Origin of the sequence: Synechococcus sp. MIT S9220 (genome assembly GCF_014304815.1) — a bacterium.
Lineage (GTDB): Bacteria > Cyanobacteriota > Cyanobacteriia > PCC-6307 > Cyanobiaceae > Synechococcus_C.
On record NZ_CP047958.1, the window covers coordinates 2,246,182 to 2,424,175 of the forward strand.

General features: G+C 57.9%; 166 protein-coding genes and 1 tRNA gene (1 of these 167 cut by a window edge). 104 read left to right on the top strand and 63 right to left on the bottom strand.

Annotated features, from left to right (window positions below; all coding sequences use genetic code 11):
- Nucleotides 1-434: the final stretch of a glycosyltransferase gene (locus tag SynMITS9220_RS12415; protein ID WP_186989613.1), read on the top strand. 643 nt of this gene lie to the left of the window's left edge; 434 of the gene's 1,077 nt are visible here — the last part of the coding sequence; the start codon falls outside the window, past its left edge; its stop codon occupies nt 432-434.
- A 9-nt stretch (nt 435-443) separates the two neighbouring features.
- On the opposite strand, the gene SynMITS9220_RS12420 is transcribed toward SynMITS9220_RS12415, so the two are convergent.
- Nucleotides 444-1,538: a histidinol-phosphate transaminase gene (locus tag SynMITS9220_RS12420; RefSeq protein ID WP_186989615.1), complete on the bottom strand. Its 1,095-nt coding sequence runs from the start codon at nt 1,536-1,538 to the stop codon at nt 444-446.
- A 95-nt stretch (nt 1,539-1,633) separates the two neighbouring features.
- Between SynMITS9220_RS12420 and SynMITS9220_RS12425 the strand changes: the two genes are divergently transcribed.
- On the top strand, nt 1,634-2,470 hold the full coding sequence (locus SynMITS9220_RS12425; RefSeq protein ID WP_186989617.1) for a pentapeptide repeat-containing protein: 837 nt from the start codon (nt 1,634-1,636) through the stop codon (nt 2,468-2,470).
- Nucleotides 2,471-2,481: 11 nt separating this feature from the next.
- On the opposite strand, the gene SynMITS9220_RS12430 is transcribed toward SynMITS9220_RS12425, so the two are convergent.
- The 6 genes from SynMITS9220_RS12430 to SynMITS9220_RS12455 all read right to left on the bottom strand — a co-directional run bounded on the left by SynMITS9220_RS12430 (nt 2,482) and on the right by SynMITS9220_RS12455 (nt 9,139).
- Entirely contained in the window at nt 2,482-4,689 is a 2,208-nt protein-coding gene (locus SynMITS9220_RS12430) for a type II secretion system protein GspD (protein WP_186989619.1), read from the bottom strand.
- Between the two features lie 102 nt (nt 4,690-4,791).
- Nucleotides 4,792-5,553 (bottom strand): hypothetical protein, encoded by a 762-nt coding sequence (locus tag SynMITS9220_RS12435; RefSeq protein WP_186989621.1) that lies wholly within the window; start codon nt 5,551-5,553, stop codon nt 4,792-4,794.
- Nucleotides 5,550-6,248 carry a pilus assembly protein gene (locus tag SynMITS9220_RS12440; protein WP_186989623.1) on the bottom strand — a complete coding sequence of 233 codons (699 nt, stop codon included), beginning with the start codon at nt 6,246-6,248 and terminating at the stop codon, nt 5,550-5,552. The genes SynMITS9220_RS12435 and SynMITS9220_RS12440 overlap by 4 nt, the downstream gene beginning before the upstream one ends.
- The gene (locus tag SynMITS9220_RS12445; RefSeq protein WP_255483124.1) at nt 6,241-7,128 is read right to left on the bottom strand and encodes a hypothetical protein; all 888 of its coding nucleotides are present in this window, start codon (nt 7,126-7,128) and stop codon (nt 6,241-6,243) included. Before SynMITS9220_RS12445 ends, SynMITS9220_RS12440 begins: the two co-directional genes overlap by 8 nt.
- A 50-nt stretch (nt 7,129-7,178) precedes the next feature.
- On the bottom strand, nt 7,179-8,357 hold the full coding sequence (locus SynMITS9220_RS12450) for a quinone-dependent dihydroorotate dehydrogenase (RefSeq protein ID WP_186989625.1): 1,179 nt from the start codon (nt 8,355-8,357) through the stop codon (nt 7,179-7,181).
- 14 nt (nt 8,358-8,371) lie between these two features.
- Nucleotides 8,372-9,139 carry a ribonuclease H gene (locus SynMITS9220_RS12455; RefSeq protein WP_186989627.1) on the bottom strand — a complete coding sequence of 256 codons (768 nt, stop codon included), beginning with the start codon at nt 9,137-9,139 and terminating at the stop codon, nt 8,372-8,374.
- 60 nt (nt 9,140-9,199) lie between these two features.
- Here SynMITS9220_RS12455 and SynMITS9220_RS12460 point away from each other — a divergent pair, with 60 nt between their 5' ends.
- Nucleotides 9,200-9,880, top strand: coding sequence for a DUF3747 domain-containing protein (locus tag SynMITS9220_RS12460; RefSeq protein ID WP_186992228.1), 681 nt, complete (start codon nt 9,200-9,202; stop codon nt 9,878-9,880).
- A gap of 293 nt (nt 9,881-10,173) precedes the next feature.
- Here the strand turns inward: SynMITS9220_RS12460 and rplL are convergent, their stop codons facing one another.
- The 8 genes from rplL to gloA form a co-directional block, all read right to left on the bottom strand.
- Nucleotides 10,174-10,566, bottom strand: a complete 393-nt coding sequence (gene rplL / locus SynMITS9220_RS12465) for a 50S ribosomal protein L7/L12 (RefSeq protein ID WP_066909258.1) — start codon at nt 10,564-10,566, stop codon at nt 10,174-10,176.
- Nucleotides 10,567-10,613: 47 nt separating this feature from the next.
- The gene (gene rplJ / locus SynMITS9220_RS12470; protein WP_186989630.1) at nt 10,614-11,141 is read right to left on the bottom strand and encodes a 50S ribosomal protein L10; all 528 of its coding nucleotides are present in this window, start codon (nt 11,139-11,141) and stop codon (nt 10,614-10,616) included.
- Nucleotides 11,142-11,423: 282 nt separating this feature from the next.
- Nucleotides 11,424-12,131 carry a 50S ribosomal protein L1 gene (gene rplA / locus SynMITS9220_RS12475; protein WP_186989632.1) on the bottom strand — a complete coding sequence of 236 codons (708 nt, stop codon included), beginning with the start codon at nt 12,129-12,131 and terminating at the stop codon, nt 11,424-11,426.
- A gap of 77 nt (nt 12,132-12,208) precedes the next feature.
- A complete protein-coding gene (gene rplK, locus SynMITS9220_RS12480; RefSeq protein ID WP_067096075.1) occupies nt 12,209-12,634 on the bottom strand; it encodes a 50S ribosomal protein L11 in 426 nt (141 codons plus the stop codon).
- A gap of 110 nt (nt 12,635-12,744) precedes the next feature.
- Entirely contained in the window at nt 12,745-13,413 is a 669-nt protein-coding gene (gene nusG, locus SynMITS9220_RS12485; protein WP_067096071.1) for a transcription termination/antitermination protein NusG, read from the bottom strand.
- 61 nt (nt 13,414-13,474) lie between these two features.
- On the bottom strand, nt 13,475-13,723 hold the full coding sequence (gene secE / locus SynMITS9220_RS12490) for a preprotein translocase subunit SecE (RefSeq protein WP_066909273.1): 249 nt from the start codon (nt 13,721-13,723) through the stop codon (nt 13,475-13,477).
- 97 nt (nt 13,724-13,820) lie between these two features.
- A complete protein-coding gene (locus SynMITS9220_RS12495) occupies nt 13,821-16,586 on the bottom strand; it encodes an ATP-dependent Clp protease ATP-binding subunit (RefSeq protein WP_186989634.1) in 2,766 nt (921 codons plus the stop codon).
- 15 nt (nt 16,587-16,601) lie between these two features.
- On the bottom strand, nt 16,602-17,003 hold the full coding sequence (gene gloA, locus SynMITS9220_RS12500; RefSeq protein ID WP_186490900.1) for a lactoylglutathione lyase: 402 nt from the start codon (nt 17,001-17,003) through the stop codon (nt 16,602-16,604).
- 145 nt (nt 17,004-17,148) lie between these two features.
- On the opposite strand from gloA, the gene eno reads away from it, so the two are divergent.
- Complete coding sequence (gene eno / locus SynMITS9220_RS12505) at nt 17,149-18,441, top strand: phosphopyruvate hydratase (RefSeq protein WP_186989636.1); 1,293 nt, start codon at nt 17,149-17,151, stop codon at nt 18,439-18,441.
- Nucleotides 18,442-18,724: 283 nt separating this feature from the next.
- Here the strand turns inward: eno and SynMITS9220_RS12510 are convergent, their stop codons facing one another.
- The 4 genes from SynMITS9220_RS12510 to argJ form a co-directional block, all read right to left on the bottom strand.
- The gene (locus tag SynMITS9220_RS12510; RefSeq protein ID WP_186989638.1) at nt 18,725-20,407 is read right to left on the bottom strand and encodes an AarF/ABC1/UbiB kinase family protein; all 1,683 of its coding nucleotides are present in this window, start codon (nt 20,405-20,407) and stop codon (nt 18,725-18,727) included.
- Nucleotides 20,404-20,715 (bottom strand): hypothetical protein, encoded by a 312-nt coding sequence (locus tag SynMITS9220_RS12515; protein ID WP_186989640.1) that lies wholly within the window; start codon nt 20,713-20,715, stop codon nt 20,404-20,406. Before SynMITS9220_RS12515 ends, SynMITS9220_RS12510 begins: the two co-directional genes overlap by 4 nt.
- Nucleotides 20,716-20,772: 57 nt before the next feature.
- Nucleotides 20,773-21,438 (bottom strand): hypothetical protein, encoded by a 666-nt coding sequence (locus SynMITS9220_RS12520; protein WP_186989642.1) that lies wholly within the window; start codon nt 21,436-21,438, stop codon nt 20,773-20,775.
- An 88-nt stretch (nt 21,439-21,526) separates the two neighbouring features.
- Complete coding sequence (gene argJ, locus SynMITS9220_RS12525) at nt 21,527-22,762, bottom strand: bifunctional glutamate N-acetyltransferase/amino-acid acetyltransferase ArgJ (RefSeq protein WP_186989644.1); 1,236 nt, start codon at nt 22,760-22,762, stop codon at nt 21,527-21,529.
- A 109-nt stretch (nt 22,763-22,871) separates the two neighbouring features.
- Here argJ and coaE point away from each other — a divergent pair, with 109 nt between their 5' ends.
- The 3 genes from coaE (at nt 22,872) to SynMITS9220_RS12540 (ending at nt 26,284) form a co-directional block, all read left to right on the top strand.
- Complete coding sequence (gene coaE / locus SynMITS9220_RS12530) at nt 22,872-23,537, top strand: dephospho-CoA kinase (RefSeq protein ID WP_186989646.1); 666 nt, start codon at nt 22,872-22,874, stop codon at nt 23,535-23,537.
- A 120-nt stretch (nt 23,538-23,657) separates the two neighbouring features.
- Entirely contained in the window at nt 23,658-24,377 is a 720-nt protein-coding gene (locus SynMITS9220_RS12535; RefSeq protein WP_186989648.1) for a FecR domain-containing protein, read from the top strand.
- Between the two features lie 35 nt (nt 24,378-24,412).
- Nucleotides 24,413-26,284 carry an adenylate/guanylate cyclase domain-containing protein gene (locus SynMITS9220_RS12540; protein ID WP_186989650.1) on the top strand — a complete coding sequence of 624 codons (1,872 nt, stop codon included), beginning with the start codon at nt 24,413-24,415 and terminating at the stop codon, nt 26,282-26,284.
- On the opposite strand, the gene gatB is transcribed toward SynMITS9220_RS12540, so the two are convergent.
- Nucleotides 26,274-27,758, bottom strand: coding sequence for an Asp-tRNA(Asn)/Glu-tRNA(Gln) amidotransferase subunit GatB (gene gatB / locus SynMITS9220_RS12545; protein ID WP_186989651.1), 1,485 nt, complete (start codon nt 27,756-27,758; stop codon nt 26,274-26,276). The two genes, SynMITS9220_RS12540 and gatB, sit on opposite strands and share 11 nt — an antisense overlap.
- Nucleotides 27,759-27,812: 54 nt before the next feature.
- Between gatB and thiO the strand changes: the two genes are divergently transcribed.
- Together thiO and SynMITS9220_RS12555 are read left to right on the top strand one after the other, a co-directional pair.
- On the top strand, nt 27,813-28,934 hold the full coding sequence (thiO, locus tag SynMITS9220_RS12550; protein ID WP_186989653.1) for a glycine oxidase ThiO: 1,122 nt from the start codon (nt 27,813-27,815) through the stop codon (nt 28,932-28,934).
- Between the two features lie 325 nt (nt 28,935-29,259).
- A complete protein-coding gene (locus tag SynMITS9220_RS12555; RefSeq protein WP_186989655.1) occupies nt 29,260-31,611 on the top strand; it encodes a hypothetical protein in 2,352 nt (783 codons plus the stop codon).
- A 193-nt stretch (nt 31,612-31,804) separates the two neighbouring features.
- Here the strand turns inward: SynMITS9220_RS12555 and ndk are convergent, their stop codons facing one another.
- Nucleotides 31,805-32,263, bottom strand: coding sequence for a nucleoside-diphosphate kinase (ndk, locus tag SynMITS9220_RS12560; RefSeq protein WP_186989657.1), 459 nt, complete (start codon nt 32,261-32,263; stop codon nt 31,805-31,807).
- A gap of 138 nt (nt 32,264-32,401) precedes the next feature.
- Between ndk and speA the strand changes: the two genes are divergently transcribed.
- Nucleotides 32,402-34,381, top strand: a complete 1,980-nt coding sequence (gene speA / locus SynMITS9220_RS12565) for a biosynthetic arginine decarboxylase (RefSeq protein WP_186989659.1) — start codon at nt 32,402-32,404, stop codon at nt 34,379-34,381.
- 5 nt (nt 34,382-34,386) lie between these two features.
- Entirely contained in the window at nt 34,387-35,865 is a 1,479-nt protein-coding gene (locus SynMITS9220_RS12570) for a mechanosensitive ion channel family protein (protein WP_186989661.1), read from the top strand.
- 20 nt (nt 35,866-35,885) lie between these two features.
- Here the strand turns inward: SynMITS9220_RS12570 and SynMITS9220_RS12575 are convergent, their stop codons facing one another.
- The gene (locus tag SynMITS9220_RS12575) at nt 35,886-36,572 is read right to left on the bottom strand and encodes a Crp/Fnr family transcriptional regulator (RefSeq protein WP_186989663.1); all 687 of its coding nucleotides are present in this window, start codon (nt 36,570-36,572) and stop codon (nt 35,886-35,888) included.
- 304 nt (nt 36,573-36,876) lie between these two features.
- On the opposite strand from SynMITS9220_RS12575, the gene SynMITS9220_RS12580 reads away from it, so the two are divergent.
- From SynMITS9220_RS12580 to SynMITS9220_RS12610, 7 genes are all read left to right on the top strand, one after another.
- The gene (locus SynMITS9220_RS12580; RefSeq protein ID WP_186989665.1) at nt 36,877-38,763 is read left to right on the top strand and encodes a CHASE2 domain-containing protein; all 1,887 of its coding nucleotides are present in this window, start codon (nt 36,877-36,879) and stop codon (nt 38,761-38,763) included.
- A gap of 89 nt (nt 38,764-38,852) precedes the next feature.
- Complete coding sequence (locus tag SynMITS9220_RS12585) at nt 38,853-40,610, top strand: hypothetical protein (protein WP_255483125.1); 1,758 nt, start codon at nt 38,853-38,855, stop codon at nt 40,608-40,610.
- Nucleotides 40,611-40,658: 48 nt separating this feature from the next.
- Nucleotides 40,659-41,321, top strand: coding sequence for a Coq4 family protein (locus SynMITS9220_RS12590; protein WP_186989669.1), 663 nt, complete (start codon nt 40,659-40,661; stop codon nt 41,319-41,321).
- Between the two features lie 64 nt (nt 41,322-41,385).
- A complete protein-coding gene (locus SynMITS9220_RS12595) occupies nt 41,386-41,952 on the top strand; it encodes a cyclic nucleotide-binding domain-containing protein (RefSeq protein ID WP_186989671.1) in 567 nt (188 codons plus the stop codon).
- A gap of 195 nt (nt 41,953-42,147) precedes the next feature.
- On the top strand, nt 42,148-42,723 hold the full coding sequence (locus tag SynMITS9220_RS12600; protein WP_186989673.1) for a cyclic nucleotide-binding domain-containing protein: 576 nt from the start codon (nt 42,148-42,150) through the stop codon (nt 42,721-42,723).
- A 214-nt stretch (nt 42,724-42,937) separates the two neighbouring features.
- Nucleotides 42,938-43,831, top strand: coding sequence for a methylglyoxal synthase (locus SynMITS9220_RS12605; protein ID WP_222930432.1), 894 nt, complete (start codon nt 42,938-42,940; stop codon nt 43,829-43,831).
- A gap of 654 nt (nt 43,832-44,485) precedes the next feature.
- A complete protein-coding gene (locus SynMITS9220_RS12610) occupies nt 44,486-45,799 on the top strand; it encodes an ATP-dependent 6-phosphofructokinase (RefSeq protein ID WP_222930433.1) in 1,314 nt (437 codons plus the stop codon).
- A gap of 84 nt (nt 45,800-45,883) precedes the next feature.
- Here the strand turns inward: SynMITS9220_RS12610 and alaS are convergent, their stop codons facing one another.
- Nucleotides 45,884-48,577 (bottom strand): alanine--tRNA ligase, encoded by a 2,694-nt coding sequence (gene alaS / locus SynMITS9220_RS12615; protein WP_186992234.1) that lies wholly within the window; start codon nt 48,575-48,577, stop codon nt 45,884-45,886.
- A 35-nt stretch (nt 48,578-48,612) separates the two neighbouring features.
- On the opposite strand from alaS, the gene SynMITS9220_RS12620 reads away from it, so the two are divergent.
- The 9 genes from SynMITS9220_RS12620 (at nt 48,613) to SynMITS9220_RS12660 (ending at nt 59,149) form a co-directional block, all read left to right on the top strand.
- Entirely contained in the window at nt 48,613-49,026 is a 414-nt protein-coding gene (locus tag SynMITS9220_RS12620; protein ID WP_186989675.1) for a hypothetical protein, read from the top strand.
- A complete protein-coding gene (locus SynMITS9220_RS12625; protein ID WP_186989677.1) occupies nt 49,023-52,223 on the top strand; it encodes a DEAD/DEAH box helicase in 3,201 nt (1,066 codons plus the stop codon). The genes SynMITS9220_RS12620 and SynMITS9220_RS12625 overlap by 4 nt, the downstream gene beginning before the upstream one ends.
- Nucleotides 52,224-52,227: 4 nt before the next feature.
- Nucleotides 52,228-53,136: an SWIM zinc finger family protein gene (locus SynMITS9220_RS12630; protein ID WP_186989679.1), complete on the top strand. Its 909-nt coding sequence runs from the start codon at nt 52,228-52,230 to the stop codon at nt 53,134-53,136.
- Nucleotides 53,129-53,593: an MEKHLA domain-containing protein gene (locus SynMITS9220_RS12635; protein ID WP_255483126.1), complete on the top strand. Its 465-nt coding sequence runs from the start codon at nt 53,129-53,131 to the stop codon at nt 53,591-53,593. The genes SynMITS9220_RS12630 and SynMITS9220_RS12635 overlap by 8 nt, the downstream gene beginning before the upstream one ends.
- A gap of 175 nt (nt 53,594-53,768) precedes the next feature.
- Nucleotides 53,769-54,182 carry an Hsp20/alpha crystallin family protein gene (locus SynMITS9220_RS12640; RefSeq protein WP_186989681.1) on the top strand — a complete coding sequence of 138 codons (414 nt, stop codon included), beginning with the start codon at nt 53,769-53,771 and terminating at the stop codon, nt 54,180-54,182.
- A gap of 155 nt (nt 54,183-54,337) precedes the next feature.
- Nucleotides 54,338-55,462 carry a TRAP transporter substrate-binding protein gene (locus SynMITS9220_RS12645; protein WP_186989683.1) on the top strand — a complete coding sequence of 375 codons (1,125 nt, stop codon included), beginning with the start codon at nt 54,338-54,340 and terminating at the stop codon, nt 55,460-55,462.
- Nucleotides 55,459-56,031, top strand: a complete 573-nt coding sequence (locus tag SynMITS9220_RS12650) for a TRAP transporter small permease subunit (RefSeq protein WP_186989685.1) — start codon at nt 55,459-55,461, stop codon at nt 56,029-56,031. The genes SynMITS9220_RS12645 and SynMITS9220_RS12650 overlap by 4 nt, the downstream gene beginning before the upstream one ends.
- Nucleotides 56,028-57,338, top strand: a complete 1,311-nt coding sequence (locus SynMITS9220_RS12655; RefSeq protein ID WP_186989687.1) for a TRAP transporter large permease subunit — start codon at nt 56,028-56,030, stop codon at nt 57,336-57,338. Before SynMITS9220_RS12650 ends, SynMITS9220_RS12655 begins: the two co-directional genes overlap by 4 nt.
- Nucleotides 57,339-57,376: 38 nt before the next feature.
- Entirely contained in the window at nt 57,377-59,149 is a 1,773-nt protein-coding gene (locus SynMITS9220_RS12660) for a diflavin flavoprotein (protein WP_186989689.1), read from the top strand.
- A 57-nt stretch (nt 59,150-59,206) separates the two neighbouring features.
- Here the strand turns inward: SynMITS9220_RS12660 and SynMITS9220_RS12665 are convergent, their stop codons facing one another.
- Nucleotides 59,207-59,821 (bottom strand): FkbM family methyltransferase, encoded by a 615-nt coding sequence (locus SynMITS9220_RS12665; RefSeq protein WP_186989691.1) that lies wholly within the window; start codon nt 59,819-59,821, stop codon nt 59,207-59,209.
- A 243-nt stretch (nt 59,822-60,064) separates the two neighbouring features.
- Between SynMITS9220_RS12665 and SynMITS9220_RS12670 the strand changes: the two genes are divergently transcribed.
- The 3 genes from SynMITS9220_RS12670 (at nt 60,065) to SynMITS9220_RS12680 (ending at nt 62,874) form a co-directional block, all read left to right on the top strand.
- Nucleotides 60,065-61,894 carry a diflavin flavoprotein gene (locus SynMITS9220_RS12670; protein ID WP_186989693.1) on the top strand — a complete coding sequence of 610 codons (1,830 nt, stop codon included), beginning with the start codon at nt 60,065-60,067 and terminating at the stop codon, nt 61,892-61,894.
- 88 nt (nt 61,895-61,982) lie between these two features.
- Entirely contained in the window at nt 61,983-62,510 is a 528-nt protein-coding gene (locus SynMITS9220_RS12675) for an NAD(P)H-dependent oxidoreductase (protein WP_186989695.1), read from the top strand.
- 157 nt (nt 62,511-62,667) lie between these two features.
- Entirely contained in the window at nt 62,668-62,874 is a 207-nt protein-coding gene (locus SynMITS9220_RS12680; RefSeq protein WP_186989697.1) for a hypothetical protein, read from the top strand.
- Between the two features lie 4 nt (nt 62,875-62,878).
- On the opposite strand, the gene SynMITS9220_RS12685 is transcribed toward SynMITS9220_RS12680, so the two are convergent.
- The 4 genes from SynMITS9220_RS12685 to SynMITS9220_RS12700 all read right to left on the bottom strand — a co-directional run bounded on the left by SynMITS9220_RS12685 (nt 62,879) and on the right by SynMITS9220_RS12700 (nt 67,923).
- Nucleotides 62,879-63,139 carry a hypothetical protein gene (locus tag SynMITS9220_RS12685; RefSeq protein WP_115125774.1) on the bottom strand — a complete coding sequence of 87 codons (261 nt, stop codon included), beginning with the start codon at nt 63,137-63,139 and terminating at the stop codon, nt 62,879-62,881.
- A gap of 97 nt (nt 63,140-63,236) precedes the next feature.
- A complete protein-coding gene (gene gcvP, locus SynMITS9220_RS12690; RefSeq protein WP_186989700.1) occupies nt 63,237-66,179 on the bottom strand; it encodes an aminomethyl-transferring glycine dehydrogenase in 2,943 nt (980 codons plus the stop codon).
- Between the two features lie 57 nt (nt 66,180-66,236).
- Nucleotides 66,237-66,626 (bottom strand): glycine cleavage system protein GcvH, encoded by a 390-nt coding sequence (gcvH, locus tag SynMITS9220_RS12695; protein ID WP_186989702.1) that lies wholly within the window; start codon nt 66,624-66,626, stop codon nt 66,237-66,239.
- A 19-nt stretch (nt 66,627-66,645) separates the two neighbouring features.
- Nucleotides 66,646-67,923, bottom strand: a complete 1,278-nt coding sequence (locus SynMITS9220_RS12700) for a methionine gamma-lyase family protein (protein ID WP_186992238.1) — start codon at nt 67,921-67,923, stop codon at nt 66,646-66,648.
- 210 nt (nt 67,924-68,133) lie between these two features.
- On the opposite strand from SynMITS9220_RS12700, the gene SynMITS9220_RS12705 reads away from it, so the two are divergent.
- Nucleotides 68,134-68,997, top strand: coding sequence for an acyl-CoA desaturase (locus SynMITS9220_RS12705; RefSeq protein ID WP_369818485.1), 864 nt, complete (start codon nt 68,134-68,136; stop codon nt 68,995-68,997).
- On the opposite strand, the gene SynMITS9220_RS12710 is transcribed toward SynMITS9220_RS12705, so the two are convergent.
- Nucleotides 68,985-69,710 carry a hypothetical protein gene (locus SynMITS9220_RS12710; protein ID WP_186989704.1) on the bottom strand — a complete coding sequence of 242 codons (726 nt, stop codon included), beginning with the start codon at nt 69,708-69,710 and terminating at the stop codon, nt 68,985-68,987. The two genes, SynMITS9220_RS12705 and SynMITS9220_RS12710, sit on opposite strands and share 13 nt — an antisense overlap.
- Before the next feature lie 56 nt (nt 69,711-69,766).
- Between SynMITS9220_RS12710 and SynMITS9220_RS12715 the strand changes: the two genes are divergently transcribed.
- From SynMITS9220_RS12715 to SynMITS9220_RS12750, 8 genes are all read left to right on the top strand, one after another.
- A complete protein-coding gene (locus SynMITS9220_RS12715; RefSeq protein WP_186989706.1) occupies nt 69,767-70,699 on the top strand; it encodes a fatty acid desaturase in 933 nt (310 codons plus the stop codon).
- Nucleotides 70,700-70,741: 42 nt separating this feature from the next.
- Complete coding sequence (gene rplI / locus SynMITS9220_RS12720; RefSeq protein ID WP_186989709.1) at nt 70,742-71,200, top strand: 50S ribosomal protein L9; 459 nt, start codon at nt 70,742-70,744, stop codon at nt 71,198-71,200.
- Between the two features lie 75 nt (nt 71,201-71,275).
- On the top strand, nt 71,276-72,694 hold the full coding sequence (dnaB, locus tag SynMITS9220_RS12725; protein ID WP_186989711.1) for a replicative DNA helicase: 1,419 nt from the start codon (nt 71,276-71,278) through the stop codon (nt 72,692-72,694).
- A 276-nt stretch (nt 72,695-72,970) separates the two neighbouring features.
- Entirely contained in the window at nt 72,971-81,103 is an 8,133-nt protein-coding gene (locus tag SynMITS9220_RS12730) for an Ig-like domain-containing protein (protein ID WP_186989713.1), read from the top strand.
- Nucleotides 81,104-81,183: 80 nt separating this feature from the next.
- Nucleotides 81,184-83,160, top strand: coding sequence for a tRNA uridine-5-carboxymethylaminomethyl(34) synthesis enzyme MnmG (gene mnmG / locus SynMITS9220_RS12735; RefSeq protein WP_186989715.1), 1,977 nt, complete (start codon nt 81,184-81,186; stop codon nt 83,158-83,160).
- Nucleotides 83,161-83,184: 24 nt separating this feature from the next.
- A complete protein-coding gene (locus SynMITS9220_RS12740; protein ID WP_186989717.1) occupies nt 83,185-83,916 on the top strand; it encodes a hypothetical protein in 732 nt (243 codons plus the stop codon).
- Nucleotides 83,917-83,930: 14 nt separating this feature from the next.
- Entirely contained in the window at nt 83,931-84,524 is a 594-nt protein-coding gene (locus SynMITS9220_RS12745) for a chorismate lyase (RefSeq protein ID WP_115125997.1), read from the top strand.
- Between the two features lie 87 nt (nt 84,525-84,611).
- On the top strand, nt 84,612-85,043 hold the full coding sequence (locus SynMITS9220_RS12750) for a hypothetical protein (RefSeq protein WP_186989719.1): 432 nt from the start codon (nt 84,612-84,614) through the stop codon (nt 85,041-85,043).
- A gap of 65 nt (nt 85,044-85,108) precedes the next feature.
- Here the strand turns inward: SynMITS9220_RS12750 and SynMITS9220_RS12755 are convergent, their stop codons facing one another.
- Entirely contained in the window at nt 85,109-85,690 is a 582-nt protein-coding gene (locus tag SynMITS9220_RS12755) for an RNA helicase (RefSeq protein ID WP_186989721.1), read from the bottom strand.
- Nucleotides 85,691-85,800: 110 nt separating this feature from the next.
- Nucleotides 85,801-86,349 (bottom strand): SprT family zinc-dependent metalloprotease, encoded by a 549-nt coding sequence (locus SynMITS9220_RS12760; RefSeq protein ID WP_186989723.1) that lies wholly within the window; start codon nt 86,347-86,349, stop codon nt 85,801-85,803.
- A gap of 92 nt (nt 86,350-86,441) precedes the next feature.
- Here SynMITS9220_RS12760 and SynMITS9220_RS12765 point away from each other — a divergent pair, with 92 nt between their 5' ends.
- From SynMITS9220_RS12765 to SynMITS9220_RS12780, 4 genes are all read left to right on the top strand, one after another.
- Nucleotides 86,442-86,861 (top strand): hypothetical protein, encoded by a 420-nt coding sequence (locus SynMITS9220_RS12765; protein WP_186992240.1) that lies wholly within the window; start codon nt 86,442-86,444, stop codon nt 86,859-86,861.
- A gap of 48 nt (nt 86,862-86,909) precedes the next feature.
- The gene (gene ligA, locus SynMITS9220_RS12770; protein ID WP_186992242.1) at nt 86,910-88,973 is read left to right on the top strand and encodes an NAD-dependent DNA ligase LigA; all 2,064 of its coding nucleotides are present in this window, start codon (nt 86,910-86,912) and stop codon (nt 88,971-88,973) included.
- Nucleotides 88,974-89,058: 85 nt separating this feature from the next.
- Nucleotides 89,059-90,186 (top strand): TIGR00341 family protein, encoded by a 1,128-nt coding sequence (locus tag SynMITS9220_RS12775; protein WP_255483128.1) that lies wholly within the window; start codon nt 89,059-89,061, stop codon nt 90,184-90,186.
- Entirely contained in the window at nt 90,183-90,371 is a 189-nt protein-coding gene (locus tag SynMITS9220_RS12780; RefSeq protein ID WP_186989725.1) for a hypothetical protein, read from the top strand. The genes SynMITS9220_RS12775 and SynMITS9220_RS12780 overlap by 4 nt, the downstream gene beginning before the upstream one ends.
- Here SynMITS9220_RS12780 and SynMITS9220_RS12785 read toward each other — a convergent pair.
- The gene (locus SynMITS9220_RS12785; RefSeq protein ID WP_186989727.1) at nt 90,353-90,994 is read right to left on the bottom strand and encodes a TVP38/TMEM64 family protein; all 642 of its coding nucleotides are present in this window, start codon (nt 90,992-90,994) and stop codon (nt 90,353-90,355) included. The genes SynMITS9220_RS12780 and SynMITS9220_RS12785 overlap by 19 nt on opposite strands.
- 165 nt (nt 90,995-91,159) lie before the next feature.
- Nucleotides 91,160-91,285 carry a hypothetical protein gene (locus SynMITS9220_RS13435; RefSeq protein WP_255483130.1) on the bottom strand — a complete coding sequence of 42 codons (126 nt, stop codon included), beginning with the start codon at nt 91,283-91,285 and terminating at the stop codon, nt 91,160-91,162.
- Here SynMITS9220_RS13435 and SynMITS9220_RS12790 point away from each other — a divergent pair.
- The 3 genes from SynMITS9220_RS12790 to SynMITS9220_RS12800 are packed head-to-tail and all read left to right on the top strand — an operon-like array spanning nt 91,284 to nt 94,931.
- Complete coding sequence (locus SynMITS9220_RS12790) at nt 91,284-92,417, top strand: extracellular solute-binding protein (RefSeq protein WP_255483131.1); 1,134 nt, start codon at nt 91,284-91,286, stop codon at nt 92,415-92,417. The genes SynMITS9220_RS13435 and SynMITS9220_RS12790 overlap by 2 nt on opposite strands.
- Nucleotides 92,414-93,796, top strand: a complete 1,383-nt coding sequence (locus SynMITS9220_RS12795) for a mechanosensitive ion channel family protein (RefSeq protein WP_186989729.1) — start codon at nt 92,414-92,416, stop codon at nt 93,794-93,796. Before SynMITS9220_RS12790 ends, SynMITS9220_RS12795 begins: the two co-directional genes overlap by 4 nt.
- A 25-nt stretch (nt 93,797-93,821) precedes the next feature.
- The gene (locus SynMITS9220_RS12800; protein WP_255483132.1) at nt 93,822-94,931 is read left to right on the top strand and encodes a mechanosensitive ion channel family protein; all 1,110 of its coding nucleotides are present in this window, start codon (nt 93,822-93,824) and stop codon (nt 94,929-94,931) included.
- Between the two features lie 17 nt (nt 94,932-94,948).
- Here SynMITS9220_RS12800 and SynMITS9220_RS12805 read toward each other — a convergent pair whose 3' ends face one another.
- The 4 genes from SynMITS9220_RS12805 to SynMITS9220_RS12820 all read right to left on the bottom strand — a co-directional run bounded on the left by SynMITS9220_RS12805 (nt 94,949) and on the right by SynMITS9220_RS12820 (nt 100,319).
- Entirely contained in the window at nt 94,949-95,737 is a 789-nt protein-coding gene (locus SynMITS9220_RS12805) for an ABC transporter permease (protein ID WP_186989731.1), read from the bottom strand.
- A gap of 1 nt (nt 95,738) precedes the next feature.
- Complete coding sequence (locus tag SynMITS9220_RS12810) at nt 95,739-96,536, bottom strand: ABC-2 family transporter protein (protein ID WP_186989733.1); 798 nt, start codon at nt 96,534-96,536, stop codon at nt 95,739-95,741.
- Nucleotides 96,536-97,510 (bottom strand): ATP-binding cassette domain-containing protein, encoded by a 975-nt coding sequence (locus SynMITS9220_RS12815; protein ID WP_186989736.1) that lies wholly within the window; start codon nt 97,508-97,510, stop codon nt 96,536-96,538. Before SynMITS9220_RS12815 ends, SynMITS9220_RS12810 begins: the two co-directional genes overlap by 1 nt.
- A gap of 64 nt (nt 97,511-97,574) precedes the next feature.
- Nucleotides 97,575-100,319 (bottom strand): valine--tRNA ligase, encoded by a 2,745-nt coding sequence (locus SynMITS9220_RS12820; RefSeq protein WP_186989738.1) that lies wholly within the window; start codon nt 100,317-100,319, stop codon nt 97,575-97,577.
- 172 nt (nt 100,320-100,491) lie between these two features.
- Between SynMITS9220_RS12820 and SynMITS9220_RS12825 the strand changes: the two genes are divergently transcribed.
- Together SynMITS9220_RS12825 and SynMITS9220_RS12830 are read left to right on the top strand one after the other, a co-directional pair.
- Nucleotides 100,492-101,727 carry an extracellular solute-binding protein gene (locus SynMITS9220_RS12825; protein WP_186989740.1) on the top strand — a complete coding sequence of 412 codons (1,236 nt, stop codon included), beginning with the start codon at nt 100,492-100,494 and terminating at the stop codon, nt 101,725-101,727.
- Nucleotides 101,724-102,998 carry a mechanosensitive ion channel family protein gene (locus tag SynMITS9220_RS12830; RefSeq protein WP_186989741.1) on the top strand — a complete coding sequence of 425 codons (1,275 nt, stop codon included), beginning with the start codon at nt 101,724-101,726 and terminating at the stop codon, nt 102,996-102,998. The genes SynMITS9220_RS12825 and SynMITS9220_RS12830 overlap by 4 nt, the downstream gene beginning before the upstream one ends.
- Here SynMITS9220_RS12830 and SynMITS9220_RS12835 read toward each other — a convergent pair.
- Entirely contained in the window at nt 102,949-103,593 is a 645-nt protein-coding gene (locus tag SynMITS9220_RS12835; RefSeq protein WP_186992250.1) for a 2OG-Fe(II) oxygenase, read from the bottom strand. The genes SynMITS9220_RS12830 and SynMITS9220_RS12835 overlap by 50 nt on opposite strands.
- Nucleotides 103,593-104,042, bottom strand: coding sequence for a protein phosphatase (locus SynMITS9220_RS12840; protein ID WP_186989743.1), 450 nt, complete (start codon nt 104,040-104,042; stop codon nt 103,593-103,595). The genes SynMITS9220_RS12835 and SynMITS9220_RS12840 overlap by 1 nt, the downstream gene beginning before the upstream one ends.
- Before the next feature lie 68 nt (nt 104,043-104,110).
- Here SynMITS9220_RS12840 and SynMITS9220_RS12845 point away from each other — a divergent pair, with 68 nt between their 5' ends.
- The 4 genes from SynMITS9220_RS12845 to SynMITS9220_RS12860 all read left to right on the top strand — a co-directional run bounded on the left by SynMITS9220_RS12845 (nt 104,111) and on the right by SynMITS9220_RS12860 (nt 106,085).
- Complete coding sequence (locus tag SynMITS9220_RS12845) at nt 104,111-104,368, top strand: hypothetical protein (protein ID WP_115125795.1); 258 nt, start codon at nt 104,111-104,113, stop codon at nt 104,366-104,368.
- Nucleotides 104,369-104,406: 38 nt separating this feature from the next.
- Complete coding sequence (locus SynMITS9220_RS12850) at nt 104,407-105,327, top strand: oxidoreductase (RefSeq protein ID WP_186989745.1); 921 nt, start codon at nt 104,407-104,409, stop codon at nt 105,325-105,327.
- Nucleotides 105,324-105,737 (top strand): Fur family transcriptional regulator, encoded by a 414-nt coding sequence (locus tag SynMITS9220_RS12855; protein ID WP_255483136.1) that lies wholly within the window; start codon nt 105,324-105,326, stop codon nt 105,735-105,737. Before SynMITS9220_RS12850 ends, SynMITS9220_RS12855 begins: the two co-directional genes overlap by 4 nt.
- A gap of 75 nt (nt 105,738-105,812) precedes the next feature.
- Nucleotides 105,813-106,085, top strand: a complete 273-nt coding sequence (locus tag SynMITS9220_RS12860; protein WP_186989747.1) for a DUF1651 domain-containing protein — start codon at nt 105,813-105,815, stop codon at nt 106,083-106,085.
- A gap of 72 nt (nt 106,086-106,157) precedes the next feature.
- Here the strand turns inward: SynMITS9220_RS12860 and SynMITS9220_RS12865 are convergent, their stop codons facing one another.
- Nucleotides 106,158-106,364 (bottom strand): hypothetical protein, encoded by a 207-nt coding sequence (locus SynMITS9220_RS12865; RefSeq protein ID WP_186989749.1) that lies wholly within the window; start codon nt 106,362-106,364, stop codon nt 106,158-106,160.
- 137 nt (nt 106,365-106,501) lie between these two features.
- On the opposite strand from SynMITS9220_RS12865, the gene SynMITS9220_RS12870 reads away from it, so the two are divergent.
- The 5 genes from SynMITS9220_RS12870 (at nt 106,502) to SynMITS9220_RS12890 (ending at nt 108,761) form a co-directional block, all read left to right on the top strand.
- Nucleotides 106,502-106,666 carry a hypothetical protein gene (locus tag SynMITS9220_RS12870; protein ID WP_170951801.1) on the top strand — a complete coding sequence of 55 codons (165 nt, stop codon included), beginning with the start codon at nt 106,502-106,504 and terminating at the stop codon, nt 106,664-106,666.
- Nucleotides 106,667-106,827: 161 nt separating this feature from the next.
- Nucleotides 106,828-107,061: a chlorophyll a/b-binding protein gene (locus SynMITS9220_RS12875; protein ID WP_186989751.1), complete on the top strand. Its 234-nt coding sequence runs from the start codon at nt 106,828-106,830 to the stop codon at nt 107,059-107,061.
- A gap of 101 nt (nt 107,062-107,162) precedes the next feature.
- A complete protein-coding gene (locus SynMITS9220_RS12880) occupies nt 107,163-107,759 on the top strand; it encodes an AAA family ATPase (protein ID WP_186989753.1) in 597 nt (198 codons plus the stop codon).
- 60 nt (nt 107,760-107,819) lie between these two features.
- Nucleotides 107,820-108,065, top strand: a complete 246-nt coding sequence (locus SynMITS9220_RS12885) for a hypothetical protein (protein ID WP_186989755.1) — start codon at nt 107,820-107,822, stop codon at nt 108,063-108,065.
- Between the two features lie 429 nt (nt 108,066-108,494).
- Entirely contained in the window at nt 108,495-108,761 is a 267-nt protein-coding gene (locus tag SynMITS9220_RS12890) for a hypothetical protein (RefSeq protein WP_186992254.1), read from the top strand.
- Nucleotides 108,762-108,824: 63 nt separating this feature from the next.
- Here the strand turns inward: SynMITS9220_RS12890 and SynMITS9220_RS12895 are convergent.
- Nucleotides 108,825-108,896 (bottom strand) — tRNA-Val (locus tag SynMITS9220_RS12895).
- Between the two features lie 55 nt (nt 108,897-108,951).
- On the opposite strand from SynMITS9220_RS12895, the gene SynMITS9220_RS12900 reads away from it, so the two are divergent.
- Both SynMITS9220_RS12900 and mazG read left to right on the top strand, forming a co-directional pair.
- On the top strand, nt 108,952-109,464 hold the full coding sequence (locus SynMITS9220_RS12900) for a metal-binding protein (RefSeq protein WP_186989757.1): 513 nt from the start codon (nt 108,952-108,954) through the stop codon (nt 109,462-109,464).
- A 29-nt stretch (nt 109,465-109,493) separates the two neighbouring features.
- Nucleotides 109,494-110,342: a nucleoside triphosphate pyrophosphohydrolase gene (gene mazG / locus SynMITS9220_RS12905; protein WP_186989759.1), complete on the top strand. Its 849-nt coding sequence runs from the start codon at nt 109,494-109,496 to the stop codon at nt 110,340-110,342.
- A 14-nt stretch (nt 110,343-110,356) separates the two neighbouring features.
- Here the strand turns inward: mazG and SynMITS9220_RS12910 are convergent, their stop codons facing one another.
- Both SynMITS9220_RS12910 and arfB read right to left on the bottom strand, forming a co-directional pair.
- Nucleotides 110,357-110,533, bottom strand: a complete 177-nt coding sequence (locus SynMITS9220_RS12910; protein WP_186989761.1) for a hypothetical protein — start codon at nt 110,531-110,533, stop codon at nt 110,357-110,359.
- A gap of 64 nt (nt 110,534-110,597) precedes the next feature.
- Entirely contained in the window at nt 110,598-111,032 is a 435-nt protein-coding gene (arfB, locus tag SynMITS9220_RS12915; RefSeq protein WP_186989763.1) for an alternative ribosome rescue aminoacyl-tRNA hydrolase ArfB, read from the bottom strand.
- A gap of 110 nt (nt 111,033-111,142) precedes the next feature.
- On the opposite strand from arfB, the gene speE reads away from it, so the two are divergent.
- Together speE and speB are read left to right on the top strand one after the other, a co-directional pair.
- Entirely contained in the window at nt 111,143-112,006 is an 864-nt protein-coding gene (gene speE / locus SynMITS9220_RS12920; protein ID WP_186989765.1) for a polyamine aminopropyltransferase, read from the top strand.
- Nucleotides 112,007-112,050: 44 nt separating this feature from the next.
- Nucleotides 112,051-112,869: an agmatinase gene (gene speB, locus SynMITS9220_RS12925; protein ID WP_186992256.1), complete on the top strand. Its 819-nt coding sequence runs from the start codon at nt 112,051-112,053 to the stop codon at nt 112,867-112,869.
- Here speB and SynMITS9220_RS12930 read toward each other — a convergent pair.
- Nucleotides 112,863-113,243 (bottom strand): cyclic nucleotide-binding domain-containing protein, encoded by a 381-nt coding sequence (locus SynMITS9220_RS12930; RefSeq protein ID WP_067093638.1) that lies wholly within the window; start codon nt 113,241-113,243, stop codon nt 112,863-112,865. The genes speB and SynMITS9220_RS12930 overlap by 7 nt on opposite strands.
- A gap of 101 nt (nt 113,244-113,344) precedes the next feature.
- Entirely contained in the window at nt 113,345-113,533 is a 189-nt protein-coding gene (locus SynMITS9220_RS12935) for a hypothetical protein (protein WP_231856363.1), read from the bottom strand.
- Between the two features lie 219 nt (nt 113,534-113,752).
- Here SynMITS9220_RS12935 and gcvT point away from each other — a divergent pair, with 219 nt between their 5' ends.
- From gcvT to SynMITS9220_RS13440, 7 genes are all read left to right on the top strand, one after another.
- Nucleotides 113,753-114,856, top strand: coding sequence for a glycine cleavage system aminomethyltransferase GcvT (gene gcvT / locus SynMITS9220_RS12940; protein WP_186989767.1), 1,104 nt, complete (start codon nt 113,753-113,755; stop codon nt 114,854-114,856).
- 48 nt (nt 114,857-114,904) lie between these two features.
- The gene (gene aspS / locus SynMITS9220_RS12945) at nt 114,905-116,740 is read left to right on the top strand and encodes an aspartate--tRNA ligase (protein WP_186989769.1); all 1,836 of its coding nucleotides are present in this window, start codon (nt 114,905-114,907) and stop codon (nt 116,738-116,740) included.
- A gap of 82 nt (nt 116,741-116,822) precedes the next feature.
- Nucleotides 116,823-117,953 carry an RNA polymerase sigma factor, RpoD/SigA family gene (locus tag SynMITS9220_RS12950; protein WP_115125809.1) on the top strand — a complete coding sequence of 377 codons (1,131 nt, stop codon included), beginning with the start codon at nt 116,823-116,825 and terminating at the stop codon, nt 117,951-117,953.
- Nucleotides 117,954-117,982: 29 nt separating this feature from the next.
- The gene (locus SynMITS9220_RS12955; RefSeq protein ID WP_186989771.1) at nt 117,983-118,465 is read left to right on the top strand and encodes a Dps family protein; all 483 of its coding nucleotides are present in this window, start codon (nt 117,983-117,985) and stop codon (nt 118,463-118,465) included.
- 61 nt (nt 118,466-118,526) lie between these two features.
- A complete protein-coding gene (locus SynMITS9220_RS12960) occupies nt 118,527-120,206 on the top strand; it encodes a CTP synthase (protein WP_186989773.1) in 1,680 nt (559 codons plus the stop codon).
- Between the two features lie 14 nt (nt 120,207-120,220).
- On the top strand, nt 120,221-120,826 hold the full coding sequence (locus tag SynMITS9220_RS12965) for a 7-carboxy-7-deazaguanine synthase QueE (protein WP_186992258.1): 606 nt from the start codon (nt 120,221-120,223) through the stop codon (nt 120,824-120,826).
- A 33-nt stretch (nt 120,827-120,859) separates the two neighbouring features.
- Complete coding sequence (locus SynMITS9220_RS13440) at nt 120,860-121,123, top strand: hypothetical protein (RefSeq protein ID WP_255483137.1); 264 nt, start codon at nt 120,860-120,862, stop codon at nt 121,121-121,123.
- 6 nt (nt 121,124-121,129) lie between these two features.
- Here the strand turns inward: SynMITS9220_RS13440 and SynMITS9220_RS13445 are convergent, their stop codons facing one another.
- The gene (locus SynMITS9220_RS13445) at nt 121,130-121,273 is read right to left on the bottom strand and encodes a hypothetical protein (protein ID WP_255483138.1); all 144 of its coding nucleotides are present in this window, start codon (nt 121,271-121,273) and stop codon (nt 121,130-121,132) included.
- Here SynMITS9220_RS13445 and SynMITS9220_RS13450 point away from each other — a divergent pair.
- From SynMITS9220_RS13450 to SynMITS9220_RS12985, 4 genes are read left to right on the top strand one after another with little or no spacing between them, the layout of a single operon-like run.
- On the top strand, nt 121,272-121,472 hold the full coding sequence (locus SynMITS9220_RS13450; RefSeq protein ID WP_255483139.1) for a peptidoglycan DD-metalloendopeptidase family protein: 201 nt from the start codon (nt 121,272-121,274) through the stop codon (nt 121,470-121,472). The two genes, SynMITS9220_RS13445 and SynMITS9220_RS13450, sit on opposite strands and share 2 nt — an antisense overlap.
- A 47-nt stretch (nt 121,473-121,519) precedes the next feature.
- The gene (locus tag SynMITS9220_RS12975) at nt 121,520-122,278 is read left to right on the top strand and encodes a peptidylprolyl isomerase (RefSeq protein WP_186989775.1); all 759 of its coding nucleotides are present in this window, start codon (nt 121,520-121,522) and stop codon (nt 122,276-122,278) included.
- Between the two features lie 53 nt (nt 122,279-122,331).
- Nucleotides 122,332-125,229 carry an ABC transporter transmembrane domain-containing protein gene (locus tag SynMITS9220_RS12980; protein WP_255483140.1) on the top strand — a complete coding sequence of 966 codons (2,898 nt, stop codon included), beginning with the start codon at nt 122,332-122,334 and terminating at the stop codon, nt 125,227-125,229.
- Between the two features lie 7 nt (nt 125,230-125,236).
- On the top strand, nt 125,237-126,472 hold the full coding sequence (locus SynMITS9220_RS12985; RefSeq protein ID WP_186992262.1) for an HlyD family secretion protein: 1,236 nt from the start codon (nt 125,237-125,239) through the stop codon (nt 126,470-126,472).
- On the opposite strand, the gene SynMITS9220_RS12990 is transcribed toward SynMITS9220_RS12985, so the two are convergent.
- On the bottom strand, nt 126,473-127,018 hold the full coding sequence (locus tag SynMITS9220_RS12990; RefSeq protein ID WP_186989777.1) for an ecotin family protein: 546 nt from the start codon (nt 127,016-127,018) through the stop codon (nt 126,473-126,475).
- A gap of 27 nt (nt 127,019-127,045) precedes the next feature.
- Here SynMITS9220_RS12990 and queC point away from each other — a divergent pair, with 27 nt between their 5' ends.
- The 4 genes from queC to SynMITS9220_RS13010 all read left to right on the top strand — a co-directional run bounded on the left by queC (nt 127,046) and on the right by SynMITS9220_RS13010 (nt 130,718).
- Complete coding sequence (gene queC, locus SynMITS9220_RS12995; RefSeq protein WP_186989779.1) at nt 127,046-127,726, top strand: 7-cyano-7-deazaguanine synthase QueC; 681 nt, start codon at nt 127,046-127,048, stop codon at nt 127,724-127,726.
- On the top strand, nt 127,723-129,030 hold the full coding sequence (locus SynMITS9220_RS13000; RefSeq protein WP_186989781.1) for an anthranilate synthase component I family protein: 1,308 nt from the start codon (nt 127,723-127,725) through the stop codon (nt 129,028-129,030). The genes queC and SynMITS9220_RS13000 overlap by 4 nt, the downstream gene beginning before the upstream one ends.
- The gene (locus tag SynMITS9220_RS13005; protein WP_186989783.1) at nt 129,027-129,863 is read left to right on the top strand and encodes an aminotransferase class IV; all 837 of its coding nucleotides are present in this window, start codon (nt 129,027-129,029) and stop codon (nt 129,861-129,863) included. The genes SynMITS9220_RS13000 and SynMITS9220_RS13005 overlap by 4 nt, the downstream gene beginning before the upstream one ends.
- Nucleotides 129,864-129,965: 102 nt before the next feature.
- Nucleotides 129,966-130,718: a type 1 glutamine amidotransferase gene (locus SynMITS9220_RS13010; RefSeq protein ID WP_186989784.1), complete on the top strand. Its 753-nt coding sequence runs from the start codon at nt 129,966-129,968 to the stop codon at nt 130,716-130,718.
- A gap of 215 nt (nt 130,719-130,933) precedes the next feature.
- On the opposite strand, the gene cobA is transcribed toward SynMITS9220_RS13010, so the two are convergent.
- Both cobA and SynMITS9220_RS13020 read right to left on the bottom strand, forming a co-directional pair.
- Nucleotides 130,934-131,722: a uroporphyrinogen-III C-methyltransferase gene (cobA, locus tag SynMITS9220_RS13015; RefSeq protein ID WP_115125842.1), complete on the bottom strand. Its 789-nt coding sequence runs from the start codon at nt 131,720-131,722 to the stop codon at nt 130,934-130,936.
- Complete coding sequence (locus SynMITS9220_RS13020; protein WP_370594346.1) at nt 131,719-132,294, bottom strand: DNA mismatch repair protein MutS; 576 nt, start codon at nt 132,292-132,294, stop codon at nt 131,719-131,721. Before SynMITS9220_RS13020 ends, cobA begins: the two co-directional genes overlap by 4 nt.
- A 111-nt stretch (nt 132,295-132,405) precedes the next feature.
- Here SynMITS9220_RS13020 and SynMITS9220_RS13025 point away from each other — a divergent pair, with 111 nt between their 5' ends.
- The 4 genes from SynMITS9220_RS13025 to SynMITS9220_RS13040 all read left to right on the top strand — a co-directional run bounded on the left by SynMITS9220_RS13025 (nt 132,406) and on the right by SynMITS9220_RS13040 (nt 136,390).
- Nucleotides 132,406-132,654 (top strand): hypothetical protein, encoded by a 249-nt coding sequence (locus SynMITS9220_RS13025; RefSeq protein WP_255483141.1) that lies wholly within the window; start codon nt 132,406-132,408, stop codon nt 132,652-132,654.
- A 247-nt stretch (nt 132,655-132,901) separates the two neighbouring features.
- Nucleotides 132,902-134,449, top strand: a complete 1,548-nt coding sequence (locus tag SynMITS9220_RS13030; protein WP_186992266.1) for a ferredoxin--nitrite reductase — start codon at nt 132,902-132,904, stop codon at nt 134,447-134,449.
- 308 nt (nt 134,450-134,757) lie between these two features.
- The gene (locus SynMITS9220_RS13035; protein WP_186992268.1) at nt 134,758-135,648 is read left to right on the top strand and encodes a formate/nitrite transporter family protein; all 891 of its coding nucleotides are present in this window, start codon (nt 134,758-134,760) and stop codon (nt 135,646-135,648) included.
- A gap of 22 nt (nt 135,649-135,670) precedes the next feature.
- A complete protein-coding gene (locus tag SynMITS9220_RS13040; RefSeq protein ID WP_255483142.1) occupies nt 135,671-136,390 on the top strand; it encodes a HEAT repeat domain-containing protein in 720 nt (239 codons plus the stop codon).
- Nucleotides 136,391-136,462: 72 nt separating this feature from the next.
- Here the strand turns inward: SynMITS9220_RS13040 and cynS are convergent, their stop codons facing one another.
- Nucleotides 136,463-136,915: a cyanase gene (cynS, locus tag SynMITS9220_RS13045; RefSeq protein ID WP_370594401.1), complete on the bottom strand. Its 453-nt coding sequence runs from the start codon at nt 136,913-136,915 to the stop codon at nt 136,463-136,465.
- Between cynS and SynMITS9220_RS13050 the strand changes: the two genes are divergently transcribed.
- From SynMITS9220_RS13050 to SynMITS9220_RS13060, 3 genes are all read left to right on the top strand, one after another.
- Nucleotides 136,866-137,039, top strand: coding sequence for a hypothetical protein (locus SynMITS9220_RS13050; RefSeq protein WP_186992292.1), 174 nt, complete (start codon nt 136,866-136,868; stop codon nt 137,037-137,039). The genes cynS and SynMITS9220_RS13050 overlap by 50 nt on opposite strands.
- A gap of 54 nt (nt 137,040-137,093) precedes the next feature.
- On the top strand, nt 137,094-137,258 hold the full coding sequence (locus tag SynMITS9220_RS13055; protein WP_186989790.1) for a cyanate hydratase: 165 nt from the start codon (nt 137,094-137,096) through the stop codon (nt 137,256-137,258).
- A 73-nt stretch (nt 137,259-137,331) separates the two neighbouring features.
- Nucleotides 137,332-138,402 carry an anthranilate phosphoribosyltransferase family protein gene (locus tag SynMITS9220_RS13060; protein ID WP_186989792.1) on the top strand — a complete coding sequence of 357 codons (1,071 nt, stop codon included), beginning with the start codon at nt 137,332-137,334 and terminating at the stop codon, nt 138,400-138,402.
- Here SynMITS9220_RS13060 and SynMITS9220_RS13065 read toward each other — a convergent pair.
- On the bottom strand, nt 138,363-138,830 hold the full coding sequence (locus SynMITS9220_RS13065) for a GNAT family N-acetyltransferase (protein ID WP_186989794.1): 468 nt from the start codon (nt 138,828-138,830) through the stop codon (nt 138,363-138,365). The genes SynMITS9220_RS13060 and SynMITS9220_RS13065 overlap by 40 nt on opposite strands.
- Here SynMITS9220_RS13065 and SynMITS9220_RS13070 point away from each other — a divergent pair.
- From SynMITS9220_RS13070 to SynMITS9220_RS13085, 4 genes are all read left to right on the top strand, one after another.
- A complete protein-coding gene (locus SynMITS9220_RS13070) occupies nt 138,829-140,100 on the top strand; it encodes an MFS transporter (RefSeq protein ID WP_074160720.1) in 1,272 nt (423 codons plus the stop codon). The two genes, SynMITS9220_RS13065 and SynMITS9220_RS13070, sit on opposite strands and share 2 nt — an antisense overlap.
- A 93-nt stretch (nt 140,101-140,193) precedes the next feature.
- On the top strand, nt 140,194-142,329 hold the full coding sequence (ppk1, locus tag SynMITS9220_RS13075; protein ID WP_186989796.1) for a polyphosphate kinase 1: 2,136 nt from the start codon (nt 140,194-140,196) through the stop codon (nt 142,327-142,329).
- A 178-nt stretch (nt 142,330-142,507) separates the two neighbouring features.
- Entirely contained in the window at nt 142,508-143,527 is a 1,020-nt protein-coding gene (locus tag SynMITS9220_RS13080) for an RpoD/SigA family RNA polymerase sigma factor (protein WP_067093499.1), read from the top strand.
- 4 nt (nt 143,528-143,531) lie between these two features.
- Nucleotides 143,532-144,176: a diacylglycerol/polyprenol kinase family protein gene (locus SynMITS9220_RS13085; RefSeq protein ID WP_255483145.1), complete on the top strand. Its 645-nt coding sequence runs from the start codon at nt 143,532-143,534 to the stop codon at nt 144,174-144,176.
- A 23-nt stretch (nt 144,177-144,199) separates the two neighbouring features.
- On the opposite strand, the gene SynMITS9220_RS13090 is transcribed toward SynMITS9220_RS13085, so the two are convergent.
- Nucleotides 144,200-145,279, bottom strand: coding sequence for a 3-deoxy-7-phosphoheptulonate synthase (locus tag SynMITS9220_RS13090; RefSeq protein ID WP_186989798.1), 1,080 nt, complete (start codon nt 145,277-145,279; stop codon nt 144,200-144,202).
- Nucleotides 145,280-145,393: 114 nt separating this feature from the next.
- Between SynMITS9220_RS13090 and acnB the strand changes: the two genes are divergently transcribed.
- From acnB to SynMITS9220_RS13105, 3 genes are all read left to right on the top strand, one after another.
- Complete coding sequence (gene acnB, locus SynMITS9220_RS13095) at nt 145,394-147,976, top strand: bifunctional aconitate hydratase 2/2-methylisocitrate dehydratase (protein WP_186989801.1); 2,583 nt, start codon at nt 145,394-145,396, stop codon at nt 147,974-147,976.
- An 18-nt stretch (nt 147,977-147,994) separates the two neighbouring features.
- Complete coding sequence (locus tag SynMITS9220_RS13100; RefSeq protein ID WP_186989802.1) at nt 147,995-149,488, top strand: ClC family H(+)/Cl(-) exchange transporter; 1,494 nt, start codon at nt 147,995-147,997, stop codon at nt 149,486-149,488.
- A 206-nt stretch (nt 149,489-149,694) separates the two neighbouring features.
- The gene (locus SynMITS9220_RS13105; protein WP_186992272.1) at nt 149,695-151,284 is read left to right on the top strand and encodes a radical SAM protein; all 1,590 of its coding nucleotides are present in this window, start codon (nt 149,695-149,697) and stop codon (nt 151,282-151,284) included.
- Here SynMITS9220_RS13105 and SynMITS9220_RS13110 read toward each other — a convergent pair.
- Genes SynMITS9220_RS13110 through SynMITS9220_RS13120 form a run of 3 tightly spaced genes read right to left on the bottom strand, consistent with a single transcriptional unit; the run spans nt 151,232 to nt 153,678 of the window.
- On the bottom strand, nt 151,232-152,512 hold the full coding sequence (locus SynMITS9220_RS13110; RefSeq protein WP_186992274.1) for an O-antigen ligase: 1,281 nt from the start codon (nt 152,510-152,512) through the stop codon (nt 151,232-151,234). The genes SynMITS9220_RS13105 and SynMITS9220_RS13110 overlap by 53 nt on opposite strands.
- Complete coding sequence (purU, locus tag SynMITS9220_RS13115) at nt 152,512-153,366, bottom strand: formyltetrahydrofolate deformylase (RefSeq protein ID WP_186989805.1); 855 nt, start codon at nt 153,364-153,366, stop codon at nt 152,512-152,514. Before purU ends, SynMITS9220_RS13110 begins: the two co-directional genes overlap by 1 nt.
- A 51-nt stretch (nt 153,367-153,417) precedes the next feature.
- The gene (locus SynMITS9220_RS13120; RefSeq protein WP_186989807.1) at nt 153,418-153,678 is read right to left on the bottom strand and encodes a sulfiredoxin; all 261 of its coding nucleotides are present in this window, start codon (nt 153,676-153,678) and stop codon (nt 153,418-153,420) included.
- Between the two features lie 76 nt (nt 153,679-153,754).
- Between SynMITS9220_RS13120 and psbQ the strand changes: the two genes are divergently transcribed.
- The 3 genes from psbQ to pstS all read left to right on the top strand — a co-directional run bounded on the left by psbQ (nt 153,755) and on the right by pstS (nt 156,391).
- The gene (gene psbQ, locus SynMITS9220_RS13125) at nt 153,755-154,213 is read left to right on the top strand and encodes a photosystem II protein PsbQ (protein ID WP_186989809.1); all 459 of its coding nucleotides are present in this window, start codon (nt 153,755-153,757) and stop codon (nt 154,211-154,213) included.
- 17 nt (nt 154,214-154,230) lie between these two features.
- Nucleotides 154,231-155,316, top strand: a complete 1,086-nt coding sequence (locus SynMITS9220_RS13130; protein ID WP_255483300.1) for an FAD-binding oxidoreductase — start codon at nt 154,231-154,233, stop codon at nt 155,314-155,316.
- A gap of 73 nt (nt 155,317-155,389) precedes the next feature.
- Nucleotides 155,390-156,391, top strand: coding sequence for a phosphate ABC transporter substrate-binding protein PstS (pstS, locus tag SynMITS9220_RS13135; RefSeq protein WP_186989811.1), 1,002 nt, complete (start codon nt 155,390-155,392; stop codon nt 156,389-156,391).
- Between the two features lie 153 nt (nt 156,392-156,544).
- Here the strand turns inward: pstS and dnaK are convergent, their stop codons facing one another.
- Entirely contained in the window at nt 156,545-158,461 is a 1,917-nt protein-coding gene (gene dnaK, locus SynMITS9220_RS13140; protein ID WP_115125863.1) for a molecular chaperone DnaK, read from the bottom strand.
- 135 nt (nt 158,462-158,596) lie between these two features.
- Here dnaK and SynMITS9220_RS13145 point away from each other — a divergent pair, with 135 nt between their 5' ends.
- The 4 genes from SynMITS9220_RS13145 to SynMITS9220_RS13160 all read left to right on the top strand — a co-directional run bounded on the left by SynMITS9220_RS13145 (nt 158,597) and on the right by SynMITS9220_RS13160 (nt 160,896).
- Entirely contained in the window at nt 158,597-159,490 is an 894-nt protein-coding gene (locus SynMITS9220_RS13145) for a shikimate dehydrogenase (protein ID WP_186992278.1), read from the top strand.
- A gap of 64 nt (nt 159,491-159,554) precedes the next feature.
- The gene (locus SynMITS9220_RS13150) at nt 159,555-160,019 is read left to right on the top strand and encodes a Tic20 family protein (RefSeq protein ID WP_067093818.1); all 465 of its coding nucleotides are present in this window, start codon (nt 159,555-159,557) and stop codon (nt 160,017-160,019) included.
- A 79-nt stretch (nt 160,020-160,098) separates the two neighbouring features.
- The gene (gene rpsF, locus SynMITS9220_RS13155) at nt 160,099-160,467 is read left to right on the top strand and encodes a 30S ribosomal protein S6 (protein WP_067093473.1); all 369 of its coding nucleotides are present in this window, start codon (nt 160,099-160,101) and stop codon (nt 160,465-160,467) included.
- A 45-nt stretch (nt 160,468-160,512) separates the two neighbouring features.
- A complete protein-coding gene (locus tag SynMITS9220_RS13160) occupies nt 160,513-160,896 on the top strand; it encodes a hypothetical protein (protein ID WP_186989813.1) in 384 nt (127 codons plus the stop codon).
- Nucleotides 160,897-160,919: 23 nt separating this feature from the next.
- Here the strand turns inward: SynMITS9220_RS13160 and SynMITS9220_RS13165 are convergent, their stop codons facing one another.
- Together SynMITS9220_RS13165 and SynMITS9220_RS13170 are read right to left on the bottom strand one after the other, a co-directional pair.
- Nucleotides 160,920-162,125: an argininosuccinate synthase gene (locus SynMITS9220_RS13165; protein ID WP_186989814.1), complete on the bottom strand. Its 1,206-nt coding sequence runs from the start codon at nt 162,123-162,125 to the stop codon at nt 160,920-160,922.
- Nucleotides 162,126-162,152: 27 nt separating this feature from the next.
- Nucleotides 162,153-162,356, bottom strand: a complete 204-nt coding sequence (locus tag SynMITS9220_RS13170; protein ID WP_255483305.1) for a hypothetical protein — start codon at nt 162,354-162,356, stop codon at nt 162,153-162,155.
- Between the two features lie 43 nt (nt 162,357-162,399).
- Between SynMITS9220_RS13170 and SynMITS9220_RS13175 the strand changes: the two genes are divergently transcribed.
- From SynMITS9220_RS13175 to SynMITS9220_RS13185, 3 genes are all read left to right on the top strand, one after another.
- On the top strand, nt 162,400-162,669 hold the full coding sequence (locus SynMITS9220_RS13175; protein WP_082825010.1) for a DUF3134 domain-containing protein: 270 nt from the start codon (nt 162,400-162,402) through the stop codon (nt 162,667-162,669).
- Between the two features lie 93 nt (nt 162,670-162,762).
- A complete protein-coding gene (mraY, locus tag SynMITS9220_RS13180; RefSeq protein ID WP_222930445.1) occupies nt 162,763-163,797 on the top strand; it encodes a phospho-N-acetylmuramoyl-pentapeptide-transferase in 1,035 nt (344 codons plus the stop codon).
- An 11-nt stretch (nt 163,798-163,808) separates the two neighbouring features.
- Nucleotides 163,809-164,057: a hypothetical protein gene (locus SynMITS9220_RS13185; RefSeq protein ID WP_186989818.1), complete on the top strand. Its 249-nt coding sequence runs from the start codon at nt 163,809-163,811 to the stop codon at nt 164,055-164,057.
- A 12-nt stretch (nt 164,058-164,069) separates the two neighbouring features.
- On the opposite strand, the gene SynMITS9220_RS13190 is transcribed toward SynMITS9220_RS13185, so the two are convergent.
- Entirely contained in the window at nt 164,070-164,249 is a 180-nt protein-coding gene (locus SynMITS9220_RS13190; protein WP_186989820.1) for a cytochrome B6, read from the bottom strand.
- A 44-nt stretch (nt 164,250-164,293) separates the two neighbouring features.
- Here SynMITS9220_RS13190 and purT point away from each other — a divergent pair, with 44 nt between their 5' ends.
- Nucleotides 164,294-165,463, top strand: a complete 1,170-nt coding sequence (gene purT / locus SynMITS9220_RS13195; RefSeq protein WP_186989822.1) for a formate-dependent phosphoribosylglycinamide formyltransferase — start codon at nt 164,294-164,296, stop codon at nt 165,461-165,463.
- Here purT and SynMITS9220_RS13200 read toward each other — a convergent pair.
- From SynMITS9220_RS13200 to recN, 4 genes are all read right to left on the bottom strand, one after another.
- Entirely contained in the window at nt 165,460-167,616 is a 2,157-nt protein-coding gene (locus SynMITS9220_RS13200; RefSeq protein ID WP_186989824.1) for an HAD family hydrolase, read from the bottom strand. The two genes, purT and SynMITS9220_RS13200, sit on opposite strands and share 4 nt — an antisense overlap.
- Nucleotides 167,617-167,854: 238 nt before the next feature.
- Complete coding sequence (locus SynMITS9220_RS13205; protein WP_186989826.1) at nt 167,855-169,357, bottom strand: alpha/beta fold hydrolase; 1,503 nt, start codon at nt 169,355-169,357, stop codon at nt 167,855-167,857.
- The gene (gene uvrA / locus SynMITS9220_RS13210) at nt 169,354-172,332 is read right to left on the bottom strand and encodes an excinuclease ABC subunit UvrA (RefSeq protein ID WP_186989828.1); all 2,979 of its coding nucleotides are present in this window, start codon (nt 172,330-172,332) and stop codon (nt 169,354-169,356) included. Before uvrA ends, SynMITS9220_RS13205 begins: the two co-directional genes overlap by 4 nt.
- A 47-nt stretch (nt 172,333-172,379) precedes the next feature.
- The gene (gene recN / locus SynMITS9220_RS13215; RefSeq protein WP_186989830.1) at nt 172,380-174,068 is read right to left on the bottom strand and encodes a DNA repair protein RecN; all 1,689 of its coding nucleotides are present in this window, start codon (nt 174,066-174,068) and stop codon (nt 172,380-172,382) included.
- 61 nt (nt 174,069-174,129) lie between these two features.
- Between recN and SynMITS9220_RS13220 the strand changes: the two genes are divergently transcribed.
- From SynMITS9220_RS13220 to thrC, 3 genes are all read left to right on the top strand, one after another.
- Nucleotides 174,130-176,010, top strand: a complete 1,881-nt coding sequence (locus SynMITS9220_RS13220) for an AarF/ABC1/UbiB kinase family protein (protein ID WP_186992280.1) — start codon at nt 174,130-174,132, stop codon at nt 176,008-176,010.
- 23 nt (nt 176,011-176,033) lie between these two features.
- Nucleotides 176,034-176,618, top strand: a complete 585-nt coding sequence (locus SynMITS9220_RS13225) for an alpha/beta hydrolase (protein WP_186989832.1) — start codon at nt 176,034-176,036, stop codon at nt 176,616-176,618.
- A gap of 101 nt (nt 176,619-176,719) precedes the next feature.
- The gene (thrC, locus tag SynMITS9220_RS13230; RefSeq protein WP_186992282.1) at nt 176,720-177,778 is read left to right on the top strand and encodes a threonine synthase; all 1,059 of its coding nucleotides are present in this window, start codon (nt 176,720-176,722) and stop codon (nt 177,776-177,778) included.
- The last annotated feature ends 216 nt before the right edge of the window (nt 177,779-177,994 follow it).

Consider the following 177,994-nt stretch of genomic DNA (forward strand, 5'->3'; position numbering starts at 1 on the left):
TCACAGGCAGCAACGACCCTGATGTGAACAGCATCGAGCACGCCGCCCTGGTGGAGCGGCCCTTCAGCGACGACATCCCCGGACTGTTGCAACATGCTGATCTAGCGATCAGCAGGGCAGGAGCCGGCAGCCTCAGCGAACTAGCCGTGAGCGGGACCCCCTCCGTGTTGGTGCCATTTCCCCAGGCAGCAGATCATCATCAGGACGCCAATGCGGCCTGTGCCGCAGCCCTGGGAGCCGCCGTGATCGTGCACCAGCATGACCCGAACCATCCCACCCTGCACGACACGCTCTGGCGTCTACTCGGCACCAAACTTGGCGGCAGTGAAGTCGCTAAAAACCCTCTGCCGGCGATGAAACAAGCCATGCGGAAGCTGGCGGTGCGCGATGCCGATCAGCAGCTGGCCACACTGCTGCAGGTGTTAGTTCCGTAGGGCAAAGCGTCAGTGCAGTTCCTGCTTCAGCGCTTTGAGGATGCGCAGGTTGCCGCGGCGATCCTGAAGACCAATGCGCAGCCAGTTCTCGCCCAAACCTTCAAACGAGCGGCAGTCGCGCAGGAGCACCCCACGACGCGCCACACGCTCTCGCAGATCCAGAAGAGAGGCTTCGCCACGAAGCAGCAGATAGTTGGCACTTGATGGCATGGGAGTCAAACCGGGCAGATGGGTCAACTGGCGATGAAACCAGTTCCCCTCCTGGGAAACCCAGGCCTGCACTCGCTGCAACCATCGATCCATTCCGAATGGATCAGCCATCACGGACCGACCGGCAGTCAGCGCCAGACCATTCACTGGCCAGGGATCACGCCACCGCTGCCAGCGTTTCAACCGTTCTGAAGAAGCCACGGCATAGCCCAGACGCAACCCAGCAATCGCGAACAGCTTGGTGAGACTGCGGATGACCACAAGATTGGGATGGCTCTCCACCAGAGGCAGCAGAGACTGGGCTTCTCCTGAGGGCACCAGAGGCAAAAAGGCTTCATCACAGATCACCAATGCGAAGTGCTTCAGCAGCGGCTCAAGCGACGCGCGACTCCAGAGCTGACCCGTGGGGTTGTGGGGATTGGTGATCCAGAGCACCTGACAAGGCTGAGCCGGCTCTGCAGGCAACGGCCATGGCTGGGGCCAGGTTCGCGGCCAGCTGAGGCTGAGAGGCAGGCTGCGCACAGCACCATCCCAGCAAGCGAGCGCTCGGCGATAGTCCGCAAATCCAGGTTCAGGCAGGCCACTGAGACCGCACCCGACCGCATCCCGTGCCGCCCAGGTGAACAGTTCCGCCGCACCATTACCGGGCAGCACGGTCTCGGGCTCAAGACCATGCCAACTGGCAATCACCTGGCGAAGTTCTTGCTGCTCGCGGTCGGGATAGTTGCGCAGAGCGCTGCCACTGATCCCTTGCTTCAGAGCACGCCGCAGAACCCTTGGAGGACGGAAGGGCACCAGCGAAGCACTGGCATCAAGGATCTGCGACGACTTCAAGCCGAGGCGGAGAGCTTCCTGAGAGAAATTGCCTCCATGCGGTGGAAGGCCGCTGCTCAAGATCAACGCAGGCAACACACAACATCATCCTGCCCAGTCGCTCTCGACGGAGGCGGCAGAGACCGATACAACCAGTCAGCTAAGAGCTGCAGCCGATGAAAGACTCCCAATGCAGCCTTACAACAATCCGACAGCTCTCTGGAGTTGTAGTGCTAAGTGCTCTGCTGAGCATCACCAGCACGCAGGTGAAGGCCAGTAATGCGCTAATTCAGCTGCTGCAGGAGCGACGCTGTAGCGGTTGCCGACTGACGGATGCCGATTTAGTGCACGCTGACCTTCGTGATGCTGACCTGAGCGACGCCAAACTGATGCGAGCGAATCTGGGTCAGGCACAGCTAGATGGTGCTGATCTCAGTGGTGCCAATCTCAGCTTCACCAGCCTGCGAGGGGCCTCACTGCGAGGGGCCAACCTGACGGGGACTCGGCTGTACGGAACGGATTTACGCGAAGCAGACCTCACGGGTGCACAACTGAGCCCAAACGCCCTAGATGAAGCTCATTGGCATGGTGCTAGTGGCATTAGTGCTGGCATCCGGAGTCATGCTGCGCTGCACAACGCAGGAGTGGAAGCTTTCCAGGCCGGTAGATGGCCAGCGGCCGAGCGGTTGTTCAGTGAGGCGATCCGCAGCCAACCGAAAAACCCCTTGAGCTGGGTAGCTCGAGGCATCAGCCGTAGCGAGCAAGCAAAAGACGAACGTGCAGCGAGTGATTTCCGTTTTGCGGCAGCTCTATATGATGTGCAAGGCTCGAAAGAGTGGTCACAGCAACTCAATAAGGCCGCTGATTTAGTAAGCCAAAGACGCTTTCAAGATCGATCACCTAACGAAGGCAAAGGCATTGGCGGACAGCTTTTGGAGGGAGCAATCAGCAGCCTACAAATGCTCACACCCATTGCTCTAAAAGCATTAACTCCTTTAGGGCTAGGTTTCTAAAGTATTAATGGCTAAGTTCCACTTAAAACTTGGCGGGCGGCAGGCAGACTAGGTCGATACCCATAACCAAATTTACCGCCATTCGCATCATCAATAATGCGAGGGGTGACCATAATAACCAATTCTCTTTTCGATCTTGTCCCTCCACTACTCCTGAAGAATTGACCAATGAAGGGCAAATCTCCTAATACCGGCCATTTTCTAACAGCCTGCTGGTCCTCATCAGAAATAACACCAGTCAAAATTAAAGTTTGACCATCTCGCACTCGCAGACTTCCCGTATCCAATCTCCTAACACTCAAAATACTGACGTTTCCACACCCTGCAATTGGTTCCGTGTCTGTTACCGCTGCAATTGAGGGAGATAGGGCGAAGGAAACGAAACCATTGTCGTCAATTTTAGAAACTCGAGCGCCAAACGTAAGGCCGGCAGTTCCGAATTCTGGCTGGCAGGTATTCGCCGCACCATTTTGACCTGCCTGAACATCAAAACTCTTAACCACTTGCGTGCCCACCGTCACGAAAGACTCATTAGCGCGGGGACGACCAATTGAGGCCGTGGCGAAAGCCGAATCCTCACCTGACGCCGCAACTTCGGCACCTCCAGATATTTCTGATGGATTCTCACTCAAAATCAAGGTTGGCGCCGCCAATGTTTTAGTACTTGCAGACTGAATCATGGCCTTAAAAAGATTAAAATATTGATTCTCTGGATAAACGCTTCCCGGATTAATACGAGCAGGGCTTATCGGAGACCGTTCAATCTCTGTTTGTCCAGCATCAAGAGTTACACGTTCGCTTTTCCCACTGGAAGCTCCGCCTGCAATAGTCTCAAAATTTTTATCATTGGGAGGGAGCAAAGCGCCAAAAGCACTAACCAACTCGCCCCTGTCACTTACAATAAAATTATTACCACTGCGGAAAGCAAAGCTATTCGACATCCCCGAATCATTAGCAAGTGCTACATCCAATATGCGCACAGACAAGGCAACTTGCCGTTGACGAAGATCAATTTGTCTCAAATAATTCTCAGCCACCTGAACCAATAACGAGTCGCCAACAAGAGTGACCGTTTGCAACCTTGAGTCAGTCGTCAACACCAAGCCACGAAGAGGCCCCGCCGACGCACCAAATGATTCCGTTGAAGTCAGTTGAGAACTTTCCTGAGAAGCAGTATTACTAATATCAGCGTTACCTTCTGAAGCAGTCTGCCCAGACGTAATCATGACCGTATTAGTAAAATTAACAGTTGCTCCGAGATTGCCTAGATATTCCGCAGCACCCCTCGCACTGACCTGATTGAGTCGGATCACCTTGGATATCTGAGGCCCGAAAGTTTTTGAAGCAGCTGTTCTACCGACCAACAAAGTACGGCCATCAAGCTTGCCCTGAAGGCCCGAGGCCAGCAACACACCATTCAGAGCTCGCGCGTAGCTTTCACCCTGGAAAGCCATTGAAACGGAACCTCCCTGAGAATCGTCCTGAACACCTTGCGCACCAGCCGTTCCGCCAGCAGTGGGATCAGCGACGAACACGAAGCCATAGCCACCCAATCTCGCCAACGCCATTAATGCATCTTTGGCTGGAGCATTGTTAAGTGTGAGGGTTACTGGTGGCCCACTCACATTCACAAAGCTGCGGTTCTGCAAGACCATCGTTCCCACAGCCATATCGCCGAGCGGTGGTGCCACAGCCCTTGGACGTAGGGGTGGGGCATACCGAGCCTGAGGAACGACTCCAGGCGTGTTCAAATCCAAGCGTCCGGTCTGCAACATCGGACCGGCAACAAGACCTGGAAACTGCAGGATCAAGTTGCGCCCATCCGCACTCACCACAGGCTCCTGCAAAGTCATCCCCGGTTGGGGAACCACCTCAAGCTCGTAGGCATCACCCGAACCCCTGATGGCCACCCGCTGCAAACCTGAAGCGGGATCAGACAACTGATGCCGACCATTGCTCAACCCAGGGGTGCCCTTCGTCTGCAACCTGCCTTCCCAAACCAAGCCATTGAGCCGTTGCTGTAACACCGGCTGGGCACCTACCCCCTGAACCACAACCTCCACACCAGCCTCTCCACGACGAATGCCCAGGGAGATCGCCCCCTGGGCCAGTGCCGCACGAGAACCTGATCGGACAGAGCCATCGAGCAGGCCCACCTCAATAACGCTGAGACCAGCGACGAGCAAGAGTGCTGTGAGTCGGGAAGAGGGGGACGGCATACCCGGGCCTGAACCCCGTGAACTTGGGCGGATGGTATCGATCGGATTCGACCAAGGCCAGCCCTGTTGAAACGTCTGCAATGAATAGATCAGAAGTCCGCCTTACGAAGGTTGTTCTCCTTTTCCCTTCGTGTCAGAAGACCCCGTAGATCTCAAGGCACCGTCGCCAGCCTTCGATACTGAATCAAAAAATGTCAGCCTCAACTTCAATCGTGTGCGAGGCAGATCGATCTTCACCGACTGACCTTCAACTTCTGCGGGAGCCTCGAGAGCAGTGAGCTCGAGATCACTCGGCTGCACAAGAAGCTCAAGCTGCTCCATGCCTCTCAAGAACTTCAGCAATCCCTGATAAGGCCCCTCCACCTGCAGCAAAACTGAGCTTTTCTCAAATCCAAGCTCCTTGAGTGGATCGTTGGTCTCTTTTGCACTACCCGTGCCCTTGCTTTTCTGATCCCTGGTTCCGCTGCGATTCGAGGCTTCCAATGAACTCGCCGGGACCGGTTCATACAGAGTGATCACCACACCGCTTGCGGCGGCAATGCGGCTGAGCTGAGCCAGAAACGTCTGAATCTGGCCACGACCTGCCAACAGGCTCATCAGCTGAGCCTGTTGCTGCATCACTTCACCAAGCATTTTGTCGCTCTGTTTGAGCTGAGCCTCCAAAAGAGGAAGAGTGTCACGCTTGCTAGAAAGCTCTGCGATCCGCTGACGCTGTTGATCGAGCCGATCCAATCCCGGCCATCCCACTGCAGCGAACACCCCAGAAGACAACGCCAAACCAATCACAGCCGGAACGGCAACCAACACGCGCTCCCTGGTGATTCGTTGCCGCCAGGCTGGACGATCAGGACTGAGATTGGTCACGGTGCAACCCCCTGCTGCTCCAGCAAGCGATAGCGCTGCGCTAGGCCAACCGCACCGAGCTGTTGAAGCTGCTGAAGGGAGGGTTTAGCCGTGGCATCGAGCGACCACTCAAGGCTGAAGCGCACCGAAGGCGCCTCGCCATCATCCCTGGTGACTTTCAAGACCTTGACACCATTCGTCTGGGAGATCGGCAAGCGCTCCAACGCGAGCTGGAGAGCGTTGACTCGTTCAAGCGGACCTGGTTGACCACCCAGCCCCACCTTTCCAGACACTTTGATCAAGTCGTTCTGCGCCGAAACATCCTCGAGCTGAACGCCCACTGGCGTTACAAGGCCCAACTGCACCAGCAGGGGTGAGCCCGCCGGCACAGCCACCAACTGCTCAGCGATTTGCAAATTGTTCTCTCGAATCGTGGCCACTTTTCGCTTGGCAATACGCAGGCGGCCTTCCGTTGATTGCACTCGCTGCTCGAATGGCGACAGCATCTGCAACTGCTGTTGCTGCTGGCTCTCGATCCGTCCGATCACAACGATCGAACCAAGGGAAAGAAGCACCGCCATCCCACCGATCAAGGCCCCGCGCAACAGCAACGGGCGCATGGGTTGCAATGACCCGGCAGGCTCGGGCAAACCGAGCTCGAGCCTGCGTTCCCGCAGGAGATCAGGCAGTTGCTGTTCAACCGATCGATCAGGCATCGTCCCTCCCCCGGGACGCCGTCAGAGCAAGCTCGAACAACGACATTTCGGCATCGGAATGCAAAGGTCCATGCCGGGAATCATGCTCTGCGCCCCAATAGCCCTGCCACTCAGGTGCGGCGGTGATCCACCACCCCGGCATGCCGACTGGATCCCAGGCTTCAACGAGCTCCAGCACCTCATGCCTGAGCGCACGGTGCTCCGAGGACTGCAGGTTGAAATCAAACTCTGGACAACCCTTGCGTAACAACAACAACCGCCAGCGACCCGCCTGCTCCACCAACCAGACCAGTCGCTCATCAGTGCCAGCCTGGGAATCGCGAAGCCCTCGCCAGGCGGCCGACAACACCCATTCAGCACGCCGCAATAGAAGATCCGCCTCCTCCAGGGTGCTCACCCAGGCCTGCAGTAGCAGTCGATCCGTCCCCACAACCAGGGCCGAATCGGCTCGCGGCTGAGGGAGCAGATCCAGGTAACTGTCTTGTACAGCCAGAGACCAGCCCAGCTGAGGCTGAAGCTGCCGCAGCTCAGCGCCGCAGCTCAGCGCAGCCGATGCTGCCCCCTCAAGCAGACGCCACTGACAACTTGTGAGAGGCAACAGCAGCTCAACCTCAACCTGAGGATGACTCAGTCCCTGTTCCAGCAGCAGATCAGCAATGGTCTCCCCCAGCGCCTCACGGTTCAGAGGCTGGCCGAAGCGGCATAAATCAGGCGGAAGAACAAGATTCGACAAGGCCCAGTCATCCTGCGACCAGCAGGCCAGATTGAGCGCTTCATCCTCCGGTGCAAGCAGCACTCGGCGTGGATCGAGCAGACCCTGCACCTGCATCACCCAGCTGTCCAAAGCAGGGAAACGATCACGCAGTTCTGCAAGCACCACGATGCAACTCCAAGCCAGTGGGTGCTGCGACCCTGCCCGAAGGGTATCGGCTAGTGCCAGGGGGCGCCGCTACCCACCGCTTCACTGATGTGACGGATGCCGTGACGATCCAGCTGCTCGATCAGCCCCTCCAGCACTCGAGGCACCAGGTCCGGACCTTCAAAAATCCAACCGGTGTACAGCTGAACCAAAGACGCTCCGGCAGCGATCCGCTCCCAGGCGGCCTCGGGCGTGCTGATCCCACCGACCCCCACCAGCGGCAGTGCTGGACCAGCAGTTGCACGCAACCGACGCAGCACCTCCAAAGCCCGCTGGCGCAACGGATCACCGCTGAGACCCCCAGCTTCCTGGGCAAGGCTGCGGCCGGTTTGGCTCAGCACCCGCTGACCCAAACCAAGCCGATCGAGACTCGTGTTGACGGCAATCACACCGGCGAGCCCCTCCTCATAGGCCAGGCGGGCGATGCCATCGATGGCGTCATCTTCGAGATCCGGTGCGATCTTCACCAGCAGTGGCGGACAGCCCGGCAGCCTGCGCAAGCGTTCCACCAGTCGTCGCAACTGAGTGGCATCCTGAAGGTCACGAAGACCAGGGGTATTCGGCGAACTGACATTGATCACTGCATAGTCGGCCAGTGGCGCCAACATTTCCAGCGACGAGGCGTAGTCATCAGCCGCCAGCTCCAGCGGCGTCATCTTCGATTTACCGAGATTGATCCCGAGCACGGCAGGTCGCTGACCGCGCGGCGGGAGAGCCTGTCGCTCGAGGGTGCGACGCAGTTCCTCTGCACCTTTGTTGTTGAAACCCATGCGGTTCAATGCCGCGCGCTCCTGGGCCAAACGAAACAGCCGCGGCCTCGGATTTCCTGGCTGGCCATGCCAGGTGACGGTGCCGACTTCGGCAAACCCAAAGCCAAAACGATCCCAGACCCCAGCGGCAACCCCGTTCTTATCAAAACCAGCCGCCAGCCCCACGGGGTTGCTGAAACGGCATCCAAATAACACCTGCTCCAAGCGCAGGTCACGGCGTGTCAGTTCAGCTGCCACACCATCAAGGACACCGGACAACCCCGGCCACTCGCGGCGAAGACTGCACTGACCCAACGCCTGAAGGGCAGCACGGCTGAGCTGTTCAGCATCCACGCCTTCGTCTTTGGCCAGCACAGGTCCCAACCAGCGCCGATAGAAACCTGCGGTGGACATCACCCCGGACGATGACGGCTGGGTCATCTGGGTTCCTCGATCTATCTCGATCCTGCCTCGGCGCGGCGCAGCCGCCAGCAATCGCCCTCGGCCGGTTCGACCAGCCAATCACGCCAGCTCCAAGTCTGTTGTCGTTCAGCCAGGCGCGTCAGCGGTTGCTCCACCAGCTGGGCCAGTTCCACCAGGGACAGGGCATATCCGCCAGCAGCCAAACGATCGGCCAGTTCCAGCCTGGTGAGCAGCTGTTGCAGGGATTCAGGTGCCAAGTCATCTCCCTGCGTTTGTGGCCCATCCGCTGTTCTGTCGAGTTTGGAGGGGGCAGCTTGAGACGCTCGACCAAGCCTTGGCGATGTCCCCTTGGAGAAAGCCACAGCGATCTGATCGACCCGATCGTTATCCGGGTCACCGCTGTGACCTTTCACGTAGGTCAGCGGCACATCGGAGAGGCGGGCAGCGTCGAGGGACTGCCAGAGGTCCTGATTGAGCACGGGTTTGCCCGCTGCGGTTTTCCAGCCCTTGCGTTTCCAACCCGCCATCCAAGAGCCCAGGCCATCGATCAGGTACTTGCTATCGGTCCGCAGGGTGAGATCGGGATGACGAGGCAGCTCCGCCAGCCTCTCCAACATGGCCAGCGCTGCCTGCAGCTCCATGCGGTTGTTGGTGGTGGCCGGGTCGGCACCCCCGAACTCCTCCACACTGCCGTCCTCAAAGCGGATCAAGGCCCCCCAGCCTCCAGGGCCAGGATTACCGCTGCAGGCTCCGTCAGTGGCAGCGGCCACAACGCGACCTCTCTGATCAGCCTCAGCCATTGGTCACCCCACGCCTTCTTCGGTACAACACGGTTCTTGAACACCCAGGAGGACTGGGCCATGGGCCGAACCTACTTCCGCAAAGCAGCGCTGAGTGCTGCTGCCGTGGGACTGGCGGCGATGGCCGGGAGCCTGCCTGGATGGGCCCGGGCCCTGTTCGACAGCAGTCCACTGCAAGAAGAACGTTTCGCAATCCTGGCCCAGGCCGTGGGACGAGATCGCTGGAAGCTTCTGGTGCTGGAACAGATCAAAGCCAGGCCGCTCTGCTGGGAGGAACGTCAGGACGGACTGATGAACCCTTCTCTGAACAACTTCGATTTCACGGGAATCTGCAGTCGCTACCTGGACAGCAACGGCTACTCGCTGCGCACGTCCGGCAACGATGTCGACAAGCGCTATCGCCTGCGCCTGAAACAGAGCAGAAACGGTCTGGCATTGCAGGCGATGGACTCTGTGCGCGGTAGCGGCATCACAGTGGCTAGAGCCAACAAAGTACGCAGGGATAAAAACGCCTTTGTGAAAATGACGCTGGAGCCAGGCTGGTCGCTCGAACGCCGCAGCTACAAGGGGCGCACACTGAGCCACGTGTATTTCGCCAATCCGAAGCCGATGAACACGCTGATGGCCGTCAGCAAAGCGAGAACGTTTGATCGAAGCCTGACCTTCACCGCCGGCCTGCCCAAGCCGCCTTCACAGCCAAGTGGACCGGTCCGTCTGACAGTGATTCCCTTCCGACCCTGAGCCGCGGCCTCACGGAAGGACAGTTGACAGAGCGCCCCAGCACAACGCGCAATGTCCTAAGCAATTTTTTACGTTGTCGAAGTGTGAGGAGTGGAAAAACGCTTCTTCCGGGTCGAAACAAGGACAGACTCCGGTCATGCGTTTCACTTCTGAGCTCTGCTTAAGGCAGAGCTTTTTTTTTGCACAGCCAAACCCGATTCGCTGCAGTCATCCAGACAAGAAAAAACCGACCCGAAGGTCGGTATCGATTGAAGGGAAAGGATCGGCAAGCGCAGGCCGCCGATCCAACAAAATCACTTGAGAGTGACCTTGCCGCCCACCTCTTCAATGGCTTTCTTGAGGGCTTCGGCGTCATCCTTGGAGACACCTTCTTTGATGGTCTTCGGAGCAGCCTCGACCATGGCCTTGGCATCGCCCAGGCCAAGGCCTGTGGCTTCGCGCACAGCCTTGAGGACCTTGATCTTGGCGGAAGCATCGAAGCTTTCCAGCACAACATCAAATTCGGTCTTTTCTTCAGCGGCCTCGCCACCACCACCAGCGGCAGCGCCGGGGGCAGCCATCACCACACCCGCGGATGCGGCTGCGGAGACGCCGAAGGCCTCTTCGATCTGCTTAACAAGCTCGGAAGCTTCAAGCAGCGAAAGGGACTTCAACGATTCGAGGATTTCGTCGGTTTTTGCAGACATGGTTGGGATTCAGCAACAGATCAAAAAAACAGTCGGGTCGAAGACGTTCAGCTTTCGCCGGAATCGGCGTGCTGCTTGAGCGCCCGAGCAAGACCGGAGGGAACCTCGTTGATGCCCACAGCCACCTTGGTGGCAACGGCATTGATGGAACCAGCGATCTGAGCCATGAGCACTTCCTTGGTGGGAAGGTCACCGATGGCCTTGATCTCGTCCTGAGACAGGAGCTTGCCTTCGAAAAGGCCGCCCTTGGTTTCGGACTTCTTGGTGTCCTTCTGAAAAGACTGAAGGGCCTTGACTGCACCGCCGACATCGCCCTTAACCAGGACGAAAGCGTTGGTACCGCTCAGAAGGGGATCGAGGTTGGACCAGGCACTATCACCATCAATGGCGAGACGCATCAAGGTGTTTTTGGTCACCTTGCAAACGCCGTTGCTGGCCCGAAGACGAGTCCTCAGATCAGACATTTCCTTGATGGAGAGACCCTGGTAATCCAGGACCAATGCCATTTCGGCCTCACCGAGGAGCTGCTTGAGCTCTTCGACGATCTGTTGCTTGCTCTCCAGAGTGCGGCCCATAGGATTTGGATCGGATCGGGGGAACAAGCTGGACACACGGCCGTTCAGTGCTCCCGAAGGAGACGAGGCCGCGTATCGATCCAATCCCATGAGGGAGCAAAATCGTCGCGTCTGCCTCGGCAGGACTTAATGCATCTGGAACGGTTCGTAAAAACCGCTTGAAGCAACCTGCTGTCTTTGGCCGGGCGCGTGCCCGTTGTCTGGCTTTCGCCAGTAGTCAAACCTACAACAAAGCCCCCACCGGAGTGGAGGCTGGCTGGCGTCAGGCTGGGATGAGCTGGATCAACCCTCTTTGTTGATGTCCTGAAGGGCTGAGATATCCACTTCCACTGAAGGACCCATCGTGGAGGTCACATACAGGCTCTTCCAATAACGACCCTTGGCACCGCTGGGCTTATTGCGATCAATGGTCTCCTGAAGCATTTTCAGGTTGTCGAGCAGGTTGTCAGCATCAAAGCTGGCCTTACCGAAACGCACGTGCACAATGCCGGTGCGGTCAGCACGGAATTCGAGCTTGCCAGCCTTGAACTCCTTGATGGCGGCCGCCAAATCGGTCGTGACGGTACCGGCTTTGGGGTTGGGCATCAGACCACGGGGGCCGAGCACACGACCCAGTTTGGCCACTTTGGGCATCATGTCTGGGGTAGCGATCAGCAGGTCGAAGTTCATCTCCCCCTTGCTGATGGTGTTGACCAGATCCTCATCGCCTGCGAGCTCGGCGCCGGCTGCTTTGGCGGCTGCAACCTTCTCACCACTGGTGACCACCGCAATGCGCACGGTCTGACCGGTGCCGTGAGGCAGTGCCACGGTGGTGCGCAGCTGCTGATCGGTGTATTTGGGATCGATCCCGAGACGCACATGCGCCTCCATGGTCTCGTCGAACTTGGCGTTGGCGTTGTCCTTGACCAGCTGAATGGCTTCAAGCGGCTCGTAAGCACGCTCTTCAACCTTGGTAACGAGGCTGGCCAGGCGTTTGGAAAGTTTTGGCATGGCTTAGATGGGGTTCAGACGACCGCAAGGTCTCCCCCTGAAGAAATTGGAAGTGAGCAATGACTGGCGCTGGAGCGTCAGTCGCTGATGGCGACGCCCATGTTGCGGGCAGTGCCTTCGATGATGCGCATGGCCGACTCAACGCTGGTGCAGTTGAGGTCGGGCAGCTTGGTCTTGGCGATTTCCTCAAGCTGGGATCGCTTGATGGAGCCAACGCTTCCCTTGGCGGACTCTCCGGAACCTTTAGCGATTCCAGCAGCCTTGGTGATCAACACGGACGCTGGGGGCGTCTTGGTGATGAAGGTGAAACTGCGGTCTTCAAAGACCGAGATTTCCACCGGAATCACGAACCCGGCTTTGTCCTGGGTGCGGGCGTTGTACTCCTTGCAGAACGCCATGATATTGACCCCGTGCTGACCGAGGGCAGGACCCACGGGCGGTGCAGGGTTGGCTTTGCCGGCCTGAAGGGCCAGCTTGATCACAGCTACGACTTTCTTGGCCATCGGCGGACGGAGTTGAACATCTGCGGATCACCTGGCCCTCGGGGCAGGTGCGGCGGGGTGAAGAACCACCCCTCAGGCCGCCCTCCGCAGGGAGACGGCCGCCGCCAATATCAGTTCTGCTTGCTCACCTGGGAAAACTCAAGTTCGACCGGTGTCTCACGGCCAAAGATGGAGAGGAGTGCCTTGAGCTTGCTGCGCTCACCCGACACCTCAATGACCTCACCCTGGAAATCCTTAAACGGACCGGCAGTGACCAAAATCTGATCACCCTCAATGAGATCGACTTTGACAACCGTCTTCTTCTCGGCAGCACGCTTGAAGATGCGGTCGACTTCCTGACGACTTAAGGGGCGTGGCTTGATGTGACCACGTGCTTTACCGGTCGCACGACGATCTTCCGCCCCGACAAAGTTGATGACGTTTGGGGTGCTGCGCACGGCCATCATCGTGTCTTCATCCAGCACCATGCGCACAAGCACATAACCGGGGAACACTTTCTCCTCAGTGGACTGGCGGCTGCCGTCTTTTTTGATTTTGACCGCAGGCGTTTCGGGAATTTCGATCTCAAGAATGCGATTACTCACACCGAGCGTCACAGCCCGCTGCTCGAGCGTGGCCTTCACCTTTTTCTCGCAACTTGATGCCACCTGAACCGCATACCAGCGGGCAACGCCCGTGCGGATTGTGGGGGTTTCAAGGGTGCCCTCTTCTCCGTCATTCGGCGCAGGAAGATCAAGCACCTCACTGGAGTCCGACTGGCTTTGATCGAGATCAGACACGAGGCAGGGCAGGAGCGAAGGATGAACTGGGAAAATGCACCGGATCAGACCGGATAAGGACTCAACGGAACACTTGGGACGCAGCCCAGCCGTAGAAGCGACTCAGAGCGGCAATGGCCGCAGCGGAGAGGCTCACCATCAGGATCACGGCGATGGATTCGCTGAACAGCTGTTGTCGGCTGGGCCAGACCACAAGCTTCAACTCTTCAAAGGTGGCTTGCAGAAAACCGCCCTTTTTCTCAGGCTGTTCAGGGCCTGATGAGGGGGGCGTCGTCGCTGCTGTGGTGTCCTCGGAAGTGGGGCTGGTCACGGATGACGGATCAAAAAGTCGTCTGGGCCGGTGCTGACGCCGGCTTTTAAGGCACGTGACAGCAATTGAATATCGTACCGGACGCCTCAATAAGCGCTTATTCAGGTTCGAACAGGAAGGGGTCGTTCGGAGTCGCTCCAGCCTGCACACGAACCGCCTGAGCATCGCTGAAACGCTCCTCCAGCAACTCAGTCGCCAGGGGATTCTCCAGACGACGACGCAGCACCCTGCGCAAGGGCCTCGCTCCATACTCCGGCTCATAACCGAGGCTCACGATCGCTTCAATCACACCTTCCTCAACGCGCAGCTCCAGCCCCTGCTCTCTCAGCAGCGTGGCCAGATCAGCCAACTGCAGGCGCACAATCTTGTTGAGATCGTCGAGTCCAAGAGGCTGAAACCGGATCACTTCATCGATGCGGTTCAGGAATTCAGGCCGAAAATGTCGCCCCAGAGCTTCATCTACAGCCCCATCTAGAGCGGATGGATCACTTGGTGCTCCCGCTTCCCTGTCCTGGCGGGCTGATTCAAGAATGGCCCGGCTGGCCAGATTGCTGGTCATCACGACCACGGTGTGGCGAAAATCGACCGTGCGCCCCTGCGAATCGCTGAGACGTCCGTCATCCAGCACCTGCAACAGCACATTGAACACATCAGGGTGAGCCTTCTCCACCTCATCGAGAAGCAACAGGGCGTAAGGACGACGACGCACCGCTTCGGTCAGCTGCCCTCCTTCCTCGTAACCGACATAACCGGGGGGGGCACCGAGCAAGCGCGCGACGGCATTGCGCTCCATGAACTCGCTCATGTCGAGGCGAACCATGGACTCCTCCTCATCGAACAGTTGGCCAGCGAGAGCCTTAGCCAGTTCGGTCTTGCCCACACCTGTCGGCCCCAGAAACAGAAATGAACCCACAGGGCGTCGAGGATCCTTCATGCCGGCTCTGGCCCTGCGAATCGCCGCGGCCACAGCCCCCACCGCATCGAACTGGCCGATGACACGCTCCCCCAGGCGCTGATCAAGCTCCAGCAGCTTCTGACGTTCGCCTGCCAGCAGGCGCTGAATGGGAATCCCTGTCCAACGCGCCACCACATCGGCAATGTCCTCGGCTTCCACCTGCTCCCGCAACAATGCCGTGCCGTCTTGCTGCGCCTTCTTGAGCGACTCCTCCAGGTCACAGCGACGCTGCTGAAGACGATGCAGCTGGTCGTACTGAAGCCGCGCAGCTTCTTCAAGATCGCCCTGGCGCTCTGCTTCAGCAACGGCATGGCGTAGATCCTCATCTTCCTGCAGCAGCTGGCGCAGTTCCTGCAGCTGTTCCCGCTCTGCCTGCCAGCGCTCACGCAGCTGAGTGAGTTGAGACGAAGCCTCAAGTCGCTGGCGCTGAAGCTGCACACGCTCCGATTCAGGAGCCTGCTCTGCCGCGAGAACAGCCAGTTCAACGCGACGCAGATCCATCTCGGCGTCCTCCACCACCTGGGGCTTAGACGTCACATCCATCTTGAGTTGTGCCGCCGCTTCGTCGATCAGATCGATGGCCTTGTCTGGCAGGCAACGATCACTGATGTATCGATCGGCAAGGCGTGCAGCAGCTGTCACTGCGGCGTCGGTGATCGTCACGCCGTGATGCAGCTCGTAGCGCTCCTTCACGCCCCGCAGAATCTCGACGCTGTGGTCGATCGAAGGCTCGGAGATCTGCACCTGCTGAAAGCGACGGTTCAGAGCTGGATCCTTTTCCACTGTGCGGCGGTAATCCTCTGGCGTGGTTGCAGCAATACAACGCAGATCGCCTCTGGCCAGAGCAGGCTTGAGCAGGCTGCCAGCGTCGGCACTGGAGCGGTCGCTGTTGACCACGGTGTGCAATTCATCGATGAACAGCACCACTCCAGCCTCTGGATCACTCACCTCCTGCAGAACCTCTCGCAGGCGCTCCTCGAACTGCCCGCGAAATTTGGCGCCAGCGATCAGAGCACCCACATCCAAGGCAACAAGCCGCAATCCCTGAAGCGATTCCGGGACTTCGCCGGCAACGATGCGTTGGGCCAGCAGCTCGGCGATGGCCGTCTTGCCCACACCGGGCGCTCCGATCAGAACCGGATTGTTCTTACCCCGACGCGAGAGCACCTTGATCAAGCTGCGGATCTCGCTATCACGACCGACCACAGGATCCAGGAGGCCCTGCGCCGCAGCGGCAGTGAGGTCACGGGCATAACGATCCAGCGCCATGGGCCCTGGCTCATTGGCCAGGTCAAGCGCCGAATCTTCAAGGGGGTCCGACGGCCCCTGCCCGATCTGAACAGGCTCAGGCAACGACTGAACAGGTGGAACAACAGGCGTTGGCGCTGCTGAACGCATGACAGGAGCAGGAGGATTGAGCGGTGGAGAGGCAGCGGATGGGGTGGGTCTGCGCAGCTCGGCCTCCAGGCGATCGGCCGGCAAGCCGAAACGAGACAGCAGATCAGCGCCGATCCGTGGATCACGGCCGATGGCAATAAAGACATGCGACACATCGATCAGCCTTGACCCCCAGAGCCCACGCACGCTGTCGGCCACCTCGAGCAAGGTCTCAAGATCTTCACCGACAAACAGCTCATCTCCTCGCGCCATGGGCTGGTCTTCCAAAAAGCCCTCGAGCTGATCGAGCAACTGGTCTTGAGGCAATGACAATGAGGCCACGATCGCCTCAAAGCGTGGATCACTGAAAAGAGCCTGCAGCAAATGCTCCACATCCAGATCACCGTGACGCCAGCGACGGGCTGAATCCTGGGCAGAGAGCAACAGCTCCCAGGCGTCATCGCTGAAACGGTCTGGCTCCACCGTGAGACTGGCTGGAGGTTGAGGGGTCACGCCGAAATCGGATGTCATCGCGGGCGACTCCACTCAAGCGGCCGTCGATCGGGACGCAAGCTCAATCAGCTCCACCTTGTATCCATCGGGATCCTCCAGAAAAGCGATCACAGTGCTGCCGTGCTTCATCGGGCCCGGTGCGCGCACGAGCCTTCCACCTCGCTCAGCGATCCCCGAACAGGTGGCATGGATGTCCTGCACCCCGAGTGCGATGTGGCCATACCCATCACCCAGGTCGTAATGCTCGGTGTCCCAGTTATGCGTGAGCTCCAGCACGGTGTGATCCTTTTCGTCGCCGTAGCCCAGAAAGGCCAGTGTGAAACGACCGGAGGCATAGTCCTTGCGGCGAAGCAACTGCATGCCCAGGACATCGGTATAAAAAGAAAGCGATCGCTCCAGATCGCCAACCCGAAGCATGGTGTGCAGCATGCGCATGATCGGGGTCAATCGCTGTCACCAGCATGGTGCATCCCCAAGATCAGCGGTAGAGAAGCAGCAGGGGTCGCGGCCTGTTGGCAGGGATGAGGAATCAGCGTTGCAGGGGGACCCATAGGATCGCCAAGTCTTTGATCCGCATCACGTGTTCGATTCCCTCGACCTCGTCATCGACACCATCGTGGCCCGTGAGGTGCTCGACTCCCGCGGAAATCCAACGGTGGAAGCCGAGGTCTTGCTGGAAGGTGGAGCCAGTGGTCGGGCCATCGTGCCTAGTGGTGCCAGCACCGGTGCCCACGAAGCCCACGAGCTGCGCGATGGCGGCGATCGCTACATGGGCAAGGGCGTCATCCAGGCCGTGAATCACATCGAGGAGCGCATAGCCCCCGCCCTCTGTGGACTCTCGGCCCTGGATCAGGCAGCCGTAGACGCAGCGATGTTGGAACTCGACGGCAGCGACAACAAGTCCAGCCTCGGCGCCAACGCAATCCTGGCGGTGAGCATGGCCAATGCCCGAGCAGCGGCCAATGGTCTTGGACTGCCGCTCTACCGCTATTTGGGCGGACCGATGGCCACGCTGTTGCCAGTGCCACTGATGAATGTGATCAATGGTGGCGCGCACGCCGCCAACAGCCTGGATTTCCAGGAATTCATGCTGGTTCCCCATGGCGCCCCAAGCTTCCGAGAGGCGCTGCGCATGGGCACCGAAGTGTTCCACACCCTGAAGGGACTGCTCAAGGACAAAGGCATGAGCACCTCCGTGGGTGATGAAGGAGGCTTCGCTCCTGATCTGGGCAACGTGGAAGCGGGCGAGATTCTGGTGGAAGCGATTCAAAAGGCCGGCTACAAGCCTGGCGAACAGATCGCTCTGGCTCTGGATGTTGCCAGTACCGAATTCTTCGAGAATGGTCGTTATGCCTTTGATGGCGGCAGCTACGACAGCGCTCAAATGGTTGGCCAACTTGAACAGCTAGTTGAGAAGTTCCCCATCGTTTCGATCGAGGACGGCCTTGCCGAAGACGACTGGGAAGGATGGAAATTGCTGACCGAGCGCCTTGGCGGCAAGGTGCAACTGGTGGGTGACGACCTGTTCGTGACCAACACCAAGCGCTTGCAACAGGGCATCGACAGCGGCACCGCCAACTCGATCTTGATCAAAGTGAACCAGATCGGTTCTCTCACTGAAACGCTTCAGGCCATCGACCTCGCCGGTCGATCGGGATACACCAGCGTGATCAGCCACCGCAGCGGTGAAACCGAAGACACAACCATCGCCGATCTCTCTGTCGCCACACGGGCTGGCCAGATCAAAACGGGTTCTCTGAGCCGAAGTGAGCGCGTTGCCAAGTACAACCAGCTGCTGCGCATTGAGGATGAACTGGGCAGCCAGGCTGTGTATGCCGGTGCAGTAGGCCAGGGCCCCCACGGCAACGCCTGATTCAACCATCAGAGCTCAGAACTCAGAACAGGTCATTCACCGGAGGATCAACCTCAGTGAATGGCCTTTTTGATGACCTTGAGATCAACTGCTCTGACCAACATCAGCCCCAAAAAAGCGAAGGCTTCACCAAAACAATCAAAACATTGATTGCAGAGACTTCAGCAAGAGCGAATGGGAACATTAGGGAATATTTCAACCAAAATTGTTAAAACACAATCGTGTTGAAGTTTTGACGCCAGAGCAACAACAACTCGGCCAGTGAAGTGATTAAGAAAGCGATTCAGCCTTTTGAAGACGACAAGGATTCCATGCGGGCATCCTTGCGAAGTTTCACCTGAAGCTTGAGCCAGCCCATCCCGACCGGGACCGCCGCACCCAGTGGCAGCAGAGCCCAGAGCGGACGAACGCTGGCACCGATGACAGCCGCCGCCAGAGCCAGGCCTCCGAGCAGCACCGACTGACCAATGGATTGCTGAGCGGTGACCATGCGGCGGAACTGACGATCCGATTCACCCATGCGGATCTGGAGCTGCAGATCTCCCTGTTCGAGTCGCTCGAGACTTTCATCCAAGCGACGGGGAATCCCCACGGCCCGAGAACTCAGGGCGCCCACCTGACGGCCAAGTTCATTGAAGAGATCATTGGAACCGGATCCACTGGAAGTCATGAGAGGCAGCAGATAAGGCTTGGCAATCCCCACCAGGCTAAAGCCGGGATCGAGGCTGCGTCCCACTCCCTCAAAAGTCGACAGCGCTCGCATCACAAAGATCAGCTCCACCGGCAAACGAAACGGTTGGCCATAAACCAGCTCGTAGAGATCACCCGACAATTTGTCGATCACCGAAGCGCTGAAGGGAGGCGTGAGTGCATCTCGCAGCATCAGACGAACCAAACGCCGCACAGGCCCGAGATCCACATCTGTGGCGATCACACCAGCCACCTGCATCTCCTCCACCAGAGCCGATGCATCGCGAGACGCCGCTGCCCGAACCATGGAACCCAGCCGTCGTCTCAACCGCTCGGACAGCTGCCCCATCATTCCGAAGTCGTAGTAGATCAGAGCACCATCGCTGGCAACCGCCAGATTTCCGGGATGGGGATCGGCGTGGAAAAAGCCGAAACGCACCAACTGCTGCAGGTAGCTGGCGGCACCGATCTCAGCGACCTCACCCGGATCAATGCCAGCCGCCAGGAGTTCAGGACGATTATTGATCTTGATGCCCGGCAAGTAATCGAGACAAAGCACCTGACGGGTACTCAGCTCCCAAATCACACCGGGAACACGAATGCGGGGGTCATCCAGAAACTGCTGACGAAAGCGGGCAGCGTGCTGTGCTTCCAGACGAAAATCCAGCTCACGCAACAGCACACGCCGGCATTCCTGAGCGATGGCCACCCAGTCACGACCTCGGCCCCACTGAGGATGACGCTGCAGCACAGATGCCACCTGTTGCATCACCTCCAGGTCAAGCCGGAAGAGCGACTCCAAACCGGGTCGTTGAATCTTGAGCACCACCTGACGACCACTGCGCAGGCTGGCTCGATGCACCTGGGCCAACGATGCAGCTGCAAGGGGGTTCTCATCGAGATCAATGATCTCCGCGCAGCGCGCACCCAGCTCTGCTTCCAACAGAGCCTGGGCTTGATCAAACGGAAAAGCCGGAACCTTGTCCTGCAGATCAGCCAGTTCAGCGACCCAGCCCGCCGGCAGCACATCAGGACGCGCCGAAAGCAATTGACCGAGCTTGATGAACGCCGAACCGAGATGGAGCAATTCCCTGGTCAGCCAGCGGGCGCGCTGCTGCTGACGGGTCTGACGACGCTCCGGAGAAACCCCGCCTGGGTACGTCCAGCCACAGCTGTCCCACCAGAGCAGGCACAGCAGCACCAACACCGTGCGCCAAATGCGCAGCGCTCTCAGCCCCCTGCGCCAAGGGAGAGGGCGCGCCCACCAACGACTCAAGACCGTTCCTCCAAGCGCGTGCTCAAGTCAGCAACCTGAGCACGCAGCCGATCGATGCGCTGCTGCAGCGACTCATGCTCTGTACCCGAGCGATCAGCTTCGGATGCTGAGCGGGGCTGTTGCTCGTGTTGCAAACGTTCGGCTTCTGCCTTGACCTCTTCCTGAAACAGATCCCATTCCTGCCGAAAGCGCTCAGGCGCATCTTGAACAGCAACAGCAACACCAGCAGCTGCATCGGCCACACCTTCACCCACCCGGGCGATTAGACGATTCATGGCCGCTCTCAACAGGGCGTCCGGGGGAGTCATGGCCTGACTAGCGATGAAGAAACTGTGGCAGATACGCTGACAGGGTTGTGACCAACCTCAGGGCGCCAGTGGAGTCGACGGTGCAGTCGACGGTGGTGCGCTGAAGATGAGCGAGTCATCGATGGCTGGTTGAGTGGGAGTAACCGCAGGCTCAGGAGTGGCAACAGCGGCAGATTCCGGTTCCGGCGCAACTTGAACAGAAGGCTCGACGACAGGGTCAGTGGCAGACGCCGGCTCAGGCGCAACCGCCTCATCGTTGGGAGTCAAGACCGCAGCGGGCTGAGCCCCATCGGTACTCTCCTGCTGGTCAACATCCAGAGCAGGTGAAGCCACTGGTGCAGCAGTGGACACTGGCTCCTCTTGATCCGTCCCAGGCGGAGGCACATCAGCCTGCTGCGCTTGCTCAAGCGGCTTCACTTGCGTGGCGATGGCGTCGGCCTGCTCGTTGGCCTTGCGCTGCTCGGCATCCAGAGCTTCCTTCGCAGCAACGTCCCCCATCAACGGTTGATCAGCGCCATACCTTCGTCTCAATCCATCCAAGGTCTCTCCAGGAAAGCTGTTCTGGCGGAACGTGGCCTGCTGAGGCTTTTCCCAGGTCTGCCGCATCAACACCACCCGCTGGGTGATGCCGTAACCGAGAGCAAAACAAGCGCCCGCCACAAGAGGACCCACCCAGTAACGAGGGCGCCGAGGCCGCTGCTGATCAGAGGTGGTCGTAGTCATCGCTCGGGCAGGTACGAACAACACCGAACAGTCGGCGCAGCCCATCTTCGCCTCTGATCACCGGTGCTGCATCACCTCCCTCAATTGATCAAGTTGTGTAATCAGCGTTGATGCGCACGTATTGATCGGACAGATCACACCCCCAGGCACGACCTTGGCCAGGTCCGGAGCCGATCAGCAGACGAATCAGCACAGCGTCGTCTTCGAGGTAGCGGCCGGAAGCCCGCTCTCGCAGGTAGGTCGACGCCGCAGCCCGATCAAAGCCGAGCGGCTGACCGTTTTTCATTAATTGATGCTCTCCGATCCAGAGAGAAACCGCCTGCGCATCAAAGGCCACTCCCGAGCGCCCAGCCGCCGCCACGATTCGGCCCCAGTTGGGATCACGGCCATGCACAGCCGTTTTCACCAGCGATGATCCACACACGGTGCGGGCCATCTGCAAAGCGTCTGCTTCGGATGCAGCTCCCTCCACAAGCACCTCGATCAGGCAGGTCGCACCCTCTCCATCACGAGCGATCGCACGCGCAAGGTGTTGAGCGACCAGAGTCACTCCCTGTTCAAGTCGATCCAGCTGATCGGCCGGCAGAGGTTCACCGGCGGCGAAGGCCAGAAACGTGTCGTTGGTGCTGGTGTCGCCATCCACGGTGATGGCATTGAACGATCGCTGCACGGCGCGGCGAACCATGGCCTGCCAAGCCTCTGATGGCACTCCGGCATCACAGGTGAGATAGCCGAGCATCGTGGCCATCTGGGGGTGAATCATTCCCGAACCTTTGGCCATTCCGCCAATGCGCACGGTGCGGCCCTCAATCTCGGCCTCAACGGCGATCTGCTTCTCCACCAGATCCGTGGTGAGGATCGCGTTCGCAGCCGCCGAACCGCCATCGACTGCAAGAGCCTCCACGAGCGGATCCAGACCTGCCAGCAACAGCTGCATCGGGATTGGAACGCCGATGACGCCCGTCGAGCAGATCAAAACCTGATCACTCGCCAGGCCCAGCCGATCTGCCAGAACCTGCGTGGCGCGCTGGCTGTCGATCAGACCACGGTCTCCGGTGCAGGCATTGGCCTGGCCGGAATTGATCAGCACAGCTCTGCAACATCCCTCGCTGGCTTGCAAGCGCTCAGCACAGAGGTCCACGCAGGCCGCCCGCACCATCGAGGTGGTGAACGTACCGGCACAGACGGCACCCTGCGGCGCCAGCACCAGAGCCAGATCCGGCTTTCCGGAGTCCTTGAGACCAGCTGTCATGCCGGCAGCCTGAAAACCGCAGGGGGCAGTGACACCGCCTTCGATCGGCGTCCAGCTGGAAGATTGCGCCATCAAAGGCCTGAACAAACGATCCACATGGCCTATTCAAATTCAAAACGGCCACGCGCCGCTGTGAAAACGCGCGAGTTACAGACTGGAATCAGTCATCAAGCAATGGCACTTGAGTGCAACATCCCGCTGGCACGGTGCACAGCACCGCATCGGTCTCACCGGTGGCATCGCCAGCGGCAAAAGCAGCGTTGCGCGCTACTTGCAAGACCTTGGGATTGTGGTTCTGGATGCAGACCGCTACGCCCATGAAGCGCTGAAGGCTGGAAGTCAGGCCTCTGAAGCCGTGCTCAAGCGTTATGGACGACAGGTTGAAGCTGCACCGGATTGCGACATCGAGCGGAGCTCAGGTCAACGCAGCATCAATCGCCGCGAGCTGGGCAGGATCGTCTTCCACAACCCAGACGAACGACGATGGCTTGAGCAGACCATCCACCCCATGGTCCGTGCGCGCTTTGAGCTTGAACTTGACAGTCATCCAGAAACGTCAACCGTCGTGTTGATGATTCCGCTTCTGTTTGAGGCCGATCTCACAGAGATGGTCTCCGAAATCTGGGTGGTCCACTGCCTGCCGGCACAGCAGCTTGAGCGTCTGAAGCAGCGTGACCGTCTCAGCACGGCCGAGGCCGAAGCAAGAATCAACGCTCAATGGCCCATGAGCCGGAAATGCGAACAGGCCGACCTGCTGCTCGACAACTGTTCAGCGCCAATCCGCTGGGAACGAGAGATCCAGACGAGGCTTGCGCAGATCAACCCCAGTCAGCCCTTGATCCCCTGAGGCCTGAGCTCTGACAACAATCAGCGCACCCAACCACAGTCAGATCAGACGATTGAAACGAGCTCAGAGTCACACTCAGCGAACGATGGCAGGATTCAATTGGTCAGATCGATCGAACCGATGAGCTTCTTCCGCCAGATCGTCGTATTCAGCTCCTGCCTGACAATCTCACTGATTGGAACGGCTCCGGTTTTTGCTGACTCCCAGAAAGCCACCATCGAGGAAATTCTGGACGGAGACGAACTGTTCATTGACGATCAAAAAGCCAAAGTCGAGCAAAAAGCCCAGCCGCCGCAAGTCATCAGCACAGGACTGAGCCGCGGCCAGATTGGCTTCAGCGGAGGTGCTGTTGGTCGAATCAACCGCCAATCGCTGGTCAAGCTCGGCAGCAGCTGTTTCCTGCTGAACAAAGGCCAGATTCTGATCTCAGGCCGTCAGGACGGTTGTACGTCCTCAAGCCGATTGAGCGTTCGCGGCACCAATTACGTTCTCAAAGTCAGTGATGACGGAAGTACAGATCTGGCCGTACTGGAAGGCTCCGTTGAAGTGACGGACAACAGCGGTGAGCAGGAGGCCGTCACCGTTGAAGCAGGCCAACGCCTTCAACTCAGTCCTGCGGGTGTGGTGATCGGACTGCTGCAATTGGCTGCAGGGGACTACCAGAGAATCCTTGATGGCCCCCTGTTCATCGGCTACACGGCTCCATTACCGGGGTTGGCTGATCTCAGGCGTTATCTGAATCTGAATGTGCCTGGTTTACGCATCCCCAGCGTGCCGGGAAGCCAGATCCGAATCACACCCAGCCTGCCCAGCGTGCCGAGCCCAGTTCGTTTCTTCTGATGAACTGATCACCCCAACTCCATGCACGATGGCGGATGAGAACCACCGGCAAGGCCAGAACATGTATCGCGATCACGCTGTTCGGCCTGCTGTGTGGTGGCCTCAGCGGCTGGCCACCGGCTCTATGGCGGAGCTGGTCCAAAGACATCAGTGATCAGATCACACTCTGGGCGGGGCCCAGCAAACCGCCGGCAGAGGTGGTGGTCATCGCTGTTGATGATGCATCTCTGCAACAGGCACGCTGGGTACTGGAGGATGCGAACCCAGCGCCCTGGAGTGAAGGTCTCGAACGCTGGCCTTGGCCAAGAGCGGTCTACGGGAAGCTGATTGAACGCGTCATCGCAGCTGGCAGTCGTGGTGTGGCGATCAATGTGCTGTTTGCCGGCCAAAGCATGTATGGCCCGGAGGATGATGCCCGCCTCGCACAAACACTGAAGCGCCACAGTTCATCAGTGGCTCTGGCCGCCGAAATGATGGAACCGGTTGATCGCCAGGGGGCGGGCGGTCTCTCCCTCGAGCCCCCCGCATCAACCCTGCTGGATGCTCTGGGCGGCTTGCCCTATCTGGGCCTCACCAACATGCTCAACGCCGAAGACGGCAGTATCGGTCCACATCCAGAAGCCTATGGGCAACGGGTGCTGCGGCCCTACAACTTCGAATTGCAGCAATCCCTCCCCTCCGCCCTGCTGAAGATCGCCGGGCTCGAGCCACCGCACGATCAGGCTGATCGTTCGCTGCGGTTGTATGGACCTGAGGGAACCATCACCCGACTGTCAGCCTGGGAAGTGCTGGACCCGCAGCGTTGGCGCAATCACCCCTTGCGAGACAGGCTCCGAGACAGTCTGGTGCTGATCGGTCCAACTCTGGAAGACAACCAGAGCAGCCAGTCCACACCGTTTGGGACCCTGTCGGGGGTTGAACTCCTGGCCACAGCAACCGCCAATGACCTCGACGGCAGCGGTCTGCGTCAATGGCCTCAGCATCCCTGGCAGAAAGCTCTGTTCAGCGCTGCCTGCAGCTGGCTGATTGCCTATCTGGCCACGCGGCGCCTCACTCTGCGCTGGCGGCTGATCAGTTGCTCACTCGGCCTGAGCAGCCTCCTTCTAATCAGCATCATCACGCTTGTGCAACGCCAGACCGTGCTGCCTTTGCTGGCACCAAGCGCCGGGATCGTTGGCCTGGCTTCCACACTTGCCGTCAGCAGTTTCTGGCGGGAGGAGCAGGAACGTCGACGGCTCCGCCAGACCTTTGAGCGGTATGTGTCCCCAAGCGTGGTCCAGGAAATCCTCAAAGACCGCGACAGCGCTGAAGGCATTCTCAGAGGCAAGACTCTCAACGTGACAGTCCTGTTCAGTGACCTTGAGGGATTCACAGCCCTGACCCGGGAACGATCACAACAAGGGCGCAGCGAAGAGCTCATCCATCAGCTGAATCGCTACCTGGGCCGAATGGTGGAGGTGGTCAACGAGCATGGGGGCACGGTCGACAAGTTCATCGGCGATTGCGTCATGGCCGTTTTTGGATCACCGGTCAGTCGAGGGACTGAGCTGGAAGCCAGGCAGGCGGTTCGTTGTGCAGCAGCCATGCGTCAGGCCCTGGAAGAACTGAATCAGAATTGGACAGAGAGAGGCCTTGATCCGCTCAGCTGTGGCATCGGCCTGGCCAGCGGGGAAGCGGTGGTTGGCCAGATCGGCAGTCCACAACGGATGGATTTCACCGTGATCGGCGACACGGTCAATCTGTCCAGCCGCCTGGAATCACTGACGAGAAAGCTCGGCACGCCCATCCTGATGGATGAACAAACCGCACTCCTTGCTGGGGCAGAGATCGCCACGGACAATCTCGGTGAGCAGGCGATCAAAGGAATGAATCGCTGCCAGGTCTATCGACCCAGGCTCATCCCTTGAGTTTTTGGCTGAGAATCTGGTTGGCAAGCTTGGGATCTGCCTTGCCACCGGTCTTTTTCATCAGCTGGCCCACAAAGAAGCCCTGAAGCTTGGTCTTGCCGCCACGGAACGCCTCAACCTCCCCGGGATGAGCCGCGAGCAGCTCTTCAACGATGGCGGTAATCGCTCCAGGATCGCTGATCATTCCCAGCCCACGCTCATCCACGATCGCCTTGGGTGAACCGCCCTTTTCGAGCAGTTCAGGGAGGATTTCCTTGGCAATCTTGCCGCTGATCTTGCCGCCGTCGATCAGCTTCACCATCTCCGCCAGCTGATCAGGACGGAAAGGGAGTTCGGCGTAACTCAGCCGGTTGCTGTTCACATAAGCAGCGATGTCGCCTGTGATCCAGTTGGCTGAGAGCTTGGCGTCAGCACCGTCACTCACCACGGCCTCGAAGTAATCGGCCATCGGACGCTCATCGGTGAGCACGCGAGCGTCGTACTGAGACAGACCCAGATCATCGGCATAGCGATGCCGCTTGGCGGCTGGCAACTCAGGCAGTTCCGCCCTCCACGCCTCACGCTGTTCAACGCTCACTTCAATGGGCCCAAGATCAGGGTCGGGGAAATAGCGGTAATCGCTGGCCCCTTCCTTGCTGCGCATGCTCTTGGTGAGCTGCTTGCCCTCATCCCAGAGACGGGTCTCCTGAACAATCGGCTCGCCGCTTTCATAGGCCTTGATCTGGCGCTGGATCTCGTATTCGCAGGCCTTCTGAATCGCGGAGAAGGAGTTCATGTTCTTGATCTCCACCTTGGTGCCGAAGGGGGCATCGGGTCCGCGGCGCACGGAGATGTTCACGTCGCAGCGCAGCGATCCCTCCTGCATGTTGCCGTCGCTGACACCGATGTAACGCACAATCCGACGTATCTCCGACGCGTATTCAGCAGCTTCACGACCCGTGCGCAGATCAGGCTTACTGACGATTTCTGCGAGCGCCACTCCAGCACGGTTGTAATCCACCAACGAATGGGTGGATCCCGCGAGACGATCACTGCCGGCGTGCACGAGCTTGCCCGCATCTTCCTCCATATGAAGGCGCTCAATGCCGATCTTTTTGAGATAGGTGTCCTTGCCCTTTTCAGCCACCTCCACCTCGATCCAACCCTCTTCCGCGATCGGCTCGTCGTATTGAGTGATTTGGTAGTTCTTCGGGAGATCCGGATAGAAATACTGCTTGCGATCGAACTTGCAGTGCTCCGCAACGTTCAGATTCAGGCCCATCGAAGCCTTGACCGCATACTCGAGCACCTTCTGGTTCAACACCGGCAGCGTTCCCGGCAGACCACACACCACCGGATCAATGTGGGTGTTGGGATCATCCCCAAAGGTGGTGGAAGCTGCCGTGAAAATCTTGCTGTCGGTGCCCAGCTGCACATGGGTTTCCAGGCCGATCACAGCTTCCCAGGCCTGTTCAGTCGCTGCAGGTGCCGACATCCGTTGAGAGGATCGATAAGGGTTTGATCCTATGGAAAGGCTAGACATTCGGTCATGACCGCCTCAGACAGCTCAGCCCCTCAACCGGTGCTCATCCTTGGTGGAGGGCTGATGGGACTGGCCGTCGCCCATCAACTGGCACGCCGTGGAATCCCAGTGACGGTGCTGAGCAGACGCCGCAGCGAAGCAGCTGGTTTCGTTGCTGCCGGGATGTTGGCGCCCCACGCCGAAGGCCTCAAAGGAGCGCTACTGCACCTGGGACAACTCAGTCTGAGCCGCATACCCAGCTGGGTCGCCCAGATCGAGGCCGACAGTGGTCTTCCCTGCGGGCTTCGTTCCACGGGCATCGTGGTGCCCTTCCACAGCGCCAACGAACGGGACGCTTACCCCACAGCTGCATTCGGCGAGCACCTGGATCATGAACAGCTGGCGCAGGAACTACCAGGCATCAACTCGGCCTGGAAGGCTGGACTGTTATTCGCCCAGGACGGTCAGATCGATAACAGACGTCAGCTCATGCGAGCTCTGGAGAGCGCCTGCGTGGATCGCGGTGTGCAGTTCCAGGAGGGAGTGGAGGTGTTGGAACTGTTCACGGCCAATGACCAGCTGAGCGGAGTGCGCACAAGGGATTCGGAGGGAAAGGAAGCAACACTGACCTGCGAACGCGCCGTGCTCTGCAGCGGCGCCTGGAGCGGGCAGCTGTTGCCTCAGCTGCCGGTGTTCCCAGTGAAAGGTCAGATGCTGTCGCTGCAGAGTCCGCGCGGTGCCCTCCGGCGCGTGATCTTCGGCCCAGGGATTTATCTCGTGCCCCGCGAAGATGGGCTGGTGGTGGTCGGAGCCACCAGCGAACGCAATGCCAGCTTCAGCGAAGGGCTCACTCCACAAGGTCAAACCACCCTCAAACAAGGAATTGCCGCTCTCCTACCCGAAGCCGAGAGCTGGCCTCCCATGGAGCGTTGGTGGGGGTTCCGTCCCTGCACACCTGATGAAAGCCCACTGTTGGGCACGAGTCCGATTCCAGGGCTTCTGCTGGCCTGCGGCCATCATCGCAACGGCGTTCTCATGGCTGGTGCAACCTCTGAACTGATTGCCGATCTCGTCTGCACCGCGGAGCCGAGGCGGGATCTTGCGGCACTGCTACCCAGCTTTCGCTGGAATCGCTTTCAAGCCAGCTGACGGGTCGACATTGAAAACAGATTGACGCTGGGCTCTCCCTGGCTGGCCGGCGTGCACCATCGCAAAGGAGTGTTGATGGGCGCCATCAGTACAGACCTGATCAGACGAGGCAATCCTTGAAAAAACTCAATCCAGCATGGACCGAGAGCTGCTGAAAACCATGATTTGCAGGCACTTACAGACCCAGGCATTCAAACCGTGATCTAGATCACAAGATTGCTTGAGCAAACCGTGAATCAGGCCTGATTCGCATCACAGGATCCGGAGAACTTTGCGCTGAAGGTGAGTGAGTTCGAGAGCAAATGCTCCACTCAAATTATTAGCCATGAACTTCACTGCTCGGGCCTTCCAACGCAACCGCGGCCCCCAGCCTTCTGTTTCCGTCACCACTGTGGATGGACTGACGATGAACACTGGAAATAATAATGATCGCATTGATATTCGTGCTGGTGCCTTCAACCGAGGGGGTTACGCCGAAGCCACCGGACTCAACAATTCCTCCATTGCAACCGCAGCAGGCAATGACTCCGTTCGCATTCATGCCCACGCCCGTGGCATGAGCACCAATGCCTGGGCCATTCGCAACAGCTCACTGGATGTGGGTACAGGCCACGACAACATTGATCTCCGTGCAGTGACCCGTGCAGGCGCCTTTGATCCTGCCTACGGCATGGACAACAGCTCCATTGTCACTGGCCTGGGTAAAGACAAGCTGCGCATCAATGCCATCGCTCGCGGGAACACCACAGGCACCATCGCCGCCTATGGCGCTCTGAACTCTCAGATCAACACCGGCGCCGATGACGACAAGGTCCACATCAAAGCTTCCGCCACCAATCGCAGTGGTTACGCCGAAGCGACCGGACTCGACCATTCAGTGCTTGAAACCGAAAGCGGTAATGACTGCGTGCGCATTCACGCCAACGCCCGTGGCATGAGCACCAATGCCTGGGCCATGCGTCACAGCACACTGGATGTGGGTACAGGCCACGACAACATTGACCTGCGTGCTGTCACCCGTGCTGGTGCCTTTGATCCTGCCTATGGCATGGACAACAGCTCCATCATTACCGGCCTGGGCAAAGACAAGCTGCGCATCAATGCCATCGCTCGCGGCAACACCACAAGCACTATCGCCGCCTATGGCGCTCTCAACTCTCAGATCAACACCGGCGCCGATGACGACAAGGTCCGCATCAGAGCTGCTGCAAGCAACCGCAACGGTTATGCCGAAGCGACCGGACTCGACCATTCAGTGCTTGAAACCGAAGCTGGTCATGACCACGTGCGCATTGATGCCCGTGCCTGCGGCAGCAGCACCAATGCCTGGGCCATGCGCAACAGCACACTCGATGTGGGTGCAGGCCATGACACGGTTGATCTCCGTGCTGTCACCCGGGCAAGCGCCTTTGATCCCGCCTACGGCATGGACAACAGCTCCATCATCAGTGGCTTAGGCAAAGACAATCTGCGCATCAATGCCGTTGCTCGCGGCAGCACAACAGACACCATGGCCGCCTATGGCGCTCTCAACTCTCAGATCAACACCGGAGCTGATGACGACAAGATCGAAATCAGAGCCTCCGTCAGGAATCGCCAGGGCTACGCCGAAGCCATCGGTCTCGACCATTCAGTTCTTGAAACCGAGGACGGTGATGATCTCGTTCGTCTTGATGCGCAGGCCCGCGGCAGCAGCAGCAACGCCTGGGCCATGCGCAACAGCACACTGGACGTGGGTCCTGGAGACGACAAGGTCGAGATCAGGGGCAATGCACTGAACAGCACTGTGCGCACTGGTGAAGGCTTCGACAGCGTCAAAGTCACTGGCCTCGAGACCAAACAACTGCTGGTAGACACCGGTGCTGACGCTGATGTCTTGACCGTCGATGGCGGCACTGGAATCACTTACATCTCCGGTACTGGCTCCGACCAGCTGCGATTAACACGCAACTACTTCACGAGCCTGCTCCAAGCGAAAGACTCTCAGGAGCAGATGAGTCAGTTCGAGGATTCAATCATTCAGGACCTCACCCCTGCGGAGGCCGCGAAAGCGCAAACCAATCAGATGATCTCAACGTCTGTCGAGGAATCATCAAACACTGAACACAATGAACAGGCCACCAGCTTTGCCTCACCTGATTCACAAAAAGCTGGGGACAAACTCCGCGATCCACTGCTATTCGTCGATTTCGTGACCGGCGAAAATGGCGACACCGTCAACTGCGACGACATCCTGATCGGCCACGGGATTGGTCTCAATCGCCAGTCAATTTTTCAAGATGGTTATTTAAGCTTTGCACAGGAAGGCAGCGACAGCCTCCTGTACTTTGATTCCGATGGTTCCGACCAACAGGAGAACGATAAAGTTGCCTTGGTGATTTTCAAGGACGTCCAGGCAGGCAACTTCAGTCAGCACAATCTGAACTCCAGAATCATCAATCAAAATGATTTCTTACTGAGCCAAGAGAATCATCAAAACATTGATCTAACAATCGATTCAGAGGACGTAACACCTGGACAACAACTGGAATCTGCAGGCAGCTCAACGATGCTGAATGCCAGCCTCCAACCAGCCAATGAAAGCCCAAGTCTGTTCGGAACAAACCCAACGATTCATGGAACGGACACGAACCAACTCATGAACAACGATGTTCAAGCTTCGCTTGGAATGGTCTGATAACGATCCCTGGCTCCTTTCAGAAATCGACCGCTCTGCAAATGCAGAGCGGTTTTCGTCTGCAGGTTCAACGATCTTCTGCAGCAAGCGGGCAAACGACTGTCAGTGCCGTAAATCCCAAAGAGAACAGAGTTCAACCAAGCCCCAGAACATCGTTCCAGGACTTGAAGTCAATCACTCGATCACCAAGCCATCAGGCCTCAACACGCCAGGCCTGATCGGACGGGGACCAGTCATTGAGCTCAGAAGCCTGGAACCAGAGACCGATCTCAAACTGAGCGGTTTCAGGGGCATCAGAGCCGTGAATCACATTGCGGCCGATATTGACAGCCAGGTCACCACGGATGGTGCCGGGCTCAGCCTCGAGGGGCTTGGTGGCACCGATGAGCTTGCGAGCACTGGCGATCACACCATCACCTTCCCAGACCATGGCCACCACAGGACCAGACGTGATGAAATCGACCAGGCCAGCAAAGAAAGGACGCTCCTTGTGAACGCCGTAGTGCTGTTCAGCCAGATCGCGGCTGGGAGTGATCTGCTTCAGGGCAACCAGCTTGAAACCCTTGCTCTCGAAGCGGCCGAGGATTTCACCCACCAGCCCGCGTTGGACACCATCGGGCTTGATGGCGATGAACGTGCGTTCGGTGGTCATGAAAAGTCAGAATCAAGAAGCTTGCCATCTTCTGTGCTCAGCTACCCCCTTGGCAAGCAAGACAGGCACTTGCAGGTTTCTGCTGCTCTGAAGCAAGCTCCTTAGATTTGGCCCATTCATCACTGGGCTTTCTCACGCATGGTGCTCGCCGACGCCAACCAACCAGGACGTGAGCAGAGCGACGAACAATCAGCGCCAACCACTGCCTGGAATATTCAGGACAGCTCCGAGCTCTATGGACTCGAACGTTGGGGGGATCCTTACTTCTCCATCAATCTGCGCGGCCATGTAAGCGTGCAACCACGAGGAGAGCGTGGCGGAAGCCTGGACCTGGTGGAGCTGGTGAAAGGCCTGCAGGGCAGGAACCTCAACCTGCCGCTGCTGATCAGATTTGATGACATCCTCGAAGACCGGCTCGAGAGCCTCCATGCCGCCTTCGAGCGAGCAATCACCCGATACGACTACAACGGCCGCTACCAGGGAGTCTTCCCTGTGAAATGCAACCAGCAATGCCACGTTGTGGAGGAGCTGGTGAGCTGCGGCAAGCGCTGGCACTTCGGACTGGAAGCCGGCAGCAAGGCAGAACTGCTCATTGCCCTGTCGCTCATTGACGATCCCGAAGCGTTGCTGATCTGCAATGGCTACAAAGATCAGCGATATATCGAAACGGCGATCCTGGCCAGGCGCCTGGGCAGACGGCCCGTTGTCGTCATCGAACAAGCCGATGAAGTGCAACGGATCATTGATGCCAGCAGGGAACTCGGTGCTGCACCTCTGATCGGGATCCGCGCTCGGCTGTCGAGCCGAAGCACCGGCCGCTGGGGCAATTCGGTCGGTGACAAAGCCAAATTTGGGCTGCCGGTCCCCGAGATCCTCGCGACGGTCGAAGCCCTACGCGAGGCAGGTCTTCTCGACGAGCTGCGCTTACTCCACTTCCATGTCGGCAGCCAGATCAATGACATCGGTGTGGTGAAGGACGCCCTGCAGGAGGCGTCCCGCATCTATGTGGAGCTTCACAAACTCGGAGCTCCGATGGGTTATCTGGATGTGGGAGGAGGACTGGGCATTGATTACGACGGCAGTCGCACAGCCACGGCCGCCTCGACGAACTACTCGCTTCAGAACTACGCCAACGATGTGGTCGCCACGGTCAAGGAAGGATGTGAACCCCACGACGTGGCCGTTCCGACTCTGGTGAGCGAAAGCGGGCGGGCCATCGCCAGCCATTTCTCTGTGCTGGTGTTCGACGTTCTCGGCACCGGCGGACTGCCCCACTCCACACCTTCACGCTCCGAAGAAGAATCTCTAATCGTGCGCAACCTTCACGACACTCTGGAGGGGATCAAGACGCTTCCTGATGACGGAAGCGCAGATATCTCACGACTGCAGGAAGCCTGGAACGATGCTCTCAAATTCAAGGACGATGCATTAGCTGCATTCAGGCTTGGCTATCTGAGCCTCACCGAACGCAGTCAGGCGGAACAACTCACCTGGGCCTCTGCACGGGCTCTGGTGGAAAGGCTCCCTGAGAACGCCGTACTCCCCGAAGAACTTCAAGCCTTACCGGCTGTTCTTGCACTCACCTATTACGCGAACCTATCGATCTTCCGCTCTGCGCCCGACACCTGGGCCATTGAGCAGCTCTTCCCTCTGATGCCAATCCACCGGCTGGCAGAGAAACCGACTGAGCTCGGCCACTTCGCTGATCTGACCTGCGATTCAGATGGTCGCCTGAACCGCTTCATTGCTGATGGACGCAGCAAGCAACTTCTGGAGCTGCATTCCCTGCATTCAGATGAGCCGTATCTGATCGGGATGTTTCTTGGAGGGGCCTATCAAGAAGTGATGGGCAACCTGCACAACTTGTTCGGCACCACCGACGCAGTGCACATTCGTCTGGCACCCGGAGGCGACTACCAGGTGGATCACGTCGTGCGTGGCGACACCAACGCCGAGGTGCTGATGGCGATGGAACACAACCCGGAATCTCTGCTGGAACGTTTGCGTGTCGCCAGTGAGCGCTCCATCCGAGCGAACCAGCTCAAGATCGCCGAAGCGCGACGACTCATGGACCATCTTGAGATCAGTCTGCGCCAGAGCACCTACCTGCAGAACTGAGCGCCATGACTCTGACTCTGAGCCTTCTGGTCATCGTGGCACTTCTGACGGTCCATCGGGTTTGCAAACGCCAGAAGCTCAGCCCGCCGCCTTTGCGAATGCCTTTGATTGCAGCGATCGGCATCCCCTTGTTGAGCAAGCTGGCTGAAATCGTCAGCTACGGCGGTCTGCCGGTTTTGCAGAATTCACTGGCAGCAGCCATCACGCTGCTCTGGGCTCTGAGCCTGATTCGCATCCTGAACTGGGGCATCCTGCAGATTCCCGCTGAGCTGGGCTGGTGGAAACCCACCGCCAAGATCCTGCGAGACCTGCTCACCCTTGCAGTGATCACTGTCGTAACGATGGTGGTGATTCACCGAGATTTCCGCGTCAATCTTGTTGGCTTGGCAGCCACCTCGGCCGTCGTCACCGCCGTCATCGGTCTTGCCGCTCAAGAGACCCTGAAAAATTTGTTTGCAGGGATCTCGCTACAGGTTGACTCGCCCTTTGAAGAAGGTGACTGGATTGATCTGGATTCAGCAACCGGCGTCGTGACATCGCTGCGTTTAATGACTACCCGAGTGCGCGGACTGGATGGCTCAATCACCGTGGTACCGAACAGCCGCATTGCCGTGGAAGGGCTGCGCCGGTTCAAACCTGAAGAACCTGTGGGACAGATGATCGATGTGGGATTGGACTACAGCCTGCCTCCAAGACAGGCGATCCAGCTGCTGCAACAAACTCTTCAACACAACCGCAAGGTGCTCCATCAACCCACTCCCAAAGTTTGGGTATCGTCCTTTGAAGACAGCTCAATCACCTACCGCTTGCTGACCTGGCAAAGATCACCACTGGAATTGCGCCAACTGAAAAGCACAGTGCTTGAACAGATTTGGTATGCCCTGCATCGCATTGACCAGTCAATTCCCTATCCAATCCGAGACGTTCGCACCAAACCAAGCCAAGCCAAGTTGCCATCAAGCGACATTACGTTGGAGCAAAAACAAAGCCTGCTGGCCTCAACAGAAATCTTCGGTCATCTCAATGAGCAGCAGCTTGCCATGCTGGCGGACCAGGCAAGCTGCGAGACCTTTGCACCCGGCGAATCGGTCGTTAGGCAAGGAGAGCGCGGTGACAGTCTTTATCTCGTGGTTCGAGGCACACTGGAGGTGTTTCAAGCAAGCGCCAACAGCTCCACCAGCCATCCAAGTCGATACGTCTCAGATCTTGAGGTCAGTGACACCTTTGGTGAAATGGCACTCTGCACCGGTAAAGCACGTTCAGCGAGTGTGATCTGCAAGAGCGAATGCATCTTGATCGAGATCGAACGCAAACACCTTCTGCCACTGCTCGAAGAACAGCCTGAAATTCTCGAAACCATGGGATCGATCATGGCCGCACGCCGACAGCAGCTCAAAGCGAACCAGCAGCAACGTGCTGAGTCCCGGCGCCTCGCGTTGATCGCACGCATGCAAAAGCTTTTTAACCTCCGGAGAGGGGACTAATCACTCAGACCAAAGAGGCATCAGGAAATCAGACCACGCTTGAGAAGCGGCTTGAGATCAGCCAGACGCAAGCGGCCGTTCTGCTCAGTGATCGTTCCGCGAGAACGCAGCTTGCTCAGGGTGCGTGAAGCCGTCTCCCTGGCCAGACCGGCCAGAAGCGCAATCTCCCTCTGTGCCAATGGAGGGAGTTCCGCCTGCAGGTCCTGACCTACTGAGCTTTTGCGCGCCAGGTATGCCAACCCATCGAGCAGTCGAGTGGTGGCATCGGCGCTCTGCAGAGCAAAACGCTGGTTGAGATCACGCAGTCGGCCAGCCTCCAAACGTGCCAGCGCCAACGCGAATGGTGCGAGCTGACCCAGCAGCGAGGCAAAGGGAGCCGATCGCATCTTGATCAGATGCAGAGGCGTCAGAGCAACCACATCGGCGGAGCGTGAAGCACCATCCAGTACGGCCATCTCGCCAAAAACGTCTCCTTGCCCCAGCAGCGACATGATCACCTCATCCCCGTCAGCTGTATAGGTGCGCACCTTGGCCAAGCCATCACGGATCACAAACAGTGATTCGCCCCAATCCTGTTCCATCAAGATCACCTGATCAGGCTGATGAGTGGTCTCGCGATAACGATCAAGCAATAGCGTCAGCTGTTCGACCGGCAGGCAAGCGAACAGGGGCATGGATCCAAGGTCCTCAGGCGTGAGCGCAGACATCGTTGATAAGGAATGCGACCGGAAGAAAGGCAAGCCACAAGATCACCATGACGATGTTGACATCAAGCCGCAACCGATTCTGCCAACGCAGAACGTTCGGGTCTAAGGAGCTTCGAAGAGTTGGTGATGCAGCAGGACACACCGACTGAACGCGTGCTAGCCGTGCAGGGGGATGACCTTCAGCAAGCCCAACCTATGACAGCGATCTGGTGATGAAACTGCTGGCACTGATTTTGGAGGGTCTAAAGGCACTCTTCAGTACTGCTGAGCAGCCAAGGCCTCTTGCGCAGAAACTGAACCAGTCATGAGCAGACCATCTCTTCGGCAATGGCTGCATCGCAACAGCACCGTCCTGATCCTCAGTGGTGTGGTCGCCGTGAGCGGTGGACTAAGCAGCGCCTGGCTGACCAGCGTGGAGTTGCGTTTTGCCGGCATGGTGCAGGAAACCCGCGGACTCCGGCCAGTGCCAGATCGATTGATGATCGTGGCCATTGACGACTTCAGCCTGCAGCAGGCAGCGAATGTGGATCTCAGCGACGATCCGCTGCTGCAAAGCCTGAGCCAATGGCCCTGGCCTCGACAAATCCATGCCACGGTGCTGGATCGCCTGATCGAGGCAGGAGCGACTGTGGTGGGTTTCGACCTGCTCTTTGAATCGCCCAGCAGCCATGGAGAGACAGACGATGCGGCATTTGCCGAGGCCCTACAACGTCATCGTGAGCAGGTGGTTCTTGGCGTTCAGGTTCTCAGCACCCGGGGACCCGTTGCAGGGATGTCCCTTCTGGATGTCACGCCAGGCCTGCGGCCTGCTGACCAGCCGCTGCATCGAGGACTGCTCAATGGCGAACCGGACAGTGATGGAGTGATCCGACGCCGTCCGGGGCAGGTCACTCAGTCGATGCGTGAACAGCTGAATGCTTCAATTCCAGATGGCCTGGCCATCGCGCTGCTCAGGAAACAGAAGGAGTCCGCCGATCTCAGCATCCACAGCCGCGACCTGCTGGATCCTTACGGTCCGCCAAGGACGATTCCAACCCTCTCCATCTGGGAACTGCTTGAACCGCAGGCCTATGCATCAATCAAGAAGTCCGGGCGGCTGCGCAATGCCCTGATTCTTGTGGGACCGACTGCAGCCGTGTTGCAAGATCGCCATCCCGCCGTGTTCTCAGGAGCGGAGGGCATGCCGGGAGTTGAACTGCATGGGACGGAACTGGCCAACCGTCTTGAATCACGTTCACTGCGCTGGATCCCTGCACCTCCTGGATGGAACCTGGTGATGGCAATGCTGGTGCTAGTCACCGGGGTGTGCGCGGCCCGGTTTGAACGACCACTACCTCGCCTGGGCTTGCTGCTGGTCGCCGCAGGGCTTTTGGTCGCAGGCAGTGCAGGTCTGATCGTCTGGGGCGGCCTTCTGCTGCCGGTTCTAGGGGTAGCGGGAAGCCTGGGAGTCACGGGGATCGTGACGAGTGCCGATGCAACCGTGCGACTGCAGTGGCAGCGCCGACGTCTGCGCCGCACGCTCGGTCGATATCTATCTCCTGCCGTGGCCGCAGTGATCTCTGAACAGCCTGAAGAAGCCGATCAACTTCTAGGCGGGCAGTTAACAGACGTGGTGATCTTAATGAGCGACATCCGTGGATTTACAGCCTTCACACAGGAGATGACAAAGCAAGGGAACGTCAAACAACTGGTCGATCGACTCAACACCTACTTCAGCGAAGTGGTGGATGCAGTGCATTCAGAAGAAGGCACGGTCGACAAATTCATCGGCGATGCCGTGCTCGCGGTATTTGGGGCACCACTTCAGAAAACAAGCAGCACCAATGTGCTGGCTGCGGTCAAAACGGCAATCGCTTTACAGCAACGACTCGCCATTCTCAATCGTGCCTGGATCGCCGAAGGGCAATCACCATGGGATCAGGTGGTGGTACTCAGTTACGGCTGGGTTGTGAGCGGCAACATCGGCTGCGCCAGCCGAATGGACTACACCGTGATCGGCGATGCCGTGAATACAGCCAGCCGCTTGGAGGCGATTGCCAAGCAATGCGGCCAAGCAATTGTGATGAGTGCTGCGGTGGCGGAACATCTAGACGGCGACTGGCCTCTACAGGACCTGGGGACATTTCCTATCCGTGGGCAAGACGATCAACGGGTGTTCGCACTCAAAACTGACACTAAAGAGCACACCTAGTCAGAAACAAATCAGTAACAACAGTCTGTGTTCAAGCGTTCATCCACGTGTTTAAAAAGCTGTTGACTATCGCTTGCGCAGCAGTTCTGATGCCTGCGGCAGCTGAGGCAGCTCCGTTCAACAGCGCCACGATCCGACGCATCATCGATGGCAGAGAAGTATTCATCGACCGGCGAGAAGCAACCGTTGATGACACCGCAGACCGTGGCCAGGAAGTCAGCACCGGCAGCAGCAGGGCTGAAGTGCTATTTGACCGACGAGCGCTTGGCTTTCTGGGAAACAACAGTCTGATCCGCCTTGGAGAAGACTGCTTTCGCCTGGATCGCGGCCAGGTGCTGGTCAATGGACCCCAAAACACTTGTCTAGGAACAAAAGTGCTGGGAATCCGCGGCACCACCTATGTGCTGAGCGTGAAGGACAACGGCAGCTATGAGCTTGCAGTGCTGAGCGGCGAAGCCACCGTTGGTGATGCAGCCGAAAATCCAGTAAAGGACAGCTCTCCAGACATCCTCTCGATGTACCCCACGCTGAATCCGGTGATCGGCTTCGGATCTAGTGCTTGGGGTAGCAATGCATCAGGCGAGAGCCTTGGAGAAGCAGCAGGGCTCATCCTTGGTGACGCTTCCTTTTTTATGCCGCTCAGTCAGAGCTTGGGAAGCAATCTCCTGTACAGCTACACCACCGCCAGCAGCAATTTTGATGGCGCCTGGGGTGCAAGCACTGAATTGGGATACAAGTGGTTCAACCCTGATAACAGAAGCATCAGTTCAGTGTTGATGGGATACGACGGCTGGGATAGCGCTGGCTGTTTTCAGTCTCAAGTTGCACTAGGAGGTCTTTGGCAAAAGGGGCGCTGGCAGTTCGGGGTGAACGGCGGGATTCCTCTGGATCAATGCGTCAACAACCTCGGATATGCGATTGGTCAGATCGGCATCCCCATCGCCGACGTTGGAAACCAATCCATCACCCTGTCACTCTCCCCTTATGTGCTCCATGGGATTGGCGAATCATTTGGAGGAGGACGGATTGGCGTGAATGTCCCAATCGGCAATCAGGTGATGCTTTCGACCTACGGCCAATACGACAATCTTCTTGACACCGTGATCGGCGGACAGATCAGTTACAGATTTGCCACCAAGGGAGGATTTGTAAACGATCCAAACCTGCAGCGATCAACAGCCTCATCTCCGATGCCATGGCAAGCCAAGGAATTCAACACAAGCAGTCCTGTGCAAATTGCAATGGGGCATCGACGCGACAGCTCTCCATCTCAAGCTGATCCTGCAGAGAAGGTGCAAATTCCAGAAATAACCAACCTGATCGGCAATACAAACGCAGTAGTGCAACTCAAAGCTGGTGAAGAGGCAACCTTCAGCCCCGACGGTATGTTGCTGAGTCAGAAAATGATGAGCAAAGATCGCTTCTCACAATTGATCATCGAGACTATGAGTGGCCAGAACCTTCTGCCTGAAAGCCACGCAATCAATCTGGTTTACCAGCAGCTTTATGGAGTACCTAATAGCACACTGCTGTCGATTCTGGGATCGGACTGGCTAATCGCAGCCAGAACACCCTATCCACGTCTTCGCGGAGCCAACAATCTTGTTGTTCCGAACAATAAGTTGCCCAAGGAAGAGAAAGAGGAAGAGACAGAGACAGCGAAAACATATGTTTGCAGCACTTCTGGCAACTCCTTCCAGTATTTCCAGAGTGGAAATGTATCGGGAGTCAGCAATATCACTGACGCCACTAAGTTCCAAACTACAGAGTCAAACACCACTGGCTCCTGCAGTGGGAAACTTGCAGGATCCAATGGAATGGAAACAACATCGCCGGAGTTCATCTAACCATTGCTAGAAGGGAAGAACAACATCGATAGTTAGTCTCAACAACTAATGCAAATCAACCTCGGAGAACGATTGCAGAGCCTGAAGATGCTAGTCAGTCTGGCGGGCTTTCTGAAAAGCCCCGGCTCTCTGGACAGCGTCCTCGCTGTTGGCGCCAGCTTGAAAGACAGCCCGCTTGCCGAACAGATGACCCGCCATCTGTTGGACAATCCTGACTTCGCACAACTGGTGAGCGACGGTTGGCGCCCGCAGCCGATTGACTTGTCGGCACTCCAGAAACTTCCTGCCGGAACGCTCGGTCGCTGTTACTCCGATCAGCTGATTAGCCAGGGAATTACTCCCGACACGCTGATCGACCCTTCACCCATCAGCGATGAGCGTGGTTACATCACACATCGCCTCAGGGAGACCCATGACATCACGCATGTGCTGACTGGATTTGGAATCGATGGCGTCAGTGAACTGGGCCTTCAGGGATTCAACCTCGCCCAAAATCGATCGCCTCTGGCGGTGATGCTGATCTTCGGAGGAATGCTCACGGCACTACAGAACAATGAACCTTTGGCTCCGATGCTTCGCGCACTAGCGAGAGGATTCCAGATGGGACTGGATGCCGAGCTTGTGATCTCCCGCAAACTGGAAGAAGGCTGGGGTCGTCCCCTCAACGAGTGGCGCAGTGAGCTGAAGCTTCCTGAACAAATCCCAGACTGATCCTTCAAGCACACGGGCGCTATCGCACGAATAGAAGTATCACGGAGAGATCAACGGTGAAGCCATGTGGGGAGACGAACCTCAGCTGCAGGCCTTTCGAGAACGACTGAAGCTCCTGCTAGTTGCCCACCAGCAGGAGCTCAATCCTGAGAAAGTTTTCGCTGACGAAGGAGACATTCTGTTTCATCAGGGCGAATCAGTGGAGACTTTGATGTTGCTGACTCAGGGGCGTGTCGCAGTTGATATTCATTACGGCGACGAGATCCACACACTGGCAGAAGTTGAGGCTGTGGAATTGCTTGGCGAAGTTGGTTTCTTCGCCAATGGCAAGCACTACGCCGACTTTCGCGTTGTGGAAGGACAGGCAGAACTTCTAACCATTCCAGGCCAGGCACTGCTTCAGGCCATGTTGTTTGACACTGATCTCGTCGTGGAGATGCTGTCACTGGTCAGTGAGCGCTGCCGTCGAGGCAATCAGGTCATCGCCATGCTGCTGAGCGGAATCGAAGCCGTGCATGACGATTCCCAAGAGAAAATTAAACAGGTCTCAACAGAGCTGGGGGGGATCCACTTCTGCATTGCCAAGGCCAGCAGACAGCTGCAGAGGCTGCAGCAGCGGCGCCGAATCTGACGACTCAACAAATCGCGTTGCTGCGCTGCGCCCAAGCAGCTCCCAGGCTCCATCCAGAGCGGCCAGCACCAGCAGGATCAGAGACTCCTCAAAGGAGATAGCCATTGAGCAAAGTCAGAACGTGACGCTATGGAGGGTAGAGATGCCTGTTCTGGCCTGAGCAGTCAGCATGCATGCAGCGGCTCCCGGCCATGCATGAAGAACGAGAACCAACAGCTCACCCAGATTCGTGATCGTCTGCGGATGTTGCTGAGCACCCATCTCTCCACAATCAGCCATCAAACGCTCACAGCAGCTGTGGGTGAGGTGCTGATCCAACAGGACACACCAGCCGTAAGGGTGCTGATTGTGCAAACAGGAGAATTGAAAGTTGAACGCTGTGAACCAGGTGGCACGCCTCAAGTGATCGCCCGAATCGGACCGGATGAACTGGTCGGAGAAATGGCATTGATCGGTGATCAACACCACAGCGCAAGCGTCACGGTGAGTCGCGGACCGGCCGAGATCCTTGTGGTTAAAGCGGATGATCTACTGAAGGCTTCCATCTACGACAGCGATTTGGTGATGGAACTGTTGGCTCTAAGCAGCAACCGCTGCCGCCAAACCAACCGCCATCTGACTTTGATCCTTGAAGCCCTGGGGGCTCTGGATCAAGAGCATTCCTCCGCACTGAATCGGTGCTGCAACGAACTGGAGTACAGCTCTGATCCAGCACTTTCCAACGCAGCCCGACGGTTGAGACGACTGGTGAAGGCACAGGAAACACCATGAGAGCGACCCCATCTCCGCTGAATTTGACACCGTGGTGAGAACTCCTTCTCAGTGGATTCGTCGCCGGAGCCATTCGACAGCTGCAACTACTGCACATCAAAGATCCGAATGGTGATCAGCTTCCTGTAAAAAGAAACACAAGGCGAACGAATACAGCAACCACAGAGCCCATTGAGAGCAACTCCCTTAAGGTCAGACAAAGAGCAGAACCCTTATGGATCGCAACGTCCTGATCGACACCCTGCAAAATGAAGGAAATCTGAAGCATTCGTTCAGCGCCGAAGATATTGAACTGATTGCTCAACACATGTCGATCAAAACATTCGACAAGGACACCATCTTGATGTCCAAAGGAGAGCCTGCCGACTACATGGCATTCCTTGTGAATGGCCGCGTACAGATTCTTGAAGACGAGAGACAGATTGCACTCCTCACGAAAGGTGATTTTCTTGGAGAAAGCCTGTTCTCAGAGCAAGCAACACGCGTGGCAGATGTTCAAGCCATGGAGAAAACAACAGTGGGCCTATTCACAATCCACGATTTCCATGATTTTTTAAAGACCAATCAAAGGCTTGCACTTCAATTCAGGGAAATTTTCAAGGCCATTGAACGCGCCCGAGCCCAGCAGCACGTAGCAGAAACATATATTGATAAACGCAAATACTTGGCACTAATAGCCCATAACAACATGAAGGAAAGTCTGATGGAATTTTGCAGCATTCACACTGAGAAACTGGAGAAATTTCCCCTCATCGCGACTGGCACAACCGGCAGCATGCTGTACAAAAAAACTGGCATGTGCCTGAGCCGCAAGGTAGCTTCAGGTCCTCTGGGTGGAGACCAAGCAGTGGGAACTCTGATTTCCACGCAAAACATTAGCGGCGTGATTTTTTTCAGAGATCCACTCTCTTCTCACCCCCATCACGCTGATATCGAAGCCCTAGGTCGTCTCTGTGATGTCTACCAGATCCCTTTTGCAACAAACCCTCAAAGCGGCGAAGCCATTCTCGACTACCTTCTCTCCGCCAAAGCGAATCGCGAGCTCCTTCCCAATCGTGTTTTGGAAGCCTACGTTCAAGGACAAAAGAAAGTCGTCGAAGCTAGTTAAAATCAACCAATTCAATCAACCCGATAATGTGAACACCGAAGAGAAACCAAACCAAAAAACTTAATTGAGACCGGACAAATCTGAACTAAATTTAACCCTAAATCTTCAACAACCACATCGTCGAGGATTGGGGCTCAAAAATCACCACTCCTTAAAATGGGTGGGTTCAGGATTGCTCCAATCACGGTATATTTCAACCGATCGCTCAACCCCTTCAAGAATTCAACACTGGAAGAACCAAGGCGCAGTTGCAAATCCCTTCCGGTCCTGAACTTGACGACCGATTTCAAGCATCACCTGCATGCGTCCTGGCTTTGTGGAGCGCGGCAACGCATCGGTGCTCACCCACTCTCGAATGTGCATCAACCTCGTTCTTAGCGGGCAATCAGACCAAGGCAGAGCCATTGGGCACCTCCGCGATGCGTGGCTGAGCGGCCTGTGAAGGCAAGCCGAAAAAGGCTGTTCCCATCGCCAAACACGTATCGACCTGCACACGAACCGATTGCATCAACCAATTCAACACGCCTTGATCCAACCCTGACAAAGAAGGACTGACATCACCACTAATACATCAAATGGCGAAAAACGATCCGTCAGGCATTGCTGAGTCGAGAAGCAATTGCCAGATTAGAAGCAACCAGCATTTGAAAACTCGTGGCATACGAAAATGTGCTTAATAACCCGACTACATTCGATTTTCGAATCGAAGAGCTTGGTGAAAGTCAATACTCCAATCCCAGTCGCAATGCTGTATTCGTTGAGAATATGGAGCGCATTATCTTTTCTAGCCAACTCAAAAATCTAAAGCATCAACTGGAAACATGCCCGGAATTGCCCTCATTTGAAAAGGCAGGTGCACGTCGAAAAATTTTTCACGATCCAGAATCAACCCAAGCCGCCATCATCACATGCGGGGGGCTCTGCCCAGGGCTGAATAATGTCATCAAAGGGTTAGTGAATGTTCTCGAGCAGGATTATGGAGTCAAAAACATTCTTGGCATCCGATATGGATACAAAGGACTGACGCAGGCATCAACTCATCCACCAATCCAACTCAATTCTCTAATCGTCGATCAGATCCATAAACAGGGCGGAACCATACTTGGATCATCTAGAGGTAGTCAGGATCCAGAGGAGATAGTGGACATGCTCCAAGCAAGAGGAATCAACCTTCTCTTTTGCATTGGCGGCGATGGAACCTTAAAGGGTGCTCAGGCGATCGCGGAAGCCGCAATTCGTCGCAAGGCAAACATCAGCATTGTCGGCGTGCCTAAGACCATTGACAATGATCTCGGCTTTGTCGAGAAAACCTTCGGCTTTGAAACCTCAGTACAAACAGCCTCTGAAATCATCACATCAGCCCAAAACGAAGCAGAAGGGGCTGAAAACGGCATCGGCATCGTTAAGTTAATGGGTCGAGACTCTGGGTTCATCACTGCCACGGCATCTCTTGCAAACTCTGTGGTTGATTTCTGCCTAATCCCAGAAACCTCTTTTCAATTCGGCGGGCCGGATGGGATCTGCACTGCTATTCAACGAAGGATTGAACAAAAAAACCATGCCGTTGTGGTCGTTGCAGAAGGAGCAGGACAGGAACTTTTTGCTAACAACGAGAAAAAAATGGATGCTTCCGGAAACATCCTCAAAGAGGACATCGGAGAGTTACTCAAAGAAGAGCTGACAGCTCACTTCAAGCAACACAACATGACGATCAACATCAAGTATCTTGACCCGAGCTACCACATCCGAAGCGTTGCAGCCAATGCTTCGGATGCTGTTTTTTGCCAGCTACTTGCCGAATATGCCGTCCATGCAGGAATGAGCGGGAAAACGAATCTTGTCATTGGTTACTGGAACAATTTCTTCACCCACGTCCCTATTCATCTGGCCACAAAAGAAAGGCGAATGGTTGAACTTGATAGCGCTCTATGGCGCGGCGTGATGAGTGCAACCCATCAAGAGAAATAACCCCATCAAAATCACCAACTGGTCATGATGTTGAAAGACAGCTGGGAGAACTATTTGAGACTTGGCTGGCCTAAGCCAGCAATCTCAGCCCCGAGCGTCTGATTGAAGTGTTGCCCCCAACTCCTGCCTTGCCGCGTCCAAGGCTCCATCCAGAGCCGCACCATCACGACCTCCGGCCTGAGCAAGATTCGGGCGGCCACCACCACCGCCACCGCAGCGTTTGGCGATCCCGCCGATGAACTTGCCCGCTTGCTGTCCATTGGCGATCACAGCTTTGCCAAAGGCTGCCACCAGAATCACCTTGCCCTGATCGGCAGGGTCCGGCAGGCCACCGATTACCACGGCTGCCCCCTCACCCAGTTGATCGCTCAGGCTCTGGGCAGCACCTTGCAGACCGCTGCCATCCACACCGTCAAGACGCTCAACCAGCAGCTGAAACTCACCAACAGCAACCGCCTTGGATGCCAGGGCGGCTGATTTAGCAACCGCCAACTCCGCCTGGACAGCCTGCAGCGCCTTACTTGTGGACTTCAACTCGTCCTGAAGAGCGCTCACCCTGTCCACGATCTCGCCGGGCTGGGCTTTGAAGCGCTCTCCCAACTGCTTCACCACAACATCGCGTTCGTTCAGGTAGGCGAGCACGGCTAGCCCCGCTACAGCTTCGATGCGACGGATGCCAGCTGCCACTCCACTTTCACTGACAATCTTGAACAGACCGATCTCAGCAGTGTTGGCCACGTGGGTGCCACCGCAGAGTTCCATCGACACACCAGGTACGTCGACAACGCGCACCACATCGGCGTACTTCTCACCAAACATGGCCACAGCACCAGCAGCCTTGGCCTTGTCGATCGCCATCTCCTGCACCTGGAGCTCATGGGCATCGGCGATCCAGCTGTTGATCAGAACCTCAATACGCTCCAGCTCCTCGGAGCTCACAGCCCGCGGGCAATGGAAGTCGAAACGCAAACGATCGAAGTTCACCAGCGATCCGGCCTGGCCAATGCCTGGATCCACCACCTGTTTTAAGGCCGATTGCAACAGATGCGTCGCGGTGTGATTCGCCTGGGCACGGCGACGGCAAGTCCGGTCGACACGACCCTGCACTACATCGCCGACGGCCAGTATTCCGCGCTCAACCCGGCCGCTGTGCACGAACACGCTGCGGTTCCTGCTCACCGATTCCACACTGACAATCAGGCCATCGCCGTCATGGCCTTCACCCGCCAGGGTGCCGCGATCACCCACCTGGCCGCCCCCCTCCCCATAGAAGGGAGTGGTATCAAGCACCACCTGCACAACATCACCGGCAACGGCTTGCTGAGCGGGGTCACCATTCACCACAAGAGCCTGCACACTGCTGCTCTGCTCAAGCTGCTCATAACCACGGAAATCGGTTCCATCAATCCCTGAGGCCACCTGATCAATGGCGTCCTGAAGCGTGAGGTCAATGCTCACGGCAGCGGCTTTGGCACGCTGACGCTGTTGCTCCATCGCCAGTTCAAATCCGGCCAGATCAACGGCTAGACCATGCTCTTCAGCGATTTCCTGCGTGAGCTCGAGTGGAAAGCCATAGGTGTCATACAGCTCAAAAGCCTGCGCACCGCCGATCTGTTTCGGCTGGGCCGCCAGCACATCCGCCAACAGCTTCTCTCCCCGTTCCAGGGTCTCTAGGAACCGGGCTTCCTCACGTTGCAGCTCCGCCAGGATCACCTCCTTGCGCTCCACCAACTGAGGATGCACCGCCTGCATCAGCGCAATGGCCGCCTCACCCATGGTCTTGAGAAACGGTTGATCGATGCCCAGGAGACGTCCATGCCGCACCACCCGACGCAGCAAGCGACGCAGGATGTAGCCACGGCCCAAATTGCTTGCCGTGACGCCATCGCTGATCAACTGCGTCACGGCTCGACTGTGATCGCCGATCACCTTGAGTGAGGTTTTGCCCTTGTCGTCGAGCTGGCGGTAGTCGACACCAGCTAAATCAGCTACTGCTTCAATCAGCGGAAAAATCAGATCGGTTTCATAGTTATTAGGAACCTTCTGCAGGATCTGAGCCATGCGCTCCAGACCCATCCCCGTGTCGATGTTGCGATTCGCTAGCGGTGTGAGCGTGCCCTCCGCATCGCGATTCGACTGCATAAACACCAAGTTGTAGAACTCGATAAAACGATCGTCGTCTTCAAGATCGATTCCTTCATCACCGAGTTCGGGCTTGAAGTCGTAATAAATCTCCGAGCAAGGACCACAGGGTCCTGTTGGACCTGAGGCCCAGAAGTTATCGGCTTCATCCATGCGGATGATGCGCTTCGGATTGACACCAACAACATCACGCCAGATCTGCTCAGCTTCATCGTCTTCCCGGAAGACGCTCACCACCAAATTCTTGGGATCCAAGCCATAGACGACCGTGCTCAGCTCCCAGGCCCACTCAATCGCCTGCTGCTTGAAGTAATCCCCAAAAGAGAAGTTGCCCAGCATCTCGAAGAAGGTGTGGTGCCGGGCAGTGCGACCCACGTTTTCGATGTCGTTGGTGCGAATGCACTTTTGGCTGCTGGTCGCACAAGGGGCAGGCCGTTGCTGCTGACCGAGAAAGATCGGCTTGAACGGCAACATTCCCGCGATCGTGAGCAGAACCGTGGGGTCCTCAGGCACGAGTGAGGCACTGGGCATCCGCCTGTGACCACGCTGCTCATAAAACGCGAGGAACGCTTCCCGGATCTCCGCACCAGTGCGGGGACCAGCTGCCTCGTTTCGCGACGATCGTGCAACAGCCATGGCGGGTTCGGGCTTGAACAGCAGGTCCTCCAGCCATGATCGCATTTGAGCTGCCACCGACGTTGGCCGATAGCACCGACGAGCAGAGTCGCGCAGCGTTGAGACTGCGCTCCCTGGGCTGGGCCCTGATCGCAGGTCTAGCGGCAGGGCTGCTCAGCCTGCCCTTCGGTGTGGATCAGGCGGTGCGATCCACCGGTTGTGGACTGTTCTACGGACTGCTGGCCTTCCATCTTTTTCGTGTGGATCCGGAGGACTCTCATCTGCAGGCTGGGCTCGTCGGAGCGGTCTGCGGGATCCGCAGTTTGGGAATGTGCCTGCCCTCCCCTTGGGCAGATGCTGATTCCCTGGCATCATTAGTGAAGGATCTCGTGATGGGGTGGCTGCCACTGATCGGCAGTTCGCTCCTGCTACACGGAACCCAACGCATGTTGTCTGCGTCGCGGCCATGAGCCTGCTGCACGCCACCTGGCTTCCGGCCATTCGTACTCCCAGCAGCTCCGGTCGAGCTGCTCTGCTGGTGTGGGCTGACACCTGGCGTGTGGCCGAGCCGATGGGACCGGGCGCCACCCCCGCCATTCATCCCTTCACCCTCAGCCCTGAGGAACTTCGGTCCTTGCTCACGGAGCGTGACCTACTCCCAGACGGAATCATTGACGCAACGGCCTGCCTGACCCTGCCCAGTCGCAGTGTTAAAGCGAAACGCAAGCGCTCAGCAGCCACAGAGACAGCCTCCGAGGACGACCCACCGTGGTGCGGTCTGCCGCTGCAGGCCGGTGAACCGATTCCGAAGACCACCGAATGGTGGCCCTGGCAGGTGCAGGGCCTGGCCATCGAACCAATGGCTGCAACTGAGTGGCTGGCCAAGCTGCCGCTTTCCGGTCGTCATCCGGATCTAGCCGATGAACTGCGCTGGTGGAGCCACATGCAGCGCTGGGCCCTGAGCCTGGTGGCACGAGGCCGCTGGCTGCCCCAGGTGGAGCTGAGCAAGGGCGAGGGCTATCCCCACCGAGCCCGCTGGGTGCCACTGCTCAATCGGGAGGAAGACCGGCGCCGGCTGGAGGATCTGGCGGCAGGACTCCCCCTGGTTGCCACCTGTGCCCTGCCCTGGCGCGAACCAACCGGAAAACGCAGCAACCGCATGACCCGGTTGCGACCGGAGGCGATGCGAGCCGCCAATCCCGTGGCCTGTTGTCGACCCCGCAGCGGCCGGCTGCGGGTAGCCACCCTGCTGGAAGACCTACTGGATGCCCAGCTGCGCAAAGGCTTCAGCCCTGATCAAGAAGGCCTGGACCCACTGCTCTGCGCCTGGGAAGAGGCTCTCAGCTCTGAAACCGGCGTGATCAACCTCAATGATGAGGATGCCGAGCGTTTAGCCACCGCCAGCCATCACTGGCGAGAGGGCGTGGCCGGCAATGTTGCTGCGGCACGGGCCTGCCTCGAACTGGCTACACCGGCTGAGGGTGAAGAACTCTGGCCCCTGCGCTTCTTCCTGCAGGCGGAGTCGGACCCCACACTGAAGCTGCCGGCCAGTGCCGCATGGGCTGCAGGCCCCAAGGGTCTTCAGCTGGGAGAGATTCCCGTGGAGCATCCCAGCGAAGTGCTCCTGGAGGGCATGGGCCGAGCCTTGACGGTGTTCGAACCGATCGAGCGAGGCCTCGAAAGCGCCACACCGGAGGCGATGCAGCTCACCCCTGCCGAAGCCTTCGTGCTGGTGCGCACGGCCGCACGTCAACTGCGCGATGTGGGTGTGGGCGTCGACCTGCCTCCGAGCCTGTCCGGCGGGCTGGCCAGCCGACTGGGACTGGCGATCAAAGCGGAACTGCCCGAGCGGTCCCGCGGCTTCACCCTGGGCGAGAGCCTCGACTGGAGCTGGGAGCTGATGATCGGCGGCGTCACGCTTACCCTGCGCGAACTGGAACGCCTGAGTGGCAAACGCAGCCCGCTGGTGCGTCACAAGGGAGCCTGGATCGAACTGCGGCCCAATGACCTCAAGAACGCTGAACGCTTCTGTGGCGCCAATCCAGAGCTCAGCCTGGACGATGCCCTGCGACTGACAGCCACCGAGGGCGACACGCTGATGCGCCTACCCGTGCATGCCTTCGATGCTGGCCCCCGGCTTCAGGGTGTCCTTGAGCAGTACCACCAGCAGAAATCACCGGATCCACTGCCCGCACCTGAAGGATTCTGCGGACAACTGCGGCCTTATCAGGAGCGTGGGCTGGGCTGGCTCGCCTTCCTGCACCGTTTCGACCAGGGTGCCTGCCTGGCCGATGACATGGGCCTGGGCAAAACGATCCAACTGCTGGCGTTTCTGCAACACCTCAAGGTGGAACAGGAACTGAAGAAGCCCGTACTGCTGGTGGCCCCGACATCGGTGCTGACCAACTGGAAACGGGAGGCCGCAGCCTTCACGCCTGAGCTCAACGTGCATGAGCACTACGGCCCCAAACGGCCCACAACTCTGGCTGCTCTCAAAAAGACTCTCAAAGATGTCGACCTGGTTCTCACCAGTTACGGACTGGTGCAACGGGACATCGAGCTGCTGGAGAGCTTCGACTGGCAAGGAACAGTGATCGATGAGGCTCAGGCCATCAAGAACCCGTCGGCCAAACAGAGCCAGGCCACGCGCGATCTGGCCCGCACCCGCAAGGGCACCCGCTTTCGCATCGCCCTCACCGGTACGCCGGTGGAGAACAGGGTGAGTGAGTTGTGGGCCCTGATGGATTTCCTCAACCCCAGGGTTCTGGGTGAGGAGGAATTTTTCCGCCAGCGCTATCGCATGCCGATCGAACGCTACGGCGACATGTCGTCACTGCGTGACCTCAAGTCGCGGGTGGGACCCTTCATCCTCAGGCGCTTGAAGACCGACAAGGCGATCATCTCTGATCTGCCGGAGAAAGTGGAACTGAGCGAATGGGTCGGGCTGAGCAAGGAACAGAAATCGCTCTATGCCAAAACCGTCGAGGACACCCTCGATGCCATTGCCCGTGCTCCGCGGGGCAAACGCCACGGACAGGTGCTGGGACTACTGACCCGCCTGAAACAGATCTGCAACCATCCCGCCCTTGCGCTGAAGGAGAAGGACGCCAGTGAGGATTTCCTGCAACGTTCCGCGAAGCTGCAACGGCTCGAAGAGATCCTCGAAGAAGTGGTCGAGGCCGGCGACCGCGCTCTGCTCTTCACCCAGTTCGCGGAATGGGGAACATTGCTGAGGGAGTATCTGCAACGCCGCTGGCGCAGCGAAGTGCCCTTCCTTTGCGGCAGCACCAGCAAGACGGAGCGACAGGCCATGGTCGATCGTTTTCAGGAAGATCCCCGCGGACCACAACTGTTCCTGCTCTCACTCAAGGCCGGTGGCGTGGGCCTGAACCTCACCCGGGCCAGCCATGTGTTCCACATCGATCGATGGTGGAACCCAGCGGTGGAAAACCAAGCCACAGACAGGGCTTATCGGATCGGACAAACCAACCGCGTGATGGTGCACAAGTTCATCACCAGCGGCTCGGTGGAAGAAAAGATTGACCGGATGATCCGCGAGAAGTCCAGACTGGCGGAAGACATCGTGGGCTCCGGGGAGGAATGGCTCGGAGGACTCGAAATGGGCCAGCTCAAGGAGCTGGTGAGCCTGGAAGACAATCCCTCCTGACGCGATGACCATCACCCCCAACAGCAGCGGCATCAACACCTCACTGAGTGACGAGGGACTCGGGCAGCAACCCTGGTGGGTTGAACAGTGGATGGAGCTGATCAACTCCTACCGCTTCAAAAAACGCCTCGAACGGGCCTGGACCTACGCCCGTGAAGGACACGTGACATCGATTCGCTTTGAAGGGCGACGCGTGCATGCCCGTGTTCAGGGAACCGATGAAGACCCCTACAAAGTGAAGCTCTGGCTTGATGTGCTGAGCGATGAGGACTGGGGCTTCGTGCTGGAAGCCCTGACGCAAAAGGCCCGCTGGTCGGCACAGCTCCTGGCCGGAATCATGCCGGCCGACATCGAACGAGCCTTTGCGGCCAGTGGCCGCCGGCTCTTCCCCTTCAAGCTGCAGGAGGTGCGCAGTGAATGCAGCTGTCCGGATAAAGCCAATCCCTGCAAGCACATCAGTGCGGTGTACTTCCTGATGGGAGAACGCTTCAGTGAAGACCCCTTCGTGCTGTTTCAGCTGAGGGGGCGCACGCGCACGAAGCTGCTGGAAAACCTGGCAGAACACCGACTCAAGGCCCTGCAGGCCAGGGCCGATCAGGCCAAAGCTGAAAGCAAATCCATGCCACCCGCGGATGGCGGCGAGTCCAACCCGGACGACACCATCACGCCGCCGCATCCAGCGGTGCTGGACCCCACGCTCTGGTGGCGTTACGAAGCCAACCTCGATGGTGATCTGGTGGTGATCACCCCCGCGATGGAAGGAGATACAGGCCTTGATGCAGCCGGCGATCTTCCCCTGGCTGAGGAGCCACGCTTCCCCGAATCCAGACCTCGCTTTCTGCAGCACCTACGTGATCAGGGTCAGGCCCTGGCACAGCGGGCCATGCTGGAAGCCATGGCGGCCGGTGGCTGAATCAGCGCCCTGGCAGACGCCGGAGTCGCAGTGCCTGATCTCCAGACTGATGCTGTCTCACCAACGGGCCTTCAAGCGACCACTGCTTGACTTGGACTGTGGAGACCCTGCAACGGACCTGTTCAGCAGCGAGATGGCGGTTCTCGCCCACGACAACAGCCATGATCCACGCCTGATTTATGCCAATGCCATCGCTCTGCGTCTGTGGGAGCGGTCTTGGCAAGAGATGATCGGCATGCCCTCCCGCTGCACCGCGGAGGAAGCGGCACGTGAGCAACGCGCTTCCGCCCTGCAACGCGCGCAAAACCAAGACGCTTTCGAGGGCTATAGCGGCGTGCGGGTGTCACGAACCGGTCAACGATTCATGATCAACAACGCAAGAATCTGGACCCTCTGGGACGACAAAGGCCACAACTGCGGGCAGGCGGCAGCGTTCTCAAGCTGGTCCTGGCTATGAGCGACATGCGCTAATGTTCGGTTGTCGCGAAAGAGATGTCGTAACAACCGAATCCGGTGGTCTAGACCGAACAGAATCGGACGGTTCTCCCCCTGCTCAGAGTCAATCAGAGCGCACATATTGGCGTTGTGGGTGATGTCAACACCCCATCAACATCACTCTTCAGGAGTTACCCATGATCACCCTTCGTCAGTCACCGTTTGATCTGTTCGAGCGTCTCGACCAGCAGCTTTCACAGGTCGAACGTGTACCAGCCGCCGAAATTCACGAAACCGAAGATCACTACTCCATTCGCCTGGAACTCCCCGGCGTGGCTCACGACAGCATCGACGTCAAAGCCAGCGATCGCAGTCTCAGCGTCAGCGCTGAGCGTTTGAACCCTCAGGCCAATGCAGCCGATGAGGCCGAAGCATCGACCAACAACACCTTGCTCAGCGAGTTTCGCTACGGCAACTGGAGCCGCAACTTTCGCTTCGCCCATTCTCTCGACCGCGACGCTCTTCGAGCCAGCTACCGCGACGGCATCCTCACGATCGAGGCGCCCAAAACCGATAACCGCACCACCGTGTCGGTGAAGGTCGAAAGCTGATGACAACGCATTGAGCCTCAACCAAAAGAGAACGGTTCAGCCCTCTGCCAATGCAGGGGGCTTTTTTTGATTGCGAAACCAGGATCAAACCGGGGGCGATCGATAATCTTGCCCAGACAGCGTCGTCTACCAGGCGACCAAACCAGGAGCACGTGATGCAACGTCGGCAGCTGCTCCGGACCAGTGGGCAAGCGCTAGCCGCTGCAGCCGGAGCCGGAGCACTGAGCGCCTGCACGATTCGTCGTGCTGAAAACGGTGGCAGCAGCAGCCTTCCCCAGGTGCGCTGGCGGATGGCAACAAGCTGGCCGGTTTCACTCGACACCATTTACGGAGGTGCCGAAACCATCTGTGAACAGGTGAAGGCGATGAGTGGCGGAGGGTTCACGATCGAACCGTTTGCCGCCGGTGAAATTGTTCCCGGACTTGAAGTGCTGGATGCCGTGCAAGCCGGCTCCGTGGAATGCGGCCATACGGCCAGCTACTACTACGTGGGCAAGAATCCCGCGTTCGCCTTCGGCACTGCCGTGCCATTCGGGCTCACGGCCCAGCAACAGAATGCCTGGCTCTATCAGGGAGGCGGCAATGAAGCGATGGACGCCTTGTTCGCCGACTTCGGAGCCAAGAGCTTCCCAGCCGGCAACACCGGCGGCCAGCTGGGCGGCTGGTTCAAGCGACCTGTCGACAACCTGGCATCCCTCAAGGGTTTGAAGATGCGCATCCCAGGACTGGGAGGCAAGGTGATGGCCAGCCTGGGGGTGAATGTTCAAGTCTTGCCAGGCGGCGAGATCTATCTGGCACTGGAACGGGGAGCGATCGACGCAGCGGAGTTCACCGGCCCCTACGACGACGAAAAACTCGGACTCCCCAAAGCAGCGAAGTACTACTACTACCCAGGCTGGTGGGAACCAGGGCCAAGCCTGACCGCGCTGGTCAACCGCACGGCCTGGGAGAAATTGCCGGAGGAGTATCAGGCCATGTTCAGCACAGCCTGTTACCAGGCGAATCTGGGCATGCTCAGCAAGTACGAACAACGCAACAGCGAGGCGCTGCTGAGGCTGCGGCGACAGGGAATCAAACTTGAGGCCTACAGCAACGACATTCTCGAAGCAGCCAAGGAAGCCACCAACGTGTTGTTTGCAGATCTGGCGGCTGACGATGCCGGCTTCCGAGATTTACTGGAACGCTGGCGGCTGTTCCAGAAAGAAACGCTGAACTGGAATCGCATCAACGAGCTGCCGCTGGCGAAGTTCAACACCAGGGCCGAGGGAGGTGAAGGATGAGCGAACCTCTCTCCGGAATGGTGCGCCTATTCGATCGCCTCAACGCCGCGGCCGCCTGGCTGGCGCGCTGGTCCGTGCTGCTAATGCTGGCCATCGGAATCTGGAACGTTGTTGGCCGCTATTTGGGCTCTGCCATCGGGATCAATCTCAGCTCCAACGGGCTGATCGAGGCCCAGTGGTATCTCTTCGATCTGATCTTTCTGCTAGGCCTCGGCTGGACCCTACAGAAACAGGGCCACGTGCGTGTGGATGTGCTGCAGAGCCGCTGGTCACCACGCCGCCGCAACCGTCAGGAGCTCAACAGCATCCTGCTGCTCTTGCTGCCCTTCGCCTTCGGAGTGATGGCGATCTCCATTGCACCAGCGCTGCGCTCCTGGAGCATTGCCGAGATGTCGCCCGATCCAGGCGGACTGCCACGCACCTGGGTGAAATCGCTCATACCAATTGGCTTTCTGTTGTTAGGGCTGCAGGGAATCGCGGAAGCACTACGGCTGCGGCTGGCCCTCAGCAACCCCGAGGCCACCCAAGCTGCCGATGAGCAGCACCAAGAGGGAGGCACCACGCTGTGATCGAAATCGAAGCCCTGGGCTGGGTGATCAGCTTTGACCCCTCGGCAGTGCTAGCTCCCGGAATGTTTTTGGCGCTGATCGTGGCGCTTCTGAGCGGATTTCCCGTCGCCTTCTGTCTTGGTGGGATTGGGGTGATCTTTGCCCTGCTGGGCATGCTCAGCGGAGAAATCGAACCGCAGTTCGTCACCGCCCTACCCCAGAGAATCTTGGGGATCATGGCCAACTTCACCCTTTTGGCCATCCCCGCTTTTGTGTTCATGGGTTCGATGCTGGAGAGCTCCGGCATCGCCGAACGGCTTCTGGAAACCATGGGCCGGCTGCTGGGACGCCTGCGCGGCGGCCTGGCGTTGGCCGTCGTTCTTGTCGGTTCACTTCTTGCGGCGACAACCGGCGTAGTGGCAGCGACCGTGACCACCATGGGGCTGATCTCCTTGCCGGCCATGCTGCGGGCGGGATACGACAAAAGCCTCGCCACAGGTGTGATTGTGGCGTCGGGCACGCTCGGGCAGATCATCCCCCCCAGCATTGTCCTAGTGGTGCTGGGTGATCAGCTGGGCATTTCAGTCGGCGATCTCTTCATCGGAGCACTGTTACCGGGCCTGTTGATGTCGGCCGTGTTCGCCATCTACGTGCTGTTGATCAGTGCACTCAAGCCGGAACTGGCACCCGAACTCAAACCCGAGCTCACCGGCTCAAGCCATCCTCTGCAATTGGTGCAGTCGGTGTTGCCACCGATCGCTCTGATCGTGGCGGTGCTCGGCAGCATCTTCTTCGGCATTGCAACGCCCACGGAAGCGGGCGTGATCGGAGCAATCGGCGCCATGGTGATGGCCATCCTGATGGGATCCACCGCCTTCAGCCTCGTGTTCCGCGGCGTGGGCGGCGATCAGCTGATTTCCGAACTGCTGCTCAACCTGCCGGGAGGGCGAGTGGGTTTCCTGGTGTTCAGCATGCTGATCATCTTCTTGCTGGGCTTTTTCATCGATTTCTTCGAAATCGCTTTCATCGCCGTGCCGCTGTTGCTTCCTGCCGCACGCCAGCTGCTGGGGCCCGAAGCGATGGTGTGGTTTGGCGTGATCATTGGCGCCAACCTGCAGACCTCCTTCCTCACACCGCCCTTCGGCTTTGCGCTGTTCTATCTGCGCGGCGTGGCTCCCGATGAAGTGAGCACGCGCGATATTTATCGGGGCGCCCTGCCGTTTGTGGGTCTGCAGGTTGCGGTTCTGGCCCTGATCATCGCGGTGCCCGGGCTGGTGGACTGGTTACCCCGCCTGGCTGGAGCCCTCAGCCCGGGTCCGATGACCTGAAAATCTTCGTAAAGTTGGTTACAACGCGCGATTCGGTCATGGTCACGGCAAGCCTGAACAGCACGAACTCCTCTGCTGTGATCCCCCGCCTCTCACTGCAGTGCGAACCGATCGCAGCAGACAGCACCACCATCCGTTCCCTGGACTGGGAACGCAGCCGTTTCGATATTGAATTCGGCCTACGCAACGGCACCACCTACAACGCGTTCCTGGTGCGGGGCGAACGCACCGCCCTGATCGACACCAGCCACGCCAAGTTCCGCGACACCTGGGTGCCACTGCTGAAGGAGCAGATCGATCCAAAAGCGATCGACCATTTGATCGTGAGTCACACCGAACCGGATCACTCAGGTCTGATCGGGGATCTGATCGACCTCAATCCAGACATCGAGATCGTGGGTTCGAAGGTGGCGATCCAGTTCCTCAAGGACCAGGTGCATCGGCCCTTCAACTCAAGGGCGGTGAAAACCGGCGACGAGCTGGATCTGGGCACCAATCCAGACAGCAGCGTGCAGCATCGCTTCGAGTTTCTGAGTGCCCCGAACCTGCACTGGCCCGACACGATCTTTTCGTTCGATCACGGCAGCGGCATCCTTTACACCTGTGATGCCTTCGGACTGCATTACTGCTCCGATGAGTTATTCGACACGGATCCCGGGGCCATCGCTCCGGACTTCCGCTTCTATTACGACTGTCTGATGGGCCCCAATGCCCGCAGCGTGCTGCAAGCGCTGAAGCGCATGGATGGACTGCCGGAAATCAACACCGTCGCCGTGGGGCACGGCCCGCTGCTGCGCCAACACCTCAGCCACTGGTTGAACGACTACAGGGAATGGAGCAGCCAGCGCAGCAAAGGCGACAGCTACGCCGCGGTCTGCTACCTCAGCCAGTACGGCTTCTCGGACCGTCTCAGCCAGGCCATCGCCCACGGCATCGGTAAAGCCGATGCACAGGTTCAGCTGGTGGATCTGCGGGCCACCGATCCACAGGAACTGACCGCACTGGTTGGCGAAGCCAAGGCGGTGGTGGTTCCCACCTGGCCGGCGGAACCGGATGGTGAACTGCAGGCCTCGATCGGAACTCTTCTGGCTGCTCTGCAGCCCAAGCAATTGGTTGGGGTTTACGACGCTTTCGGTGGGAATGACGAACCGATCGATGCGGTAGCCGAACAGCTGCGCAACCAAGGACTGAAACCAGCCTTTGAACCACTGCGCATCCGCCAGCTTCCGCAGGGCGGTGACTACCAGCGCTGTGAGGAATCAGGGACCGACCTCGGACAGATCCTGACCCGCAAGAAGTCGATCGAGGCGCTGCGCAGCATTGATGCCAACCTCGACAAGGCACTCGGCCGCCTCACCGGCGGGTTGTACATCGTGACCGCAAGCCAGGGCGAGGGCGATGCCCGCCGCAGTGGAGCGATGGTGGCCAGCTGGGTGGCTCAGGCCAGTTTCCGCCCCCCCGGCCTCAGTGTTGCCGTGGCCAAGGATCGAGCGATTGAAGCGCTGATGCAGGTCGGCGACAGCTTCGTGATCAACGTGCTGCGGCAAGACCGCTACAAGCCCTTGATGCAGCACTTCCTCAAACGCTTTCCCCCAGGCGCCGATCGATTCGAGGGAGTGAACGTGCTGCACGGTGCCGCTGAAGGCGGCCCTGTGCTCACTGATGCACTGGCCTACCTGAGCTGTCGGGTAGAGCAGCGGATGGAAGGTCCGGATCATTGGATCATCTACGCGCTGGTTGAGCAGGGCAACGTGGCCGACATCGACGGGCGAACCGCCGTGCATCACCGCAAAACAGGCAACCACTATTGAAAAACATTTGAAACTTCCCAGCATCCCTAGCAACTAATTATCCAAATCTGCTCCCAGTCAAATCCAATCCCAAGAAATCCGTTGAAAACCCGCCTTCCGAAAAACTTCCTTCATGCTCTCAGTAGGGCGGGCTAGAGAAGGATTCTTTTTTTCATGAGTCTCAACAAGAATATTCGAGACTCGGGACAGGCAACCTGTCTTCAGGAGATATGGCAAAAGCTCGACCTCGTGACCCTCTATATCTATTTTTAAGACTCTAACAGGCATGTCCAGTTCAAATATATATCGCGAAAGGTCAATTGTTCTGACGGAAACAAAATTATTTGGATCAACATTTGTTTTACCCTTAAACAAGGAAGATCCAGATGACCAAAGAACCGGATCCAACTCATGATTTTGATGTAGATACAAGTCGCTGACCCCATCAGAAGTAGATGCAGCGGCTCGAATTACCTCAACATTATGCTTGAGCGCAATCGCCTCCAATCTAGCAATGCAAGAAGGATTGGGTTCAAAACATTTAATAGAACAACCAGAGCCAAAAAATTGCTTCGCGAACTCCCCTACATTGGCGCCAATATCAATAACTATATCGTCTGGAGACGTATATTTAGCAATAGCTTTTGTTTTTTGAAAAAACTGATTTTTAAGAAAAAAAGAAATTTTTTTCATCATAAATTACACTTTTAAATGCTATCATAAAGCCTGCTGTAATGCCAATTGTTTGCAATCTTGCTCAAGCGCGTCTGGATGAAACTGATCTTCATCTCCTTGTCCAACGACCACCCAGCAAAGAACCGATAATGGTTGGACTGACGCAGCAGGGGGAGGTTGAAAGGTAGCAATGGGAAGTGCAAAACAATTGAAACTGCCTACCGAATCAGTGAGAGACAGCAAAGTGAGGATGCACTACTGATGGTCACCACCATCCCGGCCAGCTCTGCATCCGCTGACCGACAAGTGATCAGCCTGCCCATTGACCAAGGCCTGATCTGCCTGCGCGGACTAAGCCCTCAGCGTCTTCGGTTCGAGCTTGAATACGCACTGGAGCGCGGCAGCACGGCCAACAGTTTCCTGTTTGAAGCCGGGCTTGATGCAACAGGAGTCCAGCAACCCGCCGTTCTGGTGCATCCCCCGGGGATGGCCTACAGCAGCGTTTTCCTCCCTGCCCTGCTGGAAGCTTTGCCGGCCACGAACCAGCCCCTGCTGATTGTGGTGGGGCACGTGAATCCCAACCGTGTGGCGTTGCTGCAGGAACTGGCCGGGATCTATCCAGGCCTCGAGCTGATCGCATCCAATCCCGGCGCCAAGCTGCTGGAGGAGCTCTGGAACCAACGCAAGCCCTCGCTCCTCGGTGTGGAAGAAGAGCAACCACCAATTCCCCAGTTCCCGCCGCTGAGAGTGATTCGCAGGGAGCAGACGCTGGAGATGAGCCATGGGCGCAGCCTGCTGCTGCTGCCGGCACCAACACCCCGTTGGCCGGGCGGACTGATGGCCTTCGAAGAGAGCCTGGGACTGTTGATGAGCGACAAGTTCTTCAGCGCCCACCTCTGCACCAACACCTGGGCTGAAGCCAACCGAAGCAGCACCGAAGAAGAACGTCGCCATTTCTACGACTGCCTGATGGCACCGATGGCCCGCAAGGTTGACTTGCTGGTGGAGCGGCTGGAGGAACTGAGCATCCGCACGATTGCGCCAGCCCATGGGCCCGCCATCGATGCCAGCTGGCGCAGCCTGCTGAATGACTACCGCCGCTGGGGTGAAAGTCACCAGCAATCCAGCCTGAATGTGGTTCTGCTGTTCGCCAGTGCTTATGGCAACACCTCGGCGATTGCCGATGCCCTGGCGCGGGGCATCAATCGCACCGACATCCGAGTCACCAGCCTCAACTGCGAGTTCACACCATCAGAAGAACTCGTTGCAGCGATCCAGTCTGCGGATGGGATCCTGATCGGCTCACCCACCCTCGGTGGTCACGCACCCACCCCGGTGGTCTCCGCTTTAGGAACTCTGCTGGCAGAGGGTGACCGCAGCAAACCGGTGGGAGTGTTCGGCAGCTTTGGCTGGAGCGGTGAAGCCGTGGACCTGCTGGAAACGAAGCTGCGAGATGGCGGCTTCAATTTCGGCTTCGAGCCGATCCGGGTCAAATTCAGCCCTGATCGAGCCAAGGTGAAGGAGCTAGAGGAAACCGGCACCCGTTTCGCCCGCAAACTGCTACAGGCGGAGAAGCGCGCCCAACGCCGTAACGCCGGAAGCATGAGCGAAAGCCGCAGCGATCCGGCTGTGCTGGCCCTCGGAAGGGTGGTGGGATCCCTGTGCATCCTCACCACGCGCAAGGGAGAACTCAGCGGCGCGATGGTGGCGAGCTGGGTCAGCCAAGCCAGCTTCACGCCTCCTGGACTGACGGTGGCCGTGGCCAAGGACCGCGCCGTGGAAGCCCTGCTGCACAAAGGCGATCGCTTTGCACTGAACGTGCTGGCTGAGGGGCGAGAAAGCGGACCGATGAAACAGTTCCTGCAACCGTTTCAACCTGGCGCCGACCGATTCAGCGGGCTGGAACTCGAGACCAGTCCGAATGAACAACCACTGATCCCCGAGGCGCTGGCCTGGCTGGAAGGTCGCGTGAGCCAGCGGATGGAATGCGGAGATCACTGGCTGATCTACGCCGAGCTGGATCACGGCGGCGTGTTGGATCAGGAAGCCTCCACAGCAGTCCACCACCGGCGCAGCGGCGCTAACTACTAAAGAGCGACCCCAACACGACGACGACCATTCGGCAGTCGCTCTCTTGAAAAAGTCGTCACAATTCAAACCTATGACGTGAACGCTGGTCATGAGCAAGGAGAAAAGTGCTGATGTGCTGGTGATTGCTGCCAGCAACGGCGAAAACCTCAAACTGGCCCAACGCTTCGTGGACCAAGCACAGGCGCAGGGCAGCAGCGCTGATCTGCTCGACCTCACCACCCTCGAGCTGCCCCTGTTCACCCCGCGCGCGAAGGACCAAGGCATGCCAAACGGCGTGCAGCCCTTACAGCAACAACTGATGGCAGCTCCGCGATGGGTGATCTGCGCACCGGAATACAACGGTTCGATTCCGCCGGTGCTGACCAACGCCATCGCCTGGCTGTCTGTTCAGGGAGATGACTTCCGGTCTCTCTTCAACGGTCGGCCGATCGCCATGGCCAGCTTCTCCGGTGGCGGCGGAATGGAGCTGCTGGTGTCGCTGCGGATCCAGCTCACCCATCTCGGCGCACAGGTGGTGGGGCGCCAACTGCTCAGCAACTACTCGAAAGCAGCGAAAGACGACAGCATTGCCGACCTCATCCAGCGCCTCATGCAAATGAAACCACTGCAACTGTGAATGCATTCACTGGCGAATGATTCAGAAACAAGCGATCAATCAAGATTTGGCCACTGAACTCAAATAGAAATCAATTCAAAAGAGAATCGGGATTTCATACACACACCACATCTAGCGCACTGAAATAGCGAGGTCACTAACAATTTCCATTCCACGAATGGGCCTGACCCGGGATCCTCAGTACGCAGTTCGCTACCGCGGCTTTGTTCTGTTGCAACAACGCAACAACAGTTGGCTGGTTAGACCGGAACGAAGCCCGATGAGACTATTGCCCTTTCGAACCCCGACCTGCTCGCTGGCGGATGTGAAAGCACTGTTGGACTGGCGACTGGAGCAGGACAAAAGCCTGATCTCAGTCGCCTGAAAACTCAGGCCGCCTGAGGTGGTGGCGTGGGCGATCCCTGAGACTGAATGGGGATCACCAGCGTTGCCCAGCGGTCAGGACGCTCGGGACGCTGACGACGTGCTTGACGAATTCCAAAGGGAACTCTCAGCACATTGGTGCCTTCGATCGGCAAGGTATGGCCTCGGCCGAGGGCAGCCTGAAGGCAATCAGGAATGTCGGGAAGCTGCAGCGAGTCTGAGGTCTGCTCCGTCGATTCAATTGATTTTTTAGTGTCGCGACTCATTGATTCCCCATTTGCGACGGTGAATGCTGTGCAGTGTGATCAAAGTTCTCATTGCACGATTAAAAATCGAAGATTAATTTCCGATTTCGGTAAAAATTTAACCCATCGCCTCAGAAGTGGCGGCAGCCATGTCTTCAACACTGGGGCAGGTGCAGATCAGATTGCGATCGCCATAGGCGTTATCAATCCGGGCCACGGCCGGCCAGAACTTGCTTTGCCGCTGATCCGGCAACGGGAACGCAGCCTGTTCCCGGGAATAGGGACGATCCCAATGGTCGGCGGTCACAGCACTCAAGGTGTGGGGAGCGCGGCGTAGGGGATTGTTGTCACGATCGCTATCACCGTTTTCGATCGCAGCGACTTCTGCGCGGATCGCGATCATGGCATCGCAGAAGCGATCCAGCTCTTCGAGGCTCTCGCTCTCAGTGGGTTCAACCATCACGGTGCCCGCCACTGGCCAGCTCACCGTCGGCGCGTGAAAGCCGAAATCCATCAGACGCTTGGCCAGATCATCCACCTCAAGGCCGGCGCTGCGCCTCAGATCGCGCAGATCAAGAATGCATTCGTGGGCCACAAGCCCGCCTTCTCCCCGGAAGAGCACCGGGTAATGGGAATCCAGCCGATACGCCAGATAATTGGCCGACAGCAAGGCCACAGCCGTGGCTTGCCGCAGGCCAGCAGGGCCCATTAAACGCAGATACATCCAGCTGATCGGCAGGATGCCTGCACTGCCCAGGGGGGCGGCCGATACCGCTGAAATGGACTGGTCACCGCCGCAGGGCATCAAGGGGTGACCAGGAAGAAATGGCAAGAGATGCTCGCCCACGCCGATGGGGCCAACCCCTGGTCCACCACCGCCATGGGGAATACAGAACGTCTTGTGCAGGTTGAGGTGGCAGACATCGGCCCCAAAAGCTCCTGGCCTGCACACACCGACTTGAGCATTGAGGTTGGCACCATCCAGATACACCTGACCGCCATGGTCATGAACCAGGCTGCAGATCTCACGGATTCGAGTCTCGAAGACCCCATGGGTTGAGGGATACGTCACCATCAGCGCCGCCAGGACATCGGCGTGCTCAGACAGCTTGCTGCGCAGATCGTCGACATCGACATTCCCCTGCTCATCACAGGCCACTGGCACAACTCGCATGCCAGCCATCACGGCACTGGCTGGGTTGGTGCCATGGGCACTCGTGGGAATCAGGCACACATCGCGATGGCCCTCGCCTCTTGCCTGATGCCAGGCGCGAATCACCAGCAGACCCGCGAACTCCCCCTGGGACCCTGCATTCGGCTGCAAAGACACACCGGCGAAACCGGTGAGCTCAGCCAACCAGCTCTCGAGGTCCTGCGCCATGCGCAGATTGCCTTTCAGCTGGTCAGCGGGGGCAAAGGGGTGAATGCTCCCAAACTCCCTCCAGCTCACAGGCGCCAGCTCCGCTGCCGCATTGAGCTTCATGGTGCAGCTGCCCAGGGGAATCATCCCGTGCACCAGCGAAAGGTCTTTGCTGACCAGACGCTGGATGTAGCGAAGCAACTCGGTCTCACTGCGATAGCGGTGAAACACCGGCTGCTGCAACCAGGGGTTGCAACGCAGCGGTAAGCCAGCCAGAGCTTGCTCGTGCTTTGCGGTATCCGGCAGGTCTGAAAGATGGCCTCCCGTGGCCTCAGCCACCAGCGACAGCAGCCGAGACACCTCCTTGTTGTCACTGAGCTCATCCAGGCTGATGCCGAAGCCTTCCGCCTGTTCGATCGCCGCACCGTCAGGCAGAACACGCAGGTTGAACCCAGCTCGGGCTGCCAGCTGATGCACGCGCGGCGCCTGAACACAGACCACATCAACACTGTCGAAGCGAGATCCCTGCGGTAGAGGGAGTCCAAGCGAGCTCAGTCCTTCTTCGAGCTGACAGCGCAGCTGCAGCACGCGTCGAGCGATCGCCTCGAGACCTTCCGGCCCGTGATGAACGGCATAAAACGAAGCCATCACCGCCAGCAGCACCTGGGCGGTGCAGATATTGCTGGTGGCTTTATCTCGCCGGATGTGCTGCTCACGGGTCTGCAGGGCCAGACGCAGGGCGACATTGCCTTCCCCATCTTTTGACTGGCCAACGATGCGCCCGGGCACCTGCCGGCGGTAGGCATCGCGGGTGGCAAAGAACGCCGCGTGGGGGCCGCCTCCACCCATCGGCACGCCAAAACGCTGGGCACTGCCTACGGCGATATCGGCACCGAGAGCACCCACCGGCTCAAGCAGCACCTGAGCTAATGGATCAATGGCCACCGTGACCAAAGCGCCATGCTCATGGGCCCTGGACATACAGGAACGGGGGTCCCAGAGCCGGCCACAGCGTCCAGGCAGCTGCAACAGCACTCCGAACACATCGTCACCCAAGGCGAACTGATCCGGCTCAGCCACCTCGAGCTGAATCCCGATGGGTTGGGCCCTGGTGCGCAGAACTGCCAGGGTCTGCGGCAACACGGCGGCATCCACCAGAAAACGGCTGGCTTCAGCTCGCTTGCAAACGCCAAAGCTCATCGACATCGCTTCTGCTGCCGCAGTGGCCTCATCCAGAAGCGAGGCATTGGCAATCGGCAGGCCGGTCAGCTCACTGACCAAGGTCTGAAAATTGAGCAGTGCCTCCAGGCGTCCCTGAGCAATTTCGGCCTGATAAGGGGTGTAAGCCGTGTACCAGGAGGGGTTTTCCAACACCTGCCGCTGGATCAACGCGGGCGTGACCGTGCCGTAGTAGCCCAGGCCGATCAACGACCGCGTCACGCGGTTGAGACCGGCAAGCTGACGCAGTTCAGAGAGCGCTTGGGCTTCTCCAACGCCGTCCGGAAGCTGCCCCTTGGGCGGACTGGAATCGAGAATGTCCTCCGGGACGACGGCCTGCAAAAAGCGCTCAAGATCACTGAAGCCGAGCCGATCGAGCATCAGCTGATTGGCTTCGGATGCCGGGCCGATATGGCGTTGGGCGAAAGGCGGAAGAGTCTTTGCTGAAGCCGTCTCCACCATGCGCTGGTCCAGCAGGGTCATGGTGCAGCCACAGAAGGCGCAGACTTTAGGCAACTTGCGCCGAACGACGATGTGATATCAGGTCGCGGCAACCTTCGCGGAGTAAGTCGCGGCGTCCATCAACTGCTCGAGCTGCGTCTCATCGCTTGGACGAATCACCAGCAACCAGCCCTCACCATGGGGATCCTTCTGCAGTTCTTCGGGATTAGCCAGCAGAGCTTCATTGCGCTGCACAACCTCGCCACTGAGGGGGGCATACATCTCTTCCACAGCCTTCACCGACTCAACGGTGCCGAAACTGGATCCACGACTGAGATCAGCACCCACCTCGGGGAGATCGACAAACACAATGTCGCCGAGTTGATCCACGGCATAGGCGCTCAAGCCAATGCGGATTGAATCATCGTCCTGCCAGGCGTATTCATGGCTGTCCGCGTAGCGGTAGGAGGCAGGGAAGTCGAAGGCCATCGGGCCGCACCAGCGTCTCTCAATCAGTGTGCGCCAGATTCAGATGTCCTGCCGCAGCCAGGGCTTCCAACGCCTTGATCAGGGCCAGCTCGATATGGGCGTGATGGGTCCCGCCCTGAACGTAGAGATTGAACGGCTCGCGTAAGGGCGCGTCAGCGGAGAACTCGCTGGTGCTGCCATCAATGAAGGTGCCACCGGCCATCACTAGATCACTGGCATAACCGGGCATCGCCGCCGGCACAGGGTCCAGGTAAGAGCCCACCGGGGAACAGGCCTGAAAGGCACGACAGATCAGCTTGAGTGGCTCAGGCTCCCCAAGCTGCACGGCCTGGATCAGATCACTGCGGGATGCACCGGCAACGGGCTGCACCGGGAATCCGAGATCAGCGAACACACCTGCAACGAGATCAGCACCGATTAAGGCTTCAGCCACCATCTGAGGCGCCAGAAACAGTCCCTGCAGCAGCAGTCGGTGCAGATCAAAACCCGTCCCCCCTTCGCTGCCAATCCCTGGTGCAGTGAGACGGCAACAGGCTTGTTCCACCAGATCGGCGCGTCCAGCGATGTATCCACCAGCGGGCGCGATGGTTCCTCCCAAGTTTTTGATCAATGAACCAGCCACCAGATCCGCACCCACCTCAGGCGGCTCTTGGGCCTGAACCAGTTCGCCGTAGCAGTTATCCACGAAGCAGACACAGTCAGGCTGACGTTCGTGAATGCGGGAGCAAAGGCGACCGATTGCTTGCACGCTGAGCGCAGGGCGCCAGCTATAACCACAGCTGCGCTGAATCAGGATCAGTCGACGCGGTCGAGCCAAGGCCTGCTCGAGGGCCTGCTCGTCCACAGTCCCGACATCGCTGAGCTGCAACTCGTCGTAGTCGATGCCGAAGTCCTTGAGGGATCCTTGCCCCTCTCCACGCAGACCAATGACCTCTTCAAGCGTGTCGTAGGGACGCCCGGTGATGGACAACATGCGATCGCCTGGACGGAGCACACCGAACAAAGCGGCAGCGATGGCATGGGTGCCGCTCACAAACTGAAGTCGCACCGCGGCTGCTTCCGCACCCAGAACGCGTGCGAACACCCGGTCGATCACCTCCCGGCCCTGATCACCGTGCCCGTATCCACTCACGGAGGCGAAATGCTGAGTGCCGACCCGCTCCGCCTCAAACGCGGCCAGAACCTTCTGCAGGCGATCAGCCACAGCCGCGGTGCGCTGCCGGGCAAAAGGCTGCTGACGCTCGCGTACAGAAGCGACCTTTCTGCGAGCAAATGCCCTGGCTTCACTGAGGTTCATCCCCTCTGCACCACTGCTCTCTCCGTAGCGATTTGAAGCCTGTGGCATGGGAGAACCGCAAAAAGCCTGCTGTTTTCTTTTACATTCACACTCCCAACCAACTGTTTTGGTTTCGGCCGTAGCCGTTCCAACCACGACAGATCTGGTTCAAGGAGAAACTTCTTGGTTACAACCACTCCGGCAGCTACCACCTCAAACCGCGAATTGCGCATGCGCGCGGCGGTGATGGCGCCCCGTGAACGACTGCCGCGTAAACAGCGCAAGCTCAAAGGCGGCACCACGTCCTTCATGGTGGCCATGCACGTGCTGGCCACCATTGCACTGCTGCCACGGTTCTGGAGCATTCAAGGAGCCATTGCCTTCGGAATTCTCTACTGGGCCACGGTGCTCGGGGTGACACTCGGCCTGCACCGTCTGGTGGCACACCGGAGCTTTGAGGTGCCCCGCTGGCTCGAGCGGGTGCTGGTGATCATGGGCACCCTGGCCGCACAAAGCGGACCGATCGACTGGGTGGCCCTGCATCGTCACCACCACAAGTTTTCCGATCAACCCAATGATCATCACGATGCAGGCAGGGGCCTGTGGTGGAGCCACAGCGAGTGGATGCTGCACGAAATTCCCGCTCTTGAGCACAAGGAACGATTTGGCGGCGACCTGCTGAAAGATCCCTTCTATGTCTGGCTGGACCGCTGGTTCCTTGTTCTGCAGATTCCGATCGGACTGGCGCTCTATTACTACGGCAATGCAGCCCAGATTCATGGAGGCGGCGTTGGCCTGGTGCTGTGGGCCATTCCTCTGCGTCTGGTGGTCGTGTATCACGTCACCTGGTTGGTGAACTCGGCGACACACGCCTTCGGTTATCGCAATTTCGACTGCCCGGATCTCTCACGCAATTGCTGGTGGGTGGCCGTGTTGTCGTTCGGAGAGGGTTGGCACAACAACCATCACGCCCATCCGGGCAGCGCACGCCACGGCCTGCGCTGGTTCGAGTTCGACATCACCTGGATGCACATCCGCATGCTGCAGAAGCTTGGCCTGACCAGGCGCGTGCGCCAAGCCCGTTATCCCGGCTGAGCAGCAGCTCGTAATTCGGCCAGAAATGCTTCAGCACTCTGGCCCTTGCTGCCTTCTAAGGCCATATGTGTGGCATGAAGGTCGAGGAACTCTCCATCGAGCTCCTCGGCGCTGTATTCGCGTAGGCCAGCCATCACTTCGGCAAAACGATCACGGCGTTGGTTTTTGGTGACCGGATAGGCCTCCATCACCTGATCACGACACTGACGCCAGGCCTGACCGCGGCAAAGGCTGTCGGCAATTGCCGCACTCAGGGCAGCCGCTTCCGCTTGATCAATCCGCCAATCGAAACCTGGCGGCAATGGTCCGAGGCCGACAAAGATCTCGAGCAGCTCGCCAGCACCGAGCGGCTCCCCATGGGCCGCAAGCAGAGGAACGGCACTATCGCTCAGCACCCGCAGCAGATCGGGGTGAACTTCCGCCAGCTGATCGCGGATCAGATCCAGGCCTTGGTGCAGCACGGCATTCGCCTGGCCAAGCGCGAGAAACACTTCCGGCCCTGGAGACGAGAGCTTGCCGTTGCGGAGATTGGAGATCTGTGAATTGTGCACGCGACCAAGGTCCAACGCATCAGCCAGGGCAGGCAACACCTTGTGCGACCAGCCGTTGCGCTCATGCCACACATGAATCAGATGGGCCATCGCCTGGCGCCCTTCCTCGAGACGCTGGCGGTAACCCTTAGTCACATGATCAGAACCGCTTACCTTTTCCATTGCTTGATACGTATCCGTATCGCGTGTAGTGTGCTTAGATCAACCGGGATCAAGTCATGGCACCAAGCGCGATTAGAACGCCGTCGCCACCCAGTCGGAAATCAGTTTCGCATCGTGGCCCCAAGCTGGCAATCAAGCCCTACCAGCGCCTCAAGAGCAAGGCGCCTATGGCTGCCAAGACCGAAAAAAGCTGGGTAACGATCGGATTCATGATCGTGATCCATGCCCTGGCACTCCTGGCACTCGCTCCTGGCTTCTGGAGTTGGCCCGCCGTCACCAGCCTGCTGGTGCTGTATTGGGTCACCGCCTGCCTAGGTGTCACCGTCGGTTACCACCGACTGCTCTCACACCGCTCCTTCCGAGTGCCTCGCTGGCTGGAGCGTTTCTTTGCCACCTGCGGTGCCCTGAGCTGCCAGCACGGACCCATCGACTGGGTGGGACTGCATCGGCATCACCACAAGTATTCCGATACGGATGCGGATCACCACAACAGCAACAAAGGCTTCTGGTGGAGCCACATGGGCTGGATGTTCAATGCGATTCCGGCCATGAAGGAGGTTCCCCGCATGGCCGGTGATCTGGCCAAGGACCCCTACTACCGCTGGCTGAACAACTGGTTCCTGATCTTGCAGCTGCCCCTGGCTGGTCTGCTGTTCTGGATCGGCAGTGCCACAGGTGCCGGCGGCTGGGCCTTAGTGCTCTGGGGCATTCCCCTGCGTCTGGTGCTCGTGTATCACGTCACCTGGCTGGTGAATTCCGCCACCCACACTTGGGGCACCGTGGCCTTTGAAAGTGGCGACGCGTCCCGCAACAACAAGTGGGTCGCAGCACTGACCTTCGGCGAGGGCTGGCATAACAACCACCACGCCTTCCCCCACTCGGCTCGTCACGGCCTGCAATCGGGTCAGATCGACCTCACCTGGGAGCACATCCGCTTGATGCGCGCCTTAGGCCTGGCCACCAAAGTGCGCCTGCCCGTGAAGTCGTAAAGTTGTCGATCGCTCAACAGACGTCGTCAGGATCGTTCTCCCATGGCCAAGCGCGTACAAGTCGTACTCAATGAGGACGTTCTCAGCCTCGGCCGGGATGGAGATTTGGTGGAGGTTGCGCCTGGTTATGCCCGCAACTTCCTGCTGCCCTTCGGCAAAGCCGTGCCTGTGACCCCTGCGGTGATGAAGCAGGTGGAGCACCGCAGGGCCAAGGAGGTTGAGCGCCAGGCCGCACTCAAAGAAGAAGCAGTCGCCTTCCGCACAGCCCTCGACACCATTGGTCGCTTCACCGTGAAGAAGCAAACCGGAGAAGACGACGTGCTGTTCGGCACCGTCACCAATGGTGATGTGGCCGAGGTGATCGAAGAGGCCACCAAGAAAGAAGTGGATCGCCGTGACATCACCGTGCCCGACATCCATCGGACCGGAAACTACAAGGTTCTGGTGAAGCTTCACAGCGAAGTGACCGCTGAGATCAACCTGGAAGTGGTCAGCTACTGAGCACAGAGCAAAAATGACTCTGATGTCACCGACAAGGTGCGTCAGAGTGGATCTTCTTTCTGAGCTGCTGCCGCCATGGTGAGCGTTCCCTTGTCAGAGTCCGGTGGCGAGTCCACCGAAGGGGAACGCCGCGGTTTCGGCAAAGGTCGACGCCGAGAGGAACCCAGCTTCGAGGCCCTGCCGGATTCGATCCCGCCGCAAAACCTGGAAGCGGAAGAAGCGGTGCTGGGCGGCATCCTGCTCGACCCGGATGCCATCGGTCGCGTGGCCGACGTGCTGCAACCGGAAGCCTTTTATCTCAATGCCCATCGAGAGATCTTCCGCACGGCGGTGATGCTCCACAGTCAGGGCAAACCGACCGACCTCACGGCGATGACCGCCTGGCTGGCGGACACCGGCGCCCTCGAAAAAGTGGGTGGCAGCAGCAGGCTGGTGGAGCTGGTGGAACGGGTGGCCTCCACCGCCTCGATCGAACAGGTGGCCCGCCTGGTGATGGATAAGTATCTGCGCAGACAGCTGATCCGCTCGGGCAACGAAGTGATCCAGCTGGGCTTTGATCAGGGCCTGCCGATGGAGCAGGTGCTCGACAAGGCCGAGCAGACCATCTTCGCGATCAGTCAGGAAAAACCATCGCAGGGTCTGACGCCCACCGCCGAAATTCTCACCAGCACCTTCAACGAGATCGAGAGCCGCTCGTTGGGCACCTCCGTGGCGGGCATCCCGGTGAATTTCTACGACCTGGACGCCATGACCCAGGGCCTGCAGCGCAGTGACCTGATCATCGTGGCCGGACGCCCTGCCATGGGCAAAACATCGATCGTGCTCAACCTGGCCAAGAACGTGGCCCAGTTACACGACCTGCCGGTGTGCGTGTTCTCTCTGGAGATGAGTAAGGAGCAGCTCACCTACAGGCTGCTGTCGATGGAGGTGGGCATCGAAGCGGGCCGGCTGCGCACAGGCCGCCTGCAACAAGAGGAATGGCCACTGCTCGGCCAGGGCATCAACACCCTCGGCCAGCTGCCGATCTACATCGACGACAAACCCAACTCCGGCGTGCTGGAGATGCGTTCCCTCTGTCGCAGGCTGATGGCAGAACAGGGCAAGGAGCTTGGCCTGATCGTGATCGACTACCTGCAGCTGATGGAAGGATCGAGTCCTGATAACCGCGTGCAGGAGATTTCACGGATCACAAGAGCTCTCAAAGGCATGGCAAGGGAACTGAACGTGCCGGTGATTGCCCTGTCTCAGCTCAGCCGTGGCGTGGAATCGCGCACCAACAAACGCCCGATGCTCAGCGACCTGCGCGAATCGGGCTCGATTGAGCAGGACGCCGATCTGGTGCTGATGATCTACCGCGACGAGTACTACAACCCTGAAACTCCCGACCGCGGCATCACCGAAGTGATCGTGACCAAGCACCGCAACGGGCCAGTGGGCACGGTGAAGCTGCTGTTCGAGCCGCAGTTCACTCGTTTCCGCAACCTGGCTGCCTAAGTCTCACGATGTGGATTAGCCGCAACCTGCTGAAAGCGAACGAATTGGCTTCAAAAGAAGTCAAGAGATCGCGACGCACTGCGGCTTTCAAAACCAAAGCAACGTCACACAGTGCTGTGGTGAAAACCTGGAGGTGCAGTCACAACGAACCATCTCCCGCAAAGCCCTCTTGAAAGGTGAAAAACCCGTGACTAAAGGATTTCGCACTATCGGGCTCTTGCATTCATGCAAAAAACTCTGTCATGGCAAATAATATTCCTGAGATTCAAATGAGAGTTGGCTGAGGACAGCCCCAAAGCAACTGAATCCATCGACGCAGAAGAAGTTGACACCTCTTCTGCTGCTTCGCACTGCTCTCCAGTGCACCGAAACCATTCATTAGCCGTTGTCGTCGCTCCTGGCCTGGGGCTACCTCCACTCCGGAATGAGGCGGAAGAAGCTGCCATCTGTCTTGGTCGAACCAACTCCCCTCTGACAAGGATCGGAGAGGAACTGAAGCTACGCCGACAGCAAGGAACACCCGCCAAAGAACTGCATCTCCTGGCCCATGGCAACAGCCAAGGGATTCAGTTGGCTGACGACTGGATCGATCAGGCCGCGTTACTGCGCCATGCCGCCGACATAGCCGAATGGCAGATCAGCACGTTGGTGCTGTGGTGCTGCCAGATCGGACGAAATCAAGCGTTCATTAATCAGCTCAGAAAGATCACCGGAGCCGAGATATTTGTCAGCGACAACCACATCAACAAAGAAGCAATCAAGACCCATAATGAATATGGAGATACTCACCAACTTTCTGAACTAATTGAAAATAATCAACTCCAAACCTGGCAAGGTGATTTGGAATGGCTGCAAGTTGGCGATGAGATAGAAGGCCGCAAAAAAAATGCAAGATCTGGATCCAGCGTCAGTCTATCGAGTGACGGAAGTATTGCTGCCATTGGCAGCTGGAATGACCGCACAATTGGCAAACAGCGAGGCAGCGTTGCTGTTTACCAGTCGGTCAATAATAGCTGGACACAACTTGGCAATATTCTCAATGGAGACAACAACTACGACCGCTTCGGAGGTCAAGTCAGCCTCTCCGCTGATGGATCAAGACTGGCCGTTGGCACCACTCGAGATGATGATGGCGGAGTATGGGCTGGCAGCGTATCAATTTACGAGCTCCAAAGCGGTACCTGGACAAAGCTCGGCAGCAATATTGATGGCGTTAGTGCAGATGATCGCGCAGGCGTATCCCTAGCCCTCTCTGGAGATGGGAGCACAGTCATCATTGGAGCCGAGAGAGGTCATACCCAAAATCGTGGATATGCCGGGATCTACGAATGGGACGGAACGTCTTGGGATCAAGTCGGCAGCCTCATTAAAGGAACTCAGAAAAAAGAATATTCAGGCAGGTCAGTCGCGATCTCAGAAGATGGCAGCAGAGTTGCCATTGGATCCTGGGCGTGGGACACCAGTGGAGTTGGAAATGACACTGGGCGCGTCAGAGTTTACGACAATATTGGAGGCACCTGGACAAAGAAATTCGAAATTAGTGGCGAAAAAAAGAAAGATTTCGCTTCATCTGTCTCTCTATCAGATAATGGCAATATTCTTGCTTTTGGCGCCAATGGAAACGACGGAGCTGGCAACAATTCAGGTCATGCTCGTGTTTATGACATCAGTGGATCAAGCGAAAAGCAACTTGGCAATGACATCAATGGCCAAACAGCTGGTCAAGAACTTGGAGCCACAGTCAGCTTATCCAGCAATGGGCAACGTTTAGCGGTTGGCGCCCCAAAAGCTGATGGTGCCCACAGCAATTCAGGGCGAGTCACGATCTTTGACTACGACAGCAGTAGTGATTCATGGACAAAGGTTGGCTCCCGCATCAATGGAGTCGGAACTGGAGATGCATCCGGTTCTGGCGTAACCGGACTGAGCCTGAGCGGCGATGGAGAGACTGTTGCGATCGGGGCACGATTCCATGATGGCGACACAAATGCACTGAAAAATGCAGGCCACGTCAGGGTTTTTGCAGCCAGTGGTCTCACCGTTGCCCAAACCGGCAGCACCGACGGCTCAGGCAATCTCCTCACCACAGAAGCAGGCTCCACTTCCACTTTCACCGTTGTTCTGGATGCCAAACCAACGGCCAATGTCACCGTCTCCATCACTGGGGCTGACAGCACGGAGCATTCCCTCAGCTCCTCGTCGCTGACATTCACAACCGCTAACTGGAATACAGCTCAGACCATCACTGTCACCGGCGTTGACGACAGCCTCGACGATGGCGACATCACCACCACACTCACCGCCACCGCCTCCAATTCAGGCGGCTACGCCGGCAGCGAAAAAGCCACCACAACTCTCAAAACATCCGATAACGACACTGCTGGCATCACCATTGCCCAAACCGGCAGCACCGACGGCTCAGGCAATCTCCTCACCACAGAAGCAGGCTCCACTTCCACTTTCACCGTTGTTCTGGATGCCAAACCAACGGCCAATGTCACCGTCTCCATCACTGGGGCCGACAGCACGGAGCATTCCCTCAGCTCCTCTTCACTGACATTCACTGCAGCCAACTGGAATACAGCTCAGACCATCACTGTCACCGGCGTTGACGACAGCCTCGACGATGGCGACATCACCACCACACTCACCGCCACCGCCTCCAATTCAGGCGGCTACGCCGGCAGCGAAACAGCCACCACAACTCTCAAAACATCCGATAACGACACTGCCGGCATCACCATTGCCCAAACCGGCAGCACCGACGGCTCAGGCAATCTCCTCACCACAGAAGCAGGCTCCACTTCCACTTTCACCGTTGTTCTGGATGCTCAACCCACAGCCAATGTCACGGTCAACCTCACAGGTGCCGACAGCACAGAGCATTCCCTCAGCTCCTCTTCACTGACATTCACTGCAGCCAACTGGGATACAGCTCAGACCATCACTGTCACCGGCGTTGACGACAGCCTCGACGATAGCGACATCACCACCACACTCACCGCCACCGCTTCCAATTCAGGCGGCTACGCAGGCACTGAAACAGCCACCACCACGGTCAAAAACACCGACAACGACAGCGCCGGCATCACCATTGCCCAAACCGGCAGCACCGACGGCTCAGGCAATCTCCTCACCACAGAAGCAGGCTCCACTTCCACTTTCACCGTTGTTCTGGATGCCAAACCAACGGCCAATGTCACCGTCTCCATCACTGGGGCTGACAGCACGGAGCATTCCCTCAGCTCCTCTTCACTGACATTCACTGCAGCCAACTGGAATACAGCTCAGACCATCACCATCACCGGTGCCAATGACGCCATCGTTGATGGCGACATCACCACCACACTCACCGCCATCGCCTCCAATTCAGGCGGCTACGCAGGCACTGAAACAGCCACCACCACGATCAAAAACACCGACGACGACAGCGCCGGCATCACCATTGCCCAAACCGGCAGCACCGACGGCTCAGGCAATCTCCTCACCACAGAAGCAGGCTCCACCTCCACTTTCACCGTTGTTCTGGATGCCAAACCAACGGCCAATGTCACCGTCTCCATCACTGGGGCTGACAGCACGGAGCATTCCCTCAGCTCCTCGTCGCTGACATTCACTGCAGCCAACTGGAATACAGCTCAGACCATCACCGTCACAGGAGTCGACGACAACCTTGACGATGGCGACATCATCACCACACTCACCGCCACTGCTTCCAACACAGGCGGCTACGCAGGCACTGAAACAGCCACCACCACGATCAAAAACACTGACAACGACAGTTCCGGAATCAGCATTGCCCAGACCGGAACCACCGATGGCTCAGGCAATCTCCTCACCACAGAAGCAGGTGGCTCATCCGCTTTCAGCATTGTTCTTGACAATGAACCAACAGCCAATGTCACGGTCACCCTCACCGGTGCCGACAGCACGGAGCATTCCCTCAGCTCCTCATCGCTGACCTTCACAACCGCTAACTGGGATACAGCTCAAACCATCACCATCACGGGAGTTGACGACAACCTCGACGATGGTGACATCACCACCACACTCACCGCCACCGCTTCCAATACAGGGGGGTTTTCGGGATCAAAAGCTGTCTCGACAATCGTTAAAAACGCGGACAACGACAGTTCCGGCATCACCATTGCTCAGACCGGAACCACCGATGGCTCAGGCAATCTCCTCACCACAGAAGCAGGTGGCTCCTCCACATTCACTGTTGTTCTTGATGCTCAACCCACGGCCAATGTCACCGTCACCCTCACAGGTGCCGACAGCACGGAGCATTCCCTCAGCTCCTCGTCGCTGACATTCACAACCGCTAACTGGGATACAGCTCAAACCGTCACCATCACGGGAGTTGATGAAAACCTTCTCGATGGCGACATCACCACCACACTCACCGCCACCGCTTCCAATACAGGTGGTTATGCCGGCACTGAAACAGCAACAACCACGGTCAAAACAACCGACAACGAAACAGCAGGCATCACCATTGCCCAGACCGGAACCACCGATGGCTCAGGCAATCTCCTCACCACAGAAGCAGGTGGCTCCTCCACATTCACTGTTGTTCTTGATGCTCAACCCACGGCCGATGTCACCGTCACCCTCACAGGTGCCGACAGCACGGAGCATTCCCTCAGCTCCTCGTCGCTGACATTCACTGCAGACAACTGGAATACAGCTCAAACCATCACCGTCACCGGTGCCAATGACAGTCTCGTTGATGGCGATATCACCACCACACTCACCGCCACCGCTTCCAACACAGGTGGTTATGCCGGCACCGAAACAGCAACAACCACGGTCAAAACAACCGACAACGAAACAGCAGGCATCACCATTGCCCAGACCGGAACCACCGATGGCTCAGGCAATCTCCTCACCACAGAAGCAGGCTCCACTTCCACTTTCACCGTTGTTCTTGATGCCAAACCAACTGCCGATGTCACCGTCACCCTCACAGGTGCCGACAGCACGGAGCATTCCCTCAGCTCCTCGTCGCTGACATTCACAACCGCTAACTGGAATACAGCTCAAACCGTCACCGTCACTGGTGTTGATGACAATCTTCAGGATGGCGACATCACCACCACACTCACCGCCACTGCTTCCAACACAGGTGGTTATGCCGGCACCGAGACAGCAAACACCACGGCTAAGAACACTGACAATGACAATCCACCTTCGATTTCCGATCAAAGTGAAGATGTTCTAGAGAATATAAGCAGCGGGAGCGAAATACTCGATCTAAATGACAACACTTCAAGCAATGATACAGATAAAGATGGTGATTCAATTACTTACTCAATCACCGATGGCAATGACCTAGACCTCTTTGAGATTGAATCCAGCACAGGAAAGATATTACTAGCAGCGGGAAAATCTCTCGATCACGACAAGAGTGATTTGCATACCTTAGAAATATCTGCAACAGATGGAACTCTGACGACAACAGCAGAGATCAGCATTAATGTGATCGATGTCAATAATGCACCAGTAGCGGAAGCAGATAGTGGGTCCGTGAATGAAAACGAAACACTCAACATTACGGCAGCTTCCGGGCTCATACTCAGCAACGATACTGATGAAGACGGGGACAGCTTAGTAATCAATAGTTTCCATGCTGGTGTACTCAGTGCAAGCTCGCCACGCGTCGGTCAATTCAACACAGCGCTCGATGGCGACTTTGGACAACTGACACTACAGACGGATGGATCATTCAGCTATATCGCCAACAAGTCGACAGCAGATGCACTTGCTGGCGGAGAAACAGAAAGCGACATATTTTCATACAGACTCAGCGATGGAAAACTAACCGACTCAACAGAACTAACCATCACCATTACAGGTGTCAACGACGATCCATTTCTCGTCGACGCAATTAAGACAAAAAAATATATTGAGGGTCAAGGGAATGTCATCGTCATCGACGGCAGTCTTGATATACGTGATATCGATGACACCAATATTGAATCCGCAACCGTCACAATCTCCAGTGACACATATGTCAGCTCAGAAGATCAACTCGCATTCACAAATGCTTACGGGGTATCAGGAAGCTGGAATTCCACGACAGGTGTACTGACGCTGAGCGGATCAACAACAAAGGCGAATTACGTCAGCGCACTCCAAACAGTCACATACACCAATACCGATGATGCAGACCCTGTGATTGGTGCAAGGACTATTGATTGGGTTGTCAACGACGGCGACACAAGTTCGGCAGGAATCCAGTCAAAAATCATCGTTGGAGGGCGAAATGATGCCCCTTCTGCAACTAACGAAACAGCAAGTGTCGATGCAGGATCGACAGTGGCAACGCCTACACAAACAAATTTACTTGCGAACGATACTGACCCTGAAAGCCATACACTTTCGATCACATCATTTCGAGCCGGCAACGAACAAGAATCGAATGTTGAGTTCGCAGCAGGCGCAACTTTGACAGGAACATATGGTCAAATGACCATTGAATCGAATGGCACATACAGCTACATTGCTCAAGAAACAGCAGCTCAAAAATTACTAGAAGGCGAAACAGCAACCGAAACTTTTACATACAAAATAACAGACAGTCAAAGTACTGATGAAGGCATCGATACTGGTGAAATTACAATCACGATCACTGGAATAAACGATTCACCTACAGCAATCAATGATGATGCAGATGTCAATGAAGATAGCTCAAAACTGTTTGACTCTCACCAGGGTATCTTAAAAAATGATACCGACATTGACGGTGACAAGCTATTTATCAAAAGCATCAAGACAGGAGAAGAAACAAGTGGCGGCAGCTTTAGCCGCGAAGCAATAGGTTCTGAATTAAAAGGAACTTACGGCTCATTGATTGTTAATTCGGATGGCTCTTATCGTTTCACAGCAAATAACGCGGACAAATTAGATGCTGGTGACAAAGAAATTGATAATTTTTCATACACATTGACTGACCTCGCAAATGAGGACAGTGCCAACATCAAAATCCAAGTTACGGGGGTCAATGACGCGCCAACACTGAGCTCGATCACAAGAGGAACAGTGACCGATCAAGAAAATTCTACGTCAATTTCTAGTACAAACCTTACAGGCCAATTAATCGCTTCAGACCCGGATGAATCAGCTGTTTTGGAATATGGAATTAGCTCAGGCAGCACTACGAGCACTGTCATGAACGGGTCTTACGGACGACTCAATGTCAATTCCTCAACTGGGGCATATACCTATACTCCGGACAATGCAGCGGTCAACAATCTTGCAGCAGATCAGACAGTCACTGAGTCGTTCACACTTTATGCAAGCGACGGAACTCTTACATCTTCACAAAATTTTGATATCACAGTCAGTGGAGCAAAAGACACTACTAGCTCTGCAGATAGTGAAACCAGCGATGAGTATGTCGATGCTCTGATCGGCTCATTAAGCAACGAAAAAAGTTCGACAACAAACCAATTTTCGAACTTCCTAACATCTGCTGACTCATTTCTTATCGCTTCCAATGACCTCAGCATCTTGAAGTTGCAAACGTCGAATTCGGAATTATTCGATTCCAAAGAAGGTGTTACTGGCACAGAAGGAACACAACCCATTCAGTGGGATCAGCTGGCATCATTTAATCTTAACAATGGCGTCCGCGTCATGCTTCCCAACTTTTCACTGACCGACTGGGAAGATACTATTCCAAATCAAAGAGCAGGTGAAATTCCAATTTTCATCTCTCTTTTGAAGCAACCTGATCAGGACACAAAGGTACAACTTCAGGCCAAAACTTTGCCCGCCACACTTTCGACCAATACTCTTCATTTTACTCCTAAAAACTGGGACCAGCCCCAAATCGTTTGGGCCAACCTCAATAACAGAGGCTTAGGAGAGACTATTTCCACTCTAGACATTGCGATAAGCCTGCAGAGCAGTAACAATCCGGGTCAAATACAAACTGAAATCTTTTCAATTAGCCTTCCTAAGGCCAACGAATTAACTCTTGAAGGTTTCATGCAAGCATCAGACGACACCAGTCCATCAGACTCTGAAAATCCAAATATTGACCTGGAATTGAGCACTGTAAAAGAAGAAGAGTCACCTGCTTTCCTGCTACTCAGAGCCGCACTTTCTCCATTCATTCTGATAACCAGCATGGCAATACACAGCATTAAGCAGATCAATGGTGTGCAAACAAACGGGCTGAGAAAAGACCAAAAAGATAATCAACCATCCAACGAAATCACACTGACAACAGAACTACCCAAAGAATCCAACCAAATTGATTCCAGCTTTGAGAAGATTGACCTAACACCCCAACAGACCAGTCCCGAGACAAATTGGGAGAGCTTTCTATCCCTGCAGATGGCACCGACTATCTCGAGCCTCGATGCAGATCAAAACCAAAGCACCATTGACTTGTGGTGAAACGGTTGACATGAAACACCTCTCAACAACCTTCAGCAAGTGAATGAGGCCAGAGCGCTACCGATTCCGATAATGAATGCATGAGCAGCAGTCCCGACCCCACTGAAGCCTTCGACGTAATCGTCGTGGGAGGAGGTCATGCAGGTTGCGAGGCTGCGATCACGGCTGCCCGCCTAGGGCTGAACACAGCGCTGTTCACCCTCAACCTCGACCGCATCGCCTGGCAGCCCTGCAATCCGGCCGTGGGTGGACCGGCCAAGAGCCAGCTGGTGCATGAAGTGGATGCCCTCGGTGGCGTAATCGGGCGCCTCGCAGATGCCACGGCCATTCAGAAGCGAATCCTCAATGCCAGCCGCGGCCCAGCAGTGTGGGCCTTGCGTGCCCAGACCGACAAGCGGCAGTACTCACGCCAGATGCTGCAACTGCTGCAACAAACCCCCAACCTGGCTCTGCGCGAAGCGATGGTGACCGGTTTGGAGATCGAAGGCGATCCAAACGGCGGCGGAAAAGCCTGGAATCCCAGCCAAGGCCCAGCCGTCCGCATCACGGGTGTGAGCACCTATTTCGGCAGCGTTTACAGCGCTAAAGCGGTTGTACTCACTGCAGGTACTTTCCTGGGAGGCCGCATTTGGGTCGGGCACCAGTCGATGGCCGCTGGCCGGGCCGGCGAGCAGGCTGCTGAAGGACTCACTGAAGCCCTGCAGCAGCTTGGCTTCCACACCGACCGTCTTAAAACCGGCACTCCAGCGCGTGTCGATCGGCGAAGCATCGCGCTCGATCAACTGGAGGAACAACCCAGCGACGCGGCAGACCGCTTTTTCTCGTTTGACCCAGGCTCATGGAGCAGTGGCGAACAGATGAGCTGTCACATCACCCGAACTACTGCGGCAACCCATCAGCTGATCAAGGACAACCTGCACCTCACCGCGATCTACGGCGGCGTGATCGACAGCAAGGGGCCCCGCTACTGCCCGTCGATCGAAGACAAGATCGTTCGCTTTGCCGATAAGGACAGCCACCAGATATTTCTGGAGCCCGAAGGTCGCGACACTCCCGAGATTTACGTGCAGGGGTTCTCAACCGGGCTGCCGGAGCCCATCCAGCTGCAATTGCTGCGCAGCCTGCCAGGACTGGAACAGTGCGTGATGCTGAGACCGGCTTACTCGGTGGATTACGACTACCTGCCAGCCACCCAGCTGCTGCCATCACTGGAAACCAAGCGGGTGGAGGGATTGTTCAGCGCAGGCCAGCTCAACGGCACAACCGGCTACGAAGAGGCCGCTGCTCAGGGCCTGGTCGCTGGACTTAACGCCGTGCGGCGCATCCGCGGCCAGGAAGCCGTGCACTTTCCCCGGGAAAACAGCTACATCGGCACGATGATTGACGATCTGGTAACCAAGGATCTGCGCGAGCCCTACAGGGTGCTGACCAGCCGCAGTGAATACCGCCTCGTGCTTCGCGGCGACAACGCCGACAGGCGCTTAACACCTCTCGGCCGAGACCTGGGCCTGATCGATGACCGCCGCTGGCAGTTATTCGAGCAGAAGCTCGCTGCTATGGAAACCGAAAAGCAAAGGCTGCAGAGCCAGCGGCTCAAAGTGAGCGACCCGGTGGCAGAGGCTGTGGAAGCAGAGACCGGCGCACCGATCAAAGGGTCGATCACCCTGGCCGACCTGCTGCGCCGACCAGGAATGCACGCAGCAGACTTGGTACGCCACGGCCTGGCCGCTGCCGATCTACCCCTACCGGTGCGGGAAGGAGCTGAGATCGATATCAAATACAGCGGCTATCTCCAGAGGCAACAGCAGCAGATCGATCAGGTGAGACGTCAGGGCAAACGCAAACTGCCCGCAGGGATCGATTACGCCAACATCAACACGCTGTCGCGCGAAGCCCGCGAAAAACTGACCGACGTGCGTCCGCTCACCCTGGGCCAGGCCAGTCAGATCCCTGGTGTCAGCCAGGCTGATCTCAGCGCCCTGCTCGTCTGGCTTGAACTGCAGCAGCGACGCGACCAGAAGCGCACGTCACTCGCTTCAAGCAGCAATGCTCGATAGCGTTGGACCAACGAACGGTCTGCGTTGCCACCTCAAATCCCCACATCCAGGGCTTACTGGAACCTGCGCGCTGAGCAGGTCCTCGACCGCGTGTTCAACGATGACGACAACATCCTGAAGACCGTGCAGGTCCAGGTCAATCCGCAGTCAAACCAGCAGGAAGCGAGCCATCAAAGCCCAGCAGGGTTGTCTTGGCCTCAGGTCTCTTTGGCTGCCCTGGGTCTGATTGCCGTGCTGGGCAGCAGCGGCCTGGCACTGCACTGGAGGCTGAGCCAGCAGGCGCTGGAGCGGGAAGGCAATCTCGCCTTGATCGAACGACTGCGCAACAACCAACTCGTTCAACGCACGAACAACCAAAACAAACCTGCTCCAACAACCACATCACAGACAGCCACGGAGCCATCGAGCCAAGCGACTTCAACAGCAAACGAACTGGAGATCAGCGCACTACCGAACGCATCAGCGACACAACTTGATCCGATCACGGTTCCACTGCCGACAGCCGAGATCACCAACACCACTTCAATCGCTGGTCAAGCACCAGCGGTCGCGCCGCAACCTCTGCTGGTTGGTGTCGTTCACGCCGGCAATGGCGACGGCTCAGCCATCTTTCAACTCGGTGACCTCTCCCTGTCCTCTGTTCCCGGTGAAGCAATCGGCAACAGCGGCTGGACTCTGCAAAGCGTCAGCGCCAATGGCGCGGTGATTGAGCGCTCGGGTGCAACGGAATCCCTGAGTGTCGGAGGTGCCTTCTGAACACGGTGAGCGCCCTGATCCCCTCTCCTTCCGTGCTATGGGAAGCCCCGACATCCTCCGTTCTGGCAGGCGACGAACCTGGCTGGCTGCCGGGCCCATGGAGACTGATGCTGCTTGGAGATGGCAGTCCCACCAGGCACCTGCGCTTGCTCACAGGTCACAGCGTGCAAGTGCGTCTGATCGCGATGGACGCGGACGCAAGCCTCAACAATGCAACAGGTGGACCACGACCAGCGGAGGTTCAGGAACTGCAACCACCCCTGCTGCGCCGCCAGGTGTGGCTGAACTGTGGCGACACCACACTGGCCTGGGCCGAAAGCTGGTGGAATCAGGATGAAGCGGAGCGCAATCTGAGCAACCGTGAGCAGCCGATCTGGCTCAGCCTCACCCAAGGACGGTCGGAACTGTTCCGTGAAGTGGATGGACTGGCACTCGTCACAGAACCATGGCTGGAAGAGGGTTTTGGCGAACAAGGGCCCTTCTGGAGCCGCCATTACCGCTTCTTTCGGCAAGGCAAAGAACTCACCGTGATCCGTGAAGTGTTCAGCCCAGCACTTGAGCGCTGGCTCGGCGAAGCGCCGAGGCGACCGCTTCATGCAACGTCATGAAGAAAATCAGCGTTTGATGCGGATTTTCACTTGACAACTTGCCGGCTGTTGTGCTGGAGCAATCATGGCCTCATCGGCAATGGTTCCATGGCGACCTCCACCTGGATAACCCTCAACGATCTGGGCCGCAATTTCGGTATCTCCTCAATCCACTGCGGACGTGCCCTCGAACATGAGGGATGGCGTGACCGACACGGACGTCCCACAGACGCAGCACTCGCGGCAGGTGCCGTTGATCAACTCACTCCACATCGCAGTGGACGTTCGGTGCTCTGGAACGCTGATCTTTGCGCCAACGTCCTGGAACGATGTGGTTACAAGCCAGTGACGCGATCTGAGCGCATCAGCCAATGGACAGATCTATTGGAGGCTATGACCGCCGGCTCGCCATCGATCACCACGACAGCGGATCAGATGGCTGAAGAGCTACCCACCGATCTGGTGGAAGACGTCAACCATCAACTGAACAGGCGGGGCTGCGGCTATCAAGTGTGCCGGCCACTGAGCAACCGGCACTGAGCTAATTGGGTTAGGCCATCCGTAAGGCTTCGGCTTGCTTGCGATCCTGCTCCAAATGCTGTCGCTCAATCGCGACGGCGACTAGAACGTGGCAAGGGACGTCGGGATGACGACCGAGAGGTTGGCGATGAGGCTGTCGGAGAAGAAGCTGTTGGCGAAGAACCAGAATCTGTCAAGGCATCACGATTGGCGGATCGCTTCCATCGCTCCACTCGGAAACTGTCATCTTCTGGCCAGACATCATCTTCGCCGGACGGACTCGCAGGCGATGTCGAGGTCACTGGCGGAGGCAACACCGGCTGGCGGCGGGAGAGCGCCTGGAGTGGCCGTTTACGTCTTGAAGGCGTTGATTGATCAACCGTTGGTGAAACGTTTGCAGGCTTAGGGCGTGCGGACTGCCAACTCTGCGAACGCTCAGACACCTCACGCCAGTCATCCTCTTCATCCAATAGCCAGTCGATTCGGTCACCAACCCAACGACCCATCGCATCCAAGCGGGAAGCGCCATCCAGGCGATCCAAACTGCGTCGCCCCGGCCTGGCTCCGGAGACACCATCCACGAGCTGACGTCCGGTATCCAACCAGCGGTCAAGCCGCCGGTCGAAGGGATCAGGACTGCGCTGCGAGCGTTGTCGACGTGAATCCATGCACCGACGTTACCGACGTCTGTGCTGCAACCAACGCTCCCGTTGCAGACCAATCAGCACGATCGAAACACCGCCTGCCTCCAACACCCAGAGAAAAACCTCCATTCCGCTCAGCTCAGCTCCGCTGCTGGTTCGTAGCGAAGCAGACAACTGGAATTCCAGCGACCCCCATGAAGCCGATCGCAGCACAATCGACAGGCCGCCTGACGCATCCTGCGGCGATACGGAGTCTGGTGCCCGCATTGAGGACAGATCGCAATCCAGCGCGGAGAGCTCTGCGGCACAGGGAAGCGGTGGCGCACGCTGACCTCAAATCGTGTCTGAGCAGCGTTGATGGTCTCCATGCGATGCCGAAAGCAGGGTCCATGCCCCTCCTCGCGCTTCAGCACGAGGTCCACCCAGGCATGGATCATCTCGTGACAGAGGGTGCTTTCAGTGGCCTCTCTCGGTAGAGGGTCCAGTAAGGGTTTGGACAACACAATTTCACGCCCGAAGGGTGGCGCGACAGCAGGTCCTCGCCGGTAGAGACCGGCCGTACGACGCAAGCGACCATCACTCCAACGCAACGCCAGCAAGGGTTGATGTCCTTGGCAGAGAGCTCCCTCGAAATGCTCCCGATTCAGGCGATGAAACAGAGGGAGCAGCGGCTCGAGCGGCATGAGTGGCGGTGGCCTTGAACAACATCGTCGGCCCAGTCTGCCTCCATCCAGCGGTCCGTCAGTCAGACTCTGCACTCACTTGGAATCAGCTGATGGATCTGGGTCTGGTGCGGGAGATCGGGAGCAAGGCCCTCCTGGCCGGGGGTGGTGCCCTGCTTCTTTATTGGACGATCACCGCCGTGAAGCTGGTGCTCAGCGCCCGCGGCATCAACCCGCTGATCAAGCAATTTTTCACTCAGGTGGCGGCAGGCCGTGTGGATGCGGCCTATCTGCTCACCACCAAGTCGTACCGGCAGCACGTCAACCGACAGCAATTCATTCGCTTCCTTGCAGGCCTAAAGCTCAACCGCTTTCGCAACCTCAAATCCGGTCGGCCACGTTTACAGGAGGGCAGCATGATCCTCACTGTGAAGCTGATCGCGGAAAACAAGGAAGAGATGCCCCTCGACTTCACCTTCACCAAGGTGGAAGACACCTGGAAAATCGAGCGGATCGCCACCATCAAGAGCTAAGTCGTCCTGCCCGTGACCGCTCCAGCTCCACAGACTGCGCCGAATCAGATCAGCGAGCGCGCCGCTGAACTGAGGCAGCTGCTCACCCGGGCCGCCCACGCGTACTACGTGCTGGATGCTCCCGAACTGGAGGACGCTGTCTACGACAGGCTTTACCGCGAACTGCTGGATCTGGAGACAGCTCACCCCGAACTGGTGATCAGCGACAGTCCGACCCAGCGGGTAGGGGGAACGCCCTCCGAGGGCTTTACCAGCGTGACCCACCGCATCCCGCTGTTCAGCCTCGACAACGCATTCAGCCCCGAAGAGTTGCGCAGCTGGTATGCACGCCTGCTGAAGGTGCTCGACAGAGAGCCACAAGCGGGTGCACCCGTGCCGGCACTGGCCATGGTCGGTGAACTCAAGATCGACGGCAATGCCCTCGCTCTGAGTTACGAGAACGGAGTGCTGATCCGAGGCACCACCCGCGGCGATGGGGAACAGGGAGAAGAGATCACCACCAATGTGCGCACCATCGCATCGATCCCGCTGAGGCTGCATCTGGATCCCCCACCCGACTGGGTGGAAGTTCGTGGCGAGGCCCTGATTCCCGACCGCACCTTTGCTGCCATCAATGCCGAGCGTGCAGCGCGGGGTGAACCGCTCTTTGCCAATCCCCGCAATGCCTGTGCCGGCACCCTGCGCCAACTCGATCCAAAAGTCGTAGCGGCACGGCGACTGGATTTCTTCGCGTACACACTGCACTTACCGGAAGACTGGGATGGGCCACGCCCGACTAGCCAGTGGGAATGCCTCAGCTGGCTTAGAAGCGCAGGCTTCCGGGTTAATCCCAATGCAGCCCTGCTGCCGAATCTCGCTGCGGTGGAGAGCTTCTTCAACACATGGGACAGCCGCCGTCACGACCTTGACTACGCCACAGACGGAGTGGTGGTGAAGCTCGACGACCTGCGCCTCCAGGACACCGCGGGTTTTACGCAGAAAGCACCACGCTGGGCCATCGCTCTGAAATACCCCGCCGAGGAAGCTCCAAGCCGGCTGGTTCGCCTGACCTGCCAAGTCGGTCGCACCGGCGTGATCACCCCAGTGGCCGAATTCGAACCGGTTGCTCTGGCTGGCACCAGCGTCAGTCGGGCCACACTGCATAACGCCGACCGACTGGCTGAACTGGATCTCCACAGCGGCGACACGATCGTGGTGCGCAAGGCCGGCGAGATCATCCCTGAAGTGCTTCGCGTTCTTCCCGAACTCAGGCCTGAAGGCGCTCAGCCCCTTGACCTTCCCCATCAGTGCCCCAGTTGCAACTCCAAGCTGGTTCGCGAAAGCGGCGAAGCCGCAACCCGATGCGTGAACAGCAGCTGCCCGGCAATCCTGCGCGGCGCTTTGCGTCACTGGGTCAGCAAGGGAGCTCTCGATGTGGAGGGAATGGGCGGCAAATTGATCGAACAGCTTGTGGAGAGGGGACTGGTGCATGCAATCTCCGACCTGTATCGCCTCGATGCCGCACTGCTGAGCAGCCTGGAACGGATGGGGGAGAAAAGTGCCGAGAACCTTGTGTCAGCCATGGAGGCATCCCGTGCCCAGCCCTGGGCACGCCAGCTCTATGGGCTCGGCATTCACCACGTGGGTGAGGTCAACGCCAAAGCCTTAGCAGCAGCATTTCCAGACGTTGCCACGCTGTCCCAGACAGCCGTTGATCAGCCTGAAGCAATCAGCGAGCTGCATGGGATTGGTCCTGAGATCACTCAGAGCCTGCAGCAATGGTTCAACACTGGCGCTAATCAGGCGCTGATTCAGCAACTTCTAGAGGTGGGCCTCTCGCTGGCCACCAGTCAGCAAGAGCGTCAAGACTTGGCAAGTCGCAGCAGCTCGGATGGAGTGCTCTCCGGTCAGACCGTGGTCCTCACAGGCACACTTCCCTCGATGAGCCGCAGCCAAGCGAAAGAGCTGATTGAAGCCGCAGGAGGCAAAGTCAGCAGCTCCGTCAGCAAAAAGACCTCCTTCGTGCTCGCTGGAGAAGAGGCCGGCAGCAAGCTGGAGAAGGCCAACAAACTGGGCATCAACGTGATCGATGAAGCGGAACTGATCACCTTGCTCCAATCCACCGAACTCTAAAAATCGTGGCCCGTGATCAATACATCCGATCACGGGTTGTGATGACGGAGACTGAACAGGCCGTCATGTTCAACACCTAGCCCGATTGGACTCCTCATCTCCCTTTGGAAGCTTTCTGAACAATCTGTCCGGTGAATGGCAGATCAACCTCGAAAGCCGGATCCCACGCAAGGAGCTTTACGAGGCCCGAATCGCTTCATCGAAACCCTCACTCGGTTTTTTCGTGCTGCTGCTGTGCGCAGCGGTGATCGCCACGCTGGGACTGATCTCCAACAGCGCCGCAGTAGTGATCGGAGCGATGATCGTGGCACCGCTGATGGACCCAATCCTCAGCCTCGCTTTTGCACTCTCGATCAGCAACAACAAGCTGGCAAAGCGCTCGCTGCTGACGGTGGTGATCGGCGTGCTCACCGTGGTTGCCACCTCAGCATTGCTGGCATCACTGCTGGATGTGAGTGAAGTGAATCGAGAGATGACCTCCCGCACAGCTCCCAACCTGATCGACCTGGGCATAGCTGTAGCGGCGGCTGTGGCCGGATCATTCAGCATGACCCGTGAACGGCTCTCCAATTCACTGGCCGGAGTCGCAGTCGCCGTGGCGCTGGTTCCACCGCTGTGCGTCTGCGGTATCGGCCTGAGCATGGGCAAAGAGGTGGTGGCAGTGTTTGGTCGCGGCACCGTGGCCGGCATCACCAATCAGATTTCCGAAGGCTCCTTCCTGTTGTTCCTCGCCAACCTGATCGGAATCACGGTGGCGAGCCTGTTCGTCTTCCTTGTGCAGCGCTACGGAAGCCTTGTTCATTGCTGGCGAAATCTTTTGCTTTGGTTGGGTCTGCTTGGACTGTTATGCATTCCACTGTCCTCCGCGCTGCACGATTTCAGCATCAAGCAGGAGATTGAAAGTAAGTTCGATGCTTTTAAAGCAGGGCAGGTCCGTGAGCTCAAAGTCACCAGCGATAACCCCTATCTCTGGCAAAGAGTACGGATGCTGTTCAGCAACGTTCGCGTAAGTAACAACAATGCCACTGTGGATTTGGTCTTCAGCGCACCTAAAGGGGTGCTTACAGAAGACTTAGCCAACAATCTTTCTGCAGCCCTTGTGAAGAGAGGGAAAGAAGATCTTGGCCTTGAGGACATCAATGTAACGATCAGCGTGATACCAAATCAGATCAATAAATACAGCGACACATCATCGCCGCCACAAACGCAATGAACCACGCAGAAAGAAATCGTCTAATTGTCTTCCGCTGGATCAAAACACAGTGCGGTCGTGCCAAATATGACGACCTCAGCAGCCGCAGCGGATTCACATCCAAAGCCCGGCTGGGTTGGTTTGTTGTGATCGCCGCTCTGCGTGACTGGCGATTGCCTGATCCCGATCAGAGCTCAGGATCCTGAACCTCCGCGCTTGCTTCCTGAAGGGCTTTGCGAGCGGAGCGTCCCACCAGCCACACCACTGCAACCGTGGCCAGCACCCCCACGACACGAAGCACCCAGGCCTGCGCGGAGGTCTCTCCAGCCAGCACCTCACCAAACCTTGCTGCGCTGCCGGCCAGGGCGCCGAGAGCGCAGAACAAAATCGTGCCGGGAATGATCCCGATTAAGCCGAGGTTGTAGTCCCGCAGACTCACCTCACTCAATCCGTAAGCCAGGTTCAGCAAAGAGAATGGGAAAGCGGGTGAGAGGCGCGTCAGCAACACCAAGCGAAACCCCTCCCGACTGACGGCCTTCTCAATCGCCAACAACTTCGGGAAACGACTCAAGCGCTGCTGCGCCCAGCCCCTGAGCCAGTGCCGACCAAGCAGGAATGCAGTCTCCGCTCCAAGTGTTGCCCCAGCGAACACAATCAGGCTTCCCAACCAGGGGCCATACAACGCGCCCGCCAACATCGATGCCCAGATCCCCGGCAGCAGCAGGGTCACCCACGTGGCGTAAAGCGGAATGAACAGCAGGGCACCTGCAGGCGACTCCAGCCAGGCCAAAAGAGCGTCGGTGTCAATCAGCTGAACGATTGCTTCCATCCTTCATCCATCGGTGCCATCACTGTTCCTAGGACTGCAACAACAACAGAACCGCACCACACTGACCCAGGCAACCAGTGAGATCAGAACACTGACCCAACCCTTGTCAGGCTTAGCGTCGAAGCCCTGAAAGGAAGACTTGCAGGCTGCTGTGCAACATCATTGTCACCGGGCACCACTGATCCGAAAGCGCTTGCTGTTGGTGGGGCTTCTCTGCACAGCTGGGCTACTGAGCTCTTGCAGCAGCAGCGGTCGAACACCGATCAAAATGCTGCGGGTGGCCCGCATCATGCCCACCGATGAAACAGTCACCCCGGCTGACAGCTCTAGGGACCGGAAACGTCTGCGCAGCTTTCAGACCAATCTTGGGGATGTGGTCCCAGGCTTGCGTATCCAACCCGCTCTCTATTCAGAATCTGTCGTCCAATCGGAACTGGCACGCCAGACCTCTAGCGGACTGGGTCCAGATCTGGTGATGGGCGATGCCCGCCTCATCCAGGAACTCTACGAAGCAAAGCTGCTGGATCCGGTGCCCATCACACCAGAACAACGCAACGCCATCGCACCAGGCTTACTGCAACGCGTCACCAACTCGCGTGGCGAAGTCACAGGTCTTCCGGTCTCCCAGCACCTCCAGCTCGCCTGTTACGACAAACGCAAACTCAAAGAGCCGCCGACAACGCTGGCACTGATGTCCAAACAAAGCGGTGAGGGTCAGGTGTTTGGCATCGCCCAGAGCGTTGAAGACCTCTACTGGAGCATGAGCGGGTTCAAAGCGGGCAACGCACTGGTGAGTTCCCTGCGAGGCCAACAACCCACTGCTCAACAAAATCAGCGTTTGGTTCGCTGGCTGAGCTGGCTGCGGGATGCCAGCTATCAGCAGAACGTGATGTTCCTCAGGGATCAGGCCACCCTGCGCAGACAGTTGATTGATGGCCAACTGCACTGGATCAGCTGCTGGAGCTCACAGTTACCTCAACTGAGAGAAGCGATGAAAGACAATCTCGGCATGTCCCTTTTGCCCGCTGGCCCCGAAGCTCCGGGCACGCCCATCAGCAAACTCCAGGTGTGGGGTCTGGGGCGCAACTCCAGTCCACGCCAGCGGCAAACCGCTGAAGAGCTGATGCAATTCATCGTTCAACCCTGGGCCCAGAAGACCTGGGCACTTCGTTTTCGCACCAACTACCCCGTGAATCCCGCAGCGGCCACAATCATCAACCGCCAGATCCCTGGAATCAAGAATCTCTATATCTTCAAAGGTAAGGAAGACATCAAAGTTGGCGATGAAATTGTCGCTGCCATCGATTCAAATCCAAAACTTGCCAAAACCATTCAAAACATCATCAATGATGTGATCTTTGGGGCGAAAACTCCCGCCAACGCAGCTAAGCAACTGCAGACCGTTTTGAGGTCATCCTCATGATGCTCACCTTCTCCAATCTTCTGATCACGGTGGCTCCAGGAGACATCCTGGTCGAAATGCTCAGTTGGCTGTCGTTTGTGGAGCGCTGGCCTGTTCTGATTCAGTTAATCCTGGTGCTAGTTGTGCTCCTAATTGCGCGTACACGCAGCATCCTTCTTAGGCGCAACCAACATCTCCAGCGCCTTCTCAACCGAGCAGGCCTACATCAACGCTTACCGGATTCAATCCGCGTGCTGTTGGGGCCCGCTCTGGTGCTTTTGATCGCAGAAGTCTTCGCACTCGTACAAGTTCCCTACGGACTGCTGCGTTACTTCGGACTGCTCTGGCTGGGCTGGAATCTATTCACTCCCTTGAAAGTGTTGGTGGAAAAAACCAATCCTCGCTTTCCAATCGGAGAAGTGGAAACAAGCCTGTTCAAACCGATCTATGTCTTCGCAGCCACGTTGTCGCTGCTGAGCTTGCTTGGTAGTAGGGAAAATTTGGCGAGAATTGGGGTCGCCAATCTCTTCGGAGTTGAGATGTCGCTCGGCAAAATGTATACGGCCGTTGTGGCGATCTACCTAATCGTGACCATTGCCTCCAGGCCTGCAGCACTGATGGCCTGGCTCAGCGGAGTGATCTTTGGAGTCAAGAAAAACAATCAGCGCGGTCTGGAGTTGTTGTTCCGATACAGCGTGATCGGCATCGGCATCACCGGTGTGGCCTATTACATCGGCATCGACGGCACTGCCTTTATCGCAATCGCAGGTGGATTGTCAGTAGGAATTGGTTTTGGTACCAAGGAAATCATCTCCAACTTCATCAGCAGCATCTGGCTGCTCTTCGAAGGATCAGTCCGACCTGGGGAGATCCTGATGATCAATGGTGATCCCTGCACGGTACGGAAACTGGGTTTGCGCGCCACACAATTGAGGCGAGGTCGTGATGGCGCCGAACTGCTAATTCCCAATCAGAATTTTTTCACCCAGGAGGCCGCTTCTTATACAGCGACTGAAACCTCAAGGCGCGACAGCGTATTTGTGAGTGCCGCCTATCAACACGACCCCGAAATGATCATCGACATGCTGTTGGAGATCGCGGCAGAGCATTCCAAAGTGAAGACGTATCCGCCTGCAGCGGCATTTGTCATTGAATTCGCAGACTCCTCGATCAACTACAAAATGTCATTCTGGGTCTCAAACCCCCTCGATGCCTTCAACGTGGGTAGTGATCTTCGTCGTGCGATCTGGAAGCGCTTCGAGAAAGACAACATCAGTATTCCCTTCCCTCAGCGTCAGATCTACCCAATGGAATGGCCTCCAAGCACAAGCCAAAGCCTCAAGCCCCAGCTGCAAGCGGAGCAGGTGATTAACCAGGACACTCCAGACGACGTGAGCTAGGTTCGCGACAGCGAAGCAGGGTCGCGTGACTCAGTCTCATTTGGCCGCGAAGTTACACCTCCAGTTCCTGCAAACCAACCTCGGATTACTGGTTGGAACCCTGGCTCTTCTCGGTGCCTGGGTAACACTTCAGATGTTGAGCCGCCATGGACGCAACATGGGCAGCCATCTCGCAGCAGCCCTGCGGCGCCCTGTTCTGTTCGGACTTGGCGTTTCTCTCTATGCCAGCTGGATCATCCATCAACTGAACAAAGAGCTTGGACTCGGGCTAGTCGCTCAGTCTCAAGTGAACAAAATCTCCACAACTCTGGTGATCGCCAGCATCACCTGGGCAGTGATGAATATCGGCCAAACCGTGGTGCGATCTGCATCGATGAGGCGATGGATTCGAATCGAGGACCAGCAGGATGAAGCCATGCTGATCAACGTGATGAGCAGGCTTTACACTATTTTTGTGCTTCTTGTTGCGACCGCAGTTCTAATGGTGAACTTCGGAGTTCCGTCGGGAGCCATTGCCACGATGCTGGGCGGAGCAGGCATCGGCTTATCCTTCGCGACCCAACAAATCAGTCAGAACTTTCTCTCTGGCTTCATGCTGTTTTTCAACCGCCCATTCCGCGAAGGCGACTGGATCAACGCAAACAACCTGGAAGGGACGGTTGAAAACATTGGCTGGTACTACACCAGAATTCGTACTTTTGACCGCCGGCCCTTATATATACCGAATTCAGTCTTTGCAACAAACCCGATTGAAAATCCAGGCGAAATGTATAACCGCAGAATTCGCGCCAATATCAGTTTGCGCTATGAAGATTTAGGGAAGATTGATGGCATTTCCAAAGAAGTTCGCAATCACCTTCGGCAACATCCAGACATTGATCAGAGCCAAAGCATTCTTGTGAACTTCAACGAATGGGATTCATCGTCCATCAACATGATGGTTTATTGCTTCACCAAAACAACGGTATGGAAAGACTGGCTTGATATTCAACAATCCATTTTTCTTGATATTGCTGGCATTGTTCAACGCAGCGGCGCTGATTTTGCCTTTGACTGCACCACGCTGTATCCAGCACCAGGCTCCGATTCGAACACCCTCATCAATTCACTGAATCGAAGCAACCCAACGTCATGAGAGCCGAATCCGCTCGGTTAGCTGGACGCCGAGGTGTAATGACGCAGTGCAAACAACCAAAAGCTCCGGGCAGCGGCAAAAAACACTGCTGACAAGACAACACCCAAGGCCAGCAAGGGGAGTGAAGCCCGACCAAGCAGCACCTCAGCAGGCACTGTGGTGAGAAACGCCACAGGAACCACCAAAGTGAACAGCAGCCTCAACGGCGCGGGATAAGCCTCAAGGGGATAGCGCCCAGACGCCAACACGGCCCGCAGCACTTCTGTGGCGTTCCAAGTCTTCACAAACCAGATGCTGGTGGCAGCAATCAGAAACCACAGCGAATAAAGGATCACTGCGGCAACCAACAGCATCAGCAACACGGTGACCAGCACAGCTGGGGTCAACACGACACCGGATTGGTGCGCGCCCCAAGCGGCCAGGCCTAGGCCCAGAACGACTTCAGACAGTCCCGCTGGAGCGAAGGTGCGCAGTGACACCCAGAACTGACTGTCGATCGGTTTGAGCAGCACAAAATCAAGGTTGCCCTCACGCACATAGGTGACGATCGCTCCCAGGTTGGGCCTCAGCCAGGCGGTCGTCATACCGTCGAACACGGTGTAAAACCCCTGAACGATCAAAGCCTGGTTCCAGTTCCATCCCCCAAGCTCCCGGCCGGGACCAAAGAAAAGAGACAACAGCAACAGGCTGCCGCCGAGGCTGAGGACCACGGCCAGCAGCTCCACCACCACATTCAGCTGATATTCCAGCTGGGTGGCCAGAGCGGTGCCCCAGAAACGGCGCAAGGTTCGCCAGTAGCGCCCCATCTCAGGCCCCCATGGCGCTGTAGCGCCGAACACCGGCTCGCCAAAGCAACAACACCAGCGGCAGAAGCAAGCCCACCCATGCCAACTGTGCAGCGAAACCTGCTGCCAGATCCACCGAATCACCCGACAAAACCCGAGCTGGAAAATCGATCAGATAGGGGAAAGGTGTCCAGCGCACCCAGGCCTGCACAGCAGGTGGGAAGGCCGTTAAGGGAGCCAGCAGTCCGGAGAGGAACAGAAAAGGCAGAAACAGCAACCGCTCCAGCGCCGTGGCTTTCTCACTCCAGAAACACAACGATGCAATCAGGCTCTGAAGCAAAAAAGCGATCGCAAAGGCCATCCAGGTGGCGATCCAAGCCAGCAGAAATCCACCCAGCGATGGAATCCAGAAGGCTTGCGGCTGAATCAGAAAAAACACACCGGCGATGCCGGCAGCGAAGGGCAGCCGGGTGAGCTGCTCACCCAGGTGCGAGGCCACATAGCGCCAGAGGGGATGCAACGGTTGAAGCAAATAGGGCGAGAGCCTGCCCAGCAGCGCATCTTCCTCGAAGGCATAAACCATCCAAACCACCGAAAACTGACGCACCAGAAAGGCGCTGAGGAAATAACGGTCCAGAGCCACTCCGTCTAAACCCAGTTGAGACCGGGCGTCACTGCCGCTCCAGAGGCTGAGCATGATGAACGGCAGCACTCCAGACAAAGCCCAGAGTGCGATCTCAGCGCGGTACTCGAGCATGTGCGCGTACTGACTACCCAACAGAGCGCGCACGATTCGACGATTGAGCCCGAAGAGACGCATCAGAGGCTTCCCTGGCGAAACAACTCGCCGATCAACTGATCAATCGGAGGGTCATTCACCTCCAGATCACGCACCTCAAAACGTTCCAGGATCTGTGCCAGAACCCTTGTGAGTGATGCCGGGTCCACCCGCAGGTTGACCTCGCAGTTCTCAAGGCTGTCGAGATGACCCAATCCAGAAAAGGCTTCGGCAGGAGCGGGCTCTTCCAATTCAAGCCTCACATGGCGCTCTGGAGCGAGACGACTGGTGAGGCGATCCAGGGGACCGTCATGGAACAACTGACCCTGGTGAATCAGCAACACACGGGGACAAAGAGCCGTGATGTCAGCCATGTAGTGACTGGTCAATAAAACAGTGGCACCGGTGCGGCGGTTGTACTCGGCCAGAAACTGGCGCACCCGCAACTGGGCGTTCACATCCAACCCCAGGGTCGGCTCGTCCAGAAACAACAGCTCCGGTTCATGCAGCAAGGCAGCGAGCAGCTCAGCCTTCATGCGCTGACCCAACGACAACTTGCGCACCGGACGAGTGAGTTCTTCGCCCAGCTCAAGCAGGTCTGACAGCTCGGCAATCCGTCTGCTGGCAACACGATCCGGAATGCCGTAGACCGCCGCGTTGACGCGTAACGAATCCATCGGCGGCAAATCCCAAATGAGCTGTTGCTTCTGGCCCATCACCAACGTGATACGCCGCAGAAAATCGGGGTGCCGTCGCTGGGGGTGATGACCAGCCACCAGCACCTGTCCAGAACTGGGATAGATCAAGCCACACAGCATTTTGAGCGTGGTCGTCTTGCCGGCGCCGTTGGCTCCGAGAAAACCGACCATCTCTCCGGGAGCGATCGCGAACGACACATCCCGAACCGCCGACACATCTCGCTGGCGCCGACGCAGAAAATGGCGAAGAGTACCGGCCAGGCCAGGCTGCTTGTCAGCGACGCGATACGTCTTGCTCAGCCTTTCGACCTTGATCAAAGGAGAGTCCAGCGGTCACAACCAGAGCTGGGTGAAGGCTAGGGATCTGAGCAGCGCAAGCGACTCAGCTGAGATCCTCCAGACGCCTGCGGGCCAGATCAGCCTGTGACTCAGCCTCAGCCAAGTTGGCCTTGCATTCCGCCACCACCGCAGCCGGTGCCTTGTCAGCGAAATTGGGATTAGCCAGTCGACCGGAGAGACCCTTGATCTCCTTCTCAGCCTTGGCGATGTCCTTCTCCAGACGAGCCTTCAAGGCATCGAGATCCACCAAGCCTTCAATCGGAAGCAGCACCTGAAGCTCACCGCTGACACCAGCCAAAGCCTTGGTCACCGGTGCTGCATCCGCCTCAGACGGCGTCATCACCTGAACCGTTTCAGCTCTGGTGAGCGCCGTGATGTCGGCCATCCCCTGCTGCAGCACCTCAACAAGATCGCCGCGGCCACTCACGAAACGCACCGGAACGGTCTGGGAAGGCTTGAGGCCAGCAACCGCGCGCAGATTGCGCACCACGCGGATGGCGGCGATCAACTCGGCAAATGAGGCCTCGAGATCATCATCCAGCGCTGCCTGATTGACGTCCGGCCAGGCCTGAAGTGCCAACAACGTGGTCTCAGGCTCTGCGGTAACGCTGTGCCATAACTCCTCGGTGAGATGCGGCATCAGCGGATTCAGCATCAGGTGCATCTGACTGATCACCTTGGCCAGCACCTGCCGGGCAGTGCGCTGGTCAGCGAGTACCTCAGCGCTGGCGTTGTCCCCTGGATTCAGCCTGCGCTTGCTCAGCTCCAGATACCAGTCGCAAACGTCGTTCCAAGCAAACTCATACAGCCCCTTGGCCGCTTCCCCCAGGCCGTAACGGCTGTAGCGGTCTGCGGTTTCGCGATTCACCCGGGCCAGGCGCGACAGGATCCAACGATCCGCCAACTGCAGAGCAGCAGGATCAGCATCTCCCAATTGAGCCGGAGTCGCACCATCGAGATTCATCAACGCGAAACGGGTGGCGTTCCAAAGCTTGTTGGCGAAATTGCGTGAGGCTTCAACAGTGGCCGAGGTGTCTGTTTTGCGGTCGTAATCCAGGCGGATGTCCTGACCGGCACCAGCCACTTCCCTCACCAACGCGAAACGCAGAGCATCAGTGCCGTAACGCTCAATCAACAGCAGCGGATCGATGCCGTTGCCGGCGCTCTTGCTCATCTTGCGGTTCTGCTCGTCCCTCACCAGGCCGTGGATATAGACGTCCTTGAACGGCATCTCGCCCGTGAAGGCACCAGCCATCATCGTCATCCGGGCCACCCAGAAGAAGATGATGTCGAAGCCTGTCACCAGGGTGCTGGTGGGGTACCAGCGCTGCAGATCGGCACTGTTGGCGTTAGGCCAACCCAACGTGGAAAAGGGCCAGAGGCCGCTGGAGAACCAGGTGTCGAGAACATCCTCGTCCTGCTCAATCACGGCGGCTGAACCGAACGTTTCCTTGGCCTTCTCCAGAGCTTCCGCTTCGTTGCGTGCCACCACATAAGGCGTGGTGTCGGTGTACTTGCCACCGGTCTCACTGATCACGAACCAGGCCGGAATGCGATGTCCCCACCACAACTGACGGCTGATGCACCAGTCACGGATGTCGGTGAGCCAGTCGCGATAGACCTTTTCCCAGCGCTCGGGAATGAAGCGTGGATCCTGCTTCTCAAGCGCTTCACGACAACGGGCTGCCAACGGCTCGGTCTTAACGAACCACTGCGTGGACAAGAGAGGCTCCACAGGGACCTTGCCACGATCGGAGTGGGGAACACTGTGGCGATAGTCCTCCACCTTCACCAGCAGACCAAGGTCTTCGAGACCAGCCACCACCGCTTTGCGCGCCTCAAAGCGATCCAGCCCCTCAAACTCACCGGCCTCTTTGTTCATGGTGCCGTTCTTGCGCATCACCGTGATCTGGGGCAGACCGTGGCGCTGGCCGATGGCGAAATCATTGGGGTCATGGGCAGGCGTCACCTTGACGCAACCAGTACCGAACTCCTTCTCCACGTGGTCGTCAGCCACGATCGGAATCTCACGACCCACAAAGGGGAGCGTGAGGGTCTGACCCACGAGATGGGCGTAGCGCTCGTCGCTGGGATTCACCGCCACCGCCGTGTCGCCAAGCATCGTTTCGGGCCGGGTAGTGGCCACTTCCAGATGGCCCTCGCCACTGCTGAGCGGATAACGGAAATGCCAGAGATGACCATCCACCTCCTTCATTTCCACCTCCAGATCACTCACCGCCGAACCGGAGGCAGGGCACCAATTCACCAGATACTCGCCCCGATAGATCAGACCCTGCTCATGCAGACGCACAAAGGCTTCTTTGACGGCTTCGCTGAGACCTTCATCCAGGGTGAAACGCTGCCGACCCCAATCCACCGAATAGCCGAGCCTGCGCAGCTGATCGACGATGCGGCCACCGCTTTCGGCCTTCCACTTCCAGGCCCGCTCCAGAAAGGCATCACGGCCGAGACCATGACGAGTCTTGCCCTCCTCCTTGAGCTGCTTCTCCAGAATCGTCTGCACCGCGATCGAAGCATGATCCGTGCCGGGGAGACAGAGCACGTTTTTTCCCGCCAAGCGCTGGTAGCGCACGATCGTGTCGATCAAGGCCGTGTTGAAGGCGTGGCCCATGTGCAGGCTGCCGGTGACGTTCGGAGGGGGGATCACCACCGAAAACGGATCCCCAGGCGCCTTGGGGTCGGGATGAAAAGCACCTTGCTCCTCCCAGGCCTGCTGCCAGCGGGCCTCGGTGCCCACCGGGTCATAGGTCTTGGCCAGCTCGGACACAGGACGCGCTCAACAACAGCGATCCATGCTCGCAAAACAGCTGTCTGAACAAACCAAGTCCGCAATATCAACAAGCTGGGCAATCGGGCGAGCTGGATGGCCCTTGAGAGAGCAGTAGCGAGACAGCCACGAATTTGAAGATCAGAATGGCTCGGTCAATCACTTCTCCACCGTGCGTGCTCGGCTTGCAGCCAGCGTCTTGCTCTCCACCCTGCTGCTCAGCGTCAGCGGTTGCAGTCGCCTCGGCAATGAGCTGCCGGTGATGCTTTACCTGGCCATGGTGATCGACCAGGACAGCACGATCGACACCACCACACAGACCGACTTCCGCCAACGCATTGAGCTGATCATCAGCGATTTCCGCAAGATCAAGCCCAACGTGGAAGTGCAGGTCGCGCTTTACAAGCGCGCCAATCTCAACCAGGAACTGCAGCGCCGCAATGCCTCAGATCTAGGCCCTGACCTGGTGGTCACGGATGCCCCTCAGGCCAATCAATTGCTGAGTGACGGGCTGACGGACGAGCTTCCTTTGCAGGACTTCAAACGCCAACAAACTGAGACAACGTTGTGGGAGCGGGTGAAGCTCAACGACGGCCGAATCACGGCCCAGCCGATCGTGATCTATCCGCAGATCGCCTGCTTCAACAGCGAGACCGTTCAGAGCCCTCCCACCACATTGCAGGAGCTTCTCCAACAGGGCGCATCCGGGACCCGCATTGGATTGGCGGTGAGCTTCTCGGAAGTGCTGTGGACCGCTGGGAGTCTGGGAGCCATGCAAAGCCTGTCGCGCGCCAACGATGACCAGAACCTGAGTGCACAAGACACCGAGTCGCTGGTGGCATGGCTGACCTGGTTGCAACGAGCCAGTGCTCAGCAAAACATCTCCTTTTTCCAGGACCAGGGGCAACTGGAAAACCTGCTCAACGAGGGTGAGCTCGACTGGGTGAGCTGCAACTCCAACAGCCTGCTGCGACTCAGAGATCTGATGGGCGACAACCTCGGGGTTTCGCCACTTCCCCGAGGCCCTGCCGGCACCGCAAGCCCCATGAATGCCGTGAGGGTGCTGGCACTCGGAGCGAACTCAAGTCCACGCCAACGTGAAGTAGCCGTGAGCCTGGCCCAGTTCCTCACCAACCCGATGGTGCAGAGGAATCTGTCGCTGCGCTCCCTTGCTTTCCTGCCAGTGAACCCTGCCGTGTCTGTGCCGGTGCGGAGTTCCCAAACGCTGGCCACGTTGGTGCAGTCTCGAGAAGATTCGATGCTGCATGAATCAGCCCTGGCACGGCTGGCTCACCATCGCAACCTCGCTCGCGATGGGTCACAAGTGCTGGTTCCACTGGTGTTTGGAACCTCAAACCCGCGGTCCAGCCTGGATTCCCTGCTCAAAGCCCTGGGGAGTGGATCATGAACCAACTGTTCTGGGAAATCGTCGGCTGGCTGGGTTATCTGCAGCGAACCGCTGTGGTTGCCCAAGTGCTGCTGATCCTTGGACTGACTGTGGGATGGCACCTGAGCAACCCGCAACGGCGGTTTGAAAGCCTCCATCCGGCACTGAGATTGCTGGTGGCGCCGATCGCCATGTTGTTCATCGCCTGGCTGATCGAGCTTCCAGGCGGAAAGACTGGGCTGGTGAGCTACGCCGGCCTCTGCTGGCTGGGCTGGAATCTGCTCAACCTCTTGAACCAACTGCTGCAGCTGCTACTGCCTACCTCCAGCGTTCATCAACTGGAAAGTCGTCTGCTCAGACCGCTGTTTCTGCTTCTGGTGGGCTTGAACCTGATCAGCAAGTTCGACAATCCCGCTGATCTGGGCGTGATCAAGCTGGGCAGCCTCTTCGGTGAGATCCTCACCGTGAACAACCTGGTCGTCGCCCTGCTGGTGACCTATCTACTGCTGGTGGGCACCAAACTTCCAGCCGCTGGCCTGGCCTGGATGCTGCAGAAACTGCTCAGCTGCAGCGACAGCAGCCGCAAGGCTCTTGAGCTGATCGTCCGCTATTTGGTCGTTGGCATTGGCATCACGGCTGTGGGGTTTCACATCGGGCTGAACTCCACGGCTCTGGTCGCCATCGCCGGTGGACTGTCCGTGGGCCTTGGCTTCGGCATCAAGGAGGTCTTCTCCAACTTCATCAGCGGCATCTGGCTGCTGTTTGAAGGGTCAGTGCGTCCAGGCGAAATTTTGATGGTGGATGGAGATCCTTGCGAAGTGCGCAAGCTGGGCCTGCGCGCCACCTTGCTCTGGCGAGATCGAGACAACGCGGAACTGCTGATTCCCAACCAGATGTTTTTCACCGCGCAAGCCACTAGTTACACCGCTACCGACCGGATGCGGCGCAGTGAGATCCGTGTTGGTGCCGCCTATCACCATGACCCCCAGCTGGTGCTGAAGCTCTTGGAGCAGACAGCTCTGAGCGTGCCAAGAGTGCTGAATCATCCAGCGCCGAGGGCGCTGCAGGTGCACTACGGCGACTCCGCCATCGAATATTCACTGCGCTATTGGATCTCCGACCCCATGAACAACATCGGCATTGTGAGTGAGGTGAATCAGGCGATTTGGACAGCGTTCAAACGGGACGGGATTGAAATTCCTTTCCCACAGCAGGTCAACACCGTGCGTGAGATCCCAGCGTTCAGGAACGAGCCAAACGCTGGTGATAACCCTCCTGTGTCCCTGCGTTGATCCAACCTGTGGCAATGGTTTTGCTGTGCTTCTGCGTCACCCTGCCGCGGTGAATGTGACTGGGGCCAGCAGGAAAAATCACCAGTTTTCCGCGCACCGCCTCCTCGTGATGCTGCTGCCAGTGAAACTCCGTACCGGCCTCAGCCACGGTGTCGCAGTAGAGGATCCAAGCCAGAACGCGATGAACAGGTTCCGTCGCCTCATCGCTGATGGTCCAGTCGCAGTGCCACTGACGAAATCCCTCACCGGGCGCATAGCGCTGCAGATTGAAAATCGGCAACACGAACAGAGCCTGGTCAGGGCAGACTTCACGGAACAGGGGGCGTTCCTGCAAATAGCGATCCAACCCCGCACGAACGCCCCGGACAATCACCTCTGAGAGGGCACAGGACTCCGGATCCTCACGATCGATGGCCACCAGGCTGATATCGGTGCTCAGCTTCGACGGCTCCTGATCTCCGGCAGGACCGAAGGCGATACCCGGTCGGTGCAAGTCAGTGCGTCGATCAAAAAATGCCATCACCGCATCCGCGACGGCTTCATAGCCGGCATTGCCGTAGCGACCGATCAGGCTGGTGCCGTTGTTCTCAGACATCAGCCCTTCCAGGGAATCGCCACCACGGCCTCCAGCTGTTGCCAACGACTGCGTTCCGCAACAACCCGGTCGGTCAGTCCCACCCTGTCCAGAGCTACTGAGAGTCGATCAGGCCTGAGCACAACAGGGTCCTGGGGAGCCTGCGACAACAGCAAAACCTGCTGTTCAGCCGGATCAGCCAGCACCTGCAGTTCCAGATCCGCCAGCTCTCGCTCAAAGAAAGTTCGACGCAACCGCGAGGTAATGCGTTCACCAAGGGCAGCGGCGAAGTGCTCCAGGGCATCACGTTCTCCAGACAAACCGCAATTGAGCGAAAGCCAGATCATCAACTTGGCCCAGCTATCAACGGTCCAGAGCGGCTGAAAGCTCTCGCGGTGCTGGCGAATCAGTTCCAGCAGAGCGAAGTCCACAAGCGTGCCCTGCAACTGTTCGGGATCCGGACGGCTCATGCTGATCCTCACTTGAAGACATCCTCTCCCCCGGGGGTCAGACTGGTGTTGCGCGTCTACGCCTGACCATGACCCTGGATCTCAATGATCCCGAACTCGAGTTCTCGGATCTGGTTTATGCCTATCAGAGCTGGGTGATGGCCATCATCAACGACGAAAAACTGGATTCCGAAGACGTCCTGCTCACCGACGAGATCGCTGAAGACGCTCTCAATGCCATGCGCTTCCTGCCTGGCGAGGTGACCAGCGCGATCGAAACTTCGCTGGCGCGCGTCTATGACGTGGATGCCGACGAGCTTGCTGACTTGCTCTTCCCCGAAGACTGAGCGAACCCGCGAGACTGATCCGGCGCTGACTTCGCCGCATGGGCTGGACCATCGACGACATGCCTGACTTGCGAGGACGGATCGCCCTCGTCACAGGTGCCAACAGCGGCCTCGGCCTCGAAACCACGCGGGCCTTGCTCCGGTCGGGAGCGACTGTGCTGATGGCCTGTCGCAGCCGCCGCAAAGGAGAGGCGGCCCGCGCGGAACTGTTAGAGCTGGGGTCCACAGGCGTGGACCTGCTCGACCTGGATCTCGCTGATCTCGACAGTGTCGATGCCTGTTGCCAAGAGGTTCGGTCGCGCTACGAGCGGTTGGATCTTTTGATCAACAACGCGGGATTGATGGCACCTCCACGGCTGCTGAGTCAGCAGGGGCATGAAATGCAGTTCGCGGTGAATCACCTTGGCCACTTCGCTCTGACGCAGGCCTTACTGCCTCTGATGGAGGGCCGTGAGCACGCTCGAGTCGTCACCGTCACCTCGGGAGCGCAATATTTCGGAGCGATCGCTTGGGATGACCTGAGCGGTGAAAAGTGCTACGACCGCTGGAAGGCTTACAGCCAGAGCAAGTTGGCCAATGTGATGTTTGCACTGGAATTCAATCAGCGTCTCGAGCAATCTGGGAGCAGCGTGAGATCGCTGGCAGCCCATCCAGGCCTGGCGCGGACGAATCTTCAACCGCTCTCGGTGGCATCCAGTGGCGCCTGGCAGGAAGCCCTGGCTTACCGATTGATGGATCCCATGTTCCAGAGCGCAGCACAGGGGGCACTACCGCAGCTACTGGCGGCAACATCCCCATCAGCAAAAGGTGGAGAGCACTACGGCCCCAGTCAGTTTGGAGGACTGCGAGGTGCTCCAAAACAGCAGCCCGTGGCTCGCGCCGCTCGCAGCCAAGAACAGAGATCCCGCCTTTGGACCATCAGTGCCGAACTGATCCAGAGCAGAAGCGCAGCGGCATGAGGTCAGATTTCAGCATGGAGCAGCAAGGATCCACAGGCACGCAACGGCAGCAATTGCTGCTGGAGGAACTGCAAAAGAGTCAGTCCGAAATGACCGGCCAGCAGTTGCATCGCTGCCTGGAAGGGCAACCGGGCGCCATGGGGCTTGCAACCGTTTATCGCAATCTGCGCAAACTCCATCAACAGGGCAAGGTGCGCTGCCGGCATCTGCCGACAGGCGAAGCGCTCTACGCACCGGTCGATCGTGATCAGCACCATCTCACCTGTGTGAGCTGCGGCACGACGCAGACACTCGAGCAGTGCCCGATTCATGAAATGAACGTGCAGGCTCCGGAAACGGACAACTTCAAGCTGATCTTTCACACGCTGGAATTCTTCGGGCTCTGCAACAGATGCCGCCCCAAGAGCTGAATCACACCAACACCGGATCAAGCCAGCATTGGGCCTGGTGATCCTTCTGAGCAGGGTGTGATCAGACTGCTAAACATGCCAAACCGCAATCGAACCACCCCAGAACCCCCAGTGAAGTCCGGAGGAGAGGGGTGGTTGGTGAACGGTGCACAAAAGCTGCTGGTGCAGTTCAAACCCGACACGCCATCGGCCCAGGAGCAGTGGGTCTCCGTGAGAACTTATGGATGGGTGCCACCGCATCCGCCCGAGCCCCAGTCACGACGACGCATGCTCAGACACAACGCCATGGAAGCTTGGGAGACGATGTTGAAGACAGGCTGGCGACGCTGTTCGCCGCCAGTGCACTAGAGACTCGGAGATGTGACTCTCCACAGAAACCATGACTCTCCAGTGACTCTCCACAGGTCCAGACCTGGCGATTTAGTGGGGTACTCGAATCAGAGTCCTTTCGGAGGAGTCAACGCGATCCAGGGCAGTGTCCAGCGGCAGTCTGGAGCTGTTGGCTCGCGAAGCAGTGACAAGCCAGACCACCACAGCCACAACGCTGACCCCGACCAGAACCCCGAAAGCTCGCACCAGATGGTGGGTGATGTCGTCGGGATGCCTCTGGGGAGCGCTCGGTGCCATCAAGACTGCGCGGATGGTTTAGTTCTGGCCAACCCAAATCACCTGGGCAAGCAAATGCGCAATTGTTTCCTGAATTGCTGAAGCATTTGCGGGCCTGTCTGAACCAGGGCTAAAGCAAGTGGATGCCGTGCATCCCCATGACAAGCAGCACTGACCATTCCGAATCCTTGCTGGAGGATGTCGTCGCAGAGGAAATTGCCCTCCAGATTGATCACATTGCTGAGTCACTGCAGCGCGAAGGTTGGCCCATGCCGCTGGTGAAACGTTTCATGCACCGTGCGGTCGAAAACTTGCCTGAGTAGGCGGAGGTCAGTGTCCCGCACTTGGGACAACCAATCAGTGAATGTGCTCCCGTGGAACCAGTCTGAAAAGGTCCTGAAACCGAACCTGCATGGGCGGCTGTCCTGCCTCCCAGGCAGCCAACAGCAGGCGTAGACCAAACAGGTCCGACTCGGAGACATCCATGACAGCAACCACACTTCAGGTACCCACCGGACTGGTGACTCACGATCTTGAGGGGCACGACAACGTCTACCCCAAGGAACCACACATGGAACTTGCTGGACCTGACGCTGGTTGGGGGTTCCACGCACGGGCGGAGAAGTTAAACGGGCGTCTAGCCATGCTCGGATTCATTGCTGCGATCGCAACGGAATTGATCAGTGGCGAAGGCTTACTCCACACCATTGGCCTTTAACCGTGATCCAAACCAGACATCGACGCTCAACCGATGTCTGGCTGATCCATTCATTGAGGTCGAAACATCATGAATGACGATCCTCTACTGCCGAACTCAACATGCGCATCGCCATCAGCGGATCTCACTCTCTCGGCAAAAGCACCTTGGTCTGGGACTGGACCAAACGGCATCCCCAATACACACGTGAAGAGGAGCCGTTTCGTGCCCTAGATGGCGAAATGTATGACATCCGATTCCGTCAGGAAAGCAACCGTCTTCACAACGGCATCCAGATGTATTACAACGCTAGTCGCGTGAACCTTTATTCATCAATCAACGACTGTGTGATTTTCGATCGCGCACCTATTGATTACATCGCCTACTCGCAATACACAGCCGATAAACAAACAACCGATATCGATAATGCATTTGTGGAAGCAATGGTGCCGAGAGTCAGAGAGACGCTTCAGAGGCTTGATTTGGTGGTCTTTGTCCCCATGACTGATCGCTGGCCAGTGGACATGGAGGATGACGGCATCAGACCCGTCGATCTTCCCTACCGAGCAGAAGTCGATGCGATCTTTAAACAGATCTATCGGGGTGAACGCTTCTCAGTCATGCCAGACAAGAATCGGCCAAAGCTGATCGAACTCTGGGGCTCCCGTGAGCAAAGGCTCGATCGACTCCAGCAAGCAGCAGCCTCATCCCTGCCCTGATTGCTTCGCCAAAAGCGATGGGGCCCTGCAGCTGAGCATTGCGAGACATGTGTCCCCTGCTTGACAGACACATGGTCAGATTTCCGAGATGGTGGCTTCAACCGCGATGGATCCAATGTCCAGAAGCAGTTGGCTGAAGAGCCCAACACGATGCTCAGCCGCCTCCACATGGCAGACGTCTCCACAACCTTCAGCAGAGGAAACCAAACAACGGATCGAGATGCTGTGGTCGATACCTTCGTCAACCAACGAGAAAGCGACAAAATCTGGTTGATCAAGCAGGATTCAACGCCTGAGCAACGTTGACTAACCCGACGCTGCAATCCGCATTACGCCGTCGGGTTTGTCGAGACGTGCGTGGGCCTTTCATTTCCCCGCGACGAGATCATGGCAATCGCATGGGTGCTGGCGTGGCTCCCGGTGACTGAACTGACCTCAGCTGAATTCGGTTGGGAAAGGTGCTGAAACCCTTCTGGCTGAAGCGCGCATCGGGGCGTCCTGATTGTCCGTTCGACCTTCTCCAACGGTCCGCTGTCGGACTTAAGTCATGGTTGGTCATCACTGACCGGCTGGACAGCTCAGAAATCTCAAGTTGAATACCCATGACACGGATCCTCACTTCGCGCCCCCTTGAGAAAGGGGCGTTTTTTGTGGGGCTGGATCAGGCCATTCAAGATCTGAACATCGTTCTGAGTTCACTCACGAGTAAGGTCAGCCTCCTCGATCGAGATGGCGATGCTGCAAAGCCTGTTTTCAGTCGTCCTTGTAGCTGTCATGTGGGTGCAAGTTCCGCAATGGCAAGCCGATTGGTCGCAGTGCTCGGTGGACGTACCAGACGTTGACTGCCATTGGTATGTCGTCGCTCCAGACAACACCTTTGGCGAAGGCTTCAGCTGGGAAAACTCTCCATGGTTCAGCGCTGAAGGGCTCCTTGATGTTGCCGAGCTGAACAACACCATGAACGCAATCCAGCAGCCCGAACTTGGCTTAGCTCCTGCCTAACCGCTTCTCAGACGAAAGCCTTGTTACCGCTTTAGAGCTGCGTTTTGAAGTGATGGCTCGGAATGGGCGATACGGGGATCGAACCTGTGACAATCTCCTTGTAAGGGAGGTGCTCTACCGCTGAGCTAATCGCCCGAGAAGCCGATTCTGCCTGATCGAGGCACGCTGGAACAGCTCAACACGAATTGCTGTGGCCTCAGGCCGAGACCATGACCGGGCCACCCTGGCCTGGTGCCTGCCCATGGGCCTGCTGACGGGATGGTGGCTGGGATGGATCAACGGTGCCCTAACGGCGCTGGCCTTCATCGTGGGAGGCCTCTGGCTATCACCAGACCTTGACGTGCGCTCCGCCGCACTCAGGCGCTGGGGGGTATTGGGTGCGATCTGGTGGCCCTATCGACGCCTGCTGCCGCATCGATCACTCTTATCCCACGGCCCCCTAATCGGCATGGCACTGCGATTGGCATGGCTGTCAGCCCTGATGCTGCTGGTCTGGATCAGCGCTGCATCCCTGCTTGCACCTGCCATCCCAACCCCGTCCCAGGCATGGCCAGACCTTGTGATGACATTCAGGCAACATCCACGGACCTTGATCGGCGTCCTGCTGGGTCTGGAAAGCAGCGTATGGCTGCATCTGATCCTTGATGGAGATCCACTGCCTGCAGAGTGCGCAAAACCCTGGCGAAAGCGTCGACGTCGGTGAGAGGGTGACCACAAGCGTGTGCGGTTTCCATGGCCTCAGGCTCCGACGTGTTCCAGCACCAGGACCCCCTGCGCCGGCTGGAGAACTTGGTGGCACGGTTACGCGATCCCGCAGAAGGCTGCCCCTGGGACCTGGAACAGACCCACCAATCTCTCACCCCCTTCGTGCTGGAGGAAGCCCATGAGGTGGCCGATGCAATCCGTCATGGCGATGACCAGCACTTAAAGGAGGAGCTCGGCGACCTGCTGCTGCAGGTGGTGCTGCATGCACGCATCGCCGAGGAAGACAACCGTTTCGATCTGAATGCTGTGGCTGCGGGCATCAGCGACAAACTGATCCGTCGCCATCCCCATGTCTTTGCTGACGCCGAAGCCCGCGACAGCGCAGCTGTTCGCATCAGCTGGGAAGCCATCAAGGCGCAGGAAAGAGCTGGGGCCAAAGCTGCTGCAGTTTCTGCATCTCCCCTCAGCGATCAGCTGGCCAGCAAGGTGCGTGGACAGCCGGCCCTCTCTGGGGCGATGACCATCTCCAGAAAAGCCGCAAAGGCTGGATTCGAATGGGAGGACATCACCGGCGTCTGGAGCAAGGTGAATGAGGAACTCGAGGAGCTCAAGGACGCCATCTGCTCAGGCGACAAAGCCCATGCACAGGAGGAGCTTGGAGATGTGTTGTTCACCCTGGTGAATGTGGCCCGCTGGTGTGAGCTCAGCCCGGAGGAAGGACTGGCAGGAACCAATCAACGCTTCCTGGATCGCTTCTCACGGGTGGAAGCAGCTCTGGACGGTGATCTGGAAGGCCACAGCATCCAAAAACTGGAGGAGCTGTGGCAGCAAGCAAAACAAGCGATCCGAAGCCAATCTCAGGATCAGGAACGCTGATCAGCTGATCGGAATTAGTCGTGTGCAGCGATCGTGCCTTCCGTTGTGCCCCAGAGGTGGCGCTTTGCCTGGTCGGCTTCGCGGATGAAAGCGCGAGCCTGATCACGGGTTGTGCAACTCCTGGCACCTTCTTCCAGGCGCATCAGGTTGACTAGCTCTGCTGAAGGATGGTGAGTATTTGATTGATTCATCCATCCACCTCCAAGACAACTTGGTTAATCGCACCTTAATCAAGAAATCCATCTGGACCAATCTCTAGTCATCCAGTGAGGGCCGGCCTTGCCGGCGACGTTTGACTTCGCTGCGCTTGCCTTTGGCATCCAGCCTGCGTTGAACAGCAGCACGTCCCGGCCGTGTGGGCCTGCGCTTCGGAGGTGGCGGCTTGAGTCCCTCTCTCAGCAAGTCCGCCAGTCGCGCCATGGCCCTCTGACGGTTTTGCCACTGGGAACGCTCCTCAGCAGCAACCACCCTCAGACAGTTCCCCTCCAATCGCGATGCCAATTGCTGCCGCAACCGGGCCTTGCGGAACGGACCCAGGGCCTTCGAACTCTCCAGGTCAAATCTCAGTTCCACTCTCGAATCGGTGGTGTTCACTCCCTGCCCGCCCGGGCCCGAGGACCTGGAAAACCGCCACTGCAACTCAGCCGCTGGAATCACCAAACGGTCATTAATCGGCAGATCCTGAATCACACTCCGACTCCAATGAGCACTGAAAGTGATCTCGACAGTCTGGGTCCTTTGCGGGGCAACGATGAACCAACGCTGTTCTTAGCTGGAGGAAGGAATCCTCCACAACCTGCATGACCAAGGCATCCGCGGCCACTGGCGGCTGGATCGATGAGCACCATGAAGGGGTTCGTTATGGCCTCGCAGGACGAGTGCTGGTGGAAGAACAAAGCGACTTTCAGCGCATCACCGTGATTGAGAGCGAGCGCTACGGCAAAGGGCTACTGCTGGACGGTTGCTGGATGACAGCGGAGCGCCAGGAACGGCATTACCACGAATCACTGGTGCATCCGGCTCTTTGCGCTGCCGCGGCCACTGAACGGATCCTGGTGATCGGCGGTGGCGACGGCGGTACCGCCCGCGAATGCCTTCGCCATCCAGGCGTTCAACATCTCGACATGGTGGAGATCGATGGCCGGGTGGTGGAACTCAGTCAGAAGCATCTGGCTTCGCTGGGTGGAGGCTGCTGGCAGGACCCCCGCTTTCACCTCACGGTGGGCGATGGCATTGCCTGGGCCGCGGACTGCAGACACGCCAGCTACGACGTGGTGATCGTGGATGGTTCCGATCCGGCAGGTCCAGCCGAAGGGTTGTTCAACCGCAGCTTCTTCGAGCACTGCCGGCGCATCCTCAGGCCGGGAGGCGTCTTCGCCACCCAGAGCGAATCTCCGGAGGCCTTCCAGCAGGTTCACATCGACACTGTTCGTCTGCTGAAGGATGTCTTCGGCCATGCCGACCCCCTTTACGGCTGGGTGCCGATGTACCCCAGCGGCTGGTGGAGCTGGACGTTCGCAGCGGTGGACGGCCCCCGCTACCGAAACCCCGACCCGGAGCGGGCAGCCAGCATCGCCTCAGGCTGCGAAATCTGGAGCCCACGCTGGCAATCCGGTGCCTTTGAAGCGATGCCTGCCTTCATCGAACGGGAGCTCTTGGCGTGAGCATCCCGGGCCACTCACTGTTTGATCGAGAGGGGGCGATCTACATGGGCGCCAGCCGGGATCCAGACGGCTGCAAGGTGGGCCTGTTCGGCGTGCCCTATGACGGCACGACATCGTTCAGGCCCGGCACCCGTTTCGGACCTGCAGCCGTGCGGGAGGTGAGTACAGGCCTTGAGACCTACTGCCCCCAGCTCGACCTTGATCTCGAAACCATGGCCTATGCCGACCTCGGAGCGGTCGAGATCCCCTTCGGCGCCCCCGAGCCAGTGCTGGAGGCCGTTTACAACGCCACGATCCATGTCCAAGACCTGCAGCTCAAGCCGTTGATGCTGGGCGGAGAACACTCGATCAGCTCCGGAGCTGTCGCCGCAGTCGCCAAGCGGCATCCTGATCTGGCGCTCGTGCAGCTCGATGCCCACGCGGATCTGCGCGATCAATGGCTGGGATCTCGCCACAGCCACGCTTGTGCCATGCGGCGCTGCCTAGACGTGCTTCCCAGCCGGGAGCTACTGCAAATCGCGATTCGCAGCGGCACTAAGGAAGAGTTCTCCGAACTGCGCAGCAGCAATCGCCTGGTGCCCATCGATCAGATGGTCTGCCGACTGCGGAATTTGCGGGGCCAACCTCTTTATCTCACCGTTGACCTGGACTGGTTTGACCCGGCCGTGATGCCGGGCACCGGGACCCCCGAACCAGGGGGCTTCCTCTGGCGACACTTCGCTGAACTGGTGAGCGAATTACGCCACCACAACCTTGTCGGAGCCGATGTTGTTGAACTGGCTCCTCAACTGGACCGAAGTGGCATCAGCAGCGTTCTGGCAGCCAAGGTGACCCGCAGCCTGCTGCTGCTGATGGCTCAGTAAAAGTGAGCAGCGCCAAGACGCTGCTCCCGCAGTCGACGATGCTGACCACTGAGCAGGCTGAGCACGAGTGTGGGATGCCTGTGAATCAGCTCTAAAAAGCTGTTGCGATCCAACCGAAGCACGTGCACCGGGGTGATCGCACGCGCTGTTCGGCTGTGATGTGCGTCATCAACCACCAGGTCTTCATAAAAGAAGACCTCTCCATCGCCATAGCGGAGGCGGTCACGACCACCGGTCGTGAGCTCCACCAGTCCACGCTCAATCGCATAAAGAGCACTCACCGACTCACCCCGCTCAAACAGGATGCTCCCTGTCGGCAGCAGCAATAGCTCAACATTGCGATGCTCAGCAATCAGCTGAACAGCGGTCGGCATAGGGGTGGGGACCGACAAGGGAAACGTTAATCACGATCAGTCTCCTTATTGTTGCGGCCGATTCAAGGGTTGTTGTAATTGAAACAACACACCCCGTTGGTTCACAACACCTGCGCTGGCTCTCCGGACTGACCAAGACCATCCACGGAAGATCCAAGATCCAACTGTCGGTCGCCTCCAACGAGAGGCTGGTCAGGAGGCACGAGGCCAGGAAGCACCGGGGCACGAGCCGTCCAGTGATGGCACCAAATCACGCGTGCAAGCTCAACGTGAACCGTCAGATTGCGCAACCTGCACCATCCACCACCCCCACCGCCCTGTGCAGGGATGCAGTGCTGACAGGACTGGCAGGAAGACTTGGACAGAAGGCTGTCTGAACTGGGTCATTCAAGCTAAGGACGCTTTGAGTAGCGGTCGATGCTGAAGCCGCAATCTGCGGCTTTGCTTCCACTTCCAACGCAAACCGGAACATCATCCATAGGATCCGCTGTGAACGCCTGATCTCCGTCATGGATCTGCAACGTACGCCTCTCCATGACCTCTGCCGAGAGGCCAAGGGCCGCATGGTTCCTTTTGCTGGCTGGGAAATGCCAGTTCAGTTCTCAGGGCTCATCGCAGAGCACAAAGCCGTGCGTGAAGACGTGGGGATGTTCGACATCTCCCACATGGGCGTGCTTCGAATCGAAGGCAGTAACCCCAAAGACGCACTCCAGACTCTGGTGCCAACGGACCTGCACCGGATCGGAGTGGGGCAGGCCTGCTACACCGTGCTGCTGAACGACAAAGGCGGCATCCGTGATGACCTGATCGTCTACGACCAGGGGGAAACCGAATCCGGCGACGGCACCGTGCTGGTGGTAATCAATGCCGCCTGCGCAAACAGCGACACGGCCTGGATGAAACAGCAGCTGGAACCGCGAGGTCTCAGTGTTCAAGATGAAAAGCGTGATGGCGTGCTACTCGCCCTGCAGGGCCCGAAGGCGATCGGAATAGTCGAGACACTCAGCGGAGAGTCTCTGCACGAGCTGCCCCGCTTTGGCCATCGCCTGCTGCAACTGCAAGGGCTGAGCGACCAGGTGTTCTGCGCCCGAACCGGCTATACGGGAGAAGACGGTGCTGAACTACTGCTGAGCCGGTCAGACGGTCGCAAACTCTGGGCGCAAATGCTGGAACTCGATGTCGAGCCCTGCGGTCTAGGAGCACGAGACACCCTGCGTTTGGAGGCCGCCATGCATCTTTATGGCCAGGACATGACCGCCAGCACCAACCCGTTCGAGACAGGCCTGGGTTGGCTGGTGCACCTCGAAATGCCGCAAGACTTCGTTGGACGTCAGGCCCTGGAGCAAGTCGCCGCCCAGGGAGCCTCCCAGCGGCTGGTGGGACTGAAGCTGCAGGGACGCGCCATTGCCCGGCACGACTACCCAGTGCTGCACAACGGAGAAAAGGTTGGGGTGGTCACCAGCGGCAGCTGGTCACCCACCCTGAAAGAAGCCATCGCCCTTGCCCTAGTGCCCAAGGAACTGGCCAAAGTCGGCAGCGAACTGGGCGTGGAGATCCGAGGGCAGGTGCAACCGGCCACAGTGGTGAAGCGGCCCTTCTATCGACGTGGATAAAGGGTCCCGGGCTATGGGAAACTCGCCTGTCACCAGCTGATAGTTCCCATGCGCAGCAACGGTTGCGGCGACCTGCGCAAGCAGCACATTGATAAGCAGGTGCAGCTCTGCGGCTGGGTGGATCGACGCCGCGACCACGGCGGTGTGATTTTCATTGACCTGCGCGACCGCAGCGGCACCGTGCAAATCACCGTTGACCCCGACCTGGGCGCTGAGGCTTTTGCTGTGGCCGAACATCTGCGCAGCGAAACCGTGCTGCAGGTGAATGGCAAGGTGCGAGCCCGCCCTGCCGAATCTCTCAACGACAAGCTGGCGACCGGTGCTGTGGAGGTGCTGGCCAGCGGTATCAAGGTCTTGAACAGCGTGAAAGGAAACCTTCCTTTCCCCGTTTCGGTGCACGACGAGGAGAACACACGCGAGGAGCTGCGCCTGCGCCACCGCTATCTGGATCTGCGCCGCAAGCGCATGAACGACAACCTGCGCCTACGCGCCCAGACCATCCAGGCCGCGCGCCGCTTCCTGGAGGAGCAGAGCTTCATTGAGGTGGAGACTCCCGTCCTGACGCGTTCCACACCGGAAGGCGCCCGTGATTACGTGCTGCCCAGCCGCGTATGTGGCGGCGACTGGTTCGCCCTGCCCCAGTCGCCCCAGCTGTTCAAACAGCTGCTGATGGTGGGCGGCATCGAGCGCTATTACCAGGTGGCCCGCTGCTTCCGCGACGAAGACCTACGCGCCGATCGCCAGCCGGAATTCACCCAGCTGGACATCGAGATGAGCTTCATGGACCAGGAAGAGATCCTGGAGCTCAATGAATCGCTGATCTGCGCCATCTGGAAGGCGGTGAAAGGAATCGAGCTGCCGAGACCCTTCCCGCGCATGACCTGGCATGACGCGATGGAACGCTACGGCACCGACAGGCCCGACACCCGTTACGGCATGGAGCTGGTGACCGTTTCGGACATCGTCAAGGACATGGGCTTCAAGGTGTTCAGCGGTGCGGTGAAGTCCGGCGGCGCGGTGAAGGTGATAGCGGTGCCAGGCGGCAACGACGCCCTTTCCAATGTGCGCATCAAGCCCGGTGGAGATGTGTTCAGTGAGGCCCAGGCCGCTGGAGCCGGTGGCCTGGCCTTCATCCGCGTGCGCGAAGCAGGCGAGATCGACACCATCGGCGCGATTAAAGACAACCTCAGCGAGGAACAGAAGCAGGAGCTGCTGAGTCGCACCGGAGCTCAGCCAGGCACGCTGCTGCTGTTCGGTGCCGGTGACACCGCCACGGTGAACAAAGCCCTCGACCGGGTGCGTCAGTATCTGGCCAAGGAGCTGGGCATGGTCCAAGCCGACCGGGACAACGACCAATGGAACTTCCTCTGGGTCGTGGATTTCCCGATGTTCGAGTTCAACAGCGATGAGAATCGTTTTGAGGCTCTGCATCACCCCTTCTGCGCTCCCAACAGCGAAGATCTGGGCAACGAGCCATCGGAGTGGGCCAAGACACTGCCGCAAGCCCGCGCTCAGGCCTACGACCTCGTGCTCAACGGACTCGAACTCGGTGGTGGCTCGCTGCGCATCCATGACTCGGCCCTGCAGCGACAAGTGCTGCAGACCGTGGGTCTGCCCCTGGAGGAAGCCCAGGAGCAGTTCGGCTTCCTGATGGACGCTCTTGATGTGGGAGCTCCTCCCCACGGAGGCCTGGCCTTCGGCGTCGACCGGATGGTGATGTTGCTGGCCGGCGAGGAATCAATCCGTGACACGATCGCCTTCCCCAAGACTCAGCAAGCGCGTTGTCTGATGACGAACGCTCCCGGCGTTGTTGCCGACAAGCAGCTTGAGGAGCTGCATGTGGCCAGCACCTGGGTCGAAGAGAACGACGAAGCCACCAACTAGAACCCGAACAGAAACCAGCGGTTCGGAGCACTGAACCCTCAGAGCATCAACCCTGGAAGGACAGTGAGCCATCCAGGGTTTCTTGGCCAAACACGCGCGATCGACGGGGCATGCCCCGATCCGCTGGAGCGGTGGCAACGACCTGCTGCGCCTGTACCTGCAGGACATCGGTCGAGTCGACCTGCTCACAAGCGAGGAAGAAGTCACTCTCTCTCGTCTGGTCCAGGCGCGAGAGAAACTGCTGGTGCAGGAGCGGGACCTCAGCAATCGCCATGCCGCAATCCGGATCCTGCTGGATCTGGAGGAACTGCAGCTGCGCGAAGCCAATCAGGTGAGCCATTGGCCCACACGTCAGGAATGGGCACGGGCAGCTGAATTGCCCCTGGAGGAACTCAATCGACAGCTGAATGAGGGGTACAGCCTGTGGGCAGACGAGGTGGGCCTTGAGGCCAAGGAACTGCAGCGCAGACTTCGTGAAGGCCGCAGGGCCCGCGACCGCATGATTCAGGCCAACCTGCGCCTTGTGGTTGCGGTGGCGAAGAAGTATCAGCAACGGGGCATGGAGCTGCTGGATCTGGTTCAGGAAGGCACGCTGGGCCTTGAGCGGGCGGTTGAGAAGTTCGACCCCACCCGAGGCTTCCGCTTCAGCACCTACGCCTACTGGTGGATCCGACAGGGAATCACCCGGGCCATCGCCACCCAGAGTCGAACAATCCGCCTACCGGTGCATGTCACCGAAAAACTAAACCGCATCAAACGCGTCCAGCAGGAGATCGCCACGGAAAAGGGGCGACTGGCGTCGGTGAGTGATCTGGCCAGGGAACTGGGACTGAGCGAAGAAACCGTGCGCATGACGCTGATGCGGGTTCCTCGCTCCGTCTCCCTGGAGACCCGCGTGGGCAAAGACCAGGACACCCAGCTGGGAGACCTGCTGGAAGACGGCAGCGCCACGCCTGAGCAGACCCTCACCCGCGACTCCCTCCATGACGACCTGGAGCATTTGCTGGATGAGCTCACACCAAGGGAAGCGGAAGTGATCCGTAGCCGTTTCGGACTCGAGGATGATCACCCGCGCACCCTGGCGGAAATCGGTGAAGCGATGGCGCTGTCGCGAGAAAGGGTTCGCCAGATCGAGACGCGTGCCTTGCTCAAGCTGCGTCAACCACAGCGGCGATCCAAGGTGAAGGACTACATCCTGGGCCTGGATTCCTAACTCCAACAACCGTTATCGCATCCACTCCCATGGCCAGCACGCCCCAGATCAACATCGGTATCCCTCAGGAACAGCGCGAGGAGATCGCAGCAGGCCTGAGTCGCTTACTGGCTGATACCTATGTGCTGTATGGAAAAACGCATGGATTCCACTGGAATGTGACCGGTCCGATGTTCAACACCCTGCATCTGATGTTCATGGACCAGTACACCGAGCTGTGGAACTCCTTAGACGAGATCGCCGAACGCATCAGGGCTCTCGGCGTGGTGGCCCCCTACGGCGGCTCGACCCTTGCCGGACTGGCCTCCATCCAGGAAGTCACCGAGCAACCTGCTGCACTCGACATGGTGCGGGAGCTGGTGACTGGCCATGAAGCCGTAGCCAGAACCGCTCGCAGCATCTTTCCTCTGGCGGAGGCCGCGAGCGATGAACCCACCGCTGACCTGCTGACCCAACGCCTGCAGATTCACGAAAAAACCGCCTGGATGCTCAGGAGCCTGCTGGAGGGCTGACCCTCAGCGAGACCTCAACCCCTTGGTGCAATCGGTACATTGAAGAATCGACCAGGGGTTCATGGCCAAGTTCGTCTTCGTTACCGGTGGTGTCGTCTCCAGCATCGGCAAAGGAATCGTGGCCGCCAGCCTGGGGCGCCTGCTGAAATCACGTGGCTACAGCGTGTCGATCCTGAAGCTGGATCCATACCTGAATGTGGACCCAGGCACGATGAGTCCGTTTCAGCATGGTGAAGTCTTCGTCACTGAAGACGGGGCTGAGACTGACCTCGACCTGGGTCACTACGAGCGCTTCACGGATACGGCGATGTCTCGCCTCAACAGCGTGACCACCGGTTCGATCTACCAGTCGGTGATCAATAAGGAGCGCCGTGGTGATTATAACGGCGGCACGGTGCAGGTGATTCCTCACATCACCGGTGAGATCCGCGAACGGATCCATCGTGTGGCCGCCAACAGTGGCGCCGATGTGGTGATTACAGAAATCGGCGGCACCGTGGGTGACATCGAGTCGCTGCCGTTTCTGGAAGCCATCCGTGAATTCCGCGGCGATGTGGGTCGCCACGACCTGGCTTACATCCACGTGACCCTGCTGCCCTTCATCGGCACCTCCGGAGAGCTGAAAACCAAACCCACCCAGCATTCAGTGAAGGAGCTGCGATCCATAGGCATCCAACCCGATGTGCTGGTTTGCCGAAGCGATCGGGACATCAACGCGGAACTCAAACGCAAGATCGGCGGCTTCTGCGGGGTTCCTGAACGAGCCGTCATCCCTTCCCTCGATGCCGACAGCATCTATGCCGTGCCGTTGACCCTTGAAAACGAAGGCCTCTGCCGCGAAGTCCTCGATGTTCTGCAACTGGAGGACCATGACAGCGACATGGCGGGCTGGGCTCAACTGATTCATCAAATGCGCAACCCAGGGCCGACCGTCAAGGTGGCGCTGGTGGGCAAGTACGTGCAACTCAACGACGCCTACCTCTCGGTTGTCGAAGCTCTTCGCCACGCCTGTCTGGCGCAGAATGCCTCACTGGATTTGCACTGGGTCTGCGCCGAGCAGATCGAAAACGACGGAGCCGAAAGCCTGCTCAAAGGCATGGATGCCGTTGTGGTGCCAGGTGGCTTCGGCAACCGGGGAGTTGACGGCAAGGTGGCCGCCATTCGCTGGGCAAGAGAACAACGGGTGCCCTTCCTGGGTCTTTGCCTCGGCATGCAAACAGCGGTGATCGAATGGGCACGCAATCAGGCCGGTCTCACTGATGCATCCAGTGCTGAACTCGATCCAGACAGCCAACATGCAGTGATTCACCTGCTTCCAGAACAGCAGGACGTCGTCGATCTCGGCGGCACCATGCGTCTTGGCGTTTACCCCTGCCGAATCGCAGAAGGCTCGATGGCTGCACGGCTCTACGACGATCAGGTGGTCTACGAGCGCCACCGGCACCGGTATGAGTTCAACAACGCCTACCGCAACCTCTTCCTCGAGTCGGGTTATCGCATCAGCGGCAGCTCACCGGATGGCCGCCTGGTGGAACTGATCGAATTGCCGGGCCATCCCTTCTTCACGGCCTGCCAGTACCACCCGGAATTCCTGTCGCGCCCGGGCAGGCCCCACCCGCTGTTCCGCGGTTTGATCGAGGCAGCCCAGCTGCGTCTGCCCTCGAGTCCAAGCGAGGCACTGCGTCAACAGGGTTCGGCCATCGGCGGCCGCGACTTCCCTGAGGCCAGCCGCAACCCTTGATCACTGCCGAGTCCATGAACGGCCTGCCGTTGGTGGAAACCTTCCACTCCTTGCAGGGGGAGGGGCTACACGCAGGTCGCAGCGCTTTTTTCATCCGCCTTGGTGGCTGCAAAGTGGGCTGCAGCTGGTGTGACACCAAGCATTCCTGGTCTGCACACGTGCACCCTCAACGAAGCGTCTCCGACCTTGCGAAGGATGCCTTGCAGGCCGCAGAGGCGGGTGCAGCGTTCGTGGTCATCACAGGTGGGGAACCATTGCATCACCCACTCGAACCGCTCACCAGCGCGATCCGCAGCAGTTGTTCACTGCCCATTCACCTCGAAACCAGCGGCGTGGATCCCCTCAGCGGAAGCCCCGACTGGATCACACTCTCACCGAAACGACACAAACCACCAAGGCAGGATCTGCTCAGCTGCTGCCACGAACTGAAGGTGGTGGTTCATGAAGCGGCAGATCTGCTGTTCGCCGATGTGGTGGCCGCCCAGGCCCCTCAGGCTCACTGGCTCGTGCAACCGGGGTGGGAGAGCCAGGAAGGCCAGGAGCTGGCGGTGACCAAAGCACAGGGAGACGGACGCTGGAGGCTGAGCCTGCAGAACCACAAGTGGCTCGGCGTGCGCTGAATCGATACAACAGCGGAATCAGATCGGTTTGCCATGCAGCGCAACAATCTGCTGCTGATCGCACCCACGGCGATTGGGATCGCATGGGCCTTTGTCGGCCAGGCACCGAGAATCTGTGCAAAACCTCTCCCTCCCGAAAAGATCCCTGAACGCACCGGTGTTTCGAATCTGGCCTTGCTGAGCCAAGGCCGCCCGCGTCAGCTACCCGATTCGCACCGTCCGTTCCGAAAAGGGGAAACGCTGCGTCTGGTGTATCCGTTACCTCAACTTGCCGAGGAGGTTCAGCCCTATGGCTAGCGCTACTCAAACCATCGCCAACACTGGCGCATGCACGTGGGCCATGACCTGATCGCTCCTGCAGCAACCCCAGTGCTCGCCATGCTTTCCGGACGGGTGCAACTGGTGCAAACGATCAGCGGCTATGGGCTCACGGTGCTGCTCAACCATGGCTGCGGGCTGGCAGACCTTTTATTCGCACCTGCAGAGCGCAGACGTTCATACCGGTCAGTTGGTGCAAGCCGGGGACCACATCGGTCGTGTGAGTCGCAGCGGCTCCGCCAGCACCGAACATCTCCATGTGGAGCTCAGACGACTGGAAGGTCGTCAGGCCTTTGCCCTGGACCTCGGCACACTGCTACCCCACTGAGAGTGATCAATAGCAAGCCACTGAGAACCATCGCTAGGTTCTAATCCATGGACGACTTCCGTCACTCTGTTCAAGCGTCTCTCACAGCCCTGGGCACCAACACCCTTGATTTACTCAGAAGTACAGATCTGCTTCTGTCACTTGTTCGCCGACAGGTAATTGAAAAAGCCACTGAATCATTAAATCCACCAGTGGACCTAATTCAAAAAGCACTCAAAGACCACTGTCAAAAAGAGCAACTCAACAATGATGCGTCATTGAACAAATGGCTAGAAGATCACTGTCTAAATAGGGATGAACTTATCCATCAATTAAGCCTTCCTATCAAACTCTCCAAGCTGGCCATCGATGAATTTGGCAATCAGGCGGAGGCCCATTTTCTGCAACGCAAAGAACAAATAGATCAGGTTTCCTACAGCCTTCTACGCGTTAAAGACTCAGGCATGGCCTACGAGCTTTACCTCCAATTAGAGGCCAATGAAGCCAGCTTTGAAAACTTAGCCGCAGACCACAGTGAAGGCCCTGAACAACGCAGTGGCGGAAAAGTAGGGCCAGGAAGCCTGAAACAAGCCCATCCCAGACTTCAACAGCTTTTGCGAACAGCAACTCCAGGGGTTGCGCAAGAGCCAATCCTGATCGAGCAATGGTGGGTCGTCGCTCGTCTGGACGAACGCCAAGAGGCCAGCTTCAACGACGCGATGCGTCAGCGAATGGCCAACGAACTTCTCCAGGACTGGTTAACGAGCGAAACCAAAGCAGTGGTCAAATCTCTTCTTTCGGCTGAAGATGGCATTTCGATGCCCTAAAGACTCTGGACAACAAAACGTCTGATGGGCTTGATGCTCTGCGCACCAGATTTTTGTCTCAAGGACAAATCCAGCGTTATGCGCTTGGGCAACCCCTTTGTGAAAGACGCTTCATACCCAGCCAGATTCTGCTGATCGACATTGGCAGTGCCCGTCTGATCGGAAACCAGAATGGACGCCTGAGCACCCTGGCCAGACTTGAACAAGGGAGCTTCATCGGATTGGCCTCTCTCCTACGGGGATGTCCCTGTGAAGAGGTGCGCGCTGCGACTGAGCTGGTGGCTTACAGCTTGCGCGATGAACAGCTACTCAATCTGTTTACGACAGACCAGGGCATCGCGAAGGCCTGCCAGAACCATCTCTGGGAAGCGGAACTGGCAGACCTGCTGCAAAGAAAGCTCGAAAATTCACCCAGACAAACAAATTCGCTCACCGACTTGCTGACTGAGCTGCTGCCAGCTGCTCAGATGCTGGATGCAAGAAATTCCAGCGCCATCCAAGGCGCTCTCAGCGGCGGAATGCAACTATTCCTCGCCAGCCAGCCGGCTAACACTACGGACGCTTCACTCGGAGATCAGCTCAGCGATGCCGAAACCATCGCTGCCTTAACGCCAGACACACATGGACTGAAGACCAGACTGATTGCTCTACCCAAGGACGCTCTAAGGGAAGTGGTTCTTGAAGAGCCACCAGAGCTTGTCGAAGCAGAGGTGGTGAGCCACTCAGCGGGGAATAGCAACGGTGGCGAAATTCCTCAAGCTCCTCTGCGTCCACCGGTCAGCCGTTTCAACCAGACAAACGAAAGCCATCGCGATTTCTTCGTGGCAGGGGAGGGGGTTCTTGAACAGACGCTGGCTTGCTTCCAGATGCTCACCAAGTTGATGAACCTGCCGTTCCGTCGCGATGCGATCGAACGCGTCCTGCGCGATCAACTGCGGCGAGGTCAAAGACCCAGCCTGAGACTTTGCGGGCAGATTGCAGCTGGTCTAGGCCTACATGTGTCCGGCGCCAAAGTGGCGGCCCACATGGGGGTACGCCTGCAGACCCCAACCCTGGTGCCCTGGGGTGAAGCCTTTGCCCTGGCGGTGCGCAGTGATCAGCGCGGCCTGCTGTTGGCCTCCCCAAGCCAGGGCTTCGTGGAACTGGATGCCGATCAGCTGGAGAGCACCTTCCCCGAGGGCATCGATCTGCTGCTGTTGGATCGCACCAACACCACCCCGGAGCAGAAGTTCGGACCTGGCTGGTTCTGGCCTGCCTTAAAGCGCTACCGCGGTGTACTGATTCAAGTGCTGCTCGCCAGTTTCGTGGTGCAGCTGTTCACCCTCGCCAATCCACTTCTGATCCAGGTGATCATCGACAAGGTGATCAACCAGCGCAGCCTCGACACGTTGCAGGTATTAGGCATTGCCCTCGTTGCTGTAACGCTGTTGGAAGGAGTCCTGGGAAGTCTCAAGACCTACCTCTTCTCGGAAACCACAAATCGCATCGATCAACGCCTGGGCGCTGAGGTGATCGACCACTTGCTCAGACTTCCTCTCGGCTATTTCGACCGGCGCCCCGTCGGAGAGCTGGGCTCCCGCATCAGCGAACTGGAAAAGATCCGCAACTTCCTCACCGGTCAGGCTCTAACAACGGTGCTGGATGCGGCGTTCTCCGTGATCTACATCGTGGTGATGCTGATTTACAGCTGGGTACTGACGCTGATCGCCCTGGCCGTCCTGCCGATTCAAGTCGGCCTGACTCTGCTCGGTGCTCCTTTGTTCCGCCGGCAGTACCGCAAATCTGCGGAAGCGAATGCCTCCACCCAGAGCCATCTGGTGGAAGTGCTCACCGGAATTCAAACAGTGAAAAGCCAGAACGTGGAAATGATCAGCCGCTGGACCTGGCAGGAGCGCTATGGCCAGTACGTCAACCGCAGTTTCGAAAAAACCATCACAGGAACGGCCCTGAGCCAGACATCGCAGGTGCTGCAAAAGATCTCTCAGTTGCTGGTGCTCTGGGTCGGCGCCTCCCTCGTGCTGTCTGGCGAGCTCACCCTGGGCCAGTTGATCGCCTTCCGGATCATCTCCGGCTACGTCACCCAGCCCTTACTACGTCTTTCTTCGATCTGGCAGACGATCCAGGAACTGCGGGTGAGCTTCGAGCGACTGGCTGATGTGATCGACACCCCGCAGGAATCCGACGACCAAGACAAAGCCAAGGTTCCCCTCCCGCCGATCATCGGTGCCGTGCACTTTGACAACCTCAGCTTCGCGTTCTCGCCGGGAACGGCTCCGGTACTCAGCGATGTTTGCCTACAGGTGAAGCCTGGAACCTTCGTAGGCATCGTCGGCCAAAGCGGCAGCGGCAAAAGCACGTTGATGAAGCTTCTGCCTCGGCTCTACTCCCCGAATCAAGGAAGAATCCTGATCGACAACTACGACATCGACAAGGTCGAGCTGTATTCACTGCGCCGTCAGATCGGCATCGTTCCACAGGATCCGCTGCTCTTCTCAGGCAGCGTTAGCGAGAACATCGCTCTCACGCAGCCTGACGCATCAAGTGAAGAGATCGTGCGGGCCTCCAAAGTGGCCTGTGCCCACGATTTCATCATGGAACTGCCCTCCGGTTACAGCACACCTGTAGGAGAACGGGGTGCTTCCCTAAGCGGAGGCCAACGCCAGCGCATTGCCATCGCCCGCACGCTTCTGGCCAATCCCAAGCTGCTTGTGATGGACGAAGCAACCAGCGCCCTGGATTACGAAACCGAACGCAAGGTCTGCGACAACTTGATTCAGTCGATACGTGGCTGCACGGTTTTCTTCATCACCCACCGCCTCTCAACCGTCCGCCGCGCCGATCTGATCGTGGTGATGCACCAGGGTGCTGTGGTGGAACAGGGATCCCATGCTGAATTGATGGATAAACGCGGTCGTTACTACGCGCTTTACCGCCAGCAGGAGGCCAGCTGAGATGACGATGGATCCCAACGGCAACGACAAGAACACCTCAGCGGGCAAATTGGTCAAGCAGGCCCGCTCCGCGCTCGAGAGTCGCATCACAACGATCTCCGATCAGGACAACGTCCTGCAGCAGAGCCGTTTCTGGATGAAAACAGTCACCTGGAGCCTGATCGGCACCACCGTGATCGGCATCGGCTGGCTGGCCATCGCTCGCACCGAAGAAGTTGTGGTGGCCACTGGAAAGCTCGAACCAGTCGGCAATGTCAAAGACGTGCGGATCCCACCCGGCGGAGTGGTGGAGGCAATCCTGGTGAAAAATGGTCAGCGGGTCAGCAAAGGGGAGGCTCTGATCCGACTCGATCAGGAAAGCAGCGCCGAGCAGCTCAAGTCGCTGACGAATGGTGTGAATGAGAAAACAACCCAGATCAGTCAGAAGCAACAACAACTCCTGCTCAAGAAACAGGAACGTGAGCGCACGCTTGATCTGAATCGCGAACAACTAGCTAGTACCAGAATCAATCTCGGCCTCGAGCAGGACATCCTGAATCGCCTCGCAAGCCTGGCAAAAGACGGAGCAGTCCCTGACATCCAGTACCTCCAGCAGCGCAACAAAGTGCAGGAGCTCAAAGGAGAACTCACCAAACGCGAGATTGATGGTCGCCGTCAGATCAACCAGGTCGATCAGCAGATCGAACAGCTCAATGCTGAATTGGCTGGCCTACGCAGCGAACGAGCCCAACTCAACGCCAACCTCACCGAAGTGCGGGTGACCAATAAGAACCAGACCTTGCGCGCACCCGTGGATGGGATCGTGTTCGATCTCAAGATCAACAACCCTGGCTTCATCTCTCAGTCGATGTCGTCGGAGGTGATGTTGAAGGTCGTGCCCTTCAACACCCTGGAGGCCGACGTGATGATTCCAAGTAACAAGATTGGTTTCGTCCGGGCAGGTCAGCCAGCCGATATCAGCATCGACTCCTTCCCAGCCAGTGACTTCGGTGTGCTGGAAGGCACCGTTGAATCGGTGGGATCAGACGCACTTCCTCCCAATCCCCAGCAGATGCGCCAGGAGTACACCTACCCAGCAGTGATCAAGTTGGATAGCCAGCAACTCAAACTCAAGAGCGGCAAGCAGCTGCCCCTTCAGGTGGGCATGTCGCTCACAGCCAACATCAAACTGCGCAGTGTCAGTTATCTGCAACTGTTGCTGAACACCTTCCAGAGCAAAACCGACTCGCTGCGGCAACTCTGATCAGAGCTGCACACCCATCTGCTGACGGGTCTCGGCTTTCCAGACCCGCCAACGCAACTCGGTGCCTACCGGGAGATCCACAACGATCGGCCAGGAGGCGTTGTAAGGAACCAGGTAGGGCTGCTTGCCCAGCGATAGGAAAGACATTCGGGTGGGCTGATCATCAGAGCAGGCCATCTTGGTGCTGATCACAGCAACGGGTCCCTTCACTTCGAACAGGGCCTTACCGGATGCCTTGGGCAGCATGCGCATGGTCATCCCAGAGCCTGAAAGGCGCTTGCTGTTGCAATCGAGCCTGACCGTCTGGCCCACGATCAACTGAATCCGCCAGTCGAGTGGATGTGCAGAGATGAGTGGATCTGCGCTCTTGGGAAGCAAACCCGAGGGCTGAATCACCCAACGCTTAAGGCCGGAGGCTGGCTCCGGATAACCGATCAGATTCAGGCGGGGAATCGCAACTCCAGGCAGCGCAGCAAAAGCGGAGAGCGACAGAGCAGCTCCAAAGTAGGCGATCAGCTTCAACAACTGATGCGGAGGCTTCGTCATCAGCCCAAGGGCAACAGAATGCTCAGCATGACCGATTTCACCGCGATTGCCCTCTTATCAGGCGGGCTGGATTCCGCCACAGCGGCAGCTCTAGCAATGGAAGCGGGCGGGAGAGTGATCGGGCTCTCGTTCGATTACGGCCAGCGCCATCGACGTGAACTGCAGGCAGCCAATACCATCGCCGAAGCTCTGAACCTGGCCGAGCACCACACCATCAGCGTGAACCTGGCCAGTTGGGGCGGATCGTCGCTGACGGATCAACAACAGGCATTACCGACCCATGGGGTGCAGGAGGGAGTCATCCCCAACACCTATGTGCCTGGAAGGAACACCGTATTCATCAGCATCGGCCTCAGCCTGGCTGAGGCCCGCAACGCAGACCGCGTCGTTCTTGGAGTGAATGCCGTGGATTACTCGGGGTATCCCGATTGCCGGCCCGACTATCTGGAGGCTTTCCAGACCCTTGCCAACCTCAGCAGCAAGGTGGGGCGGGAAGGACATGGCCCCCGGCTCTGGGCACCACTGGTGACATGGAGCAAGCAACGGATCGTGGAGGAAGCTCTACGCCTGGGCGTGCCGATCGAGTCGACCTGGAGCTGCTACAGCGGTGGGAGCAAACCGTGCAGCGTCTGCGACAGCTGTCGCATTCGTGATGCCGCCCTGCGCGATGCCGGCCGCCCCGATCTGTGCAGCAGCGAAAGCCGATGACCCTGTTGCGCAGCCGTCTGCCCTGGCTGGAGCCGGCCTTGGTCGCTGAAAACCTGGCTCACCTTCACGGTGAGAACGGCCTGATCTGGCTCGATGGAGATGGCAGCGAACTTGGACGGCACATCACCCTGGCGGTTGATCCTCTGGAGCAGTACTGCTGCCGAGGGCTGCCGGGTGATCCAGGAGCGTCCAATCCCTTCACAACGCTGCGGCACCTCAAGGACGGCCACTGGACTGGATGGCTCAGCTATGACGCAGCCGCCTGGACGGAACCCGGCAACCCCTGGCGTCGCGATGTGATGGCAACCCTCTGGATCGCACGCCACGATCCTGTGCTGCGATTTGATCTCAAAGCCAGAGAAATCCAACTGGAAGGCGTCGACCCCATACGCCACGCGGCCATGGCAAGGACCCTGGAATGCCTGACACCAACGAAGATCACTTCATGGCAAGGAAAGACGCTTGGATGCAGCTGGCATCGGCACAGTGACCGCTCCACATACAAAGCCGGCGTCAGCACAATCCGTGAGCTGATTTCCAGCGGCGATCTGTTCCAGGCCAACCTCACCAGCTGCGCAAGCAGCACGCTCAGGAACAACATCAGCAATCTGGAGCTGTACGGACGGTTGCGCGATCAATGCCCCGCTCCCTTCAGCGGTCTGCTGGTTGGCAGCGGTGCTGCCACAGGTGAAGCGGTTCTCTCCACCTCCCCCGAACGCTTTCTGCAGGTGGAGGCCAGCGGAGCAGTCCAGACAAGACCAATCAAAGGAACCCGGCCGCGCCATGCCGATCCATGCATCGACGACGACCTAGCAGCAGACCTGGTCTGCAGCGCCAAAGATCGCGCCGAAAACGTGATGATCGTGGACCTGCTACGCAATGACCTCGGTCGCGTCTGCCGGCCTGGATCGGTGCAGGTACCGGATCTTGTACGGCTGGAGAGCTACGCCCGGGTTCACCATCTCACCTCCGTTGTCACAGGCCAGCTGCGTTCCAACGCCACCTGGGTGGATCTACTGGAGGCCAGCTGGCCAGGAGGTTCAATCACAGGTGCACCCAAACTGAGGGCCTGTCAACGGCTCCACGAACTGGAAGCTCAAGCCCGTGGCCCCTATTGCGGATCGATTCTCCACATCGACTGGAACGGCTGCTTCGACAGCAACATCCTGATCCGCACCCTGCTGCGTAAAGACACGCAGCTACGGCTGCATGCCGGTTGCGGAATTGTGGCTGACTCCGATCCAGAAGCAGAAGCAGACGAACTCGACTGGAAACTGCTGCCCTTGCTGGAGGCACTCAGATGACCTCAACAATCCTTGGCTGGCATAACGGCGAGTGGGGCAACGCCGATGCACTGGGCATGCCGCTCACGGATCGAGGTCTACAGCTTGCAGATGGATTATTCGAGACGGTCCTGGTCCAAGACGGAAGTGCCCAGCTTCTGAGTGAACATCTGCAGCGCTGGCAGCGCAGCGCAGCACTACTTGGCATGGCAGCTACTCCGGCTCGCCCCTGGCTGGAGCAATTGGTTGAAGAAGCCATCAGCCGTGCAGGCCTAAACACAACAGGCACAGCGGGGGCGATGCGTCTCAACTGGAGCCGGGGCAGCATTGCTGGCCGCGGAATCGGCTTACCAACAGCTGATCCGGATCCAACTCAGCACCGCTTCTGGCTCACCCTTCAACCCCATCAGCCCAATTTTCAACCCACGCAGGCCTGGATCAGTGTTCAGGAACAACGCAACGCCAACAGTGTTCTGAGCCAATGCAAGACCCTCGCCTACGGCCAGGCGATTCAGGCCAGGCGAGAAGCGCAGGCACAGGGGTCAAAGCTGGCTCTGCTGCGCAACACAAGCGGTGATCTCTGCTGCGGCGACAGCGCCAACCTGCTGGTGAAACGACACGGCGCCTGGATCACCCCACCGCTAAGCAGCGGTTGCCTGCCAGGTGTAATGCGAGCCAAAGCACTCCAACAAGAACTCGTCACAGAAACGACCATCGGCCCAGCGCTACGAGCAAACGACCAGGCCTTACTGATCAACAGCCTGAGCTGCAGATCACTGAATGCGGTCAACGGAATGGTCCTGGATCCCTTTCCAGAGGCTGAACAACTGTGGCGACATCTACTGAGTGGCTGAGCCCGCTGGACATCGAGGAAAGGTCACACAAAAACCAGAGGCTTTTGTGCAAGCTGTTTTCACTGAATATGTTGATGTCGATGCACCGATAGTCAAAAGCGCATGAGCGTCACCTTGCTGGTGATTCAACACATCAATCATGAGGAGCCTGACCTCATTCGCAGACTCGCGATCGAACGCGGAATGCAAATTCAAACGATCCGCCCGGATCAGGGAGAACAACTTCCAGACCCCCGCGAATGTGAGGACACCATTGCTCTCGTAATGGGAGGTCCTATGGGGGTGAACGAACGCCACTTGGAACAACTGGCATGGCTGAAGCAAGAACTGGTGTGGCTATCGACGTGGCACGAACTCCGCAAGCCGGTCCTGGGGATCTGCCTAGGTGCTCAGCTATTAGCTCAAGCAGCCGGTGGTTCAGTTACAACACTTCGAATGGGGGAACCACCTCAACCACTCAAGGAAGTAGGCATCGGTGCCATTCACTGGTTGATGAATTCCAGCGAAGAAACCCTGTTACAAGGCCTTGGTACCAGTGCACTGGTACTGCATTGGCATGGAGATCAAATACGACTACCGAAAGACGCCATTTTGCTTGGGTCCTCTCTGCACTGCCCCGAGCAAGTCTTCAGAATCGGTCGACATGCCATTGGCATTCAGTGTCACCTTGAGGTCTCTAGGCCAAACCTGGAGAACTGGATTCAAGCCGACCTCCCCTACATCGTGAATGCACTGGGCCCGACTGGCCCTGATCGACTTCGCACCGACTGGAAACGATTCGGCAAGCAAATACAGCGAAATGGAGAGCAATTATTCAACAATGTGCTGACACAATTGCAATACGAAAGCACGTAGAGAAAAAAATATTTTGAACTGGCGTCAACCTAAGCGCAATAATTTTAGCTGAAGGACTGCTACATAGTTCAGCCCATGAGTGTGCTCAATTTCGCGAAAAGACTTTTTCCCTCATACAGAAGTTGCCAAAGAGTCAACGATCCAACTCGCTTCAGCAAGAGACATTGATCAGGCATGTTTGAGAGAAGCAGATCACGTAGAGATCCGCGTGAACATCAAAACGGAATCGGCATGGTGACATCGGCCGGCCGTGGCGCACAGGATTCCACCTGCTCATTCACCACATCTCCAACCACAATCACGGAGGGCGAAGCAAAGCCTTCACTGCGGGTACGCGCTGCCACGTCTGAGAGAGTCGCCTTGAGACAACGCTGCCCAGCCACAGTCCCCTGCTGAATGACAGCCACTGGGGTCTCGGCGCTGAGACCGCCTGCCTCCAACTCCGCAGCGATCTTCGGCAGGTTGTGCAGACCCATGTAAATCACCAGACCATCACTGGCTGTGGCCAATGAGCGCCAATTCACACTGGGGCGGCGCTTGTCGATCTCCTCATGACCGGTCACAAAGGTGACGGAAGAACCGGCGCGACGATGGGTCACAGGAATACCGGCGTAGGCGGGTGCGGCAATACCAGCGGTCACCCCTGGCACCACCTGCACCGAAACGCCGTGTTTCACCAGATGCGCAGCTTCCTCACCGCCACGTCCAAACAGAAAAGGATCCCCGCCCTTGAGACGCACAATGCAGCGGTGGCGGGCTGCCAACGTCACCAGCACCGCATTCGTACTCGGCTGGGGAACGGAGTGATGCCCACGACGCTTGCCCACGAAATGGCGCTCACAGTGCTCGGGCACTAGGTCAAGAACCTCGCGAGGAACCAGGGAGTCGTAGACCAATGCATCACAGCGACCCAACAGGCGATGGGCCCTCACAGTGAGTAAATCGGGATCTCCAGGGCCTGCACCGACGAGATAAACGGTTCCGGTGAGTTCAGCAGTCGTCACGGCAGAGCGGCAAGCAAGTCGATCAGGCCCTGACGAATCAGAGCGAGGTCAAGAAGCGGTGGAAGACCTCCAGCCTCGCTCAGTGCCTCCGTCATGCGATTGGGGGCCAGCGCAAGCATCAGTGGGTGAGCCTCGGGGTGGATTTTCTGATAGTCAGACCAATCGTCGAAGGACAGCAGAGGCAGCCGCATGCGCTCGGACAACTCCAAGAGGAAACGATCGGCCTCTTCAGAACTCAATGGGTGATGAACCAGAACTGAGCCCTGAGCAGCAAAGGGCTGAAGTGCTTCAGCCACGAGAGCCCACCAGCTTTGCCAAGACCCAAGGAAAGGAAGCAACTCAACGTCCGCGCCTTCACGCTGCATGCGATGTCTGATCTCAGGCACATCCGCACGCGCATGCGATCCCGGCCACAACAACAAAGGCACCAACCAACTGGGCTGCTCTGAGCACGCCGGTGGTGTATCGGCAGTGAGCACTTCCAGCTGCACAGGAGCCTGACGACGTTGCTGGAGCGCCTGCTGCAGCTCAATCAATGATTCAGGAACGACGCCACCTGAGCGTCCATGCACAACCAACCTGATCGCTCGCTGACAACCATGATCGCTATTCCGTAGCAATGGCCACGGATCAAAGGTCGAACTGACTGCTGTCATCGATGAATTGTCATTCCTCCTGCTGCCATGCCACGCCGTCGATCCATAGATCGCACTGTCTCTGAAGGTCGGTTCCAGCGAGACTCCACCGTTCAAAGCTATCGCTCGGAAAGGGCCAACCGTCATTGGCATGCCGATAACAGACGCAGCAGTAACCACAGGGACTCCCGGTTCAAAAGTGAACTCGACCGGGATTTCGCCGCCATGAAACGCGTTTGGCAGATGCTTCGCTACGGAGCCATCCGAATGATTGGCGAAATAGGACGCCAATACTGATTCCGCGGAAGTCAGCCTTCTAGTGCCCAATCAGCAAAAATAAATGTAGCCATAGCCACCAATTCAGCAATCGAGATTCATTTCACGGCCAACCGCGAAAACTGTTTGAACCACTACAAACAAGAGGGTCACGAACTTGTTAACTGATGCCATGGCGCTTCACCCCATTGCGAAGCGTTCCTCTGAACAATTTGATTGATCAGCATTAATTGATGATCAATCAAGTCACTCTTTGCTTAACAAGATCATGACGACTAGCTCACCTTCCAGGCCTTATCTGGATGGCAAGAAGCTGAATAAGATCGAGCAGAACAAGTCGGCCAAAGATGGCCTACTAGTTGGAAGTGAGATTGAGAAATTTGCCGAAATGGGGTGGGAGCAGGTTGATGAAACCGACCTTCAATTGCGATTGAAATGGTATGGAATGTTTTGGCGGCCGAAAACACCCGGCAAATTTATGCTGCGCCTGCGGGTTCCGAACGGCGTGCTTTCGGCTCAACAGTTACGCGTTATCGGATCCATTGTTGAGCGCTACGGAGATAACGGCAACTGTGATATCACCACCAGGCAGAACTTGCAATTGAGAGGAGTGCTTCTTGGCGACCTGCCAGAAATCCTCAGGCGCCTGAAAGAGGCTGATCTGAGTACCATCCAGTCTGGCTTTGATAACCCCCGCAATGTCACCGGAAACCCAATTGCGGGAATTGATCCAAAGGAAATTCTCGATACCAGACCTTACACGGATGAACTTGAAAACTTTTTAACAAACAACCGAAAGGGCAATCCTGAGTACTCCAATCTTCCCAGAAAGTGGAATACGGCAGTAGCCGGTGCAAAAGACAATTTCCTTCTTCACAACGACATTGCATTCCATCCCGTTGAAAAAGATGGTGTGATGGGATTCGCTGTGTGGATTGGCGGCATTCTTTCATCACAGATGAATGCCTATGCCATTCCGCTGAATGCCTGGGTCAAGCCAAATGAAATTTGTCGGATGACCGATACGGTGATTCGTCTCTGGAGAGACAACGGAGAACGCAACAAACGCCCGAAAGGTCGATTCAGAATGTATCTCGATGAAGTTGGCCACGACAACTTCCGCAATCAGGTTGAAGAACAGTTCGGGCCATTAACACCCGACCCAGGGTCTGTGTTTGACACCACGCCCCGATCGCACTACGGCATTCACCCGCAAAAACAGGATGGGCTCGTCTTTGCGGGTCTCCACGTTCCGGTTGGTCGACTAACAGCACAGGATCTTCATGATCTGGCCACAGCGAGCATCACCTACGGAAGCGGAGAAGTGCGGCTCACTGAAGATCAGAACGTGATCATTGTTGGACTGCCGCAAGCACAGGTCGAAGCTTTTGAAAGCGATCCACTGCTCGCACGATTTCCGCTAAAACCTGGTGCGATTTCGGCTGGCACCGTGTCATGCACAGGAAGCACGTATTGCGGATTTGCACTCACCAACACCAAGGATCAAGCCTTGGCAGCTGCCAAAGAGCTCGATCAGGAGCTTGATCTGCCTGAAGAACTGAAAATTCACTGGACAGGTTGCCCCAACAGCTGCGGCCAGGCCTACATGGGCGCAATCGGCCTGACAGGCGCCAAAGCCAAAAACAGTGAGGGCAAAACAGATGATGGCTACACGATGACCCTTGGTGGATCACAAGGACCCAATCCGACGGTGGGTGAACTTCATCAGAAGGCCATTCCGGCTGAAAACATCAAAGAGGTTCTGCGCGAAGTGCTGATTGAACGATTCGGCGCAAAACCGCGAACTAAAAGCTGAAACAGCTGAACAGATCAATCGTTTTGCCGTGTTGGTGCTGACTTTTTGAGGCCATCACAGGCAAACCAAACACACGACAACTTGCATTATTAATTTATGTCTAGCAACAGCGATTTGTTCTCAAGACTGGTCAACTGGTTTACAAAAGCTGGCCAAGATAAACAACCGATTTCACGGGCTGCGCATCAGCAGGATGCGTTTTCCAGATTAATGAACAAGATCAGCGGCTAACTGTTGATCTCAGCACTTTATCAATCACTTCATTCCCTCTTAACCGCATTGAACTCATGAGTGTGACTGCTTCACAGATGGACTACGTCCTGCCCAATGAACTTGTTGACGGCATGATCGGTGCCGGTGGCAAGAAATCCACCGTCAGCGTCAAAAACCTCTTGCTCAGAGGATTTTATTCGGGAGCCATCCTTGGTCTGGCCGTGATCCTTGCACTCACAGTGGGGCTCAAAAGTGGTCAACCATGGCTGGGCTCGCTGCTCTTCCCATTCGGTTTCGCCAGCATTGTCTTGTTTGGCATGGAGTTGGTCACAGGCAACTTCGCTCTTCTGCCAATGGCCACCTGGGCAGGTAAAAGCACCTGGGGTGCAACCTTTCGAAACTGGGGTTGGGTGTGGCTCGGCAACTGGATTGGAACTGCGGTTGTGGCAGTTCTGATGGCCATCAGCCTCACCAGTGGAGGAACAGTTGATCCTGCATCAGCTGCTGATGGTGGTGGAATGTGGCAACAGGTGGCAGCAAAAATCATCGCGTTGAATAAAACCAACGTTGTTGTCAAATATGAGAACCTTCAGTCGATGGGATTCTTCCTTGCCATTATTCGAGGCTTAATCGCCAACTGGCTGGTTTGCCTCGGTGTAACCATGGCCCTGGTGAGTAAAAGTGTGCCTGGAAAGATTCTGGCTTGCTGGCTACCCATCACAGCCTTCCAATCAATGGGGATGGAGCACATTGTGGTGAATCAGTTTCTGCACACCGCCGGGCCAATCCTCGGATCTGGAGTTCCTTTCTGGAAGTGCATTTTCTGGAACTTCCTGCCCGTCACCATTGGCAACATCATTGGCGGCATGGTGTTCATCGGCATGCTCTTTTACAGCACCCACCGCACCAACATCAGTAACGTGCTTCCAAGCGAACATGATGACAAACTGGAACGCGAGCTGGCCGCTGAGCTTGGCGCCCGCTGATTGATGTTCTGTGTCTCTACCCGTGAATGAAGCCGTTCTCTGGGAACGGCTTTCAAAATCACGACGTGCTCCTTTGGAGCCCGAATGGCTGGGGGAGGTTTACTCTCCCAGCTTTTCAGTTGAGCTACGCCGTGCGCTCTGCGAAAAGCTTGGAATGCTGGCTGAACAAGGCTGGCCAATCATTGAACGATTGATTCAGCAGCATGGAGCACTTCCCGATCTTGTGCTGGCAGCTGGACTGTGCCACCAGCCAGCAGCGAGAGACTGGCTACTTGATCAACTCAAAAACAGCTCCGAATTAGCTGAAGTCAACCTCTGCATTCTTGAGGCTTTGTCTTGCTGGGGTGCAGATGTTCCAGAACATGTGGTGAAGGAGTGTTTGCATCACCCCGGACAACATCATCGCTTGGCGGGATTGCAGTTAGTGGGTTTCCGCGCTCATAGCCTGAGCGACGAGGAATTACTCAAGTTATGCACTGAACCCCTCAACGATTTCCGCGATCCAGTAGTGATCGCCACGATTCGGGTGTTGCAACGCAGGGATGGGGCGGTGATCAGTGAACACCTATCGGATCTGTGCAAAACCGGATCCGACGATGTCGCTGCTGCTGCGTTCCGTGCCCTTGGCTGCATCGCAACTCCGATCAGTCAACGTTGGCTGAAAGAGCTCAGCCAAACGCTCAGCAGTGAATCACGCAAACAATTGGCCTGCCAACAGTTGCAACAGCAATTTCGAATCTGAGCAAACAAAAGCCCGACGTTTGTCGGGCTGAAAACTTTATTGCGTTACTTCAGTAAAAACCAACAAGTGGAGTCACCACTTTTTGTATGGGAGAAACTTTCCGCACATCGTAATCTGAACACGATCACCCTTAGGATCTTCAATCTTGTCCACATCCAGGGTGAAATCGATAGCACTCATGATTCCATCTCCAAACTTTTCCTGAATCACATCCTTCAGCGGCATGCCATACACCTGCATGATCTCGTAAAAGCGATAGATCAGGGGATCGGTTGGAATCACAGGCTCAAGACTGCCTTTGGTCGGAAACTCCTGAATCGCAGCTGTGATTGCGGGGTCCAACGACAGTAATGACGCCAGCTTCTCAGCCTCATCGGCAGAGGCTGTGGCCTGTCCATAGAACAGAGAAGCAATCCACACCTCGTCAAGCCCAAGAGCCGCCTCAAGATCGGCGAAACTCATCCCTTTCGCTTTTTTGGCAGCCATCAACGAGGCGGTCAATGTGGAAGGAGATGGGGCCGCCAGTGATGGCGTAGACATGGACGAAACAGTCATAAAAAATACTGAAATCGGGAAGAGATTGTCGCGTCTTGCAGCAGAAAACAGCTACAAAGGCAACCAAAACCAAAATCTGTTTTGGATGCATTGACTACATCTCGAATGATTCAGAACTGCTGTATTGAGTTCATTGAACGTGTGATCAATGAACACTCTTTTTCGCACACTCGCCACACTGCTGAATCGCCAAAATCACAACTCAAGTGTCACCACAAGTTTGGTGCTTGAGCGGCTTTATTACGCCGATGGGCGCCATAACCCCAGCCATCCTCAACATGGACGTTTTGAAGGGCTCTCGATGCTTGCGTGAAGCGATCGGTAGCAATCGCTACCCCTGAAAGTGACCTCGCTACAGAACACTGCATGAAGCGTTGGTATGGCCCTTGACAAGCACTGTCGGCAGCGGCCGCGAACGCTTCAAACAGCACCTACGCAAAGTCGGTAGCGGCGAACACACCAGCAAAGGCTTGAGTCGAGAGGAAGCTGCCGATGCTTTGGCACTCATGCTCAGAGAGGAGGCCACGCCGGCACAGATTGGCGCCTTCCTGATTGCGCACCGCATACGCCGGCCGGAGCCCCAAGAGCTCACCGGCATGCTCGACACCTATCGATCGATGGGGCCCGTTGTTCACAGCCCTGCCGATCAGAGAAGACCGCTCTGCTTCGGCATGCCATTTGACGGTCGGACCAGAACTGCGCCCATCTACCCACTCACCAGCCTTGTGCTGGTGGCTTGCGGTCAACCGGTCGTGCTGCAGGGGGGTGACCGCATGCCGATCAAATACGGCATCACAGCCATCGATCTGTTCCACCTTCTGGATCTGAATCTGGGTGGGCTGCCCCTGAGCACTGTTCAGGAAGGATTCAACACACATGGCTTCGCGCTCATTCATCAACCGGATCATTTCGCGATCGCGGAAACACTGATTCATTACCGGGAAGAACTGGGAAAACGGCCTCCCGTGGCCAGCCTCGAGCTCCTATGGACGGCCCACCAGGGAGACCACCTTCTGGTGAGTGGGTTTGTGCACCCACCAACCGAAAGCCGGGCCTGGGAAGCGCTCAGACTTGCAGGCGAAACCGACCTGCTAACTGTGAAAGGCCTGGAAGGAGGAACAGATCTTCCCATCGGTCGGGCCTGCATCACAGCCCGTGTCCGCGATGGTCAGGCTGAACGTCTGATCCTTCACCCCCGCGATCACGGATGCCACAACGCAGACGTGGAGTGGTCGTCGGAGAGCACCTGGAAGAGCCAGGCCCTCGAAGCGCTCAGCAACCGTGGTCCCCTCAGCGAAGCTCTGCGCTGGAACGCAGGTGCTTATCTCTGGAACGCTGGCCTGAGCGACAATCTCGACTCGGGCATTGCAATGGCCACCACCGTGCTCGAGCAAGGTCGAGCACTGGATCAGCTTGATCAGCTGCGCAGCTTGCCCAGTGCTTTGTGCATCCGATAGCGCTCAAAGGGCACTCCAGCGATCGTGATCGTTTCCGGGGCAACCAGGCTCCAGCCATAGCGCTCGAACAACGGACGACTGAACTGACTGGCTTCGGTGCGCAGGGATCTGACGCCATCCGCGATCGCATCGGCTTCAAGTCTCTCTAGGAGCGCTTTGCCGTGGCCCTGACGTGCCGCACGGCCCCGGCAATACAGAAGAGCAAGCCGGTCCTGCGGATAACGCATCGCAAAAGCGGCATCCTCACCACTGATCCAGCCGGAACCCTGCTTCAGGGTTTGATCCAGCACACCCGGCAACCAGGCGAGTGCTGCCCAGGACTTCACCTGCTGATCCGAATACAACTGTGGAGCCTGACTCTCAATGGCATCGGCATAGATCTCCCGGAGAAGAATCTCGTCAGCTGGAACGATCAAACGCAGGACCATGGCCAGTGCCTATGGGAATGTGAGTCTCACCTGCCCAGCGGCTGCCTTGCAGCAACCACGTGTCCCCACTCTGCTCAGCGCCTTTCTGACGCTGCTCAATGACCGACTCAGCGAAAGCATCGTCTTCCCATTGCTGCCATTCCTACTGGCGAGCTTCAACGCCGATGGGCGCACACTAGGTCTGCTGGCCGGCAGCTACGCACTCGCGCAGTTTGCTGCCACACCACTGATCGGAGCCCTCAGTGATCGCTTCGGCCGCCGGCCCGTGATCGCCACCTGCGTTGCAGGCTCGGTACTGGGTCTGGGCCTGTTCGCCCTCACCGTGAGCATGGACTGGCCCAAGGGCGCCACTTTGCCGCTGATGCTGCTGTTCGGCGCTCGCCTCATCGATGGTGTGAGCGGCGGAACCGCAGCCACCGCTGGAGCAGTGCTGGCTGATATCACTCCGGAGGAACAACGGGCACGCGCTTTCGGCTTGATCGGGGTGGCCTTTGGTCTCGGCTTCATCATCGGACCGTTCGTGGGAGGACAACTAGCCCGCATCAACGTGACCGTGCCGATCTGGGTGGCCACCGGTTTCGCCCTGTTCAACCTGCTGGTGGTGCTGGGTTTGCTTCCAGAGACCCATCCCCGCTCGGCGCGCCAAGCCATGCCGCGCAAACGAGATCTCAACCCCTTCGCCCAGATCGCCAAGGTGATTGGCAACCCCGCTGTCGGGCGACTCTGTCTCAGCTTCTTCCTGTTCTTTCTGGCCTTCAACGGCTTCACCGCCATCCTGGTGCTCTATTTCAAACAGCGCTTCAACTGGGGACCAGAGCTCGCCACAACCGCCTTCCTGATTGTGGGCGTGGTGGCCACCGTGGTGCAGGGAGGCCTGATCGGTCCCCTCGTGAAACAACTCGGAGAATGGAAACTGACCCTGATCGGTCTGGGCTTGGTGATCCTTGGATGCCTGCTGATTCCCTCGACATCACCTCAACAGGCTCAGATCGGCGTGTTCAGTTCCGTGGCCATCCTCGCCACCGGAACAGGCCTGGTCACCCCGAGCCTGCGCAGTCTTGTGTCGCGCCGCCTCGACTCGGAGGGCCAGGGCACGGCATTGGGCAGCCTTCAGGCACTGCAGAGCCTGGGGAGTTTCCTGGGACCACCTCTGGCCGGACTCAGCTACGACCTGTTGGGACAGATCAGTCCCTTCGTTGGCAGTGCCTGTCTGCTGATCATGGTGATGCTGCTGGTGGGAGGCAGCCCGCTGCCCTCTAGGTCGCAATGACGCAACCAGCTGCAGAACATCAAAAAACCTGCAGTCCGGCCTCTGGACAATTGCTACGTTTCGCAAGTCGGTTCATGCACATCTGGTCACCCGATGAGTGACAACGCTCTCTCCACCGACCTCTACATCAACCGAGAGCTCAGCTGGATCGCCTTCAATGAGCGCGTGCTGATTCAGGCCCTGGATCAACGCACCCCGTTGCTGGAGCAGGCCAAATTCAGTGCCATCTTCAGCAACAATCTCGACGAATTTTTCATGGTGAGGGTGGCCTCCCTCAAGGCCCAGGTGGAAGCGGGCATTGATAAGCGCAGCGAGGACGGACGCACGCCACTGGAACAGCTGCAGGCGATACGGGAACATCTCGCACCCCTACTGAAACGGCAGCAGGAGCACTACCGCAGCCAGCTCAGATCCGAACTGCACAACCACGGCGCCCATCTGCTCGATTACGAACAGCTCAACGAACGCCAACGACTCTGGGTTGATAACTACTTCCAGACGGCGATTTTTCCAGTGCTAACGCCGCTGGCAGTGGATCCGGCTCATCCCTTTCCCTTCGTGAGCAATCTCAGCCTGAATGTGGCGGCTCTGATTGACGATCCGGACACCGGTCAGCGGCTGCTGGCCCGCGTGAAGGTGCCTCAGACGATCTTGCCTCGATTCGTTGCCATACCCACCGACCTCGCAGCTGAACAATCTGAGGCAGTTCACACGGCCGTTCCCCTGGAACAGGTGGTGGCCTTCAACCTCGGCCTTCTCTTTCCAGGCATGAGCATCGAGGGGCACTACTTCTTCCGCGTCACCCGGGATGCGGATCTGGAACTGCGCGACCTGGAAGCTGATGATCTGATGATCGCCATTGAGCAGGGCCTGCGCAAACGCCGCATGGGAGGCGAAGTGGTGCGGCTCGAAGTCGCCGAGGGAATGCCACAGGACGTTGTCGAGATGCTGATGGATGGCATGTCCGTTGAGGAAGCCGATCTCTACAGGGTTGACGGTCCTCTGGGCCTCGACGATCTGTTCGGTCTGATGGGAATCCCATTGGCGAATCTCAAGAACGAGTCCCACTCGGGCCAGACACCCTCGGTACTGCGTCGTGCCCAGCGCAACATGCTCGAAGACGGCTCCATCAAAGAGGAGGAATTTGAAAGCATTTTTTCGGTGGTCCGCCGCCGCGATGTGCTTCTGCATCACCCCTACGACCTCTTCTCCACATCCGTGGAGGAATTCATCAACCAGGCCGCCGACGATCCTCTGGTGATGGGGATCAAGATGACCCTCTATCGCACCTCAAAGGATTCACCGATCATCGCCGCGTTGATTCGTGCTGCGGAAAACGGCAAGCAGGTGATGGCGCTGGTGGAACTCAAAGCACGCTTCGATGAAGACAACAACATCCAGTGGGCCAAACACCTGGAAAGCTCAGGAGTGCATGTCGTCTATGGAGTTCTGGGCCTAAAAACCCACACCAAGATCGTGCTGGTTGTGCGCAAGGAAAAGGAACGTCTCCGCAGTTATGTCCATATCGGCACCGGTAACTACAACTCGAAGACATCACGCCTCTACACCGATCTTGGCCTGCTTTCGGCACGACCCGAACTCGGCCAGGATCTGGTGGAATTGTTCAATTACCTCACCGGCTTCTCTAAACAGCAGGAGTTCCGCAAGTTGCTGGTTGCACCGGTATCACTGCGTAAAGGCATGGAACATCTGATTCGCCGTGAGATTGAACATGCTCAGCACGACCGCGGCGGCCATATCCGAGCCAAGATGAATTCACTGGTGGATCCAGGCATCATCGCCCTGCTCTACGAAGCCTCCCAGGCAGGCGTGAAGATCGAACTGATTGTGCGCGGCATGTGCTGCCTGTACCCAGGTCGCGAGGGCGTGAGCGACAACATCAGCGTGGTGAGCATCATCGGTCGCTTTCTTGAACACTCACGCCTGTTCTGGTTCGCCAATCACAACGAACCGGAGGTTTACATCGGCAGCGCTGATTGGATGCCAAGAAATCTGGACAGACGCGTTGAAGCTGTGACACCCATTGAAGAACCAGCGCTTCGAGAGCAACTGGAACGCTTGATGCAGATCTATCTCGATGACAACCGTGGATCATTCGATATGCAGACCGATGGTTCCTTCAGTCAGCGCCATCCAAAGGGCGAAGAGCGTAATTCGCAGTTGAGCCTGATTGAAACCTGGAGAAAAGGGCTGGTCGCGAAAAATTGATCAAGCAAGACCCGTGTTCATCGATACAGCGAAATTGTGCTTTTTGTCTTTATTTCATATTCGATCCACGAGACTTAACACTGCATCATTGATTCGTAAAAACTTTCGAATTAATCACTTCACTCTTTGCTCCGGGTGCTAAATTTTTCGCAAATCTAATTTTCAGGAGGCCAGGGTGATGGGGATCCCTCTGGAATCTGAAGGAGTAACTCAAAAAGTTGCTTCATCAGAGCCTGTGTTGCCGACCACTGGTCGTCGTGACAGCAGTGCACGTTCACGCTCAACTTCCAGTCGCTCGTCACGTCAAAGCGGGCGCTTGGCCACTGATTCAATTGGTTATTACCTGAGCAGCATTGGACGAGTTCCACTGCTCACTGCAGCCGAAGAAATCGAGCTTGCTCATCATGTGCAAGCCATGAAGGAGCTACTCGATATTGCTGAGGAGGATCGCACTCCCAGGCAGCGTCACCGCATCCGCATGGGCAAGCGTGCCCGGGATCGGATGATGGCCGCCAACCTCCGCCTCGTGGTGAGCGTTGCCAAGAAATATCAGAACCAGGGCCTGGAGCTGCTCGATCTCGTTCAGGAAGGAGCCATCGGCCTGGAGCGGGCCGTCGACAAGTTCGACCCTGCCATGGGCTACAAATTTTCGACCTATGCCTACTGGTGGATTCGCCAGGGGATGACTCGCGCGATTGACAACAGCGCACGCACCATTCGCTTGCCGATTCACATCAGCGAAAAGCTCTCCAAGATGCGCCGCATCACGCGTGAGCTGTCTCACCGCTTCGGTCGGCAACCGAATCGACTGGAACTGGCAAGCGCGATGGGCATCGAACCGCGCGATCTCGAAGACCTCATTGCCCAAAGCGCGCCCTGCGCATCCCTGGATGCCCATGCCCGTGGCGAAGAAGATCGCAGCACGCTCGGTGAACTGATTCCAGATCCCAATGGTGCTGAGCCAATGGAGGGAATGGATCGCAGCATTCAGAAGGAGCACCTGGGCGGATGGCTCTCTCAGTTGAATGAGCGTGAGCAAAAAATCCTCAAATTGCGCTTCGGACTGGATGGAGCAGAACCACTGACGCTGGCTGAAATCGGCCGTCAAATCAATGTGTCGCGGGAACGGGTGCGGCAGCTGGAAGCCAAGGCCATCTTGAAGTTGCGTGTGATGACCAACCATCAGCAGGCGGCCTGAGTTTTTGCTCTCGTCCCTGCTGATCATCGGCATCTGGATGCTGCTGGTGCTCTCAGCAGCACTGGTCTCTCGGAAGCGATGGCCCGAACAACGAGAGCTCAGTCGCAAGATCGTGCACATCGGCACCGGTCCTGTCGTTGTCCTGGCCTGGTGGCTGTCAATTCCAGCATCGATTGCAGTGCCAGTGGCCTTCACCGTCACCGTGATCACCGCGATCAATCACCGCATCCAACTTCTACCTGCTGTTGAGGATGTCGACCGCAACAGCTACGGAACCGTGGCGTATGGACTAGCCATCAGCCTGCTGCTGCTGCTGTTCTGGCCCGAACAAGCGGTTGCGGTTTGCTCCGGAGTGCTGGTGATGGCCTTTGCCGATGGTCTGGCGGGCCTTGTGGGCCGTGGCATGACATCTCCCAGCTGGACCGTATGGCAACAGCGGAAATCCGTTGCTGGCACGGTCACGATGGGCTTGGTCACGGCATTGGTGTTGCTCCTGCTGATACTGATCAGCCAAAGTCCTCTGCATCCCCTGCGTCTGATCGCTGTTTGTGCTCTGGCCGTTGGCCTCGAGCAATGGGGCCGCTGGGGAATCGACAACCTCACTGTGCCGATGGCGGTGGGGCTGAGCTGGATGTGGATGACCGTTTGAACGGCCGCCACCTTGATCACTGCTCAAGCCACCGGAATCCCGGATGCAGGAGTGCCAGCTTTCTTCACGGATTCAGCCAGCTCAGCGAGCAACTCAGCCGTTGCTTCAATGCTGATGCAGGCATCAGTAACACTCTGTCCGTAGGTGAGTGAGGAGCGATCAGCGCTGATTTTCTGATTGCCTTCCACCAGATGACTTTCCAACATCACACCCATCACATGGGTTGATCCCTTCTGAACTTGAGCAGCCACAGCCCTGAGCACTTCGCCCTGGCGGCGATAGTCCTTGTTGGAATTGGCATGACTGCAGTCGACCATCAAACGATCCGGGAGGCCAGCTCCAGCCAATTCCGAGCATGCCTCCTGAACCGCCTCCAGGTGGTAGTTACTGCCGCTGTTGCCTCCCCTCAACACCAAATGGCCATAGGGATTACCGGTGGTGCTCACGATGGACGCATTCCCCTCGCAATTGATCCCCAGAAAATGATGGGGACTGGAGGCTGACTGCATCGCATTGATGGCGATGGTGGCACTGCCGTCGGTGCCGTTCTTGTAGCCCACGGGCATCGAAAGACCAGAGGCCATCTCTCTGTGGGTCTGACTTTCTGTGGTGCGGGCACCGATCGCAGTCCAGCTGATCAAGTCTGCGATGTACTGCGGCACCACTGGATCCAGCAATTCCGTCGCAGTGGGCATGCCGTCTCTGGCGAGATCCAGAAGCAGAGAGCGCGCCATCCGCAAACCGGTATTGATGTCGTAGGAACCATCGAGGTGGGGATCGTTGATCAATCCTTTCCAGCCCACAGTCGTTCGAGGCTTCTCGAAATAAACCCGCATCACCACCTCCAGTTCCCCCGCATAACGGGACCTCAAGGGGGCGAGGCGGCGGGCGTAGTCAAGGGCCGCATCCACGTCGTGCACGGAACAGGGGCCAACGATCACCAGCAAGCGGTGGTCCTCTCCCTGGAGAATGGCCTGGATGCGCTGTCTGGCGGTGGCGACAGTTTCAGTGGCCTTGGCGTCGGCTGGGAAATCCCCGTGCAGCAAAGCCGGTGAAACCAGTGGCAGGGTATCCACCACATGCAGATCGTGAGTGGTGGTCATGCCCTGAGCAATCAATAAGGTCACGTTACGCAAGCTGCTCCAGAGCGCATGGCGTGAGCATGGAACGGTGACGCAGGAGAATGAAGTGCCTTTGCCGTTCCTGCGCCGATTCCGATGCTGAGCACCTACCGCGAGAACGCTGCAGAACGCCTGGCCCAAGGGATCCCAGCGCTGCCACTCGATGCCAGCCAGGCCAAAGCGCTCACAGAGCTGCTGCAGGACCCGCCTGCTGGAGAAGAGCAGGAACTGCTGCATCTGCTGAGTGAACGCATTCCACCTGGGGTGGATGAAGCCGCCTACGTGAAGGCAACCTGGCTGAGTGCTGTGGCGCAGGGCGAAGCGACCAGCCCGCTGGTGTCACCGCTGGAAGCGATCCGTCTGCTTGGAACGATGGTGGGGGGCTACAACGTCGCCGCCCTGATTGAGCTGCTCAAACACAGCGATGATGAGCTAGCTGGATGTGCCGCTGAGGGCCTGAGCCGCACCCTGCTCGTGTACGACGCCTTCAACGAACTGATGGAGCTGGCGGCAGACAACCGTTTCGCCAAACAGGTGGTGGACAGCTGGGCAGCAGCGGAGTGGTTCACCTCCAAACCGGAGCTGGCTGAGTCCATCACCGTGACCGTCTTCAAGATCGAAGGCGAAACCAACACCGATGATCTCTCTCCAGCAACCCATGCCACGACCCGTCCGGACATTCCCATGCACGCCCTGGCGATGCTGGAGACCCGAGACCCTGAAGGCCTTCAGACGATCACAAGGCTGAAGCAAGGTGAGCATCCCGTGGTCTACGTGGGCGATGTTGTCGGCACAGGAAGCTCACGCAAGAGCGCTATCAACTCAGTGCTCTGGCACACGGGCGATGACATTCCGCACGTCCCGAACAAGCGAGCCGGTGGAGTGATTCTGGGCGGAAAAATCGCCCCCATCTTTTTCAACACCGCGGAAGACTCGGGCGCGCTGCCGATCGAATGTGATGTCACCGGTCTGAACACCGGAGATGTGATCACCATTCGCCCCTACCAAGGCACGATCGAACGGGATGGTGAGGTGGTGAGCCGCTTCGAACTCAAGCCAGCCACGATCAGTGATGAGGTGCGCGCCGGTGGCCGCATTCCGCTGATGATCGGTCGAGCCCTCACCGACAAGGTGCGCGCCAAGCTTGGTTTGCCGCCTTCCGAGCTGTTCATCCGCCCCAGCGCTCCGCAAGACACTGGCAAGGGATTCACCCTGGCTCAGAAAATGGTGGGTAAGGCCTGCGGCCTCACAGGTGTGCGCCCAGGCACCAGTTGCGAGCCGCTGATGACCACGGTCGGATCCCAGGACACGACCGGGCCGATGACTCGAGACGAAATGAAGGAGCTGGCCTGTCTGGGCTTCTCCTCCGACCTGGTGATGCAGAGCTTCTGCCACACCGCGGCCTATCCCAAGCCTGTGGATCTTCAGACCCAGAAGGACCTTCCCGATTTCTTCGCTCAGCGCGGCGGCGTTGCGCTGCGGCCCGGCGATGGCATCATCCACAGCTGGCTGAACCGCATGCTGCTGCCCGACACCGTGGGCACCGGCGGTGACAGCCACACCCGTTTTCCACTTGGCATCTCCTTCCCAGCCGGCTCTGGCCTCGTGGCCTTCGCTGCGGCCATTGGCGCCATGCCCCTCGACATGCCTGAATCGGTGCTGGTGCGATTCAGCGGCTCTCTGCAGCCCGGCGTGACCCTGCGTGATGTGGTGAACGCCATCCCCTGGGTCGCCATTCAACGCGGTCTACTGACGGTGGAGAAAGCCAACAAAAAGAATCTGTTCAATGGCCGAATCATGGAGATCGAAGGCCTCCCTGATCTGAAGCTCGAGCAAGCCTTTGAACTCACCGACGCCAGCGCCGAACGCTCCTGTGCCGGATGCACGATCAAGCTCTCCGAAGCAACGGTGAGCGAATATCTGCGCAGCAACGTGGCCCTGCTCAAGAACATGATTGCGCGTGGGTACAGCGATGCGCGCACCCTGGCCCGCCGCATCAAGGAGATGGAGGTTTGGCTGTCCAATCCCCAGCTGCTCAGCGCTGATGCCGATGCCGAATATGCCGAAGTGCTGGAGATCAACCTCGATGAACTCACCGAACCCGTTTTGGCCTGCCCGAACGATCCCGACAACGTGAAGCTGCTCAGCGAGGTGGCTGGAGCGCCGGTGCAGGAGGTGTTCATCGGTTCCTGCATGACCAACATCGGCCATTACCGAGCCGCGGCCAAAGTGCTCGAGGGAGCCGGTGAAAACAAGGCCCGCCTCTGGGTGTGCCCTCCCACCCGCATGGATGAAGAGACCCTCAAGGCCGAGGGCTATTACGCCACCTTCGAAGCGGCCGGCTCACGCATGGAGATGCCGGGATGCTCCCTGTGCATGGGCAACCAGGCCAGGGTCGAGGACGACACCACCGTGTTCTCCACCAGCACCCGTAACTTCAACAACCGCCTCGGAAAAGGCGCCCAGGTTTACCTCGGCAGCGCCGAACTGGCAGCGGTCTGTGCCCAGCTGGGCCGGATCCCCACGGCGGACGAGTACCGCAGCATCGCCTCCGCAAAGATCGATCCTCTGTCCGATGAGCTGTACCGCTATCTGAATTTTGACCAGATCAGTGGCTTCGAGGATCAGGGTCGGGTTGTCAGCGCAGATGAGGAGGCCCAGATGCTGGCCGGGGCCTGATCCCCGACTGGCCATTCCATGGTCGTTCTCAGTGACCTAAAACAACGCCGCCACCAGCTCGGCTCCAGCCGCAGCATCCGACGTCTGCTGGAACGACGCTGGTGGGTTGTGGTGCTGGCCTTGATGCTCACCGGCCTGGGCGCTGCCTTGACCGGTGTGCTGTTCAAAGCCGGCATCAAAGTCTTGAGTGGCTGGCGACTGGAACTGCTGGCGGATCTGCCGGCCTGGGCTGTTCTGCCTGGACTCGGAGCCTTAGGCGGCCTGATTTCAGGGCTGATGGTGGCCTACCTGGCCCCAGCCGCTGGCGGCTCAGGCATCACCCACATCATGGGATTCCTGAAACACCGGGCGGTGCCGATGGGGCTTCAGGTGGGCCTGGTGAAGCTGGTGGCTGGGATCGTGGCCATTGGCAGCGGCTTCCCTCTCGGCCCGGAAGGACCTGCGGTTCAAATGGGCGGCTCCGTGGCATGGCAGATGGCGCGCTGGTTGAAAGCACCCGTGGCCTTCCGCCGCTTGATCGTGGCCGCCGGCGGCGGCGCCGGTATCGCAGCAGTGTTCAGTGCCCCGATCGGAGGCTTCGTCTACGCCGTTGAGGAATTGCTGCACTCCGCCAGACCGGTGGTGTTGCTGCTGGTGATTGTCACCACCTTCTGGGCCGATGCCTGGGCAGACGTTCTGGGTCTGGCAGGCCTCAATTCCAGTGGAGGGGGCCTCGATGCCACACAGGGATTCCAGCTGGAACGGGAATACACACCACTGGTGAACTTCCTGCCGATCGATCTGGGCTATCTGATCGGGCTGGGCGTCGTGGTTGGGGTGCTGGCGGAGCTCTACTGCCGCTATGTGCTCGCCATGCAACGCAAGGGCAATGCCTGGTTCGGCGATCACCTGGTGCTGCGCATGGTGATCAGTGGTGGCGTTCTGGGCGGTGTGTACGCCTTTCTGCCTGAGGATTTTCACAACCTGGAAGGGCTGCAGCACCTGATCGCTGATGGCAAGGCCGATATCCCCATGGCGCTTGGCACCTTCATCGTGCTCTTCTTCAGCACCGGTCTGGCTGCTGCATCGGGAGCTCCAGGAGGTTTGTTCTATCCGATGCTCACCCTGGGAGGCGCCATCGGTCTGGCCTGTGGCATCTGGGTGGAAGCGCTCACCGGACACGTGCCCAGCACCTATGTGTTCGCCGGGATGGGTGCCTTCGTGGCCAGCTGTTCACGCACACCGATCACGGCGATGTTCCTGGCCTTTGCGCTCACCAAGGATCTGCTGATCCTCAAGCCGATCCTGGTGGCTTGTCTGGCTAGCTTCCTTGTGGCGCGTTTGTTTGATGACCGCTCGATCTATGAGCGCCAGCTGGGCATGGAGCTGTTGGAGGAGGATCACCTGGAAGCCCGCAGGGAACGACGCGGTGGCATTCACCACGCCTGGGAGGGATCGATTCGACGCAGAAAGTTTGACCCTCCCAAACCATCAACACCTCCTAAAGACAACACCAAAAAACCTGATCCATAGGAGCAACCTTCATTCCATGGCTTAGACAAACAACAGGTGTCTGTGGATCTTCACGTTGCGGGGGTACAGCCTTGATTGATGACATTGGTTGGAGCATCTGAATCATTGATCCTTCAGGATGAACATCTGAAGCTCAGGCCCTCCTGAACCAGGAAACGCTGCTGTTTGATCCGGCTGTGCCGGAAACCGGAGCCCTGCGTGCGGTGATGGCCTTTCCCAGCACCTACACGGTGGGGATCACCAGCCTCGGCTATCAAATCGTTTGGGCCACCCTGGCCATGCGGTCTGATCTGGATGTGCGGCGCCTGTTCACCGATCAGAGCGATCCACCGCATCGCCAGTGCGATCTGTTCGGACTCTCCCTCAGCTGGGAACTGGATGGGCCGGTGCTGCTGGATTTGCTGGAGCAGCAACGAATTCCCATCTGGAGCGAACAGCGCTCGGATCAGGATCCAATCGTGTTTGGTGGCGGTCCTGTGCTGACCGCAAACCCCGAACCTCTGGCTCCCTTTTTCGATGTGATCCTGCTGGGAGATGGTGAAGAGCTGCTGCCCAGCTTCATCGACACTCTCCAGGAAGTCCGGACTGAATCACGTTCCGTGCGCCTGCGGCGGTTGGCTCAGGTGCCTGGGATTTACGTGCCATCGCTGTACGCACCCCGCTACGGAACCGACGGCTGTTTGCAAAGCATCGACCCGATCGAAGCAGAGCTACCACCAACAATCAGCAAGCAAACCTGGCGTGGCAACAGCCTCAGCCATTCAACGGTGATCACCCCGGAATCCGCTTGGCCCGATATCCATATGGTGGAGGTGGTGCGCAGCTGCCCGGAACTGTGCCGTTTCTGTCTGGCCAGTTATCTCACGCTTCCCTTCCGCACGCCGTCTCTTGACGACGGCCTGATCCCTGCTGTGGAGAAAGGTCTGTTGGCAACACGCAGGCTGGGACTCCTGGGTGCATCAGTCACTCAGCATCCACAGTTCGCAGACCTGCTCAGCTGGCTCGGTCATGACCGCTTTGATGACGTGCGAGTGAGTGTGAGTTCGGTGCGGGCAGCCACCGTGACCACTGAGCTTGCGAGCGGACTGGCCCGACGCGGCAGCAAATCACTGACAATCGCCATCGAGAGCGGCAGCGAACGCATGCGCGAGGTGGTGAACAAAAAGCTGAGCAACGAGGAGATCAGTGCCGCTGCGCGCCATGCCAAAGAAGGTGGACTGCGTGCCCTCAAGCTCTACGGAATGGTGGGGCTTCCCAGTGAGCAGGAGGAGGATGTGGAATCAACCGCAGATCTGCTGCTTCAGCTCAAGAAGACCACCCCTGGCTTGCGTTTCACCCTGGGCGTAAGCACCTTTGTGCCCAAGGCTCAAACCCCCTTCCAATGGCAGGGCGTCAGGCCTGAAGCCGACAAACGCCTCAAACGGCTGGCCAAACGACTGAAACCGAAAGGAATTGATCTACGGCCGGAGAGTTACGGCTGGAGTGTGATCCAAGCCCTGCTCTCTCGCAGTGACCGCCGTCTGGCTCCGGTGATCGCCGCAGTCCGAGGATCTCAGGAAAGCCTCGGAGGCTGGAAGAAGGCCTACCGCAGCTGCAGGGCCGGCGAATTGCCGGGGACCAGCAGCGGTGGGGTTGATCTGCCTTTGCCCCCTCCATGGGAGCAGGTGGTCCACGACAACTGGGATGAAGCCGTCGTGCTGCCCTGGGACCATCTCAACGGGCCTTTAGGACGAAAAACCTTGCTCAAGCACCAGAGTCTGTCTCTGGCTGGAGCCGCTCCGACAGTTCAGGACTAAAGGACGCTCGCAGACCCGCCAGCAGAATCCAGCCGGCAATGTTCAGACGGCTGTCAAAAAAGGGCAGATCCGTTCCGTGCAGAACCATCAGCACAAACAGCGCCGTCCACCAGGCCCGGTCGAACAGCCCAGACAGTCCTCGGCGCAGACTCACCACCAAGAGGGCGACAACAAAGCCCACCAACAGCACGGCCACCGGCAGTCCATGACCAATCGCCAGCTCCAGCGGCAGATTGTGAGCATGGCCATGCCACTGACCGGTGCGCAGGGGATAGATCACTGAGAAAGCTGCAGCTCCCCAACCGAGCCACGGCCGTTCACCAATCAATTGCAGCGCAACGTTCCATTGACTGATGCGCGTGGAAGCCAGGACCCGCTCTCCCGCGTACTGACTGTCGTTAAGGCGAGCCCAGAGACTTTCAGGCACCAGAGTTCGGGCGGGATCCTGGAGCATCAGCGGCACCCCGGGAAGCACGGACAGCAGCACCGGCAAAAGCGCCAGCGCCAGCAGAGGAATCAACCAAGGCCAGCTGGGTGGACCCAGAACCAACGGCACCACCAGCACGAGTGCGCCCCAACCATTGCGGGATTCCGTGAGCACCAACGCCACCACCAACAACACGGCCAGGATCAGCACCACTACACGACGCCAGCGGTTCAATCCCTGCTGCACGAGAGCAGCCAGGGTCAGTGGCCACACCATGGACAACCAGGCGGAGGCGATGTTGGCGTAATCAAACAGTCCCGAAAGACGCCCCTCGGGACGGCCACCTGCTGCCATGAACCACACGATCAATCCACCCAGCAGTTGCCACGGTCCCTGCCATCCCCACCAGAGCTGGCCAAGACCGGTCACCACCACAGGAACACTGCCTGCCACCAGCAAAAGGGCAGAGCGGCGCCGGGCCTCACCACTCATCACGTACGGCTGAAAACCCCAGAAACCCCAGAAAAAAGGAAGCCAATTGCCCAGCCCCACCCAGGCGAGTCCCTGGTCATAGGCGCCAAAGCAGCCAAGAATCATCAGGCCTGATGCCAGCAGCAGCGGAGCATTCCAGGGGTCACGCCAAGAGGGTCGTTCACGCCCAGCGCAACCGAACAACAGTGCTGGGAACAGCAGCAGACTTCCCAGCAGAGCTGACGACGGCAGCAGAAACAGGCCGAGCTGAAAGCAGCGCCAACCACGCGCAGACGCCAGAGAGGGTCGACCTTGATCCAGCCAGACCATCACGCGAACACTGCCGTACGGCCGCGATAGACCATCACCTGTCGGCAGAGATGAAGGCGCAAAGCCCTGGCCAGAGCGAGTCGCTCCGTGTCACGACCCTTCCGGATCAGGTCTTGCACCTCATCGCGATGGCTCACATGAGCGATCGTCTGCTCAATGATCGGGCCGTCATCCAATTCTTCGGTCACGTAATGGGACGTCGCACCGATCAGTTTCACGCCCCGTTCCCAGGCACGGTGATACGGCTGTGCGCCCTTGAAAGCGGGCAGAAATGAATGATGGATATTGATCACATTGGGAAATTGTTCGAGGAAGGTACCGCTGAGCACCTGCATGTACTTGGCGAGAACCGCAAGCTCCACCCGATGTTCGATCAGCAGCTCAAGAATGGTTTGCTCAGCTTCAGCCTTGGTCTCGCGGGTCACAGGTACATGAATAAAAGGAACCCCGAACTCCTTGCAGCTGCTCTCCAGATCAGGGTGGTTGGCAATCACGATGGGAACCTGCATCGGCAGTTCCCCACTGCGGGCACGCCAAAGCAAATCAAGCAGGCAATGACTCTGCTTGCTCACCAGAATCGCCACACGGGGATGATCGTCGGAGAAGTGCAACTGAGCCTCGCCCCCGAGCCGTTGTGCCAGAGACTCCGCTGCTGATGGAATCGCCTGGCGCGGCAGACCAAAGCCCTCTAGATCCCACTCAATCCTGCTGAGAAACAAACCAGCACCGGAATCGGTGTGGTGATCCGCATGACGGATATTGCCCCCGTTCGCAGCCACCCAACCGGCGAGTTCACTCACGAGTGCCGGACGATCCGGACAGATCAGCTGAAGGATGACCGAAGCGGAAGACAAGGATGTCAGAGAGATGACAACGTTGATTCTGCGCCGGGGCGTGCCTGCGTCTCAGCGGAGATGCAGGTTCAAGTCCCTGGATGTGGCCTGTCGGATCCGGGCACGAATGGTTGGCAGGCCAAGACGTTCATGGGCGGCAACCCTGTGACAGCCATTGAAACCCCAGAGCTGACCATCCACCTCCAGCAGATCAATCGGTTCGCGCAAACCCTCTAGGCGAATCGAGGCCATCAGGGCTTCCACCTTGTCTTCGTCGAGAAATCGCTGCAGAGGTCTGCGGACGGAAGCCAACGGCACCTGGTCCACCCTCATGAGCTCACACTCGTAAAGCAACAGACCAATTAAATTTAGGTGGCGGTTAAAGTCGCCACCACTCAATTGAACTCCGATGCTGAGCGCCCTGCGCCGCGTGGCCGCCTTTTGCCTCTGCCTGGCCCTCTGTTTCGGCCTCGCAGCTTGTGATGGCAGCGCCAATGCCAAGCCTGCCAACATCAGCCCAGAGGATATGGCTGTGATCCGCCGCCAGGTGGAAGGATTCACGGCTGCCAGGGAACGGCTGCCTGAACTCGCCAAGCTCGTCGACGAACGCGACTGGACCTTCACTCGCAACCTGATCCACGGCCCCATGCAGGAAGTGGGCCGCGAAATGCTGTACATCAATCAGCGGCTGCTTCCCCAGGACCGAGCAGAAGCCAACAAATTGGCAACGTCCCTGAAGGACGCTATGGCTGATCTCGATGAAGCCGCTCGTCTGCAGGACAGCGCCAAACTTCAGAAGGCTTACGACGATCTTGAGGCTGACTTCGCCAATTACGCCGCAGTCATCCCCGAGCAGGCCCAGAGCTGATCGCATCCATCGCCGTTATTGGTGCCGGGGTCACCGGCACCGGCACCGCTTGGCAACTTGCCGAGCAAGGGCACAGTGTTGTGCTGGTGGACCCATCACTGGCTACGCCAATCCCAGAAAGGCCAGCTGATCGTGATCTGAATGGCAGCACCGCATCATTAGGCGTGCTGATGGGCCTTGCCTTCCGCCGTTCGAGCGGCAGGGCCTGGAGACTGCGCCAACGCAGCATGACGCTGTGGCCAGCATGGGTTGAACAACTGAATCATCCAGAGTCACCTCTGCAGCTGGACACTCCGCTGATCCAACTCGCTGGCAGTGCAGAAGAAGCCCAGCGGATGCAACAGCTTGCGGATGCAAGACCCGATTCAGGACTGCAGTTCATCGCCAACGACAGGCTTGGTGAAACTGATCCGGTTTGGCCCCAGGCTGGTCACGGGGCAATGCTCTCCGAACGTGATGGACGGGTTGATCCTCTGCTGCTGTTGAAGGCCCTGAGGCGGAGCCTGATTGAACACAATGTGGAGCGACGGGCAACAGAGGTCGTGGAACTGCAACGCCCTGGCAGCACAGCCCGGCGCCAGTGGCGGCTCATCACCGCTGACGGACGGAACGAAGCCGTGGATCTGGTGGTGATCTGCTCTGCTTTAGGCAGCACCAAATTGCTGCAGAGCCTTGGGCATCAACGCCCCATGGATGCCGTGCTTGGACAGGTGCTGGAGCTGCAGCTCAACAAACCAGCCAAGCAATGGACAGGGTGGCCAGCAGTGCTCACCTGCGGCGGCATCAATCTGATTCCGCACGGACACAATCGCCTGTGGATCGGAGCCACGCTGGAACCTGGCGTGAACGCGGATCCCGCCGCCACAGAGACCATGAGACGCTTGAACGAGCTGGCCCCGAGTTGGCTCAACGCTGCTCAACTGCTCGGCCAATGGCATGGCTTGCGTGCCCGACCACGCGACAGACCTGCCCCTCTACTGGAAGAGCTCGAACCTGGACTGCTGCTGGCATCAGGGCACTACCGCAACGGTGTCTTGCTGGCACCCGCAACTGCTGAATGGGTTAGCCAACACATTGATAAAGAAACGATAACCAGCCCTTAAATCCTGTCTCCTTGCATTGCAATAAGTTCAACCTGAGTGTTCTTCACTCTCCACCAATTTTTCAGAAGAGTTCATGCAACGCTCTTTTCTCACGAGAACGCTGACTGTCATCTCGGGTGTGGCCGCAGGGCTCAGCCTGGCTGCTTGCTCCACTGGTGGTGATAGTGATGAAAAAGGCCAGGGCAGGCTCTCTGCAGCAGGCGCTTCCTTCCCTGCAGCCATTTACCAGCGATGGTTTCAGGGATTGTCGCCCCAAGGCGTGATGGTCAACTACCAGTCCGTGGGGTCGGGTGCTGGTGTGCGTCAATTCACGGCGGAAACCGTCGATTTCGGCGCATCCGACAAGCCGATGAAACCTGAAGCCATCGCCAAGGTGAGTCGCGGTGTGGTGCAAATCCCAATGACCGCAGGTGCGATCGCCGTGGCTTACAACAACCCCGGCTGCGATCTATCACTGACCCAGAAACAACTGGCAGGCATTTTTCTCGGGCAGATCAAGAACTACAGCACACTCGGATGTGCCGACAGGGCGATCAACGTTGTTCACCGTTCCGATGGCTCCGGCACCACCTTCAACTTCACGAAACATCTAGAAGCCATTAGCCCTGAATGGAAAAAGGATGTTGGTGCAGACAAGTCGGTCAAATGGCCAACCGGTGTTGGAGCCAAAGGCAATGAGGGTGTCTCCGCCCAGCTAAATCAAATCGCTGGAGGCATTGGTTATGTGGAATTGGCCTATGTGAAGGGTGATCTCCAGGCCGCTGCGGTGCAGAACGCTTCGGGTGAACAGGTGAAACCCACCAATGCCACAGCCAGCGAAGCTCTGGGTTCCGTTGACCTCGGCCCCGATCTGATCGGAGGCAACCCCAATCCCAAAGCGGGCTATCCGATCGTCACCTTCACCTGGGTGCTGGCCTATGAGACAGGCAACGACGACAAAACGGCACTGTTGAAGAAGACCTTCAACTACATGCTTTCCGATGAAGCACAGTCGCAAGCTCCTGATCTGGGCTACGTCTCTTTGCCACCTGAAGTTGTGAGCCAAGCCAAAGCTGCTGCCGATTCCATCAACTGAACGATCGCAACCTCTAGATCAAGTGCCTCTAGACCAACTCGCAAACCAAAAGGGAGCATTCGCTCCCTTTTTTATGCAACAAAAAACCCCGTCTGATCACAGACGGGGAAGACACCACAAGGATTCAAGCCACGTGTGATTGGCCTGCAAGGATCACTTGGATTCAGTGAATTCAGCGTCGATCACATCATCGCCAGACTCACCAGATCCAGACCCCCCTCCAGGAGTCGCGCCTGAGTCGCCACCAGGAGCCGCACCGGCTTCAGCGCCAGCCTGTTGATAAACAGAGGCTCCAACGGTGTAAAGCTCCTGCTGCAGTTCCTCAAGCAGGGTCTTCATTGCGTCGTAATCCTCCTTCTCAGTGGCCTCCTTGAGCTTGGTGCGCTTCTCCTCCACCTTGGTCTTGGCGGCTGCATCAACCTTGTCGCCAAGCTCCTCCATCTGCTTCTCAGCCTGATAAACGAGGGTTTCAGCCTGGTTCTTGAGATCGATGCGCTCGCGCTTTTCCTTATCAGCGCTGGCGTTGGCCTCGGCATCCTTGACCATGCTGTCCACCTCAGAGTCACTGAGGGTGGAGGCTCCGGTGATGGAGATGGATTGCTCCTTGCCGCTGCCCTTGTCCTTGGCGGTGACGCTGAGAATGCCGTTGGCATCGATGTCGAAAGTCACTTCAATCTGAGGCACGCCGCGGGGAGCAGCGGGAATGCCATCAAGACGGAAGGTTCCAAGGCTCTTGTTATCGGACGCCATCTCGCGCTCACCCTGGAGCACGTGAATCTCCACGTTGGTCTGGCCGTCAACAGCAGTGGAGTAGGTCTCAGACTTCTTGGTCGGCACCGTGGTGTTGCGGGTGATCATCTTGGTCATCACACCGCCGAGAGTCTCCACTCCCAGAGAAAGAGGAGTGACGTCCAGCAACAGGATGTCCTTGACTTCACCGGCGAGCACACCGCCCTGGATGGCAGCACCCACGGCCACCACCTCGTCAGGGTTCACCGTCTGATTGGGATCCTTGCCGGTAACTCGCTTCACCAGTTCGAGCACTGCTGGAATCCGGGTGGAACCACCCACCATCACGATCTCGTCCAGCTCACCGGAAGACAACTTGGCGTCCTTGAGCGACTGCTCAACAGGCACACGACAGCGGTCAATCAATTTGGACGCCAGTTCCTCGAACTTGCCTCGGGTCAGGGTGAGGTCGAGATGCTTCGGCCCTTCTGGGGTGGCCGTGATGAACGGCAGATTGATCTCACTCTGAGTGGCGCTGGAGAGTTCAATCTTGGCTTTTTCAGCAGCTTCGGTGAGGCGCTGAAGAGCCTGCTTGTCCTGACGCAGATCGATGCCTTCATTGGACTTGAAGGTGTCGGCCAGGTGATCAACGATCACCTTGTCAAAGTCATCACCGCCGAGGTGGGTGTCACCGGAGGTCGACAAAACCTCAAAGACACCATCACCAACCTCGAGAACCGACACGTCGAAGGTTCCACCACCGAGGTCGAACACCAGAATCCGCTCATTGCTCTTTTTATCGAGCCCGTAAGCCAAAGCCGCAGCGGTGGGCTCGTTGATGATGCGCAGCACCTCAAGGCCGGCAATCTTGCCCGCATCTTTAGTGGCCTGACGCTGGGAATCATTGAAGTAAGCGGGAACGGTGATCACCGCCTGGGTCACAGACTCTCCGAGGTACTTGCCGGCATCTTCTGCAAGCTTGCGCAGCACCTGGGCAGACACCTCCTCAGGAGCGAACTGCTTCTCGAGAACCGGACACTTCACCTTCACATTGGAGCCAGCCTTCTCCACCGTGTAGCTGACTTCCTTCGACTCCTCATTCACTTCATCAACCCGACGGCCGATGAATCGCTTCACGGAATAAAAAGTGTTGTCGGGATTCATGACCGCCTGGCGCTTGGCGATCTGACCCACCAGTTGATCCTGGTTCTTGGTGTAGGCCACCACCGACGGCGTGGTGCGGAAGCCCTCGGCATTGGCGATCACGGTGGGCTTGCCGCCCTCCATCACCGACACACAACTGTTGGTGGTTCCGAGATCGATGCCGACAACCTTGCCCATCCGTGCCTCCTTGCTCCGCTTAGTAACTGATTAGATCCTCTGCATCTTCGGCAGAGGCAATGCCTCCAGGCGAGGTGTGGTTCCCGAACAGACCGATGACGCAGCAGGCTGGTGGAGAGGATCGCGCTTCCCCGAATGATCAGCGGAACCACTGCAGTGATCGGCTTGCTGGGACAACCCGTGAGCCACTCCCTGTCACCGGTGATGCACAACGCCGCCCTAGAGGCCATGGCGCTCGATTGGCGCTACTTGGCATTTCCCTGTGACGCTGAAGATCTGAAGGCGGTGCTGGATGGATTGCAAGCCGTGGGGTGCCGCGGCCTGAGCGTGACGATTCCGCACAAGCAGCAGGTGGTGGGTCTCTGCCGAGAGCTGAGCCCCCTCGCTGAACGACTGGGTGCCGTGAACACGCTCACACCCCTAAAAAAAGGAGGCTGGCATGGCCACAACACTGATATGGAGGGTTTTCTGGCACCACTGCAGCTGCAAGCAGAGCAGTGGCAGGGTGCGGAAGCCGTGGTGCTGGGCTGCGGTGGCAGCGCCCGGGCTGTGGTGGCAGGGCTGCAGCAACTTCCCCTAACCGCAATCCATGTCGCCGGCAGACGCCCTGATGCGCTGGCTGACTTTCTGAACGACCTACGTGCAGGCCAGGGCAGCGACAGCGCGCCGCTGATCGCCATGAGCTTCGATCCGGAACCGCTCAGCAGGGTCTTGCAGCGATCGAAACTTGTGGTGAACACCACTCCTGTGGGAATGCAGGGCCATGGAGGTGACAACGCCATGCCCCTCGGCAGTGATCTCTGGGCAGGTGTTGATGCATCCGTGACCCTCTACGACCTGATCTACACGCCAAGACCAACGCCTTGGCTTGCACTGGGTCAACAGCGCGGATGCCGCACCATCGATGGCCTGGAAATGCTGGTTCAGCAGGGAGCTGCCGCCCTGCGTCGCTGGTCAGGTCGCGCGGATGTGCCGGTTGATCAGATGCGGGAAGGCGCTCTTAGAAGCCTGAATGCGCATCAGGCTTAACCCGAACGATCCCCGAACCGAATCGAATCACACGCTCTACGCTCGGGCCACTATCGAGGCTGCGATGGCCATTCCCGTCTGGCAACGGTTCCTGGGTCTGCTGGTGTATGTGCTGCCCTGGAGCGATGCGATTCCCTTCGGAAGCCATCTGATGGGTCAGTTCCCCTGGATGCAGTGGCTCACGCTGCCTGCATTGCCTCTGGTGCTGCTCGAGCGGGGCATCCCTTTCGGAAATCTGCTGGTGTTCTTCCTGCTGTTCCTGGCTGTCGTGCGCAATCCAAACGTGCCTTACTTCCTGCGCTTCAACACGCTCCAGGCCCTGCTGGTGGACATCATCGTGGTGCTGCTCGGCTACGCCTTTGCCATCCTGCTGCAACCGCTCAGCAGTGGTCTGATGCTGCGCACGCTTTCGAGCACGGTGGTGGTGGCGGTGCTGGCCGTTGTGCTCTTCGCTTTGATCGAATGCATCCGCGGCAGAGAGCCCGATCTTCCCGGGTTGAGCCAGGCGGTCCGCATGCAGCTCTACTGAAAGTGTCAACCCCAAGGAGATAGGCTGTTGGATCCGTCGCTCACTCAGTGAGCCTTCAGTCCCTGTCGGATCTGTCTCCATGACCCAGACGCCTTACTACGAGACCATGTACATCCTTCGTCCGGACATTCCGGAAGAGGAAGTCGAGTCTCATCTCACCAAGTACCGCGACATCCTGGTGGAAACCGGTGCTGATGTTCTGGACAACCAGATGCGCGGCAAGCGTCGCCTCGCCTATCCGATCGCGAAGCATAAGGAAGGCATCTACGTTCAGCTGAGCCACAACGGTGATGGACAGCAGGTTGCTGTTCTTGAGAAAGCCATGCGCCTCAGCGAAGACGTCATCCGCTATCTCACCGTCAAGCAAGAGGGACCTCTCCCGGCTCCCCGCGTGGCTCCAGGCACTGAACCCGCAGCACAGCCTGAAACAGCCGAAGCTTCCGCTTGAAGCAAGGGCATTGATCAACTGCTGACCGGGCGATACCGTTCGGTCATGCAGCCTCAGGAAGCCGACCATCAGGCACCATTGCCTCTCTGGAACCCATCACTGGACGTGGTGCAGGCTGACCTAGAGCACGAACACGAAACCGATGCTCTGCGAGCGCGCATCGCTGAACTCGAACAGATGATCGAGGGTTATGAATCCCTGCTGAGTGAGCTTCCAGAGCTGTTTGAGCGCAAGTTTCAGCAACGCCTCGAACCACTGATGGAGCGTTACCGGCTGCTAGCGAGAGCGCAGCAGATGCTTGGTGAACCTGCTTTGCCCCTGATTGAGGAACCTTCCAAGCCGCTGAGCGACATTCCCATTCCCTTCCTGGAACGTTGGCGCAACACAAGACAGAACCTTCAACGGCGATCCGATCGGAACGCCGCCTGATTCAGTCCGCACCTCACAGATCACTAACGACGTCGGGCTGCCGACCAGAGCCGAATGGGCAACCCCCAGATGTAGATGAAACCCTCTGCTGCACGGTGATCAAATTGATCGTCGCTGCCATAGGAGGCCATCTCAGGAACGTAGAGGCTGCTGTCGCTGGACCTGCGCCCCGTCACGATGGCATTGCCCTTGTGCAGTCGCAGGCGGACCATGCCATTCACGTGGGTCTGAGTGCGATCCATGAATCCATCCAGAGCTTCCTTGAGCGGTCCGAACCAGAGGCCCTGATACACCAGATCCGCCCACTGCATCTCCAGTTGACGCTTGGTGCGAAGCACATCGGCAGCCAGTGTGAGGCTCTCCAATTCCTGATGGGCCTGAATCAGCAGGAGCAAACCGGGAGTTTCATAAATCTCTCGGCTCTTGATGCCGACCACCCGGTTTTCGATCATGTCGAGCCTGCCGATGCCGTGCATTCCAGCCAGACGGTTGGCTTCACGAATCAGCTCAACCGGAGCCAGCCGCACGCCATCAATGCTCACAGGGTTACCGGCCTCGAAGCCGATTTCAATCTCCTGAGCCTGAGACGGCGCCGCATCCACGGACACGCTCATCGCAAACACCTCCTCCGGAGGCGCAACCATCGGATCCTCAAGCGGACCCGCCTCGACGCTGCGGCCCAGCAGGTTGAGGTCGATTGAATAGGGAGACTTCTTGCTCACTGGAGCGGGAATCCCACAACGCTCGCCGTAGGCAATGGTCTCCTCGCGGCTCATTCCCCATTCACGGGCCGGTGTGAGCACCTTCAGATCAGGAGCCAAGGCAGCAATCGCCACGTCAAAGCGCACCTGATCGTTGCCCTTGCCGGTGCAGCCATGAGCCACGGCATCGGCGCCAACCTCACGAGCTACCTCCACGAGGCGTCTGGCGATCAGCGGACGAGCCAGTGCTGTGGAGAGTGGATAGCGGCCTTCATACAAAGCATTAGCCCGGATCGCTGGAAAAGCGAACTCCTCGATGAAAGGTTGAATCAGATCACCAACCAGAGACTGACTTGCACCAGCGTCCAGAGCCTTCAGGCGAATCGGCTCCAGCTCATCACCCTGACCGAGGTCTGCAGCGAAGGTGATCACCTCGTCGACTCCCCACTCCTGCTTGAGGTAGGGAATGCAGACACTGGTGTCCACACCTCCGGAATACGCGAGCACAACCTTCTTGGCGCGTCCCATCAAGCGGACTCCTGATCTGTATCGGAACTACTCCGATTCTCCACTCCCGCGGGACGACCAGAGCAGCCATCCGGCCATCAGCCCTGAAGGCACGAACAGCAGAGCCAGCACAGGAACGGCACTGGGCTGCAGAGGCTGCGGATGCTGCTGTCCCCAGACACGCAGAAGCGCACTGATCAGCAGAGAGATTCCCCAGACGGAAGCGAGAATCGCCGCTTTCTTCAAAAACAAGAAATGCGCAGTCTTCTATAATGAAGGATTGGCTCTGAAGATCTTGTCCTCAGCTCTCACGGACTTGAGCGGCCTCGACAACGTCAACCCGGCCCTGACCCGTTACGGACGCAAAGAGCCTGCACCGGTGCTTCCGCTGCGAGAGGAACCGGATTTGTTGAGCTGGCTGGAAACCAGCGGTCGCTTGGTGGAGGACGAGGAGTCCAGTTCACCCGAGGTGAGCACGGTGGAAGAGGAGGAGCTCTCCGCGCTGATGGGCGAGAAAGAGGACTACAAGGCCGAGGAAGAGAACGAAGAAAACTGGGAAGACTGATTTAAGGTCCCTGCGATTCGTCCACGGGACTTGAGCGCTTCTGCAGATCGATCCACTCGTCTCGACGGACGTGCTCCCGCTGCTGTGTTGATCATGGCCGTCGTGATGGCGGCCTTTGCATCAGACCGCTGGATTCCCAACAGCCTGCTGAGCCTGCCACTGCTCACGGCCACGCTGATCTCTGCCGTTGTCACATGGTGGGGAACACCGCGACTGCGGGCATTAAGGATGGGCCAGGTGATCCGAACCGAGGGTCCTGAAGCGCATCAAAGTAAATCCGGCACACCAACGATGGGTGGCCTGCTGGTGGTCCCCGTCGGCGTGATTGCAGGATGCCTGATCAGCTGGGAAGGCCGCAGCGCCGCCCAGTTATTGGCTGTTGGCCTGGTCACGCTGGCCTACATGGTGATTGGCGGCATCGATGACTGGAGCAGCCTCACCAAACGCACCAACACAGGCCTGAAACCCAGAGGGAAAATTCTGCTGCAAAGTGCAGCAGCCATGGTGTTTCTGGGCTGGTCAGCCTGGCAGGGATGGATCCCTGACACGGTGAACCTGCCCCTAGGCATGGTGATTTCTTTTGGCTGGCTGATCTGGCCACTGGGTTTGTTTGTGTTCCTTGCGGAAAGCAACGCCACCAACCTCACCGATGGACTGGACGGCCTCGCCTCAGGCTGCGGGGCCCTTGTCTTCACAGGTCTGGGATTGCAGTTGATGCTGCGCGGCAACGAGGGTGACCCTGCGATGGCAGCGTTCTGCATGGCGATGGCCGGTTGCTGGCTCGGCTTTCTGATTCACAACCGCAACCCGGCACGCGTGTTTATGGGGGATACGGGCTCCCTGGCGATGGGTGCTTCACTCAGTGCCGTGGCGTTGCTGACCAACAGCCTCTGGCCGCTGCTGGTGATGGGTGGTGTTTTCCTGGCTGAATCGCTGTCGGTGATCATCCAGGTGTGGGTGTTCAAGGCGACCAAGGGGCCAGATGGTGTGGGACGCCGGGTGTTGCGAATGGCCCCTCTCCATCACCATTTCGAACTGGGAGGAACATCTGAGCAGATGGTGGTGCCGATGTTCTGGCTCGCAACAGCAGGGCTGGTCATGCTGGGGATCGTTCTCCGCCCCACCTGAGCCGGCCGACAATGAGTTACTTCACCTGGAAAGAAGCAGGTCTAACCGCCGACTGCGCCAGCCTTGAGGCAATGGCCTCTCGCTTCGAGGAGGCCGCCAGCCTGATGCGCCGCATGGCCGAAAGAGGATTCGTGCTGGAACAGCGCAATGGCGCTCAACACATCACCCACACGGATGCTGACATCTTCCAGTCGTGGGGGTTTGTGAACGAGGAACCAGCGGAGCGCCAACTGACCCTGATGCACGACCTCGAACCCTGAGGCTGATGGATCTCAGACCCTCGTGCGCAGAGCTCCAACCAACCAGACGATGACAAACGCCAGCAGCGACGCACCCAGATAGATCAAAGCCCATTTCTGCACCGTGGCGATCTCCCAGCCGAAGATCAGCCCATCAGCGGCATCTCCAGCCGTCGTGAATGCGACGGGAGTGAAGCTCAGTGATGCGAGCATCAGGCGTGGAGCGAGGATCAATCCATGCTGCCCTGAAAAAGGCCATGACGACGTTTCCCGCCACCGTGATGCTGTTAGGCAGTGGTGAACTGGGCAAAGAGGTAACCATTGCCGCCCAGCGCTTGGGCTGCAGGGTGATCGCCTGCGATCGCTATGCCGGGGCACCGGCCATGCAGGTGGCAGATCTGGCGGAGGTGCTGCCGATGACCGAGCCTGAAGCACTGCTGGAGGTGGTGCGACGCCACAGGCCCAGCGTGGTGATTCCAGAGATTGAGGCTCTGGCCGTAAATGCACTGGCCGAACTGGAGGAGGAAGGCATCACCGTGATTCCCACGGCCCGCGCCACTGCCGTGACGATGAACCGTGATCGAATCCGCGACCTGGCATCTGCAGAGCTTGAGCTGCGTACTGCTCGCTTCGCCTATGCGTCCAGTGCCGAAGACCTGCACAACGCTGCAGAACCCTTGGGGTGGCCGGTAGTTGTGAAACCGGTGATGAGCTCCTCCGGGAAGGGGCAGAGCGTGGTGAAAAGCGCCGAGGATCTTGATCAGGCCTGGGAAGCGGCCATGGCCAATGCACGTGGCACCTCCAACCAGGTGATCGTGGAAGAGTTCCTGCACTTTGATCAGGAAATCACCCTGCTCACAATCCGCCAACGCGACGGATCCACCCTGTTCTGTCCACCGATCGGACATGAACAGGCCAATGGTGACTATCAATGCAGCTGGCAGCCGGCCCAGCTGAGCGAAGAGCAGTTACACAAGGCGCAGACCATGGCCCGCACCGTGACCGACAACCTGGGAGGGGCCGGTCTGTTCGGAGTGGAGTTTTTTCTCTGCGGTGATGAGGTGATTTTTTCAGAGCTGTCCCCGCGTCCCCATGACACGGGTCTTGTCACTCTGATCAGCCAAAACCTCAGTGAGTTCGAACTGCATCTGAGAGCTGTGCTTGGTTTGCCGATCCCAACGATCCGTTGTGCCAAAGCGGCTGCTAGCAGAGTGATCCTTGCGGACCGTCATGGCAGCCGGGTGAGCTTTAGCGGCCTGGAGTCAGCGCTGAGCGAACCCGACACCCAAGTGTTGTTGTTCGGGAAAGAGGAGGCCCGCCCCGGCCGGCGCATGGGTGTGGCTCTGGCTTGCGGGGACCACCGAGCTGATGCCCAGGCCAAGGCCGATCGCAGCGCTGCTGCTGTGACCCTTCAGATCGAGTCTTAATCCAGTCGGGACCGTGCGTTGAGGAAGCGGTAGTGCTGGAGACCCTCCAGCACACCCATCAAGCGAGACCGATTGGCGAAATAAACCCGCTGCTGATGGCGACAGCCATCGAGACAGGGGTCATGATCGGCAGTCACCACAGCCGCCGGCAGACCTTGGACCAGCTCCGCATCCCCCTGCTGACTGGCCACCACAAGAATGTGTTCCAGAGGCAAACCCCAGCGCAGCGATAGGAACCGAATCGCCTCGCTCAGCGAGGCCCGCATGGGAAGCACATCAAGGAACCAGTGACAGCGCAATTGAGGCCTTGCAGGCAGGCCGCTCTGGCGCAAACGCTGGCGAATCAGCGGCAACACGGAAGGGCCCGGTTGCTCCAGCAGATAACTGACCTTGAACTGACCCTGGTGCTCAGGTTTCTGCAGTTTGATGTGATCGCCAAGATCGGAGAGGGTCTGCTCCACAGACTCGCGCTGCCAGTCAACGCTGATCTGAGCCTGCCAGAAGCGATCCGCCTGCTCCTCTTGGCCGTAGTGGATCTGTGTGCCCGCCTGGGTGATCCAGACCTGCGGGTCAGGCAAATGAAGCTCCGCGAAACGCTGCCGGGCCACATCGAGAGGCCGTCCAGTGGTGATGCCGAAGCTGGTCTGGGCAGCTTGGGCAGACGGTGCCATCAGCTGTTGACGCAAACTCTGCAGATCCTTGAGATCCGGCTGTTCAAGACTGCTGTCGAGATCCAGCAGCAGCAGACGGGAGCCAAAAGGACTCAGCCCCAATGGCGTCGCCAACAGTTGCGAGGAAACAGTCACCGTGCTCGAGCGCTTCAGACGCTCTTGCATCAGCGCCAGGTAACTGCAGACATGAGCATCCCAGCTGTAGTGACGGCTGACAGCCTCCACGCCGTTGTCGCTCCACCGCCGCCAGCGATCGCGATCAGCACCGGCACGCTCCAATCCATCCTGGAGCGATTCCCGATCGGTCACGTCAACGACAAGTCCATTGTCGCAGCGACTCAGAATCTCTCGAGGCCCCCCGTCATCGGTGGCGACCATCGGCAAACCCGATGCCGCAGCCTCAAGCAGCGTGAGACCGAAAGGCTCAGTCAATGCTGGATTGACGAACAAACCGCGTTGAGCCGCGGCCCAGCGATAGATGGCCGGAACCTGTTCACGGCGATGGTGCTTGGGATAGGCAACGGAGCCGTAGAGGTCATAACGGTCAACCAGATCAAAGATCTGCTGAAAAACCTCCCGCTGCTGACGATCCATCTGGCGAGAGTCATCACGATTGCCAAGCACGAGCACCAGGTTGTGGCGCTGCCGCAGGACCGCGGATCGACCAAAAGCTTCAACGAGCGCAGGGATGTTTTTGCGCCGATCTGCACGGCAGATGGCCAGCAGAGGTGGACGCTCAGGCTCCCTCAGAAATGAACTCAAGAGCTCGGACACCTCAGTGAACTCATCCGAGTTGCCTTGAGGATGAAAACGTCTGCTATCAACACCCGGTGGCACGACCTCCGCATGGTCAGGGTTGAAGCAGCCATAACGGGCGTATTGCTCATCACGCTCCTGTCGCGTGCTGGTGATCACCAGATCGGAATGAGCAAGAGCCAGTTCCTCAGCATCGATGCGCCGACTGATCGAATAATTCTGCTCGATCTGTTCATGCTCTCCACCAGCCGCAAGCAGACGGCGCAACTTCTCACGTCCTAGGGAATGGCCTGTATAGGCAAGGGGAATTCCAAGACGTCGACTGACCAGGGCCCCCACATAGCCGGCATCGGCGTAATGGGCGTGAATCCAGTCGGGACGATTGTCACTGTCCCGGAGATGACGAACCAGCTGATCGGCCAGCTCATCGAGATACGGCCAAAGCTGTTCCTTACGCAAATAACGCCGCGGACCAAAACTGAATCGTCGGATCGATGCACCAGGTGCAATCGGCTCGAGAGGTTTGGAATAGTCGAGCGACACTCGCCGATCCTGAATCAGCCGCGTGACGACCTCCACATGAGCCACCTCGGCGCGATTGGCCAGGCTGCGGGCCAGTTCCAACACGTAGAGGGTCTGACCTCCAGTGTCCGCATCACGGCCAAGCTCCAAATCCTGCGAGCGAAATAAGCCATGGAGATGAAGATGCAGCAGCTTCAGTCCCACAAGAACTCCAACACGTTCAGGAACAGGTCCTGGTGTCCGATCAAGGGTTAGGTGACCTAGAACTTCGAAAAGATAAAAACAATCTGATAACTGAAAGATGGCAATGCAAAAACATGCCCAGATCTCTTGCCTTCAAGGTGGTTTAAGGCCGACCAGCACTGTGACTTGAGAATTTTTTGGATGTAGAAATGCAGACAAAAAAGTCTTGTTTACAACACTGATATGGCGTAAAGAATTTTCATAATTGGCTGGTGACATCCATCAGTGGCACACGTTGATGACCCCAACCACCGCCCTGGAAGCTGAGCGAATCAGTGATTCCCAGATGATCATTGATCCAAGCAAGGATCAAAGGTCCCAGGATCGGTGGTTCTTCAGCACCCACAGGAGCCCAGAGATTGAAGTGATCACCACCTGAAGCCAGCACAATGCGGTGACCATTGGCCAAAGGCTGACCATTGCGAAGCGGAACGACCGCTTCAGGATCCGATGGAACAACCCAATCGCGGGTCCCGCTCACCAGCAGCACCTTGGCATGCATCGACGGGCCACTGGCTTCGTCGAACAGCAGTCGCAGAGGAGGACTGACCACAACCGCTGTCCGAACCCTCAGATCAGCCAACGAGCCTTGATCGGCACCTTTGAGCCAGCTGCACTGCAAAACCCAGCTGAGGTTGCGGTCTGGATCACGTGGATCCTGACAACGGACACTCAGCTTTCGGCTTGTGGTCTGAAGACCACCCAGCTGCAGAGCCGCGGTGGCACCCCAGGAATGACCCACAACCGCAACGGAATCGGTTTGCACAGAGGAACCTGAAAGCAGATTGCCGGTTTCGACCGCATCAATCACGGCCGTGACATCCATCGGACGCAAACGCAGTTCTTCTGAAGCCGGCGGTGGCTGTTTGCCCTTGATCATCAACTCCTGCTGCTTTGCGTCACTGCCCGGGTGAGCTGGAAGCAACACGGAATAGCCATGGGCAGCGAGCAGATAGGCCCACCCCTCAAAACTGGACGGTTCATCCCAAAGCCCATGGGAGATCACCACCAATCGACCATTGGAGCTTGCGGTGGGGAAGATCTCCGTGACCTGTAGAGGTTGCGGACGATGGTTCACCGCAACGGAGCGTTGCCTGCGGGTCCAACCGGATGCCGCTGCAGCGACGATCGTTGAAGAAACAGGCTTTGCTGCGGTGCCCTTTTGCACCAGGGCCCGTGCATCGTCTTGATTGGCTCTGAGTCTTTTCGCGTAGAAAGCGAGCGCCTGCAAATTGATCGAGAGCTCGTCTCCCGGAACTTGACGCAGAAATCCCAGTAAATGGGGCTGATCATCCCGATAGGCCGCGGCCAGAGCCTCAGACACCATGCGCCCGCTGGTGTCGGCTGGAAGACCCTTGACCTCAACCAATTCGGAAACAGCCAAAAGCAGCTGTTCAAAAAGGGGATGGCCAAGAGATTGGCGAACAATGCTGCTGGTTTCTTGAGGGAGAGGGGCCGTCAGCAGCGATTCAATCAACTTCTGCACAGATCCATCGCCTGCCAAATCCAGCTCCTGAAGATCTGGATTGGAATCGATCAGCTCCCGAGCATTGGTGGCCCGACTCAAATCCAGGCTGATGCTCTCATCCAGCAAAGGCAAGGTGAAGGTGAGCCGCTCAACCGCTTCCACCGGTTGGGCGACCAGCAGCGAAGCCAAGGCTGCAGCCAAGCCACGCAAGCGGAAATACGGGAAGGACGTCATGCCGCCAGAGGAGCACTCTGAGGGGGATGTTGCTTCAGAACCCTGGCGAGATAGCGACCGGTGTGACTGGTTGGGTGCTGGGCCAACTCTTCTGGAGTTCCACAGGCCACCAACTCTCCACCGCGATCACCACCCTCGGGACCGAGATCGATCAACCAGTCGGAACAACGAATCACATCGAGATTGTGTTCAATGCAGATAATCGAATTCCCCTTGTCCACAAGACGCTGCATCACATCCATCAGCTTGTGCACGTCATAGAAACTCAGGCCGGTGGTGGGCTCATCAATCAGGTACAGCGTCTTGCCGGTGGCCCTGCGGGACAGTTCAGTGGCCAACTTCACCCGTTGCGCCTCACCGCCGGAGAGCGTGGGTGCCGGCTGACCCAGCTTCACGTACCCAAGACCCACATCCACCAGGGTCCGTAGTCGGTCAGCCGCCTGCGGAATGGCAGAAAACACGTCAGCCGCCTGCTCAACGGTCATCTCCAGAACGTCGGCGATGGTGTGCCCCTTGTAGGTGACCTGAAGAGTCTCACGATTGAATCGGGCGCCCTTGCACACGTCGCACTGCACATACACATCCGGCAGGAAATTCATCTCGATCACATTGACCCCCTGACCACGACAGGCTTCGCAGCGACCGCCCTTGACGTTGAAACTGAACTGACCCACCTGATAACCGCGTGCCTTCGCTTCAACCGTGGCTGCGAACACCTGACGGATCGGATCAAAGGCACCGGTGTAGGTGGCGGGGTTGGAACGGGGAGTCCTGCCGATCGGTGACTGATCAATCACGATCACCTTGTCGATCGACTTGAGGCCACGCATCTCGCCGAGACCGTTGGGGAAAGGCACCTTGTGGCCGAGGCCATGCTCCAGCGCAGGGTGAAGCAACTCATTCACCAACGTGCTCTTGCCGCTACCGCTCACTCCAGTGATGGAGACCAGGCGTCCGAGCGGAAACTCCACGCTCAGGTCTTTGAGATTGTTGCGATTGCAGTTGAGCAGCTTGAGGCTGCGAGTCCCTGCCGAGCGCCGTTCCGGAGGCGTGGGAATGCTTCGCTCACCACTGAGATAGGCACCTGTCACGGAGTCCTCCGCGTTCAGGAGATCATCCAGAGATCCCTCCGCCACGATGTGTCCTCCGTGCACACCGGCTCCTGGACCGATATCCACCAGGTGATCGGCAGCGCGAATGGTGTCTTCATCGTGTTCCACAACCACCAGCGTGTTCCCCAGATCACGGAGACGCTCGAGGGTGGCGAGCAGGCGATCGTTGTCTCGCTGGTGCAAACCAATGCTCGGTTCATCGAGCACGTACAGCACTCCTGTGAGGCCGGCACCGATCTGAGTCGCCAGACGGATTCGCTGCGCTTCACCACCGGACAGCGTCATCGCCGGCCGATCGAGGCTCAGATAGTCGAGACCAACATCCAGCAGAAAACGCAATCGCATGCGGATCTCGCGCAGCACGAGATCTCCGATCTGCATCTGACGGTGCGTGAGCAATGGTTCACTGCCCTCAAAAGCACCCTCACCCATCAACTGCTCAATCCGGTCAAGGGTCTGGCCCACGCTCACAGCAGTGAGATCCGTAATTCGGAAGCAGCCCATGCGCACGGCCAATGCCTCAGGACGCAATCGTTTGCCTGCACAACTGGAGCAGGGAACCAGTTCCAGATATTTCTCCAGCTTCTGACGCTGGGCCTCACCACTGGCATCACGCAACTGCCGCTCAAGAATCGGCAGGATCCCCTCAAAAGGACGCTGATAGGCACCAGTTCCCTTGCGATAACGGCTATCGGCCTGAATCAGGATCGGTTCGCGACTGCCATTGAGCAGCACATCCTGCTGCTCTTCAGACAGGTCCTTCCAGGGAGTCTTGATCTCGAACCCAAAGGCCTCCCCAACGGAATACAGCAGGGAGAAGTAATAGGAGTTGTCTTTCTCGGCCCAGGGAGCCACTGCGGCGTAAACAGGCAGTGAGGGATCTGGAACCACGCGCTCAGGTGTGAACTTGCGCAGGTGGCCGATACCGTGGCAAGCCTCGCAAGCACCGTAAGGACTGTTGAACGAGAACAGCCTTGGTGAAAGCTCTTCCATGATCGCCCCGTGCTCGGGGCAGGCGAAATTCTCGGAGAACAAACGCTCCCGATCGACTCCTTCAGGAAGTTGCTCGTCCTTTTTAGGAACCACTTCAACAATGGCCAAACCATCTCCGCGTTTCAGTGAGGTGCGCAGGGAGTCGGTGAGCCGTTCCTGGATTCCCTCACGAGCAACAAGCCGATCCACCACCACTTCAATGTTGTGGCTTTGGTTTTTATCGAGCTCAATGTTGTCGGCCAGCTCGCGCACTTCTCCATCGATCCGCACCCGGGCAAAACCTTCGGCGGCCAGGCCGCTGATCAATTTGGCGTGGGTGCCCTTTTTGCCACGCACAACTGGCGCAAGCAGCTGATACCGCGTGGATTCAGGCAAGGTGAGGATCTGATCGACCATTTCATCAATGGTCTGCGGCCGGATCGGACGATCACACTTAGGGCAATGCGGATCGCCGGCCCGACCGAACAACAAACGCAGATAATCCTGGATCTCCGTGACAGTTCCAACAGTCGAACGTGGGTTGTGACTGGTGGATTTCTGATCGATCGAGATCGCCGGTGAAAGGCCCTCAATGGCATCAACATCCGGCTTGTCGACCTGACCCAGAAACTGACGCGCGTAGGCGGAAAGACTCTCGACGTAGCGACGCTGACCCTCAGCGAAAATCGTGTCGAAAGCCAGAGAACTTTTACCGCTACCGCTCACCCCTGTGAACACCACCATCTTGTTGCGAGGGATGGTGAGATCAACGTTCTTGAGATTGTGCTGGCGAGCACCACGAACGCGGATCACGTTCTCTTCTGATCCAATCGCGAGTTTCACTGGCTCCGCCGGAGACGAGGCCTTTGATGTGGGAGCGGTTCGCCCCATACGGCTGGATCTCAGGAACTGAGGATTCTACTGAGATCAGATGATGCTCATGCTGCTTTCTGATCCAGAAGGCTGGCTGCATAAGCCTCAGCTTCGCGGCGTTCACCGCCTGCCAGTTCAGCCAGCTCACGCTGACGCTCCTGAGTGTCCCGCAGTTGGGACACTCGCGAATGGGTCACCCCATCGCAAACGTCTTTGCTGACGCGGAAATGATGATCAGCCGCAGCAGCCACCAGCGGCTGATGGGTGACACAGAAGACCTGACGATGGCGCGACAACAGGCGCAGCAGATCGGCCATCGCACCGCTGACACGGCCGCTCACTCCAGTATCGATTTCATCGAAGAGCAGGGTGCTAGATCCATCCACCTCGGCCAGGCAGGTCTTGAGAGCCAGCAGAAAACGCGACATCTCACCCCCGGAAGCCACTTCAGCGAGCGGTGCCATGGGCTGACCTGGATTCGCTGAGAACAAGAAGCACACTGCATCCGCCCCGCTCTCGCCAGGTTCAGACGGCTCAACAGCGACCTCGAAACGCACATTGGCCAATCCCATCGGCCTGAGATGGGCCATCAACCGCTCTTGCAGCTCCGCCGCAACAATCAACCGCTTTGAACGCAGCGAAGCATTGCTGCGATCACGGATGACACAAGCCGCCTGCTCCTGGCTGCGCAACTGCTCAAGCAGTGCATCAACACCACCAGACTGCTGACGGTCACGCAACTCATCGCGGCGCTTGATCAAATCGATCAGATCCTGACCATGCCGGCGTTCCAGGCGCTTGAGCTCGGCCAGACGATCCTGAAGTACAGACAGACGATGGGGATCACTGTCCAAAGAGGCTCCGTAACCCTCCAGCTCCCTGATCAGATCCTGAACACCTGATTCAAGATCAAGACATCGCTCACTTAAAGACTGCAGCGACGGATCGAGACCCTGCATCTGCTGCAGCTCATGGCTGCAGGCCAGCAAATGATCAAGCGTTGAGGGTGCCTGATCAGCACCGTCCTGAAGACGCCCGATTAACAGACCCAGACCCTCCTGCAAGCGCACCCCATGAACAAGACGGTCCTGTTCCCGTTCGAGCTGATCAATTTCCTCGGGGTCATCAAGCTCAGCTCGCTCGAGTTCAGCCAGCAACAGCTCCAGCTCCTCACGCTGTTGATCCAGACGCAACCGATCAGTTTCAGCCCGCTCAAGCTCGGACTGACAGCGAAGCCAATCATTCCAGTGACGACGAACCTGGCTGAGCTCAGCATCAAGAGAAGCTCCGCCAAGATGGTCAAGCCAGCGTTTCTGCTGACCAGGACGTGCCAGCTGCTGGGTTTGACCCTGAACGGTGAGATCAATCAGCAAAGGACGCAGCTCCAGTAGTTGCTGACGATTCACCATCACGCCGTTCAGCCTTGAGCGGCTGCTAAGGCGATCCTCCTGACGCCGCCATTCACGGCTCACCACCAAGTCTTCCTCTCCATCGCTGATCTCCTGCTCGCTCAACCAGCGGCTGGCGGCTGCGCCAGGACGAAAACTGGCCTCGATCACGCCTCGGTCACAACCGGACCGCAACAGACGCGCACCTGCACCTGCCTGCAGACCTCCAAGCACGGCATCCAAAGCATCCAGAAGGATCGACTTCCCTGCTCCCGTCTCGCCGGTCAGCACAGAAAAACCTTGATCAAATGCCAGATCAAGGCTGTCGATTAAGGCGATGTTCTCGAGTCGCAGGCCGGTTAGCACGGCAGACCCCGGTGTTGGAGCCGACCGTAGCGGCGGCTCAGCTCGTTTAGAAGGGGTGCACATGGCATTGAGGCCAGTGGCCCCTCAAGAACTCGGAGATTTCATCGAAGCCGCCGGTCTACTCACGTATGACCCGGCAGCCATCACCCGGATCTACGCGGGTCATCCCCAACGGCTGCTGCGGCGTCTTTGGCAAACATTGGTGCCGATTGGAATGCTGCTGATCGGCATCGGTTTCGACTGGATCTTCCAGCTGCTCAAGGATCAGAAACGGGCTCGAAGCAGGGCACGGGAATGCGCTGAACTGCTGGTGGAACTCGGACCGGCCTTCATCAAAGCGGGCCAGGCTCTCTCCACGCGTCCAGACATCGTGCCTCCGGTGCTCCTGGAGGAACTTGCCCAGCTACAGGACCAACTTCCAGGGTTCGACAGCGCTCTGGCCATGGCTTGCATCGAGGACGACCTGGGCGCTCCCGTCGACAGTATCTATGCGGAATTGGAACGCGAGCCGATCTCCGCTGCCTCTCTTGGCCAAGTGCATCGCGGAACGTTGCACGACGGTCAACGCGTTGCCGTGAAAGTGCAGAGGCCAGGTCTACGCGAACAGATCACACTTGATCTCTACATCGTGCGCAACATCGCCGCCTGGCTCAACAGCAACATTGGCCTGATCCGCAGCGATCTTGTTGCCCTGATTGATGAACTGGGCAGTCGGGTGTTTGAAGAGATGGATTACCTCAATGAAGCCTCGAATGCTGAGAAATTCAGCGAGCTGCATCAACAGAATCCGCGCATTGCCGTCCCGAAGATCTATCGAGAAGCCACCAGCCGAAGGGTGCTGACGATGGAATGGATCGACGGGGTCAAGCTCACCAATCTTGAGGCGGTGAGAGAGATGGGCATCGATCCTGACGACATGGTGTCTGTGGGCGTGAACTGCAGCCTGCAACAGCTTCTTGAGCACGGCTTTTTTCACGCCGATCCACACCCAGGCAATCTGCTGGCCCTCGCTGATGGACGGCTCTGCTACCTGGATTTCGGAATGATGAGCGAGGTCTCTCGGGAATCACGCACCGGATTGATCCAAGCCGTAGTCCATCTGGTGAACCGCAATTTCGGCAAATTGTCCAAGGATTTCGTCAACCTTGGTTTCCTCGCTGAGGACGTGAATCTGGAGCCCATTGTTCCGGCGTTTGAAACCGTGTTCAGTCAGGCACTGGAAGCAGGTGTCAGCCGCATGGACTTCAAAGCGGTCACCGATGATCTCTCTGGGGTGATGTACAAGTTCCCGTTCAGAGTTCCGCCCTATTACGCACTGATCATCCGCTCACTGGTGACCCTGGAGGGGATTGCCCTGAGCGTGGATTCCGACTTCAAGATTCTCGGAGCTGCCTATCCCTACTTCGCCCGCCGGCTGATGGAAGATCCTGATCCACAGCTTCGCCAGAGCCTGAAGGAGATGTTGTTCGACGGCGACATCTTCAGCTGGACGCGATTAGAAAATCTTGTGGCCAGTGCAGCCAGTCAAGATCAGCTGGACCTGGAAGCCCTGCTGGACCAAGTTCTGGATTTCCTGGTGTCAACCCATGGGGGCATGCTGCGCCATCAGCTCGTTGAAACCGCAGCCGATCGCATCGATTCACTGGGATGGATGACCCTGCAACGCCTTGGCCGGCGACTGCCCCGTCCGTTACAACCCTCCCGCCTCATGGCGTCAGGAGCCGAGTTGGATCAGGACTTCTATATGGACCTTGAACCCGTCCGTCAGCTGATCCAAGTGCTCCAACAACTGCCTGGATTCAGTCCAGATCTGCTGTTCAGCCGCTTACCCCGATTGATGCGTGAACCTGACGCCCGTCGTATGGGAGTTGAACTCGCACAGGGCTTGGCCGAACGAGGAGTTGTCCGACTGGTCAAAGCAGCAGCAGGAGTCTCCCCCTAGATTCCGCACAACTCGATCTGCCCATGTCTGCACGATCACGCCTTCGCAGGCACGCTCTGGCAACAGGTTCGGCGCTGGCTCTGAGCCTACTGAGTTGTTTCCAACCCGTTCACGCCGCCAAGGACGTAGCCCTGGTCAGTGGGGCCTTTATCCGTTCGATCAGTGTTGCGGACCTCGCTTACCTGGCTGAAACAGGCGAAGCGCGCGGACTACTGGTCGACCTGCTGAAACTGAGTCGTCAAGATCCTGAGGACGTGGCGAAACTGCTCAATCAGGAGCTGAATCTGCCACTGGTGCTGACCAGCAGGCTGATGTCCACAAGGATCGGAGATGTGATTCTGACTAGGGTGGCTCGGATCATCTATCCACTGAGAGTGCCCGCTCCCTCGGTGAGTGTTCCGGCCATCCGCGCTGGCGTGATCAACGGTCTGCAGATCGGTGACGGCGGATTGACGGCGATCAAATTTCTTGAGGCCTATCCATCGGACGTGATGGAAGTGAATATCCCAGCACTGCTTGCCGTGATCCAAAAAGCAGAATCCATCGCGGGCTTGGTGCAGTTCTTCTCAGATTCCCCCCTGGACGGTCTGAAGGACGGCAGCAACTGAACCAGGCTGCAGTGCCTGCCACATAGATTCCTGAGGAATATTGCCCTGCGCAGGTGTCACTGCTCAACAGCTTCCGTCGCCGTTTCTCCCCTGCTCCCGTCATGCAGGACTGGCCAGGGCTGATTGAGGCTTACAGAACCTGGTTACCAGTGAGCAACTCCACTCCGGTGGTGACCTTGAGGGAAGGCGCAACCCCGTTAATCCCCGTGCCTGCGATCGCTGAACGGATCGGAAAGGGGGTGAAGGTCTACGTGAAATACGACGGGTTGAACCCGACTGGTTCATTCAAGGACCGGGGGATGACCATGGCGATCAGCAAGGCCAAGGAGGCTGGATGTGAAGCGGTGATCTGTGCCAGTACCGGCAACACATCAGCGGCAGCCGCGGCCTATGCACGACGGGCAGGAATGCGGGCCTTCGTGCTCATCCCCGATGGATATGTCGCCCAAGGAAAGCTGGCTCAGGCACTGGTCTACGGCGCCGAGGTGCTCGCCATTCGCGGCAACTTTGATAAGGCACTCGACATTGTGCGGGAAGTGTCAGATCAGTACCCAGTCACCTTGGTGAATTCGGTGAACCCGTATCGCCTGCAGGGCCAGAAAACAGCCGCATTCGAACTGATCGACGCTCTTGGTGACGCCCCAGATTGGTTATGCATCCCGATGGGCAACGCGGGCAACATCACCGCCTACTGGATGGGATTCCAGGAGTATCACCAGGCAGGCCGAAGCCGCACTCTGCCCAGAATGATGGGGTTCCAGGCCAGTGGATCAGCTCCGTTGGTCAACGAAACGACCGTGAGCGATCCAGAAACGATTGCCACGGCGATTCGCATCGGCAATCCTGTGAACAGGGAGAAAGCCATTGCCGCACGGGCAGCAAGCAACGGCGCTTTCCTGGATGTGACCGATGAGGAAATCCTTCAGGCCTACAAGCTGCTGGGAGGACAAGAAGGCATCTTCTGCGAACCAGCTAGCGCGGCTTCCGTGGCAGGTCTGCTCAAACGCAAAGATGAAGTGCCTGCAGGAGCGACGGTGGTTTGCGTGCTCACAGGCAACGGACTCAAAGACCCCGATTGCGCCATTAACAACAACGACGCTGCCTTCCATACCGATCTGAACCCCGACCTGGGCACGGTGGCCAAAGTGATGGGTTTCTGAATCATCAGCTCAGCCGCACATGGTCTCCATCTCGAACGAGCCCCTTCAAAGAAGGGGTTTTTTGATGTCAAACGAGCGAAGAGGAACAGCAACCAGATGACGAACTGCCTGCGGAAGCTGGCGGAAAACCATGCCTGAAAGCTGTGGAGATCCAGGCTCAAAAGCCCTCCTCCATGACCCTTCAGATTTCCCCAGGCTGTTAATTCTGTGAAAAAC

Bases quoted from the DNA above. Each gene is read 5' to 3' on its own strand.
- SynMITS9220_RS12425 (WP_186989617.1), top strand. From the start codon at position 1,634: ATGAAAGACTCCCAATGCAGCCTTACAACAATCCGACAGCTCTCTGGA.
- SynMITS9220_RS12430 (WP_186989619.1), bottom strand. From the start codon at position 4,689: ATGCCGTCCCCCTCTTCCCGACTCACAGCACTCTTGCTCGTCGCTGGT.
- SynMITS9220_RS12440 (WP_186989623.1), bottom strand. From the start codon at position 6,248: ATGCCTGATCGATCGGTTGAACAGCAACTGCCTGATCTCCTGCGGGAA.
- SynMITS9220_RS12450 (WP_186989625.1), bottom strand. From the start codon at position 8,357: ATGACCCAGCCGTCATCGTCCGGGGTGATGTCCACCGCAGGTTTCTAT.
- SynMITS9220_RS12455 (WP_186989627.1), bottom strand. From the start codon at position 9,139: ATGGCTGAGGCTGATCAGAGAGGTCGCGTTGTGGCCGCTGCCACTGAC.
- SynMITS9220_RS12460 (WP_186992228.1), top strand. From the start codon at position 9,200: ATGGGCCGAACCTACTTCCGCAAAGCAGCGCTGAGTGCTGCTGCCGTG.
- rplL (WP_066909258.1), bottom strand. From the start codon at position 10,566: ATGTCTGCAAAAACCGACGAAATCCTCGAATCGTTGAAGTCCCTTTCG.
- rplJ (WP_186989630.1), bottom strand. From the start codon at position 11,141: ATGGGCCGCACTCTGGAGAGCAAGCAACAGATCGTCGAAGAGCTCAAG.
- rplA (WP_186989632.1), bottom strand. From the start codon at position 12,131: ATGCCAAAACTTTCCAAACGCCTGGCCAGCCTCGTTACCAAGGTTGAA.
- rplK (WP_067096075.1), bottom strand. From the start codon at position 12,634: ATGGCCAAGAAAGTCGTAGCTGTGATCAAGCTGGCCCTTCAGGCCGGC.
- SynMITS9220_RS12495 (WP_186989634.1), bottom strand. From the start codon at position 16,586: ATGACATCCGATTTCGGCGTGACCCCTCAACCTCCAGCCAGTCTCACG.
- gloA (WP_186490900.1), bottom strand. From the start codon at position 17,003: ATGCGCATGCTGCACACCATGCTTCGGGTTGGCGATCTGGAGCGATCG.
- SynMITS9220_RS12515 (WP_186989640.1), bottom strand. From the start codon at position 20,715: ATGACTCCCCCGGACGCCCTGTTGAGAGCGGCCATGAATCGTCTAATC.
- SynMITS9220_RS12520 (WP_186989642.1), bottom strand. From the start codon at position 21,438: ATGACTACGACCACCTCTGATCAGCAGCGGCCTCGGCGCCCTCGTTAC.
- argJ (WP_186989644.1), bottom strand. From the start codon at position 22,762: ATGGCGCAATCTTCCAGCTGGACGCCGATCGAAGGCGGTGTCACTGCC.
- SynMITS9220_RS12535 (WP_186989648.1), top strand. From the start codon at position 23,658: ATGAGCTTCTTCCGCCAGATCGTCGTATTCAGCTCCTGCCTGACAATC.
- SynMITS9220_RS12540 (WP_186989650.1), top strand. From the start codon at position 24,413: ATGAGAACCACCGGCAAGGCCAGAACATGTATCGCGATCACGCTGTTC.
- gatB (WP_186989651.1), bottom strand. From the start codon at position 27,758: ATGTCGGCACCTGCAGCGACTGAACAGGCCTGGGAAGCTGTGATCGGC.
- thiO (WP_186989653.1), top strand. From the start codon at position 27,813: ATGACCGCCTCAGACAGCTCAGCCCCTCAACCGGTGCTCATCCTTGGT.
- SynMITS9220_RS12555 (WP_186989655.1), top strand. From the start codon at position 29,260: ATGAACTTCACTGCTCGGGCCTTCCAACGCAACCGCGGCCCCCAGCCT.
- ndk (WP_186989657.1), bottom strand. From the start codon at position 32,263: ATGACCACCGAACGCACGTTCATCGCCATCAAGCCCGATGGTGTCCAA.
- speA (WP_186989659.1), top strand. From the start codon at position 32,402: ATGGTGCTCGCCGACGCCAACCAACCAGGACGTGAGCAGAGCGACGAA.
- SynMITS9220_RS12570 (WP_186989661.1), top strand. From the start codon at position 34,387: ATGACTCTGACTCTGAGCCTTCTGGTCATCGTGGCACTTCTGACGGTC.
- SynMITS9220_RS12575 (WP_186989663.1), bottom strand. From the start codon at position 36,572: ATGTCTGCGCTCACGCCTGAGGACCTTGGATCCATGCCCCTGTTCGCT.
- SynMITS9220_RS12580 (WP_186989665.1), top strand. From the start codon at position 36,877: ATGAGCAGACCATCTCTTCGGCAATGGCTGCATCGCAACAGCACCGTC.
- SynMITS9220_RS12585 (WP_255483125.1), top strand. From the start codon at position 38,853: ATGCCTGCGGCAGCTGAGGCAGCTCCGTTCAACAGCGCCACGATCCGA.
- SynMITS9220_RS12590 (WP_186989669.1), top strand. From the start codon at position 40,659: ATGCAAATCAACCTCGGAGAACGATTGCAGAGCCTGAAGATGCTAGTC.
- SynMITS9220_RS12595 (WP_186989671.1), top strand. From the start codon at position 41,386: ATGTGGGGAGACGAACCTCAGCTGCAGGCCTTTCGAGAACGACTGAAG.
- SynMITS9220_RS12600 (WP_186989673.1), top strand. From the start codon at position 42,148: ATGAAGAACGAGAACCAACAGCTCACCCAGATTCGTGATCGTCTGCGG.
- SynMITS9220_RS12605 (WP_222930432.1), top strand. From the start codon at position 42,938: ATGGATCGCAACGTCCTGATCGACACCCTGCAAAATGAAGGAAATCTG.
- alaS (WP_186992234.1), bottom strand. From the start codon at position 48,577: ATGGCTGTTGCACGATCGTCGCGAAACGAGGCAGCTGGTCCCCGCACT.
- SynMITS9220_RS12620 (WP_186989675.1), top strand. From the start codon at position 48,613: ATGATCGCATTTGAGCTGCCACCGACGTTGGCCGATAGCACCGACGAG.
- SynMITS9220_RS12625 (WP_186989677.1), top strand. From the start codon at position 49,023: ATGAGCCTGCTGCACGCCACCTGGCTTCCGGCCATTCGTACTCCCAGC.
- SynMITS9220_RS12630 (WP_186989679.1), top strand. From the start codon at position 52,228: ATGACCATCACCCCCAACAGCAGCGGCATCAACACCTCACTGAGTGAC.
- SynMITS9220_RS12640 (WP_186989681.1), top strand. From the start codon at position 53,769: ATGATCACCCTTCGTCAGTCACCGTTTGATCTGTTCGAGCGTCTCGAC.
- SynMITS9220_RS12645 (WP_186989683.1), top strand. From the start codon at position 54,338: ATGCAACGTCGGCAGCTGCTCCGGACCAGTGGGCAAGCGCTAGCCGCT.
- SynMITS9220_RS12650 (WP_186989685.1), top strand. From the start codon at position 55,459: ATGAGCGAACCTCTCTCCGGAATGGTGCGCCTATTCGATCGCCTCAAC.
- SynMITS9220_RS12660 (WP_186989689.1), top strand. From the start codon at position 57,377: ATGGTCACGGCAAGCCTGAACAGCACGAACTCCTCTGCTGTGATCCCC.
- SynMITS9220_RS12665 (WP_186989691.1), bottom strand. From the start codon at position 59,821: ATGAAAAAAATTTCTTTTTTTCTTAAAAATCAGTTTTTTCAAAAAACA.
- SynMITS9220_RS12670 (WP_186989693.1), top strand. From the start codon at position 60,065: ATGGTCACCACCATCCCGGCCAGCTCTGCATCCGCTGACCGACAAGTG.
- SynMITS9220_RS12675 (WP_186989695.1), top strand. From the start codon at position 61,983: ATGAGCAAGGAGAAAAGTGCTGATGTGCTGGTGATTGCTGCCAGCAAC.
- SynMITS9220_RS12680 (WP_186989697.1), top strand. From the start codon at position 62,668: ATGGGCCTGACCCGGGATCCTCAGTACGCAGTTCGCTACCGCGGCTTT.
- SynMITS9220_RS12685 (WP_115125774.1), bottom strand. From the start codon at position 63,139: ATGAGTCGCGACACTAAAAAATCAATTGAATCGACGGAGCAGACCTCA.
- gcvP (WP_186989700.1), bottom strand. From the start codon at position 66,179: ATGACCCTGCTGGACCAGCGCATGGTGGAGACGGCTTCAGCAAAGACT.
- gcvH (WP_186989702.1), bottom strand. From the start codon at position 66,626: ATGGCCTTCGACTTCCCTGCCTCCTACCGCTACGCGGACAGCCATGAA.
- SynMITS9220_RS12700 (WP_186992238.1), bottom strand. From the start codon at position 67,923: ATGAACCTCAGTGAAGCCAGGGCATTTGCTCGCAGAAAGGTCGCTTCT.
- SynMITS9220_RS12705 (WP_369818485.1), top strand. From the start codon at position 68,134: ATGCGCGCGGCGGTGATGGCGCCCCGTGAACGACTGCCGCGTAAACAG.
- SynMITS9220_RS12710 (WP_186989704.1), bottom strand. From the start codon at position 69,710: ATGGAAAAGGTAAGCGGTTCTGATCATGTGACTAAGGGTTACCGCCAG.
- SynMITS9220_RS12715 (WP_186989706.1), top strand. From the start codon at position 69,767: ATGGCACCAAGCGCGATTAGAACGCCGTCGCCACCCAGTCGGAAATCA.
- rplI (WP_186989709.1), top strand. From the start codon at position 70,742: ATGGCCAAGCGCGTACAAGTCGTACTCAATGAGGACGTTCTCAGCCTC.
- dnaB (WP_186989711.1), top strand. From the start codon at position 71,276: ATGGTGAGCGTTCCCTTGTCAGAGTCCGGTGGCGAGTCCACCGAAGGG.
- mnmG (WP_186989715.1), top strand. From the start codon at position 81,184: ATGAGCAGCAGTCCCGACCCCACTGAAGCCTTCGACGTAATCGTCGTG.
- SynMITS9220_RS12750 (WP_186989719.1), top strand. From the start codon at position 84,612: ATGGCGACCTCCACCTGGATAACCCTCAACGATCTGGGCCGCAATTTC.
- SynMITS9220_RS12755 (WP_186989721.1), bottom strand. From the start codon at position 85,690: ATGGATTCACGTCGACAACGCTCGCAGCGCAGTCCTGATCCCTTCGAC.
- SynMITS9220_RS12760 (WP_186989723.1), bottom strand. From the start codon at position 86,349: ATGCCGCTCGAGCCGCTGCTCCCTCTGTTTCATCGCCTGAATCGGGAG.
- SynMITS9220_RS12765 (WP_186992240.1), top strand. From the start codon at position 86,442: ATGGATCTGGGTCTGGTGCGGGAGATCGGGAGCAAGGCCCTCCTGGCC.
- SynMITS9220_RS12780 (WP_186989725.1), top strand. From the start codon at position 90,183: ATGAACCACGCAGAAAGAAATCGTCTAATTGTCTTCCGCTGGATCAAA.
- SynMITS9220_RS12785 (WP_186989727.1), bottom strand. From the start codon at position 90,994: ATGGAAGCAATCGTTCAGCTGATTGACACCGACGCTCTTTTGGCCTGG.
- SynMITS9220_RS12790 (WP_255483131.1), top strand. From the start codon at position 91,284: ATGCCCACCGATGAAACAGTCACCCCGGCTGACAGCTCTAGGGACCGG.
- SynMITS9220_RS13435 (WP_255483130.1), bottom strand. From the start codon at position 91,285: ATGATGCGGGCCACCCGCAGCATTTTGATCGGTGTTCGACCGCTGCTG.
- SynMITS9220_RS12795 (WP_186989729.1), top strand. From the start codon at position 92,414: ATGATGCTCACCTTCTCCAATCTTCTGATCACGGTGGCTCCAGGAGAC.
- SynMITS9220_RS12805 (WP_186989731.1), bottom strand. From the start codon at position 95,737: ATGGGGCGCTACTGGCGAACCTTGCGCCGTTTCTGGGGCACCGCTCTG.
- SynMITS9220_RS12810 (WP_186989733.1), bottom strand. From the start codon at position 96,536: ATGCGTCTCTTCGGGCTCAATCGTCGAATCGTGCGCGCTCTGTTGGGT.
- SynMITS9220_RS12830 (WP_186989741.1), top strand. From the start codon at position 101,724: ATGAACCAACTGTTCTGGGAAATCGTCGGCTGGCTGGGTTATCTGCAG.
- SynMITS9220_RS12835 (WP_186992250.1), bottom strand. From the start codon at position 103,593: ATGTCTGAGAACAACGGCACCAGCCTGATCGGTCGCTACGGCAATGCC.
- SynMITS9220_RS12840 (WP_186989743.1), bottom strand. From the start codon at position 104,042: ATGAGCCGTCCGGATCCCGAACAGTTGCAGGGCACGCTTGTGGACTTC.
- SynMITS9220_RS12845 (WP_115125795.1), top strand. From the start codon at position 104,111: ATGACCCTGGATCTCAATGATCCCGAACTCGAGTTCTCGGATCTGGTT.
- SynMITS9220_RS12850 (WP_186989745.1), top strand. From the start codon at position 104,407: ATGGGCTGGACCATCGACGACATGCCTGACTTGCGAGGACGGATCGCC.
- SynMITS9220_RS12855 (WP_255483136.1), top strand. From the start codon at position 105,324: ATGAGGTCAGATTTCAGCATGGAGCAGCAAGGATCCACAGGCACGCAA.
- SynMITS9220_RS12860 (WP_186989747.1), top strand. From the start codon at position 105,813: ATGCCAAACCGCAATCGAACCACCCCAGAACCCCCAGTGAAGTCCGGA.
- SynMITS9220_RS12865 (WP_186989749.1), bottom strand. From the start codon at position 106,364: ATGGCACCGAGCGCTCCCCAGAGGCATCCCGACGACATCACCCACCAT.
- SynMITS9220_RS12870 (WP_170951801.1), top strand. From the start codon at position 106,502: ATGACAAGCAGCACTGACCATTCCGAATCCTTGCTGGAGGATGTCGTC.
- SynMITS9220_RS12875 (WP_186989751.1), top strand. From the start codon at position 106,828: ATGACAGCAACCACACTTCAGGTACCCACCGGACTGGTGACTCACGAT.
- SynMITS9220_RS12880 (WP_186989753.1), top strand. From the start codon at position 107,163: ATGCGCATCGCCATCAGCGGATCTCACTCTCTCGGCAAAAGCACCTTG.
- SynMITS9220_RS12890 (WP_186992254.1), top strand. From the start codon at position 108,495: ATGCTGCAAAGCCTGTTTTCAGTCGTCCTTGTAGCTGTCATGTGGGTG.
- mazG (WP_186989759.1), top strand. From the start codon at position 109,494: ATGGCCTCAGGCTCCGACGTGTTCCAGCACCAGGACCCCCTGCGCCGG.
- SynMITS9220_RS12910 (WP_186989761.1), bottom strand. From the start codon at position 110,533: ATGAATCAATCAAATACTCACCATCCTTCAGCAGAGCTAGTCAACCTG.
- speE (WP_186989765.1), top strand. From the start codon at position 111,143: ATGACCAAGGCATCCGCGGCCACTGGCGGCTGGATCGATGAGCACCAT.
- speB (WP_186992256.1), top strand. From the start codon at position 112,051: ATGGGCGCCAGCCGGGATCCAGACGGCTGCAAGGTGGGCCTGTTCGGC.
- SynMITS9220_RS12930 (WP_067093638.1), bottom strand. From the start codon at position 113,243: ATGCCGACCGCTGTTCAGCTGATTGCTGAGCATCGCAATGTTGAGCTA.
- gcvT (WP_186989767.1), top strand. From the start codon at position 113,753: ATGGATCTGCAACGTACGCCTCTCCATGACCTCTGCCGAGAGGCCAAG.
- aspS (WP_186989769.1), top strand. From the start codon at position 114,905: ATGCGCAGCAACGGTTGCGGCGACCTGCGCAAGCAGCACATTGATAAG.
- SynMITS9220_RS12955 (WP_186989771.1), top strand. From the start codon at position 117,983: ATGGCCAGCACGCCCCAGATCAACATCGGTATCCCTCAGGAACAGCGC.
- SynMITS9220_RS12960 (WP_186989773.1), top strand. From the start codon at position 118,527: ATGGCCAAGTTCGTCTTCGTTACCGGTGGTGTCGTCTCCAGCATCGGC.
- SynMITS9220_RS12965 (WP_186992258.1), top strand. From the start codon at position 120,221: ATGAACGGCCTGCCGTTGGTGGAAACCTTCCACTCCTTGCAGGGGGAG.
- SynMITS9220_RS13440 (WP_255483137.1), top strand. From the start codon at position 120,860: ATGCAGCGCAACAATCTGCTGCTGATCGCACCCACGGCGATTGGGATC.
- SynMITS9220_RS13450 (WP_255483139.1), top strand. From the start codon at position 121,272: ATGGCTGCGGGCTGGCAGACCTTTTATTCGCACCTGCAGAGCGCAGAC.
- SynMITS9220_RS13445 (WP_255483138.1), bottom strand. From the start codon at position 121,273: ATGGTTGAGCAGCACCGTGAGCCCATAGCCGCTGATCGTTTGCACCAG.
- SynMITS9220_RS12975 (WP_186989775.1), top strand. From the start codon at position 121,520: ATGGACGACTTCCGTCACTCTGTTCAAGCGTCTCTCACAGCCCTGGGC.
- SynMITS9220_RS12985 (WP_186992262.1), top strand. From the start codon at position 125,237: ATGGATCCCAACGGCAACGACAAGAACACCTCAGCGGGCAAATTGGTC.
- SynMITS9220_RS12990 (WP_186989777.1), bottom strand. From the start codon at position 127,018: ATGACGAAGCCTCCGCATCAGTTGTTGAAGCTGATCGCCTACTTTGGA.
- queC (WP_186989779.1), top strand. From the start codon at position 127,046: ATGACCGATTTCACCGCGATTGCCCTCTTATCAGGCGGGCTGGATTCC.
- SynMITS9220_RS13000 (WP_186989781.1), top strand. From the start codon at position 127,723: ATGACCCTGTTGCGCAGCCGTCTGCCCTGGCTGGAGCCGGCCTTGGTC.
- SynMITS9220_RS13005 (WP_186989783.1), top strand. From the start codon at position 129,027: ATGACCTCAACAATCCTTGGCTGGCATAACGGCGAGTGGGGCAACGCC.
- SynMITS9220_RS13010 (WP_186989784.1), top strand. From the start codon at position 129,966: ATGAGCGTCACCTTGCTGGTGATTCAACACATCAATCATGAGGAGCCT.
- SynMITS9220_RS13025 (WP_255483141.1), top strand. From the start codon at position 132,406: ATGCCACGCCGTCGATCCATAGATCGCACTGTCTCTGAAGGTCGGTTC.
- SynMITS9220_RS13030 (WP_186992266.1), top strand. From the start codon at position 132,902: ATGACGACTAGCTCACCTTCCAGGCCTTATCTGGATGGCAAGAAGCTG.
- SynMITS9220_RS13035 (WP_186992268.1), top strand. From the start codon at position 134,758: ATGGACTACGTCCTGCCCAATGAACTTGTTGACGGCATGATCGGTGCC.
- SynMITS9220_RS13055 (WP_186989790.1), top strand. From the start codon at position 137,094: ATGAACACTCTTTTTCGCACACTCGCCACACTGCTGAATCGCCAAAAT.
- SynMITS9220_RS13070 (WP_074160720.1), top strand. From the start codon at position 138,829: ATGGCCAGTGCCTATGGGAATGTGAGTCTCACCTGCCCAGCGGCTGCC.
- SynMITS9220_RS13065 (WP_186989794.1), bottom strand. From the start codon at position 138,830: ATGGTCCTGCGTTTGATCGTTCCAGCTGACGAGATTCTTCTCCGGGAG.
- ppk1 (WP_186989796.1), top strand. From the start codon at position 140,194: ATGAGTGACAACGCTCTCTCCACCGACCTCTACATCAACCGAGAGCTC.
- SynMITS9220_RS13080 (WP_067093499.1), top strand. From the start codon at position 142,508: ATGGGGATCCCTCTGGAATCTGAAGGAGTAACTCAAAAAGTTGCTTCA.
- SynMITS9220_RS13090 (WP_186989798.1), bottom strand. From the start codon at position 145,279: ATGACCACCACTCACGATCTGCATGTGGTGGATACCCTGCCACTGGTT.
- acnB (WP_186989801.1), top strand. From the start codon at position 145,394: ATGCTGAGCACCTACCGCGAGAACGCTGCAGAACGCCTGGCCCAAGGG.
- SynMITS9220_RS13100 (WP_186989802.1), top strand. From the start codon at position 147,995: ATGGTCGTTCTCAGTGACCTAAAACAACGCCGCCACCAGCTCGGCTCC.
- SynMITS9220_RS13105 (WP_186992272.1), top strand. From the start codon at position 149,695: ATGGCCTTTCCCAGCACCTACACGGTGGGGATCACCAGCCTCGGCTAT.
- SynMITS9220_RS13110 (WP_186992274.1), bottom strand. From the start codon at position 152,512: ATGGTCTGGCTGGATCAAGGTCGACCCTCTCTGGCGTCTGCGCGTGGT.
- SynMITS9220_RS13120 (WP_186989807.1), bottom strand. From the start codon at position 153,678: ATGAGGGTGGACCAGGTGCCGTTGGCTTCCGTCCGCAGACCTCTGCAG.
- psbQ (WP_186989809.1), top strand. From the start codon at position 153,755: ATGCTGAGCGCCCTGCGCCGCGTGGCCGCCTTTTGCCTCTGCCTGGCC.
- pstS (WP_186989811.1), top strand. From the start codon at position 155,390: ATGCAACGCTCTTTTCTCACGAGAACGCTGACTGTCATCTCGGGTGTG.
- dnaK (WP_115125863.1), bottom strand. From the start codon at position 158,461: ATGGGCAAGGTTGTCGGCATCGATCTCGGAACCACCAACAGTTGTGTG.
- SynMITS9220_RS13145 (WP_186992278.1), top strand. From the start codon at position 158,597: ATGATCAGCGGAACCACTGCAGTGATCGGCTTGCTGGGACAACCCGTG.
- SynMITS9220_RS13150 (WP_067093818.1), top strand. From the start codon at position 159,555: ATGGCCATTCCCGTCTGGCAACGGTTCCTGGGTCTGCTGGTGTATGTG.
- rpsF (WP_067093473.1), top strand. From the start codon at position 160,099: ATGACCCAGACGCCTTACTACGAGACCATGTACATCCTTCGTCCGGAC.
- SynMITS9220_RS13160 (WP_186989813.1), top strand. From the start codon at position 160,513: ATGCAGCCTCAGGAAGCCGACCATCAGGCACCATTGCCTCTCTGGAAC.
- SynMITS9220_RS13165 (WP_186989814.1), bottom strand. From the start codon at position 162,125: ATGGGACGCGCCAAGAAGGTTGTGCTCGCGTATTCCGGAGGTGTGGAC.
- mraY (WP_222930445.1), top strand. From the start codon at position 162,763: ATGGCCGTCGTGATGGCGGCCTTTGCATCAGACCGCTGGATTCCCAAC.
- SynMITS9220_RS13185 (WP_186989818.1), top strand. From the start codon at position 163,809: ATGAGTTACTTCACCTGGAAAGAAGCAGGTCTAACCGCCGACTGCGCC.
- SynMITS9220_RS13190 (WP_186989820.1), bottom strand. From the start codon at position 164,249: ATGCTCGCATCACTGAGCTTCACTCCCGTCGCATTCACGACGGCTGGA.
- purT (WP_186989822.1), top strand. From the start codon at position 164,294: ATGACGACGTTTCCCGCCACCGTGATGCTGTTAGGCAGTGGTGAACTG.
- SynMITS9220_RS13205 (WP_186989826.1), bottom strand. From the start codon at position 169,357: ATGACGTCCTTCCCGTATTTCCGCTTGCGTGGCTTGGCTGCAGCCTTG.
- uvrA (WP_186989828.1), bottom strand. From the start codon at position 172,332: ATGGGGCGAACCGCTCCCACATCAAAGGCCTCGTCTCCGGCGGAGCCA.
- SynMITS9220_RS13220 (WP_186992280.1), top strand. From the start codon at position 174,130: ATGGCATTGAGGCCAGTGGCCCCTCAAGAACTCGGAGATTTCATCGAA.
- SynMITS9220_RS13225 (WP_186989832.1), top strand. From the start codon at position 176,034: ATGTCTGCACGATCACGCCTTCGCAGGCACGCTCTGGCAACAGGTTCG.
- thrC (WP_186992282.1), top strand. From the start codon at position 176,720: ATGCAGGACTGGCCAGGGCTGATTGAGGCTTACAGAACCTGGTTACCA.